Origin of the sequence: Chryseobacterium sp. W4I1 (assembly GCF_030816115.1) — a bacterium.
Lineage (GTDB): Bacteria > Bacteroidota > Bacteroidia > Flavobacteriales > Weeksellaceae > Chryseobacterium.
The window spans coordinates 3,344,951-3,512,500 of the sequence record NZ_JAUSXQ010000001.1 but is presented as its reverse complement, the minus strand read 5'-3'; the positions used below and the strand labels follow the sequence as shown (position 1 = coordinate 3,512,500).

At 36.7% G+C, this 167,550-nt stretch carries 146 protein-coding genes, 1 tRNA gene and 1 pseudogene (2 of these 148 only partly in view); 61 read left to right on the top strand and 87 right to left on the bottom strand.

What is annotated here, in order from left to right:
• The 9 genes from QF044_RS16370 to QF044_RS16330 form a co-directional block, all read right to left on the bottom strand.
• Positions 1-27: the 5' end (the start) of a hypothetical protein gene (locus tag QF044_RS16370; protein WP_307269507.1), read on the bottom strand. It extends 510 nt beyond the left edge of the window; 27 of the gene's 537 nt are visible here — the first part of the coding sequence; the start codon lies at positions 25-27; the stop codon falls past the left edge of the window.
• Positions 24-2,780: a hypothetical protein gene (locus tag QF044_RS16365; RefSeq protein WP_307269504.1), complete on the bottom strand. Its 2,757-nt coding sequence runs from the start codon at positions 2,778-2,780 to the stop codon at positions 24-26. The genes QF044_RS16370 and QF044_RS16365 overlap by 4 nt, the downstream gene beginning before the upstream one ends.
• Positions 2,773-3,573 carry a WxL protein host-binding domain-containing protein gene (locus tag QF044_RS16360; protein ID WP_307269502.1) on the bottom strand — a complete coding sequence of 267 codons (801 nt, stop codon included), beginning with the start codon at positions 3,571-3,573 and terminating at the stop codon, positions 2,773-2,775. Before QF044_RS16360 ends, QF044_RS16365 begins: the two co-directional genes overlap by 8 nt.
• A gap of 98 nt (positions 3,574-3,671) precedes the next feature.
• Positions 3,672-4,250: a hypothetical protein gene (locus tag QF044_RS16355; protein WP_307269499.1), complete on the bottom strand. Its 579-nt coding sequence runs from the start codon at positions 4,248-4,250 to the stop codon at positions 3,672-3,674.
• Between the two features lie 222 nt (positions 4,251-4,472).
• Complete coding sequence (locus QF044_RS16350; RefSeq protein ID WP_307269496.1) at positions 4,473-6,815, bottom strand: phosphocholine-specific phospholipase C; 2,343 nt, start codon at positions 6,813-6,815, stop codon at positions 4,473-4,475.
• 84 nt (positions 6,816-6,899) lie between these two features.
• Positions 6,900-8,435: a SusD/RagB family nutrient-binding outer membrane lipoprotein gene (locus QF044_RS16345; protein ID WP_307269491.1), complete on the bottom strand. Its 1,536-nt coding sequence runs from the start codon at positions 8,433-8,435 to the stop codon at positions 6,900-6,902.
• 19 nt (positions 8,436-8,454) lie between these two features.
• Positions 8,455-11,631 (bottom strand): SusC/RagA family TonB-linked outer membrane protein, encoded by a 3,177-nt coding sequence (locus QF044_RS16340; protein ID WP_307269489.1) that lies wholly within the window; start codon positions 11,629-11,631, stop codon positions 8,455-8,457.
• A 586-nt stretch (positions 11,632-12,217) separates the two neighbouring features.
• The gene (locus tag QF044_RS16335) at positions 12,218-13,822 is read right to left on the bottom strand and encodes a hypothetical protein (RefSeq protein WP_307269486.1); all 1,605 of its coding nucleotides are present in this window, start codon (positions 13,820-13,822) and stop codon (positions 12,218-12,220) included.
• Positions 13,823-13,990: 168 nt separating this feature from the next.
• Positions 13,991-14,779, bottom strand: a complete 789-nt coding sequence (locus QF044_RS16330) for an SDR family oxidoreductase (RefSeq protein ID WP_307269483.1) — start codon at positions 14,777-14,779, stop codon at positions 13,991-13,993.
• Between the two features lie 394 nt (positions 14,780-15,173).
• On the opposite strand from QF044_RS16330, the gene QF044_RS16325 reads away from it, so the two are divergent.
• From QF044_RS16325 to QF044_RS16315, 3 genes are all read left to right on the top strand, one after another.
• On the top strand, positions 15,174-18,062 hold the full coding sequence (locus QF044_RS16325; RefSeq protein WP_307269481.1) for a TonB-dependent receptor: 2,889 nt from the start codon (positions 15,174-15,176) through the stop codon (positions 18,060-18,062).
• Between the two features lie 24 nt (positions 18,063-18,086).
• Positions 18,087-19,595 (top strand): RagB/SusD family nutrient uptake outer membrane protein, encoded by a 1,509-nt coding sequence (locus tag QF044_RS16320; RefSeq protein WP_307269477.1) that lies wholly within the window; start codon positions 18,087-18,089, stop codon positions 19,593-19,595.
• A gap of 69 nt (positions 19,596-19,664) precedes the next feature.
• Positions 19,665-21,494, top strand: a complete 1,830-nt coding sequence (locus QF044_RS16315; RefSeq protein ID WP_307269475.1) for an alkaline phosphatase — start codon at positions 19,665-19,667, stop codon at positions 21,492-21,494.
• A 105-nt stretch (positions 21,495-21,599) separates the two neighbouring features.
• Here the strand turns inward: QF044_RS16315 and QF044_RS16310 are convergent, their stop codons facing one another.
• From QF044_RS16310 to QF044_RS16285, 6 genes are all read right to left on the bottom strand, one after another.
• Positions 21,600-22,586: a phosphatidylinositol-specific phospholipase C gene (locus QF044_RS16310; RefSeq protein ID WP_307269473.1), complete on the bottom strand. Its 987-nt coding sequence runs from the start codon at positions 22,584-22,586 to the stop codon at positions 21,600-21,602.
• Between the two features lie 136 nt (positions 22,587-22,722).
• Positions 22,723-23,397 (bottom strand): hypothetical protein, encoded by a 675-nt coding sequence (locus QF044_RS16305; RefSeq protein ID WP_307269471.1) that lies wholly within the window; start codon positions 23,395-23,397, stop codon positions 22,723-22,725.
• A gap of 15 nt (positions 23,398-23,412) precedes the next feature.
• Positions 23,413-23,898, bottom strand: coding sequence for a hypothetical protein (locus QF044_RS16300; protein ID WP_307269468.1), 486 nt, complete (start codon positions 23,896-23,898; stop codon positions 23,413-23,415).
• A 19-nt stretch (positions 23,899-23,917) separates the two neighbouring features.
• Positions 23,918-25,141, bottom strand: a complete 1,224-nt coding sequence (locus QF044_RS16295; protein ID WP_307269465.1) for a 3-phosphoshikimate 1-carboxyvinyltransferase — start codon at positions 25,139-25,141, stop codon at positions 23,918-23,920.
• An 87-nt stretch (positions 25,142-25,228) separates the two neighbouring features.
• A complete protein-coding gene (locus QF044_RS16290) occupies positions 25,229-25,555 on the bottom strand; it encodes a nucleotide pyrophosphohydrolase (protein ID WP_034731670.1) in 327 nt (108 codons plus the stop codon).
• On the bottom strand, positions 25,555-26,964 hold the full coding sequence (locus tag QF044_RS16285; protein ID WP_307269458.1) for a hypothetical protein: 1,410 nt from the start codon (positions 26,962-26,964) through the stop codon (positions 25,555-25,557). The genes QF044_RS16290 and QF044_RS16285 overlap by 1 nt, the downstream gene beginning before the upstream one ends.
• Positions 26,965-27,146: 182 nt before the next feature.
• Here QF044_RS16285 and QF044_RS16280 point away from each other — a divergent pair, with 182 nt between their 5' ends.
• Complete coding sequence (locus QF044_RS16280; RefSeq protein ID WP_040997690.1) at positions 27,147-27,398, top strand: type B 50S ribosomal protein L31; 252 nt, start codon at positions 27,147-27,149, stop codon at positions 27,396-27,398.
• A gap of 303 nt (positions 27,399-27,701) precedes the next feature.
• Positions 27,702-28,862 (top strand): putative sugar nucleotidyl transferase, encoded by a 1,161-nt coding sequence (locus QF044_RS16275; protein WP_307269452.1) that lies wholly within the window; start codon positions 27,702-27,704, stop codon positions 28,860-28,862.
• Between the two features lie 39 nt (positions 28,863-28,901).
• On the opposite strand, the gene QF044_RS16270 is transcribed toward QF044_RS16275, so the two are convergent.
• Genes QF044_RS16270 through QF044_RS16260 form a run of 3 tightly spaced genes read right to left on the bottom strand, consistent with a single transcriptional unit; the run spans position 28,902 to position 31,300 of the window.
• The gene (locus QF044_RS16270; protein WP_307269450.1) at positions 28,902-29,372 is read right to left on the bottom strand and encodes a hypothetical protein; all 471 of its coding nucleotides are present in this window, start codon (positions 29,370-29,372) and stop codon (positions 28,902-28,904) included.
• Positions 29,373-29,957, bottom strand: a complete 585-nt coding sequence (locus tag QF044_RS16265; RefSeq protein WP_307269447.1) for a DUF6705 family protein — start codon at positions 29,955-29,957, stop codon at positions 29,373-29,375.
• 17 nt (positions 29,958-29,974) lie between these two features.
• Positions 29,975-31,300: a hypothetical protein gene (locus tag QF044_RS16260; protein ID WP_307269443.1), complete on the bottom strand. Its 1,326-nt coding sequence runs from the start codon at positions 31,298-31,300 to the stop codon at positions 29,975-29,977.
• 154 nt (positions 31,301-31,454) lie between these two features.
• On the opposite strand from QF044_RS16260, the gene QF044_RS16255 reads away from it, so the two are divergent.
• The 6 genes from QF044_RS16255 to guaB all read left to right on the top strand — a co-directional run bounded on the left by QF044_RS16255 (position 31,455) and on the right by guaB (position 36,557).
• Positions 31,455-31,805 (top strand): helix-turn-helix domain-containing protein, encoded by a 351-nt coding sequence (locus QF044_RS16255; RefSeq protein WP_307269441.1) that lies wholly within the window; start codon positions 31,455-31,457, stop codon positions 31,803-31,805.
• An 83-nt stretch (positions 31,806-31,888) separates the two neighbouring features.
• Positions 31,889-32,398, top strand: a complete 510-nt coding sequence (locus QF044_RS16250; protein ID WP_307269439.1) for an RNA polymerase sigma factor — start codon at positions 31,889-31,891, stop codon at positions 32,396-32,398.
• On the top strand, positions 32,373-33,047 hold the full coding sequence (locus QF044_RS16245) for a hypothetical protein (protein ID WP_307269435.1): 675 nt from the start codon (positions 32,373-32,375) through the stop codon (positions 33,045-33,047). Before QF044_RS16250 ends, QF044_RS16245 begins: the two co-directional genes overlap by 26 nt.
• A 65-nt stretch (positions 33,048-33,112) precedes the next feature.
• Entirely contained in the window at positions 33,113-34,393 is a 1,281-nt protein-coding gene (locus tag QF044_RS16240; protein ID WP_307269432.1) for a DUF4252 domain-containing protein, read from the top strand.
• 11 nt (positions 34,394-34,404) lie between these two features.
• On the top strand, positions 34,405-34,905 hold the full coding sequence (locus QF044_RS16235; protein WP_307269430.1) for a DUF4252 domain-containing protein: 501 nt from the start codon (positions 34,405-34,407) through the stop codon (positions 34,903-34,905).
• A 191-nt stretch (positions 34,906-35,096) separates the two neighbouring features.
• On the top strand, positions 35,097-36,557 hold the full coding sequence (gene guaB / locus QF044_RS16230) for an IMP dehydrogenase (RefSeq protein WP_307269428.1): 1,461 nt from the start codon (positions 35,097-35,099) through the stop codon (positions 36,555-36,557).
• A 64-nt stretch (positions 36,558-36,621) separates the two neighbouring features.
• On the opposite strand, the gene QF044_RS16225 is transcribed toward guaB, so the two are convergent.
• The 3 genes from QF044_RS16225 to QF044_RS16215 form a co-directional block, all read right to left on the bottom strand.
• Positions 36,622-36,819, bottom strand: coding sequence for a KTSC domain-containing protein (locus QF044_RS16225; protein WP_307269427.1), 198 nt, complete (start codon positions 36,817-36,819; stop codon positions 36,622-36,624).
• 221 nt (positions 36,820-37,040) lie between these two features.
• Positions 37,041-38,903 carry an AAA family ATPase gene (locus QF044_RS16220; RefSeq protein ID WP_307269424.1) on the bottom strand — a complete coding sequence of 621 codons (1,863 nt, stop codon included), beginning with the start codon at positions 38,901-38,903 and terminating at the stop codon, positions 37,041-37,043.
• Positions 38,904-38,917: 14 nt separating this feature from the next.
• Positions 38,918-39,988, bottom strand: coding sequence for a DUF4407 domain-containing protein (locus QF044_RS16215; RefSeq protein WP_307269421.1), 1,071 nt, complete (start codon positions 39,986-39,988; stop codon positions 38,918-38,920).
• 358 nt (positions 39,989-40,346) lie between these two features.
• Here QF044_RS16215 and QF044_RS16210 point away from each other — a divergent pair, with 358 nt between their 5' ends.
• From QF044_RS16210 to QF044_RS16175, 8 genes and pseudogenes are all read left to right on the top strand, one after another.
• The gene (locus QF044_RS16210; RefSeq protein WP_307269419.1) at positions 40,347-40,598 is read left to right on the top strand and encodes a hypothetical protein; all 252 of its coding nucleotides are present in this window, start codon (positions 40,347-40,349) and stop codon (positions 40,596-40,598) included.
• Between the two features lie 144 nt (positions 40,599-40,742).
• The gene (locus QF044_RS16205; protein WP_307269418.1) at positions 40,743-41,903 is read left to right on the top strand and encodes a T9SS type A sorting domain-containing protein; all 1,161 of its coding nucleotides are present in this window, start codon (positions 40,743-40,745) and stop codon (positions 41,901-41,903) included.
• Between the two features lie 5 nt (positions 41,904-41,908).
• Positions 41,909-44,962, top strand: coding sequence for a hypothetical protein (locus QF044_RS16200; RefSeq protein WP_307269416.1), 3,054 nt, complete (start codon positions 41,909-41,911; stop codon positions 44,960-44,962).
• Positions 44,963-44,970: 8 nt separating this feature from the next.
• Positions 44,971-48,438 (top strand): DUF6443 domain-containing protein, encoded by a 3,468-nt coding sequence (locus tag QF044_RS16195; RefSeq protein ID WP_307269413.1) that lies wholly within the window; start codon positions 44,971-44,973, stop codon positions 48,436-48,438.
• Between the two features lie 2 nt (positions 48,439-48,440).
• Entirely contained in the window at positions 48,441-48,959 is a 519-nt protein-coding gene (locus tag QF044_RS16190) for a hypothetical protein (RefSeq protein ID WP_307269411.1), read from the top strand.
• Positions 48,960-48,996: 37 nt separating this feature from the next.
• Positions 48,997-49,182, top strand: a pseudogene (locus QF044_RS21615) (RHS repeat domain-containing protein); the annotation flags it as partial.
• Positions 49,183-49,542: 360 nt separating this feature from the next.
• Positions 49,543-49,935, top strand: coding sequence for a hypothetical protein (locus tag QF044_RS16180; RefSeq protein WP_307269410.1), 393 nt, complete (start codon positions 49,543-49,545; stop codon positions 49,933-49,935).
• A gap of 7 nt (positions 49,936-49,942) precedes the next feature.
• Positions 49,943-50,356, top strand: a complete 414-nt coding sequence (locus QF044_RS16175) for a hypothetical protein (RefSeq protein ID WP_307269408.1) — start codon at positions 49,943-49,945, stop codon at positions 50,354-50,356.
• Positions 50,357-50,543: 187 nt separating this feature from the next.
• On the opposite strand, the gene QF044_RS16170 is transcribed toward QF044_RS16175, so the two are convergent.
• From QF044_RS16170 to QF044_RS16155, 4 genes are all read right to left on the bottom strand, one after another.
• Positions 50,544-51,065 carry an integrase core domain-containing protein gene (locus tag QF044_RS16170; protein WP_307269406.1) on the bottom strand — a complete coding sequence of 174 codons (522 nt, stop codon included), beginning with the start codon at positions 51,063-51,065 and terminating at the stop codon, positions 50,544-50,546.
• A gap of 424 nt (positions 51,066-51,489) precedes the next feature.
• Entirely contained in the window at positions 51,490-52,044 is a 555-nt protein-coding gene (gene ruvC, locus QF044_RS16165) for a crossover junction endodeoxyribonuclease RuvC (protein ID WP_307269403.1), read from the bottom strand.
• Between the two features lie 64 nt (positions 52,045-52,108).
• The gene (locus QF044_RS16160; RefSeq protein ID WP_307269400.1) at positions 52,109-52,636 is read right to left on the bottom strand and encodes a 2'-5' RNA ligase family protein; all 528 of its coding nucleotides are present in this window, start codon (positions 52,634-52,636) and stop codon (positions 52,109-52,111) included.
• A 189-nt stretch (positions 52,637-52,825) separates the two neighbouring features.
• On the bottom strand, positions 52,826-53,950 hold the full coding sequence (locus tag QF044_RS16155) for a serine hydrolase (protein WP_307269398.1): 1,125 nt from the start codon (positions 53,948-53,950) through the stop codon (positions 52,826-52,828).
• A gap of 168 nt (positions 53,951-54,118) precedes the next feature.
• Between QF044_RS16155 and QF044_RS16150 the strand changes: the two genes are divergently transcribed.
• A complete protein-coding gene (locus QF044_RS16150) occupies positions 54,119-55,528 on the top strand; it encodes a pyridoxal-dependent decarboxylase (RefSeq protein WP_307272055.1) in 1,410 nt (469 codons plus the stop codon).
• A 30-nt stretch (positions 55,529-55,558) separates the two neighbouring features.
• Here the strand turns inward: QF044_RS16150 and QF044_RS16145 are convergent, their stop codons facing one another.
• From QF044_RS16145 to QF044_RS16135, 3 genes are all read right to left on the bottom strand, one after another.
• Positions 55,559-56,269, bottom strand: a complete 711-nt coding sequence (locus QF044_RS16145) for a diphthine--ammonia ligase (protein WP_307272053.1) — start codon at positions 56,267-56,269, stop codon at positions 55,559-55,561.
• 16 nt (positions 56,270-56,285) lie between these two features.
• Positions 56,286-57,056: a hypothetical protein gene (locus QF044_RS16140; protein ID WP_307269396.1), complete on the bottom strand. Its 771-nt coding sequence runs from the start codon at positions 57,054-57,056 to the stop codon at positions 56,286-56,288.
• A 120-nt stretch (positions 57,057-57,176) separates the two neighbouring features.
• The gene (locus tag QF044_RS16135; protein ID WP_307269394.1) at positions 57,177-60,524 is read right to left on the bottom strand and encodes a methylmalonyl-CoA mutase family protein; all 3,348 of its coding nucleotides are present in this window, start codon (positions 60,522-60,524) and stop codon (positions 57,177-57,179) included.
• A gap of 185 nt (positions 60,525-60,709) precedes the next feature.
• On the opposite strand from QF044_RS16135, the gene QF044_RS16130 reads away from it, so the two are divergent.
• Positions 60,710-61,042: a hypothetical protein gene (locus QF044_RS16130; RefSeq protein ID WP_307269392.1), complete on the top strand. Its 333-nt coding sequence runs from the start codon at positions 60,710-60,712 to the stop codon at positions 61,040-61,042.
• Here QF044_RS16130 and QF044_RS16125 read toward each other — a convergent pair.
• Positions 61,039-62,145: a DUF3667 domain-containing protein gene (locus tag QF044_RS16125; RefSeq protein WP_307269389.1), complete on the bottom strand. Its 1,107-nt coding sequence runs from the start codon at positions 62,143-62,145 to the stop codon at positions 61,039-61,041. The genes QF044_RS16130 and QF044_RS16125 overlap by 4 nt on opposite strands.
• A gap of 486 nt (positions 62,146-62,631) precedes the next feature.
• Here QF044_RS16125 and rplM point away from each other — a divergent pair, with 486 nt between their 5' ends.
• From rplM to rpsB, 3 genes are all read left to right on the top strand, one after another.
• The gene (gene rplM, locus QF044_RS16120; protein WP_034706094.1) at positions 62,632-63,087 is read left to right on the top strand and encodes a 50S ribosomal protein L13; all 456 of its coding nucleotides are present in this window, start codon (positions 62,632-62,634) and stop codon (positions 63,085-63,087) included.
• A 6-nt stretch (positions 63,088-63,093) separates the two neighbouring features.
• Positions 63,094-63,480, top strand: a complete 387-nt coding sequence (gene rpsI / locus QF044_RS16115; protein WP_042722891.1) for a 30S ribosomal protein S9 — start codon at positions 63,094-63,096, stop codon at positions 63,478-63,480.
• A gap of 182 nt (positions 63,481-63,662) precedes the next feature.
• Positions 63,663-64,424 (top strand): 30S ribosomal protein S2, encoded by a 762-nt coding sequence (rpsB, locus tag QF044_RS16110; RefSeq protein ID WP_034746531.1) that lies wholly within the window; start codon positions 63,663-63,665, stop codon positions 64,422-64,424.
• Between the two features lie 107 nt (positions 64,425-64,531).
• On the opposite strand, the gene QF044_RS16105 is transcribed toward rpsB, so the two are convergent.
• From QF044_RS16105 to tsf, 9 genes are all read right to left on the bottom strand, one after another.
• The gene (locus QF044_RS16105; protein ID WP_307269383.1) at positions 64,532-64,978 is read right to left on the bottom strand and encodes a DUF6759 domain-containing protein; all 447 of its coding nucleotides are present in this window, start codon (positions 64,976-64,978) and stop codon (positions 64,532-64,534) included.
• An 8-nt stretch (positions 64,979-64,986) separates the two neighbouring features.
• On the bottom strand, positions 64,987-65,682 hold the full coding sequence (locus tag QF044_RS16100) for a DUF6759 domain-containing protein (RefSeq protein WP_307269380.1): 696 nt from the start codon (positions 65,680-65,682) through the stop codon (positions 64,987-64,989).
• 17 nt (positions 65,683-65,699) lie between these two features.
• Entirely contained in the window at positions 65,700-66,377 is a 678-nt protein-coding gene (gene trmB / locus QF044_RS16095; protein WP_307269378.1) for a tRNA (guanosine(46)-N7)-methyltransferase TrmB, read from the bottom strand.
• 99 nt (positions 66,378-66,476) lie between these two features.
• Positions 66,477-67,250, bottom strand: a complete 774-nt coding sequence (locus tag QF044_RS16090; RefSeq protein ID WP_307269376.1) for a DUF6759 domain-containing protein — start codon at positions 67,248-67,250, stop codon at positions 66,477-66,479.
• A gap of 203 nt (positions 67,251-67,453) precedes the next feature.
• The gene (locus tag QF044_RS16085) at positions 67,454-68,242 is read right to left on the bottom strand and encodes a hypothetical protein (RefSeq protein WP_307269374.1); all 789 of its coding nucleotides are present in this window, start codon (positions 68,240-68,242) and stop codon (positions 67,454-67,456) included.
• Positions 68,243-68,441: 199 nt separating this feature from the next.
• Complete coding sequence (locus QF044_RS16080) at positions 68,442-71,837, bottom strand: T9SS type B sorting domain-containing protein (protein ID WP_307269371.1); 3,396 nt, start codon at positions 71,835-71,837, stop codon at positions 68,442-68,444.
• 113 nt (positions 71,838-71,950) lie between these two features.
• A complete protein-coding gene (locus QF044_RS16075; protein ID WP_307269368.1) occupies positions 71,951-74,794 on the bottom strand; it encodes a T9SS type B sorting domain-containing protein in 2,844 nt (947 codons plus the stop codon).
• 137 nt (positions 74,795-74,931) lie between these two features.
• The gene (locus QF044_RS16070) at positions 74,932-77,793 is read right to left on the bottom strand and encodes a gliding motility-associated C-terminal domain-containing protein (protein ID WP_307269365.1); all 2,862 of its coding nucleotides are present in this window, start codon (positions 77,791-77,793) and stop codon (positions 74,932-74,934) included.
• 245 nt (positions 77,794-78,038) lie between these two features.
• Positions 78,039-78,866 (bottom strand): translation elongation factor Ts, encoded by an 828-nt coding sequence (tsf, locus tag QF044_RS16065; RefSeq protein ID WP_307269363.1) that lies wholly within the window; start codon positions 78,864-78,866, stop codon positions 78,039-78,041.
• Positions 78,867-79,010: 144 nt separating this feature from the next.
• Here tsf and QF044_RS16060 point away from each other — a divergent pair, with 144 nt between their 5' ends.
• Complete coding sequence (locus tag QF044_RS16060; RefSeq protein ID WP_307269361.1) at positions 79,011-79,772, top strand: DUF6759 domain-containing protein; 762 nt, start codon at positions 79,011-79,013, stop codon at positions 79,770-79,772.
• Between the two features lie 61 nt (positions 79,773-79,833).
• Here QF044_RS16060 and QF044_RS16055 read toward each other — a convergent pair whose 3' ends face one another.
• Together QF044_RS16055 and gltX are read right to left on the bottom strand one after the other, a co-directional pair.
• Positions 79,834-80,790, bottom strand: a complete 957-nt coding sequence (locus QF044_RS16055; protein WP_307269358.1) for an acetyl-CoA carboxylase carboxyltransferase subunit alpha — start codon at positions 80,788-80,790, stop codon at positions 79,834-79,836.
• Between the two features lie 48 nt (positions 80,791-80,838).
• Positions 80,839-82,566, bottom strand: a complete 1,728-nt coding sequence (gene gltX / locus QF044_RS16050) for a glutamate--tRNA ligase (protein ID WP_307269356.1) — start codon at positions 82,564-82,566, stop codon at positions 80,839-80,841.
• 294 nt (positions 82,567-82,860) lie between these two features.
• On the opposite strand from gltX, the gene QF044_RS16045 reads away from it, so the two are divergent.
• The gene (locus QF044_RS16045; protein ID WP_307269353.1) at positions 82,861-84,243 is read left to right on the top strand and encodes an MAC/perforin domain-containing protein; all 1,383 of its coding nucleotides are present in this window, start codon (positions 82,861-82,863) and stop codon (positions 84,241-84,243) included.
• Between the two features lie 95 nt (positions 84,244-84,338).
• Here QF044_RS16045 and QF044_RS16040 read toward each other — a convergent pair whose 3' ends face one another.
• From QF044_RS16040 to QF044_RS16015, 6 genes are read right to left on the bottom strand one after another with little or no spacing between them, the layout of a single operon-like run.
• Positions 84,339-85,244, bottom strand: coding sequence for a glycosyltransferase (locus QF044_RS16040; protein WP_307269351.1), 906 nt, complete (start codon positions 85,242-85,244; stop codon positions 84,339-84,341).
• Positions 85,245-85,277: 33 nt separating this feature from the next.
• Positions 85,278-85,538, bottom strand: coding sequence for a hypothetical protein (locus tag QF044_RS16035; protein WP_307269349.1), 261 nt, complete (start codon positions 85,536-85,538; stop codon positions 85,278-85,280).
• Positions 85,495-86,790, bottom strand: a complete 1,296-nt coding sequence (locus QF044_RS16030; RefSeq protein ID WP_307269347.1) for a hypothetical protein — start codon at positions 86,788-86,790, stop codon at positions 85,495-85,497. The genes QF044_RS16035 and QF044_RS16030 overlap by 44 nt, the downstream gene beginning before the upstream one ends.
• A gap of 20 nt (positions 86,791-86,810) precedes the next feature.
• Complete coding sequence (locus QF044_RS16025) at positions 86,811-88,043, bottom strand: DUF563 domain-containing protein (protein WP_307269344.1); 1,233 nt, start codon at positions 88,041-88,043, stop codon at positions 86,811-86,813.
• 60 nt (positions 88,044-88,103) lie between these two features.
• Positions 88,104-89,291, bottom strand: a complete 1,188-nt coding sequence (locus QF044_RS16020) for a glycosyltransferase family 4 protein (RefSeq protein WP_307269342.1) — start codon at positions 89,289-89,291, stop codon at positions 88,104-88,106.
• On the bottom strand, positions 89,288-90,265 hold the full coding sequence (locus tag QF044_RS16015) for a glycosyltransferase (protein ID WP_307269340.1): 978 nt from the start codon (positions 90,263-90,265) through the stop codon (positions 89,288-89,290). The genes QF044_RS16020 and QF044_RS16015 overlap by 4 nt, the downstream gene beginning before the upstream one ends.
• 59 nt (positions 90,266-90,324) lie before the next feature.
• Between QF044_RS16015 and QF044_RS16010 the strand changes: the two genes are divergently transcribed.
• Complete coding sequence (locus QF044_RS16010) at positions 90,325-91,404, top strand: glycosyltransferase family 1 protein (protein ID WP_307269338.1); 1,080 nt, start codon at positions 90,325-90,327, stop codon at positions 91,402-91,404.
• Here QF044_RS16010 and QF044_RS16005 read toward each other — a convergent pair.
• From QF044_RS16005 to pdxA, 17 genes are all read right to left on the bottom strand, one after another.
• Complete coding sequence (locus tag QF044_RS16005) at positions 91,401-92,144, bottom strand: polysaccharide deacetylase family protein (RefSeq protein ID WP_307269336.1); 744 nt, start codon at positions 92,142-92,144, stop codon at positions 91,401-91,403. The genes QF044_RS16010 and QF044_RS16005 overlap by 4 nt on opposite strands.
• Before the next feature lie 373 nt (positions 92,145-92,517).
• Positions 92,518-93,276, bottom strand: coding sequence for a glycosyltransferase family 2 protein (locus QF044_RS16000; RefSeq protein WP_307269334.1), 759 nt, complete (start codon positions 93,274-93,276; stop codon positions 92,518-92,520).
• Positions 93,276-94,523: an ornithine--oxo-acid transaminase gene (gene rocD / locus QF044_RS15995; protein ID WP_307269331.1), complete on the bottom strand. Its 1,248-nt coding sequence runs from the start codon at positions 94,521-94,523 to the stop codon at positions 93,276-93,278. Before rocD ends, QF044_RS16000 begins: the two co-directional genes overlap by 1 nt.
• 224 nt (positions 94,524-94,747) lie before the next feature.
• Complete coding sequence (locus QF044_RS15990) at positions 94,748-95,611, bottom strand: hypothetical protein (RefSeq protein WP_307269330.1); 864 nt, start codon at positions 95,609-95,611, stop codon at positions 94,748-94,750.
• Positions 95,612-95,798: 187 nt separating this feature from the next.
• Complete coding sequence (locus tag QF044_RS15985; protein ID WP_307269327.1) at positions 95,799-96,878, bottom strand: hypothetical protein; 1,080 nt, start codon at positions 96,876-96,878, stop codon at positions 95,799-95,801.
• A gap of 103 nt (positions 96,879-96,981) precedes the next feature.
• Positions 96,982-97,821, bottom strand: a complete 840-nt coding sequence (locus tag QF044_RS15980) for a hypothetical protein (RefSeq protein ID WP_307269325.1) — start codon at positions 97,819-97,821, stop codon at positions 96,982-96,984.
• Positions 97,822-97,957: 136 nt separating this feature from the next.
• Positions 97,958-101,269, bottom strand: a complete 3,312-nt coding sequence (locus tag QF044_RS15975; protein ID WP_307269324.1) for a hypothetical protein — start codon at positions 101,267-101,269, stop codon at positions 97,958-97,960.
• Positions 101,270-101,286: 17 nt separating this feature from the next.
• The gene (locus QF044_RS15970) at positions 101,287-102,078 is read right to left on the bottom strand and encodes a hypothetical protein (protein WP_307269321.1); all 792 of its coding nucleotides are present in this window, start codon (positions 102,076-102,078) and stop codon (positions 101,287-101,289) included.
• A 6-nt stretch (positions 102,079-102,084) separates the two neighbouring features.
• Positions 102,085-102,561, bottom strand: a complete 477-nt coding sequence (locus QF044_RS15965; protein ID WP_307269319.1) for a hypothetical protein — start codon at positions 102,559-102,561, stop codon at positions 102,085-102,087.
• Positions 102,562-102,602: 41 nt separating this feature from the next.
• The gene (locus QF044_RS15960; RefSeq protein ID WP_307269316.1) at positions 102,603-103,955 is read right to left on the bottom strand and encodes a DUF3289 family protein; all 1,353 of its coding nucleotides are present in this window, start codon (positions 103,953-103,955) and stop codon (positions 102,603-102,605) included.
• Positions 103,956-104,019: 64 nt separating this feature from the next.
• Positions 104,020-105,912, bottom strand: coding sequence for a type VI secretion system Vgr family protein (locus tag QF044_RS15955; RefSeq protein WP_307269312.1), 1,893 nt, complete (start codon positions 105,910-105,912; stop codon positions 104,020-104,022).
• A 179-nt stretch (positions 105,913-106,091) separates the two neighbouring features.
• Entirely contained in the window at positions 106,092-106,499 is a 408-nt protein-coding gene (gene tssD / locus QF044_RS15950; protein WP_307269310.1) for a type VI secretion system tube protein TssD, read from the bottom strand.
• Positions 106,500-106,798: 299 nt separating this feature from the next.
• Positions 106,799-108,154, bottom strand: coding sequence for an acetyl-CoA carboxylase biotin carboxylase subunit (gene accC / locus QF044_RS15945; RefSeq protein ID WP_307269307.1), 1,356 nt, complete (start codon positions 108,152-108,154; stop codon positions 106,799-106,801).
• 99 nt (positions 108,155-108,253) lie between these two features.
• Positions 108,254-108,736 carry an acetyl-CoA carboxylase biotin carboxyl carrier protein gene (gene accB, locus QF044_RS15940; protein WP_307269305.1) on the bottom strand — a complete coding sequence of 161 codons (483 nt, stop codon included), beginning with the start codon at positions 108,734-108,736 and terminating at the stop codon, positions 108,254-108,256.
• A 127-nt stretch (positions 108,737-108,863) separates the two neighbouring features.
• Positions 108,864-109,067, bottom strand: a complete 204-nt coding sequence (gene rpmF, locus QF044_RS15935; RefSeq protein ID WP_039365059.1) for a 50S ribosomal protein L32 — start codon at positions 109,065-109,067, stop codon at positions 108,864-108,866.
• Between the two features lie 66 nt (positions 109,068-109,133).
• Complete coding sequence (locus QF044_RS15930) at positions 109,134-109,664, bottom strand: DUF177 domain-containing protein (RefSeq protein WP_307269303.1); 531 nt, start codon at positions 109,662-109,664, stop codon at positions 109,134-109,136.
• Positions 109,665-109,748: 84 nt separating this feature from the next.
• Positions 109,749-110,840 carry a 4-hydroxythreonine-4-phosphate dehydrogenase PdxA gene (gene pdxA / locus QF044_RS15925; RefSeq protein WP_307269302.1) on the bottom strand — a complete coding sequence of 364 codons (1,092 nt, stop codon included), beginning with the start codon at positions 110,838-110,840 and terminating at the stop codon, positions 109,749-109,751.
• 48 nt (positions 110,841-110,888) lie between these two features.
• Here pdxA and QF044_RS15920 point away from each other — a divergent pair, with 48 nt between their 5' ends.
• The 3 genes from QF044_RS15920 to QF044_RS15910 are packed head-to-tail and all read left to right on the top strand — an operon-like array spanning position 110,889 to position 113,630.
• Positions 110,889-111,473 carry a riboflavin synthase gene (locus tag QF044_RS15920; RefSeq protein WP_307269298.1) on the top strand — a complete coding sequence of 195 codons (585 nt, stop codon included), beginning with the start codon at positions 110,889-110,891 and terminating at the stop codon, positions 111,471-111,473.
• Position 111,474: 1 nt separating this feature from the next.
• The gene (locus tag QF044_RS15915; RefSeq protein ID WP_307269296.1) at positions 111,475-112,929 is read left to right on the top strand and encodes a HAMP domain-containing sensor histidine kinase; all 1,455 of its coding nucleotides are present in this window, start codon (positions 111,475-111,477) and stop codon (positions 112,927-112,929) included.
• Positions 112,929-113,630 (top strand): tRNA1(Val) (adenine(37)-N6)-methyltransferase, encoded by a 702-nt coding sequence (locus tag QF044_RS15910; RefSeq protein WP_307269295.1) that lies wholly within the window; start codon positions 112,929-112,931, stop codon positions 113,628-113,630. The genes QF044_RS15915 and QF044_RS15910 overlap by 1 nt, the downstream gene beginning before the upstream one ends.
• Before the next feature lie 57 nt (positions 113,631-113,687).
• On the opposite strand, the gene QF044_RS15905 is transcribed toward QF044_RS15910, so the two are convergent.
• Together QF044_RS15905 and rpmH are read right to left on the bottom strand one after the other, a co-directional pair.
• The gene (locus QF044_RS15905) at positions 113,688-114,398 is read right to left on the bottom strand and encodes a cell division ATP-binding protein FtsE (protein ID WP_307269294.1); all 711 of its coding nucleotides are present in this window, start codon (positions 114,396-114,398) and stop codon (positions 113,688-113,690) included.
• A 155-nt stretch (positions 114,399-114,553) separates the two neighbouring features.
• On the bottom strand, positions 114,554-114,712 hold the full coding sequence (rpmH, locus tag QF044_RS15900) for a 50S ribosomal protein L34 (RefSeq protein WP_034701860.1): 159 nt from the start codon (positions 114,710-114,712) through the stop codon (positions 114,554-114,556).
• 236 nt (positions 114,713-114,948) lie between these two features.
• On the opposite strand from rpmH, the gene QF044_RS15895 reads away from it, so the two are divergent.
• The gene (locus tag QF044_RS15895) at positions 114,949-115,953 is read left to right on the top strand and encodes a bifunctional oligoribonuclease/PAP phosphatase NrnA (protein WP_307269293.1); all 1,005 of its coding nucleotides are present in this window, start codon (positions 114,949-114,951) and stop codon (positions 115,951-115,953) included.
• A gap of 115 nt (positions 115,954-116,068) precedes the next feature.
• Here the strand turns inward: QF044_RS15895 and QF044_RS15890 are convergent, their stop codons facing one another.
• The 7 genes from QF044_RS15890 to tilS form a co-directional block, all read right to left on the bottom strand.
• Positions 116,069-116,878: a patatin-like phospholipase family protein gene (locus tag QF044_RS15890; protein ID WP_307269292.1), complete on the bottom strand. Its 810-nt coding sequence runs from the start codon at positions 116,876-116,878 to the stop codon at positions 116,069-116,071.
• Positions 116,879-116,949: 71 nt separating this feature from the next.
• Positions 116,950-117,732 (bottom strand): alpha/beta fold hydrolase, encoded by a 783-nt coding sequence (locus QF044_RS15885; protein ID WP_307269291.1) that lies wholly within the window; start codon positions 117,730-117,732, stop codon positions 116,950-116,952.
• A gap of 114 nt (positions 117,733-117,846) precedes the next feature.
• Positions 117,847-118,371 (bottom strand): biopolymer transporter ExbD, encoded by a 525-nt coding sequence (locus QF044_RS15880; protein ID WP_307269289.1) that lies wholly within the window; start codon positions 118,369-118,371, stop codon positions 117,847-117,849.
• A 194-nt stretch (positions 118,372-118,565) separates the two neighbouring features.
• Complete coding sequence (locus QF044_RS15875) at positions 118,566-120,119, bottom strand: T9SS type A sorting domain-containing protein (RefSeq protein ID WP_307269288.1); 1,554 nt, start codon at positions 120,117-120,119, stop codon at positions 118,566-118,568.
• Positions 120,120-120,271: 152 nt separating this feature from the next.
• Positions 120,272-121,930, bottom strand: a complete 1,659-nt coding sequence (locus QF044_RS15870; RefSeq protein ID WP_373462653.1) for a protein-disulfide reductase DsbD family protein — start codon at positions 121,928-121,930, stop codon at positions 120,272-120,274.
• A gap of 62 nt (positions 121,931-121,992) precedes the next feature.
• Positions 121,993-122,340 (bottom strand): hypothetical protein, encoded by a 348-nt coding sequence (locus tag QF044_RS21610; protein ID WP_373462651.1) that lies wholly within the window; start codon positions 122,338-122,340, stop codon positions 121,993-121,995.
• On the bottom strand, positions 122,337-123,656 hold the full coding sequence (tilS, locus tag QF044_RS15865; protein ID WP_307269286.1) for a tRNA lysidine(34) synthetase TilS: 1,320 nt from the start codon (positions 123,654-123,656) through the stop codon (positions 122,337-122,339). Before tilS ends, QF044_RS21610 begins: the two co-directional genes overlap by 4 nt.
• 90 nt (positions 123,657-123,746) lie before the next feature.
• On the opposite strand from tilS, the gene QF044_RS15860 reads away from it, so the two are divergent.
• From QF044_RS15860 to QF044_RS15835, 7 genes are all read left to right on the top strand, one after another.
• Positions 123,747-124,580 carry an OmpA family protein gene (locus QF044_RS15860; protein WP_307269285.1) on the top strand — a complete coding sequence of 278 codons (834 nt, stop codon included), beginning with the start codon at positions 123,747-123,749 and terminating at the stop codon, positions 124,578-124,580.
• Between the two features lie 568 nt (positions 124,581-125,148).
• Positions 125,149-125,301 carry a hypothetical protein gene (locus QF044_RS21605; RefSeq protein WP_373462650.1) on the top strand — a complete coding sequence of 51 codons (153 nt, stop codon included), beginning with the start codon at positions 125,149-125,151 and terminating at the stop codon, positions 125,299-125,301.
• Between the two features lie 123 nt (positions 125,302-125,424).
• Positions 125,425-126,072, top strand: coding sequence for an O-methyltransferase (locus tag QF044_RS15855; protein ID WP_307269284.1), 648 nt, complete (start codon positions 125,425-125,427; stop codon positions 126,070-126,072).
• Positions 126,073-126,152: 80 nt separating this feature from the next.
• Positions 126,153-126,869, top strand: coding sequence for a C40 family peptidase (locus QF044_RS15850; RefSeq protein ID WP_307269283.1), 717 nt, complete (start codon positions 126,153-126,155; stop codon positions 126,867-126,869).
• Positions 126,870-126,886: 17 nt separating this feature from the next.
• Positions 126,887-127,354 (top strand): DUF1648 domain-containing protein, encoded by a 468-nt coding sequence (locus tag QF044_RS15845; protein ID WP_307269282.1) that lies wholly within the window; start codon positions 126,887-126,889, stop codon positions 127,352-127,354.
• Positions 127,351-127,695: a cupin domain-containing protein gene (locus QF044_RS15840; protein ID WP_307269280.1), complete on the top strand. Its 345-nt coding sequence runs from the start codon at positions 127,351-127,353 to the stop codon at positions 127,693-127,695. The genes QF044_RS15845 and QF044_RS15840 overlap by 4 nt, the downstream gene beginning before the upstream one ends.
• A gap of 4 nt (positions 127,696-127,699) precedes the next feature.
• Complete coding sequence (locus tag QF044_RS15835; protein ID WP_307269279.1) at positions 127,700-128,932, top strand: 3-deoxy-D-manno-octulosonic acid transferase; 1,233 nt, start codon at positions 127,700-127,702, stop codon at positions 128,930-128,932.
• Here QF044_RS15835 and QF044_RS15830 read toward each other — a convergent pair.
• From QF044_RS15830 to QF044_RS15820, 3 genes are read right to left on the bottom strand one after another with little or no spacing between them, the layout of a single operon-like run.
• Positions 128,924-129,550 carry a deoxyuridine 5'-triphosphate nucleotidohydrolase gene (locus QF044_RS15830; protein ID WP_307269278.1) on the bottom strand — a complete coding sequence of 209 codons (627 nt, stop codon included), beginning with the start codon at positions 129,548-129,550 and terminating at the stop codon, positions 128,924-128,926. The genes QF044_RS15835 and QF044_RS15830 overlap by 9 nt on opposite strands.
• Entirely contained in the window at positions 129,551-130,306 is a 756-nt protein-coding gene (locus tag QF044_RS15825; RefSeq protein ID WP_307269277.1) for a glycosyltransferase, read from the bottom strand.
• 22 nt (positions 130,307-130,328) lie between these two features.
• On the bottom strand, positions 130,329-131,306 hold the full coding sequence (locus QF044_RS15820; RefSeq protein ID WP_307269275.1) for an acyltransferase: 978 nt from the start codon (positions 131,304-131,306) through the stop codon (positions 130,329-130,331).
• Between the two features lie 197 nt (positions 131,307-131,503).
• Between QF044_RS15820 and QF044_RS15815 the strand changes: the two genes are divergently transcribed.
• The 14 genes from QF044_RS15815 to QF044_RS15750 all read left to right on the top strand — a co-directional run bounded on the left by QF044_RS15815 (position 131,504) and on the right by QF044_RS15750 (position 147,960).
• Entirely contained in the window at positions 131,504-131,977 is a 474-nt protein-coding gene (locus QF044_RS15815) for a lipocalin family protein (RefSeq protein WP_307269273.1), read from the top strand.
• A gap of 180 nt (positions 131,978-132,157) precedes the next feature.
• Positions 132,158-134,971 (top strand): leucine--tRNA ligase, encoded by a 2,814-nt coding sequence (gene leuS, locus QF044_RS15810; protein WP_307269272.1) that lies wholly within the window; start codon positions 132,158-132,160, stop codon positions 134,969-134,971.
• A gap of 240 nt (positions 134,972-135,211) precedes the next feature.
• Positions 135,212-136,075, top strand: a complete 864-nt coding sequence (locus tag QF044_RS15805) for a MotA/TolQ/ExbB proton channel family protein (protein ID WP_034701907.1) — start codon at positions 135,212-135,214, stop codon at positions 136,073-136,075.
• Between the two features lie 68 nt (positions 136,076-136,143).
• Positions 136,144-136,746: a biopolymer transporter ExbD gene (locus tag QF044_RS15800; protein WP_307269271.1), complete on the top strand. Its 603-nt coding sequence runs from the start codon at positions 136,144-136,146 to the stop codon at positions 136,744-136,746.
• A gap of 15 nt (positions 136,747-136,761) precedes the next feature.
• The gene (locus tag QF044_RS15795; RefSeq protein ID WP_307269270.1) at positions 136,762-137,334 is read left to right on the top strand and encodes a biopolymer transporter ExbD; all 573 of its coding nucleotides are present in this window, start codon (positions 136,762-136,764) and stop codon (positions 137,332-137,334) included.
• Positions 137,335-137,357: 23 nt separating this feature from the next.
• Positions 137,358-138,197, top strand: a complete 840-nt coding sequence (locus QF044_RS15790) for an energy transducer TonB (protein ID WP_307269268.1) — start codon at positions 137,358-137,360, stop codon at positions 138,195-138,197.
• Positions 138,198-138,273: 76 nt separating this feature from the next.
• Positions 138,274-138,471: a C4-dicarboxylate ABC transporter gene (locus QF044_RS15785; RefSeq protein WP_307269267.1), complete on the top strand. Its 198-nt coding sequence runs from the start codon at positions 138,274-138,276 to the stop codon at positions 138,469-138,471.
• Positions 138,461-139,333 carry a PstS family phosphate ABC transporter substrate-binding protein gene (locus QF044_RS15780; protein WP_307269265.1) on the top strand — a complete coding sequence of 291 codons (873 nt, stop codon included), beginning with the start codon at positions 138,461-138,463 and terminating at the stop codon, positions 139,331-139,333. Before QF044_RS15785 ends, QF044_RS15780 begins: the two co-directional genes overlap by 11 nt.
• Positions 139,334-139,425: 92 nt before the next feature.
• Positions 139,426-141,075, top strand: a complete 1,650-nt coding sequence (locus tag QF044_RS15775) for a tetratricopeptide repeat protein (RefSeq protein ID WP_307269262.1) — start codon at positions 139,426-139,428, stop codon at positions 141,073-141,075.
• 164 nt (positions 141,076-141,239) lie between these two features.
• A complete protein-coding gene (bshB1, locus tag QF044_RS15770; protein ID WP_307269259.1) occupies positions 141,240-141,959 on the top strand; it encodes a bacillithiol biosynthesis deacetylase BshB1 in 720 nt (239 codons plus the stop codon).
• Positions 141,960-141,994: 35 nt separating this feature from the next.
• Positions 141,995-142,070, top strand: a tRNA-His gene (locus QF044_RS15765).
• Between the two features lie 383 nt (positions 142,071-142,453).
• Positions 142,454-142,888 (top strand): hypothetical protein, encoded by a 435-nt coding sequence (locus QF044_RS15760; protein WP_307269256.1) that lies wholly within the window; start codon positions 142,454-142,456, stop codon positions 142,886-142,888.
• 25 nt (positions 142,889-142,913) lie between these two features.
• On the top strand, positions 142,914-145,037 hold the full coding sequence (locus tag QF044_RS15755) for a hypothetical protein (protein WP_307269254.1): 2,124 nt from the start codon (positions 142,914-142,916) through the stop codon (positions 145,035-145,037).
• Positions 145,038-145,089: 52 nt separating this feature from the next.
• Entirely contained in the window at positions 145,090-147,960 is a 2,871-nt protein-coding gene (locus tag QF044_RS15750) for a DUF4132 domain-containing protein (RefSeq protein WP_307269250.1), read from the top strand.
• A gap of 175 nt (positions 147,961-148,135) precedes the next feature.
• Here the strand turns inward: QF044_RS15750 and QF044_RS15745 are convergent, their stop codons facing one another.
• Positions 148,136-148,471: a DUF3276 family protein gene (locus QF044_RS15745; protein WP_034701927.1), complete on the bottom strand. Its 336-nt coding sequence runs from the start codon at positions 148,469-148,471 to the stop codon at positions 148,136-148,138.
• 99 nt (positions 148,472-148,570) lie between these two features.
• Positions 148,571-150,241, bottom strand: coding sequence for an ABC transporter ATP-binding protein (locus QF044_RS15740; RefSeq protein ID WP_307269249.1), 1,671 nt, complete (start codon positions 150,239-150,241; stop codon positions 148,571-148,573).
• Between the two features lie 90 nt (positions 150,242-150,331).
• On the opposite strand from QF044_RS15740, the gene nusB reads away from it, so the two are divergent.
• The 4 genes from nusB (at position 150,332) to QF044_RS15720 (ending at position 153,213) form a co-directional block, all read left to right on the top strand.
• Complete coding sequence (gene nusB, locus QF044_RS15735; protein ID WP_307269247.1) at positions 150,332-151,237, top strand: transcription antitermination factor NusB; 906 nt, start codon at positions 150,332-150,334, stop codon at positions 151,235-151,237.
• Between the two features lies 1 nt (position 151,238).
• Positions 151,239-151,754, top strand: a complete 516-nt coding sequence (locus QF044_RS15730; RefSeq protein ID WP_307269244.1) for a DUF1573 domain-containing protein — start codon at positions 151,239-151,241, stop codon at positions 151,752-151,754.
• A 10-nt stretch (positions 151,755-151,764) separates the two neighbouring features.
• Positions 151,765-152,127, top strand: a complete 363-nt coding sequence (yajC, locus tag QF044_RS15725) for a preprotein translocase subunit YajC (RefSeq protein ID WP_307269241.1) — start codon at positions 151,765-151,767, stop codon at positions 152,125-152,127.
• Between the two features lie 351 nt (positions 152,128-152,478).
• The gene (locus QF044_RS15720) at positions 152,479-153,213 is read left to right on the top strand and encodes an SDR family NAD(P)-dependent oxidoreductase (RefSeq protein WP_307269237.1); all 735 of its coding nucleotides are present in this window, start codon (positions 152,479-152,481) and stop codon (positions 153,211-153,213) included.
• Here QF044_RS15720 and QF044_RS15715 read toward each other — a convergent pair.
• From QF044_RS15715 to QF044_RS15700, 4 genes are all read right to left on the bottom strand, one after another.
• Complete coding sequence (locus QF044_RS15715) at positions 153,210-153,638, bottom strand: hypothetical protein (protein WP_307269234.1); 429 nt, start codon at positions 153,636-153,638, stop codon at positions 153,210-153,212. The two genes, QF044_RS15720 and QF044_RS15715, sit on opposite strands and share 4 nt — an antisense overlap.
• Positions 153,639-153,789: 151 nt before the next feature.
• On the bottom strand, positions 153,790-155,679 hold the full coding sequence (gene ligD / locus QF044_RS15710) for a DNA ligase D (RefSeq protein WP_307269232.1): 1,890 nt from the start codon (positions 155,677-155,679) through the stop codon (positions 153,790-153,792).
• A gap of 77 nt (positions 155,680-155,756) precedes the next feature.
• Entirely contained in the window at positions 155,757-156,359 is a 603-nt protein-coding gene (locus tag QF044_RS15705) for a DNA polymerase ligase N-terminal domain-containing protein (protein ID WP_111955482.1), read from the bottom strand.
• Entirely contained in the window at positions 156,359-157,144 is a 786-nt protein-coding gene (locus tag QF044_RS15700) for a Ku protein (protein ID WP_307269228.1), read from the bottom strand. Before QF044_RS15700 ends, QF044_RS15705 begins: the two co-directional genes overlap by 1 nt.
• 145 nt (positions 157,145-157,289) lie before the next feature.
• Between QF044_RS15700 and QF044_RS15695 the strand changes: the two genes are divergently transcribed.
• Together QF044_RS15695 and QF044_RS15690 are read left to right on the top strand one after the other, a co-directional pair.
• Positions 157,290-157,859 carry a Crp/Fnr family transcriptional regulator gene (locus QF044_RS15695; RefSeq protein ID WP_307269226.1) on the top strand — a complete coding sequence of 190 codons (570 nt, stop codon included), beginning with the start codon at positions 157,290-157,292 and terminating at the stop codon, positions 157,857-157,859.
• A 69-nt stretch (positions 157,860-157,928) separates the two neighbouring features.
• On the top strand, positions 157,929-159,200 hold the full coding sequence (locus tag QF044_RS15690; protein WP_307269223.1) for an adenylosuccinate synthase: 1,272 nt from the start codon (positions 157,929-157,931) through the stop codon (positions 159,198-159,200).
• A 44-nt stretch (positions 159,201-159,244) separates the two neighbouring features.
• On the opposite strand, the gene QF044_RS15685 is transcribed toward QF044_RS15690, so the two are convergent.
• The 3 genes from QF044_RS15685 to QF044_RS15675 all read right to left on the bottom strand — a co-directional run bounded on the left by QF044_RS15685 (position 159,245) and on the right by QF044_RS15675 (position 162,292).
• The gene (locus QF044_RS15685) at positions 159,245-159,976 is read right to left on the bottom strand and encodes a carbon-nitrogen hydrolase family protein (RefSeq protein WP_307269220.1); all 732 of its coding nucleotides are present in this window, start codon (positions 159,974-159,976) and stop codon (positions 159,245-159,247) included.
• A gap of 43 nt (positions 159,977-160,019) precedes the next feature.
• The gene (aspS, locus tag QF044_RS15680) at positions 160,020-161,774 is read right to left on the bottom strand and encodes an aspartate--tRNA ligase (RefSeq protein ID WP_307269218.1); all 1,755 of its coding nucleotides are present in this window, start codon (positions 161,772-161,774) and stop codon (positions 160,020-160,022) included.
• Between the two features lie 158 nt (positions 161,775-161,932).
• Entirely contained in the window at positions 161,933-162,292 is a 360-nt protein-coding gene (locus tag QF044_RS15675; protein WP_307269214.1) for an ankyrin repeat domain-containing protein, read from the bottom strand.
• A gap of 113 nt (positions 162,293-162,405) precedes the next feature.
• On the opposite strand from QF044_RS15675, the gene QF044_RS15670 reads away from it, so the two are divergent.
• Complete coding sequence (locus QF044_RS15670; RefSeq protein ID WP_307269211.1) at positions 162,406-163,800, top strand: MATE family efflux transporter; 1,395 nt, start codon at positions 162,406-162,408, stop codon at positions 163,798-163,800.
• A gap of 133 nt (positions 163,801-163,933) precedes the next feature.
• Positions 163,934-164,053 carry a 30S ribosomal protein THX gene (locus tag QF044_RS15665; protein WP_073329526.1) on the top strand — a complete coding sequence of 40 codons (120 nt, stop codon included), beginning with the start codon at positions 163,934-163,936 and terminating at the stop codon, positions 164,051-164,053.
• Between the two features lie 53 nt (positions 164,054-164,106).
• Here QF044_RS15665 and QF044_RS15660 read toward each other — a convergent pair whose 3' ends face one another.
• From QF044_RS15660 to QF044_RS15650, 3 genes are all read right to left on the bottom strand, one after another.
• Entirely contained in the window at positions 164,107-164,766 is a 660-nt protein-coding gene (locus QF044_RS15660) for a DUF937 domain-containing protein (protein ID WP_307269207.1), read from the bottom strand.
• 84 nt (positions 164,767-164,850) lie between these two features.
• The gene (locus QF044_RS15655; RefSeq protein ID WP_307269205.1) at positions 164,851-166,110 is read right to left on the bottom strand and encodes a protein O-mannosyl-transferase family; all 1,260 of its coding nucleotides are present in this window, start codon (positions 166,108-166,110) and stop codon (positions 164,851-164,853) included.
• A gap of 1 nt (position 166,111) precedes the next feature.
• Positions 166,112-166,621 carry a DUF2480 family protein gene (locus QF044_RS15650; RefSeq protein ID WP_307269203.1) on the bottom strand — a complete coding sequence of 170 codons (510 nt, stop codon included), beginning with the start codon at positions 166,619-166,621 and terminating at the stop codon, positions 166,112-166,114.
• A 163-nt stretch (positions 166,622-166,784) separates the two neighbouring features.
• On the opposite strand from QF044_RS15650, the gene lpxB reads away from it, so the two are divergent.
• A protein-coding gene (gene lpxB / locus QF044_RS15645; RefSeq protein WP_307269201.1) for a lipid-A-disaccharide synthase crosses the window boundary here: on the top strand, positions 166,785-167,550 show its 5' portion. The gene runs 338 nt beyond the window's last position; 766 of the gene's 1,104 nt are visible here — the first part of the coding sequence; the start codon lies at positions 166,785-166,787; its stop codon lies off the right edge, out of view.

Genomic DNA, 167,550 nt, shown 5'->3' with positions numbered 1-167,550 from the left:
GCATTGTATACGGACGGTCAAATTCATTTCTTCTTTTTTATTTCGTTATACCCCACCTTGATCATTTCCTGCTGATATTTTACCTCGCTTTGATGTTTTACAATATGAACTGCTATATTCTGAGTTTCCCCAGGCTTGAGAACATATTGGAAGGTGTCTACAACAATCTTATAACGTTTGTCGAGACCGTTTCTATAAAGCTTCACTTTCCACTCACCGGGACGTAGATAAGTGAAATCAAAACTTTCTCCTATAAAAACAATCTTCCTGTAAGTCTGCTCTCCATTAGAAGATTCTATAATGATGCTCTGTCTTTTATTTTTTTCTGCTTTAGGCTGAAACTGTGCAAAGTTGTATTGGTCCTTACTGTCATTTTCAACAAGCTCAATGCTTCCTTTGATCGTAGAGGCAGTCGTTAACCCAAAATTAAATATGTTTTCTTTATCTTTAAGATGTACTAAAGCAGGTAATGAAATATTTGTAATATCATTAATTTCTGTTGTAGAGCGGTCTATTTCAAGAAAATATTCGCCCGGGATAATGTTTTTAAAAATATAATTACCCTCTTTGTCTGTAACCGACAAATAGCTGCCCATCATTAATCGGATACCATCTATCCTTTTTACACCCAGATTACTGATGTTTCCTGATAAACTTGTATACTCAGCTGTCTTTTGTACAGGAACATTTAGCCTTAAAGTATAGCGTAATGAAAATATAAAATCCTTATTTCCCAATTCACCGCGCTGTAAAGAATACCTTCCTGAAACATCAAGTTCGTTGCCGGGAAACAGCTCCCGGTGAAATAAAAGTTCAAATAGGTTCCTGTCCCTGAAATATTCCTCAGGCATATAATTGTTCTGGTAAAATACACTTAAACTCATTTTATCTGAAAACCGGCTGAAGATCCGGGCTCCGTAATAAATTTGTCTTTCGTTTTGCAGCTGATACCTTGAAGAGATCGCATAGCTTGCATACACATTGAATGATGTTCTGAATTTTTCAAATGCTACATTCGCAGTATAAAAACTTGAGTTTCCTTTAAATCCACTCAGATAATTATTCGTTTTTCCAAACTGCCCGTCAAGATTCAACTGAAACATTCCTATATTCTGATTGATGCTTATTTTTAAATATTTTTCGTAATAATCAAACTGCTTCGGTTCCAGACGATCCTGATACTTTTGAAATCCATTATAAAGCATTACAAAACCATTTGGCAGGTATTTATACTGGATACCGTACTGCAAAAATCTTCTGTAAGGAGCAGCCAGAAATAAAGTATCTCTCTGAAAGTTCTTCGCATCCTGGATGTAGTTTGCAAATACACTGATTTTTTTGGAAATCCTGTATTGAAGATTTCCGTTAAAAGTACTGGTATTGGTGAAATAACCAGCGAATTCAGGGCTGGCTCTCATATACATAATATTTCCGTCAAATCTTTCAAAATTGGCCTGTGCCTGCGCCATATAAGCAGTTCCACTCAACTGTTCAGTCTTGCTGTAGGCGGCCTCCCCCGAAACGGTTATATTTTTTGAGATCTTAAATTTTCCGGCAGTATAAGGTAAATGAGCCTCAGAATCCAACCGGATATTTCCAAAATTCATTTCACCTTGTCTTGGTATTTTATAAAGATAACCTGCTGTGATTTCTGATTCTTTCCTTATTTTAAAAGTTGAATAAATATTAAATTCATCCTTGATGTCACGAAAAAACCTCGGATGATTATAAAATCCTCCCAGGCTTATTTTATTGAAGTCGTAACGGACCTCCGCTCCACGCCCGTACCTTGCAAATTCTGTTAAGTAAGAAGCAGAATAAGTCTTATCCCCAAGATGCACGAAAAATTGATCTCTTCTATAATTAATAAAATATTCTTCATATTGAGTAAAAGAATTGAATTCAACAGGATTGGCTGATACTGCATGAAATTCAACCTGGTTTTTATTCTCTTTGTCTAAAGTTCCCTTACCATAAATTTCACCCTGAAATCCATCGTGGTAAATACCCATATTTTTCATTCCTATAAAAGACAGCGAAGCTGAAACAGGAAGCCTGTGGTAGATATCATCTTCCGTAGGTTTTACAGATATTATCTTTACACTTACATACGCTGTTTGATTTTCTGTAGGATTATCCTTTGAATAAACAGACAGATTAAGATTCTGAAATTCATTTTGGGCAAGATCAGCTTTAGTCACTTTATAAATATTGATTACTTTGGATTCTGCAGGTGCTAGTGTTATTGAGAAATTATGGTCTACTACTGCATTTCTGCTTTCAAGAATCAAGCTTTCTGTTACATTTCCATTATTTTTTAAAAGAAAAGAAGCCCGAATTGTTTCACCTGCCCGGATAAATTCAGGAGCGTTTAATGCAGAAAGAGTAAGTTTTCTGGTTCCGGCAATAGTCACCTGAGAAGTTCTTGTGAACTGAGTTCCATCCTGCCGATCTCTTCCTTGCAGAACTACGGAATAGATACCCTGTGTTGCTTCTGCCGAAATACGGATGGGAGCAATATAGACTGTTTTTTCATAAGCATTTACCATAAATTCCCCATTATTTAAAATAGGAGTGATATATGGACTTGATGCAGTTATGGTAATGTCATAGGTCTTGTTTTCAGCTGAAATATTTTCTAACGGAAAGGAAATGGAAGTAGATGTTCCTGGCAGGAGACTATCTTTTTTGCTGGCCAATTGATCTGGTTGCTGCTGAGAAAAAATAAGTACCGGGAATAATAATATGATAACGATATATAATGTCCAGATTTTAATCATTCTTTACTTCTAGTTCCACATTGAGGGCAAAAGCATTTTCATCTTCATCCGTGGCTATAATGACAGCCCGGTATTTATCTGCAGGAACTTTGCTGATGTCAATATGAAATGATTTCGATGTGCCTGGTAACAATCCCATAGCAATACTCGTGTAGTTTCCGAGTCGCTCTCCCGTTTTCCGGTTATAGATCTCAAGTGAGGCTGTAGGTTTACAGTACAGATTGCCGGTATTGGCAATAGCAATTTTTACGGTCTGTTTTCCATCTTCCTTTTCTATTTTTACACTTTCAAATTTAAGGTCAGGTCTTGCTTTTTCCGTTTCATAGTCAGTAATGACCTGAATGGCATAGCGTACGATAGATGTGATATTTACTCCGGCTTTGTCATCACTTGGTTTGATGTCTTCTACCGGCTCTACAATGATCACACTCCAATAGCTGCCGGGATCCGCCAGCTGATCCGGAACCATGATTTCATAAAATACTTCTGTTTTTTCTTTGCTTTTCAGAGTGACCAGATTTGTATTAAGCTTGATCCAGTCACCATTTGTTTTGTTATTGGTATGCAGAGAAGTATAGTTTATAGTGCCATCTGCATGATAACCAAAATCCTTTAAAAATAATTTTACACTTTGAGAGCTGTTGTCTGTATTTTCAATAGCGATTTTTCCTTTATAAACTTTTCCGTTCTCTACTTTATAAGTATGGGTAAGGCCGTTAAGGATAACGATACCTGCCTGTAAAAAGGTAAATTGCAGATTGAGTAATATCAAAAGGATAATGCGCTTTATCATAATTATGTAAAGTTTAAAATTAAAATGGTGATCATATAAAACCTGGAAGAAACTGACTGGCGGTTTCTTCTGGTCTTATTTTAAAAGTAAGGTCTGAACTAGTTGTCCGAGATCGTATAGGTAACAGTGGCCACAGTACTAGCTGTTGCTTGTAAATCTGCATATGCAGCAACACCTCCAGGTCCGCTTCCCGCTGCTAAGGCATAGGTCAGGTTATGTCCGTTGTTGGCTCCGTTCCCTGTATAGGCACTGCCAATTCCTGAAATAATGGTCTGGTCTGTTGCGCTTAGTGTGAGTTGAGCAGCTGGTGTACCTAAAGTTCCTCCGCCACTACCTGTCGCCGCTGCAGCTGTTACATGAATATCAATTCCCGGAATAACAGCATTTACGTTTACAGATACGTTACGTGTAGGATCTGCTACAGACTTGATAGAAGAATAGTTAAGCCAAAGAGTAGTATTGGATGTCGTCGGTGTAACGGGATTTCCCGCTTCTGTAGGTGCCGTAAATCCCAATGTAATGTTTTTGGTCGCAGCCGGTTCAATATCTACCAGTGCAACTTCAGGGATTGAAATTGTAATTGTGTGATTGTCAGTATTCGTATCCTGCGCTTGTAAGCCGGATGAAAATGCAGCAGTCAAAAAGCATACTGCAATACTTAATTTTAATTTTTTCATGATGTTTGAATTAGTTAAGTGAATTTAGATAAAAATCAGTAAGATGTAACGATAATTTCTTCTTTTTTTAATATTATTATTTATTTCATTACAGTATTTCATTATTTATGAAATATCTATATGCAAATTATGTAAAACCACTCCGGTAAACTATGACTGTAGTCATAATAAAAGCCTTACAGAATCCTGTAAGGCTTTAGTTATCTTGATGTTATCTCAGGATTATGCCCAATGTGGGTCCGTTACTGAGATTTTCCCGTTTTCTATCCGGCCTGCAAAATGCCATAAATGCCCTTCAATACTAATTTTTAGGTCATACCAGCCTTTGTTTTTACTGAGATCCAGTACAAATGCCTCTTCTGATTGATGTAAAGAGACCGTCTTTTTACTTTTCTCATAAAGATCTTCTACGGTAGCAGAAACATTTCCCTTTATCTTTTTAAAAATAAGTTGCGTTTCACTTTTAGAACTGCCATTGATCAGCTGAACTTCTAGTTCAGGTGTACTGTTTCCGCTGAATTTCCGGAAAAAACCATTCGGACCGAAAACTTCATAATCATATTTCCCGGGATTCAGACGATGTGATAGTTCCTGTTTTGAATATAAAGCATATGAAAAATGATAATGTCCGTTGTCAAACTGCGTTCTGTCATAAATTAACAGAGGAACTCCGGCTTCATTTACATTCGTCATTCTTATTTTTCCGTTTTCCAGATTCACATGGAAGCGATAGGGAAGAGGATTGGAAGGTTTTATTCCCCTTTCCTGAATTTCGAGAAGACTATTGTTGATTTCATTTTCAGCATGCCACTTCAGATTCGGAACAGGCTTGCTTTTAGCCGCATTAATTGTTTTTGCATAATCCTTCTGATCAAGATAATCCATCTTTGGAGCCTTGGTATTGGTTGAATTAAATGCAGAAGTAAGATCTCCGCAAACCGCTCTTCTCCAATCGCTGATATTATCAACCTTTACATCCTTTCTGTATTTTTTCTGAATGAAATTTTCCAAAAATTGAAGTACGGAAGTATGATCCGAAACTTCAGAGTTCACAAAACCTCCTTTCGTCCATGGTGAAGCGATGATCATTGGCACTCTGTACCCTAGGCCAATCGTTCCTTCAATTTTTTCATAGTCTTTTAATGAAGGATTAGACATATATTCCTGAGATTTGTCAACATATTCCACTCCTTCTTTTCCATTCATGTCAACAGGCTGGCTTGGATTCATTGGTGGAGCAAAAGGGAGAACATGATCAAAATACCCGTCATTTTCATCATAATTGATAATAAAGATTGTTTTTTTCCAGGTTTCAGGATCTTTGGTCAGAATATTTAAGACTTCTGAAATATACCACGCTCCATACCATGGTGATCCCGGATGATCAGAGAAATGTTCAGGAGCTACCAGCCAGGAAACAAGCGGAAGTTTTTTCTCTTCTACATCTTTACGGAACTGAAACAGAACGTCTCCCTTGGGAACGACCAGTCTCTCCCCATTTTCATCCTTTCCTATTTCCAGATTCCAGTAATCAGGATCGGCGATATTGATGGTAAATGCTTTTTCATGAAGGTTTTTTTCCTGCTGTGAAAGTTGAGCATAATTTTCAGGAGCATATTGGATTTTGTCTTCCTCAAGCTCGGCGATCAGGCTTTCCAACCTTTTCTTCTGATCAGGATTTTTTTCAATTTCCTGTTTCAGATAAGTGATGATCTTAGGTATATTTTCATAATAGCCTTTTGAAAATTTTACGTTGAATTTTGAGAACCATTCGATAGGATTGTCTGTGAAATTGCTCAGCCAAGCTTCCTGCTCACCGGACATTCCCTTTGGAAGACTGATTTCATTCTGATAAATTTTCCACGAAACATCCTGCTCTTCTAAGATTTCCGGGAAGCTTTTCCAGTGTGCCTGCCGTGCCTTATCGTAATCAATATTTTCATTGTAAACATTCGCTTTTACCTTTCCGTTTTGTTGCTCTCTCAATGTTCCTGACCAATGGAAAAGTCTGTTGGGTGTAGTTCCTGTCATTGAGGAGCAGAAATACTGGTCAAATATGGTAAACGCATCCGCCAGCTGATAATAGAAAGGAAGATCTTCCCGGTTATAATATCCCAATGTGAGCGGAATATTTTTATAATCTTTATTTCCTGAAGCTTTAAACTGAAGCCACTGGTCATACTTTCCTTTGTTAAAAGCTTTCTGCTGATCAGACCATGAATGGGGCAGAGAGCTCATCCATGTAGATTTGGTATTTCTAAGATCCAATCTTGCAGGTGATGCATATTTTCCGGAATTATCTTTTTGAAAGAAAACGGAATGTCCGTCCTGCTTAACGAAAGCTCTTTTATCTAAAAAGCCCCGAACTCCTTTCAATGCTCCGAAAGCATGATCAAATGAACGGTTTTCCTGCATCAGGATTACCACATGTTCTGCATCATAAAACGTAGACAGTGCGGCAGGCTCAATAGTCAGTGCTTTCAGAATAGCGGGATGCAGAACGCTTGAAGTTCCCAGCCCTGCCATCAAAAGGCTTGATTTTTCTAAAAATTCTCTTCTGTTCATAATTCAATCTTAATAATAAATCAACCGCAAGTTAATTGGATTTTCCTGCGGTTGATGTGTTTTTGATATAAAATATTTAGACCTTTACTGCAACCACCATGGTTTGGAGTTGATATTGTCATTTCCTCCATACTGAGCTGCCAGAGCTGCTTTCAGATTGGTACTGTTATAGTTGTACTCCTCCTGTGGATAACGGAATCTGAACGGTGCAGAGACTCCTGCCTTCAGAGGATAATTCGGATACCCTGTTCTCAGATAATCATAATATGACGTCCATTGGCTCTGATGGAACATCGTCATATACTTCTGGGTCATGATCTTTTCCAGACGGGTCTGAAGCGGGTCTGCATCACTGTAAACAACTAATGGGGTAGCCAGATATTGATTCACATCAAATCCTGTAAAATATTGCCCCGGATTTTTTACATACGTCTGGTAAAAGCTGAAGCTTCCTTTGATTGCATTGTCATAATGTATTTTTGCTGATCCTGAGATCCATCCGCGGGCTGCTCCCTCTGCCAGTATAAATTCCAGTTCGGAATAACTCAATACGGAAGACGGCTCATTGGTAGGATCTTTGTAAAAACGGTCATTCACTTTGGAAATATTTTTTGCAGTGATCAAAGCTGCGTTGTCAGAATAAGAAGATATAGGATTTCCACCATTATATCCCGTAAAATCGGTTATTGGTTTTCCTGCTTCTTTGGCACCTGTAGTTTGTGCTGCAAAAGTAAAAAGACGTGGATCCTGTCTTACTTTAAACAAATTGATAAAGTAATCTGCCATGTACATACTGGATCCGTATCCGCTGTTGTTGAACATAGAATATCTGCTGTCTGCAGCGTCAGCAAACTTAAGCTCTCCATTATCTGAAATAGATGTCATTAAAGGCTGGCTTCCTGCAATAGAAGAGAATTCATTGGCGATATTATAACTTCCCAGGGTCGTTTTTTTAGACATGGTTATTAAAATTTTCAAACGGAAAGAATTGATCAGTTTTTTCCATTTTAAAGCATCACCGTTATAGATGATATCACCTTCAATTTTATCATTGGTATTAATCAGATCATTGGCTTCTTTCAGTTCTGATAGAATTCCGGCCATTACCGTTTCCTGAGTATCATATTTTGGCTGAGTAATCCCCGATTCGCCTTTCGCAGCTTCTGTATAAGGAATGCTTCCGAATTTTAAACTTAAATTAAAGAAGTAATAAGCTCTGTAGAATTTACCGATGGCACTGTAGTTTTTATTATTGATCTTTGCCGCTTCCTCCATCATTTTTCCGATATTCAAAAGACCTTTTGTATAAGCTTCGAAAGAGTCACTGTTCCATTTCATATACTGATAGACATTTTCCCCGTCTGTACCGATCATCATTCTGGAAGCATACATATTGTCGCCATTCACCTGAAATGTGTTTTTTGAGACATATGTCAAAAGAACTTTAGGATCTACACTTGCCTGGTCATTAGGATTTTCATTGATCTTGTCAAGATCAGACTCGCAGGAAGCCATCATAAACAGTCCGGCTGCAAGAAAGGACTTCAAGCCGAAACTTTTCAGCCATTTTGCAGGCTTTCCACTTTGATATTTTAGTATAAAATTGATATTGTTTTTCATGTCCTGATTGCTTATTAAATTAAAATTTAAGATTAAAACCAACTCCGATCCATCTGCTGGAAGGATCCTGAATATCATTTCCAGATCCAATTTTGTCACGGTTTTTACTTTCGTTTCCTGTTCCGATCTTAAAATCCGGATCAGAATACAGGTTTTTAGATTTTTTCCACATGGCAAGATTGTATCCTGAAAGGTTGACGGTGAAATTTTTGATCATTCCTTTCGGATTAAGCAGATAAGAGAAGTCATATTCCAATACGACAGATCTCAGTTTGATAAATGTCCTGTCGAAAACATTGGCGAATAATTCACTTTCATCTTCTGTTACCCTTGCCTGATAAGGATAATTCTGAGCCCAATCCTGGAAGCTGATTGGGTTTGTATGTGGCGTATAGGTTCCGTTAGCGGCATTATAATTGACCCCGTCCGGCACGAAGTAATAAGTTCCTGGATTTGCGTATTCAAGATCTCTGTAGGCAGTGGAGTTAGGATGTTTTCCACCCCACCACATTTTTTCTACAACCTGCGATCTCATGACACCGCCAATGCTGCCATCGATACCGATATTTAAAGTGAACCTTTTATATTTGAATGTATTGTTAAAGCCGAAAGTCCAGTCCGGATTAAAATGCCCCAGATTACTAGGAGCATCTGCTTTGGTAGGCATTCCTGTTTTTGCGTCCAGAATAACCTTCCCATCAGGTGATTTTTTCCAGGTGTAATCATAGTAGCTGTCCAGTCTTTCTCCTAATTTAATATTGTTGTAGTTTGGCATATTATCATAGATAGAAGACAGTGTCTGCTTATAAGTGCTCCAGTTGATTAAAGTTCTCCAGGTAAAATCAGCTGTTTTTACAGGAATCATTCCTAAAGAGATCTCCAGACCCTTCGTTGTATATTCGTTACCGTTTACATATTGAGAAGTGAATCCTGATGATGGTGCAGCCGGGAATTCCAGGATATTATTGTAATCTAAAGTTCTGAAATAGGTAACATCTAAAGTAAGCCTGTTCTTAAACAATCCGGCACTTAATCCCAGTTCATAAGATTTGGTCTGTTCCGGTTTCAGAGAGTTTTCCGTATTCAGGATGGTAGGAAAATTAAACATAGGATTTCCGTTGAAAGTAGCTCCCTTATTATTAAAATAATAATTCCTGATCGAATAAGGCTGGAAGTCATAAGCTACTTTGGCCCACGATGCGGATAGCTTTAAAAGACTCACCGCTTCAGGCATTTTTACAAGATTTGAAATAACTGCACTTACCGATGCAGAAGGATAGAAGTAAGATCTGTTTGCTTTTGGAAGCGTGGAAGACCAGTCATTACGTCCCGAAATGTTGATAAAAAACGCATTATACAATCCGATATCAATCGTTGAATAAGCACTGTAGATTAGCTTTTCTTTAAGATAATCATAATATTTTACAGCTCCTGTAGAATTTTCCAGTGCATATAGTTCAGGGATCCTCAAACCGTCTGTTGAGGCATTGTCTATATTGTTTTTATAATAAAACATCGAACCTCCGGCATTGATCGTAAAGTCAAAATTATCAGATATTTTTTTCTTGTAGGTTGCCAGTATGTCAGAATTCAGGTTCCATGTTTTAGTGTCATTCAGAAGATAGCCACCGCTTCTTGGAGCGCTGTAATTGAAATAGGAATAAGGACTTAATATTTCCTGCTTATTGTGATTTTCAACCATCGAAACCTTACCTTTTACAGAGAAATCCTCGGTTGCTTTATATTCCAGGCCGGTTTGTGCACTGATCACATTGGTCCTGTTTTTATTTTTATAATATTCAGATCCAAACCATGGATTATTGTACCATGCATAATTCCAGTTCGCCTGTGCAGTACCTTCCTTTCCGGGAATCCACATGTGATTTTTAAGATCTCTACCGTCTACATCTGCTCCCATCCAGATCAGAATGGTGTACATGTGTCCGCTTGGATTGTAATCATAATTGGGAATATTCGGAGTAAAAGTCTGATTGAAATTGAATTTCGTATCAAAGGTCAGTTTTTCACCTAAATGATTTTCAGAAGAAAAGCTGACTCCATAACGCTGCAGATAAGAATTGGGAACCCTGTCATCATAATTCATGAAATTTCCCGAAAGTCTGTAAGTGTCTTTATTGTTTTTATAGCTTATCGCAAAACTGTTATTATTGATTACTGCAGGTTTTAAGAATGTATCTAAATTATCATGATACTTCCAGTCAATAGGAACTCTTTCATATCTTGATTTATCATTATATTGAGTTCCTGTCACTGCCCCGTACCACGGAATCACCTGTCCCGTTGTCTTATCCCGGATCGGGCTGTTCCATTGGGCCACTTGCAGTCCCGGAACAAATTTTGGCCCCCAGATCATATCACCGTCATTTACACCACCGTCGGCTCCATCCCAGAATTCATATTTTCCATGAGAACCGTTTCCGTATTCCGTTTGGGTTTTGGGAAGATTGGTAAATCCTGCAGTCACCATCGTATTTTGCGAGAATTCTACAGAAAAGCCATTCTTTTTAGCACTTTTCGTGGTGATCAGGACAGCTCCGTATCTTCCTCTGGAACCGTATAGGGCAGAAGCGGTTGCCCCTTTCAGAACATTGATATTCGCAATATTATTAGGATCAAGATTCTGGAAAACTTCCTTCTCTACAATCACTCCGTCAATGACGAAGACCAGATCAGAGTTTCCTCTCAATGTAAACTGTGGAGCCTGCTGCATTCCTGTAGGGTTGGAAACATTCAGTCCGGCTACCTGTCCTGAGAATAAATTCCCGATACTTGGAGTCGTGATCGTTTCAAACTGTTTCGTGCCCACTTCCTGAGTGGAATATCCAATCTTTTCTTTCTTTTTGGCAATTCCCAAAGCTGTAATCACAACGCCTTCGATCTGTTTCTCATTGGGCTTTGTCAAAACCACGGAATACCGTCTCTTGGAAGAAACCTCCACGGTGTACATTGAAAAATCAGGTGAATAAAATTCAAGAATATCTTTTGGATTCGCTGAAATTGTAAAATTACCGCTTTCATCGGTTACCGTAGTTTTTCCGGTATTCTTGTCGGTGATGCTTACTCCAGAGACGCTGAAGCCGTTTTCGGATTTTACATTTCCGGAAATGTTAATTTCTTGGGCAGTAAGATAAAGGGGGAGTAAAAAAACAGCAAAAGTAGCTAAAGTCTTCTTCATTTTTTTGAGAACAAATTTAGCAGTGTACTGTTACCTGAATTTTAATGTGGTATTAAAATAAAAATACCATTTAATATTTTTTAACATAAATATTTAACATAATAATAAAGCTGAAAGAGCGTCTGTATTTGAATATTTGTGTTTATTATACTAATATGTATAACCTCTGAAAACGAGCCTTTCACTAAATGTCCCCTTTCTTAATACTGAGAAGTGAATTTTTTACATGTTGTAACCGTAGTTTTTTATTGGCTAGCCATTTTTTTAACGCAAAGTTTGAGCATTATGCTTTTATATTTTAAGAATGCAAAGGAGAGAATCAATTTAAAATTGATTCGATGAAGCGTATGGATAAAACGTTAGCTTAATTGGCGAAGCCACCTCTCTTTGCCTCCCTTAAAACTGGAACGTGTAGCTTTAAAAACTTTGCGTTAAAAATAGTTTTTAATTGTATTTTTTTAAATAAACCAAGATCTTTTTTAAGCATAAAGTTTAAAAATCATTCTTTACATTTTAGGAATATAAGGAAGGAATCAATTGAAAATTGATTCGATGAAGTTTACGGAGAAAATGGTGAAAGAAAAAATTAGAATCGGCTCAGGATTCCCCAATGAATCTTAATATCATTAAATTTAAAAGGATTTCCAAATTCATTACCATTAGAAAGCTGAAAACTCATCAGCCCAATCGGAATAAAGAAATTAAATCCCAGCCCGACACTGTAAAGCTTGGGCTTGACATTTAAAGATTTATTATTAAGCTGTCCGTATTGTCCAAAGAAATCAAAAAATGCCTGGCTCCCAATGAGGTACCGGTATTCTAAGCCTGCGTAATAATAAAAATCGGCAGCCAGGGATTTCTCATTGAAACCCCGCATGGAATTCCAGCCCCCGAAGCGGTACAACTCATTTGCAGAGAATTCCACTTTAGAATCCATCATGGCTCCTTCAGCTTTTATATTAAGGAAATGGTTGCCGGAAATATGGTAATTGTGTTCCCCGAAGAAATAAAACTGGTTCTGGTTGGCTTTAATATTATCTTTCGTATAAGTCGTCGTCAGGTAGTCATAACCTGCATTGACCCTTGTTTTGTACAGAAAAAGATCAATATCTGTGGGCTCTGTCATTTCAAACCAGATCCCAAGTCCCTTTTTATTATAATCTTTCCCCTGGACATATAATGTATCGATGATACTGGATGATTCAAGCGTTCCTCTAAGCCCGATCTTATTGCGGTTATTGATGTGATAATAAAAAGCCGGCAGGAATTTTACATTGGCGAAAGTGGAATCCTGCCTGAAAATATTCACTTTCAGGTTCATTCCGACATTGGATTTAAGAAGGTATGGAATGTCTGTCTGAAGATCAAAAGTCTGTCCCTTATCCGGGTTTCTCTGCCAGTACAGATTCACTGTTTCAAAACCATTGAACATATTCCTGAAATTCACATTCAGGGTTCCGTTCAGGGTAAATTTTTCTGTTTTATCATTCCCGAAACCGATTACTCCATCAAAAGTATTCGTTTTTTTCTTTTCCATGAACAGGTAAATACTCGTGGAATCTTTGGTGAATAATGTTTGGGGAGGCCTTTCCAGTGTAACGAAAGCGTGGCTCTGGAAATTTTTGCTGATGGCTAAAAGATTTTTATCATCGTAGTTTTTTCCTTTGAATTCTTTTTCAAGATTCTTCATAAATCTTTTTGGAACTCTTTCGTAACCTTTCACGACAAAGCCGTCGATCTTACGCTTATCATTTTTATTAATATCCAGCTCAATTACCGGATAACCGTTTTTCTGGCCTTTATATTTAGATTTAAGACGGCTGAAGGAATAACCGTCATCAATATATTTTTTGTTAATGCTTTTCTTGGTAGAATCTAAATTTTTAGTGTAAAAATCTTTTTTAATTTTTAATTTCTGCGCAATAGAATCTGAGAGCTCCACATAGGTTTCGTTAAAGTTTTTTCCTTTATCGTAGAAAATTTCTGTGCTGTCACCTTTCATTTTTACATCTTTCAGCTTGGTGAAGAAGTAATTGCTCTGGGACAGAGAATCCAGAAATTTCACAGCAGAAACAGAATCCTTTACTTTTTTTCTGACATTGGTTTCCGTATCAATAAGCCAATACTGCTTTTTCTGCGCTTGTACAAAAACGCAGGACAGGATAAAAAATATTTTTAGAAAAAGCTTCAATTCAAATTGCTTAAACCGTTAAGATATTATTTAAAAAAAGAAGTTGAGTTAAGTTTGATCATTCTGAGTTTTAAGATAAAACAAAAAGTGAAGCTGGCTTAAAAGTTCTCAACAGCTAAATAGGTCTAATGGTTTAAATTATTATTAAATAATTTTTTATAACTGAAATTAGTCCAGTTTATTATATTTCTTCATTAAATTCTCATAGGTTCCCTGAGGAAGTATCCATTTTAAAGGAACCCCGATCTTCTGCCCGAATTTCCCAAAGTAATAGTGTGCTTTCCATTTCTTCTTATTCAAAAGATTTTCAACGTAAGTGGCTACCTCAAGAGGCTCAGTTCCGTCACCGACATGCGAATTCATCAAAGCGTAAACTTTATCAAATACACTTTTATAGGGCTGGGAAACTTCAGTTTTTACTCTGTTTTCAGCAATATTTGTTTTAATGTCACCCAGGTGTAGTGAGCAGACCTCAATGTTCCAGGGATAAACTTCATACCTCATTGCTTCCGTTACCTTATCCAGTGCAGATTTTGATGCAGAATAAAAGCCACGGAAAGGAAGTCCCATTTCGCTTCCTATACTGGAAATATTGATGATTTTTCCGAATTTATTTTCCCGCATTTTCGGAAGAACGGCACTCATCATCTGGACAGAGCCTACAAGATTCAGATTGAACAGTTTTAAAATGTCTTCTTTTGTAGAATCTTCCACAGCGCCCACCATTCCCATTCCGGCATTGTTGATCAGTACATCTATTCGTGATTCTGTTTTTAAAACCTCAGCGATGGCATTCTGAACGGCAAAGTTATCGGTTACATCCGTTGGTATAGATCTGAAATATTGGCTTTCCGTATGTTTTCGGCTCAAACCGTATACTTTATGGCCTTTTTCCCCGAAATATTCGGCCAGTACAAAACCTATTCCTGATGAGGTTCCAGTGATGATGATCGTCATTGAATTGTTTATAATTTTTTAGACTTTATAATTTTCCTTCGGACGTTGATGAACTCCTCTTTATCAAGTATTTCAGCGTAAAAGGTATTTTTAGCAAATGTAAAAAAAGAATAATGAACTCTGTTATTTATTACAGCATAAAATAGATTCGTCTTTTGGATCCGATAAACCGGATGATTTAAACTTAAAACAAATTTAATAAACACTTAGGTAAGTAATCCAAATGAAATGATTAGTTTAGTAAGTGTATCTGTTTGATTAATAGATGTTTGTTTTCTTTTGATTAGTAGACGTTGATAAAAACAGCTAATGTTTCTTAATAAAAGCATAAGAAAATCTTAATGAACTCCCGGATAAACCTGCTCTAATTTTGCATCTAATAAAAAAGGATGAAATGAATGTATTTAAAATCCCGGTATCTGTAACTTATTTTACAGGTCGGGTTTTGTTAATAAGTGCTTTATCTGTCTCACCAATGGTATTATCCCAACAACAGGACAGTATAAAGGGAAAATCCATAGATGAGGTTGTTGTCATAGGGTACGGGACCCAAAAGAAGAGTAAAGTATCTGGTGCAGTTTCTGAAGCTTCATTGGATAAACTTACTTCCAGGTCTTTATCAGGAGTAGGGGAAGTGCTTCAGGGAAAGGCTCCCGGTGTTACCGTGATCAACGAAGGCGGAGATCCTAACGGAACACCAAAGGTGAATATCCGTGGCCTGGGAGGAATCAACGGAGAGACACCTCTATATGTGGTAGACGGGGTTGTTTTCAACGGAACCCCTTCCATTAATCCCAATGATATTCAGGATATTTCTGTACTTAAAGACGCTTCAGCGGCAATTTATGGAGCAAGATCTTCAGGCGGGGTAATCCTTATTACCACTAAAAGGGGTAAAAAAGGAAATCTTACTGTTGATTTTGATGTCAAATACGGAGTGAATAATGCCTGGAAGATGAAGGAATCTTTAAATGCAGCAGAATTTCAGGATGTCATGTATAAAGCTTATGAAAATGCGGGTAAACTGAACAGTCTTCCGATAGCTTTCAACCCTGAGAAATATCCGGATGGAAGAATTACGAGGACAGACTGGATGAAAGAAATTTTTCGTACAGGAACCATTCAGGAATATAATGTTAATTTGAGTGGGGGAAGTGATAAATCAAGATTTTTTGTGGGAATGAACCATAGAAATATTGAAGGGATTCTTTTAAACACCCAGGCAAAACGTTATAATTTCAGAGTCAATTCTGAACATAAAGTAAAAGATTGGCTGACGATCGGGGAAAATATGTACTACAATTACTCTGACGGAAATACAGCAGATACGAAAAGCGGATACACCGGAGCTTTAATAGCAGCCATGTATTACCCTCCCAATGTTCCTGCCTATACATCTTCCGGAGCTTTTTCCGGATTACCCATTGATGTGGCCGGCGGCTATGGGGACATGATTAACCCTGTAGCTTATCTTCAAAGAATCAGCATCAGAAATCCTACCCATGAAATTCTCATCAATCCTTATGCGGAAATCAGTTTGGCTAAAAATCTGAAATTCAGATCCAATTTCTCACAGACTTTCAAAATAGGGACTATTAAAAACTTCACCTACAGAGTGCTTGAAGTTGGAAAGATTTTCGACACCAATAATTTAGAATATCAGTCAAATAATTCGTCCACTTCATTAGCTGAACAGCTCCTTACCTATAAAGCAAGTTTTGGACAGCACAATTTTGATTTCCTGGGCGGATTCACTTTCCAGAAAACGATTGACGAAGGATTTATGGCAAAAGCTTATGATTTCAGAAGTGAGTCGGAAGTTTTCCAGCACCTTCAGAATGCAGCAGATACCAATAAAGACGTTTCCAGTTATAAATACCAGCAGGCTTTGGTCTCTTATCTGGCAAGGGTTAATTATGATTATGCAGGGAAGTATGTGATCAGCTTATTAGGCAGAAGAGACGGCTCTTCACTGGTTGCGAAGCAGAACCGGTTTGCTAATTATTATGCACTTTCTGGGGCTTGGGTAGTATCGAAAGAAAACTTTATGCAGGATATTTCCTGGCTTTCGAATCTGAAATTAAGAGGAAGTTATGGTATTTTAGGAAACCTTGGCGGTATTTCTCCGCAGGCAGTTAATCCATTAATGACCAGGGATAATAATGTTATTTTTGGACAGGACCCTTCACAGAACATTGCGTATTATGCAACAACACGTCCAAATCCGGATTTAAAATGGGGGAAATCTGAACAGACCAATCTTGGTGTGGATGCATCTTTCCTTCATAACAACCTTTCACTGCAATTCGATTATTTCGTAAAGAATTCCAGAGATCAGATTTTTAATGTGAGCTTGCCAAGTACGGCTACTTACAATAATCAGTATATCAATGCCGGGCTATTTCAGGATAAAGGATATGAATTAGGGATTAATTATAACGGTAAAAGAACGGAGGATTTCACTTATTCTGTAGGAGTTACGTTTAGTCAACTAAAAAATACGGTGAAAAAACTGGCTGATGTGGATGAGATCTTTATCAACACTAATGGGGTGAGAGGAGTACTGAAACCTACCCGTATAAAAGTAGGAGAATCATTATATTCTTACTATGGTTATAAAACCGGAGGGATTTTCCAGTCACAGGAAGAGATCAACAATTACAAAGATGCCAACGGAAATCTTATCCAGCCGAATGCAAAGCCGGGAGATATTAAATTCCTTAAAAAAGAAGGAAATACGGGCGTCTTAAATAATAATGATTTTGTGAATCTTGGAAATCCTTATCCTAAATTTTCCTACGGCCTGTCTTACAATATGACCTGGAAAAGTTTTGACCTTAACGTTTTCTTCCAGGGAGTTTACGGGAATAAAATTTTCAACGGGATGAAATTTGTTTCACTGAATCCAGGAGGAACAGGGCAGAATTACAATATGGATAGGGATATACTGAATGCATGGACACCACAGAATACCAATACCGATATTCCAAGACTTGTACATGGTGATCCCAGTGGTAATTATTCCAAAGTATCCGATTTCTATGTTGAGAACGGATCTTATCTGAGACTGAAAAACCTTACCATCGGTTATTCATTACCGAAAGAAATCTACAGCAGGATCAGTGTAAACAGACTAAGAATTTATGTAACGACCAATAATCTATTTACTATTACCAAGTATACAGGTTTTGATCCGGAGGTAGGAATGGATACTTACGGAGTAGATACAGGTAGATATCCTCAGTCACGGTCATTTATTTTCGGGGTAGAAGTGGGGTTATAGTTTTTAACAATAAAAAATAATACAATGAAATTTTTCAATAAAATAATTTTACTGTCAGGTATAGCAGCTCTAACGGTCTCATGTACCAATGAACTTGATATTCAACCGGAGGGAACTCCTACAGAAGCCAGTTTCTGGAAAACGGAAAATGATCTTGTGACTGGTGCTAATGCCATGTATAAACCTCTGTTTGACGGAGAATTTTACGGAAGAGGTTTTTTCTGGTTTATCAATGCCAGCGATGATATGGTAACAGGAAGAGCAAAAAGTGAAGCGGATAATGCTAAAAATTTCAGCAGTAATTATATCGCAGCAGGAGATCTGGAGACCCAATGGAATAAGAGATTCAATGTGATAGGAGTGGCAAACCGTGTCATCCGCAATGTAGATAATATCCAGGCTTCAGCAGCTGTTAAGAATAAATATCTGGGGGAAGCCTTATTTATGAGCAGCAGAATGTATTTTGAGCTGGCTTACAATTATGGAAACGAAAAATCAGGGATCCCGATTATTGACCGGACTAAAGAACCGGATCCGAATCCTATTCCAAGAGTGGCCAATGTAAAAGAAAATTATAATTATATCGTCAATGATCTTAAGAAAGCTGCAGAATTACTGCCATTACAGGAAGAGCTTTCTCCTAAAGATTATGGAAGACCGCATAAGGCTGCGGCATGGGCACTTCTTGCAAAAGTATATCTGTTCATGGAAGACTGGAATAACGCTGCATTCTGGGCCAATGAAGTAATGACTAAAGGAAACAGAAAGCTGCTTGGGAATTTTGCTGATGTTTTCAAATCTGAAAATAATTACAGCTCAGAATATATCTGGTCTATTCCCGGAACGCCCAAGTTTACCTCATGGGGAAGTATTCTTCCAGGAGTAATGCTTGAAAACAAAGGGTGGGGAGAGTATAACGGATGGGGATATTTTCAGCCAACTAAAGAATTGTATGATGAATATGAAGCCGGAGATCTCAGGAGAAGTGCAACGATCCTGAAACTGGGAGATCAGTTTACCTTTAACGGAAAACCAAGAACCTATGCATCCACCAATTCTCTTACAGGTTATCAGTTTAATAAATATATGGATGCTTTTAAATATACTTTAAACAGCGGACATGTCAGTGCCAATGGAGATTATCCATGTACAGATTTAGCTGTTCCTATCATGCGTTATTCAGAAGTAATCCTTATTAAAGCGGAAGCCTTGCTGAAACAGGGACAAAATGCCGATGTAGAAATCAATTTGATCAGAGTACGTGCCGGTCTTGCACCCAAAACAGGATGTACGATGGTTGATCTGAAGCATGAAAGACGCTGCGAGCTGGCAGGAGAGTGGGCAGACAGACACAGGGACCTTGTCCGTTGGGGTGATGCCAAAACGACTTATGCAAAACCACTGCATGGTATTAATGGCCAGGAAGTATGGGCTGCAAGAAACTTCAATCCGGCCATCCACAATGTATGGGCAGTTCCGCAGGTTGAGATTGTCAACAGCCATGGGGTGATCAAGCAAAATGAAGGGTGGTAAAATTTTAATATAAATATATACTGTATCATTGTGGAAACCCTGCAGTGATACAGTTTTTTTAATAGTATTATGAAATTATCAAAAAAAGTATTAGCCGTATTGGCTTTTGGTGTATTTGCTCAAAACCAGGCACAGAATTATCTGAGCTATAATGTTGGCAATGCACATTCACATAATGATTATATGCAGGAGATTCCTTTTTGGCAGGCTTATTATGCTAATTTTGGATCTATTGAGGCAGATGTTTTCCTGGTAAAGGGTGAATTATGGGTAGCCCATACGGAAAAGGAACTGCTACCAGCGCGAACACTTGAAAGCCTGTATCTTGATCCGATCTTGAAACAGATCAAACTGAATAAAGGAAATATTTATTCTGATGCTAATAAAAAGCTACAGTTGCTGATCGATATCAAGCAGGATTATAAGACCTCTTTGAATGCATTGGTTAATTCATTGAAAAAATATCCCGAAATTACCAGTTCCCAGACTATTAAAATTGTAATTACAGGAGGAAGACCACAGCCTGATGATTTTACAAACTATCCAAATTATCTCTTTTTTGATGGTGACCTTGATACAAATTATACCACCAGCCAGCTGAATAGAATCGGAATGTTCAGTGCAGACTTTGCAGATCTGGTAAAATGGAACGGAAAAGGGATTCCAAGGGATGAAGAAACAGCAAAGATCAGAACAGCTGTTGAAAAAGCGCACGCTCAGCATAAGCCGGTACGTTTTTACGGAGCTCCTGATTTTACGAATGCATGGGTAAATTTAATGGATATGGGAGCGGATTATATTAATACCGATCATATCCCTGATCTGAAAAAGTTCATGAATATGATTCCTAAAAACTTTTATAAGAATCAAAAAGGGTATGAAGTATATACACCCACTTATAAAACAGACAGGACCAGCGGAAAAGTGAAAAATGTGATTCTTCTGATTCCGGATGGAACCTCTCTGCCTCAGTATTATGCAGCTTTTACGGCCAACAAAGGGAAGCTGAATGTCTTTAATATGAAGTCTACAGGACTTTCCAAAACTAATTCTTTTAATGCCTATATTACAGACTCCGCTCCGGGTTCAACAGCATTTGCAACAGGAGTAAAAACAAAAAATACATTTGTAGGCGTTGACGATAAAGGAAAAGCCCTGGCTCAGATTCCAGATATTATTGCGGCTAAAGGAATGGTTTCTGGATTGATTTCTACCGGAGATGTTACCGATGCGACGCCTGCAGATTTCTATGCCCATTCAGATAACAGGAACAGTTCAGAACCCATTTTGAGAGATTTTGTAAGTTCCAAAACAAAAATTTTAATCGGAGGTCCCACAAGTGGTTTGAGTGAAGGGAACAGAGAAAAAATTAAAGAAGCCAAAATAGATTTCTATCAGGACCTGAAATCTGTGAGCAAAATAAACAACCGTACATTGGTAATAGATCCTCTGGCTTCACAGAGAATTACCAATGGAAGAGGGAACTGGCTGGCTGATGCTTTTGATCTTACTTTAAATGATCTGAAAGAAAATAAAAAAGGATTTTTCATGATGATAGAAGCTTCGCAAACAGACGGTGGCGGGCACAGTAATAACATTGAACAGCTGGTTACAGAGCTGCTGGATTTTGATCATGTCGTAGGAAAAGCCATGAAGTTTGCCGATGAAAATAAAGAAACATTGGTTGTGGTAGTAGGAGATCACGAAACCGGAGGTTTAACTTTGCTGGACGGAAGTCTTAAAGAAGGTTGGGTTTTCGGAAATTTCAGTACCAATGATCATACATCCATTCCATCCAGTGTATTTGCTTATGGACCCAATTCTCAGGAATTTACAGGACTGTTTGAAAATACGGAGATCTTCAATAAGATATTATCGGCATATGGAATTCAACACTAAGATGACTTATTGATTTTATTTAAGTATAGATTGGTCTTATAAAAAAATGGAGTCTTTAAAAACTAAAGACTCCATTTTATGCGCTAAAGTTATAATTTCAACAATCTAGTTATAGTTTGTGTTAATGATCAGTGTAGACAATTCAGCGTTGACGAAATCAATCGGCATGATCCCATAAGATCCTTGGGTATTTGTTTGAAAGAATGTTTTAACCTTAGGATTAATACTGTTGGAAACTGTAGGGATACTCGGGATTCCAAATAATAAAGGTTTATATCCGCTCGTAAAATTGATAAAAAGCTTATTGCCAGTATCATTTTTTGCCTCAGTCAGCAGTGTTGAGACCTTCGACCATTTATCATCATTGTTGGTTACTTTATAATAATCCTGAACCTTTATCTGTCCATCTGCACCATTGTTAATATCAAATGTCGTATTATCTGCCCATGCAGTCGCATTAATTCCCTTAGAAACTTCTGCTGGAAACCTTCTTAATAATCTGATCTTTCCCCTTACATCACCCAGTTTCGGAATATTAGCTCCCAAATCCCATTTAGAAGGGTTTTTCTGAGTATAGGTATCGAACGTTTTCTCAAAACTTCTGGTGGTATTTGAGGCATCATATTCTTCTTTCACCGACATGATGATTGTTTCTGTAGGATGGCTTTCTAAAAATGCATAACATGCATTGAGTACATCATCAAAGTTTAAATTCTGATAAATAGCACCGTGGTGTATAGCAAACGAGTTATCAATGTGTCTGCAACGGATATCCAGGAAACGGACTCCCGCATTAAGCTGTTCACTAATGGTAAGGTTTTGGGTTTTCGCTGTACCACTATTGGATGGAACCTCTCTGGTTGCTCCCGAATCATGGGTGCCGGGAATAGAAATTTTAGAAATTGAAATATTATCATTCAGCCCGGACATCCAGCTATTGGCCTCAATTGGAGTTAAAGATGTTCTTTCACTATTTTTTTGATTAAGGGTCAGAGTTTTGTTATCAGAATCCATCTCAGCCATTCTTTCCGAACAGGATAAAAGCATGCCTGCCGTTGTAATACTAAGTAAAAAAGTTGTTAAAGATCTCATGTTTGATTAAATATAGTTTATCGAATTTTTATTTGACTAAAAATAAGTATATATCTTATCAAGAGAAGTTAATTCAACTTTAAGAGATAATTAAGTTGTATTAAAATAGGCTATCTATTGGGTTTTTATGAATCATTCAGAAACTAAAATCCTTATCTGAACCGGCTATTTTAAATTTGTTTTCTCCAATCCTGAAATCATTCATTCTGATCAAGGTTTTAAAATGATGGATAAACTCTTTATGAACATTTTGCGGGATATCTTTCTCCTCCTCATCACAGGAAGAATGCTCTTCATCTATAACGACTTTTCCCGTTGAAAAATTGATCTCATTCAGATAATTGAAATCACACGTATCTTCAAATCTATCATGGGAACCGATGAGGTAAAAATCACCGTTCTGGTATCTGAAGGTATGTCTATAGGTCTGCGTATGCCTGGAATTGGTGTTAAATACTTGGGTAATGGAAACGCTGTTGTTTTTAATGGATATTTCCGGAGGCGCATTATCTTCAGGATAAAATCCCATTCCGCTGGAAAAAAGAACTGAGTTGTTCTCCTTCCATATTTTCAGTTGACCGTCTACGTCTTTTAAGATGAAAAATGATCTCAGGAAATTATCGCGGTCATTCAGCTTGGTTTTTTTATCCGTATTAAAAATAATTACGGTTTCGTCTTTTCCGTCTTTATCAAGATCACCTTTAGCTTCTGCAATTTTTTGAAAACCTTTAGGAACAGAAAAATTCTTCAGGGTTTGCGCGTGAAATCCTACGACTGACAAAGAAATAGCGAGAGAAAAAAGTTGTCTCATTTTAACAGGATTAAGTTATGAACCAAAATCTTCTTTCTTTACTTCTGTGTCTTCCAGATTACACATGCAACCTTTGATGGTCTTATAAACTCCTGTAATATCAGTTTCTTTTCCTTTACTGTCAGTAACGGTAATCCCGGTAGAAAATGATTCATCTTCTGCGGAATATGTCCTGTAAAGTTGATATTTGTAGTTGTTTTTGGTAAATGTCAGATAGTTGAGATCCATGCCTGCGTTTTGCTTTCCGCCACCTCTATGATAAGAGCTGTATGTAAACTGCTTCCAGCTTTCCTTATTTCTTGCAGAGGGAAATTCCATATCAACATGGTCTTTGCTTCCAAATCTGTACTGAATATATTCATTTTTTTTGTCTTTAACTAAAGACATGACTTTCCCATTCTTGGTCTGAAATGAAAAAACAGTTTCCTCATTAGGTAAAAGATACTGCGCCCAAAAAAGCATTGGTGCCAGCAGAGAAAAAAATAGCAGATACTTTCTCATCACATAAATATTTTTCAAATTAATGGATCATTACATCATCCAAATCCTTCCAGAACATTGGGTAAGATTTTTCTACAACATCTTCCTCTTCAATATTAAGTTCTTTAATCAGGCAGAAGGGGGCAAAACTCATGGCCATTCTGTGATCCTGGTAAGTGCCGATAGAAATATGATCTTCCGGTTCTCCAAAACTCACCGACTTGATGGTTAAATCTGTGATTTCCGTTTCAGTACCCAGTTTTTTCAGTTCATTATATAAAGCCTGAAGTCTGTCGGTTTCTTTCACCCTTAAAGTTCCCAGCCCGGAAATATCAAAAGGAATTTTTAATGCAGCAGCCGTTACGCACAAGGTTTGGGCAATATCCGGACAGTTGTTCATATCCAGAATAATTTTTTCCGGGAAAACAAAATCCGGTTGAGGCTGAAGTGTAATTTTATGCTCATCTTCAGTAAAGATAGTCTTAATGCCAAAAAAGTCTTCATAGATCTTAGCAATAGCAGAATCTCCTTGAGTAGACGCTTTATAAAAACTTTTTAAATGAATAGTTTCTCTTCCCAATGCACAAATTGAATAGAAATAAGAAGCCGAGCTCCAGTCGCTCTCTACCTCATAATTACTAGCAGACAATTCACTGTTAACATCAAAAGGTTCCACTTTAATAGTATTTCCCTCAAAGCTGTTTTTAATGCCAAATCTTGTCAGAATATCCAGCGTCATTTCTATATAGGAACGTGAGGTTACTTCACCGACTAAATTAATTTCCAGTCCGTTTTCAAGTTTTCCAGCAATCAAAAGCAAGGAAGTAATAAACTGGCTGGATATATTAGCCGGAACATTCACCTGTCTTTGTGTGATCTTCTTTCCTGTAATTTTTAAAGGCGGAAAACCTTCATTTTCTAAATATTCGATTTCTGCACCTAAGTTTTTCAGGGCACTGACCAGATTTTTGATCGGTCTTTCCTTCATTCTTTTTGATCCGGTAAGGACAGTCGTCTTTCCTTCAAATATTGAATAATAGGAAGCAAGAAAACGCATAGCCGTTCCTGCATGATGGATATCCACGGTTTCCGTGTTTTCAGATAATGCCTTTTTCAACAGCTGTGTATCCTGGGAATTGGATAAATTCCCGATCTGTATGTTTTTGAATAAACTTTCCAAAATCAACAAACGATTCGAAATACTTTTCGAACCGCTGATCTGAACTGTTTTATCTGCCGATAATTTTGATTTTTCTAACTTCATTGTTTCTTCAAATTGGAGACATCAGATAACAGGTTTCAGATAACAGACGAATTCCGGTCTGTTATCTGAAATCTCACATCTGAAATCTTATTTTAATTTCTCATTATTCTGATGCCGCTCCTTATCACGGTCAGTCTTAATCTTCATTTTTTTGTCGAAAGCTTCCTGCAGATTCACTCCGGTCTGGTTGGCCAAACATAATGTTACAAATAATACATCTGCCAATTCTTCCCCGAGATCTTTGCTTTTATCACTTTCTTTTTCGCTCTGTTCACCATATCTTCTGGCAATGATACGGGCTACTTCACCCACTTCTTCAGTAAGCATAGCCATATTCGTCAGTTCGTTAAAATAACGGACTCCTATAGTTTTGATCCATTCGTCAACCTGTTGCTGTAGCTGTGTGATTTCCATTATTGATACGCTCCAAGGGTAGGGTTGGTTGTTCTCGATACATTCACGATATCAAAAGGTACAGTACCTGCTACCGTTACATTTCCTTTTCCTCTTGCAGGAGATGACGTTTTTACTCTTAAATTCATTTTTGCAGCAAAATAGTTAAGGAATTCCGGCTCCTGATTCTTAAGGCTCTGGATTACATTAGGACTGGTGTCAAAATTAAACCCGGCTTCTGATGTTCCGGAATATTTGATCAGTGAATTCTGAATCAGAAATTCAAATTGCTGTCCCGGAGTCTGCTCCAGATTCACAGAATTATCCCTGTCTGAAAAGACGATACTGTTTTTTATATCAAGACGCTGTAGTGCACCTTGCTCCGTAGCTCCTGCAGCATTTTTCCATTCATTGGCTGCGGTAATTCCGTTTCTGTTGAACGATCCCATTGTTTTAGAATAATTCGCAATGGTAGCATGCGTGTAGCTGTGGTTTCCACCCCTGAAGATTCCGATGCACGATTCGCCACAATTATTCATTACTAAATTTTTAGCAGTGACTGTTGAGCCTACCGCATAAATGCCATACTCAAAGAAGGTATGGATGAATGAATTGCTGATATTGGCAGTGTTCTGTTTCATATCAAGTCCCCTTGTTCCTCCGAAAAGTCTGGCAAAATTCATATTAAGATTAGAATTGGCTTCCATTCGGATAGAATTCCAGTTTTTAGGGATCGTATCATAGAACGGGTCGTTTCTGTCACCACGCAGGATTACTTCGTCGTTCAAAGCTCCATTAATATTTAAAGTGGCTCCCGAAGAAACTTTCATACCGCTGTTCTTATGGAAATAAACTTTAGTTCCCGGCTGAATATCCAGTGTGATATTAGGATTAACAGTAAGATCTCCGTAGATGATCTTTGCCTTATCCTTGTTCCATGTCGTATGAGTGGAAATTACATTAGGATTGCCTGGGGTCTCGATGAAAAATTCAGCATCCTGAACTACAGAAAATAAAGTGACATGTTGCTGTCCCGCACCACTGTTGAATAAAATTTTATCTTCGGCGATGGCTTCAGGGCCTGTAGCCTGGGGTGCTATTTCAACAAAAATATACAAGCTGTCTTTCTTTCTCAAAGGAACGTCTTTGAAATCAAACCCCGGTTTTCCGTCTACATTGATCCTGTATAATGATGCACCTCCCTTTTCCAGATTAATCCTCGGGATCATAATATCTTTGTCTTCATTATTATATACCTTTACAAAATAAGTTTCCGAGCGTACCTGATGATAAACCGTATCACAGAATACCGTGTCTCTTGAAAAACTTAACTGCTGTGAAGGAGCATCAAAAGTAATATCGTCCTTATTACATGATACCGCTACAAGAAGCATCCAGAAAGAAAAAGCCAGTAATAGTTTGAATTTCATCGAAATTAAAGTTTAAATAGATTTCAAATTTAACGAAAATACTTTGAATTTCTTATCAATAAAAAAAAATTGGATACAGTATTTGGATATTTAAAAAAATGTTGTATTTTTGCAGCCTAAAATTAGCAGAGAAATACCATTACTATTTCGAAAGCAAACTTTAATTTTTTAAAAATTGTATTATGAAAAAAGGAATCCACCCAGAAAATTATAGACTTGTTGTTTTCAAAGATATGAGTAACGACGAGGTGTTTCTTTGCAAATCTACAGCAGAAACAAAAGACACTATCGAATATGAAGGACAAGAATACCCATTGATCAAAATGGAAATCTCTTCAACTTCTCACCCTTTCTACACTGGTAAAGTGAAACTAGTTGACACTGCAGGTAGAGTTGATAAGTTCATGAACAAATACAAAAAATTCGCTAAGTAATTTTTTGTTACCCAACATACTGAAGTCTTCCAATTTTTGGAAGACTTTTTTTTGATATAGAAATTAGTAATACATTACAGTTTATACTTTATTTTGATGATTGGAAATCGTCGTCTTTCCAGGCAGGCATTTTAATAAAGCTTCCATAAACTAATATCTAGCTTCTAACATCTAATCTCTAGTTTTCCATTCCAGCTATTTTTGTATTTTTGTTGTAAGCAGAAATTGAATCTTGTAAGTTCATTGTAAACGATGAATTCTGGCTCTAATTTCTAACTTCTAATCTCTAACTTCTATATTACAATGCAATTAGTATTTTCAGATGCCCAGTATTGGGAAGATTTTCTTCCGCTAACCTTTACCCGTCCGGTTGCCGCAATGCGCTGTGGGATCCTTACTTTTTCAGAACGATGGCAAAAGATCCTGGGAAATACCGAAGTCTCTTATTTCACAGAAAATTACCTTCAGAATAAATTTAAAAGTCCGGAAGATAAGGAAAGTCTTTTCCTGGTAACCAATTTTCTTCCGACTGAAACGGTAATCCAGCAAATCAAAGATCTTAAACAAGGGGAAGCTCTTGTGTATGAAGATGAACTGGTCGCTGCTAAAATCAATATGAAAGGTTTTTCGCTGAACCAGATCGAAAAGATGACGGATATAAAAGAGAAATTAACTTTCTTTAAAAAACCGGCAGACTTATTTACTTATAATCATCTGGCGATTGATTTTGATTTTGCTTTGCTTACTGAAGGAAGAATGTCACAGGAATTGTCTTCTACCAACGGATTTTTAGGTGATAAAAAAGACCTGTTTATTGAAGAAGGTGCTCAGATAGAATTTTCTACGATCAATACAAAGACAGGAAAGATCTACATTGGGAAAAATGCTGAGGTGATGGAAGGCTGCAATCTCCGCGGACCAATCTCTTTAGGAGAAGATTCTAAGTTTAATCTGGGGTCTAAAATTTATGGAGCTACCACGGTTGGCCCTCACTGTAAAGTAGGTGGTGAAGTGAACAACATCATTATATTTGGCTATTCAAGTAAAGGGCATGAAGGTTTTGTAGGGAATTCCGTGATCGGCGAATGGTGCAATTTCGGAGCGGATACGAATTCTTCCAACCTTAAAAACAACTACAGCCATGTCAAATTGTGGAGCTACAGAACAAAAGCTTTTGAAGACACAGGACTTCAGTTTGCCGGTCTTATTATGGGAGACCATTCTAAAACAGCGATCAATACTCAGCTGAATACAGGAACGGTAATAGGAGTTGCTTCCAATATTTTTAAACCGGGCTTTCCGCCAAACCTTGTTGAGAATTTTTCATGGGGTGGATTTAAAGATAGTGAAAGGTTTAAATTGGATAAAGCATATGAAGTCGCTGAGAAGGCGATGGCAAGACGAAAAGTGGCTTTAACGGATGAGGATAAGGGTATTTTGAAATATATTTTTGATACATATTAATAAAAAAACAAATCTCAGAATTTCTGAGGTTTTGTTTTTTTAGTTTATATTTTTTATTTTAAGATTTGCAGCTTTTAAAATAAGTTCTGTTACTTCATAAAATTTCCCGTGATATTCTTTTGAAATTCCATGAGTATAGAATTTATTCTCCGTATTATCTTTCTTAAAGTAAATCGAATTACTATCTCCATCTAAGATTCCAATAACATAATTTTGTTTTTTTGGCAATTCCAGTTCTTCTTGTTTTATGTTTAAAATAATATCAGAAATTTGCTGATACTGCTCATCAGAAATTCTTTTATTATCAAAGTGCTCTCCTCTTCTAAAGATTTTTACTATTACAGGTCTTTTTCTCTTTTTGTAAGTAGGAATCAATGTAATTGTTAATTTATCTCCTCCTATTACAACAGCATTCATATGATTAAACTGAATGAACTCAGAATTAACATTCTTTGCAGTACATGAAGTCAGCAGAGCTAACAAACAGATTGTTAATAAAAAACTTTTCATCTATTGTTTTGTTAAAACGATATCTTTTGGAAAATTAAAAGGCCATTCTTGTCCTTGCACCATAATCTGATTATAGTATTGACAGGATTCATTGATGCCACTTGGGTTATGCTCATAGTGTAAATTTATTTGCGTTTTTTGTACATCGATAAACGTAATATTTACATTAGCGGTAGCATTACACATATTTTTAGGTTGAAATAATAAATATTTCTGAGCGAAGTTTTTATATTGACCAAAAATGCCATTAAATTCTGGCGAGTTTTCATCAAAATTAGTTATTCTATCTATTTCCGTAGAACCACTAGAAGAAATTATTTTACGTTCACCAAGTATTTTATCTATATCATAATAACTGCCATCACTTGCTGTCCTCCTTTTTTTTATCTTTCTTAAGTCAAGATATAAAGTTTTCCCTTCCCAAGTCCCTTTCCAAGTCCCTACATATTGATTAAGCTCACCATCTAGATCCTTATAATATGCTGCATTAGGACGATCTACCATACTGCCATTCAATGGAAATATTTGCTGTGCAAAAATTAAATTAATACTTAAAATTAATAGTATAATTGATATCTTTTTCATTGTTTTATTTTTAAATATTAAGGGCAATTTGGAGTTGATAAATTATTTCCGTTCAACACTAGTTGTTTACTAGATCCATCACTGTCTGTTTCGTAGAGCTTTGCTCCATCTATATTCATGTTGACTTTCATAAATTTAAGGAATTCTTTTTGTAAATCTGTTGCTGAAATATTAGGATTCCCCATACTCTCTGAATAAATGCTATTAAAAGTTTCGATTTGAGCGTCTGTATACATACTAAGACTACCAACATCAATGCCATCTCCTCTCAGCTGATATACTCCCTGGCTGGTAACCACAGATAGAAAAACTTCACTTAATGGTATATTATTAGTTTGTGCATTTTGAAGTAATTGTATAAACAAATTAATATCGCCCGGTGAAAATATAGGAATTAAACCATCATAATGAGAATGCATGATTCCGTATGTTGTGTTAAAAATTTTAAAATCAAGTTTATTGGTTCCTGGTTTATTGCTTAATTCCTGATATTGGGTTGTCGTCTGACCTGATCCCGGTGGAGGGCTTCCTACTCTATAGCCACTTTCTGAAGAGTTATTAGTTTTGGTCTTTAAATTATCAACTTTTGCTTTGAAATTAGCATTTTGATTCTGAGCTTTCAATTTCTCACAAGGATTTACTGGTGGCTCGGGAGTGGGCGTATTGTTTCCGCCTCCACCTCCGCTTCCTCCGCTTGGGTCAAAACAGTTATTATACCCCGTACATCCTCCCTTAGGCCCACCTCCTGTAGGTTTTGGATTTTTCGGTGGTGGAGATATTATAATATCAGGAATACCGCAGGCATCATCCTCCTCAAACCCACAACCGCTTCCCTTATTTAGCAACCCTTTTTTCAGAGTATTCTTCATAAAAGCGATGCGGAATATCTCTATCACTTCAGTATAGTAAGAACTTCCGGAATTCAGTTTCCTGAATTCCACTTCTGTTTCGGTATTACTAAGAATACCAACCATAAGGCCGTCCACCTGATTGTTTTTGATAATGGGATACACCACCCAACGTTCTCCATCGTCCAAAAGCATTTGCTGGGAATAGAGTTTAAATTCTACATACTCAGACTCACCTTTTTTGAAGTTTCCTTTTTTCAGTAAAGAGGCTTTGGTGTAGTTGGTGCCATTGATCTGGTCATAGTTTTCCAAGAGTGTTTTAAATCCCTGAGCATAATTTACAGGTTCTTTGTTGGCTGAAGAAAATACCTGAAACTTATTTGAGTAAGAAGGCTCTTCATTACCAGAAAGATAATCTTCACTTGTCCTACAGGACTGTAGACTAATAGCCAGTGCTATCAACGGCAGGAGCCGGAAAATAAAATTTTTCTTCATGCATTTTTGTTTTTAATGAGTTAAATATATATATTTTTTATAACTCTACAAATGTGTGAAATATAATTTGAGAAAATACAGTAAGAAATTACTGATTTCCGTATTATTTTTCTAAAAGAAAAAATATGTATTTTTGAGGAAAATACTTTGTGCTATGACTTTAGGCGAAAAACTGAAAAAAGCGAGAATCAATAAAAACTTTACACAGGAATATCTTGCGGAAGTTCTACATGTGTCTCAGAAAACCTATTCCAATTTTGAGAATGATAAAAGCAAACCTGGCTTTTCGCAGGTAGAAGAAATTGCAAAAATTCTGGATGTAAGTGTGCTTGATTTTTTGAGTGGCGATGGATTATCTTTTAATTATGATAATGTTCATGGCGGAAATAATGGATTTATTTACCAAAATCAACTTCCTGAAAAATTAATAGAACAATACGAAGAAAGGCTGAAAGATAAGGATGCAGAGATTGCTTATCTTCGAAAACTTATCGATAAAAATTAAAACTTCAAGATTTTTGAAGTTTTTTTATTTTATGGTGTAATAGAATTAAGATTTTAATTGTCTTACTAATAGAAACAAAACTCATGACCCAAGAAACTTTCAAGAATACGGTGTTTATTCTCAAAGACGAGATGTATCGTTTTGCGAAAAGATTCGTTATGAGCAGTGATGAGGCAGAGGATGTGGTGCAGGACCTGATGATGAAATTCTGGCAGAAGAGGGAAGAACTGGAGCAGTTTGGAAATTTTAAATCCTACGCTTTGAAGTCTGTCCGGAACGAATGCCTGAATCGTCTGAAGCACCACGACGTGAGGCTGGGATTTGCAGATTTGCAGCTTCACCGCTCAGAATTGTACAGCATGGATATCAATAATCTGAAGGAGCATATTATAGGATTTATCAATCAGCTCCCCGAGAAACAGAAAATGGTGATCCATCTGAAAGATGTAGAAGAATATGAGGTCTCGGAAATTTCCGAAATGCTGGAAATGGAAGAAAACGCGGTAAGAGTAAATCTGATGCGGGCGAGACAAAAAGTAAAAGAACAAATATCACAACTGATGAGCTATGAACAAAGATCAATTTCAGAATAAATACGACGAAATCTTCCGCGAAATAAAGGAAGAGAAAATGGACTGGAGCTTTGAAGATTTTCTTCAGAAAGCTGAGGGCGGAGTCCCCGAATCTGGGGAAAATGAGGCTCCCATTATCCCTTTAAGCAAGACTAAACCATCTTTCCCGAAATGGTTCTGGATGGCAGCAGGCCTGGTATTGCTTTTCAGTGTTGGCTTTTTCTTTAATAATTACCAGACAGGTGCCAACGAAAAGGAGCAATTGGTAAAAGATGAGGTTTTAAAGCAGAAATCAAAATTTATAGAAGAAAATAATGACCATCAGGAACAGGTAGCGGTGAACCATACCGATTCTATTTCCGGAGCCAAAAAAGATTCTATCTTTCAGGAAAATACGGTAGCAGAAAAGGATGTAATGGATGAGATCCTGCCAAAAAGAGGACGGCTTAAAAAAGAAACCAAGCCTAGATTTGTAAACAATTCCTCTTTCAAAAGCAATAAGGCTTTAAATGATTCTACAGGTTATAAAAATTCTTATGTTATTGTCAACGGTAAAAGAATTGATAACGTAGAAGAAGCAATTAATGTGACTAAGTATTCATTCCAGATATTTGCAAATAACGTTAGTGAAAAATTAGCACAGCCTACAGTCGTAAACGACGATTATTAACAACAAAAATAGATTATACCCCTGATCAGGCAAGAATAATCAGCTTAAAAAATAAAAATTGACTCATGAAAAAAATATTCATAATATTCGCACTGGCCTTTACCCATTTCTTTACTTTGTATGGGCAGAGTGATAAGTTCGACAGGCTTTTTGAAAAGTATCAGGAAGTAGAAGGAGTGACCTCCATTAAAATTGCAAAGCCGATGTTCGGGATGCTCAGCAGTCTCAATATTGATGATTCACAGCTGGATCAGATCAAACCGTTGCTTTCTAAAATTAATGGATTGAAGATTCTGATTACTGAAAACCCTGAAAAAGCAAATACCAAAGAAGGAATTAAAGTTCAAACCCATCTTTCAGAGCTTAATAAAGACGTTGCATCTTATTTAAAAAACCTGAATTATAGCGAGATCATGTCTGTTAATAATTCCGGATCGAAAATCAAATTTCTTTCTTCCGAAGCAAAGGACGGAATACTTGATGATCTTTTGTTAAGTATTGATGGCGGAACGGGAGAGAATATTCTGGTCATGCTGGATGGCAAGCTTTCTATGGATGATGTGAACAAGATCATCAATTCCAGCGAAACAAAAACAAACTCAAATACCCATACCAGAAGCAGCGTTACATCTGAAACTAATTCCTCTTACCTCAATGGGGAAGCCAGAAATGTGGGTGAATTTTCAGGAATTCAGGTCAGTACAGGAGTGAATCTGGTTTTCAAACAGGAAAGTCCTACCAATGTGAAAGTAATTGCCGATGCGGATAAGCTTCAGTATATCATCACAAAAGTAGAAAATGGAACACTGAAAGTATATATAGATAATAAAGGACAAAAAAATATAAAATTTAAAAACCTAAGTGTAAACGTCTCCTCTCCGAGAATGGATAATATCAAAGTGTCTTCGGGAGCTATTTTCTCAGTAGTGAATTCTATAAAAGAAAATAATCTGAGTATTGATGTATCGTCGGGAGCAAATGTGAAAGGAGACTTTAAAATTTCGAATACAGTTGATGTTAATGCCTCTTCAGGCTCAGTTATCAGAGCGGGAATTACAGCAGGAACTATTCTTGCAAAAATTTCAAGCGGGGCAAATACCGCTTTTGAAGGAAAGGCAGATTCAGGAACTATAGATATCAGCAGCGGTGCACTTTGTAAGGCAGACGAACTAAGAATAGACAATCTTGAGGCTGAAGCAACATCTGGAGGAAACCTTTCTGTGAATGTATCTGCAAGACTGAAAGTAAGAGCTTCCTCGGGAGGGCTAATAAGATATAAAGGGAAACCGGAAATAGAATCTAATATCAGTAAAATTTCAGGAGGAAGTCTGAAACCTATCGATTAAAAGTAGTAACAATGAAAACTTTAAAAAACATTTTTTTAAGAATCCTGACCCTCCTTTTGCTTCAGTCCTGTATCGTTTCAGGAAGACCCAATATGGATTTTGTTAAACATTCCGGGTATGATTTTAAAGGAGCAAGATTTGCCAGCTTTAATGTGCCTGTGTTTTTAGCTAAACCTTTTATAAAGAAAGCTTTGAGAGAAGATGGGGAAAGCGAAGAAGTTATTGACCTGATTAAAAAAGTTTCAAAAATAAAGGTGATGACCGTTGATAACGGGAGCAAGGATATGCTGAACGAATACTCCAGGTATTTAAATGATAACGATTTTGAAGATTGGGCGACCATCAAACATGACGGCGACAATGTCAATGTAAGAGTAAAGCAGAATGGAGAAACCATTAAAAACATGATGATCACTGTAAATTCAGATAAAGAGCTGGTATTTGTGGATGTAAGAGGCAATTTTACAGCGAACGATATTTCAAAAGTGATTAATGCCGCTTCAGATAAATAATCATCATTTCTTATCGTTTATAATAACTATTACAAGTAGTTTCATACTACACTAATTATTTTGTACAGAAAGACCGTTCTTAATAGGAGCGGTTTTTCGATTTAAGTTATTGATTATTAAATTTTATTTAAACTATTGAAAAGGATTTTCATATCTCGTTAAAATAGCCTAATTTTGCAAAGAAAGTAAAGATGTCTATTCATAACAAAATTGTAGAGACAGCCATCACTTTCGATGACGTTCTTCTAGTCCCTTCTTATTCAGAAGTTTTACCTAACCAGGTATCATTAAAATCAAGACTTACCGACAAAATCACGCTGAATGTTCCGATAGTTTCTGCTGCGATGGACACAGTTACTGAAGGAGATCTGGCCATTGCCCTGGCAAGAGTTGGTGGTTTAGGTTTTATTCACAAAAATATGACAATCGCTGAGCAGGCTGCTCAGGTAAATCGTGTAAAACGTTCCGAAAACGGAATGATTTCTGATCCTGTGACCCTTTCAAAAGATCATACCCTGGCCCAGGCTAAGGAAACGATGGCGAAATATAAGATTTCCGGTCTTCCTGTGGTAGATGCTGATAATGTATTAATCGGAATCATTACCAACAGAGATGTGAAGTATCAGGAAAACCTTGATATGAAAGTCGAAGAGATCATGACCAAAGAAAATCTGATCACTTCTGATAAAAATACCAACCTTGAGAAAGCAAAAGAAATTCTTCTTAAAAGCAGAGTTGAAAAGCTTCCTATCGTAGATCAGAACAATAAACTTGTTGGATTGATCACCATTAAAGATATTGACAATCAGCTGGAATATCCAAACTCAAATAAAGATCACAAAGGACGACTTATCGTAGGAGCCGGAGTTGGAGTTGGTGAAGATACGATGGACAGAATTGCAGCATTGGTAAACGCCGGTGTTGATATTGTAGCTATTGATTCTGCTCACGGACATTCCAAAGGAGTTTTAGATAAAATTTCAGAAATCAGAAGAGCATATCCTGATCTGGATATTGTAGGAGGAAATATCGTAACGGCTGAAGCAGCAAAAGACCTGATTGAAGCAGGAGCTAATGTTCTTAAAGTAGGAGTGGGGCCTGGTTCTATCTGTACAACAAGAGTTGTGGCAGGAGTCGGTGTTCCTCAGTTATCTGCTATTTATAACGTTTACGAGTATGCTGCAACTAAAAATGTAACGGTTATCGCTGACGGAGGGATCAAGCTTTCCGGAGATATCGTAAAAGCAATTGCAAGTGGAGCAGGAGCTGTAATGCTGGGTTCTCTTTTAGCTGGAACGGATGAAGCTCCGGGAGAAGAAATTATTTTCCAGGGAAGAAAGTTCAAATCTTATCAGGGAATGGGAAGTCTTTCCGCAATGAAGAGAGGTGGAAAAGAAAGATATTTCCAAAGTGAGGCTAAAAAATTCGTACCGGAAGGAATCGAAGGAAGAGTACCCCATAAAGGCAAACTGGAGGATGTGATCTTCCAATTGACCGGAGGCTTAAGAGCAGGAATGGGATACTGTGGGGCTAAAGATATGGAGGCTTTACAGAAAGATACCAAAATGGTAATGATCACCGGAAGCGGATTGAAAGAATCTCACCCACATGATGTAATTATCACTCAGGAAGCTCCGAACTATTCTTTTTAGGAGTATTTAAATGATATAATATCAATGCCGTACAGATCTGTGCGGCATTTTTTGTTAAATATTCTCAACTGATTTTAACAAATTTAAATCTACGCTTAATCACAGTGTTTAGAAATCTCCCTTTTGATCTGGCTTCCCGGAACTTTTCTGAAACAGATAAAGGCACTTTCAAATAGTCATAAACGGCTCCCGACTGATATATGATTCTTAATATTTCAGTCTCAGGAAAATAAATATAACTGTTGACTACACTTGAAGGCATATTTTACAGTCAACAAAAAATATTCCTTAAACAAAAAATAGTCTTAGAAAATTTCTAATTATACTTAATCAATTACTGATATAAAGAAATACTTCTGTTTTTTTTGACTGATTTAGTTTTATGAAAATGCAATTGAATCTGCTGCACAAAGAATTGTAAAAGAAAAACCTTTCAGAATAAACCGAAAGGTGGAAATTATATTAATTTGATTTGTCATTATTCTATTGATTCAGCTGATTGTGATAATCTGCAATATGAAGATATCCTTCTTCTTTTATGCTTACTTCCAGCTGGTGTTTTTTAGCGATGTCATAAATTTCTTTAGGTAGCATGCTGCCCTTTTTGCTTAGTTCAATACTCATATCTTTCAGAAGATTCAGGTGAAGAATAAGATCTTCCCTTGTCTTTTTAGCAAGCTCCTGCATCAGTTTTTCGATCTTCTTATCCGTGATATGATGCTGCATGCGGTGGGCATATTCTTCAAAGCTGTAGGCAGCCTGGAATTCTTCATCAAATCCATATTTCCTGATATAATCTGTTGCAAGAATCGTGGCCTGCTCCCGGTCATGGCTTCTTCCTATACTTGCATTATTTTCTCCAAATATAATCTCTTCTGCAATACCTCCTGCCAGATAAATTTTAATTCTGTCCAGAAGGCTTTCTTTCGTATCGTGGATCTGGTGAGGAAATGTAAATCCTGCCGCATAGCTGCTGGCCACTTTACTCTTCAATTGCAATGGGGCAAAGCCGGTATAAAGCATATAAGAAACTGCATGTCCGCATTCGTGAACGCTGATATTGGCTACTGCGTCCTCCTGATTAGACTGTCTGATACTGTCAATTCTTCCTGTGTAGGGAATTTCTATCATGCGTTCACCCACTTTTCCGGTGATCATTTTTTGCGCTACCGGATAATCTATTTCTACAGTTTTATCATCATGACTGATTGCTTCAAAAAGAAATTTGCTGAGATTCGTTTCCAGGATATCTACTACACTGCTGAAAACAGGACGCACACCCTGAACAGGGAATACCCCGTTTCTGTAAATCAGATCATTGATATTTTTGCTGATCTTCAGGCTAATCCTGAATTTAGATTTTGTCTTCTTTTTAAGGTTGCTGATCTCCCTTTGGATGAGTTGCTGAAAATCTTCTGTTTTTAATGAAAAATATATCAAATGAATATTTCCAAACCTTGCAACCTGCTCCGGGCGGAATTTTCTGGACAAAGCATTTTTTATATCAACAACTGTAATTTTCTTTGTAAAGGCATGGTAAATATTAGCATCTATATCTGCCTCACTTGTTTCACGGGACATCTGGAAAGCTTCATCCAGATTTCCGCTGATGATGATCAGCATTTTACTGTAATCTACCGGTTCATAGATTTTTTTCTCTTTTTGTTTCTGAAGGATTAGTTTGATCATATCTTCCTCCTTCATGTCAATAATGCTCATCACATCATCTTCCATGCTGAGGTATTTTTTCAACTCCTTGGCATCCCATAGATTCAGATAAGGATTTTCTTCCATGTCCGTTTCCCCGTTCATTTTCTTTCGGTCGTTTTCTTTTTTACGCAAAAGATAAGAGAATAGGTAATGCTCAAGGTCATCACGTTCTCTTCTGCTTAAACGGCCATCACTTAAAAGTTCCCAAAAGTCTGTAAATTTGGTCTGCGGAACAGGTGTGCCATCCGGATCTATTGTATTAAAACGTTGGATTTCATCGAAGAGAACAATGCTCGGTTTCTCGTCATTTAGGCGATTGCTTTGAAAAATATCGGAAACACTTTTACTCCACGACGTTTCATCGCTGTTGCTGAGCTCTATTTCTACAAAACGGTTCTGGAATTCCAGAAAGCGGACAGTTTTTCTTACCAGATCAGTTTTTCCTACGCCTGTCATTCCCCATAAGTTGATTACAACAGGTCTTGTCAGAATTTCCGGCATTAGGTACCAAATCTGAAGATATTCCATCAAATCATCAATAATCTTATCTATTCCGATGAATTCTTTTTTCAGGAATGTTTTGCAGTCGTCCAGTTTTTTCTTTTTCTTCTGGATCTCTTCTTTATCAATAATCATGTGTGAAAAATACACTATTTTTTTAAATTATCCTTAAAATCATCGATCCGGAAATCAGTTAAAGCATTTCCCTTCTCAATTTTTTCCTTCGAATAAAGCTTGAAGTCATTTTCAGTTTTTTCTAAAAGATAATCATACGGTCCTACCTGGGAAATTAATTTCACCAATACCGGGGAGATTTCAAGACAGATAAAAAGGCCCATGATAAAAGCCGCTGCCAGTCCTATGATGGCTGAATTTTTCCCCAATTCATCCAAAGCCTGAAGTCGAGCTGCAAACCCATTGAATTTATCCTCAAAAGTCTCCGTAGATTTCCTTTCCGTTTCCAGATTTGTATAAACTTTAGAGATTTCCTTGTCTAAGTAATCAAGTCTTGCCGTATTCTGTTTCTGAAAATTTTCAAGATCCTGACGTCTCTGTTCCTTTAGTTCCTGCTTACGTTTTGCATTCGGTCCGAAACCTTCTTTTCCACTCGTCAAACCAGACTGTTTTCCGAGAATTTCTTTTTCGAGCTCTACAGATGCGGAATCGTAAGACTTTTGATATTGGGCTGTCTTTTCAGCAATCTGTTTCTTTTCCGTTTCAAAAGGGCCGCTCTGCTGTAGGATTCTCCCGTTCATTTCTCCCTGAAGCTGTTTTTTATTTCTCTGAATAATGGTATTCAGCTGTTTATTAACTTCTTTTTCAAAGATTTTAAGCTCCAAAGGCTTGGAGATAATAATTCCAAGGAAAGTTGCTAAAATTAAACGCGGAATAGCCATCAGTATTTGATTCCACCAGGTTCCTGTTTTTTTGATAGAAGAAACAATGTAGCGGTCAAGATTGAAAATCATCAGTCCCCAAAGAACACCAAATCCTATTGAAGTCCAGATATTATCAAATACAGTATACATGGCATAACCTGCAGACAGCGTCGCAAATACTGCGGTGAATAATACAATACCGCCGATCCCGGAAAATTTATTCCATTCGCTCGGGGTCTTTCTCAAAATATGAATGTTTCCTCCGGAACATACCATCAGAAACTTCTGGAACCAGTTTATTTTATGATTCGCTTGATTTATAATTGGTTGGTTTGTTTTCATTAATGAAAATTTATACAAATGTAACACTAAAAATCATACCAATGTAAAAGATAGTATTATGTTTTGCCAAGTAATTAGGTGGTTTTATTTAATTTGTTGATTCACACAATATTAATTTATTTACTCTATATACATTATATCCTGTTTAAATACGTCAAATTCTGTCGTTGTCTCAGTATACCTTTACGATAATAAATTTAATAATAAAGAGATTGCAAGTATGAATAATGCAGTGAGATGTATTAAGAATATAATAATATTCACATATCATAGATTTAATATTGTTTCATATTGTTAAAAAATGTTAATTTTACAGCCTTAATTATAAAAACTAGTACTAATTTAAAAACACAAACAGATGAAGAAATTCTACTCTGGTGCATTGGTCTTATGCACAGTCTTTGGGCTGTCTGCCCAGGAAGTTTTATGGCAGAAAGATATCAAATCCTCTACACAGGATTTTCTAAGCCAGATTACGACAACAATCGATCAGCAATATTTAATTACCGGAAGTTCAATCCAGCCTGCTAAGATTCAGGAAGGAAATAAACAGAATAACGGCTATGACTTTCATGTGGTAAAACTCAACCAACAAGGAGAAGAGGTCTGAGAGAAATATTTCTCAGGACAGAACCATGATTACCTGTTAGCTTCAGTAGCCACCCAGGAAGGAGGATTTCTTCTCGCTGGAACTTCCTATTCCGGAAAAGGGTTAGATAAAAAAGAAGATTCCAAAGGTGGATCGGACATTTGGTTGATTCGACTTAATGAATTCGGAGATGAATTATGGCAGAAAACAGTGGGAAGTCCTTCCGATGAAGAAGCCAAATCTGTTATCCAAACAACTGATCTTGGATTCTTTGTGTCTGGTAACATACAAAATTCGGCTAAAGGGTATGGCTCCAAAGATGTTTTGATAGTAAAACTCGATAAAAACGGGAAAGAACTTTCTCAATCCATTGTAGGAGGCAAAGGTCTGGATGAAGTAGAGAAAATGATTCCTACGAAAGATGGAGGAGCTTTGTTGGGAATTTATTCAAGAAGCACTACAGGCGGTTCAAAGAAAACCGAAAATTATGGCGAAGGAGATTACTATATCATCAAGCTGGATAAAACCGGGAAAGTAGAATGGGAAAAGAATTTTGGCGGAAAAGGAGATGATCACATCAGAACACTGTCATTGACATCAGCAGGCTATTTGATTGGTGGCGAATCCAGATCCGAGAGATCCGGAAATAAAACAGCAGGCATTGAAGAAGGAACCGATCTATGGCTTATTTCATTGAACGAAAGAGGGGAAGAAATCTGGCAGAAATCCTACAAGTTTGGGAATAGAGATATCCTGATGGGAGTGAGTGTTATTCAGAGCCAGGATACAAGATCCAAGAACCAAGATGTGATCAAAGGAATTCTATTGGGTGGTTATACGCAGGCAGAAGGAAGAATTGAGACTGATGATGAAACCTTCTGGATGCTGTATCTGAACCAGGATGGAAATGAGCAGTGGAGAAAACATGTCAAAGGAGAATCCAGAAAAAGAGAAGAAAGGCTTTCAGATATAAAGCTGAACAGGGATGGTTCTATTATTCTGGCAGGAACCAGCGCCGAAGAACTCGGGAAAGAGAACTGGAAGATTGTGAAGCTTGGAGATAAACAACTTGATCAGTTGATCGAAAAACAAGACATCAAAATTTATCCTAATCCTGTTTCAGATTATGCTTATGTAGAAATAGGTTTTGATTTTAAAGAGGCGGATATTATGTTGTATGATATGGGAGGAAGACAATTGCAAAGTCTGAAAACTAAGAATAAAGTAACGAAGATCAATACGCAAAACTTAATTCAAGGGGCTTATCTGATAACAATAGAAACAGATATCAATAAAACAGTTAGCACCAAACTAATCAAGAAATAGTAATCATGAAAAAAAATATAATTTTAGCCTCAACATTATTGAGTTTTTTATATCAGGCACAAGGAATACAGAATTATAAAAATTTTGGAGATAATTTCTTTCCTCAAAGTCCAAATACTACTCCTTTTGCAGTGACCGGAAAATATCCTGTAAATATGTATAAGGGAGTTCCTGTTATAAATATTTCATTATTCAGCACACAGAAAGGGCAAAGCAATTTTGCAATGTCGTTAGATTATAATGTAAAAACCGTAAAGCCATCCACAATCCCGACATGGACAGGCTTGGGATGGAGTCTTAATGTGGGAGGTTCTGTAACAAGAATTGTAAACGGAGGAGTGGATGAGGTGTATACTGGAATTTATACCGTTCCATATAATCACTTTTCTTATCTGGATAATTATTCCATGCTGGATAATCCAAACTGGGATACACAACAGGCAATGAATGATTTTTTTGTTACCAATTATGACAATAATTTACCTAATGCGTTTCCAACTGTAGTTCCTGCGCCTGATGAATTTATCATTAATGTAGGCGGAATCACAGGGAGCTTTTATCTGAATGAAAAAGGAAAGTGGATTGGCCGTACCAGAGAAGGAAGGACTTTTAAAGTGGAACATCAATATAAATTTGATTATAAACTACCTGAAAATATTATCGTCGGAACACAATATACTACGATTCCAAGATATTATACATTAAAAAGGATTTTGTATGGATTCAATATCATTATGGATGATGGAACAAAGTATGTTTTTGGGTTAGATGACACTGCTATAGAATTTTCATCAACGTCAGAACAGGTAGATACAAGTTTTAATCCTCAGATTATTCCGGCTTCATGGCAAGTTAAAGAAATTATCTATCCAGACGGTAAAAATATGAAGTTTACCTATACTCGTGATGACAGAAGCGTTTTTGTAGTAAATCGAAGCGGAAATGCTTCTTGGGATAAAAATGGATCATTATTCGGAAATATCAGTAATTCTTCTTCTACAGGACAGACATTTATCCTTACCAGCAACAGGTTGAATAATGTTTTTTTAACAAAAGTGGAGGGCGAGGATTTTGTTGTTAACCTTAACAGGTCTATGGCTGATCAGAAAGAATATGATGAATTCGAATTCCCTGCGAATGAATGGATTCCACCATATGCTCATCATTTACAAAGCTATAATAATCATAAGCATTGGCATAAGCTTGATAATATTACTGTTACAGACAGAGGAGGAAAAGTAATAAAAAATATTGCTTTTACTTATAATAATGATCCTAACGATCGACTTTTACTTAATAATTTAACAATCAATACAATAGAGAAATATTCGTTTCAGTATAACGGCACGAAATTGCCAAAATATACTACAGATAAAATTGATGGATGGGGATATTATAATGGAAACAATTTTGAATCTGATTATTTTTCACTCTATACTATGACACCTGACCAGCAGAAAAATGTCTATCAGAACATTTACCCGAATTACAAAATGCCTAACCTTAACCTGACCAAAGCACAAACATTGGAACAGATTACTTATCCAACTGGTGGAAAAACGAACTTTGAATATGAATTGAACGATTATTCCAAATATGGTGATAAGGATATGAGCCAAAGTATGCTAAAGCTGTATACAACCTCTGCCGTTAAAGAGACGGGAGGTGGGTTAAGAATTAAAAAAATTAGTTCCTGTAATGAAAATAATTATTGCTTTAACAAAACATATTCCTACGTAAGTGATGGTGGAATTTCTTCAAGCGGAATACTTCCATATAAACCTATTTATTTAATAGAAGGAGGCGAACCCTCCATAAACTATAGCTTCTGGGATTTCAATTTCAATTCCTACCAAAGCCTTAAAGACGAAGATAATTCGGTAGGCTACAGTAAAGTAACTGAGATTGATGATAACGGTGGAAAAAAAGAAAGTTATTTTACCAATTTTGATCAGGAAAGTTCAAATGATTTGAGAGGCAGAGCTTATATGGGTTGGGGTATACCCGCGTTGTATAAGCAACTTCCATATACTTCATATTCACTGATGCGCGGAAAGGCTTTGAAAGAAATAATCTGGTCTGATACCCAAAAGATAAGTGAAACTAATTATACTTATATACAGCAGCAGGATTATCTTAGAGCTTATACATCGATTCATAAACGCTTCAGCCAAAGTGTGGGGACACCTGGATCATCCTTCCAAAATGCCGGAACATGGTATGGAGTTTTACTTGATGCTTATCATATAAATTTCAATACTAGCTTTCTGTCTCAAAAGAAAACAGTTTTTGATAATATGGAAACCATCGAGACCAATGCATATAACAATATATATAATACACCTATTAATCAGACTAAAAGTGATGGAACAGATAGTTATCTCACAACTTATAAATATGCTTCAGATATTAACAATCAGGCAATGGTTAACGCATATATGGTGGGAGTTCCTGTAGAAAGTGAAACGAAAAAAAACAATAAAACAATCGCAAAGATTGATAATGTTTATCCAACATCATTGCCCACAGGGCAAACTGGAAATCTGTTACTCCCTACATCTATTTTATCATATGATCTTCAAACAAATTTGCCATCCGAAGAAGTGGTATTTAACCGATATGATACCAAAGGAAATCCTATACAATACACCACAAAAGATGGTATTTCAACAACAGTTATTTGGGGCTACAACAAAACCCAGCCTATTGCTAAAATAGAAGGAGCAAAATTATCAGATATCTCACAAACGGTGATAGACAGTATCGTTAACGCATCTACTAATGATGCCCAGCTGGGTACTGATACCTCAGAGCAGTCTTTAATTTCAGCTTTGGATATTTTCAGAAATAACTCTGCATTATCAAACTATCAGATCAGTACCTATACTTACGACCCATTAATCGGAGTTAGAAGCATTACCCCGCCTTCCGGCATCAGGGAAATGTATGTTTATGACACAGCTAATCGATTAAAGGAAGTGAAACAGCTGAGTAAAGATGCTGCAGGAAATCCTGTATACAAAATAGTTAAAGAATATAAATACAACTATAAAAACTAAACACAAACATGAAAAAAATAATCATTCCTATTGGTCTTCTGCTGATCACCCATTCAGCATATGCCCAGCTTACCCAGGAAGAAAACTATATCCAGTCTAAAACCTATTTGGACTACAATGGGACAACACCTACCAAGATCTCAGAAACCGTTCAGTATTTTGATGGCTTAGGAAGACCTAAACAAATTGTAGGTGTAAAAGCATCACCATTAGGAAGAGATGTTGTAAATCATATCGAATATGACGGATTCGGAAGACAAACTAAAGATTTTTTACCTATCCCACAATCTTCAACACAAAATGGAGCTATTTTTCCTACACCACTAGGTAATGCACCAGCTATTTATGGGGGAGAAAAAATCTATGCGGAAAAGGTTTTGGAAAACTCTCCATTGGACAGGATCCAGCAGCAGATTCAAGTTGGAACAGCCTGGGCAAATAAGCCCGTAACCTTTCAGTACGATACCAATGCCCAATATGAAGTCTATAAATTTACAACCAATACCTCCTGGGTAAATAATGCCACATCATCTGCTTTAGTTCTGGAATATTTTCCGCCAAACCAATTATACAAGAATACAGTAACTGATGAAGATGGTAATATCACTATAGAATTCAAAAATGGGCAAGGGCAGGCTGTAATGGTAAGAAAATTTGATGGGACATATTACACTGACACCTATTATGTGTATAATGAATATGACCAGCTGGCATTTGTTATTCCTCCTAAAGCATTACAAGGACCTATTACAGATACCGTGTTAAACGATTTGTGTTACCAATACCGTTACGATGGCAGAGGCCGTTTAGTGGAAAAGAAACTACCAGGCAAAGGCTGGGAATATATGCTATATGATAAACAGGATCGTCTAGTAGCTACTCAAGACACTATTTTAAAAGAAAAAGGTCAATGGCTGTACACCAAATACGACCAGTTCGGAAGAGTGGCAATCACGGGAATAGGAACAGGTTATCAAAGAAGCGTTGAACAATCAGAAATAGATGCTTTAGGCTCTAATAATGTCATTCGTGTAGCTACTGCTTTTAACAGACAGGGCATGGATGTATATTACGGAAATCAGGATGTTACTTATCCGAATTCTACAAAATGGGTTAAGATATTAACATTAAATTATTATGACACTTATCCTCCATACAGCTTTAATCCTTCTTTCCCCTCAACCATCCAGGATGAGCCTGTTTTGACCGATACTCCTGCAGATGGAAGAAGCACCAAAGGACTTCCGGTGATGAGCCTGGTGAAGAATATTGAGGACGATAACTGGACAAAGAATTATACCTATTACGATACTAAAGGACGCTCAATAGGAACTCATTCCATTAACCATTTGGGGGGGTATACTAAAACAGAATCTAAGCTTGATTTTTCAGGTGTTCCACAAATTGCAGTTACAAGACACAAAAGACTGGCTACTGATAATGAAAGAGTCATCACTGAAAACTTTACATACGATCACCAGAACAGGCTTTTGACCCATACCCATCAGATAGGCAGCAACCCTGTTGAATATCTGGCTCAAAACAAATACAATGAGCTTTCCCAGCTGGAATCTAAAAAAGTTGGGGGAATAGCTATAGCATCACCATTACAGACCATAGATTACAAATACAACATCCGTGGCTGGATGACACAGATTAATGATCCCGTTAACCTGAACGGAAAATTATTCGGATATGAGCTTAGATACCATAATCCAGTCAATACTACTTTTGCTATGGCAAAGTATAACGGGAATATTGCAGAAGTCGATTGGAAGACTTCAAATGATGGTGTACTAAAAAAATACTCTTATAATTATGATAAATTAAACAGACTTAAATTCGGACATTATTCTGAGCCTAATAGTACTGTGCCACTGGAAGATCATTTCGGGGAATCTATAGAATATGATCTGAATGGTAATATTACCCGATTATATCGGAATGCTAAAAATACAACCAACGGAATGGCAATGCAAATTGACAATTTAACGTATAACTATGCAGGTAATAGGCTGTTAAATGTAACGGATGCTTCCCAGAATTATTCAGGGTATGTTGGAGGTGGAAATACTATTGGCTATGATTTGAACGGAAATATGACGAATCATGTAGATAAAGAAATTACAAATATTCAGTATAATTTCCTCAACCTTCCTTCTATTCTTACTAAGAATAATAATACAAGTCCTTTCGGGGGTATTATCTCCCATCTTTATGGAGCTGATGGAAGAAAACTTAAAAAAGTATATTCTTATTACAAAAAAGATTGGCAGGGAAATACAAACCTTGCTCTAACGACTACGGATTATTTGGATAGTTTTCAATATGTACTTGAAGGCATAGGATTTGGATGTATTGATTGTCCTCCTCCTACACCTGATTTACAGTTTGTACCGACCTCAGAAGGTTATTTTGATTTTGTAAAAAATAAGTATATTTACAACTATACAGATCATTTGGGAAATGTACGTTTGAGTTATTTCAACAATGGCAGCAACACAGCAGTTCTTGAAGAAAACAATTATTATCCGTTTGGTTTAAAACATGAAGGATATAATGCTTTGACAGGAAATCCTGCTTATAAGTATCAATATAATGGCAAAGAATTACAGCAAGAAACGGGAATGTATGATTATGGAGCGAGAATGTATATGCCTGACTTGGGAAGATGGGGTGTGGTAGATCCTTTGGCGGAAGTTAACAGAGCTTGGTCACCATATCGTTATGCTTATAACAATCCTATTCGTTTTATAGATCCCGATGGAAGATTAGAAGGAGATTTTATAAGTGAAGATGGAACATATTTGGGTAATGATGGTATTGATGATAAAAAAGTTTATGTAGTAAAAACAACAAAATCAAGCTTTGATTCTGGCGCACCATCTGCAGGAATATCTAATAAGGATAGAAAAGCAACAGAAAAATTTATTACCGAAAACTCTGGAAATACTTCCGCATTTCAATCAAATAGTTTAGCTTATGATAATAGTGTTGAAATTACAGGAAGTCCTGATACACGTCAAGGGATGGTAGACATAGTCAATCAGGATAATGGAAAAGGAGGGACATCTGATGCAAATAATAGAGAATACGGAGGTAGAATTAAAAAAGACGGTACTGTTGTAGAATCTCCAATGGGACCTGTTCGCGATCCCGCAACAGATCCAAATGCAAGTATTTCGATTACTAGCTATGGAAATCAATCTATATTTCACTCGCATCCAAGTGGAAGTAAAACTGAATCATCAGGTTCAAATAATATTATGGGATCATCTTCTGCAACGATAGGAGGAACTACAACTACAAGTAGTTGGGGGAATGCACCATCAAATCAAGGAGGAGATATTCAAAATAGTGGAACTGCAATTAATTATGTTTTCTCCAGATCAAATGGAACTGTATATATTTATAATAATACAGGTGTCAAAGCGACTATTCCTCAAAAATACTTTGTAACCCCTAAAACAAAATAGAAATGAAAAGAATAATATCTTTAATCTGTATTTTTTTACTTTGTTCTTTTACGATTAAAGCTCAAAAATTAGACAATGAATATAAAACTTTAAAAGATGATGCTATAGTAATTAGTGGTGATGATTTTTATAATTTTTATAAGCAAGAATTGAGTAAAGATATTCAAACCGAAAATTGGAAACTTTATATACAGCAACTTTCTACTAAGATTAATAATTTATATTTACTAGACGAGAATAATCGAGGTTTTAAAATAAACACTATTTCTAAAATACAATTCAAAGAAATTGATATTTATGATAAAAATAACAGAAGCCTTTTAAAAAAAGGAATAAATGTATGGAAAATCATAGAAGTATTAAACGGAAATAGAATCACAATCAACATTATGGATTTTAAAATAACATACAAGAATAAAAACTATCAGTTTACAAATGTAGGAGGTTCGGTAATAGTGTTTGAATATTCTTGTAAAGAAAATCAATGGAAGTTATTAACCGTAAAACATTTGGGTATTTAAATAAACAACTTCTCTCAATTGAATGGAATTATAGAACTACAAGTACAACGGGAAGGAGTTGCAAGAGACTGGAATGTATGACTATGGAGCGAGAATGTATATGCCGGATATTGGAAGATGGGGAGTGGTGGATCCGTTGGCAGAAAAGATGAGAAGACATTCTCCTTTTAATTATGCTTTCAATAATCCAATTAATTTTGTAGACCCTGACGGAAGAGAAGGTACAGGATGGATTAAGTCAGTTGTTGATGGGCAAACATCTTGGACTTACGATAAAGATGTTCATTCATTACAAGATGCTCAAGATAAAAAATATATGGGAGTTTAGGAATATCAAGATGCTTTAACAATAACAGGAACAGATAGTAATGGCAATCAAAATTATCAATATAATTTAAGTGATACAGGAGTTGCAACCGACTCTAGTGGAAAGGTTATGACTGAATCCTTTACAACTGGAGCAGGAACTCAAATTGGAATTAATCCTGATAGTCAAAATGTTGGCAACTGTAGGCCAATTAAAATTAGCTGGATCTGGAGGAATGGGGGTAGAACTTAGATACAGTTCAATAGTTGGTTATGGATGGTCTGGAGCCCTAGTTATGTTTCTGCTGATAATAATAATGGAAGTTCTTTTTATGCCAATATAAATTTTGATGTGGATTATGATGTGGGTCCATCTTTAAGTATGTATAGCGTAACTCCTGCCGAGGGGCATGATTTTAAAATTGGAGATTTTGCAGGAAATGGAATGAGTTATTCAGGAGGTGTTCCATTTCTTAATGCATCTTACGGAGGAACAGACTATGATGGCAGATTTCAATTACGGGATATGAATCCGAGTAATTTTGGACTCAATAATAACGGAGCAAAAGGTTATACAACTTTTGGTATTGGAACTAATCCAATTGGCGCAGGTGGATCTTATCAATATGGTGCAACGAAACTTTTTTGGACAACACCACTTAAAAATTAATATTAAAATGTTTAAGAATAATAAAATAACAGTTATACTTTCATTGATTGGATTCCTAGTTCTTTTTATCTATTTTAATTCGGAGAAAAAAGATTTGTCTGATTTTTTTAAATCAGGAACAGAATCATTCCTAGACGATTTTTCTCCGATTGAAATGAACAAAGAAGTATATTTAGGTGAGATTGCAGATACGGCAAATCACATGAATGCTTACATGAATTTTGGAGAAGTCTGTTTACCTATGCTTGACCAATGGACAGGAAAAATTCATTTAGGTGATCATGTTTCTAAAGAAAAAGATAGTTTAACATTATTGATTGAAAGAGATAATAAAATATATTATCTACATTTTGATAATAAGAATTTTAATGGAGCCCCACCTCCATGTAAATGCGAAAAATTAAAGAAAAATAATCACTAGTCCTAAATAATCGTTACAGATTAATAAGATAAAAATACTAATATGTGCTATAACAATAGATTCGTTACAAATTAAGAGAGGGTTTTCTTAGCCATAAAAGATACCGGAAATAAAAGAGGAGACCTTTTGGGTCTCCCTTTCCGTATATCTAAAAGCCTAGTGCTGGTAGGTTGCTCCCCAGCAGAGCCTACTTCCTCTTGGGCTTTGAAACTAAATTAATATTTTTTTGTTTTATATAACTTAAATAAGTATAATTTCTGGGCAATATTACTTCATTCGAGTCCCAAAATTTTGCAGTAACATCAGGCTGAATAGGGATGAGATGTTCCAACAACTGTAACTTTTCCCAAGGCGTTTTTCCATTCAAAGAAGAGTGTGGTCTTTTCTTATTGTAGAACTCCTGCCATTCAATAGCTAAAGCATTTAAATCAAGATCTGGATCAGATAAATCTATTAGTGACCAGAATTCGGATTTGTCAGTCTGTTGGGTTCTTTCTACTTTACCATTTAAATGAGGGGATCTGGGCTTGATGGGCCTGTATTTGATAAAATGCTCATGCAATTCGTATTGAAAGGAATAATTAAAAAATTCCGTTCTCCAGTCAGTTTGAATATGCTGTATAGGAAAATAGAATGTATCCAAAATTTCACCTAAAAAATGTATCGTACTTTCTGCTTTTTTATTAGAGTAGATCCTAATAACTTTCATTCTTGTAAATAGATTTTAAGCCAATCTTTGCGAGCCTTAACTTGCTGTTGTTGTTTATTCATGGATAAAGGTTTTAAACTTTACACCATAAATTTAAGTCATTTTTGTAGCGGATCTATTGATACTTTATAATTAATCAAAAGCAGCTTCTCAAAATCGGGTTTGTCCTCAATGGTAACCTTCTTCTGAGATGATATTTTCGTAGTTCAGAATCTGATCTGCACTAAGGTTAAAAAGCTTAGAAAGCTTCAACAACTCATCTACCGTCTGTGACCGTTCTCCAGCTTATTGTAATTGCTGTTGCCAATAGCGAGATGTGAATAAACTTCTTTCTGCATAAGTCCTTTATCTTTTCTTACTTCTGTAAGCCGCTTACCAAAGTTATAGACTTCATAAATGTATTAACATAACAGCCTCCTAATAATTACTTCACCCTTCCCGGATTCTGCTTCAAAAAACTATCCCATCCGCTATACGACTTTGTATCTGCAATAGTCCCCGAGTTGAAATGATGGCATACTGCGACAGCCAGGCCATCCGAGGCATCTAAATATTTAGTAGGAAATTCCTTCAGATTTAAAAGGTTTTGGAGCATCCCTGCAACCTGCTCCTTGCTGGCGTTTCCGTTTCCGGTGATGGCCATTTTAATCTTTTTGGGTGAGTATTCCGTAATAGGGATATTCCTGTGCAGGCTTGCGGCCATGGCTACTCCCTGAGCCCGGCCCAGTTTGAGCATACTCTGCACGTTTTTACCGAAGAACGGAGCTTCCAGAGCAACTTCGTCAGGGTGGTACTCATCGATCAGTGCTAATGTTTTGTCAAAAATATATTTCAGTTTGGTTTCGTGGTTCGGATATTTTTTTAGGATCAGTTCGTGGATAGAGATCATTTCCATTTTACCCTTTTTAATGGAAATAATGCCAAAACCCATAATTGCTGTTCCCGGGTCAATACCTAAAATTATTTTCTCTGAAATCATTCATCAAAGATAGGGTTTTATAAATATTTTCTGATACAGTTGAGATAAAAGCTTCTTTGAGAATTCAGTTTTCCTGTAAAGCTTTTTCGGCAATGGGGATCCACTTTCCATCGTGGCGAAGAAGTGAAATTTTATTAACTATAAATTTAGTTCTGTATTCTTTATTCTTGTAAACTTCCCACGCCTTCAGGTAATTGTCATAGCTGAGGTCTCTATAGCCGACCGTCATATGTGGAGTGAAAGTGTATTTTGTAAAATTGAAGTGCTGTTTTACTCTTTGGTGAAGAATGTTTAAATTATTGTTGGTTTCAGGCTGAACAAAAAGGACAGGATTCTTTGGGTTAGGAAAGCTTCCAAAACCGTTCAGAATGATTTCAAAAGGAGACATATTTGTATCTATTTTTTGAAAAGCTGCATGAATGTCACTTTCCAGTTCCAACTCTCTGGAAAAAGGAGGAAATAAAGTAATATGGGCATCATTTTTTATGGCCTTTGAATTTCCGTAATTCAGCATAAGATCTTTTTTGAAAACCTTCACTTCTTCAATAATTTCCTGGGGCGGATAAATGGCAATGAAATACATTTTTTTCATAGCTCAATGTAATATTTTTTTAAACATATATATAAAATCTAAAGACTACCAATTAGAATAAGAATAACACGCTAATACGGCTTGATATTTCATTTATTTTTTCCTATTTGCTGCTTCCCGGTTCATACCTTGTTTATGTATATGCAGATTTTGCTTTAGCAGTTTTTGTAATGTTGTTGATTTTTAGTTTTAATGTTTTGATTTAAGCTGCAGCAAAGTGTTTTCCAGATTATCCGTTATCCTTTTAACTTCGATATGGGGGCGAAAAGTTGAACTTTTGCCTTTTTCTTCATCTGCGATATTAGACAGTATAATGACAGATGTTTTTGTCTGAGGATAATAAATATTCAGAGAAGGGGAGCCTTTCACATAGCCGCTGTGAAAATAGCTTTCGGGCCTTCCCATATTCAGCATGATCCCATAGCCATAGCCCATCTTTCCAAAAATCGCATGATGCCTTACTGCCCCTTTGGAGACGAACTGTTTTAAAGTTTCAGGTTTCAGGATTTTTCCACCATAAAGAGCATTATTCCAGATGTGTAGATCTTCTATGGTGGAAAGAATTCCGCCTGCCGGAGTTCCTATGTCTTTCCCACCTAATCTTTTCGGCATATTGGGAACTATTTGTGCATCTTTGCCATTACCCAGGTAAGCACTGGCAAAGTTTTTTCCTTCAAAAATGTTTCCGGTTGACGAATTTTTCATGCCTGCCTTTTTGAAAAGCTCCAGCGCATTTTCGTCATAAGTTTTTCCTGAAACAGTTTCCACAATTTTGCCCAAGGCATTGAAACCGTCATTAGAATAGAAAAAATCTGAGCCACTCTTGAACATCAGTTTTCCTCCGAAAAGATTTAATCCTGAAGTATGATTTAAAAGCTGATGAATAGTGATATTCTCGTATTCTTTGGTCCTGAATTCTTTTAAATAGTCAGATACTTTGTCAGTAACATTCAGCTTTCCCTGTTCCATCTGAAGAAGAATAAGAACAGCTGTGAATTGCTTACTTATAGATCCGATGGCAAAAACGGTGCTGCTGTCTATTTTTATTTTATTCTTGAAATCTGAATAACCATTCTCTTTCTGGTAAAGCTCTGTTGAATCCTTGAACACAGCAATGCTGCCATTGAAATCATATTTTTTAAAAACAGAATCAATCTGCTGTTTCAAAAGTGTCTTTTGAAAAGCCATGACCGTAGAATCGATGATTGCATTTTTGTCAACAGGTTTTGAGGTAGAAACCAATTCATTTTTACATGAAAGCAAGCCGGATGCAAGTACAATAAGTACAAGAAAAGAGTGGAATTTTTTTATCACAGTGTGTATTTATATTAAAATTGGAAATATCAAATAGAAATATGCCTATTTAAAGGTAACAAAATCCATTGAAGTCTCAAAGACAAGCAAAATTTATGCTAAGACAGGAGAATTGTTTCTAAGTATTTAATATTTTTGATCAAATTATCCCTTAACTCCACAACCATGATGAAAGAATACTTGAAAAACGATTCAGACCAAATTGACCATATCCTGGAAATGATAAAGAAACAGGGAACTGAATTCCTGAATAACATCAATGAAAGGATGACTTCCGTAGATAATACATTAATATCAGGTAAAGCAGATCTGTCGGAATCTGGTTTTGGAACTGAAGAAACATTGAGAATATTCAATGAAAGATTTGAACCGATTATGGTAGGCTCATCAGGTCCGAGGTATCTCGGATTTGTCACAGGAGGATCCACACCAGCTTCTATTGCCGGTGATTGGCTGGCTACAATTTATGATCAGAATACACAGTCTGCAAAAGGACAGGGAGACATTTCAGCCAATGTGGAGCTCGAAACCATAAAGATTCTGCTGGAACTTCTCGGACTACCACAAAATTTTCTGGGAGGTTTCGTCACCGGAGCTACTATGTCGAATTTTACATGCATGGCTGTTGCCCGCCAATGGCTTGGAAAAGAACAGGGAAGGGATATTGCTAAGGAAGGTATTTCCGGAAAGATCAATATATTAACAGCTACACCTCATTCTTCATCTATAAAATCCCTGTCACTTTTGGGGATTGGAAGCAGTAATATTATAAAGATCAAAACAGCAGGAGAAGATCGGGAAGCTATCGGTATTACGGATCTGGAAGATCAGATTATGAAACTTAACGGAGAACCATTTATTTTAATTTCCAGTGGAGGAACAGTCAATACAGTTGATTTTGATGATTTCAATGCAATACACCAATTAAAAGAAAAATATAATTTCTGGTGGCACATTGATGCGGCTTTTGGAGGCTTTGCGGCATGTTCAGAAACTTATAAACATCTTGTTGACGGCTGGGAAAATGCAGACAGCATTACGGTTGACTGTCACAAATGGCTCAATGTTCCTTATGAAAGTGCTGTCTTTTTTGTAAAAGAAGACTACAAAATTTTACAGGTAGAAACTTTTCAGAATTCCAATGCTCCTTATCTTGGAGATCCGTTGGAAAGCTTTAGCTATTTAAATTTTCTCCCCGAAAACTCAAGAAGATTAAAAGCACTTCCTGCATGGTTTTCAATCATGGCTTATGGGAAAAAGGGCTATCAGGATATTGTAGAAAATAATATAAAACGATCTCAACAGTTCGGGCAGTTGATTAAAAATAGCAATGACTTTAAACTTCTGGCTCCTGTTCGGCTAAATACGATATGCTTTACTTTAAAAGATGAAAGAAAACAGGATGCAGTAGGAAAGTTTTTGGAAATGCTTAATGGTACGGGAAAAGTTTTTATGACCCCTACTTTTTATAATGGTCATAAAGGAATCAGGGCTGCTTTTGTCAATTGGAGAACCGGTGATAAAGATATTCAGATCATCTTTGATGTGATGAATAAAATTATCTCAGAGATGGAATGATACCCATAACTTCCTTGTTTTAAGCTGGGTTTATTTAAGGATCAGATCACAGAACCAGAAAATATATGATCCGTCTTCATCTTCAGGGCTGGCTTTAGGTTTGGGATATGTTTTCTTTACCGTTTCCCCGACTTCAAAAAAAACAGGCTCTTTAAAAATAGGTCCGTCGAAAGTAAAAGTGTGAAATTCTCCATTTTCGCCGCATGGATCAATATCTTTCGGCAGATCGCGAATAAAATCTTTATCGATGATCCTTCCTGCAAAGCTTTTATCCAGGTAAGTTTCGTTGACGCACGTAACAATCGTTTTAAAGCCAAGGTCCAGAAACTCATGGATAAGGTCTGTCGTGTTCTTTTTCCAAAGCGGGAAAACAGCTTTCATTCCGATGGTTTTCAGCTGGTCTTCACGGTATTTCCGGAGATCTTCCAGGAAGATATCTCCAAAGATCGATTGGGTAATTCCCATAGCCTGAATTTCAGCCATCGTTTTATTCATGAGATCACGGTACTCTTCCATAGACGGTTCTTTTGGAAGCTCCATTTTAATCAAAGGAAAACCCAGACATTTAGCCTGCTTTTCCAGAAGCGACACATGAACACCATGCATAGAAATTCTCTGAAATTCTTTATTAATGCTTGTAAGCAGGGTAGTAACTTCGTACTGGTCTTCCTGCAGAACTTTGTAAAGGGCAAGCGCAGAATCTTTTCCGCTGCTCCAGTTGAATACGGCTTTGGGTTTCATTAATTCATTCTGCATTTTATTTTGCTGCATCATTCATTTCTGCTTCAAATTGTGCTAATCCGGCTTTGGTGCTTCCTTTATCAGTTGCTGTTTGCCATTCTTTCTTGGCTTTGGTTTTGTCACCCAGACTATAATAATAGCTTCCTAAAACCGTATGACCTTCAACCTCACCCATGCTGATGATTTTTTGTCCTAGCTTGATAATTTCAGGATTCTGTTTAGGCTTTTTCAGTTTGTTTTTTAAAACAGCTTCCATTCCTCCAATATCATTCATAACCATTAATCCAAATTTTTCCATACATGCCTTTGCAAGTCCTCTGGTACACAAATCATCAATGGTTTTTGTATAATTTACCATTGCATTTTCATCAAATAATTTCTCAAGATCATTGGTTTTTGTTCTTGTTTTACGGTAATATTCGTAAAGAAGCTGTGCGTTTTTCTTAGCCAGAGCGTCATCTTTTCTGTTATTTTCAGCGATGCTGTCTTTCTTCAGATCCCATTTGGTGTTTTTTACCCAGGATGAATTTCCGGACAAACGGTTTTTAGAAATCTTAAAAATAAAAATATCCTTATCCGGAAAAAGGACTACAGAATCATTTTTTACAAAGTAATCTCCTTTTCCATATCCTGCAATATCAACCTTTCCGTTGCCATCAAAGGCAAAATATGGGTATAACGTTTCTTTAGAATTAGTCATAAAATAACCCTGAAGGTTATTATTGGCTTCCTGAGCGTTGAAGAATCCACTGAAAATAATTCCTATCAGGAACAAAATGTATTTCATTAGTTAAAATATTGCTATTGTGTAAAAATACAAAAAACCTCAAAGAAAATTCCTTGAGGTTTAAATTATAATATAACTGAAATAGCATTCAGTATTATTTAAAATGTCTGTTCGACAGGACTACATATTTCTTCTGTACTTACCACCCACTTCAAATAAAGCGTTGGTGATCTGTCCAAGAGAACAGTATTTCACGGCATCCATCATCACAGCAAATAAGTTCTGCTGGTTAATAGCTGCATATTGTAACTTTTTAAGGGCTTCCTCAGATTTATCCTCATTTGATTTTTGGAAATTATGAAGCGTTTCAATCTGAACCTGCTTTTCCTCTTCAGTAGAACGGATCACTTCGCCCGGACGAACCGTTGGTGAACCATCTTTTCCAAGGAAAGTATTCACTCCAATGATCGGATATTCTCCTGTATGTTTCAGCCATTCGTAATGCATAGATTCTTCCTGGATCTTAGAACGCTGATACATGGTTTCCATAGCACCAAGAACACCGCCTCTCTCTGTAATTCTGTCGAATTCTGTATACACAGCTTCCTCTACAAGGTCTGTCAGTTCTTCAATAATGAATGACCCCTGTAATGGATTTTCGTTTTTAGCTAAACCTAATTCCTTATTGATAATCAATTGGATGGCCATTGCTCTTCTTACCGATTGCTCAGTTGGAGTCGTAATCGCCTCGTCATATGCGTTTGTGTGAAGAGAATTACAGTTGTCATAAATTGCATAAAGAGCCTGCAGCGTCGTTCTGATATCATTGAAATCAATTTCCTGAGCGTGAAGAGAGCGTCCTGAAGTCTGGATGTGGTATTTCAGCATCTGGCTTCTTTCGTCTGCCCCGTATTTCAGCTTCATAGCTTTTGCCCAGATTCTTCTTGCTACACGTCCGATTACTGAATATTCAGGATCGATACCGTTGGAGAAGAAGAAAGATAAGTTGGGAGCAAAATCATTAATATCCATTCCTCTAGACAAATAATATTCCACATAAGTGAAACCATTTGCAAGTGTAAATGCCAGTTGGGAAACCGGATTCGCACCCGCTTCAGCGATATGATAACCTGAAATAGAAACAGAGTAGAAGTTTCTTACTTTTTCTGTAATAAAAAACTCCTGAACGTCACCCATTAATCTTAGGGCAAATTCAGTAGAAAAAATACAGGTATTCTGAGCCTGATCTTCTTTTAAAATATCGGCCTGAACCGTTCCACGAACTGTAGCAATCGTTTTTGCCTTGATTTCTGCATACGCATCAGCAGGAATCACTTCATCTCCTGTAATTCCCAATAGTTTTAAACCTAAACCATTATTGGAAGGAGGAAGCTCCCCATTATATTTAGGTCTTTCCAAGCCTCTGTCGTCAAATTTGGCTTTTAAAACAGCTTCAACTTTAGATTCAAGCTTATGTTCAGCAATATATTTTTCAACATTCTGATCGATGGCCGCATTCATAAAGAACGCTAAAAGCATGGGAGCCGGACCGTTGATCGTCATGGAAACTGAAGTCATTGCATTAACCAGATCAAATCCTGAATACAGTTTTTTAGCATCATCCAGTGTCGCGATAGAAACTCCGGCATTTCCGATCTTACCGTAAATATCCGGTGGTAATGCTGGATCCTGACCGTAAAGCGTTACAGAGTCAAAGGCGGTAGACAGACGTTTTGCATCCATTTCTGCAGAAACATAATGGAATCTTCTGTTCGTTCTTTCCGGACCTCCTTCTCCCGCAAACATTCTTGTAGGATCTTCACCGGTTCTTTTGAACGGATAAATCCCTGCTGTATAAGGGAATCCTCCCGGAAGATTTTCCTGGCCCTTCCATTTGATCAGGTCACCCCAGTCAGTGTATTTTGGTAAAGCAATTTTTGGAATCCTTAAGTGTGATAAAGATTCTGTTGAGGTTTCCACCTTAATCTCTTTTCCACGTACAAAATAAGAATAGAATTCTTCATGGAACGCTTTTTTTGTATCATCCCATGTTTTCAGGAAATCAATATTTTCCTGCTGAAGGTCTTTTTCAGCTTTTTGATATTCGGTGTCTAATGTTTCATTGGATAAGAAACTTTTTACCCCTTCTATATGATACATTTTTCTGGCAAGCTCGGCCTGCTTTTCTACTGTTGCATCATACTGCTTGTTATTTTCTACAATTTCAGAAAGATAACGGACCCTTTTCGGAGGAATGATTGTTACTTCATCGGTAATTTCCTGCTCAACAAATCCTTGTAAATTTAAATCTGAGAACTTATCGTTTACTTTTGCAACTAATCTGTTGTAAAGTTCCGTAGTTCCGTGATCGTTGAACTGAGATGCTTTTGTAGCATAAACAGGCATTTCATCCAACGGCTGTTCCCAAAGCAAATGGTTTCTCTGGAATTGCTTTCTTACTGCCTGAAGCGCATCAAGAGCTCCACGTTTGTCAGATTTGTTTAAAGCAACAAGATCTGCGTAATCCAGCATGTCGATTTTTTCAAGCTGTGTGGAAGCTCCATATTCCGGAGTCATCACGTACATTGAAACATCAGCAAAATCTGAAACTTCCGAACCGGACTGTCCAATCCCTGAGGTTTCCAGAATAATAACATCCGGATGAGCCAGTTTCAGTACATTCAAAGCTGAATGGATGAAAGGCGAAACTGAAACGTTATTTTCTCTTGTTGCCATAGAACGCATATAAACTCTTGGATCATTGATCGCATTCATACGGATCCTGTCTCCTAACAACGCACCTCCGGTCTTCTTTTTAGAAGGGTCGATAGAGATAATGGCAATTTTTTTATCAGGATTTGAGCGGATGAAACGTCTTACCAGTTCATCTGTTAAAGAAGATTTTCCGGCTCCTCCTGTACCTGTGATCCCGATGATCGGAATATTTAAATCTTTTGATTTTTCGTCAATTGCTTTTACCAGTTCAGGTTTTTCCTCTGAAAAGTTTTCTACTGCTGAAATAATTTTAGCAATGCTGGTAGAGTTTTCAAAATTAATTGAATCTAAATCATCAGCTGTAATATCTTTTCCGGTTGCGAAATCAGATCTTTTAACCAGATCATCAATCATTCCCTGTAGACCAAGTTCACGGCCGTCATCCGGAGAATAAATCCTGTCGATTCCATAAGACATGATATCTTCAATTTCTTCAGGCAGGATTACACCACCGCCACCACCGAAAATTTTGATCTGTGGTGAATTTTTTTCTCTTAAAAGGTCATAAATATATTTGAAATATTCGTTGTGACCGCCCTGGTATGACGTTAATGCAATTGCATTGGCATCTTCCTGGATCGCTGTATTCACAACTTCCTCAGCAGATTTGTCGTGGCCAAGGTGGATGACTTCACATCCTGTTCCCTGGATCACGCGTCGCATGATATTGATCGCAGCATCGTGGCCGTCAAATAATGACGCCGCAGTTACGATTCTCACTTTATTGGTTGGAGTATATTTTTGGGTTTCCATAAAAAATCTAGAAAATTTCTGAATTTTCAAATATAATAATAAAATAAGAACCGTTTGATTTTGGTTATAAATTTGATTATTAGCTGATTATGTGTTTGCTTATGTTTGACTTTTCCCCATCTTAACAATCATTCGTTTAAAAAAGATAAGTAAATTCTCTATTTTTGCAGTCTATTTTTATAAATATGCAAAAAGCTCTGATATATTTCGCCTTAGGAACAGTAGTCAGTTTCCTGATTAATTATTTCTTTTTAAGCACACAGAATATAGGATTAGACCTGTACTATGCTGTGGCTTTCGGCTGCGCCTGGGGATTGGCTTATTATCTGGATACACCGGATTTTTCCCTGCCTAAGAAAATGGGGCTGTCATTTGCGGCAATGGGGGTTCTGGTTCTGATAGGAACTTTATTATTTAGCCTCCAGCTTGCTATTCCGTCTATCCTGAAATTTTCTACAGTTTTTGTGGCATATTATTTAATTGCCAGTTTCAGAGCCAATAAGTCTCTCCGCCGTTAGTGCATTAATAAGAAACTAACGATTCCCAGACCCATCAGTAAGAAAGTGAAAATAATGGTGTTGATAAAAAACAGAAGGGCACCTACTAGTATCGTCAGGGCAGGGTGGGTTCTGTATGTTTTATAATGAGCTATAAAAAAATAGCATCCTGCGTAAACAACTGCAGATGTGGTAAGCAGTCCTTTTATGAACATGATAAAAGTATTTTCATCAAAATAGCTTAATACTTTATTCAATACAAAAAGCAGCAGGGTAAGCAATAGTAAAAAGGAAAAGTAGTGAAGTGTAAATACTCCGTGATCAAAGTACCACCATTTTCTTTTACTGTGAAAGATCCACAGCAGGAAAGCAAATAGTGGAAGATATATAAAGAGTGCTTTGGGCAGGTTATGGATGGAACTCTTTATAAACAGATTGGTGATCTCATTAGGAGAATGACCTTTTTCCTCCAGTTCAAAAATCTTGGCAAGGAAGGGACGGAAAGTTTGATATTTCTGGCCATTTTTCTTCTCCCTGTTATCAAAGTCTTCCATAGACTTTAATCCCAAAGATTTTGTAATGCTCTTACTTGTAAATATGTTTTCAACGTCTATATCATCTTTCTTATTAATCTGGGAGGAATCTAATGCATGAGCCAGCATCCCGCCGGTTAAAGAATCTGCCTTTGCCACTTCAGGAGACTGTAAAGCATTACGGACCTCTTCATTTTTAGCCACTTCTTTCTTAATTTCATTATTGATTTCTTTTCCTTTGTGGATCTGAACTCCCTCTTTTCCGAAATTCAGATCTGTTATTTGGAATGAAATAAAAAGGAATGTTACAAAACTGATAAAAATATAAAGTTTCACGGGAGGTACAAACCGGGCTCTTTTCCCTTCCATGTAAATCTGAGTAAGTTTTCCGGGTTTGAAAAGAAGATTCTTCATCGTTCCCCAGAACTGTCCGTCATAATGGGTGAAATCTTCAAAAAAGTGAGTGAAGAGATAATAAAAAGGGTGGCGGCTTTCGATATTCTCCTGTCCGCAGTGTGGGCAGTATCTTTCTTCGACCTGATGCCCGCAGTTCAGGCATGTTTTATCTTCTCTTATTTTTCCGTGACCCATGGATATTGTAATATAGTTTGCACAAATATAAATATTTCGCAATATAAAATAATCACATTGATAAGTTTTGAGGGGAATTTTTAAAGTAAAGTTAATAAAGAAAGAGTTGAGGGACAAACTCTTTACTTTATCATTTGTGTTTTTAGAATCTTCGAAAATTTTTCATTCATCGGTGATTCATTTTACAAGTTCTGTGCCAAAAGTAAAATTGTTGTTAATGCCTGTTAAAGCCTTTTTAAAGTTCTTATTAAGATTTTAAAACTTGAAAAGGATCAGAAGTGCGTAAGGGTTACAATATAAGTAGTTGAAATTCTGCAACTACCGAACGGAAAATGAATTGTAAAGGTAAAAAGTGTTTCATTTGATCAAAGGAAAAGGAAGATGCTCAAATAGATTAAATAAAATATGTTTTTGGGTTACGAAAATTATTTGTACCTTTGCACACCCTTTTAGGGGAAAATTATGTTTAATCTTTAACTAAAACGTGTGAATACATTAAGTTACAAAACTGTTTCAGCGAACAAAGCTACTGCTAATAAAGAATGGGTTGTGGTAGACGCTGAAGGACAGCCGTTAGGAAGACTAGCTTCTACGGTTGCAAAGATTTTGAGAGGTAAGCACAAAACGAACTTTACACCTCACGTAGATTGTGGTGATAACGTAATCGTTTTGAATGCTGGGAAAATTACGCTTTCCGGAAATAAGTGGGCTGATAAGACTTACATCTGGCATACAGGTTATCCTGGTGGACAGAAGTCTATGACTGCGGCTGAACTTCAAAAGAAAGATTCTTTAAAAGTATTGGAGAAATCTGTAAAAGGTATGTTACCTAAAAACAGGTTAGGATCTGCTTTATTGAAGAACCTTTATTTATATGAAGGAACTGAGCACAAACATGAAGCTCAACAGCCTAAAACAATTAATGTTAACGAATTTAAATAATTAATTATGTCTATAGTTCACAAAATCGGAAGAAGAAAAACTTCTGTAGCTAGAGTTTATGTAAGACCAGGTTCTGGAAACATTACAGTAAACGGTAAAGATGCTGCAACTTATTTCTCTACAGACGTGATGGTTTACAAATTGAACCAGCCGTTTATCCTTTCTGAGACTGTTGGTCAGTATGACGTTACCGTAAATGTTTTCGGTGGTGGTAATACAGGTCAGGCAGAAGCTATCAGATTAGGTATTTCAAGAGCTTTATGCGAAATCAATGCTGAATTCAGATTAGCCTTGAAACCTGCTGGTTTACTTACGAGAGATGCAAGAATGGTGGAAAGAAAGAAGCCAGGTCAGAAAAAAGCAAGAAAGAGATTCCAATTCTCAAAACGTTAATTTTCAGACTTCAGATACAAGATCTCAGATTTCAGAATTTTTTTGGTCTGTTATCTTATGTCTAAAATCTATTTATCAAAACAAAAAATTGCCCGTTACGTTTAGCATCCAAACGCTTCTCCCATCTAAAGAAGTTGTTGATTGTTTAAAAGACGGAAAGTAAACTAACAAAAACAGAAAACATGGCAAAAGCAAATGTAAAAGACCTTTTAGAGGCTGGCGTACACTTCGGTCACATGACTAGAAAGTGGAATCCAAATATGGCTCCATACATTTTTATGGAGAAAAACGGTATTCACATTGTAGACTTACATAAAACAGCAGTTAAATTAGATGAGGCGTGCAGCGCTTTAGAAAAATTAACTTCTGCAGGTAAAAAAGTTCTTTTCGTAGCTACTAAGAAGCAAGCGAAAGAAGTAGTTGCAAAACACGCTTCTGAACTTAATATGCCTTATATTACAGAAAGATGGCCAGGAGGTATGCTAACGAACTTCGTTACTATCAGAAAGGCGGTAAAGAAAATGAACCATATCGACAAAATGAAAAAAGACGGTACGTTCGAAACTTTATCTAAAAAAGAAAGATTACAGGTAGATAGACAAAGAGCTAACTTAGAGAAAAACTTAGGTTCTATCTCTGACATGGTTCGTCTTCCTTCTGCAATCTTCGTTGTAGATATTATGAGAGAACACATCGCTGTAACTGAAGCTAAGAAATTAGGTATTCCAGTTTTCGGTATTGTTGATACAAACTCTGATCCTAGAAAAGTAGACTTCGTTATCCCAGGAAACGATGATGCTTCTAAATCTATTGATATGATCTTAAACATTGTTTCTGATTCTATCAAAGAAGGTCAGTCTCAAAGAAAAGCTGATAAAGAAAAATCTAAAGAAGAAGGAGAAAAAGTATCTGCTGAAACAGATGCTGATTTCGATGCTGAATAATTAAAGATTTTCTTTAATATAGGAAAAACGCTGGATTCTGTCCAGCGTTTTTTTTTATTCATATTTAATCATGAAAAAACTCCCATTCAAAAGAGTGAGAGTTTATGTTAATTGCTGATCTTTATGGCGTGAGAAGTGGTAATAAATTTTGTAGACTGATACGATGAATTACACAGCATGCCGGACAATTTGTAATTCTGGTTTTTAGGAACCATAGTATAACCCACTCTGCCTGATGCTATTGGTATCTTTTTGAAAAAACCGTTTCCGCTTACGGTAAGAACCATATTGCACGGTGATTTATTTTCTACAGAAATAGACGTTCTGGGATTGGTAGGAGAGTCTTCATTAAGAAGATCGGTTAAAACATCTGCTGTTTCAGGCTTATAGGTCTTGATCAGTTCATTATATTCTCTTTCTGTACTCATTGCAGTATTTCCTACACTGTTTCCAGAACCCGAAGGATAAGAAGTTCTTACAGGATAGGTAGCATAGTTAGCTTCGCAGCTGACCAGAATAATTGAAATTCCTGAAAACACAAGCAGTTTTTTCATACCAGCTATTATTTTTTTAATCTTTTCTTTTTTGTTGGTTTTACCGGTGCCATTTCCTTTGGATCTTTCACTGTTTCATGTTTAGGGGAGCCCGGATTTTCAATCACTAAAAATATACTTTTTTTTATATCTTTCTGAGAAGAGTATCTTACATCGCAGACATTACTGTTTAGGCTGTATGAACCTTTGTTGAGGACAATGAAATTCTCTCCATGGGCGGGAACTGCCAGATTGTAAAAATCTTTTCCCTCAATTCTCAGAACAATATTACAGTCTGAATTATTTCTAAACAGAAGTACAGCCTCTTTTGAGGTAATATCTTCATCAAACATAGCGTTCAGAAGCTTTACTGTTTTTTCTTTGTGCTGATCAGAGGTTTCTGCAAGAAGTTTTTTAAATTCTTCCGCATCATTAGAGCTTGAGTTCCTCATGAATCTGTTCGGAATATCAGTCATTACGGGCCTGGCTTCCATGGGTTTGGAAGATTTGGCACCTTTTGTCCATTCAGCGTTCTTCAGAGCGATGAGTTTGGGTTTTAGCACCATCCTTTTAGGGTCTTCGGGATGTGCCTTTCTGAGGTACTCTTCAATTTCTTTGATATTTGTGCTTTTCAGGATCTCATTGTTTTTTTTCTGTGACTTCTGCGCAGAAGTAAAACCCGAAATCAGGAAAATGAAGAGGAGGGTCATTAAAGTTTTTTTCATCAATTTGGTTTATTCCATCAGCTTATCCGGAATTTTATATAGGTTATTGTTTTTCCTTTTGCTGAAAAAAGTTCTTCGTAATAGGTTTTTATGTCTCTAAGGTGTTCCGTACCGGGATCATATTCAGGAGCACCGTAAATATCGTGATGAGCTGAAATAATTTCATAGCCTGCGCCCTGCAGATATCCTAATGTATAACCATGAAGGAATTCAGAATCGGTTTTTAAATGAATAATGCCGCCTGGCTTCAGAAACTTTTTATATCGTTCTAAAAAGTCGGGATGCGTAAGCCTGTGCTTGGTACGTTTGTATTTGATCTGTGGATCGGGGAATGTGATCCAGATTTCATCAACTTCGTTTTCGGCAAAAAAATGATCTACAAGTTCGATCTGTGTTCTTAGGAAGGCCACGTTATTCATGCCATTTTCCACAGCTTCTTTAGCTCCGAACCAGAACCTTGCCCCCTTAATATCTATTCCGATGAAGTTTTTTTCAGGGAATGTTTTCGCAAGTCCTACAGAATATTCTCCTTTTCCACAGCCAAGCTCCAGAACGATCGGATTTTCATTCTTGAAGAAATCTTTTCTCCAGTTTCCTTTCAGGGAAATACCATTGATGGCATCCTCTCTTGTAGGCTGGATAACGTTTGGTAATGTCTTGTTTTCAGCGAATCTTGCTAATTTATTTTTGCCCATCGAATCATTTATAAAATCCCGCAAAAATAAGCAAATTTTACATAGATTGCCCTGCCTTTTACATATAAAAGAGTTGTGCTTAGAATATTTGCTTTCCGTCTATTGTGTTGCAGAACTTCCCAGTGCCACCATAATGGCTTTTTCGATAGTTTTTTGTGAGGCATACTGTGCCCCGCAGACCAGACTGGTGAAAAGATATTGTCCTTTGGTTATAACAATAGAACTTTCATCATGGGCAGGGATAGCAAGCCTGTATTTGGTAGTTCCAACCCCTTCCATTCTCACAATAATATTGCAGTCTGAATTATTTTTGATCAGAACAATACTCTCCTTGGAGTTGGGATCGTTATCAAACAGTGAGTTTAATATTTTTACGGTTCTGTTTTTGTGTTCCACAGGATTTACTGCCATCAGTAGATTGAATTCGTCGGCCTCTGCATTCGGAACAGCGGCATTGGCTGATGTATTGACAACAAATGTGTTCTGTGCATTACTTGGAGTATAGACTACAGTTGGTTGTTTTGCGGCAAGTTCTGCCTTGTATTTGGCGATCTGTTTCTGTTTGATAATGGCATTCATTTCATCGAAGCTGATCTTTGTAGATGGTCTTCTTTTCAGCAGGGCAAGCATTTCCTGCATGTCTTTCACTTTTTGGTCAGCGGGATGGGCATCCTTGATATATTGTGTCATCAGTTCCATTACCCTCGGCTTCAGGACAGATCTCCGGGGATCATCCGGGTGTGCATCTCTCAGAAATGCATTGATCTCGTAAATGTTTTTGCTCTTTATAATATTGGTATAATCTTTCCCCTTTTTCTGCGCAGATATGTTGAAGGAAAGAATGGAAATAAAAAGTAAAAGTAATTTTTTCATTGACAAATATTAATTAAAAAGGTTGAAGCTTTTCTTAATCTGTGTTTGGCCAATTAGTTTTCTCCATAATAACGACATCCTGCTGTTTTTATTTTAAACGTTTAATTGTGACATGAAATTAAGCATATTTTAAACAAAAAAAGAAATGTATACCATAAATTTTATATAGTATACATTTCTTTAAAGTTATTGTTATTAAAAATCTATTTAATTACCTCTTGGAGGTTGGAGGTTTTAAGTCTCTTCTGATAGATTGGCAGGTATTTTTCGATAGGTATTTTGATCGCCTCAAAATTGCCGGCAAGTACATATGCTTCGATATTTTCTGAAGTATAGACAAACTGAAGGAAATTGTCAATCAGGTTTTCAGGAATTTTGAATTTTGCAAAATAATCTTTGCCCAAATAATTCTTGATCTGACTCACAGAATTATTCATCCTTTCGTAGGCCATATACCTTTGTTTTTTCTTTCTGTCCCCCGAAAGTATATCATAAATACTCTCCAGGCTGAAAGTAAGTCCACCATCCCTTAATCCCGCAACCGGAAGTTCAGGAGATGTTCCGTCGCCTTTTGGTTCAGGAAGTCCGATTACTTTTTTCAGAGCCAGAGCCTTATCTACTTTTCTTATAGAATTTACATCATACCTTAGATTTCCCGTAGGCTTGAACCTGCTGAGTACAATTTCCTGGATCTCGTAATATGCAATTTTTAATTCAATTAAATTTTTCTGCTGTATCATCTCGGGAGTAAGCCTGATATCTTTCCGCTCTGTAACGATGGATGTAAAACGGATCACATCACCGGGAACTGCAGGAATATTATAACTACCATTGTAGTCAGTAAGCACTGTTTTCTGGGTATTCAGATTGGTTACATAAACCTGATTGAGATACAAGATAGAATTGTCTCTTAAAAATACATCTCCGGAATATATCTGTGCACTGACTTTTGCTAGAAAAACCAGCATTAATAGGGTAATTAGCTTCTTCATATAATTGGGGCAAAATTACGCAGAAATACAACAATTTATACCTGTTTAGATGGTAATTACTGGTTAAAGTTATATTAAACTTTAACATTAAACTGTTAATGAATGTTATAAACTTAAATAAATTAAAAGTATACAGATGAATTGCAGGTAAAACCATACTATTTTAGCTAAAAGACAATAAATATTTTGTTAAACCAAGCTATTTATTTTTTAAAAGCAGCCAGCTCGTGTATTTTACAGAAATTCCTGTGCCATATTCTGTCCAGCTAATATAATACCAGTAAGTAGCTGTAGGTACAGGCCTTCCACCTAATCTTCCGTCCCAAGTGTATCTGTTGCTTGGACTTCCTCTGAAGATTTCAGATCCGTAACGGTCAAATATTCTGAATTCCAGATTAGTATTGCTCATTAAAGCTGAATAATTGATCTCTTCATTATGTCCGTCTCCATTAGGAGTAATCGTATTGATCAGGTTGATAATAGCAAAGGGCTTTGTAACTTCTTCACAGAAATTTGAGTCTTTTACAAAAACACTATGTCCACCCCGTGGTACATTGTAGAAAACGTTTGAAAACTGCCAGGTTACCCCATCCAGAGAATACTCATAAGGAGGTGTACCGCCGCTTACTCCAACTGTTACCGTACTTCCATTAATTTCGATAGAAGTGATCATCGGAATAGGAGACTCTGTAACAGTAACATACTGCTTGTAAACACATCCATTAAAGGTAAGTTCCACCCAGTAACTTCCTACAGGAACATTGGTAATAGAAGGAGAAGTAGCTCCTGTGCTCCACAAGTATTTTTCAAATCCGGGACCAGCATCTAAAGTCGTAGTTGCTTTAGGACAGATGATCTTATCTTTTAAAAGATCTGATTTCTTGGGTTTTTTTACTGTTATTTTCACAGATCCTACTTCTGGACATATACCGTTTTTCTCGAATCTGATATAAAAGATCTGCGTTCCGGTAATATTTATTGTTGCTGATATTGCATTCGTGTCATTCTGTGCATCGGCCAGCGTTCCATGGAAGGTATAGGTAACATTCGGGTCTGCAGTAAACTGAGGTATGAATTGTGCCAGATTAACTGTTTTTATTCCGTCCAGGTCATCATCACAAATGCTGGTAACTACAGACGTTGTTATCAAAGGAATTCTGGCTCCTATACTGAACTGTAATGGCTTCACAACAACAGCGCAACCATCTGGAGATTCTACTCTTATGTAGATCGTTGTGGTAGCTGTATAGCTCCAGTTGTTAGGAAGTGTATTGTTATTGCCAGCATTGGCATCAGCAAGTGAAGCGTAATATCTTACATTGGTAAAATAGGCTGGGTTGTTAAGAACAATGCCTGTTACATTAGATAGTATAACGGTAACGGTTCCATCCATATTATCATCACAGAAAATACCGTTGTAGTTGTTTGTTACTACAGCCAGATTGTACAAAGAAAGAGTGATCTGAGCTATACTTTTACAGCCTATATTATTTTTTACGACAGCATACACAATGGTGCCATTCGGAGCTGTGTAAGCATTTGCTCCTGTGATTAGCGCACCCGGATTTTCTGTAATGGCATCTGCCATGGTTGGGTAGTAGGTAATACTTACTGGCGAATTGTTCGTTACATTAGCGGAAGTAAGGTCAAATGTTCCTTGTCCGTTAATATCGCATTCATGAAGTGTTACATTCATGACCGTAAGGGCAAGAATATTAAGAGTAACAGTTACCGTTTCACAATCCGTAAAAACAGGGTCGTCTCCACAGAATGTATAGGTGAAAGTATCTGTTCCCGGAGTTCCGGGTGTGGTAACGGTATAGTTAATGATGCCTGTTACAGGATCTATTACTGCTGTGCCTAAAGTAGGAGCTGTAACAATGGAAACTGTTGAAGGTACCGGAGTTTGTGTTGAGCTAGTGAATTGGGGAATAACAGTTTGTGTGTTACATACATTATAAGATGAAGTACTAAGCTTAGTACAGTTCAGTACTTTAAACTGCTCTGTCACCAAAGGAGCACATCTTCCCATCGTTACTGAACAGGTGTAATATCCTGATTGTGTGGGAGTAATGGAGGATCCTGTTGCTCCTGAAATAAGATTTCCATTCACATACCACTGATAGGTGTCATAAATAACCGGGTCTACCGTGAGCACAATACCTGGAACGCATGTCCCCCCAGACCTTAAGATAACAGGCTGAGTTGGAAAACCTGCAAAAAAGCCTCCATATCCTACCGCATCACTTCCTGCATTGATCCCAGCTGTGATCGCTTTATCTGAAACTATCGTGATTGTTCCTGTTACATTAGGAATGCCATAAGTGACCCAGTTGTTGGTGCCGGTCATATTAAAAGGACCGGTTGAAGCTGGAGGAATAACATTATTTACAGTGACGTTAGCTCCTTTTTCTGTAATGAGATTCAATTTTGTTGGAATATTGAGAACCCCTGATGGATTGGCATTAGAATGAACAAAATTTTCATCGATAAGCCCTAATTCATTGATCTGTTTTGGTAGATAGCAGTTCAGGGCAGGAATAAAATTGAATCCACCCGTAGCAATCTCACTTGTCGAAGCCGCTCCAGCGAGTAGTTGATAGACATAAGCATTTTTAGACGTTTTTAGATAAAGATTATAATGGTTGTTTCCTTGAAGCTTATATTTGGAACTTGGAATTATAAAATATTCACCGACATTTAAAGTGGCGAGAGGTGGTATCTCATCATTTACAAAAATTTGTGTATTATTTTCCGTAGCAATAACCAGAACTGTTTCCATATTGGATGTTATGCTCCCATTGCCTTTAACAAGGGCAAATTCTGTTCCCAGTTTTTCCACCGGCACAGACTGATCCATTAAAATATCAGAGCTGCTTATAAAGTTTCCTGCATACTGTCCGTTAAAATTTCCGTTGGTTACATTTACCGGTTTGTTTGAACTGATCTTTGCACCAATGAAGCCGTCAGAATTTCCAGCGATGGAGCCTTTTCCGTCAATCATATAAGACTGACCTTTATTGAGGCTAAAAGTCATAGTAGGATTAGTAACTCCTGTCGTTCCGTTTGAAAATTCAACGGCTGGCTTATAACCACTGACTGTAACCGTTGTATTATCTTCAGTGGCAAGAATACTGGTCATAAAATTTAAGATGGGATTGATGACCTTAATGGGTGCATAGGCTACATGAAAGTTTTTTCCCGTCGAAGAAATTCCTTTTGAAGTAATAATCTCAGCGTGATTAAATACAGAAAATCTCAGGTTGGCATAAAAAGGGAATTCTGCCTTTAGGTATAACCCTTTGGTTGTGGGGGTAAATAAATTTGCCTGATTGGAAGTAATAATATAGGTTCTTAAGACATCAAATTTTTGGGGACTATTTTTACTAATAGTTACCGTACCGATCAACACATTGTTGTTATATATGCTGACAGGAAAAGGTGTCGTTCTATTAGTCGATAAGTATAATTTTTGGTAGGGGTTGGGATTTGTTGTTCTGTCTACCATAGGTGCAAACCAATGTTCCCGGTCTAATTGAGCAAGGTTTAAGGTGAAAAAACAAAGTATAAATAAAAAAGATAAAATTTTCTTCATTCAGATAGTGAGTTTAACACAAATTTAATAATAAAAAGAATTGATTACTTCGAAAATTAATAAAAAAACCGCAATAAAAAAATTGCGGTTTTGAAACTTATATTTTTCAATTATTATTCTCTGCTTTTTACCAGAATCCAGCCTGTATATTTTACAGCGGTCTGCTTGCCCGCAGGCTCATTCCAGTGGATCTCAAACCAGTAGTTTCCGGTAGAAACTTTTTTGCTTCCGCCCAGAGTTCCGTTCCATTTATACCCATTAAATTGATCTCCCTGGAATATTTTGCTTCCATATCGGTCATAAATGGTAAACTGTAAGTTCTTTTTCCCTGCTAACAGAGAATAGTCGAGCACATCATTGACACCGTCATCGTTAGGTGTAATAGCATTGATGAGATTTGGGATGGTAATTTCCACCTTGATAGGGACACAATTATAACCGTCTTTTACATATACTGCTGAAATACCTCTCGCAACATCTGTAAATATATTGGAATCCTGCCATTGGATATTATCAAGAGAGTATTGGTAAGGAGGATTTTCACCTATAGCATATACCGTAACTGTGGTATTTGAAATGTCAATATTTGAAACAACCGGCTGGTCCGAAGCATATACCTTCACCGTCTGCAGGGTGGTGCAGTCACCTGTTTTCAGCCTTACCCAATAAGTTCCTACTCCTGCATTCTGAATAGCTTGGGTGGTTGCACCGGTACTCCATTCATAGCCACTGAAACCAGGACCTGCATCAAGTGTTGTTTTATCTTCCACGCAGATTATCTTATCAACAAGAACATCAGACTTTACAGGAGCAAGAACGGTAAGTGTAATTTCTGCAATTCTGTAACATCCGTTTGCGTTGCTCACTTTTACATAAGCCACACCGCTAGGAGCGATATAATTAGCTGGATTCAGGATCTCGTTGGTGCTGTTGTGAGCATCTGTAGGAGAAGGATAATATTTTTTTGTCACCCCAGGCTGAATCGTTACCGATGCATTGGTAAGGTTAAATAATCCTGTTACAGGGTTGTTGTCCAGGTAGCAAGCTCTTAAAGCCGCATTGTTGACCACAGGGCTTTCCGAAACAGTTAAATTTAAGGTCACTTCCTCACAGTCTGTGAAATCAGGGTTATTTCCACAGAATTTGTAGACGAAGGAGTCGGGGCCAACATAATTATAAGCAGGAGCATAGGAGATCACCCCAGTTGTAGGATCAACCACTGCATTCCCATTAGTAGGAGGCGTAACAATTATAACGCTTCCGGGTACTACAGACTGAGTAGAGTTGGTAAATGTAGGGACGATCAGTTTCACACCGTCGCATACTGTTTCGTTTAATGTTGTTTCTGTAAGACAAGTAAAAACTTTATAAACCGGAGTGGTTATAGGAGGGCATGATCCTACGGTAATCTTTACCGTATATTCACCTGATTGTGTCGGGATATAGGAATTAGATACGGCACCAGAAATAGGATTGTTATTTCTGTACCATTGGTAAGAATCAAAGCTGTCGTCTACTTCAAGCACAATGCCGGGAATACATTCACCGGTCTGCTTGGCGATAACAGGGATGGAAGAAAATCCTGCAAAATATCCACCATAACCTACTACACCACTTCCTCCTGAAATTCCTGCCGTTACAGCTTTCGATGAGGTGATGGTAACGTTTCCTGTAACATTCGGAACAGAATAAGATACCCATGAAGACGTTCCTGATACAACATAAGGTCCCTGAGCTGCAGGAGGTGTGGCTCCATTTACAGTGACTGCAGCACCAGTCTCTGTCAGGATATTCAGTTTAACATTATTGGTGGTAGGAGGCAGGATATTGATATTTCCAATTTCATCAATTCTCCTTGGAAGATAGCAGTTCAAAGGCGGAATATAGTTGAATCCAACTGTAGCATTACTGTTTGAAACGCCTGCCAATAATTGGTACACATAAACATTTTTGGTAGTTTTGATGTACATATTATAATGATTGTTACCTTGATTGATATAATTGGTGTTATTAAGTTTATTCACTCTGTAGCTTTCTCCTTCACTTAAAGTAACTGCCGGAGTTGTACCGTTGTTAATAAATACCTGTGTACCACCTTCGGTAGCTACGATCAGAGCATCTTCCATTCTCTCACTGATGTCTCCGTTTCCTTTTACAAGAACGAACTCATTTCCCAGCCTGTCTGTTGGAACAGACTGATCCATTACAATATCAGCTCCATCAAAGTAGCCTCCTGCCGGAATAATGGCAAACTGCCCGTTAAAATTTCCATTGGTCACCGAAACAGGCTTGTCTGCTTCTATTTTAGCTCCTATGAAGCCCTCTTTATTTCCGGCTTTATCTCCAACTCCTTCAACAATGTAGGACTGGCCTTTATTAAGAGTAAATGTAAGAGTTGGGTTGGTAACACCTGTCCATCCGTTGGCAAATATAACGTCAGGAGAATAGTTTGAAACAGTCACTGTAGTATTATCTTCAGTAGCCATAACACCGGTCGTGAAATTTAGTGCAACAACCGGGTTTTCTATAGGTGAAACTACCGCATAAAACTTTTTACCGATTCCGGCTTTTCCTTTTGAGGTAAGAATCTCTCCGTGGCTGCTTACCGAAAATCTAAGGGTTACAAAATATGGCTTTGTACCTTTAGTATAAAGTCCCTTATTTACTGTTGTGAACAGCTCGGAAGTATTGCTCGTGATAATACTTCCCAAGGGAACTGTAAAGGTCTGAGGCGCCCCTTTTGCAACGGTTACGGTTCCCAGCAATGTATTGTTACTATAAATTTCCACAGGAAACGGAGTAGTGGAATCTGTTGAGAAATACAGTGCCTGTTGCGGGTTAATGACATTTGTACTTCTTGCAGCCATAGGAGCAAACCAATGTTCTGTATCCCTTTGGGCAGAAAGTGAGTTTATAGCTGAAAAAAGTAGAAGAAAAGTTAGTAAAAAATTTTTCATTTATATGGGAATTATGATTGTCGCAAAAATAAGAGAATATTTGATGTGTAATTGTATAATAGTTAAAAATTATTGGTTTTTGGTTAAAAAAAAACCGCAATTATAAATTGCGGTTATCTATTTTTAGTAAAATGGGTTTATTCAATGTTTTTAACTAAAATCCATCCTGTATAATAGATTGGAGTTTTTTCTTTGTTGGTTTCGTTCCAGTTGATGTGATACCAGTAGGTTCCTGTTACAAGTTTCTTGTCATAATGTTTTCCATCCCATTTGTAATTATTGAATTTGTTTCCGGTAAATACCATATTACCATATCTGTCATAAATTACAAAAGAAAGATTTTCTTTATAGGCCAATGCGCTGTAATCAATAAAGTCATTTTTGTTATCACCGTTAGGAGTGATGGCATTGATAAGGTTAGGAACCGTTACTTCTACAGATGTAGGCTCACAGTTAAAGGCGTCTTTTACATAGAATGTATGCTGACCTCTTGTAAGTCCTGTGAAAATATTGGAATCTTGCCAATTCGCAGTTCCGTCTACCGCAAACTTATATGGAGCTTTTCCTCCGTTTACAATAACTGTAGCTGTAGTGTTGGAAATTTCAATTTTTGTGATTACCGGATCTTCTACTTTTCGTACTCTCACGACTTGTGGAAGGAGACATCCGTTTTTACCAAGGATCACAGTGTATTCTCCTATCCCTACATTTTGAATAGAGGCAGTAGTAGCCCCTGTACTCCATAGATAAGAGTCATATCCTGGGCCTGCATCCAGATTCGTTAAGCTGTCTACACAGATAAACTGGTCAACAAGAATTGGTGATTTTTTTATCGGAAGAGCAATTAGCTCAATTTTTGCAATGGCTGTACATCCTTCGCTGGTCGTTACTTTTACATAAACATATCCTCCAGTAGATGGATAATTGGTGATGTTAGTGATCTCATTTGTTCCTGCGTTTAGATCAGCCATTGAAGGATAATATTTCTTAAATACAGGATTATAATCACTAACAACAGCTTTCGTCAGATCAAAATAAGCATACGGATCTACATCATACTGACATGATTTGATTAAAGCATCTCTTACAACAAACGGGACTACCGTTAGGTTTAAAGTGATCTGCTCACAGTCGATGAACTCGGTGGCATTGCCACAGAATTTATAAACGATCTGGTCAGGACCATAATAACCTGAAGTAGGGGTATAAGTAATGGTTCCGTTAGGATTCACTACAGCTGTACCGTGCGTTGGAGCTGTGAGGATAACCAGCGTTCCCGCTACCGGTGTTTGTGTTGAAGATGTAAATGCAGGAGTAATTACTTTCGTTGAACATGCGCTCAATGTCTGTGTGGTCAGCTTTAAGCAGGTAAATACTTTATAAACCGGTGTTGTAACAGGAGGACATGTACCCATTGTTACTTTTACGGTATAGTTTCCTGAAGTTGCAGGTGAGAAAGTGTTGGCTGTTGCTCCTGGAATAGCTGTTCCGTTTAAGAACCACTGGTATGTTTCGTAGCCGTCATCCACTTCCAATACAATACCGGGAGCACATTCACCTGTTTTTTTAGCAATAACAGGAATTGAAGAGAATCCTGCAAAGTAGCCACCATATCCCACAGCTCCACTTCCTGCAGAAATCCCTGCTGTAACTGCTTTTGATGATGTAACAGTAACATTACCTGTTACGTTGGGTACAGAATAAGATACCCATGCTGTAGTTCCTGTTACGTTGAAGGGGCCTTGTACGATTGGAGCAGGAGTTCCATTTAAGGTAACGTTAATGACTGCTCCGGTTTCAGTAAGGATATTTAGTTTAATATTTTTTGTCCCACTGGAAAAGGTTTCCGGAAGTTCATTGATCAATCCTATTTCCTCAATTTTTCTAGGCAGGAAACAGTTCAAAGGCGGGATATAATTGAATCCTTCCGTTGCCGTACTGTTTGGAAGACCAGCCAGAAGCTGATATACATATGCATTCTTTGAAGTTTTGATGTGCATATTGAAGTGAGTACTTCCTTGGTCAATATATGGGAATATATAAGTATTGTTAGGCCCTTGCCCTACTCTCATCCATTCCCCCTCATTGAGGGTCTGGACAGGCGTAGTAGAGCCATTTAGGTATACCTGAGTGTCATTTTCTGTTGCGATGATCAGTGCATCTTCATCTCCGTCATCACTGTCTCCGTTTCCTTTTACAAGGACAAATTCATTACCTAATCTGTCAGTAGGAACAGATTGATCCATTACAATATCAGAGCCGGCAGATCCAGCGGCTGGCGGAAGGGCAAACTGTCCGTTAAAATTACCGTTGGTTACAGATATAGGTTTGTTAGATACTATTTTGGCCCCGATAAATCCTGTGGCGTTGGTTCCATTATTTTCTCTTCCTTCTATAATATATGCTTGACCTTTATTAAGCGTAAATGTAAGTGTTGGGTTGGTAGTTCCTGTAGTACCGTTAGAAAATTGTATTCCAGGGTCATAATCTGAAACAGTAACCGTAGTATTGTCTTCTGTTGCTAAAATTCCAGTTGTGAAATTTAATAAAGTTATAGTCTGACCTGTCATTGGAGAAGCAGCTGCATAGAATTTCAGTCCAATACCTGCCTTACCCTTTGAAGTTAATATCTCCCCATGACTGGTGACACTAAATCTGAAATTAACATAATATGGTTTCGCTCCTTTAGTATAAATTCCTTTACCAATAGGGGTAAACATTTCCGTTGCGTTCGATGTAATCATCGTAGCAGTGATAATGTCAAATGTTTTAGGGTCACCCTTCATAATGGTTACGGTTCCAAGCAGTACGCCATTGCTATATATTTCTACAGGAAACGGAGTTGTGGAATCGGTAGAAAAATAGAGCGCCTGCTTTGGGCTTGAAAGAGCAGAAGACTTAGCTGCCATGGGTGCAAACCAGTGTTCCGTATCCCTTTGTGCAAAGAGTACATTAATTGATAAAAGAAGTAATACTAAGCCGAGTAGAAATCTTTTCATGTGTGTGGAATTAGGATTTCTACAAATTTAAAATAATATTTGAAATAGTGTTAAATAAATATAACAAAAGTTAAAATTTATTCATGATTTTTAATTAAAAGTCTTACGAGATTCGAATCCGGTAATTTAGTATTTAGCTCGGCTAACATTGTCAAGTGCAGTAAGCTTTTAATAAATAAGCATTGACGCATAAAAAAAATCCGGTGAAATATTCACCGGAATTCGTATTGTTCTTTGAAAGATGATTAAGCTAAGCTTACTCTTACAAATCCTGTTACTTTAAGGTCTGCATTTACAGATTTCACATAGTCAGCAACAGAAATAGAGCTGTCTTTGATAAAATCCTGGTGTACCAAAGTGTTGTCTTTGTAGAATCTCTGCATTTTACCTTTCAAGATATTGTCGATAATGTTTGCAGGCTTACCTTCTTCAGTAAGTTTATGTCTTTCGATTTCTAATTCTTTATCGATCGTTTCCTGAGAAACTCTTGTTTCATCAAGAGCAATTGGGTTCATTGCAGCAACCTGCATAGAAACAGCTTTAGCAGCTTCGTCAGCTCCGTCTACTTTGGCAGAAAGTGCAGTGATAGCAGCGATTTTGTTTCCAGCGTGGATGTAAGCTCCCAAGAATGGTCCTTCAATTCTTTCGAAAGCTCCGATCTCAATTTTTTCACCGATAACACCAGTTTGCTCAATTAATTTTTCAGCAACGGTCATACCGTGGAAATCTGTAGCTAAAAGCTCTTCTTTTGTAGCTGCGAAGATAGCCATTTCAGCTAATTCGTAAGCAAGTTCAATAAAAGCTTCATTCTTAGCAACGAAGTCAGTTTCGCAGTTTAGAGAGATTACAGTACCTAAAGTATTGTCCTCATTTACTCTTGCGATTACTGCACCTTCAGAAGAATCTCTGTCAGCTCTGTTAGCGGCAACTTTCTGTCCTTTTTTTCTAAGGATATCTACCGCTTTTTCGAAGTCTCCTTCTGCTTCAACTAGAGCTTTCTTGCAGTCCATCATACCTGCACCTGTTTGGTTTCTTAATTTTGCTACGTCTGCAGCAGCTGGTGTATAAGACATAATATCTATTATTTTTTTATTTAAGATTAGTATTAATTTTTAGCTTAAATTTAAAGCAGTGCAAAGATAATGATTTTAATGATAAACTAAAAAATGACTTTTCACGTTATTGATATATTTAATACTATTTTAAAGACTTGATTAATGAAAAAAATCTTTTTCCTTCTCTTTTTATGCATTTTTACCCTCGGTTTTTCTCAAAAAAAGAAAAAATCGAAATCTAAAGCTGTTGTAGAAAAAGAAACCGTAATTATCTATACAGAGCAGGATGCAGAGTCTTCAAAAGAGGCAAGAGTCATTGCCGGTTTCCTGAAACAAAATCCCGGACATGCCAAAACTGATTATTTTAAAAGAAAACTGATCGATATGATCATGGCTGATAATTCTCCCGAAGCAAAACCTACCATTAAACCGATTAGTAAGGAAAAGATCGAAAGAATTGTTCAAAATAATGAACTGAATAGTGGCAAAGTGATGGCAGCCAATAAAGCATCAGCTGAAAATAATACCAAAAACACGGATAAAACGAATGATGCCATCAAGGCTTTGAAAGAAGAAAGACTGGCAAGTTTTGCTTCTACAGGCTCAGCCAAAACTGCAGGGGTTGCTAAAGCAGAACCCAGTGAAGCAAATAAGAAAACCGCAGCAATGCTTACTCATCTTTTTAATAATGATGTCAATAAAAATGAAGCTTATATCAATATCAAGAACAGATCAAGCTGCAACCTGATCGTTAAAATAAGCGGAAAAAAATATTATAATCTAAGTGTTCCTGCCAAAGGGCAGAATTTTATCCTGATAGATAAAGGAGAATATGTTTTGACCACTATGGTTTGTGATGCAAAATACTCTTCACTGAAGAAGATCACCCAGGATATCGAGATTGCGCTTAATGTAGCTGATTAATATTATATTGAAGAAAAAATAAAAATAAAACGGTTAAGAAATTTTCTTAACCGTTTTATTTTTATCCTTTAAACTGTCCCATCGCAATGAATTTCTCCTGCCTTTGGGTTTCAAGTTCCTGTCCTGAGAATTTAGAGAAAGCTTTAATATTCTGTAAAATTGAATGTTTCAAATTCAGATAAGCTACTTCCGGATCATATTGAGCACCTCCAAGTGGTTCTTCAATAATACCGTCAATGAATTTTTCTCTTAAAGCATCATTTGGAGTAAGATTCAGTGCATTGGCTGCATCTTCTTTGTGATCCCAGTTTCTCCATAAGATAGAAGAACAGCTTTCCGGAGCAATTACAGTATACCATGTGTTTTCAAGCATGTATACCTTGTTACCTACACCTATTCCCAAAGCACCGCCACTTGCTCCTTCACCAATAATATAGGTGAAAATTGGAGTTTTAAGCTGAACCATTTCAAAAATGTTTCTTGCAATAGCTTCACCCTGTCCTCTTTCTTCAGCTTCCAATCCAGGATAAGCTCCTGGTGTATCTACTAAAGTGATTACAGGAATTTTGAATTTTTCAGCAAGCTTCATCAGTCGTAAAGCTTTTCTGTATCCTTCAGGATTCGGCATTCCAAACCTTCTGTACTGTCTTTCTTTGGTGGTTCTCCCTTTCTGGGTTCCTATGATCATTACTTTCTGACCGTCCAATGTAGCTAAGCCGCCAATCATTGCAGGGTCGTCTGCAAAATTTCTGTCTCCGTGAAGTTCCAGAAAACTTCCTTTATCCACCATTCCGTTGATATAGTCAATCGTATAAGGACGGTCCGGATGGCGGGATAGTTGTACTCTCTGCCAAGGGGTGAGGTTTCCGTAGATCTCTTTTTTCTTTTCCAAGATCTTGTCCTCAATCTGGCTGCATGCTAATTTTACATCAACACCACTTTCTTCTCCTACTAAAGAACAAGTCTGAAGTTGATCCATTAGATCTTTTATAGGAAGTTCGAAACTTAAATATTCCATTTCTTGAAGTAAATTAAATCTTTCAAATTTATGAAAAATTATGAAAAACTATTTAAAATTATTGATAGCATTGTTTATTCGGGAGATACTTTCCTCTTTTCCAATAAGTTCCATGATATCCGGAACGTCCGGACCTTTCAGTTCGCCTACGAGGGTTAAACGGAGTGGCATCATCACTTTTCCCATACCAAGGCCTTTGTTTTCGGCAAAATCATGGACAGCCTGCTTTAAAGGCTCTGAAGCAAACTCAATGGTAGTAAGTTTTTCTGCTAGTTCTCCTAAAACTGCAGACGTTTCTTCGTTCCAGGCTTTTTTCGATGCTTTTTCGTCATAAGAAACCGGAGCTTCAAAGAAAAATCTTCCGTTTTCGTAAATATCTGTTGGAAAAGTTGCTCTTTCCTTCATCAGGCCGATGATCTTTATTAATTTTTCATCGGAAGCACCTGCAAAGTCAATATCTGTATTCTTTAAGATCTGAAGAAGCTCTGCGTCAGATTTCAATTGAATATACTGATGGTTGAACCATTCAGATTTTTCTTTACTGAACCTGGCACCTGCTTTATGTACCTTATGAAGATCGAATTCTTTGGCCATTTCTTCCAGGGTCAGAATTTCTTTATCATCTGCGGGAGACCATCCTAAAAGGGCAACCATATTGATGAATGCATCCGGAAGGTATCCGTTTTCTCTGTATCCTTTTGAAATATTTCCGGTTACAGAATCTTTGAAATCCAGTGGAAATACAGGGAATCCAAATTTGTCTCCGTCTCTTTTGCTTAATTTTCCTGAAAGCCCCTTCTTTAAGAACTGTTTTACAGAAGCCGTTATTTCATTGTCCTTATCATTTTCGCTCAGCATAGATTTAAACCTTGGGCTTTTTACCTCTGAAAAGAAGGATTTGATAATTGCTGCTGATTCGTCAAAAGAATACTGGCTGTTTTTCGTCACAAATTCTTCTGTAAAAGACTTCGTGATCCCGTCAATATTATCTTTATTGATTAAGGTTGATACATCAGGTTTCAGAATTAGTGAAAGGTGTGCAAATTGCGGAGCTTCCCAACCCATTGCTTCATACAATAAAGTGTGAAGGCCTAAAGATGGCAGCCATTCCTCACCGCGGATTACGTGGGAGATTTCCATTTCGTGATCATCAATAATGTTGGCGAAATGATACGTTGGCATTCCATCATTCTTTACAAGGACCTTATCGTCTAATGTGTTGGTATTGACTGCAGAATGTCCGCGGATGATATCTTCAAGATTCAGCGTTCTATCCACCGGCATCTTGAACCTCACCACATAAGGCGTTTTTTCATCCAGTAATTTCTGAACTTCCTCTTCAGAAAGTGCAACGCTGTTTCTCAGTTGGTTTCTGGTTTTGTTGTCATATGAGAAAACGTCTCCGTTTGCTTCAAATTCTGCACGGATGGCATCCAGTTCTTCAGAAGTATCAAAAGCGATATAAGCATAATCTGTTTTTAGGATCTGCTCGGTATATCTGTCATAGATATCTCTTCTCTCAGACTGTCTGTAAGGTGCAAATTTACCTCCTTTTTTAGGACTTTCATCAGGAATGATGCCGCACCACTCTAAAGCTTCTTCAATGTAGTCTTCTGCTCCCTCCACATATCTTGCGGTGTCTGTATCTTCTATTCGAAGGATAAACTCACCACCCTGGTTTTTAGCAAAAAGATAATCATATAATGCGGTTCTTACACCTCCCAAATGCAAAGGTCCAGTAGGACTTGGAGCAAAACGGACTCTTACTTTCTCCATTTCAATTAAAATTTTGATGCAAATTTACTTAAAATTATACGTTTATAAGATTTGAAGAATGCTTTTAAATCGATTTGATAGAATAAAATGGATTTTTTTAAATAAAATTATATTTTGTGAATATTGATGTAAGTAAAAAAAAATAATTTTTCCATTTCAATAAAGGAGATTAAATCTTTATAAACAGAACATTAATGGAATATAAAATCTCTTCTATGTGACTTTTATCATCAAAATAATTTTTATTCACTTGTAAGGGAGTATTACATTTGCACAGATTTTTAAACAAAAACTATGAAAAAACAAATTTCTTTTTGTGTTAGTGCTTTTCTAATGCTTTTTATGACTTCGTGTTCTACGGAAGAACTTAATAATGAGGTATCATCACTTAATCCTGAGAAATCTGACCGCTTATTGGCAGGCAAAGTTGCCGGTGACGGTCTCTATGATGTTTTAGGACATGGCTATGATGTTGCTGGAGAATATGCAAATGCTACAGCAGCGGGATTTCAAGTAATTGATGTTAACCGTTTTAAGGATGAGCAAGTAGGAAGATTGATTACAGAAAATACATTTTCTCAGGAATATACTGAAGAATATGGTGAAAATGCAGAAACCTATTCTAAAATGGTTTCCACAAAAGTAAACGCAACTGCAGGAATTCCTTTATTTAAAAAGGTACTTTCTGTTTCTTTTAATTCCGCAGTCACCAATACGAATAAATATGATGCAAAGTATATTTATGGCAGCTATAACCTTACAATTAAACAAAAAAGATTAAGATTTAATGCTACGGCAGATATGTTGGGTGATTATTTAACGCCCGAATTTACTCAGGATTTACAAACGAAAACTCCGCAGCAGATCGTAAGTGATTATGGAACACATGTAGCTGTGGATATTTATACAGGAGCTAAATTGGATGTCATGTTTCAGGCAGAAACAATGAATCAAAGTCGTGATCATGCTGCAAGAGTAGGAATTAAAGCCGGTATGAAAGATATTTTTGATGTTGACGTTACCAATGATGTGAATACTTCAACATCAAACCAAAACTATTCAAAAAAATTATCATACAGAACAAGAGGAGGAAATCCTGCCATAGGATTGATCGGAGAACTTAATCTGGATCAGACTAATCCTAAAATTAATATTTCAAACTGGCAGAGCAGTTCGAATGTAAATAATTCGGTTTTAGTGGATTTTGGTAATAATGGATTGGTACTTATTTATGATTTGGTAAAAGATGCATCTAAAAAAGCTCAGCTTAAGGCGTATGTAGATCAATATCTGATTGATAATAAAGTATATTTGGAATTTAAAACAGTTCAAATTCACAGATATTTTAATGGCATAGATCATTATTATACAAGAACAGCCGGAAATTATGGAGGCTATAATTATGAAGGAGTAGAGTTTAATGCATTCATTTATAAAGCTCCAAACACAGTTCCTATTTACAGATATTATAACGGTAAAGATCATTATTATACAAAAACACCAGGATATTACCAAGGCTATGTTGATGAAGGAATTGAGTTTAATGCTTTTTCTACACAACAGCCAAATACAGTCCCTATTTACAGATATTGGAACGGGAAAAATCATCACTATACAAAGTCGAGTGTAAGACCAAGTGGCTATGTATATGAAGGAATAGAATTTTATGCTTACTAATACATAATAAATAATGTGAAGCAGTAAAACATAGGAGTTTTACTGCTTTATTTTTTAGAAATGATCTCAACTATATAAGCTCTAATCTCCATCTTTTATTTTATCATTATAAGTTTAAAAAATAAGACCGGATTTTTGTATTTGATCCTGTACTTTTCTTTTTTCCATTCGGTTTGCAGTCTTTCTTTTTCAGATTCAGAATCTGTTTCTGATAATAAGATCTCGTATTTGAAATGGATAAGCTTAAGCCTGTATTTTTTATAAAGCTCTTTGTCAGCTTTTATATAATCAATGTATTTATTCGTTACCTTTTCGTACGAATCTTTCATCAGCTTCCAGTTTCTGGAAAGACTGGTGGAAAGAATTCTGTAGTAGAAGAGCTTTTTGTCAATAAATCCAATTCTGTAGCCTTTGGAAGTAAGCCTTAGATTCATATCCCAGTCTTCAGTATTGATGTTTTCATCAAACGGATGTTGTGTCAGAATTTCTCTTTTTACAAACGTTCCTACATTGGCCGTTTTATTTTCTGCTACATTTTCATGAAAGAAATTAGTAAGACTTTCTATGACGTGTTTTTTCTCCTTCGGACTGTATGCATCCGTGGTTTTATCTTCAGACTGATAATATTTATAGCCATCGGAAAGAATAAAATCTACCGGATTTTCTTGAATATAAGATACTTTTTCTGCAAGGCTGTCTTCTGTATACCAGTCGTCTCCAGACAGGAGGGAAACATATTCTCCCGAAGCCTCTGAAACGGCAATGTTGATGTTTTTAGCTACTCCAAAACTTTCAGTATTCCGGATCATTTTATAGTGCTGGCCGAATTGTGAAAGTACCCGTTCTGCCTTTTCAAATGTATTGTCCTGTGAGGCATTATCCAGCAGAATGATTTCATAATTGGGGTAGGTCTGAGAAATGGCAGACTGGCATGCCTGTTCAATGAACTTTTCATGATTCATCGTGATAATGATAAGACTGACAAGCGGCGGGTTATTCATTATTTAAATATACTGATTTTAGATGGGACGAATTTAATTACTGTACACCGTAAAGTTTTCAGTTTTTTCAATTATTTTTTTGTGTTTCATCAGCTCAAGGGTGATGGAACTGATAAAAAAGCCTTCTTTATAATTTACAAAAAGATTATTGTCTACCGCTATGGTGTTGTTCTTTAGTCTTTTAAAGTCGTTTCTCCAGCTTGGATATTCAATATCGATCTCCCATGAGGCCCGGTCAGGGAAGCTTGCATTAATAATATCCAGAAGGGGAGAGGCAGGCAGAAAATATAACATCTCTGTGCTTTTTATTGATCTGCTGTGCTTCTTTTATATAAGTATATTCTTTTTCTGAAACCAGTAATCCTGACACTGCCGGAACGTTTTTAATAAAAATATGTTTAGAGGTAAGACTGTCTGAAGAATAAGGATATTTTATTCTGTATACTGAAAAAATAGTTAATGTGATTGCCCATACAGGGATGAAAAACCGATCCTGCTTTTCTATGAACCTGTAAAGAAGAATTAAAATAAAGAATAGAGGAGTATTGTATCCCCAGGAAATAGATGAACTCCACCCAAGGAACAGCATTAAAAATATAAATTTATTCTGTCGTTCATATTTTAAAAATAAAACAAACAACAGCATATATAGCACATACACTCCTTTGAATAATCCGTCATTAAAAAAAGGATAGATAATAAACAAAGGCAGTATGACAACCAGTATTGTTTCAAAGACTGTTCTTTTGATATTTAAAAAATAGACAAGGATTAATGAAAGAATATAAAGGATAGTGTGAAAGTTTTTATCAAAAAAAAGATAAGGAGCTATGCAGCCATCATAAAGGTAGGAAGTAGAAGGTGATTGTAAAACCTGTTCGACAAATAAGCCGAAATTTTCAAAAATTTGGTATTGAATCAGTACAGCGAGTAAAAATATCAGTGAAGGAACAAACAGGTATAAATCTTCTTTTCTGATTGTAAATTTTTTAAACAGATCAATCAGTACAAATACTGATGCCCCGAGTCCAAAAACTACAAATGACTGTTTGGTAAGGGCTGCAAATACAATAAAAATAAGGGAACTCAGGTACCATTTTTTTTTATAAAACAGGATGGCAAACACTGAAAAAAAAATTCCGTCTATGGTATGCCATGGCATCAGAGGGAAGGTATGAAGAAAACATAATACAAGGAATACAGTAGTCTGCAGATCTTTCCTGTCAAAAATAATTCTCTGGATCACATGGCAGATTATAAAGCTTTCCGCAATAACAAGAATTCTTGACAATAAGATTAAATAATCAAAATTTTGCGGAATAAACCTTAGAAGGCAGTCCCAGAAAATAATCCCGAAAAAAGGACGGATAAAATCAAAATCCTTATAGATAGCCTGCCCGGCTTTTAACCTTCCTACTGCAGATAATTGAAATCCTAAATCAACCTGATTAATAGAATAGACACTTATGAAGGCAAGATATAAAATGGATAAAAATAATATTCCGTACGAGAAAATCTGTTTTCTAAGAGTAGGGACTGAATTCATACGTTGTAATGATCATCTGATTAAGCTGTATCTTCCTTATTGATTAGTTTATCCATATACTCACGGAAAACTTCAGGATCCAGCCTATAATCCTCATGGAAACCTTCGTGATCCTGTGGGTAGATGTAAAAATAAAGATCAAACTTCACTTCTGCCGCCAGAGTAGAGAAGATGGCAAAATCTCCCCACACTGCACTGAACCAGGAAAGACCTTTTGCTCCGGGGTTGGCAAACAGAACATTCGTCCAGGCTGCGCCGCTTGGACCGATAATATATTCAGCATTGTTGACCAGGTAGATTTGCTCGTGGATGTTCAGGTCTTCAAAAAAGACTTCTTCAAAACCATATTTTTTTGCTATTCCGAAGATTTCTTCCTCGTTATATTTTCTATATTGAGATCTTCTGGAAATAAAGATTTTTTTAACAGGCTTGATGCGGACTTTAGTAAGATCCAAATTATCAAACGCCGTTTTTCTTAGGTATTGAAGAGAAGATTTTGACATTTTAGCAAATCCTACTTCATAATTTTCGCCGGGCATAATGTTGGGAACAGCATAATTCGTGCTCGTGATATGCCACAGCTTTTTAAACTGGTAGTAATTTTTTTCATGACTTAAAAATAGAATTTTATAATCTTTGAGAAAGAACATCAAAAGATCTTTCAGATTTTCAACCTTCTGTACGTCTTCATCTATGATGATCAGTTTATTTTTTGCATCAGGAATATGCTGGAAAAATTCAACCTTAGATAAAATATCTACCAGAAAATGATAATAATTGAAGGTGAAAGTTCCGCCCAGAAAAATAGCTTCTTCATCATAGTAAACATTCTTATGATTCTTGACCTTTGCAAGAGTCATAGAATGCTGCATCAAATTGTTTGTATTATAAACATAAATGGTCCTGTCATCATCATGCCACTTTTCATAAAAGATTTTTTCCTTTTTTAAATCTAAAAAATACGTGGAATTGGGAATGCACAGCACATTCTGAAGAGCAAGGATCTCTACGGAATTTTTAGGTGTCTTTACAGAAACCTGAAGAGCACCAAACGTTTTAGGCAGAAAAAGCTCTGCCTCCTGTTTTTCACTTACCTTAATTCTTTCTGTACAGTATTCAGATGGTATAGAATCCAGAGGCAGGAAATCTGTCACAAGCCTTTTTGCTTTTCTGAAAAAAGACTTGATATAATATTTTTTCCTAAGTGCTTTAAGCTCTTTTTCTAGATTCTCAATTTGTTCCTTTGCATTCATATTCTAAAACTTAGGATAACCTAAGAAATTCAGTTGCGGTTTCCTGTTAAATACACTTATTTATTTGATTGACTGGTAATAGCTAATGGTTTTATCCACCATTTTATCAATACCGAATTTTGATTCTATTAATTGTCGTGCATTCAATGATAGCCTGTTCCTCAGATCATCGTCTTCAAAAATAAGACTCAGCTTTTCATGGAAGTTGCCTTCCTTAGCAATAAGGCCGTTCACCGGTTCCTGTATGATCTCTTTAAAAGAATCTATAGCAGAACATACAACCGCTTTTTGCATGGCCATTACTTCAAGCAAAGATAAGCTAAAATTTTCACCTTTGGAGGGGAAGCATACGGTCTCTGCCTGGTTAATAAGCTTTACGATTTCCTTCCCTGATTTATTTCCGTAGAAATAGATGGCATTCCTGGTTTCAGGATCTGGAATAGTCTCTGTAATGTAAGTAGGGTAATGATTAGGGTTTCCTATGAAGTGCAGCGAAGCCTCAGGATAATCTTTTTTAAGTTGAATGAATGCATGAATAACCGTTTCTGCTCCTTTTTCAAAAGAAACGTTTCCCAAATAAAAAATAGATTTAGGGATGATTTTCCGGTTTTCAAAAGGCCTGTAGAATTTTTCATCAATACCATTGTAGATCAATTCCGGATCTTTAATAGCGAAAAGACTTTTATTGATCTGCTCATTATATCTGGATATCGTAATGATGTTTTTTGAGATCTTGAAGGCCTCTTTTTCGCAAAATATTCTTCCTTTATGGACTTTTTTATATCCAAAATATTTTTCCAGTACAGACCATGAACCATGGCACCTGATCACATAAGGAATTTCCTTTGGGATAGAAAGAGCCATTCCGTCAAAATCATGGGTTTCTGCAATATCGAAATGAAGATTGTTTTTTCTGATCCAGGTATTTATTTTATCTGAAATAATTTTTTTCTCGAATAGATAAGTCTTAAAATGAAACTGTTCCAGTGCTTTTACTTTTCCTGTAAATGACCTTACCAGTTCCAGAATTGGATTTGCTTTAAAAATATCTTTAACAGAATGAATTTTCACACCCTCTTCCTCAATTTCAAATGCAAATTTTGAGACCAGGAAAACATGTACTGAGATCCCTTTTTTGATAAGTTCTGAACATAAGTTTTTGTAAAAAACACCCGTGCCTCCTATTTTGGGAGTTTGGGAACATTGATATTCCCGGGTTACGATCAGCACATTTTTTATTTCTTTCATGAATTCAGTTTAAAGACAGTATCCACCCAATTGTCCAGAGTGTACTTATAATAAACTTCTTCCGGCAGCTTTTCGTATGGTGTCCTGAAAAAATCTTTTTTTACATTACGGAAATTCTTATCCAGCACCAAAATATTATGAGGATTATAAAAATCGTAGGTCTTTATCGTAGGATTATCTGTAATCACCTTTTTTTCCAGAGCCATTGCTTCGAATATCCTGAAACTTAATCCTGTCTGGTCTGCACGCATCAGGTCGAGAATGACTTTGGTATTTCTATAATAGGAAGGAAGTGCGTGATGAGGTATTTTTTTTCTTCCGAATTTTAAAATTTCAATATTCTTTTTGTCAAAAATCTGGTTCAGCTTATTTTTCCAGCCTTTCTTTCCGGCAATGTATACCTGAAATTTTATTTTCAGAGGATGTAGCCTGTTGATCAGCAGATTTAAAGCGGTCAATCTTTTCTGGTCATAAGACGTAATATAGAACAGATCCAGCTTTGGATGTTGTTTGTCAGCCGGAACATGATCAAGATAATTGTAATTCGTAATTTTTTCAAATCCAAAATTTTTCACATCCTCATCATCGAAAGAAAATGTAGTGTCGAAATAATGAAGGAGATGAGTGGCTGGGTTTCTGGCCATACTGTCATAAAGATAAGCAATATTGCGGTCAGCATATTCCCGGATCTTCTTATGGATCTCCTCTTCAATAGCTTCAGGATTAATGACGAGGATCTGATCCTGTTTTCCTATTTTTTCCAGAGATTCCAGTATGAAACTTTGTCTTTTGTGATGTTTCGGGTTTTTACCCAGAAAAATCTTACTGAAAGTGTTTTTTATACGCTCCCCGGTATTTTTGTGAGTAAAGGCTCCGATGTTGATGTGACACGCTTGAATGCCTCTATCACTCAGTTTTTCAACTATGTGCTCGTCGTAATGCCAGAAATCGAAGCTGATTAAACAAATTTTCATACTGCAAAAATAAAAATTTCATATTTAAATTTATATTTTTGATGCAAAGCCTGACTGAAATGGAAAAAAAAATCCTTATTGATGCTGAAAGATTAAAGTACCCGAAGTCGGGAATTGCCAACGTATGTGTTTCATTAATAAAGGGATTAGATGAAAAAACGTCTGATTTTGAGTATACTCTTTTTGGTCCGAAAAAAAATATTCCACACACGAAAAAAAACTTTAAAATCATCAATTGGAAGTTTTGGCACAAGAAATTCTCTTTTAGTACCGGCTCTTTTGCTCTGATTCATACTGCTCATCAGCTTTCCCGTTATTTTTATACCATAAAAAAAGAGCAGAAAAAGGTGGTGACCCTCCATGATCTTAATTTTTTGCATGATGGAAGTCCGAAACAAAAAGTGGAAAAAAGCACAAAACTCGTTCAGAAAAATATTGGAAATGCAGATGCGGTTGTTTGTATCTCTGAATTTGTGAAAGATGATTTTATCAAAAATAAAAATCTTTTTTCTTTAAAAAATAAAGTAAGGGTAGAGGTGATTTATAATGGACTGATATTTCCCAATAATACAGAATTTAATTCTAAAACAACATACAGCTTTATCGGGAAGAAGTATATTTTAAATATCGGCGTACTTTTCCCTAAAAAAAATCAGGAAGTCCTGCTGGATCTTATTTCAAAAAATGATAAGGAGCTTGTGTTGATAACTTCCTCTGCAAAATCTGCTTATAAAGAGAGGTTTTTAGAAAAAATCAAGGCTTTAGGACTGGAAAATAGAGTACATATTCTTGAAAATATAGATAATGATGAGAAATATTTTCTTATCCAGCATTGTGAATCTTACTGTCATCCATCTTTGGCAGAAGGCTTTGGAATCCCACCAGTAGAAGCCATGTATTTTGGTAAGCCTGTGTTTTTAAGCCGTCTGACCAGCCTCCCGGAGATTGGGGGAGATTTGGCTTTTTATTTTGACGATTTTTCGCCTGAAGATATGCAACAGGTATATGCCCACGGAATGCAGACGTATGGCGCCAAAACTGATGAATATGCACTGAAGTTAAGAGAAAGAGCCTTAAAATTTGGGTACCGTGAGATGGCTGGAGCTTATGAAAAATTATATGGAGAGCTTCTGAATTAAAGTTTGATCTTTCCCAGTCTTAATTTCCATTTAAATACATCAAAACTGTCGCCTCCTTTAATATCTATCCTTTTGATCTCAAAATTATTCTGCCACGGATAATATGCAATATTATTTCCGATACGCACTGCAGAAGTAATTCCTGCTTTTTTCAGCATGGCAAAGAATTCTTTTTTCTGTTCTCCTTTTTTTGGAAATTTACCATAAGGGTAGGCCAGTACTTTGGTAAAAGTAATTTGTTTTTCTTCGAGAGTACGGATGTTTTCCTGAAGATCATTTTCTGCTTCCTGCAGCGAGATTTGTGAATAATTGCTGTGGGAATGGCTATGCAGAGCAATTTCAACAAATTCAGGATTAAGTGATCTGATCTCTTCAAATGTCATCATATTGCGGCTTTCATCTGCAGTATCGTTCTGGATAAGCCCGGTTGGAATGAAGATCGTCGCTTTCAGTCTGTATTTTTCCAGCAAAGGAATAAGGTATTGCCGGTTATTCAGATAGCCGTCATCAAAGGTCAGTATGAGTTTGTTTGTTTGCTTTTTATTGGCTTCCAGTTCGCTGAAAAACAGTGTGTTATAATTGTTTTTGATGTATTGCAACTGCGTTTCCAAATTTTCTGTAGAAACGGTCAGAGAGTCTTTACCAGGGATTTCTTTCTCCGGCAGAACTTTATGATACATGAGGATGCGGACGCTTTCTGTGCTTAAAAATCCAAGTGTCCTTTTAACAAATCTGAGCATGGTTATCTGAATTGTGGAGCTGTTAATTTCTGAAATTTATCCCTGGAAATTAATGATAGCCCCAATCATTCTATTGTTTATTTAATGACTAATTGATTGTCTGATTATATACTATAAGTCTGTATAAATATACATTTGTTACAACCTTCAAATTTAATTAATTATTGAATGCAGGAACTTAAAAATACATTAAAATAAGAGGTAAAGAACTGAACAGCCATTGATAAAATTAAAGAAAAGAATGTTAAGCTGGGGTTTAAAAAGATCAACATACAATATCCGGCTATCCATTACCATTTATTTTTAGATAAAGAAAAGCCGGATGATACAATTGATTGGTATTCCGGCTGATATGGGTTTGAATATTTAAAAATTATTTTCTGAATTTAAGGATCTCGTTGATTTTTACATATTTCAGGAATGTGTAAAAGGCACCGGTAATGGAAATGTAAAATCCTGCAATACCATCCAGAAAACCCAGTTTGAAAAAATAGTTTTTCATGAAATCAAAAAAAGGTGAAAATATCATCTTGAAAAGAGATACTGTTTTTCCGTTGGAAACCTTTTTTTCTGCCATTAATTGGGTATAGTTATTGATCTTTTCAATATGATGGGCTATACTTTTATAGGTGTAATGGTCGATGTGTCCCGGTAGCTTTCCTTTTTTATCTTCTGTGATAAAGCATTCATGTACCAGGTCGTCAGAATATTTTCCATGGCCTTTTTTGAAGAACCTTTCTCGCCATACATTGCCCCAGCCACCATATTTAATGGTTTTTCTCAACAGGATATTGTTGAAATGGATCTCATATACTTTATAAGGAGGATCAGTGCTCTTTAAAATGTTGTTGATAGCATTTACAGCTGTTTCATCCGGAACCTCATCAGAATCCAGGAATAAGATCCATTCTCCCGAAGCTTCTGACAGGGTATAGTTTTTCTGACAGCCGAAGCCGTGAAATTTTTTCTGGATAAATTTTACTTTCGGAAACCCGGTACAGATTTCCTCAGTTTTGTCTGTGGAAAAAGAATCAACGATAATAATCTCATCAGCTATTTGGTAAATGCTATTGATACTTTTCTCAATGATTCTCTCTCCATTAAAAACAATATAACAGACTGATAACTTCATTAATGAAATTCTGTAAAAGTTTTTTCAATGATTTTTACGCAGTCTAAAAGCTGCTCTTCTGTAATGACCAAAGGAGGTGCCAATCTGATAATATTTCCGTGGGTAGGTTTTGCAAGGAGCCCGTTTTCTTTCAACTGAAGACATAAATTCCATGCTGTGGAGCTATCCGGAGTGTCATTGATCAAAATAGCATTCAGAAGACCTTTTCCTCTTACTTTGGTAATAAGGTCACTTTTTTCGATGAGCTTATTGATCTCAGCTCTGAAAAGCTGTCCGAGCTGTTCTGCTCTTTCCGAAAGCTTTTCATCAGCTACCACATCTAAAGCGGCCATAGCCACTGCACAGGCAATAGGATTACCTCCGAATGTGGAACCATGCTGGCCAGGCTTAATGACACTCATGATATTATCATTGGCCAATACTGCGGATACAGGATACATTCCTCCGGAAAGGGCTTTTCCTAAGATCAGAATATCGGGCTGTACATTTTCATGATGACACGCAATTAATTGTCCTGTTCTTGCAATACCGGTCTGCACTTCATCAGCAATGAAAAGCACATTATGTTTTTTACACAGTTCAGAAACGTTTTTCAGATAGCCTTCATCCGGAACATATACACCCGCTTCACCCTGAATAGGTTCCACCAAAAATGCAGCGATGTTTCCTGCCTCTCTGTTTAAAACTTCTTCTAATGCTGCGGTGTCGTTGTATGGAATTTTAATAAATCCTGGTGTAAAAGGGCCATAATTCTGGTTGGCATCCGGATCATTGGAGAAAGAAACAATGGTGGTCGTCCTTCCGTGAAAATTATTTTCACAAACAATAATCTTGGCTGCATTTTCTGAAATCCCTTTTACTTCATAACTCCATTTTCTGGCTAATTTTACGGCAGTTTCTACGGCTTCAGCTCCGGAATTCATAGGAAGTACCTTATCGAATCCGAAAAGTGTAGTGATCTTCTGTTCGTATTCTCCCAGGTTTGAATTGTAGAACGCTCTTGAAGTCAGGGCCAGTTTTTGAGCCTGAGCTACCAATGCATTAACAATCTTAGGGTGAGAATGTCCCTGGTTGACAGCAGAATATGCTGAAAGAAAATCATAATATTTTTTGCCTTCCACATCCCATACAAAAACGCCTTCTCCACGGTCAAGAACTACTGGAAGAGGGTGATAATTGTGTGCTCCATGTTTGTCTTCAAGGTCAATAAAATATTGTGAATTTTTTGCTGTTGCTGCTGTTGACATATGTTTTGGTTTTTGACAAATTTAAGGATTATTAATGAGATGCATAAACAAAAACGTAATAGGGTACACTGCAGTATTTAAAGTGTATTTTTGGGCTATGTTATGCTGTTTTAGAAAATATTTCTTTTGCTGATAAGAGGGTGTAGGTTTTATATCTTTCGGTAGGCTCCTGTATTATTTTAGAAAGGAACTGTTGTAATTTTTTTCTTTTTGCTGAAAAAAAATTATTGATATTCAATTTTCTGAATTCTTTCACCAGTTTTTCCTTCATTATTTGAGGTGATGTTAGATACAATATTACCATTATTATCATAGGTAAGGCTGTTTTTTGTTGTTCTGCCAGTTTTATCCGGAAAGATAATCGTTGTTTCAATTGTATTTTCTTTTGTATCAAATTTGTTTAGGACTGTATTTTGAACTTTTCCATTCCTTTTGGTAATGATTATATCTGGTTTATCAGTTAAAGCCCGGAACTGATATTCTATAACGTCAATATCTTTCGGGCTGTCTGTAGAAAAGCTTTTGGTCTGTACAATCTGGTTATTTTTGTTGTACTTACATTCTATTACAAGATTTGTAGATTTGACGGATTTGATTATAAAATTCTCAGAATTATAATGAAAGGTTTCCTCTTCATCTATTTCATCCTTATTTTCTTCATATTTTCCATAACTGACCTTTTTAATAAGTTTATTCTGGTCATCATAAATAAAAACTTGCTTTGCTGTATGGGAATTGTTTGTTATGCTGTCAAGTTTGTTATTATTGTAATGGTAAAGCAAAGTTTCTACTGCCTCTCTTTCTCCTTCCCCATACAGTTCTTTTTTTGTTAGTACTCCTGCTTCGGAAAAGTAAACAGTTTCATAGTATTTGGTAACCTTGTCACCAAAATTAGAATTTGTTATTTGTAATTTTCTTATATCTCCATGCACACCGTAATCTTTTTTGCTAAGAACATTCCTGAATAATAAATCCTGCTTTAAAATTACCTGATCCAGTTCCTGTGCAGAAATGCATACCGGTAGAAGTAAAAGAATCAGCAAAGAAAAAACTGATTGGAGAGATTTTTTAAGTGAAATAGTTGTCATGAATATGTTTCTTTATTTTTTCTTCGCTTATGGCTTGGGAATTACAAAAATTGTTGAAATTATAAGAGCAAAAAGATGGCGAATTAGATGTTTAGTTTTCACGGATGACTATTCTCATCAATTTTATAATTCTTATGCTGAAATATTAAAAAATCATAATCTGAAAAATTATACTTGTATCTAAACGTTATTGTGAATCATGTTCCAGAATTCCTTGTACTCTTATTAAGCTTTCTTTAAGATCAGGGAGTCCGTAATAATTATTTTTCTTGAATATGGCTATTATATTTTTATCCTTTACCGAACTGTTATAAAGTACGCTTTCGGCATTCCATGAGGCATTACCGGAAGTAATCCCTGCAAAATCCAGATAGAATGGGTCTACTGTATTGCCGATGTAGGCTAATATTTTATATTTCTCGTCTTTTGTAAAAGTATTGTTATTTTCTAATGCATATCCGAAATTTTCTAAGCCAGTCAGTAATCTGTTTTCATCAGCTTTCGTGTGATTTTTGATATAGGTTAGAAGTTCGGTTCTTATTTCTAATGCTCCATTACAGTTTTTTACAAAGATAATATCTCCGATATCAGGCGATGTCTGGTACTTTTCAAGATAATCATTCATGGCCAAATCATTAAACTTAGGTTCTTTGGTATAGCCATATTGTTTAACCAATAACTTCACGAAGATAGGGTCCTGTGTAACCAGCCATGTCGTATATGTTTTATTATCATTAAACAGGTACATATTACGGGCTACTAATGTCTGAGTATTCTTTTTTTGCTGTTCTTTTAAATTAGGTATATCTTTCCAGCGTTTTATTGTATTGGGTCCATCGTTTGTTTCAATATCAATAGGACTATCTTCGATATTTTTCAGTTCAGGATATTGCTTCTGATAGTCAATGATCAAAGGAATAGGGTAAAAATAGGAAAGGAATTTATTTTTTTTAGATATATATAGGTTCTGATGTTCTGAAGATAGGGGTACAAAGTTCAGCTCCTTATCACATTTGTCAGAGGTGTCCAGTTTTAAAAAGTTAGTGGTTGAATTGTAATCTATTTTTCGGCCAAAAATTTGTTCCACTTTTGCAGCAAACTGGTTGTTATCAGGATTTTTATAGCCATTGGATTGAAGGATAGAGTCTTCAATTTCAATTAAGGAATTAAGGTCCTTTTCAGAATAATTGCTAAAACTTCCATATTCCTCAGCGGCCCCTTTCTTTAATTGTTCCGCCAAAACAGAGCTTATTTCTATTTTTTGCATGTTATTGGTTTTTAGATGTGGATTAATCACCTCCTGCTTTTTTTCCTGACATTGGATGAGACAGAAAAAGCAGGAAGCAATTAAAATCTTAGTTATAATAAGTTTACCTTGAACTTTCGCCATTTTCATCTGATTTAATATCTAAATTTAACGCTTTTTTGCTAGCTTCATCCGCAGATGAATAATTATCATTGTTATTTAACTTATCCAGGTCTTTAATAACATAGCCTTTAGGTTTATAAAATCCTCTAAAAATTTTATAATGTTCTGTTCCATTTTTCTCCTTCCATGATACAAAAACATTTCCGCTGCAATTATAGCTTGACATTTTCAATTTGTCAGATTGATTTCCACCCAGGCAGGCATAGATTTCTGTCCCTGGCAGTTTTCCGAAAACAAATGTAGCGTGTCCGGAGGTTTCTATATTGGTCCCTGTAGAATTACAGTCTGAAAATATAGCCACCGCACCAAAGAATGCCTCACATTTTTCAGCCTTAGCACTGGTCAAAAACATTCTGGAGCCTGCAGAATGCGGACTTGGTAGATCTTTTTGCTCAATACACCAACATACAAATGATGCACACCATGCTGTCCCACTTCCTGCATCCGTTCCTCCTCCGTCTTTATGATAAGTTTTGATTCTGCTGTCGATTGTTCCTTCATCTTTACCACCATATACTTTAGCTTCAGCAATTGCAATTTCCATCCATGGACTCCTTCCAGCAAGATTGATATCTACTGCTTTGCCCCATTCACATTCTGAGGTTTTGAATGTCTTGGAAGTAAAGTCATCAAATGCCTTTTGCTTTTCTTTGTAGTTGTCAGATGTTTTTCCCTGTTCATCTTTCGTTTCTACCATTTTACCCACTTTTTTGCTTACAGGTAAAGTATCTTTCGATCCATTGACGATTGAATTGATCCCTTTCCATTTGAAAAAAGCCATGGAAGAAATTACAGAAATCGCAACGTTGGTTAACACTAGATCCGGATCTGCGATAATATCTGCTCCTTCTTTTTTTGTATAAGTGTTGGCATATTCATAGGCCTTTCTTCCGGTCAGCTGTATAAGACCTTTACCTCTAAAGTTCCATCCGTCTCCAGATTCCGTATTTCCTAATTCTTTCCCTTTGGCACTTGTTGGAGAATAGGCGCCAGTTTGCTATATTTTTTTGATTTTCTTGAGATACTCCGGGTATAGCTGGTTTTTCTACTGCACGTCCCCAAAGTTTTGCATTTTCTCTCCCTTCTGTTGTTCTGAATGCTGCAAAAGTACCCGGTATTTTTTCCCAGTACCAATTGAAATTTTCTCCGTCTTTAATATGAAGGGATGTGCCTGATTCCACTCTGGCCTGAGCAAATAGGTGCGCTTTATTCCAGCAGGTATTCATACCGATCTCTTTCATGTATTTTGTATATGCAGCGGCAACTTGCGTCAGTATAGTAGGATCTGCATTGGGAAATATTTGCTTTAGCTGATCTGCAGTTATTGGATCATTGCAACGGGGACATCCATTTCCTTCTCTTTTTACCTCCGCCATTTCCACCACCACCGGCATCACATCATTATCAATTGCTTCCGGTGTTTCTTTCTGGGAAACCTTCAGGCAACCAGCTTCATAAAATATAAACTGTTTGCGAAGCTCCAGCATTTCTTCTTGTGTAAAAGCGGTTCCATCCTGTTTGTAAGCTTTTATACCGAGCTTTTCCATATCTTCGGTGCGTACAAGATCGGCTGGCAGTGTATTATTAATGGTTACCTGGGTTTTTTCCTCTTTCCATATCTTTTTATTGGGATCGGCAGGATCTTTCAGCTGTCTTGAAACCTGGGCAATATAGTAGTCGAAATTTTTAGGTGGGTTTTTCCATTCTTCTTTCGCTGTGAAGGAAACTTCCAGCAGACCGTCTTTACCTGTTTTTTCTTCTTTGTAGGATTCTTTGCTTTCGTGGGTATAGATAATGTGGTCTTTTTCGTTGAGAGCTTCTTTGGGAACTTCCTTAAACACATCAATTTTCAGAGTTTCTTCTGTCATATTGACGGTATGTACCCAGATCTTGTGCGTTTTTCCATAGAACGTCTGCTGACGCTGAATGTCTTTTCCGTTTTCGGTGGAAAACATAATAGAAACTATTTTCTGTTCCGAGGTAATGATGAGTTCTTCATTGGAATCCAGAACTTCCAGATACGTAGTCGTGGCATCTATCACAACAGGTTTTGTTCCGGCTATGGAGATATTGCCGGGTAATACTACCTCTGTTGAAGTGCCTGCCTGCAATTCTATCGTAAATACAAAACGGTATTTTGGTGTGGGATTTTCTGCTGTTTTAGGAATGGCAGTATCCAGTTTTTTCCTATAATCTTCGCTGGTATTGATTATAAAGGAGGCTTTACCTTCATTATTAAGTGTTACGCTTTTTTCTTCCAGCATGTATTTTTCTTTCTCCTTGTAAAAATCGTCCCCTTCGCCTTTTACCCAGACCTTTACTTTCAGAGTCTGATTCTGAAGACCATCTATTTCCACAAAGCCATAGGTTTCTTCTCCAAAACCTGTTTCGGTACGTTTTACTCCTGTTCCATATGCCCAGAGTGCTCTTTTTATAGCGGGCTGTGAAACTTTTATTTTTGTATCAATTTTTTTATTATCCGTATTCGTGCCGGTTAAATAAGCTGAAATGGTAAACTCGCCCAGCTCGTTGAAGGTAAGTGTTCCATCTCCATTATCCGTAACATTCTGCGGGACTTCTATTTTTATCGCCTCATTTCCGGCCAGGGTAGCAATTCTGGCTGTTGCGGTATATTTTACTTTTGTTCCTTTGGGGATATTTCCTGCAGGAAGTGAGAACTTATCAATAACATTGTTGATAATCTCGAAATTAAAAGTATCCGAACCTGTGAAAGCCGGCTGCTTGCCTGCACCGAGCGGATTTGCATACGCTTCAAGAACATATTTTCCCAGATATTGCCCACTGGAAAGCTGAGCATCCTGACTAAGGAAAGCATCTGCTTTTTTATTGATCACCGCAGTTTTGAATGATGCTGAATTTTCAAATGCTGTAATTCTTCCTGCTCCTTCCTTTTTAAGGTACCAGTGTACTGTTTTTCCTGTATTTGGCAGATAAGCTACATTGAACTTAGAAGCCTGAATTTTTAGCATATCGCCAGGTCGGAGCAGCCCTGGCTCTCCGCTTACGCCCATAACGCCTAATGTATTCTCAATTTTTATTTCTACAGATTCAGGTTTGGGATCATTGGGATCCGTAAATGCTTCTATGGTATATTTACCTGCATTTTTAAAGCTAAGCATTGCATTTCCTCCAACTTTACCTACACCGACAAGATGAGGTGAAGTTGTTCCTGAATGACTGTTGTACAGCACTGTTGTTCCCTGTTTTATACGCCATTGCGCTGTATTGGTTAAAGGTAAAAAACTATTTCTGTTCAGAATTTTCATCTGATCAGCGCTTGTATTCAATTTATATTCTACAGATACGGGAACAGGTATATTGATGAGAGTGGAAGTTCCGGGAATAACAATCTTTTTAACGAAATCTTTTACAACTTCAATGATGATCGCGCAGTTTTTATCACCGGCTTTCTTTCCATATGCTTCGATTCGGTATTTTCCTTCCGGAAGAGTGTCAAAAGTTTTACTTAAAGATTGATTGAAAATACTTCCCAAGCCTATGAAAGTTTTTACTTTGTCTTTGGTATCTTCTCCTTTGAAAAGAGCCCATATAATCTTTGTGGCATCTCCCTTAAACTGGGCGTTCAATGTAAGATTGTCGGCAGAGAAGGGATTCATAAAAGAACTAAAAGGACTTTTGGGAATCTGGACATAATAATAGATTCCGGTAGGTTTGGTTACAGGAACAGGAAGGGTCATTGAAATGGAATTTACTGATGTAGTAGTGGATGATGTATCTGAAGTTGCCCATTGTGGTGAGGTATTGGCTACCGAGAATTCATCCGCCTCTTTTACGTCGATTTGAGAAACATTGTTGGCTTGTCCGGTAGTGGCAAAGGCAATGGTTCCCGGCACACCATATCCGGGGCAGGTGGCAGTAGAAACATCTAAAAGTACTTTCATACTTTTGTTGAATTCTACGTTTTCATAATAGTCTTTGTATTTAAGGTTGCACTTTCCTTTGCATGGATACGGCTTTCCATCTGAACCTTTACAGTTTCCAAATCCATTGCCTCCGCCGAAACTTTCAGCTTTATCATCCAGATAAGTAGCCACAGGTTTGCTTTGGGCAAAATATTTATTTTTTCCAAGTTTCTTTTTCTGGCTTTTTACTTCCATAGGAACGGCGGTTCCTTTAGAATTATTGGCTATAGAACTGCTGCAGAATGCGGTAGCCCCTTCTACAATAATAAATCCTTTATCTGCCATATCATGTGTTCATAAAGTTAAATAATACTGCTTGTCTCCCTGTATACTATTTTTTTACCGGCTGATAATGTAAATTCAGCCTTCTTCTTTGAATACTGTTTTTTCGGAGAATTATACTCCATATGTATGGTAAGCTCAGCTTTATACTGTTCTGCTTTGTGCAGGTATTTTTTGCCTAGTTCTTCTTTTATATAATCTGGAACAATGGTTTCTGAAATGAAGAATGCATCAAAACCATAATCTCTCTGTTCTGCTGTGATGGTGCCTACACATTCTATATCTCCGATTCCCTTAATATTCCATGTCATGACCTCCTCATTTTTTCCACCGTTGTCTACGTAGGAAGGAGCAAAAAGCAGCAGATTCCAGAATGGTTCTTTACGTTTATTTCTATAAAAAATTTCTTCATCTTCAAAAGCTGCCAGGTATTGGTTTCTGAAAACATCGGCATTATGATACTTTTCCTGAATTCCTGAAGTTTTTTGTTTCCAGTCTTCTATATTTTTCTGATGATTGGTAGCCTGGAGAAAAACACCTTTTTCGTCTACTTTTATTTCTGCGGGATAAGAACTCTGTTCCAGGGTATGAAGAATTTCCATAAAACTATTTTCAGAGGGAAGGGGAAGATCCTCTATCTTTTCTATCAGCCAGTTTTTAGTCTGGTCTTCATTTTCTGTTTCATGAATGGTAAGTTTACAGGAAGAATGAAAACCTTTGGTTTCGCCAAACTGTATCTGAAGGGAACCCTCTACATGATAAAGGTGTGTTCCTTGATATTTTTGAAAAGGTTTTACTCGGGTTTCTTCCATGCTTTTTTATTTTTTGCAGGTATTCGAAATAGTTTCTTCCAATAGTTGATACATATATATTTTTTCAATAGTACCTTCCTTGCATTTACTTACATAATAATTAGCTATAAAATCTTCCTGATAATGAGATATTTCTTCACTGAGTAATCCGTCTGAATTTTCTTTATGTGTTATAAAATAAGAGGTATTACCTGTTTTTTTATAAAAAACGAAATTTATTGAAGCTATATTTTTCTGCGCCAATGATTTGTTGTATTGTAATTTCTTTTTTGCATATTTTATGATTTCTTTTTTTAAAATATTTTCTGAATCAGGATTGTCTATCAATATATAATAAGAAATCTTTACAGAGTTTTTGTAATAGCTGTTTATAAAGGTCATATGATCCAACGGAATAAACTCATTCTTTTTTCTGTCACAGCTCATCATTGCTATAATGAAAAAGAAAGTCGTTAAATATTGTATGTATTTCAAATGCTTCATTGTTTATTAATAAGTTTATTCACTTTTAAGTCACTAAATGATTAATATTCTCCCGGTCTTCTTCTTCCCATATTTCTAAGGTGATCCATTCTTTCTTTTTCAGCTCTTCTTTTATTTATCCTTTCGGCTTTTCCAATAGATAAGTTTTCAGTAAATGTTTTTTCAAATTCAACTTTAGTGACGAATGGCTTATATCCCCGGATATGTTGAAGAATGAACCAATATCTAAATCCTAACAGGTAATAATATTTCTTTTCAATATCAGGCATATCTAGCCCAAAATGATCATATAGAGAGACTTTATAGGTGGCATTATAGCTTCCGTTAGCTGATTTGCTAAATTTTGTGAGCTTAACTTCATAAGCCCAGGTATCGTTCATACAAATGGTCAGACCTCCTAAAAATGTATCTTTCAATGTTGAGAATTGTGGGTGGCCCCAACCTCTGTTTCCAAACTTTCCAATTTCGTTATCAGTAAAGTGTATTTCATCATCCTCAATAGAGGCAAGATTTCCACGACTTTTTTTGATTCGGTCAGCAATTTCATCTTCCATGCTTAGGCAAAATCTTTGATTTGATGGATGTTGCTGTACATGCTTTGTCAGGATAGGATTGGTATACTCACCACCTTCGCTTCGCTTAAATTTTTCAATCATATCGAGTGCAACAGTTTCAAGCTCACCAACAGAAAATAAATCTGTAACCATACGTTTAAAACCAACCCATAATTCTTCGTCAGTTTTATCTCTGATTTCAGCTTTGATCCAGATTCCTTTACTCTCAACATCCTTAAGGGTATACCGTGAAGGATATTGGTTGGATACACCTAATCCATAACATAAATCATCTGCAAGATTGACTCCCTGCCTGTCTTTTCCTTTAATTTTAAATCTGTCAATATAAACAGGTAATGGATTGTCTATTTTTACTTCCACACTTACCTTATCAATTGGACTTTTGAAATAGGCATAGGCACGCATATCATAACATGGTAGCTTAACCTGTATGGTCTGCGTATTTCCTTCTATGGAAGAATAATCAAAAAAGAAAGGTATAGCCGTTCCCCCTATCTTTACCTGCCACAGAAGTTTCTTATATTCATTCTTTGCTGCTGACCTGTTAAATGTTGCTTTGAACCAGTGCTTTTCTCCTTCTTTGGGCTTACTGATTTTTGCGCCATTATCATCAAGCGGACCTTCCACTTTGGTTACGAGTAAGGTATTGTCTTTCTTAGCCTGATATTCATCCAGCTTTTTACCCCCTTTTTTACCGTAAAAGGTATTTTCTTGTGGGGACTTAAAATCCAGCGCACCTTTGGAAGCATCCTTCATGATGTGTTCTGCTTCCTTGTAAGATTTACCAAAGACATTCCGTATGATATTTCCGCCTTCCATGGTTGTTATAAAAGTTTTTACGTTGTCTATCTTTCTGACCTACTGCATTTTTACCTGCTTGCCACTATTGATATTTTACTTCCTTAGCACTCTCCACATTAATGGCATCTTTTGTACTGATGTAGGAGCCTGCTTCCATATTTTCCGTAATATTTTTTGCTCGGGAACTTCTGCCTGCTTCAGCCGTTTCAATAATGTTGCTGGCGGTAAGGTTATAGTCATCATTTGCTGTTTCAGTGATGTCTTCACCTGCCATAATATTTACGTTTCTCTGTGCAGAAGCGATGATATTATGCCCTGCATTGATTTGTACATTTTCTCCGGCTGTAAATGTCATATTCTTAGGAGCATTTACTGTAATATTTCCTTTTCCATCCATTAAATAAGTGTTACCGCTTGGATCTTCTATAAAAATACTTCCTTCCTGATCATTAAAGATGATCTTATTTCCGCTCCTGGTCTGTATAGATTTAATGTGATTGTTTAGTCCGCCACCTAGAGCTACCTGTCCATGGAACATTCCGCCCATGGCAAATGGAAAATCAGGGTGATGATATTCAAAACCTACCATTACCTGATCCCCGATTTCAGGAATTGCTACAAACCCCCGGTTCTGGGTGATCGCATCAGTTCCACCTGCATCAGGGCTCATCATTCTTATAAAATGAGTAGTGTCGGGATTTCTCTGCCAGTCGAACTGTACCTGGATCCGTCCCTGATTCATGGGATCAACGTTTGAAATCACGGTTGCTACCTGTGGCTGGGCGTTGGGAATAACAAAATCAGGTTTAGGCATAAAACCGGTTCCCTCAGCTACTGCTTCAAAGTTTCCGGTATAATATCCGCGTGCATTTACTTCATGAAATACTTCTGTGATTGTTACTCTTGTAAAATAGGATGTTTCGCTTGTATCAGGTTTACGCATTTCAATATCTGCGCAACATCCGGGATACAGAAATGGAACCGTTGTATTTGCGGAAACGGTAAAAACTTCTACAGCGGCGCTACCTGCCGCACTTCTCTGTGAGTCATCAACATCCATGAACATATTGGCATTGACTGGGGCAGGGGAGAGCGATCGGGTTTTGAAAATGCTGTTATTGAGTTCGTAGGCTTTGGAAGGAATTTCCCCCACGTGCTTGATATTATTTTCAGAGCCTTCCATTTTTGTATGGCTGCTGCTGTTATATCCAAAAAATTCGGGTTTCGTGTGTACGGCTTTCAGTTCTACCTGAACGTCACTTGCATTGCTGCCATAGATAAGGCGCACAGGTTTTTCGGATGGAGGAAGCTTCCCAAAATGAAGGATTTCACCATCATAGTAGAATTGCTCGCCGTAAGCTTCTGCTGTTCTGGCAAGAAAATTATAATGGGTTTCGTTGTATTGTGAGCTGTAATTGATATAGCTTTTATTCTGAGGGTCTACTCTAAAATCAAATTTCGAAGAACCTAAAGCTTCTTTAATAATTTTATTTGCAATAATTCCGGTATTGACAGCCTGATCGCCCCCAAAACTTTGTGTATGAGGAGCTGAATCCATCAATATGGTAGGACTTTCACCTTTCAAGACAATATTACCAAGGCTCATTTTTTCCTGACTGAATGCCGCTTTGGTGATAACGCCTACAAAAGTCCTTTCCGGGCTCTCATTTTCGTAATCCTTATATTTAAAAACTACCGTTATTCGTTTTCCTAAAAACTGTCTGGCCTCTTCAAGATTATGATTCTGTGCAGAGCCTAAGGAATCATGGGCCAGGACAAGTTCGAAATGATGATGCCGTCTGGCACTTTGCTGCAAACGGAAATGTTTAAAATGTTTGACTGATTTTCCCTCAATCACAATATCCAGTTTTACCACACGGTTGATGCCCGGAATATGGTTCACAGAGATTTTGTCTGCATTATCCGGAGCTTTATACTGGTTCGGGCGGAATGAAAAATTGCTACTTTCTTCCATGGCTAGCTATTTTGTTTGGTGTAAACTAAAAACCGGATAATATAATCCTATACTATCTGTTTTTTATTTGTAAAAAAACTAATGTAGAGATCTTTTACAGCCAAAAAAGACAGAACAGCATCCGTTGTATCGGGTATACCATTCTGCCTGTTGTTTTTCTGGATGTAAAATTTACATTGTTAAGATGTAGGCCATTCTGCTTTGTAAGAAGAATTACCAAGATCGATAAGTTCAGCACTTACTACAAAGCTGATGTACATACTGTTTTCATCTACTGCATCGAAATCTACTTCGTGTTGGATCACATATCCGTTTTCCCATTTTAAAGTAGTTAATGTTCCTTCTTCGTGAGATTTGTTGAATGTTACCTCTCCGGTTGTAGGTTTGTATTTACCGTTAAGTAAACTTTCCAGGATGTCTGATTTTTCAGTAGCTTCCACTGTGATTTTGATAAGAGCATTGGAAGGATCTGATGCTACTCTTCCTGATACGTCTGTAGAACGGGATACACTGTAGTTAAGTTTTAATAACTTCTGTCCTTCACCGCCGTTAAATTTTAAGATTCCTCTTGAATTTCTTTCTGCCATGATAAGTAAATTTTAATTGTTAATATTGTGTGATTTGTTATCTTATGTCACCAAAAATAGAAGTAATTACATTATCAAAAAACATTTTTTGAATAAATTTTGAAAAGTGTCGTAATTCTTCGACTAACAAGTGTTAGGTAAATTGATTATTGTAAATCAAATGATTAAGGTGTTTAATATTAGGTGCTTATAAACTGTCCGGCAAATAGAGAGATTGCAAGGTTTTAAATAATAGTGGTGTTTAAAAATAAAAAAAACCGCCCCAAAAGGAGCAGTTTAAAATTTATAGGTAAATAATCTTAGTGATTATCATATTTTCTATCCATTACAAAATCTTCCATGAATTTTGTAGTGTAATTTCCGGCAAGATAATCTTCATTATCCATAAGCTGTCTGTGGAAAGGAATGGTAGTTTTCACCCCTTCAATATAAAATTCCTCCAGTGCACGTCTCATTTTAGCAATTGCTTCTTCACGGGTTTGAGCCGTAGTGATTAGCTTAGCGATCATAGAGTCATAGTTGGATGGAATACTGTATCCTGAGTAAACATGAGTATCCACTCTGATTCCATGTCCGCCAGGAATATTTAATCCTGTAATTTTACCCGGAGATGGTCTGAAGTCTGCGTAAGGATCTTCAGCGTTAATTCTACATTCGATTGAGTGTAATTTCGGATAATAATTGATTCCTGAAATAGGAGTTCCTGCAGCAAGAAGGATCTGCTCTCTGATCAGGTCATAATCAATAACCTGCTCGGTGATAGGATGCTCTACCTGAATTCTTGTATTCATTTCCATGAAATAGAAATTTCTGTGCTTGTCTACAAGGAATTCAATAGTTCCTACCCCTTCATATCCAATGAATTCGGCGGCTTTTACAGCAGCTTCACCCATTTTATCACGAAGTTCGTCTGTCATAAACGGAGAAGGAGTTTCCTCAGTCAATTTCTGGTTTCTTCTCTGTACAGAACAGTCTCTTTCAGAAAGATGACATGCTTTTCCATATTGGTCACCGGCAACTTGTATCTCGATATGTCTGGGTTCTTCAATCAGTTTTTCCATGTACATTCCTCCGTTTCCGAAGGCAGCCACAGCTTCCTGAATTGCAGATTCCCAGTGATCTTTAAGGTCTTCAGCCTTCCATACAGCTCTCATTCCTTTTCCACCACCACCTGCAGTAGCTTTGATCATAACAGGGTAGCCTGTTTCCTCAGCTACTTTTACAGCGTGCTCATAAGATTCTATTAAGCCGTCAGAACCTGGTACACAAGGTACTCCTGCCGCTTTCATGGTTGCCTTAGCGTTGGCTTTGTCACCCATTTTTTCAATCTGCTCAGGAGAAGCTCCAATGAACTTGATATTATTTTTCTGACAGATTCTTGAGAAATTGGCATTTTCAGAAAGAAATCCATATCCCGGGTGAATGGCATCAGCATTGGTAATCTCTGCTGCAGCAATAATATTGGAAACTTTAAGATATGAGTCTTTGCTCATAGGGGGACCGATACATACTGCTTCATCAGCAAATCTTACATGAAGACTGTCTTTGTCTGCAGTAGAATAAACAGCAACGGTTTTGATTCCCATTTCTTTGCATGTGCGTAGAATACGCATTGCAATTTCGCCACGATTGGCTATTAATATTTTTTTGAACATCTTCTTCAATTTGAAAATTAGATAATTTGAAAATTAGATAATGTTATTTTGAATGCAGAATTAAGTCTAACATCTAATGTCTAACATCTAACCTCTAAATTAAGATGGATCTACTAAGAATAAAGGCTGGTCATATTCTACCGGAGTAGCATCATCTACCAAGATCTTCACGATTTTTCCGCTGATCTCAGAATCGATCTGGTTGAATAACTTCATTGCTTCAATTACACACACTACTTTTCCTATAGAAACCTCGTCGCCTACATTTACAAATACATCCTTATCCGGAGATGGCTTTCTGTAGAAAGTACCGATCATTGGAGATTTTATAACAACATATTTGCTATCGTCCGCCGCCACTTCCGCTTTTTCAGCTGGAGCCGCCGCCGGAGCTGCTGCAACATGAGCTGGAGCTGCTGCCTGAGGAGCTGTATGATAAACCGCTGGCTGTGCATAAACCGCATCATTACCGGCTAATGGAGTTTTAATGGTGATTTCGAAATCTTTAGTTTTGTATTTCACTTCTGAAACTTCAGCCTTAGATACAAACTTAATAAGATTCTGTATGTCTTTAATGTCCATAAAATTGATATTTGATTTTGGTTCAAAGATACCAAAAAAACGTAAAAAACAACAAAAAACCGCTCAATTTTATCAAAATTGAGCGGTTTTTGTATTAAAATGAGGCTTTTTCAGTGAAAAGCGACTCTTAGTTTTCTTCTGTAGTTGCTACTTCTTTTTCCAATACTACTTTACCTCTATAGTAAAGTTTTCCTTCATGCCAGTGAGCTCTGTGGTAAAGGTGAAGTTCACCAGTTGCTGCGTCTTTCGCTAATTGAGGAACTACTGCTTTATAATGAGTTCTTCTCTTATCTCTTCTTGTGGACGACTGTCTTCTTTTAGGATGTGCCATTTTGAATAACTTTTTTAATTGATGAGCGATGAGATTCATCATCTCATCATATTTAAATTATTTTATTTAATTATTGTCTTTTAACTTCTTCAGTGCTTCCCATCTAGGGTCGCTATCATGTTTCTCTTCCTCTGCTTCTTCAATATCTTTTGGACTGAACTTATTCAGAATTTCCAGATCATCATCGCTTATGTTCGGTGAAATTTTCTTCATCGGTATAGAAAGCTGTACGTTTTCGTAAATCAGCTGTGCCACATTGAATGCGTGATCTGAGGTTGGGATGGTAATGACATCTTCATTGCTGTCATCATATTCTTCACCAAAATTCACCAAAATTCTGATCTCATTTTCAATAGGATAGTCGAATTCATCATTTGTAAGGTCACAAATGAGTTCTACAGTCCCGTGTACTTTGATCTCAAATTCTAAAAATGTAGTATGTTTTTCAAGAAAAACATCAGCTATTATTTTAGGATTTGTAAATTCCTGTTCAGTGTCAAATAATTGAAAGAACGCTTTTTCTATCTCAAATTTGAACGTATGCTTTCCGTTTTTAAGTCCGGAAAAGCTTACATCATAGTTTCTTAACTTGTCCATAAAATGAGTGTGCAAAAATATGCAATTTTTTTATAATAACAAATAAATTCTACAACAAATTAATTTAAAATTTGTTTTAACGGATTAAGCTTCATGATCATCAGGCAGATCTTCATCTACACCATTATCAACATTCACCCTTCTCGGCTGCATACGATTGTTCATCAGATCGTTATATTCACTTCTGTTTTTAAAAATTTTAATGGCAGTGAAAATAGCTTCGGTAAAACTCTGTTCATCAGCAATATTTTTTCCTGCAATATCGTAAGCTACCCCATGGTCAGGGGATGTTCTGATGAATGGAAGACCGGCTGTATAATTCACACCTTCTTCATACGCTAACGTTTTGAATGGAGCCAATCCCTGGTCATGGTACATTGCCAAAACAGCATCAAAGTTTCTGTATTTATTCGGCTGGAAGAAACTGTCTGCAGGATAAGGCCCAAAAGCTAATGTTCCATTATCTGAAAGTTCCTTTATTGCCGGCTCAATGATCTCAATCTCCTCTTTTCCTATTACACCGCCATCTCCTGCATGAGGATTCAGACCCAGTACCGCAATTTTTGGTTTTTGAACGCAGAAATCTTCAATCAAAGTCTGATTGAGAGCTCTGATTTGTTTCTTTATTTTTTCTTTAGAAATGTTTTCTGCAACGCTGGCGATCGGTATATGGTGGGTAGATACTGCTACTTTAAGGTCTTCTGTCACTAAGAACATCAGTCCTTTTTTGCTGAATTTCTCTTCAAAATACCCTGTGTGTCCAGTGTGCTTGAAACCCATCTTTACCATTTCATCCTTATTGATAGGAGCTGTAACAAGGACGTCAATGTCGCCTTTCATTAAAGCTTCGGTAGCCAGTTCAAGAGATTCAATAGCCATTTTGGTGGATTCTTCCGTTGGAACGCCCAATTCTACATTCACATTCTCTTTGGTTAGGTTCACCATATTAAGTTTTCCCGGCTGCGCCTGTGATGCTTCATTAACGTAGTTGAAATTCAGATTCAGCTTGAAAATATTTTTCTGGAAGGTAAATAACTTTCCCGAGCCAAAAATTACCGGAGTAAAAAAGTCCGTAATGGTTTTGTCTTTCAGAGACTTCATGATGATCTCCGGGCCGATGCCGTTAAAATCACCGATTGAAATTCCTACTCGTACTTTATGGTTTTTTGGGCTCATTTTGATTATCTTTGAAGATTATAATTTACAAATTTAGCAAAAAATAATATGTTCACAGGAATTATTGAAGCAGTTGGTGTAATTGAAAAAATTGAGGAAAAAGGAAGCAACATAGATTTCACCCTAACATGTCCTTTTACAAACGAATTAAAAATAGACCAAAGCCTTGCTCATAACGGATGTTGCCTGACCGTTGTTGAAATCAAAGATAATCAGTATGTCGTAACAGCAATCAACGAAACCCTGGAGAAAACTAATCTTGGAAAATGGGAGACGGGTACAGTTGTGAATCTTGAGCGATGTATGAAAATGGATGGCAGATTAGACGGACATATTGTTCAGGGACATGTGGATAAGACCGGTGAAGTAGTTGGAATAGAAAATAAAGACGGAAGCTATTTTATTACCATTAAATATGAAGATAACGGCAATTTTGTAACGGTTCCACAGGGTTCTATTACTGTAAATGGAATCAGCCTGACCGTTGCAAAAAGTGAAGATACACAGTTTTCTGTGGCCATTATTCCTTATACCTGGGAGTTTACCAATATGCAGCATCTCAAAATAGGAGATCAAGTTAATTTAGAATTTGACATCATTGGTAAGTATATTGCTAGGTTAATTAAAAAGTAGGATGCCGATTAATAAATACAAAGGATATAGTTTAAGGAACCGCGTGTTTTTCGGATTCCTGCTGGTTTGCTTTTTAAGTGTTGTTGCGACATCATTGGTTCCTTATTTTGTCTTAAGGAATAACTCTCTCCAGCAGAGCAATATCGATATGCAGGAGAAAACCAATGCGGTAATGAGATATCTGGACTATGCAGTAAGCCGTACTCTTGTAGAGACAAAGGATCTTCCGAATGTATTGGGAAATAAGATTTTTGAAATAGCAGATATTAACCAGCATGATATTGTGATCTATGATCTGAAAGGTAATTACCTTCTTTCCAATAAAGACGAAAGCCTGATTGATCATCAAACTATTCCTGTTAATATTGTTAATAAAATTCTGGCTACAGATTCCAGAGTGGACATTAAAGGGTACGACAAAAAGAAAGATGCCGTATTTACCTCTTCTTATCTGCTCTTAAAGAATAATGAGCTTGCCCCCGTAGGAATTGTTTATATTCCTTTGTATCATAATGAATCTGCCTATCTGGATGTTCTCAGCCAGTATATCAAATATATTCTTCTTGTCGATATTTTTCTGATTTTGTTCAGTATCTGGATAAGTTGGGTGACTTCCAACAGCTTGGCCAAAAATATCACAAAATTTTCTGATATGATCACGCGTATTACACTATTTGAAAATGAAATGCGCCCTATAAGATATTATAAAAATGATGAGCTTAATGCTTTGGCAAGAGCTTACAACAGGATGATTCTTCAGATCCAGGACCAGAAAGAAAGACTTCGTTTTAAAGCTTCTGAAGAGGCGTGGAGGGAAATGGCAAAACAGGTAGCCCATGAGGTGAAAAATCCGCTTACGCCAATGAAGCTTACCATTCAGAATTTTGAAAGAAAATTTGATCCGGAAGATCCAAATATCAGAGAAAGAGTAAAACAGATGAGCAAGACCATGGTAGATCAGATTGATCTTATTGCTACTGTTGCTTCAGCTTTCTCGGAATTTGCCAAGCTTCCTGAAAAAAATAATGAAATCATCAACCTGAATACGGAAGTGGAAGATATTCTGCGTGTCTTCAATGATGACAGTATCTTTATGCATTCTAATAAAAGTAATATTATGATCAATATGGATAAAATTTACCTTTCCAGGATCATCACCAATCTTGTCACTAATGCCAAACAGGCGCAGAGCGATGAACGCAAGCTGATCATCAATGTAGACGTGGAACAACACCAGAGAAGAGTGATGATTTCCATTCAGGATAACGGTATCGGAATTCCGGAAAATATGTACGAAAGAATATTTGAGCCTAATTTTACGTCTAAAAACAGCGGCATGGGACTTGGTCTTTCGATGGTAAGAAAAATGATCGAAGATTACAAAGGCGAGATCACAGTGAAGTCAGAAGTAGGGAAGGGATCTACATTTACCATTACACTTCCTACCAATTTATAGTGAAACCTTTTACATTTAAATATTTCGAAATCCAGCAATCAAAAGAGGTCTTCCGTGTAGGAACAGACGGTGTGTTGCTTGGCGCATTGGCGGATGTAACAAAAGTTTCTTCCGTTTTGGAAATTGGAACCGGAACCGGCTTGATTTCTTTGATGCTGGCCCAGAGAAATACAAGTGCATCTTTCTTAGGATTGGATATCAATAAGGAAGCTGTTTTGCTTACCAAAACAAATTTTGAACAGTCTCCTTTTCATTTGAGACTGAAAAATATTCATCAGGATCTTAAAGCCTTTCAGACTGGGGATAAGTTTGATTTGATTGTTTCCAATCCACCTTATTTTGAAGAATCAGGTTCTGATAAAGATAAAATTGCCCGCCAGACTATAGAATTAAATTTTCAGCAACTTATTGAATCTTCTGTGAAATTACTTTCTGATCAGGGAATTTTTTCCGTTATTATACCTGATGAAGCTGGTAGTAGCTTTGTTCAGGTAGCTTCGGAAAACCACTTGTTTTTAAGGCGCAAAATCAATATTAAAGGAATTGAGAATTCAAAAACGAAAAGATTAGTTTTGGAATTTTCGCTAACAGAAAGTCGGCTTGAAGAATCTGATTTTGTGATAGAAAAAAGTCCGAGACAATACTCGGACCAATATCTTGAACTCACCAGGGAATTTCATATTTTTAAAAGAAAAGGTTAGAAGCTAATTGATAAATGGGTAATCTTTATCTTATTTCTAAATCTTTCAAATTTCATTTTATTCAAACAGTTCTGCTGTGTCCAGCACGGAAACTTTTCCATCCTCACATCTGATCGCTTCTCCAGGGAAGTTTTGGATCATATGATAATCATGGGTTGCCATTACTACTGCGGCGCCGTTTTCAAGGGCTACCTGCTTTAGAAGCGTCATAATTTCATTGGAAGTTTCAGGGTCAAGGTTTCCTGTAGGCTCATCGGCAAGGATAAGATCCGGGTGGTTCAGTAAGGCTCTGGCAATAGCGACACGCTGCTGCTCTCCTCCTGAAAGTTCGTGCGGCATCTTATGCTTTTTGCTCTTCATGTTTACGCTGCTCAAAACTTCGTTGATGCGGTCTTCCATTTTTACTTTATCATTCCATCCTGTTGCTTCAAGAACGAATTTTAAGTTTTTCTCAACCGTCCTGTCGGAAAGCAATTGGAAATCCTGAAATACAATTCCTAATTTTCTTCTCAGATTGGGAATGTCTGAAGGTCTTAGTTTTGCAATATCAAAACCTACCACAGCTCCATGTCCTGATGCCAAAGGAATGTGTCCGTAAAGCGTCTTTAGAAGAGAGCTTTTCCCGGAACCTGTTTTTCCGATAAGGTAGCAGAATCTGCCTTTTTTGATGTTAAGATTAACGTCAGTAAGAACAGTGAAGTTTTTTTGTGCAATCTTTGCGTGCTGTAAGCTTATTATATTATCTCCGGAGATATTTGTATGCGGCATAATTCAGTTTTATCGTGCTATTTCTAAAATATTTTTTCAGATCTTAAAAATAGAAAAAAGAAGCTTAAGAAACCTAAATTTTAGGAAATTTTAACAACAAAAAATGCCTGAAAAACTTCTTTTCAAGCATGATCTGTATATGATAATTCGAGATATTATCTCTTAGCGCGCGCTGCACTAACAGTTAAACTCTTTCTGCCTTTAGCTCTTCTTGCTGCCAAAACTCTTCTCCCGTTTGGCGTAGACATTCTTTCTCTGAAACCGTGTTTGTTTCTTTTCTTTCTCTCTGATGGTTGGAATGTTCTTTTACTCATTACTATATATTTAAATCGTAATTAATCTATTAATTTTCAGGTTGCAAAGATATAGAAATTTTTAAAAGTTACAAATTTTACGTATCTTTTTTTAGAAATTATTTTAAATGTTTTGATCTCCATACAGGCAAACTCTGCCTGGAAACGAAATTTCCGGGTCAGAAATAATATTGTAGATGATTTTATTTAAAAGCTCTATCTTTGGAAACTCAAATTTAAAGAAAAATAAACACACGATGTTTACACCAGCAGAACTTTTAGATATCAATACATTACTTACGCCTGAAAGCAAGATAGTTATCCTTACCCATTATAATCCGGATGGCGATGCTATCGGCTCCAGTTTGGGGCTGAAACATTATCTGACGGCAAAGGGAATTCCTGCAGAAGTAATCGTACCAAATGATTTTCCGAAATTCCTGAAATGGATGCCGGAATCTAAAAAGGTAATCATCGGAGAATATAAGAGAAAATATGCTTTTGAGCTCATCAGCAGTGCAGATGTTATTTTCTGCCTTGATTTTAATTCGCCTTCCAGAATAGGAATATTGGGAGACTGGCTGACCAGGGCTAAAGCTAAAAAAATTCTTATCGACCATCATCAGCAGCCTGAAAATTTTGATTTTGTCTATTCTGATACGGTCATTCCTGCCACTTCACAGATGATCTATCATTTTATTGAAGCAATGGAGGATGAGGCACTGGTTAATCAGAATATTGCGGAATGTCTTTATACCGGCATCATGACGGATACCGGTGGTTTCCGTTTCCGTTCTACAAGTGCAACTACCCATAGGATTATTGCTAATTTAATAGAAAAAGGAGCTGATCCATCCGTAATTACTTCAAATACCTGGGATACGAATACTGTTTCCCGTCTTCATCTCCTTGCTCTTGTACTGGGAAGAATAGAAGTGGTGAATGACGGTACGGTGGCTGTCTTATCTTTAACAAGAAATGAACTGAAAGAATTTGGTTTTCAGAAAGGAGATACAGAAGGTTTTGTAAATTATGGACTGAGTATTGCCGGTGTAAAAATGGCGGCTTTCTTTATGGAAGATCTGTATGATGATTTTATTAAAATTTCTTTCAGAAGTAAAGATGATGTAGATGTGAATCAGTTCTCCAGAAAATATTTCAGTGGCGGCGGGCACATTAATGCCGCGGGAGGAAAATCTGATGAATCTCTTGCCGATACGATTGAAACATTCAAGAAAAGACTAGAGGAGGATAAATTGTAATGTATTCAAGACAAGATAAAGGCAATTGTAAGAGGTAATATTATCATTAAATCTGTTTAACCTTATTAAACAGTTTATTCTTCTTATGTTTCAAAAAAATAAGATTTAAACAGGTTTAGACTCTTGTTATTAAATCCTTAGTATATCCTTTCTCTTCCAGTTCTTTACATGTATATTCATAAACTTCCTGAAACATCACGTCAAGGTTTTTCTTACTGAAAAGACTGAATTTTGTCATTTTAGGCGGGTCTAAAAAAATATCACAGGACTTCACTTTAGAATAAACGGATTTGGCAATGGCTAAGTGAAGAATCCTGTCAAATTCTTTCATCAGACTCATTTTTTTGAGTTCATCATAGCTTATAGAATTGACGTGGGAGGCAATTAAAAAGTCACATTTGTCAATAATAGGTTCTATAGGAAGATTATCCAGGACACCACCATCTACATATATTTTTTCACCCATCCTTACCGGAGGCAGAATGAACGGAACACTTGATGAGGCCAGAAGGGGTGCGAAAAGTTCTCCTTCTGAAAAGAAATCCACAATTCCGTGAGTCATTTCTGTAGCAGTAACATAAACAGGGATTTTTAAGATCTTAAAATCATTCTCGGGAAAATAATCGGTCAATAGTTTTAAAATGAAATTTGAGCTGAAAATACCATTTTTAGACAGTTTCAGATAAGACCTCGAAAAGAAAGTCGTATGCCTTACAATATCCATCATCTCATCCGGTGATTTGCCGAAAGAATAGAAAGCTCCTACAATAGAGCCTGCACTGGTTCCTGAGATGATATGAGGCTTCAGGTTATATTCTTCCAGGGCCTTGAGTACTGCAATATGTGCAATTCCACGCATTCCTCCACCCGAAAGTGTAAGCCCGATGACTGGCGGTTTCTTTTTTTTGAAAGAGAATAAACCCATTGAGATAATTAATCTTTACTAATATACAAGAAATTTTGATAGGTATAGTCTGGAACCACCACTGCATATTTTTACATAACTATTTTTTTGGGCAGATTATGAAGAAGCTCTGTATTGATAATTTCTGCACAGATGCCGGGTTTCTCCCAGTGTCCGTTGTGTCCGCAGTCAAGAACATATGATTTTATATTGGTTCTGTCAGGAAGATGTTTGATAACCATATCTGTTTTTACGGCATTATCATGCTTTCCGGCTAAAACTAAAATTTTGGCCTCCAGATTTTCCATGATATGTTTTTTATCCGTTCTTGCCACCATTCCTTTTACACAGGCAAGGGCTCCCAGATTATTGGTGGCAAGGGCTGTTTCAAGAGCGGTCTCTACTTTTCCTTCCAGGATATCTCTTTCATTAGGGTTGAACAGATTGGGAACTCCTGCTCTTGCGTAATGGGCAAAAGCATCCTGTATGATTCTGTAGCTTTTAATGCGCTGCTGTTTCTTCTCTTCATCATCAGGAAAATAGGTTGAGAAGAATAAGGTAAGACTTTTCAGCGTGTCAGGATACTTGTCAGCAAAGGCCAGTGCAGTGTAGCCGCCCATGGAATGTCCAAGCAGGTGCACTTTATCAAGTTTTTCCTTATCTAAAACTTTTTTTACTTCATCAGCCATCAGTTCCATGGTATGAACGTCTGCCAGAATATCTGACTGTCCATGACCGGGAAGATCTATTTTTAACAGAGAGAAATCTTTAGAAAGATGAGGTTCCATGTCGCTCCAGATAGACAGGTTTTCCATAAAGCCGTGAAGTAGTACCAAAGTTTCTTTTCCGTTTCCTTTTCTTTCAAAATTCAGCATGGTCGTAGATGTTATAACAGTTAAAAATATTTCAGAAGATAATTTCAGGTCTTGAAATCTATTCTATCTTCAAATTTAAATAAAAAAAGAGCATTCTAAAAATGCTCTTCTGTGTTATTTGGTTAATTCTGTATACACTTTCTTTTCCCAGGGTTTTATATCAGTAACGCCATATCTTTCTTTTTTAGAGATCGCAATATTGTCCAGGATATCTACAAAATTCTTATAATTAGCTTCATCGGTTGGTTTTACAATAACGGTAAAGTTTTCAGGTACCGGTGCGTTTTTATAGGCTTCAGAAATAATCTGTGAGATTTTCACTCCACTGAAATCCGTTTCCTTTAAATTCCCGGAATTGAGATCCTTCTCATTACTTTGGTGGTAAAATACTCTGTTGTCCTTTCCTAATATAAAGGTAACCTGATTTTTATCTCCAATATGAGGAATATCTATTGGATGCGGATTGGGGTCCTTTGCCGGAAGTCCCAGATCCATTACATTGGGTTTTGTAAAATTGGTAGTGAACATGAAGAAGGTGATTAGTAGAAATCCCAAATCTACCATTGGGGTCATATCTACCCGGATTAGTTTTTTCTTTTGTTTGCCTCCTGATTTTTCTTGTGCAATTACTTCAGCCATGATTTCATATTTTTAAATGTTAAACGGTACTTGATGAAGCGTCTAGAATTCATCGTGATTCGAGGGAATCGATGCAAAGTCTGTACCTAAATTTATTAAATGATATGAAAAATCAAAAATAAATTATAATTTAACATTAAAACGCATTATAGTTATTTGAATTCATAATGTTTTATGATACTTTATGGATTTGTTTATTGTTTTCTTATGATCAGTTTGTCGGATAAAATAATTTTCCCCTGATGCTGAACCTGAATAAGATACACGCTATTGTTGAATTGAGAAACAGGGATGTTGATCTTTTTCTCTTTGTATTTTTGGGTGAAACGATTTCTTCCGGACATATCGGTAATATGTACAACCGTTTCTGCGGGAAGATGATCCAGATGGATCATATCTTTTGCCGGATTAGGATAGATAATGGGCTTATTAATAAGTTGAGTTTCTCCAGTGTTTAATTGGGTGGAACTTAATTTGACAATCCAGGCGTCATTGTTTCCGTGGTAACCCGTAATGTTCCCGTCTGCAGAAAAAATCATACCTGCGATTATATATCCGCTATCAGCTGTCTGCTGAATGGAATAGGCTTCATCAAAATCACTTCCACCCAATGGTTTCTGCCATTGTATGTTTCCTGTGTCATCTAATTTTACGATCCAGAAATCGAAACTTCCATGATTTCCTGTAATATGACCATCTAAAGAACCAGTTGCCCCGGCGACAATATATCCTCCGTCAGAAGTTTGTTGGGTAGAATAGGGGTGATCTTCACCGCTGCCCCCAAAATATCTTTGCCATAATGTATTTCCATTAGAATCTAATTTTGCCACACAATAATTAGATGTTCCAAACATTAGCGGTATTTCAGAGTTTGTAGAATTAGACATGCCCGCAACAATATATCCTCCATCTGATGTTTGTTGGATAGACTGTGCAGTATCAGCAAGATTACCCATTAATGATTTCTCCCATTGTATCATTCCTGAGGCATCTAATTTTACGATCCAAAAATCTCCGTTTCCATAATTTATACTAATGTCTCCATTAGTAGAACTACCTGTGCCTGCCAAAATATATCCTCCGTCAGAAGTCTGTTGGATTGAATTTGCTCCTTCATAAGAAGTTCCGCCCAGTGACTTCTGCCATTGCATAGTTCCTGAGGCGTCTAATTTTACAATCCAGTAATCGGAAATTCCATGATTTCCTGTGACATCTCCGTTGGTAGAATAAGATTCACCGGCAACGATATAGCCGCCGTCGGTAGTTTGTCGGATACAATTGGCCACATCCTGATTACTTCCACCTAATGATTTTTGCCATTGCAGAGTTCCTGAAGCATCTAATTTCACGATCCAGTAATCAAAATTTCCATGATTTCCTGTCACATCTCCGTCGTTGGAATTAGATTCTCCCGCAATAATATATCCTCCGTCAGAGGTTTGCTGAATAAAATTGGCGTTGTCATTAGAACTTCCACCCAGTGATTTTTGCCATTGTATCGTTCCTGAGGCATCCAGTTTTACAATCCAGTAATCAGAACCTCCATGATTTCCCGTCACATCTCCGTCAGTAGAATTAGATAATCCGGCAACAATATAACCTCCATCTGAGGTTTGCTGGACAGATTTTGCATGCTCTCCCTGGCTTCCACCCAGTGATTTCTGCCATTGTATAGCAGGGGAGGTCTGTGCCGGCAGAAAGGAATAAATGATAAGAGAAAATAAAAAAGTAAATTTAAAATAGTTCATATGTAATTGTAATTGAGTGACTCAGGGTGTAATTTAATAAAAAAAAAGAATTGTTCTCAAATCAATTAGTAAGTGTAGATTTATTTCTAGTAAGTGTAAGAAAAAGCCTTACCAAAATAAATTGATAAGGCTTACATTATTTAGATAAGATCTTATTTATTTTTCTTATAATAATTTACTCCACATTCAAGGAACTTTTTAAAATCTTCTTTCGGCATATATCCCGATACAGGAGTGTTGATTACTTTTCCATCCGGTGTTATCAAAACGTAGTGCGGCTGGGAATTATTATTAAAATTCACCTGTTGGAACAGGCTCCATCGGTCACCGATTGTTTTTACCTTTTTCACCTGTCCGTCTCCAAGATCAATTTTTGTTTTCTGATCTTCAGGAAGTTCCTCCTTATCATCTACATATAAAGAAGCAAGTACCACGTCATTTTGCAGAATGGGAAGAATGTCCGGTTCACTCCAAACAAATTCCTCCATCTTTCGGCAATTTTCGCAGCCGTAACCGGTAAAGTCAATTAAAATAGGCTTGTCTTCTTTTTTGGCAAGCTCAATAGCTTTGAAGAAATCATGCTCAGGATGCATTCCCAGAATACCGTCTTTTTCATCATGGAAATAACTGACGTTCAGTGGAGGTAAAATCCCACTTAATAACTGAAGTTTTGGACGTTCGGCAGGAATTAATCCCTGAATAAGATAAATAACAAAACCAATTCCCAATGCGCCCAATATCTTTCTTGTAATTGAAATCTTTGGTTTTTTATCATCATGCGGAAATCTTATAATTCCGAAAAGATATAAAGTCAGTCCTAATGCAACAACGATCCAGATGGCAATGAAAAGTTCTCTTTTTAATAAGAATGTTTTCGAAACCAGATCAGCTTTAGATAAGAACTTTAAAGCTAAAGCCAGTTCTACAAATCCAAGAACCACTTTTACCGTATTCATCCATCCTCCTGATTTCGGAAGACTCTTTAAAGCCTGCGGGAATAAAGCCAGCAGTCCGAAAACGATAGCCCAGGCCAATCCAAATCCGGCTAATGCAAAAGTAAGCAGCATCGGAACATTAGACGATCCAGTTACAGCACTTCCTAATAAACCACCCAGAATAGGTCCGGTACAAGAGAAAGAAACAATAACCAGAGTCAACGCCATAAAGAAAATACCAACCAGTCCGCCAGCTTCTTCTGCTTTTGAAGATTTGTTGGCAATAGAGCTCGGAAGCGTGATGTCATAATATCCGAAGAAACTTCCTGCAAAGAAAATGAATATGATAAAGAAGGCAATATTCAGCCAGACACTTGTAGATATTTCATTGAAAACATTTCCTGCAATTCCATCAATCAAATGGAACGGAACACTTAATAATACAAAGATCAGAAGGATAAAAAATCCATAGATCAATGCATCTCTCTTACCTTTTGCCTTATTGCTGCTTCCTTTGGTAAAAAAAGAAACCGTAAGCGGAATCATAGGAAAAACGCAAGGTGTCAGTAAAGCGATTAAACCTCCGGCAAATCCTAAAAATAAATAAGTCCAGTAATTTTCACTTACTTTTTCTGTCGTGGTTCCACAGTCAGTTAAAGGTTTCTGGAAATCAATAGTTGCTATTTTTAACTGCTTAGGATCCAATTGAGAAACCGCAGTAACCGTCACGTCTCCTTTTGCCGGATTTGTAGCAACCGTTTCTATCGCTTTTACCGAATCTTTTACCGGTTCAGTTTTTTCCTCTGCTATTTCTGCTACAGCACCTTTCGGAGTTACTTTTTGATTGAATTCTAAAGTGTTGGGAGCCAGACACACCCGGTCGTCACAAGTCTGATAGGTTATTTCGGAAGTAACATCTCCTGGTTTTGCAGGATCTTTTAATTTGAATTTCTGTTTAAAACCGGCAGAGTTAGAAAATAAAAAACAATCGTTCCACCGAAAGCTTCCGAAAATTCTTCGTGTTTTTTACCCACTTCTGTGAATTTTCCGATCAGTTCAATATTCTTTCCTGAAACTTTATATTCAGTAGGAATTCCTGTGTCCTCAGGCAGATCTTTGGAATAGATATGCCATCCACTTTCCATGGTAGCATTCAAAACAGCTTCATATTGATTGTTCCCCAGATCGTTGATCGTGAACTTGAATTTTACAGGATTCTTGATCTGTGCATTCATTCCTGCCGCTAAAAGCAGCAACACTGCTAAAAACCAGTTTCTAAATTTCATTTTTTCTTTTCATTAAAAATTTTGAGAATACTTTCCGTTTTCTCATCCTTTGCATATCTTCTGTCCTGTCTGAAAGGGATTATCCCAAGTACGGAATTGTTGCCGTCACACAGGATCCAAATTTTTGGCCTCGCTAAAATAGATAATTTTTCGTCCCTAAAAAACTTAGAAACTTTCTTTTTGCCTGAAAATCCCGTCGGATAAAACTCATCGCCATCCTGCTGTTTTCTCAAATGCAGTGGGAAATGGAGCTTGGCAGCATCAAATTCCCATTCAAAATGGTTATTGATTCCGTCAATATTTTCAATTGTGTTTTCAAGACTGATACTGAGCCGGTTTTCAGAAAAATCAAAACCTTCAGTAAGAACGATTTCATTTTCTGTTTCCTGATCTTTGTTCTTATTTACGAGAATTAATTCATTCCGGTTGATGATTAAGTGATAATCTTTTGAAAAAAAAGAACTTCCGTTTTCTGCAGTAAAAATTTTAGGAATTTCTTCCTCCTGATTAAAACCATATTTCTTTAAAATCTCAAACTGTACGAAAGTGCTTTCCTGAACCAGCTTTTCCTTTGATAGGATTTTATAGTCAGGGTTAAATACGGTGAGTTGATTTTCTATATTTTCAATTTGTTTCTGTACAAAATCCTTTGTTTGGTTAAGATAAGAGGAGCTCTTTTGGAAGTTTTCCAGAAAATGATCATTGGTTTCTAAAAGTTTGGGAATAACCTCATTCCTGATCTTATTTCTTAAATAATCACTTTTTTTATTGGAAAGATCTTCCCGAAAATCAATTTTATTGTTTTCAGCATACTCATAAATTTCATTTTTTGAAAAATTGAGAAGCGGGCGAAGCGTGTTATTACTTCCCGCAGGAATTCCACTTAGACCGTTGATTCCGGAAGCTTTCGAAAGATTGATGAGGAAAGTTTCAAGCTGATCATTCAGATGATGGGCAGTAACAAGAAATTTTAGTCTTTCTTTTTCCTGGATATCTCTGAAAAAACGGTAACGGAGTTCTCTTGCCCAAAGCTGAATAGAATTTTCAGGTTTTTTATCTTTTTCTGATACCTGATACAGGTGAAATGGGATATGATTTTTCTCACAAAAATCCTGAACCGTTTTTTGATCCAGATCCGAATCTTCTCCCCGAAGTTTATAATTGATATGAGCAATATGGTAAGACAGCCCCAAAGCCTCAAAAAGAGAGGCCAGAACCATAGAATCTGCACCGCCACTTACCGCCAGAAGATAGCTGTAATTTTCCGGGTCACGGACAAGATTTTCCAGTTGATTTTTAAAACTATTTTTTTCCAAAAGGTATGTTGTGGATTTCTTATATGCAAAGATAATCCATATAATTCAATTGAATTTCCCTAACTTTGATTCGTCTAAAAATGATTATTTATGAAGATTTTAAAAATTTTAGCAGTTTCTGCGATGGCGTTGGGATTGACATCTTGTATCAGCAAGAAGCAATATGACGCTTTAAGCTCAAACTATAAGCAGTGTATTGAAAATATTGGTGAAAGACAGAGAGAGATCCAGGATCTGAAGTCTCAGAATTCAGCTTTAACCGGCGAAAATAATCTCTTGAAAAGTCAGCATGATGCTTTGAAATCATCTTTGGATGCATGTCTTTCCAATACAGGCAAAAGCTCAGCTAACATTGATAAACTGGTTGGTGAGATTAATGCTTCCAATTCTTATATCAAACAGCTGATTTCAAACAATGCTAAAAATGACAGTCTGAACCTTGCTTTGTCTAACAAGCTTAAGAGATCTCTTGATAATGTAACAGATGATGATGTACAGGTAAAAGTATTGAAAGGAGTGGTGATGATCTCCCTTTCAGATAAAATGTTATATAAGACAGGAGATTATAATATTCTTCCAGCTGCACAAGAAGTGTTAGGGAAAGTGGCTAAAGTGATCAATGATTATGATAAATATTCAGTATTGATCGAAGGGAACACAGATAATGCTCCTTTAAACTCTCCAAATCTGCCAAGAGACAACTGGGATCTTTCTGCATTGAGAGGGACTTCTATTGCTAAAGTTCTTCAGACACAATTCGGTGTGGATCCTGCGAGAATCACAGCAGGTGGTCGTTCAGAATACAACCCGAAGGCAACAAATATGAGTGTTTCCGGAAGAGCGGAAAACAGGAGAACAGAAATCATCATTATGCCTAAGCTTGATGAATTTATGAAATTGATGGATATTGCTCCTAAAAAGTAATTGAAACAACATATCAAAAAGAAATCCCGAAGTCATTCGGGATTTCTTTTTGATATCAAATTAATTCTTCTTTCTTCAATAATGAAATCATTCGATTCAAAAATGATTTGGATATTTGCTTCTTAGCTTTTTTAGACGAAGAACCCGCTTTGCTTTTCAGCAATGCGGTCTTCTGATTCTCGGTTTTATTTAGTTTTCCCCCTGCATTCATTTCTATTTTCTCTTAGTGTTTTTACCCTTTGTTCTCTGCAAATGTATCATTATGCTTCTTATAAACATATCCGTATTTTCACGGTATTTTAATCCGGGTTTTCCCGGAATAATGAATTAATTCAATTATTAAGAAAGACAGTTGCCAATTATAGAGCGGTTCCAAATGATGTTTAAGATTAAATTGAATGAAAAATATTAATCAAATACACTGTTTTTGCTTAATAAATTATTGATTTTTAGATGTGTTTTATGTTTTTTAATGGAGAATGTGTATATTTAAATCTCATAAAAGAGAAATAATATAGAGTTATCCGAAAATCTTAAAGAGTAGGAAATTAATACTAAATCTAAAAATATGGAAAATTTAAAAAAGCTTTCAAGAGGACAAATGAAAGAGGTACAGGGTGCCATTAGCAATTGTAATCCACAGATCATTTGTCGTGTAACCAGAGATTGCTGTCCAGGATGGGTATGTGGTTCTCCAGGTGAGTATTGTATTGCTCTGTAATGTAAAACAGATATATCTGAAAAAGAGAGAGATTAATTTCTCTCTTTTTTTTGTAAAATATTTTGAAGTAAGAGATTCAAAAAGGAATTTTAAAATGATTAAATTTGTTTAAATTAAAATTTTATGAGCTTTTTTGAAGAAAAAAATCCAGAAATGGACAGGTACTTGGAGACTCATGCTTCCTCGGAACCTGAAATTCTGAAAAAACTAAGAAGAGAGACCTATCAGAAAACCACACAGCCTCATATGATCTCCGGATATCAGCAGGGAAGGCTTCTGACGATTATTTCCCAAATGGTACAGCCCAAAAATGTCCTGGAAATAGGAACTTTTACAGGGTATGCCACACTTTGTCTGACAGCAGGACTGGCTAAAGACGGAAAAATCATTACTTTAGATGTCAACGAAGATCTTGCCTATCTGCCGAAAAAATATTTTGAAGAAAGTGAATATGCAGAACAGATCGATTTTAAACTTCAGGATGCCAAAGAATTTTTAAAAGAAACAAACGAGATTTTTGATCTTATATTTATAGATGCCGACAAAGAGAATTATGCAGAATATTTCAGACTGATCAAACCCAGAACAAGATCAGGATCCATCGTAATGTTTGATAATGTTTTATGGTATGGTAAAGTCCTGGAGGAAAATCCAAAACAGAAATCTACACAGGTCATTAAGGAACTGAATGATTTGATCGCAAAAGACGATGATTTTGAAAATCTTATTTTACCTTTGCGTGATGGAGTAAACTTCCTTCGCCGGAAGTAATTAAAATATTTAAAGATTAAAGATTTTTACAGGCTGTAATTTTTTAATCTTTAAATGATTCAATCTTTTAATCTTAATGAATGAATAAAGGAATTTGTAATGTTACAGTAGCACCGGTCCGCGCAGAGAATTCTGATAAGGCGGAAATTGTTACGGAAATACTGTTTGGAGAAAGCGCAGATATTTTGGAAGTGAATAAAAACTGGACTAAAATAAAGATGCATTATGACGGATATGAAGGATGGATGGATACCAAACAGCTGAAACCTGTAACAGATGAAGAGCTGGGCAAAAGAAAAATTACAGTAGTTACTGAGGATTTCGCTTCAGTACTGATGAATGATGGTAAAACCCTTCTTTCAATGGGATCTGAGGTAGAGTTTCCGGCAGTGGCCTCAAGAAGAAGCCATGATCTCCGTGAAAGTATTGCTCTGGCTGCCAAAGAATTCCTTAATGTACCTTACCTGTGGGGTGGCAAAAGTTTTTTTGCAGTAGACTGCTCCGGTTTTACACAGTTGGTATATAAAATTCATGATATTAAATTACCGAGAGATACTTATCAACAGGCAGAAGTGGGAGTACCTTTAACTTTTGTTGAAGAAAGTCAGCCCGGAGATTTAGCTTTTTTTGAAAATCCCGAAGGAAAAATTATCCACGTAGGAATCATGCTTGATAATCAAAGAATCATTCATGCTTCAGGAAAAGTGAGAATCGATATTCTTGATTCTACCGGAATCTTTAATAAAGAAATGAATAAGCATACGCATAAACTGAGAGTGATCAAAAACGTACTTTAGTTTTAAATTCTGTCTTAATGGAAAATATTCTTTTTACATTTTTTGATATTTTTAATTTCGGACTGGTCGTTTTTTTCTGGTGGTTTACCCTGAAACATTATAAAACCCTTCCCAAAAGAATTCCCGTCCATTTCGATTTTGGTGGAAAGGCAGATAATTTTTGGAACAAAGTTTATTCTTTTTTAACACCGCTTCTTGGAACAGCTTTCTATTTCCTGTTTATATATACATTAAAACACCCTGAATCGACTAATTTCCCCGTTGAAATTACAGAGCAGAACCGAAATGCCCAGTTCCTGATCATGGAAATTTTTATTAGATGGCTGTTTCTACTGTTGATGCTTATTTTTATAAACGGACAGGATTATATGTTCAGATATACTTTTAATGAAAATGTGAAGCCCAGAGTTTCTATTCATACAGCAATTTTATCGGTAATTGGAAGTGTAATCATTGTTTTTATTTTCGTAGGAATATTCAAATGATACAGTCAAAAAAAAATTCTGAGCATTATATCTGGGGAAACGGCTGTGACAGCTGGGTTCTAAAAGATTCTCTCCATCTTTCTGTAAAACAGGAAATAATGCCTGCAGGAGCTACAGAAAAACTACATTTCCACGAAACAGCAGAACAGGTTTTTTATATTTTAAAAGGTGAAGCTGTACTGCATATTAATAATGAGCAGTTCAAGGTCAGGGCAGGCGAAAGTATTTCTGTTCAGCCTCAATCCGAGCACTTTATTTCTAATGAATCTCAGGAGGAAGTTGAGTTTCTCGTGATCTCCAGTCCATCTACCAATAATGACCGAATTGAAATTAAAAAATAATAAGATGTCTTTACTATACAGCATATTTATCAGTCTTCTCATTTTCGGAATGAAAGTTTTTTCATGGCTTGATGATAAAACTAAAAAAGGAGTTGAAGAAAGAAAGCAGTCATTAGGTAGAGTAAAAGCTGCATTTTTACCATCAGATAAAGTGATTTGGATGCATGCAGCCAGCCTGGGCGAATATGAGCAGGGTCTTCCGGTTTTAGAAAAATTGAAAGAAAAGTTTCCCGGTCATAAGATCCTTATAACTTTTTTTTCGCCGTCGGGTTATGAAAATGTGGTCAAAAAAAATCATATTGCTGATGTGATCTGTTATCTCCCTTTTGATAAAAAAAGGACCATAAAAGAATTTACGGCCCAGTTTAAAACTGAACTTTTTTTTACCGTTAAATATGATTACTGGTATCATCTTCTAGCTGAGCTCAAAGCTCAGGGAGCTAAAATCTATGTAATCTCTGCCTTATTTTATGAAAGGCAGTCATTCTTTACTTCCTATGGGAAATGGTTTGGAAGGCAGCTTAAAAAGAATGTAGACTGGTTTTTTCATCAGACCCCGTTTTCATTTGCCTTGGCTAAAAGTATTGGACTCACCCATTCTTCGGTAACAGGTGATACAAGATTCGATAGAGTAAAACAGCTTAGATTGCGGTATAATCATGTCGATTTTATTTCGGACTTCAAAGGAGATAAAAAAACGATCGTTTTCGGAAGCTCCTGGCAGGCTGAAGAAAAGATCGCATCAATGATTTTCAGGAAAAATGCTGACCTTAAATTGATTATAGCTCCTCACGATCTTAAAAGAGTGGAACATCTTAAAAATATTTTCCCAGATGCATTACTTTACAGTGAAATTAAACAATCTGAGATACACCTCGCTGATTATCAGGTTTTAATTATAGACAGCATTGGTTTGCTGTCCAAACTATATTCCTATGCAAATATTGCTGTTGTAGGAGGCGGTTTTCATGATGCCGGGCTGCATAATATCCTGGAGGCGGCAACATTTGGTGTGCCTGTGATCTTTGGTAACCATTACAGAAAAAATCCTGAAGCAGATGAGCTGATTGCTGCCAATGGCGGAAAATCTTTCACAGAAGAGCAGGCAGCAGCAGATTTTGTGCTGTTTCTCCTGAATAATGAAGAAGAATTGAATGGAATGTCTGATTGCGCCGGAAAGTTTGTGAGCGATAAACCTGATGCTACCCACCTTATTCTCCAGAAAATTTTAGCGTAAAAATCCCTGGCTTTTGGTGTCTTTTATAATCTGGTCTATATCTTCCGGAATCTTTTCAGAATCAAGCCAGCTGAGATTTAAACCATTATTGATGCATAGCTTTTGCAGATAGTGATTTTCAGAAATTTTTGCATGGGTTTCACTCAGAAGCTCATCGATCTCCATCCAGTAATCCTCATCCAATTTTTTTGTTAAAACCAATGCTTTGAATACTTTATTAATGATATAAATATACAGTTTGTAAACATTATCGAATCGCTGTCTACTAAAGTCGCTATTGGAATCTAAAATTCTATTGACCAGCAAAAGATTCAGCGAGACTTCCCCAAATTTATCTGTTGTTATTTTGATATGCTCTGTTATTTCTGCACTCAGTTTTCGGATAACACTAAGGAAATATTTAGCATTTCCAACATATTTTGAAGCCAGGAGAACCTGTTCTGCAACATTTTCTTCCATAGCATTTCTCTTATCGTCAGTAGTTTCCTGATCAATCAGTTCAAAATACAATTTTTTAGACAAAAGCTTATCCTTTTTCAGAAGCCTGAAAATAAGACGGTCTTTTTCTACATTGGAAAAAGCGCTCAATGCTGCTTTAAACTCTTTTGAGTACTCCATTTAATTAAAAATTTTAGAATATTTCAGAAAGCCGTTCACGGCCCAGTTCGTTGTATAATAAAGAGATTTTAAAGTAGAAAACCCCATAAAATCTTTATACACCAGATACTGATCCTTGATGATGTTCTTTTTCTTTCTGGAAACACTGTTCTCCCGCATTCTGTACTTAGCCAGTGTTTTATTGATGGGCATACCTTCAGGAATTACCTTTAAAAGATTCAGCCACATCACATGATCTTCACGCTTACTTTTTACCGGAAATAAAAACTTTCCTACTCTTTTGGTATCATACATCGTAGAAACCGGCGCCAGTCTGCAGGTCTTCAGAAGATTGGAGAAAGTAACCACTTTATCGGCCAGGAAATCCTTTAAAACAGGCTGCAGCTGTTCATTACACCTGGAATAGTTACAGTAAACCAGCTCTGCATTGTTTTCCTGCATATAATCCGTCATCGTTTCCAGGTATTCAGGATACCAGAAATCATCGGAATCCAGAAAGGCAATATATCTGCCCTGAGCTCTTTCAAGGCTTTTGTTTCTGGCATTTCCGGCACCGCCGTTTTTTTCCAGAACTTCCAGTTTTATTCTCGGGTCATTATATTTTTTAAGGATCTCTACGGTATTATCTTTAGAAAGATCATCTGTGATCAGCCATTCCCAGTTTTCATAGGTTTGGTTGAGAACAGATTGTATCGTTTCTTCGATGAATTCTGCAGAATTATAACAGGGCGTGATGATGGAGACCAGGTCTTTCATTTATGTTTTTACTGTGGTAAAATTATAAAAATTTTTTCTCATAAAGATGCCAGGATGCAACTCCCACTCCTATAACAACCAGCATACATACAAAACTCATCAAAAAGGGATTGTAATTTGCAAAAAGTCCAAGTGTAGCAAAAACACGGATAATAGGGAAGTGGAAGATATAAATGCCATACGTGAAATCTCCGTATTTCCCGAAGTTATTCAGGAATTTCAATGAATAAGCAATATACAATACAATAATGCTGATCATGATGGGTGAAAATAACCTGATGTGAAGAAACAGATCGATCCAGACCGTAATTATAGCGATAATAAAGAGTATATTTTTATACTTGATGAATTTGTCAAAATGAAAATAAACTAGCATTCCCCCAATGAAATAGCACAGTGAACCAGGTAGTTGTCTTGATAAAGCCGCCTTGCCGATTATTTCAAAGTAATTAAGAAAGATCAGGGAAAGGAAATACAAGACAATTAAACTAGTATCCCTGTATTTATTTTTTTTTCCGAATAACAAAAAAATCAGAGGAACGGCAAAATAAAAACACATTTCAATCTTAAGTGTCCATAATGCTCCGTTCACTGCTTCATTACCAAATACTCCAGGAAGGGAAGGGGCCATGAAATTCATAAAAATTGAATTCCAGAAAAAATATTTATAAACCTGTATGTTCCCGAAATAATCTGCAAACGAGAGCGTGCTTACGAGGCTAAGAAGGGTTGTACATAGAAATACAACCAGCAAATAGGCAGGAACAATCCTGTTGAATCTTTTCTTTACATAGCTTTTCAGGCTGGAAGATCTCTCATAGCTCCTTGCAATAAGGAATCCGCTGACAATAAAAAACGAAAAAACAGCAACTTCTACAGGACTGTGCGTTAAAAAAGTGAGCTGACTCGAGTCACTTAAAGCTCCCAAATGTCCCAGAAAGACAATGAAAGCGAGGAGAACACGTATGAAGTCAAAATTATTTTTCGTTATATCCTGCATTTTTGTTTCTTTCTACAAAAATAGTTTTTTTAATAAAATACAGCAGCCCTGCTTTATTCATTATTTGTTAAATAATAGCGATTTTGAAGATTACTGTTTTAAAATTTGCAGAAATATGCATTAAGTAAATAATTTTTCATAAATAATGGTGTTATAAATCAAAAAAATTATAATTTTAGCGCTTGAAATTTTTATATATGAAGAAATTAGCATTACTATTTGCAGGTTTATCATTATTTGTGGCTACAGGATGTAATGATGATGGCGATAATACAATGGAATATCCTCTTGTAGGGGTTTGGCAGCCGCTTAAAGAAGTGGTTACCACAGTAGAAGTCGGTGAAGATCCGGTTTCAGATCTTATTACGTATAACGACTGTCAGAAGGAATCCAGATGGAGATTCAATACTGAGGCAGCCGGAAAAAGAACGGAATGGGATTTTATTGGGGCAACTCCACAATGTGCTATTTCATCAGACCGAAACTTTACCTATACTTATGACAGAAGTGCAAAAACAGTGGTCATCAAATACCAGGGGACAGTAGAGCCATCCAACGGTAAGATCATTACCCTTGATGATACAACCTTAAATCTTTCGGTAAGAGAAGAGACTCAAGACCCGACTGTATATAAAACAAGAACGTATACCATGAAGAGGATTCCTCAATAAGTATACATTCCATACTGAATATAAATCTCATCCCCGGATGAGATTTTTTGTTGAAAAGCATTCCAGAATTAATTAAAATTAAAATTTTCATTTCCTTTAAATTCATTATTTTTGTGAAAATTAGAAGGAGATTTTAAAAAATCCAACATCTAATATCTAACATCTAATATCTATAATAAAGTGTTTTACGATCATCAGCAGATAGAAAAAAAGTGGCAGAAGTACTGGGAGGAAAACCAGACCTACAAAACCTCCGATAAAACGGACAAACCTAAATTTTATGTTCTCGATATGTTTCCGTATCCATCCGGGGCGGGACTTCACGTGGGACACCCGCTGGGATATATTGCATCCGATATTTATGCGAGATATAAAAGACATCAGGGATTCAACGTTCTCCATCCGGTAGGATATGACAGCTTTGGACTTCCTGCTGAACAGTATGCCATCCAAACAGGACAGCATCCTGCAATCACAACTGAAGAAAATATCAACAGATATGAAGAGCAGTTAAAAAAGATTGGTTTTTCATTCGACTGGAGCAGGGAAGTGAGAACTTCAGATGCATCCTATTATAAATGGACGCAGTGGATCTTTATCGAGCTGTATCATTCTTGGTATAACAAAAATACCGATAAGGCAGAGCCTATTCAGACTTTGATCCAGCATTTTGAAGAAAAAGGAACTGAGGGATTAAATGCCAACCAAAACGACGAACTCAATTTCACGGCAGAAGAATGGAAAGATTCCTCAGACCTTGATAAAGAAGATGTCCTTTTAAATTACCGTTTGGCTTACAGAGCAGAGACTACCGTAAACTGGTGTCCGGCTTTGGGAACCGTATTGGCAAATGATGAGGTAAAAGACGGAAAATCAGAAAGAGGAGGATTCCCTGTATTCCAAAAGAAAATGATGCAGTGGAGTATGAGAATCTCTGCTTATTCTGAAAGATTATTACAGGGACTTAATAAATTAGACTGGCCGCAGCCTCTGAAAGATGCCCAGGAATACTGGATTGGAAAATCTCAGGGAGCGCAGGTGCAGTTTCAAGTAGAAGGCCATGACGATATCGTTGAGGTATTTACCACCAGACCTGACACTATTTTTGGAGCTACATTTATGGTATTGGCTCCCGAAAACCCTTTAGTAGATACCATTACTACGGAAGCTCAGAAAGCGGAAGTAGATACTTATATAGAAGAAACCTCCAAAAAAACCGAAAGAGACAGGATGTCTGACGTAAAAAACGTGAGCGGCGCTTTTACGGGAAGTTATGCTGTCAATCCTTTCAGCGGAGAAAAAATGCCAATCTATATTTCAGATTACGTATTGATGGGTTATGGAACGGGTGCTGTAATGGCCGTTCCTGCCCATGATGAGCGTGATCACAGATTTGCAAAGAAATTTAACCTCAATATCAAAAAAGTTGTAGAAACTGATGAAGATATTCAGGAAAAATCTTTCGACTCTAAAGATTCAGTTTGTGTAAACTCTGATTTCTTGAATGGATTAAATTATAATGATGCCAAATCAAAAATAATTTCTGAAATAGAAAACAAAGGAATTGGCCACGGAACCACAAATTACAGACAACGTGATGCGATCTTCTCAAGACAGCGTTACTGGGGTGAGCCCGTTCCTATATATTATAAGGAAGGAATGCCTTACACACTTCCGGTTTCTGCTTTACCGCTCGAACTTCCTGAGGTGGAAAAATATTTACCTACTGAAGACGGCGATCCACCATTAGGAAACGCAAAAGACTTTGCATGGGATGAAGCTAATCAAAAGGTGATTTCTACAGACCTGATTGATGATAAAACGGTATTTCCATTAGAATTATCTACAATGCCGGGTTGGGCAGGAAGCTCATGGTATTTCCTTAGATATATGGATCCGAAAAATGATGAGGTTTTCGCAAATAAAGACCTTTCAGATTATTGGGGACAGGTAGATTTATACATTGGAGGAAGCGAGCACGCAACAGGTCACCTGTTATATTCCCGTTTCTGGAACATGTTCCTAAAAGACAGGGGCTATATTAATAATGATGAGCCTTTCCAAAAACTGATCAACCAGGGGATGATCTTGGGAATGAGTGCATTTGTGTATAGAATTGACGGAACGAACCAGTATGTTTCCAAAAATTTGGCTGCCGAATATAAGACTCAAAACATCCACGTTGATGTATCTTTATTAAAAGGAGTCTCTGATGAATTGGATACGGAAGCTTTCAAAGCCTGGAGACCAGACTACGCCGATGCCGAGTTTATTTTAGAAGATGGGAAATACATCACAGGCCGTGAAGTGGAAAAAATGTCCAAGTCTAAATATAATGTCGTAAATCCTGATGATATCTGTGAAGAATATGGAGCAGACGGATTAAGGCTGTATGAAATGTTTTTGGGACCTTTGGAGCAATCCAAGCCGTGGAATACACAAGGATTAAGCGGAGTGTATGGTTTCCTTAAAAAATTCTGGAATCTGTATTTCGACGGAGATACTTTTGAAGTATCTGATGAAGAGCCTACAAAAGCAGAATATAAAGTCTTGCATACCTTAATAAAGAAGGTAGTGTATGATATTGAGAACTTCTCATTCAACACCTCCGTATCTTCATTTATGATCGCCGTCAACGAGCTTCAAAAAATAAAATGCAACAAACGCAATATTTTAGAACCCTTAGCCGTTATCATCTCTCCGTATGCGCCACATATCTGTGAAGAGCTTTGGAGCCTATTGGGAAATAAGCAGTCTGTTGAATTTGAGAAATTTCCGGTATTGAACGAGGATTACCTTGTAGAAGATGAAATTGAGTATCCAGTGAGTGTAAATGGTAAAATGAAGTTCAAAATTTCACTTTCTGCTCAATTATCAGCTAAGGAGGTAGAAGATTTGGTGATTTCAGATGAAAAAATGCAGCCGATTTTAGAGGGTAAAACTCCCAAAAAAATCATCGTCGTGCATCACCGTATTGTGAATATCGTAATTTAAAAAAAAGTTAACATTGGCAAATTAAAAAAAATGAGGGTCTTATTTTTTTAAATTTCTAACTGAAATGTTAAAATTGGGTAAAATAAATAAAATATTTAAAAATAATTATTATATCGAAATCGTATTAAATTTTCTTTATCATAAAAATGCAAAATGTTTATTTAAGACTCTTGCATTTTAATTAATTTTGCCTTTAATTTACACCTTGTAAAATTTTAAAACAATATAATTTAGTTAAATATGGAAATGAATGTTTCAAAAAATGATGAGCAAGTAGTTGCTAGAAAAGCAGGAGGTTTAAACCCGGCTGTTATTATTCCTATTTTATTCGTTATAGGAGTTTGTATTTATTTATTTGTTCTTGGGAACCCAGGAAACTTTAAAGATGCAGAAAAGTTAGGAAGTGGATCTGTAGCTTTTTCAAGTGTTGAAGGAAAAGACATTCACCCAGAGTCGTTTTTAGGGATTATCTACAAAGGAGGGGTTATCGTACCAATCTTGATTACTTTCATGATTACAGTAATCGTTTTCTCTTTCGAAAGATATTTCGTACTAGGTAAAGCTGCTGGAAAAGGAAACCTAGACAATTTTGTAGTTCAGGTAAGAAACTTATTGAACCAAAACAAAATTGATGAGGCTCTAGAAGAGTGTGACAGACAACAAGGTTCTGTAGGTAATGTAGTGAAAGAAGGTCTTACTACTTACAAAGCTCTTTCTCATGATACTACATTAAATAAAGAGCAGAAAATGGTAGCTCTTAACAAAGCTATCGAAGAAGCTACTACTCTTGAAATGCCAATGTTGGAAAAGAACATGATGATTCTTTCTACTTTAGGTACAGTAGCAACACTAATCGCACTTTTAGGAACAGTAATCGGGATGATTAAAGCATTCTTCGCATTAGGTTCTGGAGGTGGTACTCCTGATGCTGCGGCACTTTCTACAGGTATCTCTGAAGCATTGATCAACACAGCTTTAGGTATTGGTACTTCAGCTATCGCAATTATCCTTTACAATTACTTTACTTCTAAAATTGACGGATTAACTTATAAGATCGACGAGATCGCTATGAGCATCCAGCAGTCTTTTGCTGAATTCAACTAATCATTGAATTTATAGCAAGGAATTTGCATTCCAATTAAAAGAAGTTTAATTAAAAATAATTCAAAACAATGGCGAGAGTCAAACCAAAAAGACATGGAGTAGTGACGGACATGACGGCAATGTGTGACGTTGCGTTCCTACTACTTACATTCTTTATATTGACCACTCAGTTTAAAAAACCTGACGTGGAGCAGATTAAACCGCCATCTTCAATATCCGAGAAGTTACTTCCAGATGCAAGTTTGATGACCATCAACGCTACTCCGGACGGAAAATTCTATTTCCAGCCGGTAGACAACGCATCAGAGAGATTACAGCTTTTAGACAAAATGGGGCAAAAGTACAACATGACTTTTAGCAACCAGCAAAAAGCAGCATTTCAGAAAGTACAAGCAATTGGGGTTCCTATGAGCCAACTTAAAAGCTATCTCGATTTGTCAGATGAGGATCAGAAAAGTTTCAAGAGTCCTACTGGGATTCCTATGGATAGTACAAATAAGCAGTTAGTAGACTGGGTACAACAGAGTTTAAGCGTAAATCCTGATTACAAATTAGCAATCAAAGGTGACGTTACTACTGAGTATCCTAAAGTTAAAAGCCTATTTGAAGGTTTAAGAGATATTGATTTTCTTAAATTCTGGTTGATTACATCACAAGAAGGTAAACCATAATAATATCATTTAGAAATGGCAGAAGTACAAGTACAGGAAAAAGGCGGCAAGGGCGGCAAGGTTCGTTCCAAGAAGCAGAATACCAGAGTAGATATGACTCCGATGGTGGACTTGGGTTTTCTATTGATTACCTTCTTTATGTTCACAACCACATTTAGTAAACCGAACGTTATGGATTTGGGTCTTCCGGCTAAACCGAAAGATGAAAAACAAAAACCACCTCCAACAGAAATTAAACTTTCTAACTCGATTTCTGTCTTATTAGGAAAAAACAATAGAGTTTTTTGGCACCAGCAGGATGCTACTTCCTTGAATGACCAAACTCTTATGGAAACCACTCTTGATAGAGAAGGAATTAGAAAAATAATTCAGCAGGCAAAATCTAGAGCTGCAGATCAAACGAAATTTACCGTGATCATTAAGCCGACTGACGATGCTGTATATAAGAACTTTGTAGATATTCTTGACGAAATGGCCATTACCAAAAGCGAGCAGTACGGGGTTACCGATGTGAAGCCTTGGGAAAAAACCATCTATGACAAGAAAGTTGGAAATAATGGAGCTGCGGCTGCACCAGCTACAAAGTAATTTAACCATAAAATTGTATATCTATGGCAGATGAAAATGTATACAATCAGAATCTTACTTTAGACGAGATTGTATTTGAAAATAGAAACAAGGAATATGGTGCCTATGATCTGAGACATCAGTATCCAAGACTTCTGACAAAATCTTTTATTGTTGGAACGGCATTATTCCTGGTTGCGGCTTTATCTCCTTTTATTTATCTTACCATTAAGAGACTTACTGAACCACCGAAACAGGAGGTAAAGGCAGATCTGGTAAACATTATTGAAGATGAGCCAATTATTGAGCAGCCAAAAGAAGAAGAACCACCTCCACCACCTCCTCCAAAAGAAGAAGAGAAAATTGAGGTGATTCAGAATGTGGTTCCGGAGCCTGTAAAAGCTCCAAAGATTGAGACCCCACCGCCGCCAATTTCTAAGCAGTTAGAAACGACGACTGGTTTGAACAATCAGGAAGGGGTAAAAGCTCCGGCTTATACACCACCGCCACCACCGCCATCTACCGGTAACAAAGCCAGTACAGCGGAAGTAAAAACAAATAATCCTAATGAGATCTACAAAGATGTAGACCAGTCTGCAGAATATCCTGGAGGTATGGGTGCATTGAGAAAATTCCTTGGGGAAAATTTTGATACTTCTTTAATGGAAGGAGGTGAAGGTACACTTAAAGCTAAGCTTAAGTTCGTTGTAGAAAAAGACGGAACAGTTTCAGCGGTTACTATTGAAGAGAAATCTCCAAATAGCGACTTCAACAATGAAGCAATTCGTGTAGTTAAGAAACTGAAAAAATGGACTCCTGCGAAAAGAAACGGGGAGAGCGTAAGATCTTACTATAGCGTACCGTTCACTATGAACTTTGAATAAGACTTATTTATTCAAATTATAAATAAAAAGAGAAGCTTATGCTTCTCTTTTTTATTTTTTTTGGTATTTTTGTTACATGATGTTCAATTGGTTATCCTTAGTTACAGGATTGTTTTATATCGTACTGGGAATTGTAGTCATTGTCTACAAGTTTTTCCTTACGGTTCTGGAGCCTGCTGTTGCCTATCCGTTAGGAGCAGTGCTTATTCTTTATGGACTATTTAGAATCTATAGAGCTGTTTCAAGAATTAAAGATTCAGGAAATGAGAAATAGTTTAAAAATCGCATTGCTTTCTATAATAAGCATTGCTGCAGTAAGCTGCAAAAAAGAAGACAAATCGCCGTCTTATCATAAAGGAGATCTTACGATACTTACCGACGAATCTTTTAAAAGTGTTACAGAAGCATTGGCAGACGGATATATGATTAATTATCCTGATACCCATATCAAAATTGTAACCAAGAAAGAAGATTTGGGATTTCTTGATTTGCTTAATGATAAAGCAAGAATAGCAGTAATGTCCAGAGATCTTAGTACTGAAGAGATTAAAACCTATGAAGAACAGGTAGACCTGAAATTCCTTCCTGCAAAATTTGCGGCAGATGCAGTAGTATTTGTTGTTCCTAAAGATTCTCCGAAAGAAAACATTTCTATGGAAGAAATAAATAAAGGACTGGAATCTGACAGCAAAAATTTTATTTTTGACGGAACCAATTCCAGCAATCTTAACTTTGTGGCACAAAAGCTTAAAAAACAACCTAAAGATCTTAAATTTTCAATTATTCCAGGAAATCAGAATATTGTTGAAGAATTAAGCAAATACCCGGATAAAATTGGAGTGATAGGGCTTAATACCTTCAGCCGTCCCTATGATAAAACCTCTGAAAAGCTTCGGGAAATGGTTAAAATTCTTCCGGTACAGGATAAAGGAAAATTATATACTGCCGATTACGCAAATCTCCGCGAAATGAAGTATCCCTTCACACGGACGGTCTACTTTTTGACCAATGAAGGAAATTTTAACATTGCTAACGGGTTTATCAGATATGCATGTACTCAACTGGGACAAATGATTGTTCAGAAAGAAGGATTACAGCCCTATAATATCTATAAGAGAGAGGTTCAGATGCGTTAAATATTATTAAAATAGCAACTTACCTTTTACAAAAACATAGTTTTGGTCTAAAAATTGTGGAGCTTATAACTCAAAATAGAGAAAAATATAAAATGAAAGATATAATGATTATGAATGTAAAGAAAATTGCTTTTGGAGCAGCCGTGGTATTTTTTGCCGGTTTAGCCTCTGCACAGACGTTGCAGGATGGGATCAACAGTATAGATAGTGACAAATATGCTCAGGCCAAAATCAATTTCACTGAAATGGTTGCAAAGGCACCTACAGCAGAAAATTACTTCTATTTAGGAAATACATACCTGAAACAAGGTGAACCTGATTATGCTAAAGCTATAGAAAGTTTTAACAAAGGTTTGGCTGTAGATAACAAAAGCTATCTTAACAAGATTGGTTTGGCTACTGTAAAATTAGGTAAAGGTGACAAAAGCGCCATTGCTGAAATTCAGAAAATTGTAGCTGACTCAAAAGAAAAAGATGCTGAAGTATTATTTAGAGCAGCGGAAGCGCTGACTTTATTCGAGAAAAACAATGCTCCTGATCCTGCCATTCAATACCTGACCAAAGCTATTGAAAAGGCTGAGAAGAAGGGAGTTCCCGCTCATTACTATTACACTCTTGGTGATGCTTACAGAATTAAAAGAGCACCAGGTGAAGCAATGTCTGCTTATGACAAAGCTCTTCCGGTAGCTAAAAATAAAGCATCTGTTTATACAAGAATGGCTACATTATGGATGGCTGCTCAACAATGGCAACAAGCTAAACAAAGCATTGACAAAGCCATTGGTGTAGATGCAACTTATGCACCTGCATACAAAGCTCTGGCTTCTTATGATATCAGATATCAGGAAAACGCAAAAGCAACACAAGACCTTATCAATTATACAAAATATGCTGATGAGGATCCATATACTCAGCTAGAAATTGCTAAACTGTACTTCACTAATGAAGATTATGCAAACTCTAAAACTGTACTGGACAAGATTTTTGATAAAATTGATGATCCAATCAAATTTAAATTAAGAGCTTACCAGTCTTATGCAGATGGAAAGTATGCAGAAGCAAAACAGAACATGGATACATTTGTATCTCAGGCTGAGAAAACAAGAATACAGCCGGCTGATCAAGGTCTTCAGGGACTTATTGCAGCAGGATTGGCAAAAACTGAAACCGATGCTGCTAAAAAAACAGCTTTAACGACAGAAGCGCAGCAGAAAATTGCTATTGCTAAGGCAGCTAAAGATGAAACAATGAAATGGGATATGGAACTTGCAAACATTGCCGGAGGAGGAGCTTCTCAGGCTGAAGCAGAAAAAGGACCATCTACACCGGAAATTGAAGCATTGAAAAAGAAAGTTGCGGCTAATCCACAGGATTCAGATTCACTATTTAAGTTGGCAACTGCTTACCAGGATGCTAAAAACTGGAACGGTGCCATCCTTACATGGCAGAAAATGAGTACACTTCTGCCTGATTGGGCTCCGGCTTATTACAGCCAGGGGTATTCTTATCAGCAGGCAGGAAATAATGATGCTGCGAAGATAGCATATGAAAAATTCATTAGTACTGTAAAACCTGCAGATCAGGAAGCTAACAAGCAGACTCTGGCTTATGCTTACTTTGCAGTAGCCTATATGAGTAAAGATACTGATGCTGCAAAGGCTAAAGATTATGTAGCCAAGTCTTTACAGCTTGATCCTACTTATCAGGATGCTGTAAAACTAAATGCAGAAATCAATAAGTAATTTAAAATTTAAATTATCAATATTAAAGCTTTCCATTCTCAATGTTTGGGAAGCTTTTATTTTAAAGCTTATCTTTGAAAATATGAAACGTTCGTTGTTGAAGCTAGAAAATAGCAGAAAGTTTACTGAACGTTCCATCTGACAAATTAAAAATAAAAGAACAGATGAAAATAGACATACTTGCTTTTGGAGCACATCCTGATGATGTAGAACTTGGCTGCGGCGGAACTATTGCCAAAATGATTTCAGAAGGCAAAACATGCGCAATTGTAGACCTTACAAGAGGTGAGCTGGGAACCAGAGGAACCGATGAGACCAGAAGAGTAGAGGCTGGGGAATCTGCAAAAATTCTGGGTGTTTCTGCCAGAGAAAATCTGGGAATGAAAGATGGCTTTTTAGTGAATTCTGAAGAATACCAAATGGAGATCGTAAAAATGATTCGCAAATACCGCCCTGAAATCGTCTTAGCTAATGCGATTGATGACAGGCATCCGGATCACGCAAAAGGAGCGAAATTAGTGTCGGATGCGTGCTTTTTGGCAGGACTGAGAAAAATTCAAACACTTATTGACGGCGAAAATCAGGAAGTCTGGAGGCCTAAGCAGATTTTCCATTATATTCAGTGGAAAGATATCAAGCCGGAATTTGTTATTGATATTTCCGAACATTTAGATAAGAAGATTGAAGCATGTATGGCATTCAAAACGCAGTTTTATGATCCTGCTTCCAATGAACCCGTAACTCCAATTGCAACAAAAGACTTTTTCGAAAGTCTGACCTATCGTGCTCAGGATTTAGGAAGATTATCGGGAGTGACTTATGCTGAGGGATTTACGTCTGAGAAGCTCATTGCGATGAAAAATTTTGACGGAATTGTTTGGTAATTAAAAAATCTTCCCTATATTTGCACTCACAAAACGGTGATTGTAGCTCAGTTGGTTAGAGCGTCGGATTGTGGTTCCGAAGGTCGGGGGTTCGAGACCCCTCATTCACCCAAGAAAAGTACACTTTTTAAAGTGTACTTTTTTATTTTATACCCCTATTGAATTGAATTTCAATCACTAAAAATTCTATAACATTCCATTTTATTTTGTAATTTTTTTTATTTATTTAACCCTGGTGGTGCTTAATGGGGATTTTTCGAAATTATTTCAAAAATTCAGTGTATAAAAATCTTTTACCAATTATTTAAACTTTAGAAAATGAATCAGATTTTAAAAAATATGAAGTTCAGTTTTGATTGATCATGGATTAACCGATCTGATTATATTACAAAAGAATATTTTTCTTAATTTTCTCTTAATTAATGGCCTTTGATAAAGGTTATAGTACTCCTGATCCTAAAATTTTCCTATATTTATTGATATCAACTTCATGTATGGAAATAACGGTTACCGTAAAGCAGTTAGGCAGGAAGCATCCCATTCTTTCTGAGCAGAAACTTGACATTGCGTGCAATGATCCCAAAATCTCATTAGAGTATTTATTAAAATTAATTGTTCAGCAACAGGTGGAAACATTCAACTCGAAATCATTTGAGCTGGAAGATGAAGATTATGCTAAAATTCCTTCGGAAAACTATCTGAATATTCTTACAGACACTGGTAAGGTGGGCTTCGGAAGTATTTATAATGAGAAGAAAGCTAATCTTCAAAAAGCACAGGAAAATGCAATACAAGCTTTCGAGGATGGTATGTTTGCTGTATTCTATAATGATGAGCAGCTGGAAAGCCTTTCTGAAACAGTGGATCTGAGTTTGAATCATACATTTGCTTTCATCAGACTTACATTTCTTGCAGGAAGTTATTGGTAATTATCAACACTGAATCTCAAAATAAATGGAAATCATAGAAAAATTAGAATCGAAAAAGACAGTAAATCATTATCGGAATTTCAGGAAAGATTTAAAAGAGCAAACAGAAAAAGGTTTGCTATCCCAAATCTTTTCAAAACCTGCACTTAAGAAAGAGGTAGCGGAACTGGGATTATTAATAGTGGGTAAGACCAACCATTTTGAGGATGTAAGCCTGGGTTCTGACCGCACGGAAAATCTCAGGAAATATATCAAACCTAATATTTGGGATGATAAAGACTATTATCAACTTTTGGTTTACTTCTTTGGAGATCATGCAGATCTGGTAAAGCATGCCTGGAATAAAATGCCCTATAAAATGTATCAGACGGGATACTACAGGCGTTCTTTCCGTGCACCTAATAATGAAAAATACATACTTCTCAACCAGATTAATTTAATTGGAGGCCTGTTGCAGTTGCCGAGTATATACTCTTACACCAATGGAGGTGAACAGTTTTATAACCTTACGCTGGAAGAGCAGATCATCTACGACAGCGACATATCAAACAGCGCCAATCAGTTTTATATTTGGTCAGCAGCTATTGATACAGGAAATACAGCCATTTACCAACTGATTGAAAACATCATTTTCAATAAACATCCCGAAGGAAAAGTATCCCGAAACATTATAAAAGCATTGCTCAACAGTGAACAGAAGCATTGTTGGGAACTGGTGGAAAAACTCTTGCTAGCAGCTCAGCGACAGGAAGGCTTGAGACAAACCGTACTCGAAGCTCTGGATGAAACAAGTATCGGCGCTTTGGAATATATGACGAATGTAATTTCAGAGCATAAACTGACTCGTTTTTCCTCTGTTGTCCGTTCCATAGATACCTGGACAGGCTTAGGCTGGGATACCGAAAAAGAATCGGTCGTAAGAAATATTGTATCGTTAGCCCATACTTATTTTAATAATCCGCACCAGATTCCTGATGCCATAAAAAGCAAGAATAATAATGAAGTGTATATGGCACTTTGGGTACAGTCGGTATGGGATGTGGAAAAAGCTGTCCCCTATTTGCATCAGCTGTATGATCAAGGTGGCGTGGAAAAGAAATGTCTTGCGATCAAGTTCGCAGGTGAAACCCAGGATCCTTATATCCAAATGCCATTATATTACAAAGCAGTGCTGGAATGTGATTTACAGGTGCTGGCGTTTGCCGGAGAACCCTTATCAACATTATTAAGTGCGAATGTAACTTCAAAATTCTTTATCAATAATGCAGATTATCCGGATTTCTTTGAAAAGCTTCACGAACTTACCCAAAAGATAGAAGTGAAAGAAAAGAAATTCGAAGGTAAAATATTCTCCTGGCTCAATGCGACTTTTAACAAAAGCAATTTATACGCTTCTATGTTTTATTTAGTGGGTGAGGATACAGAAAAACTGAATCTCGTTCTTTCTTATTTCGATCAGTTTGACCTTTCATTGCGGGAGCAGCTGTCAAGAGCTATTTTAGGGGATTTCTACTGTTATTCTTATTCCTATAACTTCGGAAAGAAGAAAAAAGCAGTCACTCCCTTTCAAAAAGAATTTGCCTTTAAAATTATAAAAGACAGAGGGGAGTCTTTAGTGACTTCAGGAATCAATGTTCTTCAACAAAACCCTTTAAGCAAAGAGGAATTGATGATTTTCTTTGATATGTTTAAAAGAAAAGGCGGCACACTTCGTAAGAAACTGATAGAATTGGTGGTACAGCAGGAAGATGCAGTAGTAGGTCCATTGGTTGAAGAATTACTGGGCAAAGGAGATATTGAACAGCGAACGGCTTCATTAGACATCATGCTACAGCTTCAGAAAGATAAAAGAATATCTGCTCAAATTAGAAACTGGACCACACAATATGCTGCAAAGCCCAAAGTATCAGAGAGGGAACAGAGCCTGCTGGATCAGCTTAATCCTTCTGATGATAAGAAGGTGCTTTCAGCAGAAAATGGATTTGGATTCTACGATCCTTCTGTAGTATCAAAATTCGAACTGCCCGAAGTCAAAGCCAGTTACTTGTATGCATTGGCAACCCAAAAAGATAAATATGGTTTCACACAATCCGTCAATCATATCAAAGAAGAATTAAGAAAGCTTAATGATCTATTCCTGAAAAAATAAAGACTATGAATATGAAGCAGACGACTGGAATGGCTCTAAAATAACCCTCTTGATGGGGAATACCTTCAGACACATCAGCAATAATACGGAAGGCTTTACCTCTGAACAGATTGCTGAAAACTATCCTCTGCATGAAATATGGGCGCAGTGGTATAAAGAATCGGGGCTTCAGCCGCGCGATTTATTCCTGCTGACTTTCGCTGAAAACTGCGATCGCAAAAAGTTCAGGGATTTCCTGGGAAACTATGTATTCTATCACAAGGAGATCCTGCCTAATCCGTTGAAAAGTGACTATTACTGGGACAACCCTGTTAAAAGGATTCTGGAATCCCTGCAATATAAATTCGTATTTGAGGAGAAAACAGATTTCCTGATCGATGCATGCAGTACGCTGTTTGCTCACCTTCCGGACGATGTGATCAACTACAAGACAAAAGAAAGTGAGTATTATTACGGTGGAGGAACCGGTTGGCAGCAGCTGGGCTTTTTCAGTGTATTTTTAGGAGCTGTTCCGTTTAAAGATCTTACCGATGAACAATGTATCAAACAGTGGAATCTTTACCGCTGGATGCAGTACAATGGCCTGGAAGAAAACAAAAAACATTCCGTTCCGAATTTCTACTTATTCTGTAAAGCATACGAGCTTAATGTCATTACAAAGGATGAACTCTATGAGGGGATTTTTACCGCCGACTCAGTGATAAGGGATCTTACAAGAGCTAAGACTTATACTACCTACCATCATCAGGAAAGATATCTGGATACATTTCCTTTCCTGAAACCGATCATAGAAGAAATTCAAAATAAATTCCTGGATGTGGAGCTTATTCGCGGTGATGCCAATACTGCCGTTTCTCAATTTGTACAGGAGTTTCAGACCCTATTCGGAACCCATCGCCTTCTACAGCTGTTAAAAGGACTTGGGAAATCAGGATTATATGCCAATTATATTTATAGCTATGGCAACGAAAGCATGACCAAGCAGAAGCTGTTCTCTTATCTGATCAAAAATTCTTATCCTTTGGAAAGTGATACTCAGGAATCATTCAATGAAATGATGAAGAAAGAGAAGATTGCAGAACTTCGTTTGATACAGGCTGCTATCTATGCGCCGCAATGGCAGAAACTTGTCAGTACGTATTTAGGCTGGAAAGGTCTGGATTCAGCGATCTGGTGGATGCATGCCCATACCAAAACAACTGCGTATCAGGCTCAGAACTCGGAACTTGAAAGTGAAGTGGCTAAATACTCATCTGTAGACGTTCAGGAATTTCAGGATGGAGCAGTTGATAAGGATTGGTTCATAAAAGCGTATAAAGAATTAGGTAAAGCCCGTTGGGAAATGCTTTATGAATCTGCAAAATACATCTCTGACGGAAACGGACACCGCCGGGCAAGGCTTTATTCTGATACGCTCACAGGTGACTTAAAAATAAAAGAGGTCACTGCAAAAGTAAAAGACAAACGGGATCAGGATTATCTTCGCGTGTATGGGCTGGTGCCGCTGAGCAAAGCCAATCCGGAGAAAGATGTATTGAGCCGATATGAGTATATTCAACAATTTAAAAAGGAAAGTAAGGAATTTGGTTCTATGAAACAGGCGAGTGAAGCTCTGGCTATTCGTGTGGCTTTGGAAAATCTTGCCCGAAACGCAGGTTATCCGGATCCGATAAGATTGACCTGGGCTATGGAAACGAAGCAAATTCAGACCATTCTTTCAAAAGAAACACAGGTTACGATTGATGGTGTCACAGTAGGTTTAATTATAGAAACGGATGGAAAAGCTGAGATCGTTGTATTCAGAGACGACAAGCAGCTCAAATCTATTCCTCCAAAAATCAAAAAAGACAAAGCCATTGTAGAATTAGGAAACTATCGCAAAATAATGCGTGAACAATGGACCCGTTCTAGAAAAGGACTGGAAGAAGCTATGATCAGAGGGGATGAGTTTCTTTTTGCAGAAATTCAAAACCTTTTCGAACATCCCATTATAGTAAAACACCTGGAAAAGCTGGTGTTTATTTCCAGCGATAACAAAATAGGATTCTATCATAAAGGAAATCTGGTTGATGCGCATGGAGAAATCCATGAATTAAGTGAAACCGATACTTTACGCATTGCCCATTGTATAGATTTGCATCAGCATTCCGTTTGGAGTGAGTATCAACACTATTGTTTTACAGAAAAACTCATTCAGCCATTCAAACAGATATTCAGGGAATTGTATGTGCCGACTCCTGATGAACTGAAGGAGAGATCTGTGTCACGCCGTTATGCGGGGCACCAGGTTCAGCCTAAACAGACATTGGCTTTACTCAAAACAAGAGGTTGGAAAGTAGATTACGAGGAAGGTTTACAAAAAGTATATCATAAAGAAGGATTCCAGGTGAAAATGTATGCTGCAGCCAATTGGTTTTCTCCTGCTGAAGTAGAACATCCAACGTTGGAAACCATAGAGTTCCATTCATTAAAAGACTATAAGAACATTCCTTTTGAAGACATCAATCCAAGGTTGTTTTCAGAAGTCATGCGTGATATAGATCTGGTGGTATCAGTAGCTCACGTAGGTGGAGTAGATCCGGAAGCTAGCCATTCTTCTATAGAAATGAGAGCTGTATTGATGAAAGAAACCGCCCGTTTATTTAAGCTGGATAATATAAGCATTGAAGGTTCACACGTATTGGTGAAAGGTAAAATGGCAGAATACAGTGTGCATTTAGGGAGTGCAGTAGTGCATCAGGTTCCGGGAAAATATCTGTCGATTCTTCCGGTTCATTCCCAGCACAGAGGAAGATTATTCTTACCTTTTGCGGATGACGATCCGAAATCTGCTGAAGTGATGTCTAAAGTGTTATTATTGGCCAAAGACCATGAAATACAGGATCCCACCATCCTTTCTAAGATCAAAAGAGAATTGGTATAACCTATTATAATAAGGATCATACAAAAAAGAGTATATTTCTGAGAAGTATACTCTTTTTTATTATTATTCAATATCTGTTAACAACGGAGCCGCGTTATAAATACATTTTATTTTGTGTAAAAAAGGCATAAAAAAAGCACCTTTTTCAGATGCTTGTGTTTTTAGATATTCTTTTTTATACTTCGTCGTCAGAATCAATTGTGAATGATTTGCTTTTGAAGTCTTTGTCGTGTTTTTCTGATATTACATCCTCACCCTTTTCGTTAATGATGAAATCTGTGGATTCATTAAACATCTCCTGAAAACTTTTAAAATCTTCTTTGTAAAGATAAATTTTGTGCTTCTCGAATGTAGCTTCCCCATTCTCCCCGAAGTTCTTTTTACTTTCGGTAATCGTAAGATAATAATCTCCTGCTTTCGTCTCGCGCACATCAAAGAAATAAGTTCTTCTCCCCGCTTTTAACACCTTCGTGAAAATCTCATTTTCATGGCGTTCCTTGTATTCACTCATTGTTAGATATTTTTTAATCTTGTTAAGAACAAATATAAAAGAATTCTTTTAATCACAAAATTTTTTTTATGATTTATTTAACAATTGAGAACGAAACGGCTAAGCAGTTAAAGAATTGGTAATTTCAGTAAGGTTAATGATTTTATCAGCTCTTTGAGCGCTAGACTCTCTGTGTGTGATAATTATGGAGGTTGCATTGCTGATTTTCCTATCGATATTTTCAAGAATATTCTGCTCGGTTTCCGTATCTAAAGCAGATAGAGAATCATCAAAAATGATAATGTTCGGGTCCTTAATTAAAGCTCTGGCGATACATATTCTCTGTTTTTGTCCTCCCGAAAGCATCACTCCACGTTCACCAACAAGGGTTTTATACTGTTCTTTGAATTCAACAATATTTTTATCTACGTCTGCTATTTTTGCATATTCCACTACTTTTTCGGGAGAAGGCCTGTCGATGGCAAAGCCAATATTGTTTTCAATAGAGTCCGAGAATAAATAACTTTCCTGGGGAATATATCCGATGAAATTTCTATAATTGGTCAGGTTGTGTTCCTTTAAATTCTTACCGTCAATTAAGATTTCTCCTTCTGTAGGATCAATAAGCCTGCACAGAAGCAGGGCAATGGTAGATTTTCCGCTTCCGGTTTTACCCATGATTGCCAGAGATTGTCCAGCATTGATTTTAAAACTTAAATTATGCAATGCTCTGATTCCTGTATTCGGATAAACATACGAAACATTTCTGAATTCAATATCTCCTTTAATAGGATAGTCTTCAAAGTTGGTGTTGATTACCTCCGATTTCTTATCCAGAAACTCATTAATCCTTTGCATAGAAGCTTCGGCCCTTTGGTTCACAGAAGTTACCCATCCTACCATAGAAAAAGGAAAGATCAGGGTATTGATATACATGAAAAAGTCTGCTATTTTACCAATGCTTAGTTGTCCGTCAATATATTTTTGCCCGCCAATGACAATAATGGCTACATTCAGTAATCCGATAACAAATAAAATGATGGTAAAGAAATAGGCTTCTGTTTTGGCCAGATCTAAAGCTTTGTCTTGATAGTCTGTTACTTTTGTGCTATAGTTTTTCTTGATATAATTTTCTTTTGCGAAAAATTTTACCACTCTGATCCCTGAGAAGCTGTCCTGTACAAAAGTGGAAATTGCAGACTGGCTTTTCTGCATGATTTTCGATTTCTTATTAATAATTGAGCTTACTTTATAGATCAGGTATGATAAAATAGGAAGCGGTAACAAGGTCCACAGCGTCATTGATGCATCTGTTTTTACCATGTAAATACTTGTGATAAGCAATAAGATAATAAGATTTGCAACATACATTACTCCCGGTCCAAGATACATTCTTACTGCGACAACATCTTCGCTTAGCCTGTTCATCAGGTCACCGATGGTCGTTTGTTTATAATCCGTGAGAGAAAGTTCCTGATAATGCCTGTAAATTTTGTTCTTCAGCTCATATTCAATTCTTCTTGAGGCTACAATAATAGTCTGTCTCATCATAAAGGTGAAAAATCCTGTTAAAAGCGAACATCCTACAATAATAGCAACATAAATTAAAACCTGTTTGCTAAAGCCCACACTGCCTTCTTTGGCAAAGCCTGCAAGTATATCAACCGACTTACCTACAAACTGGACCTTATAAATATTGAAGAAATTACTGGCAATAATAAATAGTAACCCCCAAAACAATAATATTTTGTGCTTCCAAAAGTAAGGGTTTAAGGTTTTTAGCGCTTTCATAAAGTTTTACAAAATTACAAAAATGTGAGCACACTACGAATTTCATCAATTTTAATTTTTGTATCTTTGCACGCATAAAAAGCTCTTTGAATGTTAGGAAGACGACAAATCCGTGAAAAAGTAGTACAGACATTGTATTCATACTACCAAAATCCTGTAAAATTTGATGTTTTAGAGAAAAACATGTTTACAGGAATAGAGAAAATCTATTATCTCTATATTTATCAGCTCAATTTTATGGTGGCTCTGAAAGAATTAGCAGAAAACCAAATTGAGATCGGTAAGAATAAATACATTAAGACCGATTCTGATATTAATCCTAACCAAAAATTCATCAATAACCAAGTTCTGATAAAGCTGGAAGAAAATCCTGAAAGATTATTTTTTACAGGTCAGCACAAACAGTTGAAATGGGATATGCATGATGATGTATTGGTGAAAACTTTCCAAAGGATTACGGCAGGAAAGCGTTATCAGGATTTTATGAAGGAGGAAGGCTATTCTTTTGAAGCTGATCAGAAATTTATCGGGAAGCTGTTTTTAAGATATATTGCCGAAAATGAAGATTTTCAGGAGTACCTTAGTGATAAGGAACTTTCATGGTATGATGATATTCATATTGCCAACTCTATGGTACAGAAAACAATTGGTTTCCTGAAAGAAGATGAAGAAAGCAGAACTTTAATTAAAATGATTAAAGATGAAGAAGACAAAACTTTTGCTGCAAAACTTCTTAGAGATACGCTAAACAACTGGGAAGCTACTGAGAAAAAACTAGGTGAAAGATTGGAAAACTGGGATCTGGAGAGAGTTTCTTTAATGGATAAAGTCATTTTGACGACGGCTATTTCAGAGCTTGATAATTTTCCTTTTACGCCTTCAAGAGTTATTATCAATGAATATATTGAGATTGCAAAAGTATTTGCAACAGACCGTTCCAATATCTTCATTAATGGAATTTTGGATAAATATTGTAAAGATCAAAATAGAATTTAACATGAAAAAGACATTATCAATTATCGCTTTGTCTATCATAGGCTTTGGTTTAGTTTCTTGTAAAAAAGAAAACCAGCAAGCTGCTACTGGTGCAGTAGCTGCTGATATTACAGACTCTGCTGCAGGTGCGACTAATTTAGCTCCTACTAATGCAGCTCCAGTTTCAGCTGAAACAGCTGCTGTAGCTCCGGTTTCTAACCAACCATTAACGTCTGTGGCATTATCTGAAAACAATTTCGATTTTGGAAAAATCAAAAAAGGAGATAAAGTACAGCACATTTACGAGATTACAAACACAGGAAAAAATCCTTTAGTGATCTCTGAAGTGAAGCCTGGATGCGGATGTACAGCTCCTGATTTTACAAAAGAGCCAATCCTTCCAGGGAAAAAAGGAAATATCACTTTGCATTTTGATTCTTCAAGCTTTGACGGAAACGTTCAGAAGTATGCAGATGTATTTGCAAACGTAGATAAAGCTCCTATCAAATTAACGTTCACAGCGAACATTCAACCGTAATTTAAACAATATGTTGACAATCTTTTTACAGGCACAGCCGCAGGGATCTTCATCAATGATGCTGATCATGATGGGTGTGATGTTTGTGGGATTTTATTTTTTAATGATAAGACCACAGATGAGAAAGCAGAAGCAGGAGAAAAACTTCCAGGAAACTTTAAAAGTAGGAACCAGAGTAGTCCTTACTTCAGGTCTTCATGGTAGAATTGCTCAGGTACAGGATGATGGTTTCGTGATTGAGACATTATCTGGAAAACTTAAATTCGAAAAAGCAGCAGTTTCAAGAGAATTTACTGAAAATCGTTTTGGAGATAAAGCAAAAGCAGCTGCTGAGAAAACAGAGAAAAAAGAAATCGAAACTGAAAAGAAATAATTTTTAGTTTTTAAAATATTGACTCGGGGCGGTGAACAAAGTTCACCGCCCCGAGCTTTTATATATACTTATCAACATAGTAAATATACTTATTCAGTGGCGCAGCCACATTCTTTGCTTCTTTCAAAGCTATGAGGCATCATCTTAAAACTTTGCGTTGAAATCTCCCGCAGATCACACTGATTATGCAGATTCTTACCTATTATATTTTTCAGTTCTAAGATAGCATTGCATGAAAATTAGCCATAGCCATTGAAATTAGTAATATCCGTAAACTCATTCTTGAAATTTGTGATTAAAGTATTTCATTCAAAATTCATCATCATAAAATCAAATAAATATCTTTGCACTATGAATCAAAATACAGGAAAAACCGTTCTCATTTTAGGAGCTAATTCAGATGTGGCTAAGCAGTGCATCGGGCAGTATATTGATAAGGGAATTTCTGTAATAGCAGCTTCAAGAGATACTGCTTCTCTGGAAAATTTCATTAAAGACAACAACCTTGATTCTTCAAAGGTTAAGATACTGTATTTTGATGCAGTAGATTTTGATTCTCATCGGAAGTTTTATAATGAACTTCCTGTAAAACCTCATATTGCAGTTTATGCAGCCGGCTTTCTGGTTGATAACGAAATAGCATTACAAGATTTTAATGGGGCGCAGCAGATGATGCAGGTCAATTATATGGGAGCAGTTTCTATTCTGAATATTATTGCAATGGATGAAAGCAATAAAAATTTAGAAAGGATCATCGGGCTTTCTTCGCTTTCCGGAGTTAGAGGTCGGAAAAGCAACTTCGTATATGGAAGTACAAAAGCTGCTTTTACTCAATATTTAGCAGGCTTAAGACAGGAATTAGCTTCAAGAAAGGTTATTGTTAATGCCCTGGTGATCGGTTACATCAGAACCAAGATCAATAAAGGGCTTCAGCTCAATGAGTCTCTGATTATGGAGCCGGATTATGTGGCAAAACATATCGTGAATGCTGGAAATCCTTTTACCATTGTTCCAAATTTTAAGTGGAAAATGATTTATTTAATTTTGAAAATATTACCGGAAAGTTTAGTGGCGAAACTTCCCTAACTTATATGTTTAGAATTTTTTTGTAAATAATCTATCAGTGTTTGATAATCACCTTCCTTAAATTCGGATGAGGTGAAAATGAATTGTAAAGAACTATTCAATATATTTAAAATGATATATTTATCAACAATTTTGTAATTTGTTTTTTCCCAAATAGAACTGATTGTGTTAAGAGGATTTTCAATAACTATATTATTCTGATTCAGAGTAATAAAATGCATGTTTACATCTCTTGTTTTGAAATCGTTTATATTTTCCTCTATCAATTTATATGTTTTTCTTTTAGCTACAAAATATTGATAAACTAGAATGAATGCATATCCAATATAAAGAAAACCAATATACTTAAAAATGTAGGGAAACGGGCTTCCAACAAAACCTTTTAGTGGAAAAAAGCCCAGTGCCAGAAATAGAATAGCATACATAAGAGCTTTTTTAAGCTCGCTAAACGATTTTTTCCAAACATACTTAAAAGAAAATTTTTGCTGACCTCTTTCCGTATTTTCATTGAAAAGAATTTGTAATTTGATAGGCTCAGTTCATTTAGGGAGGTTTACTGCAACAAAAATATACAAATTAATCATTATTTTGAAGTAATTCCAACGCCATCATCATATCAATTCCTTTCCCTAAAACAGGTTTAAATAAATCCCCTTTTTCCTTAATTCTATCCAAAGCATTATCAATGGTAAAATCCGTCGGTTTCATACCGGGCTTTACTTCATCCCAGTCCAAAGGCATCGATACGGATGCTCCTTCTTTAGGGCGTAAACTGTAAGCACTTGCTAAAGTCTGTCCGGTTCTGTTTTGCAGATAATCCAGATATATTTTTTTGTCATCCCTTTTCTGCAAGCTTCTTTCTAATGTGGTGATTTCCGGAAGCTGCTCATGAACCTGTTTCATCAAAATATGGGCAAAATCTTTCACTTGGTCAAAATCATATTTTCCACCCATCGGAATATAAACGTGAATCCCTGTGCTTCCTGAAGTTTTGCAGTAACCTTTTATTTTAACTGAATTTAAAACCTCATTAACCTGAAGAGCTGTTTCAATAACATGGTCAAATGTATTTTTCTTTGAGGGATCCAGATCCAAAACGAGATAATCAGGATGCTCAAGGTCGGGAAGAGCGCTGTTCCAAGGGTTTAAATCTATACAGCCTAAATTATTCAGGTAAGCTAACGTAGCTTTATCATTACAGTATACGTAATCTATATATTTATCATTGGATTCCGAGTAGACTTCCGTAGTTTTAATCCATTCCGGCATATTGTCCCCTGCATCTTTCTGATAAAAGCCCTGCTCTTCAATTCCATTGGGAAAACGGTTCAGAGATAACGGACGGTTTTTCAAATAAGGAAGAATATATTCCGCGACCGATTGGTAATATTCTATCACATCACCTTTTGTAATGCCATCTTTCGGAAAATAAATTTTATCCTGATTTGTTAGTTTTACTGTATGTCTGTTTAGAGTAACCTCTTTTTCTTTTTCTGTAGGTTTAGTACTTTTCTTAGGCGTAGCTTTAGTTTTCATTTCTTTAGGATTTTTATTAATTTGACTTATTTTATTGGTCGAATCACTGATTTCTTCAGGATTTTTATCCTCACGGAGAGCAATAAAAACAGGATGCCGGTAAATACCGTCTTTGGTAATTTCAGAGAATTTTATTTCACAGACTAATTCAGGTTTCGTCCACGTTACGGGCATGTTTGTTTTAGGCTTTTTTTCAAACGGGGAAGTTTTTATAATCAGTTCTTTTAACCTTTCATGCATTTGGCTTAAAGATTCTTTATTAAAACCTGTTCCCGTATGTCCGCTATACACCAGCTTTCCATCCATATATTTTCCAAGGATCAATGCTCCGAAGCTTTTCCTGGATCCCCTGGGCTCCGTAAATCCACAAATAATGGCTTCCTCGGTACTGGTAAATTTTATTTTAAGCCAGTCATTTGTTCTATGATTTTCGGTATATAAACTACTGGCTTTTTTCGCAATCATTCCTTCTAACTGCATTTTCTTCATTTGGTTGAAAAAATCAATGCCCTTTTCGGGAATATGGTCGCAATATTTAATAACATCGGTTTCAATTAACGCTTCTTTTAAAAGCTCTTTTCTCTGTAAAAGCGGAAGTTCTTCTGTAGAATGGCCGTTCAGCCATAGAAGATCAAATACCTGGTAGGTTAAGGCAAGGTTAGGATTATCACCAATTTGCTGTAAGAGCTGGAAGCTGGGTTTTCCGTGTTCATCATAGGCTACAATTTCTCCGTCAAGAATCATTTGATACTTCTGTTGTTCGAAATCTTGTGTCACCTTTTCAAATTTTGATAAAAAAGAAATTCCGTTCCGGGAATAAAATAGTGGATTTTTATGACTAAGATCGGCAATAGCTCTGTAGCCATCCCATTTTATTTCAAAAACCCAATCTTCATCATCAAAGGCCGTTTCAAAAGATTTAGCCAGCATAGGTTTGATGAAGTTCTCTAATTTTTTTTCGTCAACTAAAGAATTAAATCTTTGAAATCTGGGTGTAGCTTCAGAATTTATGACTTCTTTTTGCTGTTTTTTAGGCTTTTTTTTTCCTCTAAGAATTTTGTGACTGCAGAATTTTTGGATGTATTTTCTTCCGCATCATAATTTTCTTCTGCAAATTCATCTTTATGCTTAATTAAAAGCCATGCATTATTTTCTGCATTTTTCATTTTAACCAATGCGAATTCACCTTTCAGTTTTTTTCCATGTAAAATGAACTTTATTGAACCGGCTTTTAATTCTTTCAATAATTCTTTTTCGTCAGAAAGTTTGCTTGTATCATCTAAGGGTTCATAAGTTCCGCTGTCCCAGACCTCAACCTGCCCGGCACCGTAATTTCCTTCCGGAATGTTGCCTTCAAAGTCTTTATAATCATAGGGATGATCTTCAACTTCCATAGCGAGACGTTTGTCTTTTGGATCTAATGATGGACCTTTCGGAACTGCCCAACTTTTCAAAACACCTTCCATTTCCAGCCGGAAATCATAATGCAGTCGGGATGCAGCATGCCTTTGAACTACAAAAATAAGCTTGTCCTTACTTTTTTTTGTTTTCCCTTTAGGTTCACTGGTTTCATCGAATCTTCGCTTTTCGTTATAATCTTTCAGAGCCATTATGATGCGTTTTTAGATTTGGAAGTTTGTAAGCTGGCTTTTAACTGGGCCATAAGATCTATTACCTTGCCTTCTTTTGCAGGTTCTGCTTTTCTGGCTTTTACTCCTTTACCTTTTGCTTTCTGTTTAATGATTTTCAGTAAAGATTCAGAATAAGTGTCCTCATACATTTCAGGATCAAACTCTTGTGAAAGCTGTTCGATAAGACTTACTGCCATTTTTAATTCGGCAGGTTTCGGAGCTTTTTTGGCTGGTATTTTTAAATCTCTGTAATCTCTGATTTCCTGAGCAAATCGTAAACGGTTTAAAACCAAAACCTCATCGTTGTAAGGCCGGATCATTCCGATTGCTTCGCTTTCGCGGAGTACAAAAGTTCCTACACCTACCATTTTTGTTTGTGATAAAGCTTTTAGTAGAAGCCTGTAAGCATTTTCTCCGTTCTTTTGAGGTTCAAGAAAATAAGGATTTTCAAAATAAACACTGTCAACTTCAACTTCCTTCACGAACTGATCTATAGAAAGTATTTTGCTTTTTTCAGGACTTGCCGCTTCGTAATCTTCATCTTCGAGAATGATGTATTGATCATCAAGGAGATAACCTTTTACAATGTTTTCCCACTTGACTTCTTTGCCTGTTTTTTCGTTAACTCTTTTGAATTTGATATTCGAAAAATCAGATTTATCGAGCATATCCAAATCCAGTTTGCTGGTTTCTGTGGCGGAGTAAATCTTAACCGGAATATTGACTAAACCAAAGCCAATGGCGCCATTCCAAATTGCTTTCATTGTCTTACGTTTTTAAAAATCAATCAATTAACATGCCGTGAAATGCTGATGTGGTACATTTTATCAGCTTTGTTGTCAAATGACAATCGGTTTTACAGCCGGTTTTTTTACCTTTATATTCTGCCATTTTAAGGTCGGAAATACTATGGAAGAGCTTTTTAATTATATCAAAAAATTTGGGGTGCTTACTCATGCAGAAGAGCTGCTGATCGCAGAAGGTTTACAGGAGATCACGATAGAGAAAGGAGACTCTTTTATAGAAGCTGGAAAATTGAGCCGTAAGATCGCTTTTGTAAAGGAAGGGGTTTTCCGGTCTTTATATTATAACAAACAGGGGGATGATTTTACCCGCTATTTTATTTACGAAGGAAGATTTATCGGAGATTTTCATGGATTTGCAGATCAGCTGGCTTCCCACGAATATATTGAAGCTATAACGGACGGAGTACTTCTGGCTATCGATCTTGATCATTTTAAAAAGCTGGAAGAAAAAATTGCGGTCTGGCCGGTTTTATTTGCCCGGCTTCATGCTTTTGTAGCACATAACAAGCTTAAAGTGGCCAGTATTATGTTGAATCTGGATGCTAAAGAGCGTTATATTCATTTTCTAAACCATTATCCGGGACTGGCAAACAGAGTTCCCCAGTCGATGCTAGCTTCTTATTTGGGCATTACGCCTTCATCCTTAAGCCGCATCAGACGTAATATCATTTAGGCCTTTTTGTCAAATGACAATGGTCTATGTATCCAGCTGGCCTAGCTTTGCAATATAAAATATAAAAATATGGATATTGTATTAGGATTGCAGTGGGGCGATGAGGGAAAGGGTAAATTTATTGATCTCATCAGTGAAGATTATGATATTACTGCTCGTTTTAACGGGGGAGCAAATGCAGGACACAGTATAGAACGCAACGGCAAAAGGATTACATTGAAATCTCTTCCTTCAGGAATTTTTATGAAAGGTGTTCAGAATGTAATCGGAACGGGAACGGTATTGGATCCGGTAAGTTTCAGGAAGGAAATTTTGAACCTCCTGCAATTTGACGGAACAGTTCAGCCGGAACAGAATCTTATTATTTCAAGAAAAGCACATTTGGTTCTTCCAACCCATAAGCTTTTGGATGTTTTCATGGAAGAGAATCCTGAGTATACAACTATCGGGACTACCAGAAACGGTATTGCACAGGCTTATTCAAATAAAATTTTAAGGCAGAATCTCAGAGTCGGTGATATGGATTCTCCGGATTTCAGAGGCAGGGTAGAGCACATCCTGAAAAGAGATTTCAGGCTGCTTGCCGGTGGAGATATGATCCTTCCTCCTTTAGAAGAAATCAGCAATGAATTTTTTGAAGCGATTGATTTTCTGAAAAAATTTACCCGTACAGAAATTGAAATATTCCTGAACACTGCTATCTTTGAAAGGAAGAAGGTTCTTGCTGAAGGTTCTCAGGCTGCGATGCTGGATATAGACCACGGGACTTATCCGTATGTAACTTCGTCTTCTACAACAGCTTCGGGAGCCTGCAGTGGATTGGGCATTTCCCCTAAAAAAGTCGGTGAAATATTCGGGATCGCAAAAGCCTACTGTACAAGAGTTGGTAATGGGATGTTTCCTACAGAAATCTTGGGTCGTTTAGGTGAAGAGATCAGGGATAAAGGCAATGAATTTGGATCAAATACCGGTCGTCCCAGAAGAATTGGCTGGCTGGATCTTCCGGCCTTAAGATATGCTATTATGATCAACGGAGTTACCCAGGTTATTTTAACGAAAGCAGATGTTCTAAGCGGAATGGAATCAGTATCAGTATGTACTCATTATGAACTTGAAGACGGAACAATTGAACAGATTTCCGGGGTTCTTCCTGACAATGCCCACCCAGTTCTGAAACTTATGAAAGGTTGGGAAGGAGATATTTCAGCTATTGAAAATACAGACGATTTGCCAATTGAATTAAAGGATTTTCTTTCTTTTCTGAATAATGAGCTTGGCGTTCCTATCACTTATCTTTCTACAGGACCGGGAAGAGAGCAGATTTTAAAAATGGAAGGTTAAGAGTCTGAATAAAAAGTGGAGATTTTTCTCCACTTTTTAAAATATTAATTGATATAAATTTTTTCGATTTGATTATCATCCGTATTTAAAACCAAAATTCCTTCGTCCTGATCATTCAGCTGCCCGAGTAAACTTCCATTGGTATTCCAGATAGAAGATTTTCCAGCGCATTCATAACCTCCGGACTCTCCGGAAAAATTAGCCATTAAAACATGCATATGATATTTTTGTGCAATAGTAGATAGTTTAACCAGATCATCATCGATCCCATTTACAGAATTGAGCACACTTGCTGTATAGATGTTTGACCCTGCCTGATATGCTTCCTGAGAGTGAGCCGGATCAGATAAATCATAACATATAGCTAATGAAATTTTATTCTGTACTATTTCCAGCTGACAGTAATGGTCTCCTTTTGAGAAAACTGCAGTTTCTGTTGGGAAAAGATTCCGTTTTGAATAAACTTTTCTCCTTCTTTCCGGCTGGAATATAATACTGCTGATAAATAATTGATTATCAGCCTTTGTAGGCATTCCAACAATAATGCTAATGTTATTTTCGTCTGCTGTTTTTTGGAAGATATTTAAAATAGGATCTTCATAATCAATGGAGAGCTGATTTGCCAATTCAGGCTCATACCCGGTAATTGAAAGCTCAGGGAAGATAATTAAATCAACGTTGTTACTAATTGCGGCTTCGATTAATACGTTGTGAATTTCAATATTTTTAAGAATATCTCCTTTGATGGGTTTTATTTGTGCTGCTGCTATTTTCATTTTTAGTCATTAAAAAAGCGGAGAAAAAATCTCCTCTTTCAGTTTATGCTTTTAAATTCAATTGTATTTCCAACTCATCCAGCTGGGCATCAGCGATCGATGCAGGCGCGTCGATCATTACGTCACGTCCTGAGTTATTTTTAGGGAATGCGATGTAATCCCTGATCACTTCATTTCCGTCAAGGATAGCCACCAAACGGTCAAATCCGAAAGCCAGGCCACCATGGGGAGGAGCTCCGTATTTAAAGGCATTCATCAGGAATCCGAACTGAGCTTCTGCTTCTTCCTTTGTGAATCCTAACAGGTCAAACATTTTAGACTGAAGATCTTTGTCGAAGATCCTGATAGAACCTCCACCGATCTCATTACCGTTGATAACTAAATCGTATGCATTAGCTCTTGCTTTACCCGGATCTGTTTCCAATAAATGAAAATCTTCAGTTTTAGGAGAGGTAAAAGGGTGGTGCATTGCGTGATAACGCCCACTTTCTTCATCAAATTCCAATAATGGAAAGTCAACTACCCAAAGCGGGGCAAATACATTTCCTTTTCTTAATCCCAAACGGTTTCCAAGTTCCATTCTTAAGGCTGAAAGTTGTGCTCTTACTTTATTTTCATTTCCGGATAAGACCAGCATTAAGTCACCTTCCTTAGCTCCGAATTTTTCGATAATCTTTCCTAAATCTTCCTCGTTGTAAAATTTATTTACAGAAGAGGTTTTAACACCGTCATTCTGGAATTTAGCCCAAACCATTCCCGATGCCCCGACCTGTGGACGTTTTACCCAGTCTACAAGCTCATCGATCTGCTTTCTTGTATAGTCAGCACATCCTTCTACGTTGATTCCAACTACCAGTTCAGCATCATCGAATATTTTAAAATCTTTTCCTTTTACCAGCTCATTAAGCTCGACGAATTTCATTCCGAAACGGATATCCGGTTTGTCATTTCCGTACGTATTCATAGCATCAGCAAAAGTCATTCTCGGGAAATCTCCGAATTCCTGTCCTGTAATATCCTTGATCAACGTTCTGGTCATTCCTTCAAAGACGTTCATGATATCTTCCTGTTCTACAAAAGCCATTTCACAGTCAATTTGTGTAAATTCAGGCTGTCTGTCTGCTCTTAAGTCTTCATCACGGAAACATTTTACGATCTGGAAATATTTATCCATTCCGCCCACCATCAGAAGCTGTTTGAAGGTCTGCGGTGATTGTGGAAGGGCATAAAACTGTCCCGGATTCATTCTGCTTGGAACTACGAAGTCTCTTGCTCCTTCCGGAGTAGATTTAATTAAAACTGGAGTTTCCACTTCGATAAATCCTTCGTCTGACAGATAGTTTCTCACTTTCTGTGCCATTTTGTGACGGAAGATCAGTTTATCCCTTACCGGAGCTCTTCTGATATCCAGGTAACGGTATTTCATTCTTAATTCTTCACCACCATCCGTTTCATCTTCAATCGTAAAAGGCGGAAGTTGAGATTCATTAAGAACCGTTAATTTTTCAACTAAAATTTCAATTTCTCCTGTTGGAATATTGGGATTTTTGCTTACTCTTTCTATTACTTTTCCTGTAACCTGAATAACAAATTCACGCCCCAGCTTCTTTGCCTCTTCCATCAGCTGAGCCGAAGAACGGTCCTGATCGAAAACCAATTGAGTAATTCCGTAACGATCCCGAAGATCTATCCAAATCATAAATCCTTTATCACGGATAGTCTGTACCCATCCGGAAAGTGTAACTTCTTCATTAAGATTTTTCAGAGATAATTCTCCGTTCGTGTGTGATCGAAACATAATTATTTGTTTAAGGTTCAATGTTTAAGATATAAGGTTGAGCTTTATGATCATGAAGTTTTCAACCTTAATTTCCGGATGCAAAGATAAGATTTTTGCAGGTTCTGTAAACAAAAAAAACTTCCTTTCGGAAGTCTTGTATATTATTTGAGGGCTTTTTAATTGTTGGTAGCGCCTTTTTGTATCAATAGCTGGGCGGTTTGTTCTTTATTTCCCAATTTAGCCCATGAAAGCGGAGTTTTACTATTACACTCTTTGTTTACGTCTGCCTTATTTTCCAGAAGATATTTTACAATATTATTTCTACCATAAAGAGAGCTGAAACCCAATGCACTGAACATTTCATCTTTAAGAGCAAAGCATTTGTTGTAATCTGCTTTTGAAAAATTCTTTTTAAATGAAGTAACATTGTCAGATTGAATAGCCTGCATCTGAGCTGAGCTAAGTGACTGAGCAGAAAGCATACTGGCAGATGCCGAGATGGTAAGTATAAAAACAGTAGAGATTATTTTTTTCATAAGATTCATTTTAAGAATATACAAATCTAAATTATTTTTTTGATATGGGTAACTAAATTTTTATAAGAATTGAATTTGTATTTTTGAAAATCAGATAATTATTGATTATAAAAATGACAAAATATATAGAGTTCTTTAAAAAAGCTTTTAGCGGTGAGGAAGTAGACTATACGACAATAACGATAAGAAGTGCCGTGCTTCTTCTGGCTATTCCTATGATGTTGGAAATGGCCATGGAATCTGTATTTGCACTGGTGGATCTGTATTTTGTAGGTCATTTGAAAGAAAGCGGTTATGCGATTCAGACGGTAGGTTTAACAGAGTCTGTACTTTCTGTCATGTATTCTATTGCGATAGGTATGAGCATGGCTGCTACGGCTTTGGTAGCACGGAGAATTGGGGAGAAAAACCCTGAACAGGCTTCCAGAAGTGCAGCACAGGTGCTGTTGGTTTCTTTTTTGGTGACTTTTATTTTAAGTTTATTCGGCGTTATTTATGCTGAGGAAATTTTAATCCTGATGGGTTCGAAACCTGAAGCCGCAGCCTACGGAAAAGATTTTACAAGAATTATGATGGGCAGCAGTGTGGTTATTATGCTTTTATTTTTGATCAACGGGATCTTCAGGGGAGCTGGAAATGCTGCTATCGCAATGAAATCTCTCTGGATCGCCAATATTGCCAATATTATTCTGTGTCCTGTTCTGATCAAAGGTTTTGGACCCATTCCTGCGATGGGACTTACGGGAGCTGCTTTGGCAACAACAATTGGAAGAAGTATTGGGGTAATCTATCAGCTGTATCATCTCCTGGTTGCTGATACCAGGATCCGTATTGTACTTCATTATTTTAAACCGGACTTTGGACTTATAAAATCTATTGTGAAAATTGCCACTCCCGGAATTTTTCAGTTTGTAATTGCTTCTTGCAGCTGGATTTTCTTAGCACAGCTGGTAGCGACTACCGGAGGAGAAAATGCGTCTGCAGGTTATCAGACTGCTTTAAGGCTCATGATGTTTTTTATGCTTCCCGCCTGGGGATTGAGTAATGCAGCTTCTACATTGGTTGGCCAGAATATGGGAGCGAATGAAATGCTGAGGGCAGAACAGTCCGTGATGAAAACGGTAAAGTATAATGTCATTTTCATGCTGGCTGTAAGTTTGATTTTTGTCCTTCTGGGGGATTATCTTGTCGGCTTTTTTACCCAAGAAACGGAGATCAGGGATTTTGCTAAAAATGCATTACACATCATGTGTGTAGGATTTATTTTTTACGGTATAGGTATGGTAATGATTAATGCCTTCAATGGAGCCGGAGATACGTGGACTCCGACGTGGGTGAATTTTTTCGGATTCTGGCTGTTTCAGATTCCGCTGGCCTATTTTCTTTCAAAGCATCTGGAAATGGGACCAAAAGGGGTATTCATATCCATTCCGGCAGCAGAAACCTTAATTACGATTGTTGCTTTTATCTTGTTTAAAAAAGGGAAGTGGAAGATGGTGAAAGTTTAATTAAAAGAAGAGACCTTTTCTGTTTCAAATGCTTTGTTTTCAAACCAGATTTATAAAAATTTTAACAGCTGTAATTTTTGGTTTTAAACCATATTGTTTAATTTAGTGTTAAACCAATAAACATCTATACATTATGGGAAAAGGAGACAGAAAATCGAGAAGAGGAAAGATCAATTCCGGAAGTTATGGTAAAAGAAGACCTAGAAAAGCTTCGAAATCAATTGGTCCTTCTGAAACTAAAGCGAAGAGCTAAAAATAAAAAGGCTGAAGATTAATCTTCAGCCTTTTTCAATATACAAAATTAAATTATTTTCCTCCTAAAAGATTTCCAAGGATGCTTCCTAAGCCACCACCTTGCTGTTGCTGCTGTCCACCGCCTCCACCAAGTACACTTCCTAAGATGTCATTCAGTGGATTTCCACCGGATTGTGATTGTCCTCCACCTAAAACACTACCTAAAATGTCATTAAGGGGACTAGACTGCTGTGCCTGTGCCTGATTAGATGCGTTTCCAAGAATTCCTCCCAAAAGATCTCCCAACCCTCCGGCACCTACATTATTTTGCTGCTTTTCTTTACCAATATATCCCATAATCACAGGAGCCAGCATCGCTAAGATAGGTCCTATTTTATCAATTGAAATTCCTGTATTCTGAGAAAGCTGGTTTTCTACATTGCTTTTCTGTCCGCCAAAAACGTGGTCAAGGATCGATCCTCCTTCAGCCTGTCTTGCTTCGGCTTGGGATGCATCATCAAGAATACTTCCGTCGTGGTCTTTATCTAGAGCATTGTTTAAAGCTTCTGCTTCATTAGTGTCCTGAGACTTGTTTCGAAGGTAAGAAATAACCAAAGGGGCAGCTACTGCCAATAACGCAATAATCTGGTTTTTGCTGATTCCGAATTTGTTTTCTGCCTGTTCAGCAACCTGATTGCTGGTACTGCCTGTAAGTAGGTCAATTAAATTCATAGTTTGTGTTTATTTTAAAGTATTAAGTAAATCAAAGTTATCAAAAAATGTGATTCACAAAATTTTTCGACCTCATAATTATTGTTAAAGTTTTTTGATCTCTTCTTCGGTATACCCTTTACTTTTCATGAGTTCTATATATTCTATGGCACTCAAAGTCATCCATTTAATAGGTTCCGGAGCTTCTTTCTTATCAATAGTGAATTCCAGAATACCGGCATTATCGTTCATCCATGGCAGCATATAGTAATTCAAGCCTCCTTTGTACTGTTTGAATGCATGAAATTCTTTTCCTTTTTTTGTTGCAAAAACAATTTGGTAAGAAAGTAGATACCCTACCGGAATTAGAAGGCATACCCATGAAATTTTTTTGAAATAAATATATTTGGGTGCAGATAAGCCATATCCAATAGACAGTGCAAAAATAAGGTTGAAGGGAAGAAAGAATACATAATTATCCGAAACCGCATAAAAAGTTGAAAAACCATATACACATAAAGACCCTGCAAGGAAAACGAAAAACATTTTTCTGTTGGATTTGTAAAGTAATACAGTGCCCATCACTCCAAAAAAAGTAAATACATTGAAATTATAAATAAGATAAGCAAATGACTGGAAAAAATCTTTCACATATTGCATGGAATTTTTCTTAAAAGTCTCTTCCACCCAGTTTCCCTGATCTGAAGTATAAGGAGAACTAAAAGCTAATCCCTGCGAAGTATTCAGAATAAATAATGAAGCAAAAAGCAAAGTAAAAGTCAGTAACGAGCCATATGCATATTTTTTTTCGTTTCTGAAATAAAAAAGAAAAACTAAAAAGGCTGGAATAAGCAAAATATTCTGAATATGTACCCAAAGACTGATCCCTAAAAATATACCGGCAGCAGTGATGTAGTTTTTTTTATTTTCTGTAAAACTCTTGATCATCGAAAAGAAAAACAGGCTTACCCACAAAGTATTGTAAGTATAGACTTCCACAATTTCGGCATTTCTCCAGAATGAAAAACTGAACCCGAACACAAATGCCGCCGTTACTGATGCCCACTCTGTTTTTGTGATGTTTTTAACCGTTAAATACACCATAGAGACCGTTGCTGCTCCTGAAAAAACAATAAGGAAACGGCTTGCCTCAATAGCATTGAGACCAGTAAGATTTTTAATTAAAATTACCGTATTGATATACAGAAAATGAGTGGTGGCCGTAGCAACCGTCATAAATTTACCTTTTTCAGCATCAAGGACAAAGCCGACACAGTCTGCAAAAGGGATTTTTGTAAAACTCCCGATATAATAAATCGTCAGGAAAATAAAGAAGAGAAATATAGCAGAAAGATATTTCCTCATCTTAATTCTTTACAATAGGAACAAAAGAACATGCCTCACCAAACATTAATGATTTAACCATTGGTTTTAGTTGCTCCACCAGTTCTATATAAGCGTTTTCAGGAATTTCTTTATCAGAGCAGCCTTTTACAAGGACTCTTTTTCCTCTCATATCTTCAAAATCGTAAGTCTGGATGGCATTGTGCATTAAAATCACTTCCAAATCCTCCCGGTTTCCAAATACGATCTTTTTAGCTACATCCGTAAGCTTAGCGGTCAGTACAAAATAAGCCCATAATGGAACAATAGTATCCACAGAATTGTAAATGTAGATATAGGCGTCTTTATACTCTTCAATATCTAATACGTCCACTTTTTCCCTGAAGTCTTTTTCCTTCAGAATCATTTCCTGAAAAAGGAAATCTTTAAGGTCAATACCCTTTCTTATTCCTTTGGGAACCAGGGTGGCTAGGTCGAAATTCACAAGCCCGCTTTCTGCAACTTTATTTCGGATTTCAAATTCTTCTGACATTTTTTATCATTATCTTTGGACAAATTTACAAATTAAGATCAATGTAAACCTTAATTTGTTCTCTATCCTTACCATAGAAACCTCCCATGATTCATAATCATCCGATATGAAATCAATGGAAGTGTCTAATGGCTATAAAAACAAATAAAAGATTTCGTAAGAAATGAAATATTATATTATCGCAGGAGAAGCTTCCGGAGATCTGCATGGGAGCAATTTAATGAAAGCTCTTTTACAGAAAGATCCTCAGGCAGACATCAGATTCTGGGGTGGCGATCTGATGAAAGCACAAGGCGGAACACTGGTGAAACATTACCGTGACCTCGCTTTTATGGGCTTTCTGGAAGTTGCCATGAACCTTAGAACCATTTTGAATAACATTAAATTCTGTAAAGAAGATATCAGAAACAATAAACCTGATGTTTTGATCCTGATTGATTATCCTGGATTTAATTTAAGAATCGCCAGGTTTGCAAAAGAGCTTGGAATCAAAGTGGTTTATTACATCTCTCCACAGCTTTGGGCCTGGAAAGAAGGCAGGGTAGAGATCATCAAAAAGTATGTAGACGAAATGATGGTTATCCTTCCTTTTGAAGAAGATTTTTACAAAAAACATGGTGTTCATTCCCACTTTGTAGGCCATCCACTTCTGGATGCTATTTCCAGTTTGAAAGAATTGAGTATAGAAGAATTTAAAAAGGAAAACGGACTGAATGAAAAAGAGATCATTGCGCTGCTGCCTGGTTCCAGGAAACAGGAAGTAGAAAAGATGCTTGAAATAATGCTTTCTGTGAGACCTCATTTTAAAAACTACCAGTTTGTGATTGCCGGTGCTCCTAGCCTTCCAAAAGATTTTTATCAAAAATATGTGGATGACAATGTTCATTTCGTTTCCAACAGGACATACGATCTGCTGAGGTGCTCAAAAG

Coding starts and splice junctions, on each gene's coding strand:
- QF044_RS16365 (WP_307269504.1), bottom strand. CDS start 2,780: ATGATTAAAATCTGGACATTATATATCGTTATCATATTATTATTCCCG.
- QF044_RS16360 (WP_307269502.1), bottom strand. CDS start 3,573: ATGATAAAGCGCATTATCCTTTTGATATTACTCAATCTGCAATTTACC.
- QF044_RS16355 (WP_307269499.1), bottom strand. CDS start 4,250: ATGAAAAAATTAAAATTAAGTATTGCAGTATGCTTTTTGACTGCTGCA.
- QF044_RS16350 (WP_307269496.1), bottom strand. CDS start 6,815: ATGAACAGAAGAGAATTTTTAGAAAAATCAAGCCTTTTGATGGCAGGG.
- QF044_RS16345 (WP_307269491.1), bottom strand. CDS start 8,435: ATGAAAAACAATATCAATTTTATACTAAAATATCAAAGTGGAAAGCCT.
- QF044_RS16340 (WP_307269489.1), bottom strand. CDS start 11,631: ATGAAGAAGACTTTAGCTACTTTTGCTGTTTTTTTACTCCCCCTTTAT.
- QF044_RS16330 (WP_307269483.1), bottom strand. CDS start 14,779: ATGACGATCATCATCACTGGAACCTCATCAGGAATAGGTTTTGTACTG.
- QF044_RS16325 (WP_307269481.1), top strand. CDS start 15,174: ATGAATGTATTTAAAATCCCGGTATCTGTAACTTATTTTACAGGTCGG.
- QF044_RS16320 (WP_307269477.1), top strand. CDS start 18,087: ATGAAATTTTTCAATAAAATAATTTTACTGTCAGGTATAGCAGCTCTA.
- QF044_RS16315 (WP_307269475.1), top strand. CDS start 19,665: ATGAAATTATCAAAAAAAGTATTAGCCGTATTGGCTTTTGGTGTATTT.
- QF044_RS16310 (WP_307269473.1), bottom strand. CDS start 22,586: ATGAGATCTTTAACAACTTTTTTACTTAGTATTACAACGGCAGGCATG.
- QF044_RS16305 (WP_307269471.1), bottom strand. CDS start 23,397: ATGAGACAACTTTTTTCTCTCGCTATTTCTTTGTCAGTCGTAGGATTT.
- QF044_RS16300 (WP_307269468.1), bottom strand. CDS start 23,898: ATGAGAAAGTATCTGCTATTTTTTTCTCTGCTGGCACCAATGCTTTTT.
- QF044_RS16295 (WP_307269465.1), bottom strand. CDS start 25,141: ATGAAGTTAGAAAAATCAAAATTATCGGCAGATAAAACAGTTCAGATC.
- QF044_RS16290 (WP_034731670.1), bottom strand. CDS start 25,555: ATGGAAATCACACAGCTACAGCAACAGGTTGACGAATGGATCAAAACT.
- QF044_RS16285 (WP_307269458.1), bottom strand. CDS start 26,964: ATGAAATTCAAACTATTACTGGCTTTTTCTTTCTGGATGCTTCTTGTA.
- QF044_RS16280 (WP_040997690.1), top strand. CDS start 27,147: ATGAAAAAAGGAATCCACCCAGAAAATTATAGACTTGTTGTTTTCAAA.
- QF044_RS16275 (WP_307269452.1), top strand. CDS start 27,702: ATGCAATTAGTATTTTCAGATGCCCAGTATTGGGAAGATTTTCTTCCG.
- QF044_RS16270 (WP_307269450.1), bottom strand. CDS start 29,372: ATGAAAAGTTTTTTATTAACAATCTGTTTGTTAGCTCTGCTGACTTCA.
- QF044_RS16265 (WP_307269447.1), bottom strand. CDS start 29,957: ATGAAAAAGATATCAATTATACTATTAATTTTAAGTATTAATTTAATT.
- QF044_RS16260 (WP_307269443.1), bottom strand. CDS start 31,300: ATGAAGAAAAATTTTATTTTCCGGCTCCTGCCGTTGATAGCACTGGCT.
- QF044_RS16255 (WP_307269441.1), top strand. CDS start 31,455: ATGACTTTAGGCGAAAAACTGAAAAAAGCGAGAATCAATAAAAACTTT.
- QF044_RS16250 (WP_307269439.1), top strand. CDS start 31,889: ATGACCCAAGAAACTTTCAAGAATACGGTGTTTATTCTCAAAGACGAG.
- QF044_RS16245 (WP_307269435.1), top strand. CDS start 32,373: ATGAACAAAGATCAATTTCAGAATAAATACGACGAAATCTTCCGCGAA.
- QF044_RS16240 (WP_307269432.1), top strand. CDS start 33,113: ATGAAAAAAATATTCATAATATTCGCACTGGCCTTTACCCATTTCTTT.
- QF044_RS16235 (WP_307269430.1), top strand. CDS start 34,405: ATGAAAACTTTAAAAAACATTTTTTTAAGAATCCTGACCCTCCTTTTG.
- guaB (WP_307269428.1), top strand. CDS start 35,097: ATGTCTATTCATAACAAAATTGTAGAGACAGCCATCACTTTCGATGAC.
- QF044_RS16225 (WP_307269427.1), bottom strand. CDS start 36,819: ATGCCTTCAAGTGTAGTCAACAGTTATATTTATTTTCCTGAGACTGAA.
- QF044_RS16220 (WP_307269424.1), bottom strand. CDS start 38,903: ATGATTATTGATAAAGAAGAGATCCAGAAGAAAAAGAAAAAACTGGAC.
- QF044_RS16215 (WP_307269421.1), bottom strand. CDS start 39,988: ATGAAAACAAACCAACCAATTATAAATCAAGCGAATCATAAAATAAAC.
- QF044_RS16210 (WP_307269419.1), top strand. CDS start 40,347: ATGAAGAAATTCTACTCTGGTGCATTGGTCTTATGCACAGTCTTTGGG.
- QF044_RS16200 (WP_307269416.1), top strand. CDS start 41,909: ATGAAAAAAAATATAATTTTAGCCTCAACATTATTGAGTTTTTTATAT.
- QF044_RS16195 (WP_307269413.1), top strand. CDS start 44,971: ATGAAAAAAATAATCATTCCTATTGGTCTTCTGCTGATCACCCATTCA.
- QF044_RS16190 (WP_307269411.1), top strand. CDS start 48,441: ATGAAAAGAATAATATCTTTAATCTGTATTTTTTTACTTTGTTCTTTT.
- QF044_RS16180 (WP_307269410.1), top strand. CDS start 49,543: ATGGTCTGGAGCCCTAGTTATGTTTCTGCTGATAATAATAATGGAAGT.
- QF044_RS16175 (WP_307269408.1), top strand. CDS start 49,943: ATGTTTAAGAATAATAAAATAACAGTTATACTTTCATTGATTGGATTC.
- QF044_RS16170 (WP_307269406.1), bottom strand. CDS start 51,065: ATGAAAGTTATTAGGATCTACTCTAATAAAAAAGCAGAAAGTACGATA.
- ruvC (WP_307269403.1), bottom strand. CDS start 52,044: ATGATTTCAGAGAAAATAATTTTAGGTATTGACCCGGGAACAGCAATT.
- QF044_RS16160 (WP_307269400.1), bottom strand. CDS start 52,636: ATGAAAAAAATGTATTTCATTGCCATTTATCCGCCCCAGGAAATTATT.
- QF044_RS16150 (WP_307272055.1), top strand. CDS start 54,119: ATGAAAGAATACTTGAAAAACGATTCAGACCAAATTGACCATATCCTG.
- QF044_RS16145 (WP_307272053.1), bottom strand. CDS start 56,269: ATGAAACCCAAAGCCGTATTCAACTGGAGCAGCGGAAAAGATTCTGCG.
- QF044_RS16140 (WP_307269396.1), bottom strand. CDS start 57,056: ATGAAATACATTTTGTTCCTGATAGGAATTATTTTCAGTGGATTCTTC.
- QF044_RS16135 (WP_307269394.1), bottom strand. CDS start 60,524: ATGGAAACCCAAAAATATACTCCAACCAATAAAGTGAGAATCGTAACT.
- QF044_RS16130 (WP_307269392.1), top strand. CDS start 60,710: ATGCAAAAAGCTCTGATATATTTCGCCTTAGGAACAGTAGTCAGTTTC.
- QF044_RS16125 (WP_307269389.1), bottom strand. CDS start 62,145: ATGGGTCACGGAAAAATAAGAGAAGATAAAACATGCCTGAACTGCGGG.
- rpsI (WP_042722891.1), top strand. CDS start 63,094: ATGTCTATAGTTCACAAAATCGGAAGAAGAAAAACTTCTGTAGCTAGA.
- rpsB (WP_034746531.1), top strand. CDS start 63,663: ATGGCAAAAGCAAATGTAAAAGACCTTTTAGAGGCTGGCGTACACTTC.
- QF044_RS16105 (WP_307269383.1), bottom strand. CDS start 64,978: ATGAAAAAACTGCTTGTGTTTTCAGGAATTTCAATTATTCTGGTCAGC.
- QF044_RS16100 (WP_307269380.1), bottom strand. CDS start 65,682: ATGAAAAAAACTTTAATGACCCTCCTCTTCATTTTCCTGATTTCGGGT.
- trmB (WP_307269378.1), bottom strand. CDS start 66,377: ATGGGCAAAAATAAATTAGCAAGATTCGCTGAAAACAAGACATTACCA.
- QF044_RS16090 (WP_307269376.1), bottom strand. CDS start 67,250: ATGAAAAAATTACTTTTACTTTTTATTTCCATTCTTTCCTTCAACATA.
- QF044_RS16085 (WP_307269374.1), bottom strand. CDS start 68,242: ATGAAGAAGCTAATTACCCTATTAATGCTGGTTTTTCTAGCAAAAGTC.
- QF044_RS16080 (WP_307269371.1), bottom strand. CDS start 71,837: ATGAAGAAAATTTTATCTTTTTTATTTATACTTTGTTTTTTCACCTTA.
- QF044_RS16075 (WP_307269368.1), bottom strand. CDS start 74,794: ATGAAAAATTTTTTACTAACTTTTCTTCTACTTTTTTCAGCTATAAAC.
- QF044_RS16070 (WP_307269365.1), bottom strand. CDS start 77,793: ATGAAAAGATTTCTACTCGGCTTAGTATTACTTCTTTTATCAATTAAT.
- tsf (WP_307269363.1), bottom strand. CDS start 78,866: ATGTCTTATACACCAGCTGCTGCAGACGTAGCAAAATTAAGAAACCAA.
- QF044_RS16060 (WP_307269361.1), top strand. CDS start 79,011: ATGAAAAAAATCTTTTTCCTTCTCTTTTTATGCATTTTTACCCTCGGT.
- QF044_RS16055 (WP_307269358.1), bottom strand. CDS start 80,790: ATGGAATATTTAAGTTTCGAACTTCCTATAAAAGATCTAATGGATCAA.
- gltX (WP_307269356.1), bottom strand. CDS start 82,566: ATGGAGAAAGTAAGAGTCCGTTTTGCTCCAAGTCCTACTGGACCTTTG.
- QF044_RS16045 (WP_307269353.1), top strand. CDS start 82,861: ATGAAAAAACAAATTTCTTTTTGTGTTAGTGCTTTTCTAATGCTTTTT.
- QF044_RS16040 (WP_307269351.1), bottom strand. CDS start 85,244: ATGAATAACCCGCCGCTTGTCAGTCTTATCATTATCACGATGAATCAT.
- QF044_RS16035 (WP_307269349.1), bottom strand. CDS start 85,538: ATGTTATATTTTCTGCCTGCCTCTCCCCTTCTGGATATTATTAATGCA.
- QF044_RS16030 (WP_307269347.1), bottom strand. CDS start 86,790: ATGAATTCAGTCCCTACTCTTAGAAAACAGATTTTCTCGTACGGAATA.
- QF044_RS16025 (WP_307269344.1), bottom strand. CDS start 88,043: ATGAATGCAAAGGAACAAATTGAGAATCTAGAAAAAGAGCTTAAAGCA.
- QF044_RS16020 (WP_307269342.1), bottom strand. CDS start 89,291: ATGAAAGAAATAAAAAATGTGCTGATCGTAACCCGGGAATATCAATGT.
- QF044_RS16015 (WP_307269340.1), bottom strand. CDS start 90,265: ATGAAAATTTGTTTAATCAGCTTCGATTTCTGGCATTACGACGAGCAC.
- QF044_RS16010 (WP_307269338.1), top strand. CDS start 90,325: ATGGAAAAAAAAATCCTTATTGATGCTGAAAGATTAAAGTACCCGAAG.
- QF044_RS16005 (WP_307269336.1), bottom strand. CDS start 92,144: ATGCTCAGATTTGTTAAAAGGACACTTGGATTTTTAAGCACAGAAAGC.
- QF044_RS16000 (WP_307269334.1), bottom strand. CDS start 93,276: ATGAAGTTATCAGTCTGTTATATTGTTTTTAATGGAGAGAGAATCATT.
- rocD (WP_307269331.1), bottom strand. CDS start 94,523: ATGTCAACAGCAGCAACAGCAAAAAATTCACAATATTTTATTGACCTT.
- QF044_RS15990 (WP_307269330.1), bottom strand. CDS start 95,611: ATGACAACTATTTCACTTAAAAAATCTCTCCAATCAGTTTTTTCTTTG.
- QF044_RS15985 (WP_307269327.1), bottom strand. CDS start 96,878: ATGCAAAAAATAGAAATAAGCTCTGTTTTGGCGGAACAATTAAAGAAA.
- QF044_RS15980 (WP_307269325.1), bottom strand. CDS start 97,821: ATGGCTTTTTTCAAATGGAAAGGGATCAATTCAATCGTCAATGGATCG.
- QF044_RS15975 (WP_307269324.1), bottom strand. CDS start 101,269: ATGGCAGATAAAGGATTTATTATTGTAGAAGGGGCTACCGCATTCTGC.
- QF044_RS15970 (WP_307269321.1), bottom strand. CDS start 102,078: ATGGAAGAAACCCGAGTAAAACCTTTTCAAAAATATCAAGGAACACAC.
- QF044_RS15965 (WP_307269319.1), bottom strand. CDS start 102,561: ATGAAGCATTTGAAATACATACAATATTTAACGACTTTCTTTTTCATT.
- QF044_RS15960 (WP_307269316.1), bottom strand. CDS start 103,955: ATGGAAGGCGGAAATATCATACGGAATGTCTTTGGTAAATCTTACAAG.
- QF044_RS15955 (WP_307269312.1), bottom strand. CDS start 105,912: ATGGAAGAAAGTAGCAATTTTTCATTCCGCCCGAACCAGTATAAAGCT.
- tssD (WP_307269310.1), bottom strand. CDS start 106,499: ATGGCAGAAAGAAATTCAAGAGGAATCTTAAAATTTAACGGCGGTGAA.
- accC (WP_307269307.1), bottom strand. CDS start 108,154: ATGTTCAAAAAAATATTAATAGCCAATCGTGGCGAAATTGCAATGCGT.
- accB (WP_307269305.1), bottom strand. CDS start 108,736: ATGGACATTAAAGACATACAGAATCTTATTAAGTTTGTATCTAAGGCT.
- rpmF (WP_039365059.1), bottom strand. CDS start 109,067: ATGGCACATCCTAAAAGAAGACAGTCGTCCACAAGAAGAGATAAGAGA.
- QF044_RS15930 (WP_307269303.1), bottom strand. CDS start 109,664: ATGGACAAGTTAAGAAACTATGATGTAAGCTTTTCCGGACTTAAAAAC.
- pdxA (WP_307269302.1), bottom strand. CDS start 110,840: ATGAGCCCAAAAAACCATAAAGTACGAGTAGGAATTTCAATCGGTGAT.
- QF044_RS15920 (WP_307269298.1), top strand. CDS start 110,889: ATGTTCACAGGAATTATTGAAGCAGTTGGTGTAATTGAAAAAATTGAG.
- QF044_RS15915 (WP_307269296.1), top strand. CDS start 111,475: ATGCCGATTAATAAATACAAAGGATATAGTTTAAGGAACCGCGTGTTT.
- QF044_RS15905 (WP_307269294.1), bottom strand. CDS start 114,398: ATGCCGCATACAAATATCTCCGGAGATAATATAATAAGCTTACAGCAC.
- rpmH (WP_034701860.1), bottom strand. CDS start 114,712: ATGAGTAAAAGAACATTCCAACCATCAGAGAGAAAGAAAAGAAACAAA.
- QF044_RS15895 (WP_307269293.1), top strand. CDS start 114,949: ATGTTTACACCAGCAGAACTTTTAGATATCAATACATTACTTACGCCT.
- QF044_RS15890 (WP_307269292.1), bottom strand. CDS start 116,878: ATGGGTTTATTCTCTTTCAAAAAAAAGAAACCGCCAGTCATCGGGCTT.
- QF044_RS15885 (WP_307269291.1), bottom strand. CDS start 117,732: ATGCTGAATTTTGAAAGAAAAGGAAACGGAAAAGAAACTTTGGTACTA.
- QF044_RS15880 (WP_307269289.1), bottom strand. CDS start 118,371: ATGGCTGAAGTAATTGCACAAGAAAAATCAGGAGGCAAACAAAAGAAA.
- QF044_RS15875 (WP_307269288.1), bottom strand. CDS start 120,119: ATGAACTATTTTAAATTTACTTTTTTATTTTCTCTTATCATTTATTCC.
- QF044_RS21610 (WP_373462651.1), bottom strand. CDS start 122,340: ATGAAATTTAGAAACTGGTTTTTAGCAGTGTTGCTGCTTTTAGCGGCA.
- QF044_RS15860 (WP_307269285.1), top strand. CDS start 123,747: ATGAAGATTTTAAAAATTTTAGCAGTTTCTGCGATGGCGTTGGGATTG.
- QF044_RS21605 (WP_373462650.1), top strand. CDS start 125,149: ATGGAAAATTTAAAAAAGCTTTCAAGAGGACAAATGAAAGAGGTACAG.
- QF044_RS15855 (WP_307269284.1), top strand. CDS start 125,425: ATGAGCTTTTTTGAAGAAAAAAATCCAGAAATGGACAGGTACTTGGAG.
- QF044_RS15850 (WP_307269283.1), top strand. CDS start 126,153: ATGAATAAAGGAATTTGTAATGTTACAGTAGCACCGGTCCGCGCAGAG.
- QF044_RS15845 (WP_307269282.1), top strand. CDS start 126,887: ATGGAAAATATTCTTTTTACATTTTTTGATATTTTTAATTTCGGACTG.
- QF044_RS15840 (WP_307269280.1), top strand. CDS start 127,351: ATGATACAGTCAAAAAAAAATTCTGAGCATTATATCTGGGGAAACGGC.
- QF044_RS15835 (WP_307269279.1), top strand. CDS start 127,700: ATGTCTTTACTATACAGCATATTTATCAGTCTTCTCATTTTCGGAATG.
- QF044_RS15830 (WP_307269278.1), bottom strand. CDS start 129,550: ATGGAGTACTCAAAAGAGTTTAAAGCAGCATTGAGCGCTTTTTCCAAT.
- QF044_RS15825 (WP_307269277.1), bottom strand. CDS start 130,306: ATGAAAGACCTGGTCTCCATCATCACGCCCTGTTATAATTCTGCAGAA.
- QF044_RS15820 (WP_307269275.1), bottom strand. CDS start 131,306: ATGCAGGATATAACGAAAAATAATTTTGACTTCATACGTGTTCTCCTC.
- QF044_RS15815 (WP_307269273.1), top strand. CDS start 131,504: ATGAAGAAATTAGCATTACTATTTGCAGGTTTATCATTATTTGTGGCT.
- QF044_RS15805 (WP_034701907.1), top strand. CDS start 135,212: ATGGAAATGAATGTTTCAAAAAATGATGAGCAAGTAGTTGCTAGAAAA.
- QF044_RS15800 (WP_307269271.1), top strand. CDS start 136,144: ATGGCGAGAGTCAAACCAAAAAGACATGGAGTAGTGACGGACATGACG.
- QF044_RS15795 (WP_307269270.1), top strand. CDS start 136,762: ATGGCAGAAGTACAAGTACAGGAAAAAGGCGGCAAGGGCGGCAAGGTT.
- QF044_RS15790 (WP_307269268.1), top strand. CDS start 137,358: ATGGCAGATGAAAATGTATACAATCAGAATCTTACTTTAGACGAGATT.
- QF044_RS15785 (WP_307269267.1), top strand. CDS start 138,274: ATGATGTTCAATTGGTTATCCTTAGTTACAGGATTGTTTTATATCGTA.
- QF044_RS15780 (WP_307269265.1), top strand. CDS start 138,461: ATGAGAAATAGTTTAAAAATCGCATTGCTTTCTATAATAAGCATTGCT.
- QF044_RS15775 (WP_307269262.1), top strand. CDS start 139,426: ATGAAAGATATAATGATTATGAATGTAAAGAAAATTGCTTTTGGAGCA.
- bshB1 (WP_307269259.1), top strand. CDS start 141,240: ATGAAAATAGACATACTTGCTTTTGGAGCACATCCTGATGATGTAGAA.
- QF044_RS15760 (WP_307269256.1), top strand. CDS start 142,454: ATGGAAATAACGGTTACCGTAAAGCAGTTAGGCAGGAAGCATCCCATT.
- QF044_RS15755 (WP_307269254.1), top strand. CDS start 142,914: ATGGAAATCATAGAAAAATTAGAATCGAAAAAGACAGTAAATCATTAT.
- QF044_RS15750 (WP_307269250.1), top strand. CDS start 145,090: ATGGGGAATACCTTCAGACACATCAGCAATAATACGGAAGGCTTTACC.
- QF044_RS15745 (WP_034701927.1), bottom strand. CDS start 148,471: ATGAGTGAATACAAGGAACGCCATGAAAATGAGATTTTCACGAAGGTG.
- QF044_RS15740 (WP_307269249.1), bottom strand. CDS start 150,241: ATGAAAGCGCTAAAAACCTTAAACCCTTACTTTTGGAAGCACAAAATA.
- nusB (WP_307269247.1), top strand. CDS start 150,332: ATGTTAGGAAGACGACAAATCCGTGAAAAAGTAGTACAGACATTGTAT.
- QF044_RS15730 (WP_307269244.1), top strand. CDS start 151,239: ATGAAAAAGACATTATCAATTATCGCTTTGTCTATCATAGGCTTTGGT.
- yajC (WP_307269241.1), top strand. CDS start 151,765: ATGTTGACAATCTTTTTACAGGCACAGCCGCAGGGATCTTCATCAATG.
- QF044_RS15720 (WP_307269237.1), top strand. CDS start 152,479: ATGAATCAAAATACAGGAAAAACCGTTCTCATTTTAGGAGCTAATTCA.
- QF044_RS15715 (WP_307269234.1), bottom strand. CDS start 153,638: ATGTATGCTATTCTATTTCTGGCACTGGGCTTTTTTCCACTAAAAGGT.
- ligD (WP_307269232.1), bottom strand. CDS start 155,679: ATGCTGGCTAAATCTTTTGAAACGGCCTTTGATGATGAAGATTGGGTT.
- QF044_RS15705 (WP_111955482.1), bottom strand. CDS start 156,359: ATGGCTCTGAAAGATTATAACGAAAAGCGAAGATTCGATGAAACCAGT.
- QF044_RS15700 (WP_307269228.1), bottom strand. CDS start 157,144: ATGAAAGCAATTTGGAATGGCGCCATTGGCTTTGGTTTAGTCAATATT.
- QF044_RS15695 (WP_307269226.1), top strand. CDS start 157,290: ATGGAAGAGCTTTTTAATTATATCAAAAAATTTGGGGTGCTTACTCAT.
- QF044_RS15690 (WP_307269223.1), top strand. CDS start 157,929: ATGGATATTGTATTAGGATTGCAGTGGGGCGATGAGGGAAAGGGTAAA.
- QF044_RS15685 (WP_307269220.1), bottom strand. CDS start 159,976: ATGAAAATAGCAGCAGCACAAATAAAACCCATCAAAGGAGATATTCTT.
- aspS (WP_307269218.1), bottom strand. CDS start 161,774: ATGTTTCGATCACACACGAACGGAGAATTATCTCTGAAAAATCTTAAT.
- QF044_RS15675 (WP_307269214.1), bottom strand. CDS start 162,292: ATGAAAAAAATAATCTCTACTGTTTTTATACTTACCATCTCGGCATCT.
- QF044_RS15670 (WP_307269211.1), top strand. CDS start 162,406: ATGACAAAATATATAGAGTTCTTTAAAAAAGCTTTTAGCGGTGAGGAA.
- QF044_RS15665 (WP_073329526.1), top strand. CDS start 163,934: ATGGGAAAAGGAGACAGAAAATCGAGAAGAGGAAAGATCAATTCCGGA.
- QF044_RS15660 (WP_307269207.1), bottom strand. CDS start 164,766: ATGAATTTAATTGACCTACTTACAGGCAGTACCAGCAATCAGGTTGCT.
- QF044_RS15655 (WP_307269205.1), bottom strand. CDS start 166,110: ATGAGGAAATATCTTTCTGCTATATTTCTCTTCTTTATTTTCCTGACG.
- QF044_RS15650 (WP_307269203.1), bottom strand. CDS start 166,621: ATGTCAGAAGAATTTGAAATCCGAAATAAAGTTGCAGAAAGCGGGCTT.